The 230,686-nt window shown below is 37.9% G+C and carries 217 protein-coding genes, 5 tRNA genes and 21 pseudogenes (2 of these 243 only partly in view); 184 read left to right on the forward strand and 59 right to left on the reverse strand.

The annotated features are described in order from the left end of the window. The 5 genes and pseudogenes from A3835_02050 to A3835_02070 all read left to right on the forward strand — a co-directional run. On the forward strand, positions 1-251 hold the end of the coding sequence (locus tag A3835_02050) for a malate dehydrogenase (GenBank protein ORI08359.1). The gene continues 1,003 nt to the left of window position 1, outside the view; 251 of the gene's 1,254 nt are visible here — the last part of the coding sequence; its start codon lies off the left edge, out of view; it ends in the stop codon at positions 249-251. A gap of 89 nt (positions 252-340) precedes the next feature. Further along, positions 341-967, forward strand: coding sequence for a uracil phosphoribosyltransferase (locus tag A3835_02055; GenBank protein ORI08360.1), 627 nt, complete (start codon positions 341-343; stop codon positions 965-967). A 9-nt stretch (positions 968-976) separates the two neighbouring features. Further along, a pseudogene (locus A3835_02060) lies at positions 977-1,482 on the forward strand (ribonuclease). After that, the gene (locus tag A3835_02065) at positions 1,479-1,751 is read left to right on the forward strand and encodes a hypothetical protein (GenBank protein ORI08361.1); all 273 of its coding nucleotides are present in this window, start codon (positions 1,479-1,481) and stop codon (positions 1,749-1,751) included. The pseudogene A3835_02060 and the gene A3835_02065 overlap by 4 nt, the downstream one beginning before the upstream one ends. Continuing rightward, entirely contained in the window at positions 1,748-2,428 is a 681-nt protein-coding gene (locus A3835_02070; GenBank protein ORI08362.1) for a menaquinone via futalosine step 1, read from the forward strand. The genes A3835_02065 and A3835_02070 overlap by 4 nt, the downstream gene beginning before the upstream one ends. A gap of 30 nt (positions 2,429-2,458) precedes the next feature. Here A3835_02070 and A3835_02075 read toward each other — a convergent pair whose 3' ends face one another. The 3 genes from A3835_02075 to A3835_02085 all read right to left on the reverse strand — a co-directional run bounded on the left by A3835_02075 (position 2,459) and on the right by A3835_02085 (position 5,560). Next, positions 2,459-3,055 carry a cytochrome oxidase biogenesis protein Surf12C gene (locus A3835_02075; GenBank protein ID ORI08363.1) on the reverse strand — a complete coding sequence of 199 codons (597 nt, stop codon included), beginning with the start codon at positions 3,053-3,055 and terminating at the stop codon, positions 2,459-2,461. A gap of 125 nt (positions 3,056-3,180) precedes the next feature. Beyond that, positions 3,181-3,894, reverse strand: a complete 714-nt coding sequence (locus tag A3835_02080; protein ID ORI08364.1) for a formate dehydrogenase-specific chaperone — start codon at positions 3,892-3,894, stop codon at positions 3,181-3,183. After that, the gene (locus A3835_02085) at positions 3,887-5,560 is read right to left on the reverse strand and encodes a ferredoxin (protein ORI08365.1); all 1,674 of its coding nucleotides are present in this window, start codon (positions 5,558-5,560) and stop codon (positions 3,887-3,889) included. Before A3835_02085 ends, A3835_02080 begins: the two co-directional genes overlap by 8 nt. A gap of 153 nt (positions 5,561-5,713) precedes the next feature. On the opposite strand from A3835_02085, the gene A3835_02090 reads away from it, so the two are divergent. The 16 genes and pseudogenes from A3835_02090 (at position 5,714) to A3835_02165 (ending at position 23,336) form a co-directional block, all read left to right on the forward strand. Continuing rightward, a complete protein-coding gene (locus tag A3835_02090) occupies positions 5,714-7,039 on the forward strand; it encodes an L-seryl-tRNA(Sec) selenium transferase (protein ORI08366.1) in 1,326 nt (441 codons plus the stop codon). Further along, the gene (locus tag A3835_02095) at positions 7,036-8,856 is read left to right on the forward strand and encodes a selenocysteine-specific translation elongation factor (GenBank protein ID ORI08367.1); all 1,821 of its coding nucleotides are present in this window, start codon (positions 7,036-7,038) and stop codon (positions 8,854-8,856) included. Before A3835_02090 ends, A3835_02095 begins: the two co-directional genes overlap by 4 nt. Positions 8,857-8,909: 53 nt before the next feature. Further along, positions 8,910-9,650 (forward strand): histidine kinase, encoded by a 741-nt coding sequence (locus A3835_02100; protein ID ORI08368.1) that lies wholly within the window; start codon positions 8,910-8,912, stop codon positions 9,648-9,650. A gap of 284 nt (positions 9,651-9,934) precedes the next feature. Further along, positions 9,935-10,141 carry a Tat pathway signal protein gene (locus A3835_02105; protein ID ORI08369.1) on the forward strand — a complete coding sequence of 69 codons (207 nt, stop codon included), beginning with the start codon at positions 9,935-9,937 and terminating at the stop codon, positions 10,139-10,141. A gap of 11 nt (positions 10,142-10,152) precedes the next feature. Beyond that, positions 10,153-10,686 carry a formate dehydrogenase gene (locus A3835_02110; GenBank protein ORI08370.1) on the forward strand — a complete coding sequence of 178 codons (534 nt, stop codon included), beginning with the start codon at positions 10,153-10,155 and terminating at the stop codon, positions 10,684-10,686. A gap of 48 nt (positions 10,687-10,734) precedes the next feature. Continuing rightward, positions 10,735-13,128, forward strand: a complete 2,394-nt coding sequence (locus A3835_02115; protein ORI08371.1) for a formate dehydrogenase — start codon at positions 10,735-10,737, stop codon at positions 13,126-13,128. Between the two features lie 11 nt (positions 13,129-13,139). Next, a complete protein-coding gene (locus tag A3835_02120) occupies positions 13,140-13,691 on the forward strand; it encodes a formate dehydrogenase (GenBank protein ID ORI08372.1) in 552 nt (183 codons plus the stop codon). 276 nt (positions 13,692-13,967) lie between these two features. Beyond that, positions 13,968-15,908, forward strand: coding sequence for an FTR1 family iron permease (locus tag A3835_02125; protein ORI08373.1), 1,941 nt, complete (start codon positions 13,968-13,970; stop codon positions 15,906-15,908). A 20-nt stretch (positions 15,909-15,928) separates the two neighbouring features. Continuing rightward, complete coding sequence (locus A3835_02130; GenBank protein ORI08374.1) at positions 15,929-16,450, forward strand: iron transporter; 522 nt, start codon at positions 15,929-15,931, stop codon at positions 16,448-16,450. Positions 16,451-16,501: 51 nt separating this feature from the next. Beyond that, complete coding sequence (locus A3835_02135) at positions 16,502-17,881, forward strand: tRNA uridine 5-carboxymethylaminomethyl modification protein (GenBank protein ID ORI08375.1); 1,380 nt, start codon at positions 16,502-16,504, stop codon at positions 17,879-17,881. Next, positions 17,878-19,170 carry an ABC transporter permease gene (locus tag A3835_02140; GenBank protein ID ORI08376.1) on the forward strand — a complete coding sequence of 431 codons (1,293 nt, stop codon included), beginning with the start codon at positions 17,878-17,880 and terminating at the stop codon, positions 19,168-19,170. The genes A3835_02135 and A3835_02140 overlap by 4 nt, the downstream gene beginning before the upstream one ends. Continuing rightward, positions 19,157-20,299 (forward strand): multidrug ABC transporter substrate-binding protein, encoded by a 1,143-nt coding sequence (locus tag A3835_02145; GenBank protein ORI08377.1) that lies wholly within the window; start codon positions 19,157-19,159, stop codon positions 20,297-20,299. Before A3835_02140 ends, A3835_02145 begins: the two co-directional genes overlap by 14 nt. Before the next feature lies 1 nt (position 20,300). Further along, positions 20,301-20,990: a GTPase gene (locus A3835_02150; GenBank protein ORI08378.1), complete on the forward strand. Its 690-nt coding sequence runs from the start codon at positions 20,301-20,303 to the stop codon at positions 20,988-20,990. Continuing rightward, the gene (locus A3835_02155) at positions 20,980-21,474 is read left to right on the forward strand and encodes a thioredoxin (GenBank protein ORI08379.1); all 495 of its coding nucleotides are present in this window, start codon (positions 20,980-20,982) and stop codon (positions 21,472-21,474) included. Before A3835_02150 ends, A3835_02155 begins: the two co-directional genes overlap by 11 nt. Before the next feature lie 8 nt (positions 21,475-21,482). After that, the gene (locus tag A3835_02160; GenBank protein ORI08380.1) at positions 21,483-22,061 is read left to right on the forward strand and encodes a hypothetical protein; all 579 of its coding nucleotides are present in this window, start codon (positions 21,483-21,485) and stop codon (positions 22,059-22,061) included. A gap of 29 nt (positions 22,062-22,090) precedes the next feature. Beyond that, positions 22,091-23,336 (forward strand): annotated as a pseudogene (locus A3835_02165) (hypothetical protein). A 42-nt stretch (positions 23,337-23,378) separates the two neighbouring features. On the opposite strand, the gene A3835_02170 reads toward A3835_02165, so the two are convergent. The 6 genes and pseudogenes from A3835_02170 to A3835_02195 all read right to left on the reverse strand — a co-directional run bounded on the left by A3835_02170 (position 23,379) and on the right by A3835_02195 (position 30,877). Next, positions 23,379-25,751 carry a GTP pyrophosphokinase gene (locus A3835_02170; GenBank protein ORI08381.1) on the reverse strand — a complete coding sequence of 791 codons (2,373 nt, stop codon included), beginning with the start codon at positions 25,749-25,751 and terminating at the stop codon, positions 23,379-23,381. After that, entirely contained in the window at positions 25,751-26,995 is a 1,245-nt protein-coding gene (locus tag A3835_02175; GenBank protein ID ORI08382.1) for a serine--tRNA ligase, read from the reverse strand. The genes A3835_02170 and A3835_02175 overlap by 1 nt, the downstream gene beginning before the upstream one ends. Before the next feature lie 9 nt (positions 26,996-27,004). Further along, positions 27,005-27,445: a copper resistance protein CopD gene (locus tag A3835_02180; protein ORI08383.1), complete on the reverse strand. Its 441-nt coding sequence runs from the start codon at positions 27,443-27,445 to the stop codon at positions 27,005-27,007. Positions 27,446-27,457: 12 nt separating this feature from the next. Continuing rightward, positions 27,458-28,419, reverse strand: a pseudogene (locus A3835_02185) (tryptophan--tRNA ligase). 567 nt (positions 28,420-28,986) lie between these two features. Next, positions 28,987-29,508 carry a shikimate kinase gene (locus A3835_02190; protein ORI08384.1) on the reverse strand — a complete coding sequence of 174 codons (522 nt, stop codon included), beginning with the start codon at positions 29,506-29,508 and terminating at the stop codon, positions 28,987-28,989. After that, positions 29,489-30,877, reverse strand: coding sequence for a ribosome biogenesis GTPase Der (locus tag A3835_02195; GenBank protein ORI08385.1), 1,389 nt, complete (start codon positions 30,875-30,877; stop codon positions 29,489-29,491). Before A3835_02195 ends, A3835_02190 begins: the two co-directional genes overlap by 20 nt. A 152-nt stretch (positions 30,878-31,029) precedes the next feature. On the opposite strand from A3835_02195, the gene A3835_02200 reads away from it, so the two are divergent. The 18 genes from A3835_02200 to A3835_02285 all read left to right on the forward strand — a co-directional run bounded on the left by A3835_02200 (position 31,030) and on the right by A3835_02285 (position 45,287). After that, positions 31,030-31,920: a hypothetical protein gene (locus tag A3835_02200; GenBank protein ORI08386.1), complete on the forward strand. Its 891-nt coding sequence runs from the start codon at positions 31,030-31,032 to the stop codon at positions 31,918-31,920. Positions 31,921-31,930: 10 nt separating this feature from the next. Continuing rightward, complete coding sequence (locus tag A3835_02205) at positions 31,931-32,737, forward strand: 3-deoxy-8-phosphooctulonate synthase (protein ORI08387.1); 807 nt, start codon at positions 31,931-31,933, stop codon at positions 32,735-32,737. Beyond that, on the forward strand, positions 32,727-33,056 hold the full coding sequence (locus A3835_02210; protein ORI08751.1) for a chaperonin: 330 nt from the start codon (positions 32,727-32,729) through the stop codon (positions 33,054-33,056). Before A3835_02205 ends, A3835_02210 begins: the two co-directional genes overlap by 11 nt. Continuing rightward, entirely contained in the window at positions 33,056-33,376 is a 321-nt protein-coding gene (locus tag A3835_02215; GenBank protein ORI08750.1) for a multidrug transporter, read from the forward strand. The genes A3835_02210 and A3835_02215 overlap by 1 nt, the downstream gene beginning before the upstream one ends. 85 nt (positions 33,377-33,461) lie before the next feature. Then, a complete protein-coding gene (locus A3835_02220) occupies positions 33,462-35,252 on the forward strand; it encodes a restriction endonuclease (GenBank protein ORI08388.1) in 1,791 nt (596 codons plus the stop codon). Positions 35,253-35,491: 239 nt separating this feature from the next. Then, entirely contained in the window at positions 35,492-35,860 is a 369-nt protein-coding gene (locus A3835_02225; GenBank protein ORI08389.1) for a hypothetical protein, read from the forward strand. Beyond that, a complete protein-coding gene (locus tag A3835_02230; GenBank protein ORI08390.1) occupies positions 35,851-36,906 on the forward strand; it encodes a hypothetical protein in 1,056 nt (351 codons plus the stop codon). Before A3835_02225 ends, A3835_02230 begins: the two co-directional genes overlap by 10 nt. A gap of 71 nt (positions 36,907-36,977) precedes the next feature. Further along, entirely contained in the window at positions 36,978-37,448 is a 471-nt protein-coding gene (ribH, locus tag A3835_02235; protein ID ORI08391.1) for a 6,7-dimethyl-8-ribityllumazine synthase, read from the forward strand. 1 nt (position 37,449) lies between these two features. Then, complete coding sequence (locus A3835_02240; protein ORI08392.1) at positions 37,450-37,845, forward strand: N utilization substance protein B; 396 nt, start codon at positions 37,450-37,452, stop codon at positions 37,843-37,845. Beyond that, positions 37,842-38,522, forward strand: a complete 681-nt coding sequence (locus A3835_02245) for an orotidine 5'-phosphate decarboxylase (protein ORI08393.1) — start codon at positions 37,842-37,844, stop codon at positions 38,520-38,522. Before A3835_02240 ends, A3835_02245 begins: the two co-directional genes overlap by 4 nt. Positions 38,523-38,610: 88 nt before the next feature. Beyond that, positions 38,611-38,850 carry a Pathogenicity locus gene (locus A3835_02250; protein ID ORI08394.1) on the forward strand — a complete coding sequence of 80 codons (240 nt, stop codon included), beginning with the start codon at positions 38,611-38,613 and terminating at the stop codon, positions 38,848-38,850. Between the two features lie 116 nt (positions 38,851-38,966). Next, positions 38,967-39,057, forward strand: a tRNA-Ser gene (locus A3835_02255). A 147-nt stretch (positions 39,058-39,204) separates the two neighbouring features. After that, the gene (locus A3835_02260; protein ID ORI08395.1) at positions 39,205-40,503 is read left to right on the forward strand and encodes an integrase; all 1,299 of its coding nucleotides are present in this window, start codon (positions 39,205-39,207) and stop codon (positions 40,501-40,503) included. A 59-nt stretch (positions 40,504-40,562) separates the two neighbouring features. Further along, the gene (locus A3835_02265; GenBank protein ID ORI08396.1) at positions 40,563-41,402 is read left to right on the forward strand and encodes a hypothetical protein; all 840 of its coding nucleotides are present in this window, start codon (positions 40,563-40,565) and stop codon (positions 41,400-41,402) included. A gap of 32 nt (positions 41,403-41,434) precedes the next feature. Further along, entirely contained in the window at positions 41,435-42,208 is a 774-nt protein-coding gene (locus A3835_02270; GenBank protein ID ORI08397.1) for a hypothetical protein, read from the forward strand. Then, positions 42,192-42,632 (forward strand): hypothetical protein, encoded by a 441-nt coding sequence (locus tag A3835_02275; GenBank protein ID ORI08398.1) that lies wholly within the window; start codon positions 42,192-42,194, stop codon positions 42,630-42,632. Before A3835_02270 ends, A3835_02275 begins: the two co-directional genes overlap by 17 nt. A 121-nt stretch (positions 42,633-42,753) precedes the next feature. Then, on the forward strand, positions 42,754-43,317 hold the full coding sequence (locus A3835_02280; protein ORI08399.1) for a hypothetical protein: 564 nt from the start codon (positions 42,754-42,756) through the stop codon (positions 43,315-43,317). After that, positions 43,314-45,287 carry a hypothetical protein gene (locus A3835_02285; protein ORI08400.1) on the forward strand — a complete coding sequence of 658 codons (1,974 nt, stop codon included), beginning with the start codon at positions 43,314-43,316 and terminating at the stop codon, positions 45,285-45,287. Before A3835_02280 ends, A3835_02285 begins: the two co-directional genes overlap by 4 nt. Positions 45,288-45,325: 38 nt before the next feature. Here the strand turns inward: A3835_02285 and A3835_02290 are convergent, their stop codons facing one another. The 3 genes from A3835_02290 to A3835_02300 form a co-directional block, all read right to left on the reverse strand. Further along, a complete protein-coding gene (locus tag A3835_02290) occupies positions 45,326-46,696 on the reverse strand; it encodes a hypothetical protein (GenBank protein ID ORI08401.1) in 1,371 nt (456 codons plus the stop codon). 177 nt (positions 46,697-46,873) lie between these two features. Then, complete coding sequence (locus tag A3835_02295) at positions 46,874-47,431, reverse strand: Clp protease (GenBank protein ORI08402.1); 558 nt, start codon at positions 47,429-47,431, stop codon at positions 46,874-46,876. 165 nt (positions 47,432-47,596) lie between these two features. Continuing rightward, positions 47,597-48,817, reverse strand: coding sequence for a hypothetical protein (locus tag A3835_02300; GenBank protein ORI08403.1), 1,221 nt, complete (start codon positions 48,815-48,817; stop codon positions 47,597-47,599). 204 nt (positions 48,818-49,021) lie between these two features. Between A3835_02300 and A3835_02305 the strand changes: the two genes are divergently transcribed. From A3835_02305 to A3835_02315, 3 genes are read left to right on the forward strand one after another with little or no spacing between them, the layout of a single operon-like run. Next, positions 49,022-49,558 (forward strand): hypothetical protein, encoded by a 537-nt coding sequence (locus A3835_02305; GenBank protein ORI08404.1) that lies wholly within the window; start codon positions 49,022-49,024, stop codon positions 49,556-49,558. Between the two features lies 1 nt (position 49,559). Next, positions 49,560-50,057 carry a hypothetical protein gene (locus A3835_02310; GenBank protein ORI08405.1) on the forward strand — a complete coding sequence of 166 codons (498 nt, stop codon included), beginning with the start codon at positions 49,560-49,562 and terminating at the stop codon, positions 50,055-50,057. A gap of 25 nt (positions 50,058-50,082) precedes the next feature. Next, the gene (locus A3835_02315; protein ID ORI08406.1) at positions 50,083-50,433 is read left to right on the forward strand and encodes a hypothetical protein; all 351 of its coding nucleotides are present in this window, start codon (positions 50,083-50,085) and stop codon (positions 50,431-50,433) included. Positions 50,434-50,490: 57 nt separating this feature from the next. Here A3835_02315 and A3835_02320 read toward each other — a convergent pair whose 3' ends face one another. The 3 genes from A3835_02320 to A3835_02330 form a co-directional block, all read right to left on the reverse strand. Then, complete coding sequence (locus A3835_02320; protein ID ORI08407.1) at positions 50,491-51,045, reverse strand: hypothetical protein; 555 nt, start codon at positions 51,043-51,045, stop codon at positions 50,491-50,493. A gap of 10 nt (positions 51,046-51,055) precedes the next feature. Beyond that, on the reverse strand, positions 51,056-51,997 hold the full coding sequence (locus A3835_02325; protein ID ORI08408.1) for a hypothetical protein: 942 nt from the start codon (positions 51,995-51,997) through the stop codon (positions 51,056-51,058). A 128-nt stretch (positions 51,998-52,125) separates the two neighbouring features. Beyond that, complete coding sequence (locus A3835_02330) at positions 52,126-52,557, reverse strand: hypothetical protein (protein ORI08409.1); 432 nt, start codon at positions 52,555-52,557, stop codon at positions 52,126-52,128. Between the two features lie 135 nt (positions 52,558-52,692). Here A3835_02330 and A3835_02335 point away from each other — a divergent pair, with 135 nt between their 5' ends. Together A3835_02335 and A3835_02340 are read left to right on the forward strand one after the other, a co-directional pair. Beyond that, positions 52,693-53,178: a hypothetical protein gene (locus tag A3835_02335; protein ID ORI08410.1), complete on the forward strand. Its 486-nt coding sequence runs from the start codon at positions 52,693-52,695 to the stop codon at positions 53,176-53,178. 8 nt (positions 53,179-53,186) lie between these two features. Beyond that, the gene (locus A3835_02340; protein ORI08411.1) at positions 53,187-54,242 is read left to right on the forward strand and encodes a hypothetical protein; all 1,056 of its coding nucleotides are present in this window, start codon (positions 53,187-53,189) and stop codon (positions 54,240-54,242) included. A 156-nt stretch (positions 54,243-54,398) separates the two neighbouring features. Here A3835_02340 and A3835_02345 read toward each other — a convergent pair whose 3' ends face one another. After that, complete coding sequence (locus tag A3835_02345) at positions 54,399-54,830, reverse strand: hypothetical protein (protein ID ORI08412.1); 432 nt, start codon at positions 54,828-54,830, stop codon at positions 54,399-54,401. Positions 54,831-55,243: 413 nt separating this feature from the next. On the opposite strand from A3835_02345, the gene A3835_02350 reads away from it, so the two are divergent. Further along, a complete protein-coding gene (locus A3835_02350) occupies positions 55,244-56,494 on the forward strand; it encodes a hypothetical protein (GenBank protein ORI08413.1) in 1,251 nt (416 codons plus the stop codon). Positions 56,495-56,504: 10 nt separating this feature from the next. Here the strand turns inward: A3835_02350 and A3835_02355 are convergent, their stop codons facing one another. Together A3835_02355 and A3835_02360 are read right to left on the reverse strand one after the other, a co-directional pair. After that, positions 56,505-56,792 carry a plasmid stabilization protein gene (locus A3835_02355; protein ID ORI08414.1) on the reverse strand — a complete coding sequence of 96 codons (288 nt, stop codon included), beginning with the start codon at positions 56,790-56,792 and terminating at the stop codon, positions 56,505-56,507. Next, positions 56,793-57,044: a hypothetical protein gene (locus tag A3835_02360; GenBank protein ID ORI08415.1), complete on the reverse strand. Its 252-nt coding sequence runs from the start codon at positions 57,042-57,044 to the stop codon at positions 56,793-56,795. A gap of 814 nt (positions 57,045-57,858) precedes the next feature. On the opposite strand from A3835_02360, the gene A3835_02365 reads away from it, so the two are divergent. The 21 genes and pseudogenes from A3835_02365 (at position 57,859) to A3835_02465 (ending at position 78,816) form a co-directional block, all read left to right on the forward strand. Continuing rightward, positions 57,859-62,877 carry a hypothetical protein gene (locus A3835_02365; GenBank protein ORI08416.1) on the forward strand — a complete coding sequence of 1,673 codons (5,019 nt, stop codon included), beginning with the start codon at positions 57,859-57,861 and terminating at the stop codon, positions 62,875-62,877. Between the two features lie 118 nt (positions 62,878-62,995). Beyond that, complete coding sequence (locus A3835_02370) at positions 62,996-63,589, forward strand: LemA family protein (GenBank protein ORI08417.1); 594 nt, start codon at positions 62,996-62,998, stop codon at positions 63,587-63,589. Beyond that, entirely contained in the window at positions 63,586-64,443 is an 858-nt protein-coding gene (locus A3835_02375) for a hypothetical protein (GenBank protein ID ORI08418.1), read from the forward strand. The genes A3835_02370 and A3835_02375 overlap by 4 nt, the downstream gene beginning before the upstream one ends. 66 nt (positions 64,444-64,509) lie before the next feature. Then, a complete protein-coding gene (locus A3835_02380; GenBank protein ORI08419.1) occupies positions 64,510-65,190 on the forward strand; it encodes an ABC transporter substrate-binding protein in 681 nt (226 codons plus the stop codon). Continuing rightward, positions 65,171-65,692, forward strand: a complete 522-nt coding sequence (locus A3835_02385; protein ID ORI08420.1) for a hypothetical protein — start codon at positions 65,171-65,173, stop codon at positions 65,690-65,692. Before A3835_02380 ends, A3835_02385 begins: the two co-directional genes overlap by 20 nt. Before the next feature lie 23 nt (positions 65,693-65,715). Further along, positions 65,716-66,093: a hypothetical protein gene (locus tag A3835_02390; protein ORI08421.1), complete on the forward strand. Its 378-nt coding sequence runs from the start codon at positions 65,716-65,718 to the stop codon at positions 66,091-66,093. After that, the gene (locus A3835_02395) at positions 66,080-67,246 is read left to right on the forward strand and encodes a beta-ACP synthase (GenBank protein ID ORI08422.1); all 1,167 of its coding nucleotides are present in this window, start codon (positions 66,080-66,082) and stop codon (positions 67,244-67,246) included. Before A3835_02390 ends, A3835_02395 begins: the two co-directional genes overlap by 14 nt. Then, positions 67,243-67,684: pseudogene (locus tag A3835_02400) on the forward strand (thioester dehydrase). The gene A3835_02395 and the pseudogene A3835_02400 overlap by 4 nt, the downstream one beginning before the upstream one ends. After that, positions 67,677-68,396 (forward strand): 3-oxoacyl-[acyl-carrier-protein] reductase, encoded by a 720-nt coding sequence (gene fabG / locus A3835_02405; GenBank protein ORI08423.1) that lies wholly within the window; start codon positions 67,677-67,679, stop codon positions 68,394-68,396. Before A3835_02400 ends, fabG begins: the two are co-directional and overlap by 8 nt. Continuing rightward, on the forward strand, positions 68,396-69,649 hold the full coding sequence (locus A3835_02410; GenBank protein ID ORI08752.1) for a beta-ketoacyl-ACP synthase II: 1,254 nt from the start codon (positions 68,396-68,398) through the stop codon (positions 69,647-69,649). Before fabG ends, A3835_02410 begins: the two co-directional genes overlap by 1 nt. 11 nt (positions 69,650-69,660) lie before the next feature. Beyond that, complete coding sequence (locus tag A3835_02415) at positions 69,661-70,077, forward strand: excinuclease ABC subunit A (protein ORI08424.1); 417 nt, start codon at positions 69,661-69,663, stop codon at positions 70,075-70,077. Beyond that, a complete protein-coding gene (locus tag A3835_02420; protein ORI08425.1) occupies positions 70,077-70,745 on the forward strand; it encodes a beta-ketoacyl synthase in 669 nt (222 codons plus the stop codon). Before A3835_02415 ends, A3835_02420 begins: the two co-directional genes overlap by 1 nt. After that, complete coding sequence (locus A3835_02425) at positions 70,735-71,481, forward strand: acyl-phosphate glycerol 3-phosphate acyltransferase (GenBank protein ORI08426.1); 747 nt, start codon at positions 70,735-70,737, stop codon at positions 71,479-71,481. Before A3835_02420 ends, A3835_02425 begins: the two co-directional genes overlap by 11 nt. Then, positions 71,465-71,722 (forward strand): acyl carrier protein, encoded by a 258-nt coding sequence (locus A3835_02430; protein ID ORI08427.1) that lies wholly within the window; start codon positions 71,465-71,467, stop codon positions 71,720-71,722. The genes A3835_02425 and A3835_02430 overlap by 17 nt, the downstream gene beginning before the upstream one ends. A gap of 2 nt (positions 71,723-71,724) precedes the next feature. Beyond that, positions 71,725-71,970 (forward strand): acyl carrier protein, encoded by a 246-nt coding sequence (locus A3835_02435; protein ORI08428.1) that lies wholly within the window; start codon positions 71,725-71,727, stop codon positions 71,968-71,970. Further along, positions 71,960-72,505 (forward strand): DNA gyrase subunit B, encoded by a 546-nt coding sequence (locus A3835_02440; GenBank protein ID ORI08429.1) that lies wholly within the window; start codon positions 71,960-71,962, stop codon positions 72,503-72,505. The genes A3835_02435 and A3835_02440 overlap by 11 nt, the downstream gene beginning before the upstream one ends. Then, positions 72,495-74,051 carry a 3-phosphoshikimate 1-carboxyvinyltransferase gene (locus A3835_02445; protein ID ORI08430.1) on the forward strand — a complete coding sequence of 519 codons (1,557 nt, stop codon included), beginning with the start codon at positions 72,495-72,497 and terminating at the stop codon, positions 74,049-74,051. The genes A3835_02440 and A3835_02445 overlap by 11 nt, the downstream gene beginning before the upstream one ends. After that, positions 74,048-75,657, forward strand: a pseudogene (locus A3835_02450) (glycosyl transferase family 2). Before A3835_02445 ends, A3835_02450 begins: the two are co-directional and overlap by 4 nt. Positions 75,658-75,659: 2 nt before the next feature. Then, entirely contained in the window at positions 75,660-76,082 is a 423-nt protein-coding gene (locus tag A3835_02455; GenBank protein ID ORI08431.1) for a 4-hydroxybenzoyl-CoA thioesterase, read from the forward strand. Then, positions 76,079-76,597, forward strand: coding sequence for a hypothetical protein (locus A3835_02460; protein ID ORI08432.1), 519 nt, complete (start codon positions 76,079-76,081; stop codon positions 76,595-76,597). Before A3835_02455 ends, A3835_02460 begins: the two co-directional genes overlap by 4 nt. Then, positions 76,594-78,816, forward strand: coding sequence for a hypothetical protein (locus A3835_02465; protein ORI08433.1), 2,223 nt, complete (start codon positions 76,594-76,596; stop codon positions 78,814-78,816). The genes A3835_02460 and A3835_02465 overlap by 4 nt, the downstream gene beginning before the upstream one ends. Positions 78,817-78,863: 47 nt before the next feature. On the opposite strand, the pseudogene A3835_02470 reads toward A3835_02465, so the two are convergent. Together A3835_02470 and A3835_02475 are read right to left on the reverse strand one after the other, a co-directional pair. Continuing rightward, a pseudogene (locus tag A3835_02470) lies at positions 78,864-80,113 on the reverse strand (hypothetical protein). A 121-nt stretch (positions 80,114-80,234) separates the two neighbouring features. Then, on the reverse strand, positions 80,235-81,332 hold the full coding sequence (locus A3835_02475) for a competence protein (GenBank protein ID ORI08434.1): 1,098 nt from the start codon (positions 81,330-81,332) through the stop codon (positions 80,235-80,237). A 96-nt stretch (positions 81,333-81,428) separates the two neighbouring features. Between A3835_02475 and A3835_02480 the strand changes: the two genes are divergently transcribed. The 14 genes and pseudogenes from A3835_02480 to A3835_02545 all read left to right on the forward strand — a co-directional run bounded on the left by A3835_02480 (position 81,429) and on the right by A3835_02545 (position 97,725). Beyond that, positions 81,429-84,185 carry an isoleucine--tRNA ligase gene (locus A3835_02480; protein ID ORI08435.1) on the forward strand — a complete coding sequence of 919 codons (2,757 nt, stop codon included), beginning with the start codon at positions 81,429-81,431 and terminating at the stop codon, positions 84,183-84,185. A gap of 99 nt (positions 84,186-84,284) precedes the next feature. Further along, a complete protein-coding gene (gatA, locus tag A3835_02485; protein ORI08436.1) occupies positions 84,285-85,643 on the forward strand; it encodes an aspartyl/glutamyl-tRNA amidotransferase subunit A in 1,359 nt (452 codons plus the stop codon). Positions 85,644-85,647: 4 nt separating this feature from the next. Then, positions 85,648-87,095, forward strand: a pseudogene (locus tag A3835_02490) (IMP dehydrogenase). Beyond that, positions 87,095-88,201: a homoserine O-acetyltransferase gene (metX, locus tag A3835_02495; GenBank protein ORI08437.1), complete on the forward strand. Its 1,107-nt coding sequence runs from the start codon at positions 87,095-87,097 to the stop codon at positions 88,199-88,201. The pseudogene A3835_02490 and the gene metX overlap by 1 nt, the downstream one beginning before the upstream one ends. A gap of 3 nt (positions 88,202-88,204) precedes the next feature. Beyond that, positions 88,205-88,396, forward strand: a complete 192-nt coding sequence (locus A3835_02500; protein ORI08438.1) for an exodeoxyribonuclease VII small subunit — start codon at positions 88,205-88,207, stop codon at positions 88,394-88,396. Continuing rightward, positions 88,389-89,183, forward strand: coding sequence for a carbon-nitrogen hydrolase (locus A3835_02505; GenBank protein ID ORI08439.1), 795 nt, complete (start codon positions 88,389-88,391; stop codon positions 89,181-89,183). The genes A3835_02500 and A3835_02505 overlap by 8 nt, the downstream gene beginning before the upstream one ends. A 74-nt stretch (positions 89,184-89,257) precedes the next feature. Further along, the gene (locus A3835_02510) at positions 89,258-89,581 is read left to right on the forward strand and encodes a hypothetical protein (protein ID ORI08440.1); all 324 of its coding nucleotides are present in this window, start codon (positions 89,258-89,260) and stop codon (positions 89,579-89,581) included. Between the two features lie 115 nt (positions 89,582-89,696). Continuing rightward, positions 89,697-91,004 (forward strand): UDP-N-acetylmuramate--L-alanine ligase, encoded by a 1,308-nt coding sequence (locus A3835_02515; GenBank protein ID ORI08753.1) that lies wholly within the window; start codon positions 89,697-89,699, stop codon positions 91,002-91,004. After that, positions 91,004-91,321 (forward strand): hypothetical protein, encoded by a 318-nt coding sequence (locus tag A3835_02520; GenBank protein ID ORI08441.1) that lies wholly within the window; start codon positions 91,004-91,006, stop codon positions 91,319-91,321. Before A3835_02515 ends, A3835_02520 begins: the two co-directional genes overlap by 1 nt. Next, positions 91,315-91,659 (forward strand): hypothetical protein, encoded by a 345-nt coding sequence (locus A3835_02525; protein ID ORI08442.1) that lies wholly within the window; start codon positions 91,315-91,317, stop codon positions 91,657-91,659. Before A3835_02520 ends, A3835_02525 begins: the two co-directional genes overlap by 7 nt. Continuing rightward, entirely contained in the window at positions 91,656-93,860 is a 2,205-nt protein-coding gene (locus A3835_02530) for a DNA strand exchange inhibitor protein (GenBank protein ORI08443.1), read from the forward strand. Before A3835_02525 ends, A3835_02530 begins: the two co-directional genes overlap by 4 nt. Before the next feature lie 75 nt (positions 93,861-93,935). Then, positions 93,936-95,848, forward strand: a pseudogene (locus tag A3835_02535) (diguanylate phosphodiesterase). Between the two features lie 8 nt (positions 95,849-95,856). Then, positions 95,857-96,945, forward strand: a complete 1,089-nt coding sequence (locus tag A3835_02540) for a succinyl-diaminopimelate desuccinylase (GenBank protein ORI08444.1) — start codon at positions 95,857-95,859, stop codon at positions 96,943-96,945. A gap of 381 nt (positions 96,946-97,326) precedes the next feature. Further along, positions 97,327-97,725: a hypothetical protein gene (locus A3835_02545; protein ORI08445.1), complete on the forward strand. Its 399-nt coding sequence runs from the start codon at positions 97,327-97,329 to the stop codon at positions 97,723-97,725. 75 nt (positions 97,726-97,800) lie between these two features. On the opposite strand, the gene A3835_02550 is transcribed toward A3835_02545, so the two are convergent. Further along, a complete protein-coding gene (locus tag A3835_02550; protein ORI08446.1) occupies positions 97,801-100,437 on the reverse strand; it encodes a DNA polymerase I in 2,637 nt (878 codons plus the stop codon). A 118-nt stretch (positions 100,438-100,555) separates the two neighbouring features. On the opposite strand from A3835_02550, the gene A3835_02555 reads away from it, so the two are divergent. The 7 genes from A3835_02555 to A3835_02585 all read left to right on the forward strand — a co-directional run bounded on the left by A3835_02555 (position 100,556) and on the right by A3835_02585 (position 106,476). After that, the gene (locus A3835_02555) at positions 100,556-101,599 is read left to right on the forward strand and encodes a glycosyl transferase family 1 (GenBank protein ORI08447.1); all 1,044 of its coding nucleotides are present in this window, start codon (positions 100,556-100,558) and stop codon (positions 101,597-101,599) included. Further along, the gene (locus tag A3835_02560; protein ORI08448.1) at positions 101,596-102,540 is read left to right on the forward strand and encodes an ADP-heptose--LPS heptosyltransferase; all 945 of its coding nucleotides are present in this window, start codon (positions 101,596-101,598) and stop codon (positions 102,538-102,540) included. Before A3835_02555 ends, A3835_02560 begins: the two co-directional genes overlap by 4 nt. A gap of 134 nt (positions 102,541-102,674) precedes the next feature. After that, complete coding sequence (locus A3835_02565; protein ORI08449.1) at positions 102,675-103,103, forward strand: TonB-system energizer ExbB; 429 nt, start codon at positions 102,675-102,677, stop codon at positions 103,101-103,103. After that, positions 103,090-103,473, forward strand: coding sequence for a TonB system transport protein ExbD (locus A3835_02570; GenBank protein ID ORI08450.1), 384 nt, complete (start codon positions 103,090-103,092; stop codon positions 103,471-103,473). The genes A3835_02565 and A3835_02570 overlap by 14 nt, the downstream gene beginning before the upstream one ends. Beyond that, positions 103,448-104,224, forward strand: a complete 777-nt coding sequence (locus A3835_02575) for an ATP-binding protein (protein ORI08451.1) — start codon at positions 103,448-103,450, stop codon at positions 104,222-104,224. The genes A3835_02570 and A3835_02575 overlap by 26 nt, the downstream gene beginning before the upstream one ends. A 162-nt stretch (positions 104,225-104,386) precedes the next feature. Continuing rightward, positions 104,387-104,462: transfer RNA gene (locus A3835_02580), tRNA-Phe, on the forward strand. Positions 104,463-104,808: 346 nt separating this feature from the next. Next, on the forward strand, positions 104,809-106,476 hold the full coding sequence (locus A3835_02585; protein ORI08452.1) for an anaerobic C4-dicarboxylate transporter: 1,668 nt from the start codon (positions 104,809-104,811) through the stop codon (positions 106,474-106,476). 51 nt (positions 106,477-106,527) lie between these two features. Here A3835_02585 and A3835_02590 read toward each other — a convergent pair whose 3' ends face one another. Beyond that, positions 106,528-107,601 (reverse strand): flagellar biosynthesis protein FlhB, encoded by a 1,074-nt coding sequence (locus tag A3835_02590; protein ID ORI08754.1) that lies wholly within the window; start codon positions 107,599-107,601, stop codon positions 106,528-106,530. A 132-nt stretch (positions 107,602-107,733) separates the two neighbouring features. Between A3835_02590 and A3835_02595 the strand changes: the two are divergent. The 27 genes and pseudogenes from A3835_02595 (at position 107,734) to A3835_02725 (ending at position 128,573) form a co-directional block, all read left to right on the forward strand. Further along, positions 107,734-108,697: pseudogene (locus A3835_02595) on the forward strand (hypothetical protein). Positions 108,698-108,805: 108 nt separating this feature from the next. Continuing rightward, complete coding sequence (locus A3835_02600; protein ORI08453.1) at positions 108,806-109,120, forward strand: 50S ribosomal protein L21; 315 nt, start codon at positions 108,806-108,808, stop codon at positions 109,118-109,120. An 11-nt stretch (positions 109,121-109,131) separates the two neighbouring features. Then, the gene (locus A3835_02605; GenBank protein ID ORI08454.1) at positions 109,132-109,389 is read left to right on the forward strand and encodes a 50S ribosomal protein L27; all 258 of its coding nucleotides are present in this window, start codon (positions 109,132-109,134) and stop codon (positions 109,387-109,389) included. Positions 109,390-109,614: 225 nt separating this feature from the next. Next, positions 109,615-110,673, forward strand: a complete 1,059-nt coding sequence (locus tag A3835_02610; protein ID ORI08455.1) for a GTPase ObgE — start codon at positions 109,615-109,617, stop codon at positions 110,671-110,673. 46 nt (positions 110,674-110,719) lie between these two features. After that, the gene (locus A3835_02615) at positions 110,720-111,061 is read left to right on the forward strand and encodes a GDP-mannose dehydrogenase (GenBank protein ORI08456.1); all 342 of its coding nucleotides are present in this window, start codon (positions 110,720-110,722) and stop codon (positions 111,059-111,061) included. A 23-nt stretch (positions 111,062-111,084) separates the two neighbouring features. Further along, positions 111,085-111,990, forward strand: coding sequence for a methionyl-tRNA formyltransferase (locus tag A3835_02620; GenBank protein ORI08457.1), 906 nt, complete (start codon positions 111,085-111,087; stop codon positions 111,988-111,990). A gap of 16 nt (positions 111,991-112,006) precedes the next feature. After that, a complete protein-coding gene (locus tag A3835_02625; GenBank protein ID ORI08458.1) occupies positions 112,007-112,795 on the forward strand; it encodes a hydroxymethylpyrimidine/phosphomethylpyrimidine kinase in 789 nt (262 codons plus the stop codon). Between the two features lies 1 nt (position 112,796). Next, positions 112,797-113,431, forward strand: a pseudogene (locus A3835_02630) (biotin--[acetyl-CoA-carboxylase] ligase). Further along, positions 113,428-114,210, forward strand: a complete 783-nt coding sequence (locus A3835_02635) for a sporulation initiation inhibitor Soj (protein ID ORI08459.1) — start codon at positions 113,428-113,430, stop codon at positions 114,208-114,210. The pseudogene A3835_02630 and the gene A3835_02635 overlap by 4 nt, the downstream one beginning before the upstream one ends. Before the next feature lie 15 nt (positions 114,211-114,225). Continuing rightward, entirely contained in the window at positions 114,226-115,086 is an 861-nt protein-coding gene (locus A3835_02640) for a chromosome partitioning protein ParB (protein ID ORI08460.1), read from the forward strand. A gap of 95 nt (positions 115,087-115,181) precedes the next feature. Next, positions 115,182-115,610 (forward strand): F0F1 ATP synthase subunit B', encoded by a 429-nt coding sequence (locus tag A3835_02645; GenBank protein ID ORI08461.1) that lies wholly within the window; start codon positions 115,182-115,184, stop codon positions 115,608-115,610. A 9-nt stretch (positions 115,611-115,619) separates the two neighbouring features. Continuing rightward, positions 115,620-116,132, forward strand: coding sequence for a F0F1 ATP synthase subunit B (locus A3835_02650; protein ORI08462.1), 513 nt, complete (start codon positions 115,620-115,622; stop codon positions 116,130-116,132). Continuing rightward, a complete protein-coding gene (locus A3835_02655; protein ORI08463.1) occupies positions 116,132-116,662 on the forward strand; it encodes a F0F1 ATP synthase subunit delta in 531 nt (176 codons plus the stop codon). Before A3835_02650 ends, A3835_02655 begins: the two co-directional genes overlap by 1 nt. Positions 116,663-116,676: 14 nt before the next feature. Beyond that, the gene (locus tag A3835_02660) at positions 116,677-118,194 is read left to right on the forward strand and encodes a F0F1 ATP synthase subunit alpha (protein ORI08464.1); all 1,518 of its coding nucleotides are present in this window, start codon (positions 116,677-116,679) and stop codon (positions 118,192-118,194) included. A 9-nt stretch (positions 118,195-118,203) separates the two neighbouring features. Beyond that, positions 118,204-119,091 (forward strand): F0F1 ATP synthase subunit gamma, encoded by an 888-nt coding sequence (locus A3835_02665; protein ID ORI08465.1) that lies wholly within the window; start codon positions 118,204-118,206, stop codon positions 119,089-119,091. An 11-nt stretch (positions 119,092-119,102) separates the two neighbouring features. Then, on the forward strand, positions 119,103-120,500 hold the full coding sequence (locus A3835_02670; GenBank protein ORI08466.1) for a F0F1 ATP synthase subunit beta: 1,398 nt from the start codon (positions 119,103-119,105) through the stop codon (positions 120,498-120,500). 18 nt (positions 120,501-120,518) lie between these two features. After that, the gene (locus A3835_02675) at positions 120,519-120,908 is read left to right on the forward strand and encodes a F0F1 ATP synthase subunit epsilon (GenBank protein ID ORI08467.1); all 390 of its coding nucleotides are present in this window, start codon (positions 120,519-120,521) and stop codon (positions 120,906-120,908) included. Then, the gene (locus tag A3835_02680; protein ID ORI08468.1) at positions 120,909-121,493 is read left to right on the forward strand and encodes a flagellar motor protein MotA; all 585 of its coding nucleotides are present in this window, start codon (positions 120,909-120,911) and stop codon (positions 121,491-121,493) included. Beyond that, positions 121,494-121,892 (forward strand): biopolymer transporter ExbD, encoded by a 399-nt coding sequence (locus A3835_02685; protein ID ORI08469.1) that lies wholly within the window; start codon positions 121,494-121,496, stop codon positions 121,890-121,892. A gap of 1 nt (position 121,893) precedes the next feature. After that, on the forward strand, positions 121,894-122,829 hold the full coding sequence (locus A3835_02690; GenBank protein ID ORI08470.1) for a hypothetical protein: 936 nt from the start codon (positions 121,894-121,896) through the stop codon (positions 122,827-122,829). 24 nt (positions 122,830-122,853) lie between these two features. Next, positions 122,854-124,110, forward strand: a complete 1,257-nt coding sequence (tolB, locus tag A3835_02695) for a translocation protein TolB (protein ORI08471.1) — start codon at positions 122,854-122,856, stop codon at positions 124,108-124,110. 63 nt (positions 124,111-124,173) lie between these two features. Continuing rightward, complete coding sequence (locus tag A3835_02700) at positions 124,174-124,680, forward strand: peptidoglycan-associated lipoprotein (GenBank protein ID ORI08472.1); 507 nt, start codon at positions 124,174-124,176, stop codon at positions 124,678-124,680. Positions 124,681-124,697: 17 nt separating this feature from the next. Continuing rightward, positions 124,698-125,540, forward strand: a complete 843-nt coding sequence (locus tag A3835_02705) for a hypothetical protein (GenBank protein ORI08473.1) — start codon at positions 124,698-124,700, stop codon at positions 125,538-125,540. Between the two features lie 62 nt (positions 125,541-125,602). Beyond that, positions 125,603-126,199 (forward strand): peptidylprolyl isomerase, encoded by a 597-nt coding sequence (locus tag A3835_02710; GenBank protein ID ORI08474.1) that lies wholly within the window; start codon positions 125,603-125,605, stop codon positions 126,197-126,199. 9 nt (positions 126,200-126,208) lie between these two features. After that, positions 126,209-127,138: a malonyl CoA-acyl carrier protein transacylase gene (locus A3835_02715; protein ID ORI08475.1), complete on the forward strand. Its 930-nt coding sequence runs from the start codon at positions 126,209-126,211 to the stop codon at positions 127,136-127,138. Beyond that, the gene (locus tag A3835_02720; protein ORI08476.1) at positions 127,135-127,818 is read left to right on the forward strand and encodes a 5'-methylthioadenosine/S-adenosylhomocysteine nucleosidase; all 684 of its coding nucleotides are present in this window, start codon (positions 127,135-127,137) and stop codon (positions 127,816-127,818) included. Before A3835_02715 ends, A3835_02720 begins: the two co-directional genes overlap by 4 nt. Continuing rightward, on the forward strand, positions 127,815-128,573 hold the full coding sequence (locus A3835_02725; protein ORI08477.1) for a tRNA 2-thiocytidine biosynthesis protein TtcA: 759 nt from the start codon (positions 127,815-127,817) through the stop codon (positions 128,571-128,573). Before A3835_02720 ends, A3835_02725 begins: the two co-directional genes overlap by 4 nt. Before the next feature lie 181 nt (positions 128,574-128,754). Here A3835_02725 and A3835_02730 read toward each other — a convergent pair whose 3' ends face one another. From A3835_02730 to A3835_02760, 7 genes and pseudogenes are all read right to left on the reverse strand, one after another. Beyond that, positions 128,755-129,369 (reverse strand): recombination protein RecO, encoded by a 615-nt coding sequence (locus A3835_02730; protein ORI08478.1) that lies wholly within the window; start codon positions 129,367-129,369, stop codon positions 128,755-128,757. Then, positions 129,370-130,292, reverse strand: a pseudogene (locus A3835_02735) (tRNA-dihydrouridine synthase). It lies immediately after the preceding gene. Beyond that, a complete protein-coding gene (locus A3835_02740) occupies positions 130,289-131,287 on the reverse strand; it encodes a uroporphyrinogen III synthase HEM4 (GenBank protein ID ORI08479.1) in 999 nt (332 codons plus the stop codon). Before A3835_02740 ends, A3835_02735 begins: the two are co-directional and overlap by 4 nt. A gap of 9 nt (positions 131,288-131,296) precedes the next feature. Further along, positions 131,297-131,653 carry a molecular chaperone DnaK suppressor DksA gene (locus tag A3835_02745; GenBank protein ORI08480.1) on the reverse strand — a complete coding sequence of 119 codons (357 nt, stop codon included), beginning with the start codon at positions 131,651-131,653 and terminating at the stop codon, positions 131,297-131,299. 10 nt (positions 131,654-131,663) lie between these two features. Continuing rightward, positions 131,664-132,119: a 23S rRNA (pseudouridine(1915)-N(3))-methyltransferase RlmH gene (locus A3835_02750; GenBank protein ORI08481.1), complete on the reverse strand. Its 456-nt coding sequence runs from the start codon at positions 132,117-132,119 to the stop codon at positions 131,664-131,666. 2 nt (positions 132,120-132,121) lie between these two features. Next, positions 132,122-133,036 (reverse strand): acetyl-CoA carboxylase carboxyl transferase subunit beta, encoded by a 915-nt coding sequence (locus A3835_02755; protein ID ORI08755.1) that lies wholly within the window; start codon positions 133,034-133,036, stop codon positions 132,122-132,124. Between the two features lie 129 nt (positions 133,037-133,165). Next, positions 133,166-135,419, reverse strand: a pseudogene (locus A3835_02760) (outer membrane protein assembly factor BamA). An 89-nt stretch (positions 135,420-135,508) separates the two neighbouring features. On the opposite strand from A3835_02760, the gene A3835_02765 reads away from it, so the two are divergent. From A3835_02765 to A3835_02820, 12 genes and pseudogenes are all read left to right on the forward strand, one after another. Continuing rightward, positions 135,509-136,339 (forward strand): prephenate dehydrogenase, encoded by an 831-nt coding sequence (locus A3835_02765; GenBank protein ID ORI08482.1) that lies wholly within the window; start codon positions 135,509-135,511, stop codon positions 136,337-136,339. 62 nt (positions 136,340-136,401) lie between these two features. Beyond that, complete coding sequence (locus A3835_02770; GenBank protein ORI08483.1) at positions 136,402-137,772, forward strand: peptidase M23; 1,371 nt, start codon at positions 136,402-136,404, stop codon at positions 137,770-137,772. 62 nt (positions 137,773-137,834) lie between these two features. Further along, positions 137,835-138,719 (forward strand): UDP-3-O-[3-hydroxymyristoyl] N-acetylglucosamine deacetylase, encoded by an 885-nt coding sequence (locus A3835_02775; GenBank protein ORI08484.1) that lies wholly within the window; start codon positions 137,835-137,837, stop codon positions 138,717-138,719. Positions 138,720-138,760: 41 nt separating this feature from the next. Further along, positions 138,761-139,161 (forward strand): annotated as a pseudogene (locus A3835_02780) (glycoprotease). Between the two features lie 8 nt (positions 139,162-139,169). Further along, positions 139,170-140,054: a homoserine kinase gene (locus tag A3835_02785; protein ID ORI08485.1), complete on the forward strand. Its 885-nt coding sequence runs from the start codon at positions 139,170-139,172 to the stop codon at positions 140,052-140,054. 21 nt (positions 140,055-140,075) lie between these two features. Next, the gene (locus tag A3835_02790) at positions 140,076-140,330 is read left to right on the forward strand and encodes a hypothetical protein (protein ORI08486.1); all 255 of its coding nucleotides are present in this window, start codon (positions 140,076-140,078) and stop codon (positions 140,328-140,330) included. Next, positions 140,317-142,964 (forward strand): annotated as a pseudogene (locus A3835_02795) (translation initiation factor IF-2). The gene A3835_02790 and the pseudogene A3835_02795 overlap by 14 nt, the downstream one beginning before the upstream one ends. Continuing rightward, positions 142,961-143,326 carry a ribosome-binding factor A gene (locus A3835_02800; GenBank protein ORI08487.1) on the forward strand — a complete coding sequence of 122 codons (366 nt, stop codon included), beginning with the start codon at positions 142,961-142,963 and terminating at the stop codon, positions 143,324-143,326. The pseudogene A3835_02795 and the gene A3835_02800 overlap by 4 nt, the downstream one beginning before the upstream one ends. Continuing rightward, positions 143,319-143,735 (forward strand): ribosome maturation factor RimP, encoded by a 417-nt coding sequence (locus tag A3835_02805; GenBank protein ORI08488.1) that lies wholly within the window; start codon positions 143,319-143,321, stop codon positions 143,733-143,735. Before A3835_02800 ends, A3835_02805 begins: the two co-directional genes overlap by 8 nt. 1 nt (position 143,736) lies before the next feature. Continuing rightward, positions 143,737-145,386, forward strand: a complete 1,650-nt coding sequence (locus tag A3835_02810; protein ORI08489.1) for a formate--tetrahydrofolate ligase — start codon at positions 143,737-143,739, stop codon at positions 145,384-145,386. A 13-nt stretch (positions 145,387-145,399) separates the two neighbouring features. Continuing rightward, positions 145,400-145,951, forward strand: coding sequence for a hypothetical protein (locus A3835_02815; protein ID ORI08490.1), 552 nt, complete (start codon positions 145,400-145,402; stop codon positions 145,949-145,951). 15 nt (positions 145,952-145,966) lie between these two features. After that, positions 145,967-147,028 carry a bifunctional diaminohydroxyphosphoribosylaminopyrimidine deaminase/5-amino-6-(5-phosphoribosylamino)uracil reductase gene (locus tag A3835_02820; protein ORI08491.1) on the forward strand — a complete coding sequence of 354 codons (1,062 nt, stop codon included), beginning with the start codon at positions 145,967-145,969 and terminating at the stop codon, positions 147,026-147,028. Here A3835_02820 and A3835_02825 read toward each other — a convergent pair. The 3 genes from A3835_02825 to A3835_02835 all read right to left on the reverse strand — a co-directional run bounded on the left by A3835_02825 (position 147,025) and on the right by A3835_02835 (position 148,375). Next, positions 147,025-147,888 carry a rubrerythrin family protein gene (locus tag A3835_02825; GenBank protein ID ORI08492.1) on the reverse strand — a complete coding sequence of 288 codons (864 nt, stop codon included), beginning with the start codon at positions 147,886-147,888 and terminating at the stop codon, positions 147,025-147,027. The genes A3835_02820 and A3835_02825 overlap by 4 nt on opposite strands. Positions 147,889-147,942: 54 nt before the next feature. Then, a tRNA-Leu gene (locus A3835_02830) sits at positions 147,943-148,027 on the reverse strand. A 45-nt stretch (positions 148,028-148,072) separates the two neighbouring features. Continuing rightward, positions 148,073-148,375 carry a F0F1 ATP synthase subunit C gene (locus tag A3835_02835; GenBank protein ID ORI08493.1) on the reverse strand — a complete coding sequence of 101 codons (303 nt, stop codon included), beginning with the start codon at positions 148,373-148,375 and terminating at the stop codon, positions 148,073-148,075. Between the two features lie 208 nt (positions 148,376-148,583). On the opposite strand from A3835_02835, the gene A3835_02840 reads away from it, so the two are divergent. From A3835_02840 to A3835_02870, 7 genes are all read left to right on the forward strand, one after another. Beyond that, positions 148,584-149,927 (forward strand): sodium:alanine symporter, encoded by a 1,344-nt coding sequence (locus A3835_02840; GenBank protein ID ORI08756.1) that lies wholly within the window; start codon positions 148,584-148,586, stop codon positions 149,925-149,927. Then, on the forward strand, positions 149,924-151,255 hold the full coding sequence (locus tag A3835_02845) for a sodium:alanine symporter (protein ID ORI08494.1): 1,332 nt from the start codon (positions 149,924-149,926) through the stop codon (positions 151,253-151,255). The genes A3835_02840 and A3835_02845 overlap by 4 nt, the downstream gene beginning before the upstream one ends. Next, positions 151,255-152,595, forward strand: a complete 1,341-nt coding sequence (locus tag A3835_02850; protein ORI08495.1) for a sodium:alanine symporter — start codon at positions 151,255-151,257, stop codon at positions 152,593-152,595. Before A3835_02845 ends, A3835_02850 begins: the two co-directional genes overlap by 1 nt. A 9-nt stretch (positions 152,596-152,604) precedes the next feature. Next, positions 152,605-153,114: a C4-dicarboxylate ABC transporter permease gene (locus tag A3835_02855; GenBank protein ORI08496.1), complete on the forward strand. Its 510-nt coding sequence runs from the start codon at positions 152,605-152,607 to the stop codon at positions 153,112-153,114. Next, positions 153,114-154,502: a C4-dicarboxylate ABC transporter gene (locus A3835_02860; GenBank protein ID ORI08497.1), complete on the forward strand. Its 1,389-nt coding sequence runs from the start codon at positions 153,114-153,116 to the stop codon at positions 154,500-154,502. The genes A3835_02855 and A3835_02860 overlap by 1 nt, the downstream gene beginning before the upstream one ends. Before the next feature lie 122 nt (positions 154,503-154,624). Further along, positions 154,625-156,427, forward strand: a complete 1,803-nt coding sequence (locus A3835_02865; GenBank protein ID ORI08757.1) for a biotin attachment protein — start codon at positions 154,625-154,627, stop codon at positions 156,425-156,427. 104 nt (positions 156,428-156,531) lie between these two features. After that, entirely contained in the window at positions 156,532-158,109 is a 1,578-nt protein-coding gene (locus tag A3835_02870; GenBank protein ORI08498.1) for a phosphoenolpyruvate carboxykinase (ATP), read from the forward strand. A 352-nt stretch (positions 158,110-158,461) separates the two neighbouring features. On the opposite strand, the gene A3835_02875 is transcribed toward A3835_02870, so the two are convergent. From A3835_02875 to A3835_02885, 3 genes are read right to left on the reverse strand one after another with little or no spacing between them, the layout of a single operon-like run. Beyond that, on the reverse strand, positions 158,462-159,817 hold the full coding sequence (locus A3835_02875) for a C4-dicarboxylate ABC transporter (GenBank protein ID ORI08499.1): 1,356 nt from the start codon (positions 159,815-159,817) through the stop codon (positions 158,462-158,464). 11 nt (positions 159,818-159,828) lie between these two features. Beyond that, positions 159,829-160,323, reverse strand: a complete 495-nt coding sequence (locus A3835_02880) for a peptidylprolyl isomerase (protein ID ORI08500.1) — start codon at positions 160,321-160,323, stop codon at positions 159,829-159,831. Positions 160,324-160,334: 11 nt separating this feature from the next. Continuing rightward, positions 160,335-161,042: a transcriptional regulator gene (locus A3835_02885; protein ORI08501.1), complete on the reverse strand. Its 708-nt coding sequence runs from the start codon at positions 161,040-161,042 to the stop codon at positions 160,335-160,337. Positions 161,043-161,192: 150 nt separating this feature from the next. Here A3835_02885 and A3835_02890 point away from each other — a divergent pair, with 150 nt between their 5' ends. The 4 genes from A3835_02890 to A3835_02905 are packed head-to-tail and all read left to right on the forward strand — an operon-like array spanning position 161,193 to position 164,669. Continuing rightward, positions 161,193-161,747, forward strand: a complete 555-nt coding sequence (locus A3835_02890; protein ID ORI08502.1) for an acetyltransferase — start codon at positions 161,193-161,195, stop codon at positions 161,745-161,747. Next, on the forward strand, positions 161,744-161,947 hold the full coding sequence (locus A3835_02895) for a heavy metal transport/detoxification protein (protein ID ORI08503.1): 204 nt from the start codon (positions 161,744-161,746) through the stop codon (positions 161,945-161,947). Before A3835_02890 ends, A3835_02895 begins: the two co-directional genes overlap by 4 nt. Before the next feature lies 1 nt (position 161,948). Continuing rightward, entirely contained in the window at positions 161,949-164,126 is a 2,178-nt protein-coding gene (locus A3835_02900) for an ATPase P (protein ID ORI08504.1), read from the forward strand. A 3-nt stretch (positions 164,127-164,129) separates the two neighbouring features. Beyond that, positions 164,130-164,669 (forward strand): oxidoreductase, encoded by a 540-nt coding sequence (locus A3835_02905; GenBank protein ORI08505.1) that lies wholly within the window; start codon positions 164,130-164,132, stop codon positions 164,667-164,669. On the opposite strand, the gene A3835_02910 is transcribed toward A3835_02905, so the two are convergent. After that, complete coding sequence (locus A3835_02910) at positions 164,653-165,060, reverse strand: hypothetical protein (GenBank protein ID ORI08506.1); 408 nt, start codon at positions 165,058-165,060, stop codon at positions 164,653-164,655. The genes A3835_02905 and A3835_02910 overlap by 17 nt on opposite strands. Before the next feature lie 195 nt (positions 165,061-165,255). On the opposite strand from A3835_02910, the gene A3835_02915 reads away from it, so the two are divergent. From A3835_02915 to A3835_02930, 4 genes are all read left to right on the forward strand, one after another. Beyond that, positions 165,256-166,674: an argininosuccinate lyase gene (locus A3835_02915; protein ID ORI08507.1), complete on the forward strand. Its 1,419-nt coding sequence runs from the start codon at positions 165,256-165,258 to the stop codon at positions 166,672-166,674. Continuing rightward, positions 166,671-167,198 carry a hypothetical protein gene (locus A3835_02920; protein ORI08508.1) on the forward strand — a complete coding sequence of 176 codons (528 nt, stop codon included), beginning with the start codon at positions 166,671-166,673 and terminating at the stop codon, positions 167,196-167,198. The genes A3835_02915 and A3835_02920 overlap by 4 nt, the downstream gene beginning before the upstream one ends. Further along, a complete protein-coding gene (locus tag A3835_02925; GenBank protein ORI08509.1) occupies positions 167,164-168,648 on the forward strand; it encodes a hypothetical protein in 1,485 nt (494 codons plus the stop codon). Before A3835_02920 ends, A3835_02925 begins: the two co-directional genes overlap by 35 nt. A gap of 79 nt (positions 168,649-168,727) precedes the next feature. Next, positions 168,728-169,810 carry a chemotaxis protein gene (locus A3835_02930; GenBank protein ORI08510.1) on the forward strand — a complete coding sequence of 361 codons (1,083 nt, stop codon included), beginning with the start codon at positions 168,728-168,730 and terminating at the stop codon, positions 169,808-169,810. A gap of 40 nt (positions 169,811-169,850) precedes the next feature. Here the strand turns inward: A3835_02930 and A3835_02935 are convergent, their stop codons facing one another. Next, the gene (locus A3835_02935; GenBank protein ORI08511.1) at positions 169,851-170,204 is read right to left on the reverse strand and encodes a histidine triad nucleotide-binding protein; all 354 of its coding nucleotides are present in this window, start codon (positions 170,202-170,204) and stop codon (positions 169,851-169,853) included. Between the two features lie 118 nt (positions 170,205-170,322). On the opposite strand from A3835_02935, the gene A3835_02940 reads away from it, so the two are divergent. From A3835_02940 to A3835_02990, 11 genes and pseudogenes are all read left to right on the forward strand, one after another. Next, on the forward strand, positions 170,323-171,318 hold the full coding sequence (locus A3835_02940) for a phenylalanine--tRNA ligase subunit alpha (protein ORI08512.1): 996 nt from the start codon (positions 170,323-170,325) through the stop codon (positions 171,316-171,318). Further along, complete coding sequence (locus A3835_02945) at positions 171,315-173,651, forward strand: phenylalanine--tRNA ligase subunit beta (protein ID ORI08513.1); 2,337 nt, start codon at positions 171,315-171,317, stop codon at positions 173,649-173,651. Before A3835_02940 ends, A3835_02945 begins: the two co-directional genes overlap by 4 nt. Then, a complete protein-coding gene (locus A3835_02950; GenBank protein ORI08514.1) occupies positions 173,648-174,925 on the forward strand; it encodes a 3-phosphoshikimate 1-carboxyvinyltransferase in 1,278 nt (425 codons plus the stop codon). Before A3835_02945 ends, A3835_02950 begins: the two co-directional genes overlap by 4 nt. Beyond that, complete coding sequence (locus A3835_02955) at positions 174,915-175,739, forward strand: 4-hydroxy-3-methylbut-2-enyl diphosphate reductase (protein ORI08515.1); 825 nt, start codon at positions 174,915-174,917, stop codon at positions 175,737-175,739. Before A3835_02950 ends, A3835_02955 begins: the two co-directional genes overlap by 11 nt. Positions 175,740-175,819: 80 nt before the next feature. Beyond that, on the forward strand, positions 175,820-177,496 hold the full coding sequence (locus tag A3835_02960; GenBank protein ID ORI08516.1) for a 30S ribosomal protein S1: 1,677 nt from the start codon (positions 175,820-175,822) through the stop codon (positions 177,494-177,496). Between the two features lie 5 nt (positions 177,497-177,501). Continuing rightward, positions 177,502-177,984 carry a hypothetical protein gene (locus A3835_02965; GenBank protein ID ORI08517.1) on the forward strand — a complete coding sequence of 161 codons (483 nt, stop codon included), beginning with the start codon at positions 177,502-177,504 and terminating at the stop codon, positions 177,982-177,984. Then, entirely contained in the window at positions 177,981-179,558 is a 1,578-nt protein-coding gene (locus tag A3835_02970) for a phosphoglycerate dehydrogenase (GenBank protein ORI08518.1), read from the forward strand. Before A3835_02965 ends, A3835_02970 begins: the two co-directional genes overlap by 4 nt. Positions 179,559-179,577: 19 nt before the next feature. Continuing rightward, on the forward strand, positions 179,578-180,144 hold the full coding sequence (locus A3835_02975) for an elongation factor P (protein ORI08519.1): 567 nt from the start codon (positions 179,578-179,580) through the stop codon (positions 180,142-180,144). Between the two features lie 686 nt (positions 180,145-180,830). Beyond that, positions 180,831-181,357 (forward strand): annotated as a pseudogene (locus A3835_02980) (thiamine biosynthesis protein ThiJ). A gap of 246 nt (positions 181,358-181,603) precedes the next feature. Further along, on the forward strand, positions 181,604-181,849 hold the full coding sequence (locus A3835_02985; GenBank protein ID ORI08520.1) for an RNA-binding protein: 246 nt from the start codon (positions 181,604-181,606) through the stop codon (positions 181,847-181,849). Beyond that, positions 181,827-182,705, forward strand: coding sequence for a hypothetical protein (locus A3835_02990; GenBank protein ORI08521.1), 879 nt, complete (start codon positions 181,827-181,829; stop codon positions 182,703-182,705). Before A3835_02985 ends, A3835_02990 begins: the two co-directional genes overlap by 23 nt. 80 nt (positions 182,706-182,785) lie before the next feature. Here the strand turns inward: A3835_02990 and A3835_02995 are convergent. Beyond that, a pseudogene (locus A3835_02995) lies at positions 182,786-183,648 on the reverse strand (endopeptidase IV). Further along, a complete protein-coding gene (locus A3835_03000) occupies positions 183,636-184,853 on the reverse strand; it encodes a chlorohydrolase (protein ORI08522.1) in 1,218 nt (405 codons plus the stop codon). Before A3835_03000 ends, A3835_02995 begins: the two are co-directional and overlap by 13 nt. An 83-nt stretch (positions 184,854-184,936) precedes the next feature. On the opposite strand from A3835_03000, the gene A3835_03005 reads away from it, so the two are divergent. The 14 genes and pseudogenes from A3835_03005 (at position 184,937) to A3835_03070 (ending at position 195,383) form a co-directional block, all read left to right on the forward strand. Next, the gene (locus tag A3835_03005) at positions 184,937-185,416 is read left to right on the forward strand and encodes a 3-dehydroquinate dehydratase (GenBank protein ID ORI08523.1); all 480 of its coding nucleotides are present in this window, start codon (positions 184,937-184,939) and stop codon (positions 185,414-185,416) included. Further along, positions 185,413-186,438 carry an X-Pro aminopeptidase gene (locus A3835_03010; GenBank protein ID ORI08524.1) on the forward strand — a complete coding sequence of 342 codons (1,026 nt, stop codon included), beginning with the start codon at positions 185,413-185,415 and terminating at the stop codon, positions 186,436-186,438. The genes A3835_03005 and A3835_03010 overlap by 4 nt, the downstream gene beginning before the upstream one ends. Next, entirely contained in the window at positions 186,435-186,911 is a 477-nt protein-coding gene (locus A3835_03015; protein ID ORI08525.1) for a 2-amino-4-hydroxy-6-hydroxymethyldihydropteridine diphosphokinase, read from the forward strand. Before A3835_03010 ends, A3835_03015 begins: the two co-directional genes overlap by 4 nt. A 9-nt stretch (positions 186,912-186,920) precedes the next feature. After that, positions 186,921-188,288: a flagellar biosynthesis protein FlhF gene (locus tag A3835_03020; GenBank protein ID ORI08526.1), complete on the forward strand. Its 1,368-nt coding sequence runs from the start codon at positions 186,921-186,923 to the stop codon at positions 188,286-188,288. Then, a complete protein-coding gene (locus A3835_03025) occupies positions 188,281-189,147 on the forward strand; it encodes an ATP-binding protein (GenBank protein ID ORI08527.1) in 867 nt (288 codons plus the stop codon). Before A3835_03020 ends, A3835_03025 begins: the two co-directional genes overlap by 8 nt. 13 nt (positions 189,148-189,160) lie before the next feature. Continuing rightward, positions 189,161-189,505, forward strand: a complete 345-nt coding sequence (locus A3835_03030) for a hypothetical protein (GenBank protein ID ORI08528.1) — start codon at positions 189,161-189,163, stop codon at positions 189,503-189,505. Further along, positions 189,477-190,181: an RNA polymerase sigma factor FliA gene (locus tag A3835_03035; GenBank protein ORI08529.1), complete on the forward strand. Its 705-nt coding sequence runs from the start codon at positions 189,477-189,479 to the stop codon at positions 190,179-190,181. The genes A3835_03030 and A3835_03035 overlap by 29 nt, the downstream gene beginning before the upstream one ends. Beyond that, positions 190,181-191,284, forward strand: coding sequence for a flagellar motor switch protein FliM (locus A3835_03040; GenBank protein ORI08530.1), 1,104 nt, complete (start codon positions 190,181-190,183; stop codon positions 191,282-191,284). The genes A3835_03035 and A3835_03040 overlap by 1 nt, the downstream gene beginning before the upstream one ends. Then, positions 191,274-192,122 carry a flagellar motor switch protein FliY gene (locus A3835_03045; protein ORI08531.1) on the forward strand — a complete coding sequence of 283 codons (849 nt, stop codon included), beginning with the start codon at positions 191,274-191,276 and terminating at the stop codon, positions 192,120-192,122. The genes A3835_03040 and A3835_03045 overlap by 11 nt, the downstream gene beginning before the upstream one ends. Further along, positions 192,122-192,715, forward strand: coding sequence for a TIGR00730 family Rossman fold protein (locus tag A3835_03050; protein ID ORI08532.1), 594 nt, complete (start codon positions 192,122-192,124; stop codon positions 192,713-192,715). The genes A3835_03045 and A3835_03050 overlap by 1 nt, the downstream gene beginning before the upstream one ends. A gap of 48 nt (positions 192,716-192,763) precedes the next feature. Next, on the forward strand, positions 192,764-193,786 hold the full coding sequence (locus A3835_03055; protein ORI08533.1) for a tRNA 2-thiouridine(34) synthase MnmA: 1,023 nt from the start codon (positions 192,764-192,766) through the stop codon (positions 193,784-193,786). Positions 193,787-193,898: 112 nt separating this feature from the next. After that, a tRNA-Asn gene (locus tag A3835_03060) sits at positions 193,899-193,973 on the forward strand. Positions 193,974-194,383: 410 nt separating this feature from the next. Then, positions 194,384-194,575: a hypothetical protein gene (locus A3835_03065; protein ID ORI08534.1), complete on the forward strand. Its 192-nt coding sequence runs from the start codon at positions 194,384-194,386 to the stop codon at positions 194,573-194,575. A 34-nt stretch (positions 194,576-194,609) separates the two neighbouring features. After that, positions 194,610-195,383: pseudogene (locus A3835_03070) on the forward strand (hypothetical protein). Between the two features lie 16 nt (positions 195,384-195,399). Here A3835_03070 and A3835_03075 read toward each other — a convergent pair. Beyond that, positions 195,400-196,110: pseudogene (locus A3835_03075) on the reverse strand (transposase). Between the two features lie 71 nt (positions 196,111-196,181). On the opposite strand from A3835_03075, the gene A3835_03080 reads away from it, so the two are divergent. The 4 genes from A3835_03080 (at position 196,182) to A3835_03095 (ending at position 199,909) form a co-directional block, all read left to right on the forward strand. Beyond that, positions 196,182-196,901, forward strand: a complete 720-nt coding sequence (locus tag A3835_03080) for a hypothetical protein (protein ORI08535.1) — start codon at positions 196,182-196,184, stop codon at positions 196,899-196,901. Then, positions 196,898-197,140 (forward strand): hypothetical protein, encoded by a 243-nt coding sequence (locus A3835_03085; protein ORI08536.1) that lies wholly within the window; start codon positions 196,898-196,900, stop codon positions 197,138-197,140. The genes A3835_03080 and A3835_03085 overlap by 4 nt, the downstream gene beginning before the upstream one ends. A gap of 525 nt (positions 197,141-197,665) precedes the next feature. After that, the gene (locus tag A3835_03090; GenBank protein ID ORI08537.1) at positions 197,666-198,088 is read left to right on the forward strand and encodes a spermidine/putrescine ABC transporter substrate-binding protein; all 423 of its coding nucleotides are present in this window, start codon (positions 197,666-197,668) and stop codon (positions 198,086-198,088) included. Between the two features lie 48 nt (positions 198,089-198,136). After that, positions 198,137-199,909, forward strand: a complete 1,773-nt coding sequence (locus tag A3835_03095; protein ORI08538.1) for a formate dehydrogenase — start codon at positions 198,137-198,139, stop codon at positions 199,907-199,909. A 198-nt stretch (positions 199,910-200,107) separates the two neighbouring features. Here the strand turns inward: A3835_03095 and A3835_03100 are convergent, their stop codons facing one another. The 7 genes from A3835_03100 to A3835_03130 all read right to left on the reverse strand — a co-directional run bounded on the left by A3835_03100 (position 200,108) and on the right by A3835_03130 (position 206,538). Continuing rightward, a complete protein-coding gene (locus A3835_03100; GenBank protein ORI08539.1) occupies positions 200,108-200,749 on the reverse strand; it encodes a formate dehydrogenase in 642 nt (213 codons plus the stop codon). Between the two features lies 1 nt (position 200,750). Further along, entirely contained in the window at positions 200,751-202,973 is a 2,223-nt protein-coding gene (locus A3835_03105) for a formate dehydrogenase (GenBank protein ID ORI08540.1), read from the reverse strand. Between the two features lie 48 nt (positions 202,974-203,021). Continuing rightward, positions 203,022-203,585: a formate dehydrogenase gene (locus A3835_03110; GenBank protein ID ORI08541.1), complete on the reverse strand. Its 564-nt coding sequence runs from the start codon at positions 203,583-203,585 to the stop codon at positions 203,022-203,024. Positions 203,586-203,607: 22 nt separating this feature from the next. Continuing rightward, positions 203,608-203,784: a Tat pathway signal protein gene (locus A3835_03115; GenBank protein ID ORI08542.1), complete on the reverse strand. Its 177-nt coding sequence runs from the start codon at positions 203,782-203,784 to the stop codon at positions 203,608-203,610. Next, positions 203,771-204,496, reverse strand: coding sequence for a formate dehydrogenase (locus A3835_03120; protein ORI08543.1), 726 nt, complete (start codon positions 204,494-204,496; stop codon positions 203,771-203,773). The genes A3835_03115 and A3835_03120 overlap by 14 nt, the downstream gene beginning before the upstream one ends. Before the next feature lie 302 nt (positions 204,497-204,798). Then, positions 204,799-205,752, reverse strand: coding sequence for a tungsten ABC transporter ATP-binding protein (locus A3835_03125; protein ID ORI08544.1), 954 nt, complete (start codon positions 205,750-205,752; stop codon positions 204,799-204,801). A 93-nt stretch (positions 205,753-205,845) separates the two neighbouring features. Then, positions 205,846-206,538, reverse strand: a complete 693-nt coding sequence (locus A3835_03130; protein ID ORI08545.1) for an ABC transporter permease — start codon at positions 206,536-206,538, stop codon at positions 205,846-205,848. 72 nt (positions 206,539-206,610) lie between these two features. On the opposite strand from A3835_03130, the gene A3835_03135 reads away from it, so the two are divergent. Continuing rightward, the gene (locus A3835_03135) at positions 206,611-207,429 is read left to right on the forward strand and encodes a tungsten ABC transporter substrate-binding protein (GenBank protein ORI08546.1); all 819 of its coding nucleotides are present in this window, start codon (positions 206,611-206,613) and stop codon (positions 207,427-207,429) included. 280 nt (positions 207,430-207,709) lie between these two features. Here A3835_03135 and A3835_03140 read toward each other — a convergent pair whose 3' ends face one another. The 7 genes and pseudogenes from A3835_03140 to A3835_03170 form a co-directional block, all read right to left on the reverse strand. After that, positions 207,710-208,399: a hypothetical protein gene (locus tag A3835_03140; GenBank protein ORI08547.1), complete on the reverse strand. Its 690-nt coding sequence runs from the start codon at positions 208,397-208,399 to the stop codon at positions 207,710-207,712. After that, complete coding sequence (locus A3835_03145) at positions 208,399-210,558, reverse strand: helicase (protein ID ORI08548.1); 2,160 nt, start codon at positions 210,556-210,558, stop codon at positions 208,399-208,401. The genes A3835_03140 and A3835_03145 overlap by 1 nt, the downstream gene beginning before the upstream one ends. A gap of 157 nt (positions 210,559-210,715) precedes the next feature. Then, a pseudogene (locus A3835_03150) lies at positions 210,716-211,486 on the reverse strand (transposase). A gap of 67 nt (positions 211,487-211,553) precedes the next feature. After that, complete coding sequence (locus A3835_03155) at positions 211,554-212,882, reverse strand: aminotransferase (protein ID ORI08549.1); 1,329 nt, start codon at positions 212,880-212,882, stop codon at positions 211,554-211,556. A 183-nt stretch (positions 212,883-213,065) separates the two neighbouring features. Continuing rightward, entirely contained in the window at positions 213,066-213,254 is a 189-nt protein-coding gene (locus A3835_03160) for a sodium-dependent tyrosine transporter (GenBank protein ORI08550.1), read from the reverse strand. A 27-nt stretch (positions 213,255-213,281) separates the two neighbouring features. Beyond that, complete coding sequence (locus tag A3835_03165) at positions 213,282-214,049, reverse strand: hypothetical protein (protein ID ORI08551.1); 768 nt, start codon at positions 214,047-214,049, stop codon at positions 213,282-213,284. After that, positions 214,042-214,824, reverse strand: coding sequence for a sufurtransferase FdhD (locus A3835_03170; GenBank protein ID ORI08552.1), 783 nt, complete (start codon positions 214,822-214,824; stop codon positions 214,042-214,044). The genes A3835_03165 and A3835_03170 overlap by 8 nt, the downstream gene beginning before the upstream one ends. A 1,046-nt stretch (positions 214,825-215,870) precedes the next feature. Here A3835_03170 and A3835_03175 point away from each other — a divergent pair. Next, positions 215,871-217,134 (forward strand): annotated as a pseudogene (locus A3835_03175) (deoxyribonuclease HsdR). Then, positions 217,124-217,783, forward strand: coding sequence for a zinc metalloprotease (locus A3835_03180; GenBank protein ORI08553.1), 660 nt, complete (start codon positions 217,124-217,126; stop codon positions 217,781-217,783). The pseudogene A3835_03175 and the gene A3835_03180 overlap by 11 nt, the downstream one beginning before the upstream one ends. A gap of 112 nt (positions 217,784-217,895) precedes the next feature. On the opposite strand, the gene A3835_03185 is transcribed toward A3835_03180, so the two are convergent. The 5 genes and pseudogenes from A3835_03185 to aspS all read right to left on the reverse strand — a co-directional run bounded on the left by A3835_03185 (position 217,896) and on the right by aspS (position 221,646). Continuing rightward, a tRNA-Met gene (locus A3835_03185) sits at positions 217,896-217,972 on the reverse strand. Positions 217,973-218,095: 123 nt separating this feature from the next. Further along, on the reverse strand, positions 218,096-218,614 hold the full coding sequence (locus A3835_03190; GenBank protein ORI08554.1) for an inorganic pyrophosphatase: 519 nt from the start codon (positions 218,612-218,614) through the stop codon (positions 218,096-218,098). A 70-nt stretch (positions 218,615-218,684) separates the two neighbouring features. Further along, complete coding sequence (locus tag A3835_03195) at positions 218,685-219,020, reverse strand: hypothetical protein (protein ID ORI08555.1); 336 nt, start codon at positions 219,018-219,020, stop codon at positions 218,685-218,687. 109 nt (positions 219,021-219,129) lie between these two features. Further along, on the reverse strand, positions 219,130-219,699 hold the full coding sequence (locus tag A3835_03200; protein ORI08556.1) for an adenylate kinase: 570 nt from the start codon (positions 219,697-219,699) through the stop codon (positions 219,130-219,132). A gap of 190 nt (positions 219,700-219,889) precedes the next feature. Further along, positions 219,890-221,646, reverse strand: a pseudogene (aspS, locus tag A3835_03205) (aspartate--tRNA ligase). Between the two features lie 92 nt (positions 221,647-221,738). Between aspS and pnk the strand changes: the two are divergent. From pnk to A3835_03260, 11 genes are all read left to right on the forward strand, one after another. Beyond that, positions 221,739-222,614, forward strand: coding sequence for an NAD(+) kinase (pnk, locus tag A3835_03210; GenBank protein ID ORI08758.1), 876 nt, complete (start codon positions 221,739-221,741; stop codon positions 222,612-222,614). Further along, positions 222,607-224,127, forward strand: coding sequence for a DNA recombination protein RecN (locus A3835_03215; protein ORI08557.1), 1,521 nt, complete (start codon positions 222,607-222,609; stop codon positions 224,125-224,127). The genes pnk and A3835_03215 overlap by 8 nt, the downstream gene beginning before the upstream one ends. Before the next feature lie 87 nt (positions 224,128-224,214). Next, a complete protein-coding gene (locus A3835_03220) occupies positions 224,215-225,471 on the forward strand; it encodes a diguanylate cyclase response regulator (protein ID ORI08558.1) in 1,257 nt (418 codons plus the stop codon). Next, positions 225,468-226,253 (forward strand): hydrolase TatD, encoded by a 786-nt coding sequence (locus A3835_03225; protein ORI08559.1) that lies wholly within the window; start codon positions 225,468-225,470, stop codon positions 226,251-226,253. The genes A3835_03220 and A3835_03225 overlap by 4 nt, the downstream gene beginning before the upstream one ends. 64 nt (positions 226,254-226,317) lie before the next feature. Beyond that, a complete protein-coding gene (locus A3835_03230) occupies positions 226,318-227,529 on the forward strand; it encodes a lytic transglycosylase (GenBank protein ORI08560.1) in 1,212 nt (403 codons plus the stop codon). Positions 227,530-227,545: 16 nt separating this feature from the next. After that, positions 227,546-228,373, forward strand: coding sequence for a hypothetical protein (locus tag A3835_03235; protein ORI08759.1), 828 nt, complete (start codon positions 227,546-227,548; stop codon positions 228,371-228,373). Positions 228,374-228,430: 57 nt separating this feature from the next. Then, complete coding sequence (gene hisB / locus A3835_03240; GenBank protein ORI08760.1) at positions 228,431-228,964, forward strand: imidazoleglycerol-phosphate dehydratase; 534 nt, start codon at positions 228,431-228,433, stop codon at positions 228,962-228,964. Next, entirely contained in the window at positions 228,961-229,449 is a 489-nt protein-coding gene (locus A3835_03245) for a 3-deoxy-D-manno-octulosonate 8-phosphate phosphatase (GenBank protein ORI08561.1), read from the forward strand. The genes hisB and A3835_03245 overlap by 4 nt, the downstream gene beginning before the upstream one ends. Next, a complete protein-coding gene (locus A3835_03250; GenBank protein ORI08562.1) occupies positions 229,440-229,967 on the forward strand; it encodes an LPS export ABC transporter periplasmic protein LptC in 528 nt (175 codons plus the stop codon). Before A3835_03245 ends, A3835_03250 begins: the two co-directional genes overlap by 10 nt. After that, positions 229,940-230,416, forward strand: coding sequence for a lipopolysaccharide transport periplasmic protein LptA (locus A3835_03255; GenBank protein ID ORI08563.1), 477 nt, complete (start codon positions 229,940-229,942; stop codon positions 230,414-230,416). The genes A3835_03250 and A3835_03255 overlap by 28 nt, the downstream gene beginning before the upstream one ends. Continuing rightward, on the forward strand, positions 230,413-230,686 hold the beginning of the coding sequence (locus tag A3835_03260) for a YihA family ribosome biogenesis GTP-binding protein (protein ID ORI08564.1). Its footprint extends 341 nt past the window's final position; 274 of the gene's 615 nt are visible here — the first part of the coding sequence; its start codon is at positions 230,413-230,415; its stop codon lies off the right edge, out of view. Before A3835_03255 ends, A3835_03260 begins: the two co-directional genes overlap by 4 nt.

Raw genomic sequence — 230,686 nt, forward strand, 5'->3', positions numbered from 1 at the left:
ATATGAAAATGGCTGCAGCTAGAGCGCTTGCAGAGCTTGCAAAAGAGCCAGTGCCAGCTGAAGTTTTAAAAGCAAGTGGCGTTAGTGAGCTAAAATTTGGCAAAGAGTACATCATCCCAAAACCATTTGACAAACGTGTGCTAACAGCAGTCGCTCCAGCAGTTGCAAAAGCTGCGGTTGATGACGGCGTAGCGAGAGTAAAAGATTTTGATGTTGAGGCTTATAAAGCCAAACTTGCAAAAGGTTTTTAATCAAATCTAGCCCAAATATGGGCTAAATTCTTCTCTTGGCATTTTGTAAAATATAAACCTTGTAAAAACAGTAAATTTAAGGACAAAAAATGCAAAACGTAAAGCTCATCTCGCACCCATTGATCGAGCATAAATTAACAATCTTACGTGATAAAAATACCCAGCCTTTTCAGTTTCGCATGCTAGTTGATGAGATCAGCTACCTTATGATCTTTGAGGCGACTAGAAATTTAAAGGTAAAAGATGTCAAAGTCCAAACACCAGTTGCGCTGGCAGACGCAAAAAGGCTTATTACAAAGGTGATGATATGCCCTATCTTAAGGGCTGCTCTTGGTATGCTTGATAGCGTATTTACCATCATCCCAGATGCGAGTGTGGGCTTTTTGGGCTTTCAGCGAAACGAAGAGACAGCGCAGGCTGAGTTTTTTTACGCAAAGCTTCCAAAAGATGCAAAAGAGCGCATGGCGATCATCATCGACCCTATGTTTGCAACTGGTGGTACGGCGATAGATGCGGTCAAATTCTTGCGTGAAAAGGGCGTTAAGGAGATCAAATTTATCTCTATCATCGCTGCACCTGAGGGGCTAAAGAGATTTAGCGAAATTTACCCAGACGTCGAGGTTTATACAGCTTCGATTGATGAGAAGCTAAACGAGAAAAACTACATCGTTCCAGGTCTTGGTGACGCTGGCGATAGAGTTTTTAACACACTTTAAGGGCAAAATTTGAACAAAAGACTTTTGCCAGCTCTAGTCGCCTTTGTCATTGCTATCATCATTGCACTTTCTTTTTTTCAAAAGAGGGCGGCGAGGCAAACAAAAACGCTCAAATTTTACTTGAACAGCTAAACAAAGAGGGGCAAAAGAGCCAGAGCCTTGCAGAAAACGACTCATACACCTCAAAAGATGAGGTCGCACTTTATATCTATAAATTTAATAAGCTGCCAAAGAATTTCATAACTAAAAAAGAGGCACTTGAACTTGGCTGGGACGCAAAAAGCGGAAATTTATGGCAGGTAAGTGGCGGCAAAAGCATCGGCGGAGATAGATTTTCAAACAGAGAAAAGAAGCTACCTGAAGCTGATGGCAGAAAGTGGTTTGAGTGCGATGTAAATTATAATGGTGGCAGACGCGGCGCTGAAAGAATTTTATATTCAAACGACGGGCTTATCTATTACACGCCTGATCACTACGAGCATTTTTACCTGCTTTATGAAAAGAGGATGCAATGAAAAGCGTGATCTTAGATGCTAAAAAAATGCTCGAAAAAGAGAAGATGCATGAGTATTTAGCGAAGAAATTTGACCTGCCAGAGTACTACGGCAGAAATTTAGACGCGCTCTATGACTCTCTTTGTGAGATAAATGAGCCAACGCTTATAAAGCTAAAAAACGAAGATGCCTTGCAAGGTGGCACGAAAGAGAGCCTAATTCAGCTAGTTCGCGATGTTTGCAACGAAAACGAGTTAGTTAAATTTGAGCTTGTAAAAGATGAAAAATGATATTTGGAAAGATTGATTATCTAAATTTACTCCCATTTCACGTATTTTTAAAATCAGCCCCACTAAGCTCTCAGATAAAAAAGGCGATCGAGTTTAAAAAGGGTGTGCCAAGTAAGCTAAATAGAGCCCTAAACGCTAGAAAGATCGACGCTGCGGTGATCTCAAGCATAGCTAGCAAAAAGGCAAATTTAAAGAAGCTAAATTTTGGAATAGTCGCCAAAAAAGATGTCAAAAGCGTACTTGTTCGAAAAAACTCCGCTATGAAATTTGACCCAGCTTCAGCTAGCTCAAACGCCCTAGCCAAGGTGCTTAATCTAAATGGCGAGGTGATCATAGGTGACAGGGCGCTAAAGGCATACTTAAGCGAGGGTAAAGAGTGCTTTTATGACCTTGGTAAAATTTGGCACGAAAAGACAAATTTGCCATTTGTTTTTGGTAGATTTTCATATGTAAAAAATGGCTCGTTTTACAAAAGACTGGTTGCAAAATTTCTACAAAAAAATGTAAAAATTCCAAATTATATATTAGCTCAGTATGCCAAAAGTCGCGACATAAGCGAGCAAGATATCAAGTGGTATCTTAAATTTATAAGCTACAAAATAGGCCCAAAAGAGCAAAAATCACTCCGAAAATTTTTTAAAGAAAATAGACTATTAAAGGCAGCAAAAAAGAATTAAATTTTTATAGCTGCCAAGAAGCTATAAAATTTAGTGGTGCATATGCATATTAGTTGAGTTATCATCACCCATATTTTGCATCATCTTGTGGTGATCGTGCATTGGCATATCTGCTGGCATGTTCATTGGCATATTCATATGCATACCCATCTCACCGTTTTCAGCCTTGTAGCCAGTTATGGTAGGATCAACCATGCCAAATATCATTGCGACGTGTGCGACGATCAAGGCAAATATGAGTAGGCAAAAGTGAAGCTTTAGCTTTGCCTTTTCGCTTGCGTTTTTGTAGATCAAATTTAGCTCTAAAAGCGCGATGCCAAGAAGTGGTATGACGCTGATGAGATATGAGTAGACAGCGATGACATCGGCATATCCACGCCATTTTATACTTGGATAAATTTTTGCCATAAAATAGATCACAAGAGCTGTAAAATAGACCCCAAGCACTATGCCAGCAAATTTGCCAACAGCCTTATAGCCAGCATTTTTACCGCTATCCATGTGATACATAGTGAGAAACTCCATCGCCACTAAAAGCTCCGTAAGCCCCACAGGTATCACCATGAAGAGGATTAGATTGTAAGGTTGATTGAGCGATAAAAGCTCCATGTAGTGTGTCATTACCATTGTAAGTCCTTTGTAAAAAATTTAAAGAAGATTAACGCCAAATTGCTAATAATTATAAAATATCAAGATAACAAATTTAAGCGGATGTTAAATTTACTCCTAGCTTGGCTAAGAGTAAATTTAAGCTAGTCTTTAAACTCGTGTGAGATGACTGGAGAAAATTCTTCCCAGTGAAGCTTAGTTTTAAATGTTGGCATCTTGCTTTGAAATGGCTCTTTTTTCAGTGCCGCCATAGCGACACTATCGCCTTTTGGCTTAGCCGGTGCTTCTACGTTTAGTATAGAGCGTTCAAGCTCGATGAAGTCTTTTAAAATGACTGTGTATGATTTAAAGAAATTTGCCTCTTTGTGAGCTGAAAGTAGCTGAGAAAACTCATCTACAAATAAATTTAAAGTCTCGCCAAAGAGCTTATTGCTAATATTTTTTGCATCATCAAACTCATCTTTTAAAAATGTAGCCATTGCTAAAAATATAAATCCAACGTAGTCCTCGCTATCTTTGCAAAGCTCGCTATCACGTCTATATGGGCTTAGTTTTAAACATTCGATAACCTTAAGCCTAGCTGCTCCGTTATCTCTGCCCTCTTCATAAAATGAAGCGCTTAAGGGGATATTTGTAAAGCCAAAAAGAACGTCATTTTGTTCTTTTGAAAATTCTTCAAAGCTAAATTTATCTAAATTTTTAAATGCAGCATCACTATCCTCACTTAAAGGATTTGCGCTTAAGTATCTTAACTGCTCTTTCCACCTTGAAAATTTCTCATCATTTGTGTAAAAAAACATAGGATATGCTAGAAATTCGTAAAAATATGATCTTGCTTTTATGATGTTTTTATCCATTTAATAAATCCTCTTTCATCGCGTTTATTTGGGCTTGAACCATTAGTTTGGCCTTACAGTCAGCACAGCAGTAAAGTGCTTTTATCTTAACCCTATCGTTGCCAAATCTTGGTTGCATTATAGTTGCGATCTTTTCGACAGCTTTTTTAGTCGCAAACTCTTTTCCGCACTCAACACAGGCAAAAAGCTCATCTCGTGCCAGCTCATTATATGTAAAAAACTCAGGCTTAAGAGAAATTTTTCCAACTTCAAGGCTTATGGTATCTTTTTCAGCACAGCTTAGTTCGCAGTATCCGCAAGCTGTACAGACGCTTGGATTAAATAAAATCGAATTTGTCTTTTTATCAGCCACTAGCGCGCTTACGTTACAAGCGCCAACGCAACTTAGACAAAGTGTACAGCTATCAGTGTTTATCTTGACATCGCCGTATCTTATCATCTCGCCACTTTTTACTACGCCAAGATCTTCGCTACCTACTAAAAACTCGAGCCTTTTTGCAAAAATTTCTCTTTTTGGCAAGGCATATTCGTTTATCGTGTGTTGTGAGTCAGCTATAAATTTTGCCTTTTTGAGCGATTCTTCAAGCTCATTTTTATCTTTAGCGTGATAGATCGCCGTCTCTTTAAATTTAAGCTCATAAATTTGATTTAAGATGCTAATGGCGTCTTTTTCGCCTTTGCCAAGAGTTTTGCTAAATAAAATCACACTCGCACCACTTTCTTGAAGTAATGTAAGAAGATGCGCTTGATTTAACATATGTGGTGCTGATATGAAAAAAGGTAAGACATTTTCAGGTAGGCTTATATTTAGCTCGTCTAAATTTGTTTCATTAGAGATTATTAGTGGAATTTTACCTTTGTAAAGTTTGGCAATAGTAGCAAATGAGTTTTGTGGCATAAGTGTAGAGTCAAGAGATCCGCTAGGGCAGACACTAATGCAGTTACCACAATTTACACAATCAATCTGTGAGAAAACAAGATGCTTTGTCTCGTCTTCTTTTAAAATGGCAACTGTTGGGCAAACTTCGGCACAACGCCCGCAAATTTCAGTCCTGCGCTCGTGATACTGGCATATTGACGAGTCGTACTGTGTAAAGCTTTTGTATCTAAATTTTGGGCTTTTTGAATTTAAAATTTCAAGTACTTTTTCATCTTTAAGCCCTGCTATCTCGTAACAGCCGCTTTGCTTTAGCATATAGTCCCTTGCATTTTCAACCAAGAAAAAGTCGCAATCAACCTCAAATTCGTCATTTGCTCTAAGCACCAAAACGCTTAGCTCGCCAGCTGCGCCATATATAAATTTAACTTCAAAATGCGTAAGCTCGATCACTTTGTAGCCATTTTCTTTTAGTAAATTTGCTAGCTCTGCTCGGCCTGAGTTGCTTACAATGACGACATTTTTGCCGACCTCTTTTTCGTAATCCACATCCTTTGCCATGTCAAAGGCGCTCGCTCTTGCCTCGTAGAGTAAAAGGGTATTTTTGGCTTTTTCTAAGACGCTTGCGGTGGTATTTTTAAGGTAGAAATTTATCTCAGGTGCGATGATGTTTGCTTTTAGCTTTGGAGAGTTTGAGACTAGATAGTCGCCATTTTCGTTGTTGATCTCTATCTGCTCGTTTAGCATCAAAGCATCGTCAAAATCGTTATAAAAGCCAAATTCTTTCATTGTTTCTCCTATTATCAAAAACGGCCTTATTCTAATATTAATGGGATTAATAGACTCTGAAATTTATATCCTCTTTTTTGCTCTAAGTTTTAATTTATAATATTTTTATGTTAAAATCACGCCTTGGTAAAACTAACTTACTAGGAGCGCAAATTGAACGATTTAAGAAATATCCCACAAGTTGATAAGATCATAAAAAACGAAGCATTTTCGGGACTTGATACGAGTTTAGTCACTATGCTTGCAAGGCAAATTTTAGATGAGGTTAGGGCTAAAATTTTAAATGAAAATGCTAGCTTTAGTGGCGAAGAGATAATAAATTTGATCCTAGATGAGTATGATAAATTTAATGAAGCAAGCCTTCAAAGGGTGCTAAATTTAACCGGCGTTGCTATACATACAAACCTTGCTAGAAGTGTTATCGATAAAGAAATTTTAAAGCGAGCAATGCCTGTTATCACAGGATATTCTAACCTAGAGTACAACCTAAAAACAGGCAGCCGAGGCAATAGATATGACTACGTTGGCTCGCTCATCGCAAGAGCCTTTGGTTTTGAAGATGCCATCGTTGTAAATAACAACGCAAGCGCTGTATTTTTGGTGCTAAACACCTTTGCAAAGGGCAGGGAGGTGGTCGTTAGCAGGGGCGAGCTAGTCGAGATCGGCGGTAGTTTTAGAGTGCCAGAGGTGATGGCAAACGCAGGCTGCATCCTAAAAGAGGTCGGCACTACAAACAAAACTAGGCTAAAAGACTACGAAGAGGCGATCAGCGATGAGACGGCGATGCTTGTAAAGGTTCATAGATCAAATTTTGATATCGTTGGCTTTAGCGAAGAGACCACGGCAAATGAGCTTAGCGAGCTAGCAAGCAGGCAAAATTTGATAGATTATTTTGATCTTGGCAGTGGATTTTACGGAAATTTGCCCTTTAACTTAGACAAAAACGAGCCAGATCTAAAAAATTTAAAAGATATTTCGCTAGTTAGCTTTAGCGGTGATAAGCTGCTTGGCGCGGTGCAGTGTGGCATAATAGTCGGCAAAAAAGAGCTCATCGCAAAGCTTAGAAAAAACCAGCTTTTAAGGATGCTTCGCGTCGATAAAGTGATCATCTCGCTTTTGGCTGAGAGCATGAAAGCTTATCTAAACAAAGAATTTGAGCTAATCACAACGCAAAAGTTGCTTCATAAAAGTGTAAAAGAGCTTGAAGGCTTAGCAAATTTTATAAATAAAAATTTAAAAAATCCGCTTGAGATAGTGCGAACTTCGACCTTTGTAGGGGGTGGTGCTATGCCAAATAAAAAGATCCCAAGCGTGGCGCTTGCATTTAGTGGCGAGGCAAATTTAAACGAGCTAAAATTTAGGCAGAAAAAGGTGATCGGACGCATAGAAAATGACAAATTTATGCTCGATCTTAGATCGCTTTTAGATGAGGACGTAGAAGTGCTAATAAAAATAATAAATGAAACGGAAGAAAAATGAGTTTAATAATAGGAACAGCAGGGCATATCGACCACGGAAAAACCGCGCTTATAAAGGAGCTAAACGGCTTTGAAGGGGACAATCTTGAAGAGGAGAAAAAGCGTGGTATAACGATCGATCTAAGCTTTTCAAATTTAAGCAAAAACAGCGAAAATATCGCATTTATAGACGTGCCAGGGCATGAAAATCTCATAAAAACGATGATAAGTGGTGCGTACGGCTTTGACGCGTGCTTGTTTGTGGTGGCGGCAAATGACGGGCTTATGCCCCAAAGTTTGGAGCACCTTGAAATTTTAAATATTCTTGGCGTGAAATCTGTGATCGTGGCGCTTACAAAGTGTGATTTGGTTGATGAAGCTACCATAAATTTAAGAAAAAAAGAGATAAGAGATGAAATTTCTAAATTTAAAAATCTGCAAATTTTAGAAATTTTCGCCGTTAGTATAAAGGATAAGGCAAGCACCGATGAGCTTAGAAACTATCTCTTTACACTAAGAGCCAAAAAGCGCGATGAGGACGGCGTTTTTAGATACTACATCGATAGGGTCTTTAGCCTAAAAGGTATCGGTAACGTCGTAACTGGCACCGTCATAGAGGGAAGTGTCAATAAAAATGAGAAGCTTTTTAACTACGACGCTGGCAAAGAGGTGCTAGTAAGAAGCGTGCAAAGCCACGATGAATTCGTAGAGCGAGCAGGTGTTAGCAGCCGTGTGGCGCTAAATTTGACTGGTGTGGAGCTTAGCGAGCTAAAAAAGGGGCAGCTACTTAGCAAAAAAGGCTTTTTTAGGGGATTTAGAGAGGTTGATGCGGTAGTAACTGCAAAAAATTTGATCCACTCCCAAAGCGTGACCTTTTGTGTGGGCGCTAAAAACGTGCCAGCAAAGGTGCTAATCCTTAGCCAAAAAGATGATAGCTACTTTGTGAGCTTTAAATTTCAAAGCGATATGTTTTTGAAATTTGACGAGGCCTTTGTTCTTATCTCAGACGCGCGTGTGATAGGCGGTGGTAGAGTGCTAAACCCAGTACTTGAGCCACTAAAAAAGGCTGGCAAAATTCTCTTTTTAGCCTCGCTTTTAAGGCGTGATTTTGTTGAAGCCTTTTCTATACTTAAAGAAGCCCACAAAAATGGCTTTGGCATTATCTCTTCTTATCAAAGATTTGGTCTAAGTCACGAAGAGGCTGTGGCAGTTGCTAAAAAAGTCTCAAACGTCTTTGTCGATGAAAAGGCTTTAAATATCTACGATCTAAGTGCGGTTGAGCGGATAAAATCTGTGGTTAAATTTATGATAGAGAAAAATGAATTTGCCGTTTTCTCAGCTCAAAGTATAAGCCTAAAGCTTGCTTGGGCTAGTCAAAATTTGGCTCAAAAAGCACTTGATGAGCTTGAAAGTATAAACTTAATCTCTAAAAATGATGGCGTCTATACAAAAAAAGGCGTTGATATAAGCAAACTAAAAGTAAGGCTTGAAGAGAAAATTTATGAAATTTTAGAAAGCGGAAAGCTAGCTCCAACAGCACCTTATAATATATATGATGAGCTGGAAATAGATAGGTTAAGTGGTGATAATGCCCTTAAAAAGCTAACTGCAATGGGCAGAGTTGTAAGGCTGGAGCATAATCTTTTTATCACTAGAAATTCGCTAAAAATGGCACTTGATAAACTAAGAGAGATCATCAAAAATCAAGGCTTTGTAAATGTCACAAACGCCAAGGATGCACTAAATTTAAGTAGAAAATATGTAATCGCTTATCTTGAGCAGCTCGATCTTGAGAGTGACATAATGAAGCAAGGAAATGATAGAGTCTTTCGTGGTTAGTATTCATTTACAAAAAGTAAATATAATCCGCCAAATTTTTAAAAAGGAAAAAAATGAAAAAAGTGGTTTTGGCCTCAATAATAGTGGCAACTAGCCTAATGGCAGCTAGCAATAAGCAAATAGAAGATTTTTACTCAGAAGTTTTTAAAAATCAAAATATCGATGGTGTTAATGTAAAAGTCGTAGAGCGCACTAAAATTTTAGATGATATAGAAAAAGTAAGCTTAAAATTTAGCAAAGGGGATATGTCTCAAGAAGATGTGACTTTTGTTAAGGGCGATCTTATGTTTCCTGATGTTGTAAATTTAAAGGAGCAAAAGTCTTATTTGGCTGAAGAAAAAAAGGTAATCGCAGAAAAAGCAGCACTTGATTTAGTAAAATCACTAGCTAAAATTTATAAAAATGAAGACAAGGTAAATGTTATAACTCTCGGCAATGATAGCAAAAAGCCAACTCTTATCATGTTTTCAGATCCTGAATGCCCATATTGTAGAGCCGAGCTAGCAAAGATTGAAACGACATTAAAAGACAATAACGTTGAAATCATCCTAACTCCAGTGCATGAACTATCGTCTTTGCAAAAAAGTGCTTTGATCTATAAAGATATAAAAAATGCAAAAAGTGATAGCGATAAGGTTAAAATTTTAAGAAAGTATTTCTCTGAAGATTATAATGTAGATGAAAAAAATGTTAGCAAAGAAGAGAGCGACAAGATCGATACTTTACGTAAAAAATATTTCTCAGCTGGCGTTAGATCAGTACCATTTATCATAAACAAAAGTGATCTAAAATAATCTTTTCTAGGGAACTCTCCCTAGAATTTCTTCTTTTAATAAAAATTCTTAAATTTTAAAATACATTTAACTATATTTTTAATAAATACTTAATAAATATAACTAATATTATATATTTACTTTTATTATTTTATAAATATGCTAAATTCACACAGTTTAATTCTAGCTCTAAAAGCCCTGAAATAGACTGTTTGCAATATTTTAGTATCTCTAAATATGCAAATTTTACATATTATGGAACCAAATTTCTCAAATTTTTAAGATTTGAGGGGCAAGGAGAAAAAATGCAAGGATCAAGAAGAGATTTTTTAAAGAAATCTCTAAAAGTTGGTACTGCTGGCGGAATACTCGCAGTTTCTGCAATAGCAAAAACAACTAGTGATGACTTAGCTCCTGATGGCAATGGCGTCGTCGTTGGCAAGTCAAACAAAAAAGAGGTGCTTTATAAAAAAAGCAAGAACTGGGAAACCTACTATAAAATCGCATACTAAGGGAGAAAACCATGAGTGATGCACGTATAGGAAGACGTTCATTTTTAAAGCTAGCCGCACTTGGTGCTGGAAGCACAATGGCTTTCGGAGAAAATGAAACGATAAGAAAAGCAAGTGATGAGGAGATAAAAAATCCTTTCCCTGGCTCAAAAAAGGTTAGAACGATTTGTTCTATTTGCTCAGCAGGCTGTGGTATCGAGGCTGAGGTAAAAGATGGTGTTTGGGTTCGTCAAGATATGGCGATGCATCATCCGATATCTCAGGGCTCACACTGCTCAAAAGGTATCGATCAGATCGATCTTACACACAGTAAACAACGCATCAAATATCCTATGAAAAAAGTTGATGGTAAATGGCAAAGAATTTCATGGGATCAAGCTGTAAATGAGATCGGCGATAAGATGCTTCAGATCCGCAAAGAAGATGGCCCTGATAGTGTTGTTTTCTTAGGATCAGCTAAATTTAACAACGAACAGTCTTATTACTTTAGAAAATTTTGTGCATTTTGGGGTACAAACAGTAACGATCACGTAGCAAGAATTTGACATAGCGCAACAGTCGCCGGTGTGGCGAATACTTGGGGTTATGGCGCGATGACAAACCACTTTGGAGATATGGCTGCAAACTCAAAATGTATATTTATCATTGGAGCGAACCCAGCTGTAGCGAACCCAGTTGGTGGCATGAAGCACACTTTACAAGCAAAAGATAGAAACAATGCAAAAGTAATTGTAGCTGATCCAAATTTTACAAAGACAGCTGCACATGCTGATCTTTATTTGAGACAAAGATCAGGAACTGATATTGCGCTTGTTTATGGTCTTATTCATATCATTCTTAAAAATGGTTGGGAAGATAAAGAATTTATAGAAAATAGGACTTACGGTATTGATGAGATAAGAAAAGAGGCTGAGCACTGGACACCAGAGGTTACATCTGATGTTACTGGAGTACCAGTTGATAAGCTACTAAAAGCTGCAGACATTCTAGCTCACACAAAACCAGGTACTGTTGTTTGGGCACTTGGCATCACTCAACACTCAGTTGGTACATCAAATACAAGAATTTTACCTATCCTTCAACTAATTCTAGGAAATATGGGTAAAGCAGGCGGCGGCTGTAATATCATTCGTGGTCACGACAATGTTCAAGGCTCAACTGATATGTGTAACCTTTCAGATAGCTTGCCAATGTATTATGGCTTAACTGATGCAGCATGGAAATATTATTGCAAAGGCTGGGGCGTTGATTATGATGAATTTATTAAACGCTTTGCGGTCTCAACAAAAGAGCCAAAACAAGGCGGCACTCCTGTTAAAAACACAGTCTTTGAAGAGTATTATTACCACGATCCTAAACATCCAGAAGATAGGAACTGGAGAAACGAAAAAGGCTGGTCACTTTCAAAATGGTGGCAAGGCGTCTTAAAAGAGGAAAATACATTTAGCAGTGGTGCATTAAGAGTTCTTTGGGTTCAAGGAACTGGTCTAACATCTATGGCGCACTTGGCTAAAATTCAAGAAGCAGCTTCAAAACTAGATATGATCGTTGTAGCTGAGCCATTTGTAAATGAAATTTCTATCCTTTCAGACAGAAAAGATGGCGTTTATATCTTGCCAGTAGCGACTGCATTTGAAAATGAAGGTCACTTAAGTGCTACAAACCGCTCAGGACAATGGAGAACAAAAGTCGTTGATCCACTTTATGAGAGCAAGGGCGATCACGAAGTAATGTTCTTATTTGCTAAGAAATTTGGCTTTTACGATGAATACGTAAGAGGCATGAAAATGGGTATCGTAGATCATGAAATAAAACAAGTAAAAGATGATTTTGTATGGCCTGATGATGCGACAAATGAGATAGCAAGAATTGGAAATTCTATAGGTTATGGTGGTAGAACAGCCGAGATGTTCAGACGCCATCAAGCAAACTGGGATAAATTTGACCCAGATACACTAATAGGTATTGGTGGTGAAGTTAAAGGCGAATACTACGGTAAACCATGGCCAGCATGGGATGAAAAACACCCTGGAACACCAATACTATATGATATGAGCAAACCTTATGTTGAAGGTGGTTCAGGCTTTAGAAATCGCTTTGGACTCGAACATAATGGCGTTAGTCAGCTAGCTAGCGAAGAGACAACACTTGTTGGCTCAGCTATAAAAGGTGGCTATCCACAAATCACAAAAGATAATATAGAAAAAGTCTTAGGCATAACTCTAACTGAAGAAGAGAAAGCTAAGATGGGACCAAGCTGGAGCATGGATTATAGTGGTATTATCTTTAAAAAATGCCGTGAAAAAGGTGTTGTGCCTTATGGTAATGCAAGGGCAAGAGCTATCGTTTGGGAATTTCTCGATCCTATTCCAAAACATAGAGAGCCAATCCACTCACCACGCTGGGATCTTGTTCAAAAGTATCCAACATTTGAAGATCAGGCTAGAAATTTCCGTGTTGCTACTAAATATAAGTCAGAGCAACAAGCAAAAGACTGGTCAAAAGAGTTCCCTATCGTGTTTAGTACGCAACGCGTCGTAAACCTAAGTGGTGCTGGTATGATCGAAAGAACAAGTAAATATCTATCAGCTATTACACCTGAGATGTTTGCTAACGTTCACCCTGAGCTTGCTCTAAAACACGGCATAAAAGACCGCGACATGATGTGGATCCACAGTCCACAAGGCACGAAGATAAAAGTGAGATGTTATCACAGCTATATGGTAACTCCAGATAGAATTTGTATGCCTTACAACTTTGCTGGTGTTATGCAAGGTGTTGATCTTTCAGATCGCTATCCAGAGGGCACTAAGCCTTATGTTATCGGCGAGAGCTCCAATACGATTACAAACTACGGATTTGACCCAGTTACTCAAATTTCAGAGTTTAACGCAGGTCTTTGTCGTATAGAAAAAGCTGAGGAAAATACATTTAAAACATCGTTTTTCCATGAATATGGCGAGAGAGACGCCATGGGTAAAGAGTAAGGAGGAATAAAATGGCAAGAATGAAATTTTTCGTAGATACTAATAGATGCATTAGTTGTTATGGTTGCCAAGTTGCTTGCTCTTCTGCTCATGAACTTCCAGTGGGAATTTATAGAAGGAAGGTCATTACGCTTCACGATGGTATCGAAGGTAAAGAGGTTTCAACTACCATTGCATGCCAACACTGTACTGATGCACCTTGTGAGCAAGTTTGCCCGGTTGATTGTTTCTACATTAGAGCTGATGGCATCGTGCTTCATGATAAAAATATATGCATAGGCTGTGGTTACTGCTTATATGCTTGTCCGTTTGGTGCACCACAGTTCCCTAAAGATGGAGCATTTGGTGTAAAGGGCGTTATGGATAAATGTACAATGTGTGCAGGCGGTCCAGAGCCAACAAACTCACACGAGGAGAGAGAGCTTTACGGTCAAAATAGAATGGCTGAAGGAAAAGTGCCTATGTGTGCGGCTGTTTGTGCTACAAATGCACTTTTAGTTGGAGATGCGGCTGAAGTATCAAATGTATATCGCAAACGCGTTATGCTAAGAAATACTGGCTAAATGCCTAACAAGAAGGAGAGCATTTGCTCTCCTTTAAATTTTAGAATCTAAACTTAAAACCTTTTTATTTTTTATAAGACTACTATTCTTATATTCAAAAGATAAATTTTAAATTTACATTAGAAAATTTCTAAAATCATTTAAAATTGGCTATTTGAAGACAAATTTCTTTTTATTATCTCAATTTACTCTATTTTATGATAATCGTTTTTATTTTAATCAAAGTAAAGCCTTGATAATATTCACTTCAAAAAAATCTCACAGGTGGTTTATTTAATGAATAAATTCTTAAAATTTATGTTAATTATGTTGTTGCCTATTTGGCTCGTGGCAAAAAACGACGACTATGAGCAAGTCGCAGCTCAGATAAAAGAGTCGTTACAAAAAGTAATAACAGAGTATAGAGCGGGCAATGTTGAACAAGCGGTCAGTGATACTCAAAACGCTTATTTTGGCTTATTTGAAGATGTCGAAGCTGGCATTAGAATAAATTTAGGTCAGAAAAAGGCTTACTCTATGGAGAAGCAATTTGGCGAGATCAGAAAGGCGATAAAAGCAGGCGAAGCGCCAGATGATGTGCAAAAAAGAATAGATCAGATAAATAGCGAGATCGCTGAAGTTCTACCAGTTATCTTAAAAGGGCATAGACTAGTTGGTGAGTATTCAGACAGCCCAGCTCAAGCTGCTACAACTGATTATGATACTTCTAAATTTATCCCTGAGTGGAAAGTGGCATTTGCAAATTTATCAGCTGATCTAGATAAAGCAATAGCAAGCTATGAGAGCGATAAGCAAGATGATGCCAAAAGTGCTATTCAAGATGCTAAATTTACAGATTACAGAAATACTCAACTTGAAATCGCTATTCGCCAGCATATAGAAAATGGTAAAAGCATAGATGCTGATATCCAAAGAAAGATGGGCGAAGCGATCAGCGGCATCACAAATGGTATAAGCAAAGATGATTTTAAAACTAAGCTAGATGAGATCAAGAAACTAGCATATGAGGCAATCTCAAAACTCCCAGCAGATACTGCAAAACTAGCAAAAGTTGATATGAGTGATGTAGAAGCAGCTTCTGAAGAAGATAGTGGTGCAGATTATACCAAAGTCGTTCAAAACATAAACGACAAAATTCAAGCTGCTATCACACTTTATAAAAATGGTGATGTAAAAAAAGCTATGGGCGATATCCAAGACATCTACTTTGATGAGTTTGAAGGTAGCGGTATGGAGAATAAAGTAGGCGCAATAGATGTAAATTTAAAAACAGCTATTGAAGCTACATTTGGCAATCTTGTAGCCCTTATGAAATCAGGTGTAGACGAAAAAACTCTTCAAGAAAGCGCAAGCAAGATGTCATCTCAGCTAGCAGCCGCACTTGAAAAAACTAGCGGTTCAAGCTCACCTTGGACGCTATTTATCTGGGCGCTAACTATAATCTTAAGAGAGGGCTTTGAAGCTCTTATCATCGTTGCAGCCGTCGTTGCATACCTTGTAAAAACTGGCAATGCTAAAGCGATGGGCAAAGTTGTTTATAGCTCAGTTGGCGTGGCTGTCATCTTAAGCTTTGTTATGGCGTGGATCATGAACGTCATCTTTGGCGAGGCAGCAGGTCAAAAAAGAGAGCTTATGGAAGGCATCACGATGCTTGTTGCAGTGGGACTTCTATTTTACGTTGGCTTCTGGCTTCTTTCAAATGCTGGCGCTAAAAAATGGAACGACTACATCAAATCACATGTATCTGAGTCTATCTCAAGTGGCTCGAGCACAGCGCTTTGGTGGACTGTATTTTTAGCGGTATTTAGAGAGGGTGCTGAAACTGTACTATTTTATCAGGCGCTTATTTTTGGAGCTAAAGATTCAGCTGGTTACTCGATGATTGCAGCTGGCTTTGTGATAGGACTTATCGTTCTTTTAATAGTCTATTTCTTATTTAAAATTTTTGCTGTTAAAATTCCTATTAAACCATTTTTTATATTTACGTCAGCTATTATCTTTTATATGTCGATCGTCTTTGTTGGCAAGGGTGTTGGCGAACTAGTTGAGGGCAAAATTTTCATCCCAACTATCATAAAAGGACTTAGCTTCCCTGACTGGATGAGAGACTGGCTAGGACTTCAGCCATATTATGAGAGCTTAGTACCTCAAATCATTATGGTGCTTGCTCTAATTATAGGCATCGTTATCATGAAATCAAAACAAAATAAAAACTAATCTTATTAAAAGGAGAGGAAATGAATAAAATTCTTAGTTCAGCTCTAGCACTTAGCCTAGCAGCTGGTTTTGCACTTGCTGGAGAGCACCCAATCGGCGAGCCTGTAGAGGCTAATGGTATGGAGATAGCTGCTGTTTATCTTGAGCCAATCGACATGGAGCCAAAAGGCGTTGATCTAGCTCCAAGCTTGGCTGATCTTCACTTAGAAGCTGACATCCACGCTGTAAAAGGCAACAAAAACGGCTTTGGCGAAGGCGAGTGGATCCCATACCTAAAGATCAACTATGAGCTAAAAAACCTTGATAATGGTAAAACTAAAAAAGGTACATTTATGCCAATGGTTGCAAGCGATGGCCCACACTACGGTGCTAACGTAAAAATGGATACAGGCGTTGGTAACTATGAGCTTAAATTCCACATCGACAATCCAGAAAAACAAGGCTTTGGTCGCCACGCTGACAAAGAGACTGGTGTTGGTAAATGGTTTGAGCCTTTCACAACAACTTATAAATTTCAATGGACAGGTGGTCCTGTTAAATAATCACTTTGGGGCGTTCTCGCCCCTTTTTAAAAATTCTCATAGGGTTTAGTTATGTCAATTTACTTCTATCAGGTCTTTTTAGCCCTCCTTGGATTTACGCTTTTTGCTGCCTTAAATAACAATGGCAAAAGTTTAAAAACGATCTTTTTACCGTCATTTCTTGGCGTTGTTGCTGGTGTGCTTATCTTTAAAGCTGCTCGTCATGCGCTTGTTGATGATCAGTTTAAAATTTTCATAGATTCTGTGACACTAGTTTTTTTACTAATTAGCATTTTATGGATATTTTTCGAGCTTAAGATAGCAAAAATCGTAACGTTTTCTATTTTAGGCATCGGCTTTGGCTTTGGCTATAGCTCAAGTAGCGCTTTGTTCCCGTTATTTGGTGGCGAACTGCTTGACACGCTTTCAGTCATAAGCTTCTTTTTGATGATCTTTGCGATGATCTTGATACTATTTTTATTTTTCTTCATTTCAAATTTAAAAGCAAGCATACCATCATCAATAGCTAAAATTTTAGCTCTTATAACATTAGTATTTTTACTAGTTGATAGAAGCTCACAAACTGCACTTGAGCTTTTACGTGCAGGCGCTTTAAAGATAAGTAGCGAGCTAAATTCTCAAATTTTATCTATCAGCGCAAAAGGCATCTACGTCACAGAATTTAGTGCCTATTTTTACATAGCAGTGATCCTTCTTTTATGCATCATCGCGCTTTGCTTTGTGCCAAAGAGTATCGATAAGAGCACGTTTGGCTCTATCAAATACCGCTTTACAAAAGCCATTAGAGAAAATGTCTTTGACAATGCAAAATTTGCATTTTGCAGCGTTTTAATAGCGCTTGGATTTTCACTTTATTTTGATCTTTACGCATCTCGCCCACCTCAAATTTCAGAGCCGGTCTTGGTTGAGCCAGTGGGAGATAAATTTATATTTGATGTTGATATGTTAAAAGATAACGAGCTTCACAGATTTGCCTACATTACAGACGAGGGCAAACAGGTGAGATTTTTCTTGCTAAACCGCTTTAGCGACCGCCCATCTCCAGTCATCGTATTTGACTCGTGTATGATCTGCGGCGACATGGGCTATATCAAGAAAGGAAATGACCTTATTTGTATCTCTTGTAATGTTAGAATTTTCTTGCCGTCAGTTGGCAAAGAGGGTGGTTGTAACCCGATCCCTATGGCATTTACCTTTGATGGTAAAAATATCATAGTTGATTACAAAACGATCGTCGCAGGGGCAAACTACTTCAGCAAGGTCGTCGAAAAGATGGTGCTTGACCCAGTTAGTCGCAAAAAGGTGAGCAATCTTGATTCAAGATCATATTTATACTACGGACGCACATATTTCTTTGAGAGCAACGAAACTCAGGCGAAATTTGAAGCAAATCCAGAAAAATATGTAGAAACAAATGGAACGTTAAAATGAAAAATATGCAACTAAGAATGATAAAAAGCTCGATCACGGGCTCGAAGGTGCAAAAGACGATGGCGTTTATTACCATCTTGCTAGCTGCTCTTTTGATAGCTTGCATGCTAAACATTACGCTAAAAATCGGCGATCAAGTAGCAACCGAGCTTAGAGGATATGGCTCAAATATCGTTGTTTTGCCACGCGGTGAGAGCCTAAGTATCGAGATCGAGGGTAAAAATTTCACCCCACTAAAATCACAAAATTTACTTCCAGAAGCTGATATTTATAAGATAAAAGAGATCTTTTGGAGAAACAATATCGTTGCTTTTGCGCCGTTTTTAGAGGCAAAAGTTAAAGATGAAAAAGGAATTGAATTTGCCTTTGAAGGAACCTATTTTGATAAAAACATCGGTCTAAAAGATGAGCCAGAATTTAGCACAGGCGTTAAGAGCTTGTATGGATTTTGGGGCGTTGAGGGTGTTTGGCCAAAAGATGAAAGTATGGATGAAATTTTAGTTGGCGAAGAACTTTCTAAGGCTAAAAATTTAAAGATTGGCGACAAACTTAGTCTTGTGGGCAAAAATGGCGTAAGAGAGGTTAAAATAGTTGGAATTTTAAAAGGAGCTAGTGACGAGACGCATAAGCTAGTTGGCTCATTAAAGCTTGCTGGAGATCTTTCAGGTCACGCTGGCTCATATACAAAGGCTGAAGTCTCAGCCATGACGATCCCAGAAAACGACCTATCGCTAAAGGCTAGACGAAATTTAGACAACCTTGATAGTGCAGAGTATGACAAATGGTACTGCTCAGCTTATGCAGGATCGATCGCATTTCAGATAGAAGAAAATTTACCAAACGTTAGCGCAAAGGCAAGCCTTCAAGTAAGCGATGCAGAGAGCAACATCGTAAAGAAAATCCAAAGCCTAATGGGCATCGTTAGTATTATCGCTCTCGTGGTTTCAGCCATCGGCATAACATCGCTAATGACAAGTGAAATTTACCGCCGTAAAAAAGAGATCGGCCTTTTAAAAGCTATAGGTGCTAGCAACTTTGAAATTTACGCTTTGTTTGCTAGCGAAAGCCTTGTGGTTGCCTTTTTTGCAGGTATCACTGGAGCATTTTTAGGATACGCGCTAAGCTACGTGATGTCTTACATTATCTTCTCACATGGCATCGGCATAGCTTGGATCGTGCTACCAATTAGCGTGGCATTTGCCCTGCTTATTTCAGTCGTTGGCTCACTAATGCCAATGAGAAACGTCATAAATTTACTACCTGCGGAGGTGCTATATGACCGCAAATAGCAAATTCTTTTACAATACAATTTATAAAAGTTTAAAAAATGGCTCATCAAGAGTCATGGTCATCGTGATCTCTATCTTACTTGGAGCATGCGTGTGCGCGGCGTTTGTCAATGTCTATCTTGACATTGACTCAAAGGTCTCACGCGAGCTAAAAACTTATGGTGCAAATATGATCTTTGCTCCAAAAGATATGGCGACAAGTGATGATATGAGTGAAAAAACTTACAATGAAATGATCGCTAAGGTACCAAAAGATAAGCTTCTTGGTGAGAGCGGTTATCTCTTTGCTCAGGCAAATATCGGTCCAACAAATGCTATCGTCATGGGAGCAAAATTTAGCAATCTAAAAAAAGTTAAACCATTTTTAGATGTTAGAGATGGAACGATGATAAATGTCGATTTTGACGATAAAAACGTGCTAATAGGCGTCGATCTAGCTCGTCAGGCTGGCTTTAAAGCAGGCGATGATATAGAAATTCGCGCTATTGGCTCAAATGAGAGCATAAATGTAAAGATAAAAGGCGTAGTCGCAAGTGGCGACAAAGAGGATGCGCTTTTGATCACGTCACTATCTTTGGCTCAAAAAATTTCAAATAAAGCTGGCAAAATAAACTATGCTGAAGCTGTTGTGCTTGGTAACTTTGACGAGATAACATCGCTTGCAAAGACTATTAGTAATGATGAAATAGCTACAAAACCAGTAGCAAAGGTCTCAAAATCTGAGGGCTACATCTTAGAGAAGATCAAGCTTTTAATGGCGCTTGTTAGCCTTGTTATTTTGCTCATTACTTCAATGTGCGTAAACACAACGCTTAGTGCTATCTTGCTCTCTCGCTCAAAGGAGATCGCACTTCTTAGAGCCATAGGTGCAAGCAAAAAAGATGTACTAAAGCTATTTGGCTTTGAAACATTTGTGACAGCGCTCATCTCAGCATTAGTTGGTGCATTTTTAGGATATTTACTAGCTCAAATTTTAGGTTATGCGATATTTGATTCTAGTATTGATTTTAGAATTTTAAGCATCCCAGTAGCTGTGATAATATCGCTTTTATTTGCAGCGATCGCAGCGTTTTATCCGATCAAACGGGCACTTAATAATAAAATGGCAGATACATTAAGAGGAGAATGATATGCAAAATGCACTAGAATTAAAAAATATTTGTAAAATTTTTGGCGATGTTAAAGCACTTGATGATATAAATTTTGAGGTTAAAAAAGGTGAGTGGGTCAGCGTAATGGGACCAAGTGGTAGTGGTAAAAGTACGCTTGTGAATATTCTCTCTCTTATGGATACTCCAAGTAGTGGTACTTATATGCTCGGTGGCGATGATGCGAGCAATCTAAATGCTGACGATACACTTAAATTTAGACGCGAGAAAATCGGTCTTATTTTTCAGCAGTTTCACTTAGTACCATATCTTAGCGCACTTGAAAATGTGATGATCGCTCAGTACTATCACAGCTCAGTTGATGAAGAGGACGCTAAAAAGGCACTTGCGGCAGTTGGTCTTTCTCACAGGCTAACACACAGGCCAAGTCAGCTAAGTGGTGGTGAGCAACAACGCCTTTGTATCGCACGCTCGCTCATAAACGATCCTGAAATTTTAATAGCAGATGAGCCAACTGGTAACCTTGATGAAGCAAATGAAAGAGTTATACTTGATCTATTTTGCAAGCTAAGAAAAGATGGCAAGACGATACTTCTAGTAACTCACAACCCTGATCTTGGCGAGTATGGCGATAAGATCGTCTATCTAAGACATGGTAAGCTAGAGAAAATTCGCACTATTGAAAACCCAAAGGTGCCAAATGAGATATAAAATTTTATTTTTATGTCTAGTCTCAGCCCTAGTTATGGGCTGCGTCAAGCAGTATGAGAAGCATCACATTACGCTAAATGACTCAAGCGGCATTGATACGCAGTTTTTTCCAACAGAAAAGAGGCTAAAGATAGGCGATAAGCCATATATGCTATTTTTCTTTGGCACTGACTGCGGAGTATGCAAGGCCGCTATACCTGATCTAAATACACTTGAAAAAGAGTATGGTAAAGAGGTTCAATTCATCGGTGTTTTAGGACCTAGTAAAGGCTTTGATAAAGATATTGAGCTTTTAAAAGAGCACAACATTACCTTTAAAACTACGAGTGATAAGGTTTCAGTTGATTACTTTAGCAAGGCAGTTGGTGGTGTCATGGGCGTGCCAGTTATCTATTTTTTTGATAAAGATGGTAAGATGCGATCAAAATTTATCGGTCTTACACCAAAAAGCGTACTTGAAAGTGCTATAAGATCGCTCTTGTAGGAGTGAATATGAAAAATTTCTTTTTATTTGTCTTGGCGGTATTTTTTATTGGATGTGCTAGTAGTACTCCAAATATCTCGGTTAAAACGAGCGATCCGATCTTTTTTACGCTTAATGAAGCAAATAAAAGCGTCTATGTAAATTTTAAAAATAGCGCGACCGGACAAGATGTAAATGCTGAAATTTTAAGCGAATTTGCAAAGGCTGGCTTTAGAAACGAACCAAATATCAAAAATGCCGACTTCATCATCCTTGGCGATGTGCAAAGCTTTTCTAGGATAATCAAAAGAGATCCTAGATTTTCGATGGGAATGGGATATGGCTTTGGTAGACCAAGCTTTGGCTTTGGCTACTCGATGTTTTTCCCATTTGGCTATTACGATGATGATGACTTTAGTACAAATAGCTACACTTATCACATGCAAGTAAGCGTGCTAGTGCGTCCAAAAAATGGTGGCGAAAAGGCGACAAATATCTCACTTATGCAAGCTGGTAATGTCTATTCTCCAAGCTACATTTGGCCATTTTTTAAAGAACGCCTAGCAAAACAGATCGTTAGCTTTTTTTATAATGTCTCGCAAAAATAGGAGAAATTAGTAAATTTAAAAGGATTTAAATGCTAGTTGATGGAAGCTATGAAATTTCATCTTGTGATGATATTGAACTTGGTATAAAAAGAAGTTCTCCTCTCCTTTCATTCCTGTTATGACAATGCCAAGGATGCAAAAGCTCTTTTGGTGATTATCCCTGGGCTTGTAGAAGACTCTGACCTTGGATATAGAGCTAATCTTATTCGGACTATGGCAGAGACTTATGATGTTGCATGCATTAGTGTGGATTATCACTGCATAGGTAACCGCCCACAGCTTGGGGCGAAATTTGGGCTTGATGATATAGATCGCGAAATCTTAACAAGAGAACTATCAAGCATAGGTATAAATTTACCAATTGATCTAAAAAGTATCGACTGCCACGAGAAGGTTGATTTGCTACTTAAATTTCTCAGCAAAGAGATTACTATTCGAAAAGAGAGAGATATTTTGCCGGCTGATTTTAGACTAAATGCTAGCATTACGATGGTACCAACAAAAAATGAATATCAAAATTTTGGCGTTATACAAGCAATGGATGTGCTAAATGCTGTGCTTTATACAAAAAATATATAAATAATGCTAAATTTGAACATCTGCCAGTGATAATGGTAGGCAGCTCACATGGTGGATATCTGGCACATATGTGTGCTAAGATCGCTCCATGGGCTAGTTGATGCCGTGATAGATAATAGCTCTTATGCCATATTTTTATGGCGTCTTATTGGCTTTGGTAAAGAGATAGATTTTACTAACTATTTTTGTTTTGGTACTGGCATTTTGTATCAAAATTTATATCTTTATTTTTTTGATAAGACCTACTGGACGCTTAATGAAAAATCACCATACTATTTTATTGACGCAAGAGAAGAGATAAGAAACATCCTAAATTTAGATCATTTAAATGTTCAAAGCGGCTATGAAAAGCCAATTTACGTGAGCTATCACTGTATTTGCGATAAAGAAATAGCTCCAGCAAAGGATAAAATCGAGCTTTAAGAGGCTCTTAAGAAGCTTAAATTTAACGCAACATTACATATGATAAAAGATGAGAGTGAGGTTGATGGCAAATTTATAAAGTCTCTAACGCATGGAATGGGGATGTCTTATAAACTACTTTTACAAAAAGAGCTTCCCAGTATGATGGAGAAAATTTTATCTCAAAAAAATAAAAAGAGTAGCAAGAGTATTGAGTATAAATGCGGCGATACGATCTATAAATTTAGTGAAGTCTTAGATCAAATAAATCTTGAAATTTTAGATATTGCTTAGTATTTAAAATAGTTAAAACTAGGCGCATAAACCTAGTTTTTATCAGTCATTATCTATCTCAAAGTCGTAAAATTCGCTTTTATACTCAACATTTCCTATTTTGCTGTATTGTATAAGAGCTGCTTTTATATTATCTATCTGCTGATACATTAGGCCAAGAGCTATTCTATTTTCGATAGCACTAGCATCATTTAGTTTTGTTAGCTCTAAAAGTGCGATCGCGTTTGATACTTTTCCAGCTCCTGTTGCAGCCACAGATGCTAAAAATAATGTGCTAGCGTCATTTACTTTAAACTCATCGATTGCTTGATTATAAAGTTTATAGCTCTCCTCAAAATCGTTTGTAAAGATATCGACATAGGCTAGAGTTTGGATCAAATTTATATTCTTTGGAGCATTTTTTAGCTCAGCTCTTAACTTATCACGCTCTCTTGTAAGTAAGCCCGAAATTTGAAGTAGCTTGATGTATTGTTTTTTGATGATATCAGCGCCGTGATAGAAAGCGTTTGAATCAAGCTGCTTACCATTAAAGTGAATTTGTATCGCTTTTGCATACTCTTTGACATTTTGCTCTTTGTTTTTCGAGATGAAATTTAAGATATTTGCAATAATATCATTTGGCAAAATTTTTAGTAGTTCATCAGCTTTCTTTGCCATTAGCTCATCATTGTTTGTTACTTTTGCGATGATGATATCAAAGGCTAAATTTAGCATTGTCTGCTCTTTTGGCTCTTCAAGCCACCTTATCATCGCACTTTGGTTGCCGCTAACCAGGCTTAGAAGCGAGGCATATAAATTTACAGGCTTTAAACTCTTGTCATTTTCTAAATTTTCGCCGATCTCTTCAATGAGTTTTGGGTTTAAATTTCTATTTATATCTAGACAAATCGCCCCAAAAATACCTGCAAGATGGTTATTTACATCCTGGTGATAGCTTGCTATGAAGTGTTTTGCAGCAAGGCTAAAATTTCCAAGCTGAGCATAACTTAGGGCGAGGTTGTATTGTAAGATAGAGTGATTTGGATAAGTGCTGGCTAGCTCTTCAAACTCTTTATTTGCTTCTTTTAAGCGATAGCTTAGTGCTTTTGCAATAGCTTCACTAAGTTTTGCATTTACTTTTGAAGCAGCTGCACTTTGGCTAAGATAGTCATTTGCTGCTGATGTATCGTCTAAAAAGACGCTAACACCGCCTTTTCTTATCTGCTCGATGCTCTGTTTTGCATCAAAGACCTTGTAAGGCGCGAAGTAAAAAAGCGTCTCATAGCGCCTTGTTCTATCAAAAAAAATATCATCGCTAAAGTGTGCCTGAGCTAGGCTGACATCAAAAAGATCAGGCTTTAGTATCGTTTTTATCTTGTAAATTTTGCTTGGCAAAGAAGCATTGTAGTCGTAAACATCTTTGATAAATGCAGCCGCGTCGCCGTAGTCAGAAGTTTTTAGATCAATTAGCGCCTCAGTCATCTTGATAAGATCGATATTTGGCGTATTTTTAGAAGCTTTTGTTAAATAATCCCTTGCCTTGTCGTATTTGCCAAGTCTTGCATAAAGTTGAGCTAGCGTGAAGTCGGCCTTAAATGCCTTTTGGCTCTCAAGCTTAGCTATTGCTCTTTCATCATCTCCAAGGAGTGATAAAATTTTTGCACTTAAATATGCATATTCGTTTTTATAATCTGCAGTATTTGGATGAGAAAGTGCTTGAAGCGCCTCGTAATAGTTGCCTTTATAGTAGTTTATAAGCGCGTAGTAATAGCTATAAAGTGGCGAGTTGTTTTCATACTGCAAAAATGAATCCGCAAGTCCTATATAGTAGTTAAAATTTTTAGTGTTATTTAGCTCAAGTGAGCAAACAGCAGCATTTATGGCGCTAACTGCTGTGTTTTCTCTATCGGTTATAGCTTTGTTAAAAGATACGATCGCCTCATCACATCTTTCTTGTTTCATCTGCGAAACGCCGAGGTTATAGTTTGAGAGAGATTGGTTATAAACAGCTACGTTTTCATAAATTTTTAGAGCCTCAAATTTATTGCCACGCTCATAAAGCTGATTGGCTTTATTTATCATTTCATCGATCTTTGAAGCGCCAAAATTTTGCGTTTGGTAGTTGTTTTCTATATTTTTTACGATACTTGCAGTATCTATGTTCTCTTTTTTGTCTTTCTTTAGCAAGACAACTAGTAAAACCACTATTAAGATGATAAGCACTAGAGCGACCACGCCTGCTATTATAAAGAGCTTTTTATTGCTCTTTTTTACAGGGATTGGCTCTGGGATACTCTCATCTTGTAGCACGCCTTCACTTGCGATGCTCTCAAGCGAGACGATCTCTTCAGGCGCTTCGGTTTTTGCCTCTTCAGGCGCTTCTTGCTCTGCTTGCTCGCCAGGTGGTTTTAAAACTACAACCTCTTCTTCAGCCACTACATATACCTTTTAAGAACTTCTGGAATTTCAATAGTGCCATCTGCTTTTTGGTAGTTCTCTATGATGGCAATAAGGGTCCTGCCCACAGCTAGACTCGAGCCATTTAGCGTATTTACAAGCATATTTTTCTTGCCATCTTTAAAGCGAATTTTTGCACGCCTTGCTTGAAAATCACGAGTATTGGAAATAGAGCTAATCTCTCTATATTTACCTTGACCAGGTAGCCAAACCTCAAGGTCTATCGTCTTTGCCGCGCTAAAGCCAAGATCGCCACTGCAAAGAAGCATATGGCGGTGAGGAAGTCCAAGGCTAGTTAGTAGATCGCTTGCGCACGATACCATCTCATTTAGCACGTCTTCGCTTTGATCAGGTCTTGTGATACTTACTAGCTCGACCTTTTCAAACTGGTGCTGGCGGATCATACCTCTTGTGTCACGTCCTGCTGAGCCTGCCTCTTGGCGGAAGCATGCTGAGTAGCAAGTCATCTTTATAGGTAACTGCTCAGCTTCAATGATCGTGTCATTGTATAAATTCGTCACAGGTACTTCGCTGGTTGGGATGAGATAGAGGTCTTCGTCACGCACTTTGTAAAGATCCTCTTCAAATTTAGGCAGCTGACCGGTGCCGAAAAGAGTGTTTGAGCTTACTAGATAAGGGACATTTACAAGCTCAAAGCCACGCACGCTGTTAAAGTCGATCATGTAATTAACAAGCGCTCTACTAAGCCTTGCTCCCATGCCACGAAGCACGGTAAAGCGAGATCCTGAGAGCTTTGCGCCCCTTTCAAAGTCAAGCCAACCAAGGCTCTCACCTAGCTCCCAGTGCTCTTTTGGCGTAAAGCTAAATTTAGTTGGCTCAAGCACCGTTTTGATGCAGACATTATCGTCTTCGTCCTTACCAAATGGCACGTCATCATCGGTGATATTTGGCACATTAAATGAAATTTGTTCAAGCTTTTCTTCATATTGTTTAACGATCTCATCGGCGTCAGCAAGGGCAGCTTTGTTTAAATTTAGCTCATTTTTAAGCTCGCTTACATCTTCGCCAGCTCTTGCCTTTATGCCAAGCTCTTTGCTCTTTGCGTTTTGGATCGCTTGGAAATTTTCAAGTGCTTTGCGCTTTTGTTTTAGCTCGTTAAAAGTTTGTAAAAGCTCGTCAAGTAGCCCAGCTTTTACATTTTTGCCCTCAAGTTTTTTTACAAATTCATCGTAATTTGTCTCGAGTAGTTTTAAATTTATCATCCTATATCCTTAAACCATAAACATAACTTTTGCAAAAAGTACTATAAAAACTGCCGCTGTTAGCGCAAATGGGTGAATGTTGCCAAGTGGGCTAGGGCGTTTAAATATAAATTTGCAGCTCAAATTTGTTATAACCGCAGCTACGATTAGCATCGCTAAGAAAAATTTGATCATAAAAATGATTTGTAAATTTGTCTCAAAGTAGCCTCCAGCCTTTGATCCGACCCAGCTACTCATCATCATGCCTCCAGTTAATACCAAAAGCAAGATACAAAGTGGCATTATCTTAATAGCAACTGAACCGATAGCTTGTTTTGTCTTTTGAGCAAGCTCAGGTGGCATTTTTTTACAAGCTGCCTTAAAAATGATTACATCAAAAAAGAGGTAACCAACAAAGATGATTGCACAAAAAAGATGAACTATCTGTGCGTATGGATATAAATTTTGCATATTTTTCCTTTATTAATAAATTCCGACTGCTTCACGAACTTTTTTTATTGTTGTTTGAGCAACATTACTTGCCTTTTTGGCTCCTATTTCTAAAATTCCAGACACTTCGTCAGGATTATTTTGATAATGCTCAAATTTCTCTCTCGCATCTTTAAAATAGTCCCAAATAAGCTCATTTAGATAAGCTTTAAAGTGCCCATGACCCTCGCCACCACGCTCATATCTAGCTTGAAGCTCTTTTTGCCCACTCTCGTCTAAGAAAAGTTTGGCGATATTATAGACGTTGCAGTTTTGCCACTGTTTTGGCTCTTCAAGCGGTGTGCCGTCTGTCACGATGCTAGAAATTTGCTTTTTAAGCGTTTTAGCATCGGCAAAGATGTCGATTGTATTGCCATAGCTTTTGCTCATCTTTTCGCCGTTTGTGCCAGGCACGGTGGCGACATTTTCATCGATCTTTGCCTCAGGCAATGTAAAAATTTCTCCATGCTCGTTGTTAAATTTTATCGCGATATCACGAGCGATCTCTACGTGCTGGATCTGGTCTTTGCCCACAGGTACGACCTGCGCATTATAAAGCAAAATGTCAGCTGCCATTAAACAGGATAGCTAAAGAGGCCGTGGTGTGAACTAAGACCTTTTGCGACTTTATCTTTGTAACTATGCGCGCGCTCAAGTAGGCCCATAGGCGTGTGCTGACTTAGCACCCAGTAAAGCTCAAGCACGTCTTTAACGTCACTTTGCACCCAAAATATGCTCTTGTTTGGATCGATCCCAAGTGCCAAAAACGCACACGCAGCCTCAAAAGTGTTTTGCTTTAGGGCTTTGGCCTCGCTAAGGCTCGTCATCGCGTGGTAGTTTGCTATAAACATAAACATCTCATTTTGCTCTTGCATATCAACCATCTGCTTTATCGAGGCAAAGTAGTTGCCAAGGTGTAGTTTGCCGGAGGGTTGGAGGCCGGTTAATACTCTCATCTTATCCTTTCAAATTTTGGCTTTTTCTCGTGAGCGCTTTTGATAGAGATTTGAAATTTTAAGCTTTCGGCAGACTATGTGTCTAGCCTCGGCTTAAAATTTCTACACAACTCTCGTCGCTTTAGCGTTGCGAACAAAGAGAAGCAAAAAATCATCTCGCGATACTTCACCAAAAATACTTTTTAAATTTTAACGTTACATTAGAGTTTTTGTATCTAATCTAATCTTAAAATTTAACTGGCAGACCATACGTCTAGCCTTTGCTTAAAAACAAAATTTCGCCTTGCCTAAACAAAAAATTCTTTGCCAAAATGTTTAAATTTTAACATTAGGACAGATATTTTTATCTAGTCTAATCTTAAAATTTAGCTTAGCAGGCTAAATGCCTAGCTTTGATTAAAATTTGACTGCGCAATATTTAATTTTTCCCAAACACTTTGCCAAAATTTCTAACTACAAAACGTTAAATTTAGCTCAAACATTTCAAAATTTTAACACCACGCGAGATAGCCATCCAGCCTGATCTTGAAATTTATCGTTGCAAGCAGTATTTCCACCACTTTACAACTAAATCTTTAAAAGCATCCTTATCTCTTTCACGATTTGCTTTGGAGTTTTACCCTCGACTTCGACGATGTAATCAGCCTTTTTCTCATAAAGCTCCTCTCGCTCCAGATGCAATGCCTCAGCTCTTTTTAGATCACTTAAAAGTGGACGTTTGGCAAGCTTTTTCTCGCTATTTTTGCTATTTTTTAGCCTTTGCATGATCGCGTCAAAACTAGCTTTTAGATAGATCACGGTGCCGATCTTATTTAAATTTTTAACCTTTGCAAAGCCTCCGCCAGTTGAGATGATTGCATTTTTGACATTTGTTGCTAGAAATTTAGCCAGATCTTTTTCAAGCTGCCTAAAATGCTCCTCTCCGTACTCTTCAAAGATAGCTTTTATCTTCATATTTTGTGAGCTCTCTAGCAGGTCGTCGCAGTCAAGGTTCATCGTCTTTAGTGCCTTGCTTAGCGCCCTTGCGGTCGTACCCTTGCCAACGCCCATAAATCCTATCAAAACGATATTATTGTTCTTTGTTTTCATCGCTCTCTCCACGTTTTTTAGGGATTAGCACGATAGGCACGCCAGTTAGATTAAAGCTCTCTCTAAGCTTATTTGTTAAATAGCGTTTGTAGCTAAAGTGCAGGCATTTTGGACGGTTCATAATGAGCGCTATCATGATAGGTGCTGTCTTAAACTGCACTGCGTAGTAGATTTTCACAACTCTGCCTTTATCTCGTGGCAGTGGGTGCGCTTTGGTCGCTTCGCCGATCACTTCATTTAGCTTTGAAGTTTGAATTTTTTGAGTGTAGTTTTTATAAATTTCAACTATAAGCGGATAAATTTTATACACTCTTTTGCCACCAAGTGCCGAGACGCTAATTATCGGCGCGTATACTAAGAATTTAAACCTATCCTTTATCTCTTTGCAAAGCTCGTCAAATTCTTCGCTGCTTTTGTCCCATTTGTTTAGCACGATGATGACGCCAAGCTCAAATTTTGAGGCGATGCCAGCGATACGCTCATCAAGCTCGGTTAGTGGCTCAGAGCTATCAAGCACGAGTAGTGCAACGTCTGTCTCTTCTAAAATTTTCTCAGTTCTATTTAGTGCGTATCTCTCGATACCCTCGATCTTGCCGCGCTTTCTAATACCAGCAGTATCGACAAACTCAAAAACCCTGCCATCATGCTCATAAATTTCATTTACTGGGTCAATCGTAGTGCCTGCTACGTCGCTAACGACGGCGCGACTCTCTTTTACAAGTGCGTTTAGAAGTGAGCTTTTGCCGACATTTACGCGGCCTATGATGCCAACTCTGATGTTTTTGCTCTCATAGTCTATCTCGTCGCTTAGCTCGCCCTCGTCGTTATAGTTTTCTAAAAAGTCATCAAAATCTTCACTCGTATCGGCCTTTATCTGCACTTTATCTTCTAAGTGCTTTGCTAGCCACATGCTAAGCTCATCAACGCCTGTGTTGTGACTTACGGAAATTCCAAAGGAATTTTTCGCGCCAAAGCTTATAAATTCCCACTCCCTTTGCTCATTTTTTTTGCTGTCTATTTTATTGATGACTAGAGCGATTGGTAAATTTAGCTTGCTAAGCTCGTAAAAAATGGCTCTATCCTCATCATCTGGCATCATTTTGCCATCGACCATGTAGAGGATAACGTCTGAGTTTTTAGCCTCTGCTAAGGTCTTTGCTTTTACGTTTTTAAAAAGCTCGCTGCTATCATCAAGCCCGCCGCTGTCGATTAATATACACTCTTTGCCCTCAACTTCGATCTTAGCTTTGTTTGTATCTCTTGTAGTGCCGCTAACGTCGCTTGTTATGGCGATGCGTCTTCTTGCTAAGCGGTTAAAAAGTGAGCTTTTGCCGACATTTGGCTTGCCTACTAATATTACTTTTTGCAAATTTTGTCCTTTTTATGATGGCTGATTATACAAATTTTTGACTTATATAAAGTATAAAATTACGCTTAAAAGCGCCGAAATAAAAGAAAAAATCAACCAAAATTTAAGCCATTTTTTATTAAAATGAGTGCTTTAAATTTAGAGGTTTTGCGATGTTAAAAAGGTTTTATATTTCACATCTTGGCATTTTTTATATGCTCTTTGCTTGCTTTATGTTTGCCGTGACTGGCGCATTTGCAAAGTATCTGAGCAAAGATATGCCTTCTATCGAAGTTGTTTTTTTTAGAAATTTGATCGGACTTTTCATTGTCATCTACGCCATCTATAAATTTCCATTTAAACAAACTGGTGGGCACTTTTTCTTGCTGATGTTTCGCGGTTTTGTGGGCACGGTGGCGCTTTTTGCCTTTTTTTACAACGTCGCGCACGTAAATTTAGCCACAGCCTTTACCTTTCAAAAGACAAACCCGATATTTACAGCCATTCTCGCAGCTATCGTGTTTAAGGAGCGGCTAAGCTCGCTTGGCTGGTTTGCTGTCTTTTTGGGATTTGGCGGGATTTTGCTTGTTATCCAGCCAAATTTAGGTATCAATAAAACCGATATCATCGGCATTTGGAGCGGCCTTGGAGCGGCTATTGCCTACACAAGTGTCAAGGAGCTAAACAAGAGCTATGGCACAAACGTGATCGTGCTAAGCTTTATGCTTTGGGGCTCGTTTTTGCCGCTTATTTGCATGGGGATGGCTGAGTTTTTTACTTATGAGCCTCTGGATTTTTTATTTTCTAAATTTGCTATGCCAAGCTGGCACAATGTCGTTTTTATCTTGCTAATGGGGCTTAGTGGCTACTATTTTCAGGCGTTTATGACAAAGGCATTTGCAGTTGGCAAAAAGGCTGGAGTGATCGCCGCGGTTAGCTACGCAGACGTTATTTTTACACTTATTATTGGCTATTTTATGGGCGATGCGTTACCAAATCACTTGGCACTTTTAGGCATCTTGCTAGTAATAGTGAGTGGAATTTTAGTTGTGAAAGAAAAATAAAGGAGAAAAAATGATATTAATAGCAGGGCCTTGCGTCATAGAAAGCGAGCAGCTCGTTTTCGACGTGGCAAAAAGGCTAGTTAAATTTAACGAAGATAAGCGGATAGATTTTTATTTCAAATCAAGCTTTGATAAGGCGAATCGCACGAGTATAAGCTCGTTTCGCGGGCCCGGACTTGAAAAAGGGTGCGAAATTTTAGCTAAGGTAAAAAAGGAATTCGGCTTTAAAATTTTAACCGATATCCACGAGAGCTACCAGGCCGCGCCTGTTGGCGAAGTGGCCGACGTGCTGCAAATCCCCGCGTTTTTATGCCGTCAGACCGATCTGCTCGTAGCTGCGGCTAAGACAAAGGCGGTCGTAAATATCAAAAAAGGGCAGTTTTTAGCAGCCTCTGCGATGAAACACTCGGTCAAAAAAGTGCTAGAAACGCGCGGCGTAAAGGGCGAGGGATACGAGGTCGCTAAACAAAACGGCGTGTGGCTAACGGAGCGAGGCAGCACCTTTGGCTACGGAAATTTAGTCGTAGATATGCGAAATTTGGTGCTGATGAGGGAGTTTGCGCCGGTGATTTTCGACGCGACGCATAGCGTGCAGATGCCGTCGGCTTTGGGCGAGAAAAGCGGCGGAGACGCGAGATTTGTGCCCTATCTAGCGCGAGCTGCGGCGGCTGCCGGCGTGGACGGATTTTTTTACGAGACGCACGTAAATCCTTGCGAGGCGCTTTGCGACGGGCCTAATATGCTAAATTTGGACGAGCTAGACGCAAATATCGATCAAATTTTTAAGATAAAGCAAGCTCTTGGCGATGCAAACTAAGGGCTTTTTGTGGGTATTAGGCGGCGCGGTCGCCGAGTGCGGCTGGGCGTACGGGCTAAAACACGCCCAAGATGCCGTAGGATTCGCGCTTACTGCCGCGTTAGTCTGCGTTAGCTTCGTATCGTTTATAAAGGCTTTAAAATACATCCCCGTTAGCGTCGCATATACCGTATTTGTGGGATTTGGAGCGTTTTTTATCGTGGTCGCCGAAAGCGTTAGCGAATACGGCTCAAGCGGCCAGGCGCCAGATCCCTTGCGGCTATTTTTCATAGCGACGCTAGTTGCAGGCGTACTGGGGCTAAAAAGGCTAAAATCTTGATGCACGTTTTAGCTCTTTTAGCAGCGGGATGCTGCGAGGTTTTGGGCGTGTTTTTTCTAACGAAATTTCAAAAAAGCGTCGGCGTGAAAAAGGCGGCGAATTTTTTGATTTTAACCGCGAATTTCGCCCTTTCGCTCTGGCTTTTGAGCTATGCGATGCAGGCGATGGCGATGTCGGTGGCGTACGCGATTTGGACGGGCATCGGAGCGATCGGAGCCGTGGGCGTCGGAGTGGTTTTTAACGGCGAAAAAATGAGCGCGCAAAAGGCGTTTTATCTATCGCTAATAACGCTAAACGCGGTAATGTTAAAGATAATTTAAATAATTTAATAGTTAGAAATAATAAATTTAAACGACATAAAACGTGCGATTAAACATAGACTAAAAACTGTAAAATAGGACAACAATGCAATTTGGAACGCAAAGAGTTAGTGAAGACACCATAAGACAATATGCGGCAAATCTACTAAACTTTCAAGACGATAAAAACGCCAAGAGCGGTACTGGACAAATTACTACGTTTAACGAGCTAGGCTTTGACGGTATTTTAAAAAAGCCTGACGGTTGGTATTTTCCGCACAACGAAAACGATACTGCTATTATTTTAGAAACCAAGGCTTATGAACCCAATTCAAATTTAAGCTTAAATTTGCCGCAACTTCAAGAATATATAGAGATTGCTCAAACTAAATACAACCAAGTCGTCGGGATTTTATATAACGGTAATGAAGCGATAATTTATAAAAATGACAAATTTTACCGTGAGGATAATGAGCTTTTTAGTAAAGATTATTATCTGAAGCTTTTTACTCAAAGCAGTATAGATAAGCCTAAAATTTATTCTTGTACTAAGTCGATAAACGATAATCTGCATGTAAATTTCGGCATAAACAATCTAAAACATCGGATGATTTTCACCGCTTGCGCTTTGGTGGCAGATAGAAAAGGCGCTAATTTAAAAGGCTTAAAGGGCAGAGATTTTGCGACTTTACAAAGCATTATTATTTCAACGCTTGAAAATTCGTATAGCGAACAAAAAGCCTTAAATTTAAAATTAGATATCATAAAAGAGCAGTTTAATCTAATTAGCTTTAACTATACGAAAAATCAAAAAGCTATTGATAGCTTTATCGATGATGTCGTGGCGATTTCGGGCTATATAAAGGCTGAAAGCTGGAACGGCGAAGACGTGATGGGAATTTTCTTTAATGAATTTACCCGCTATAAAGGCAAAAGTGAAGCAGGACAGGTTTTTACGCCCGATCATATCACGAGCCTTATGTACCGTATAGCTAACGTAAATTATAAGGATAACGTCCTTGACGCATGTTGTGGGAGTGGCGCGTTTTTAGTAAAAGCCATGAATAACATGATAAACGAAGTCGGTGGAAATTTTAACGAAAATGCCGTAAAGCGGATCCAAAACGAAAGGCTTTTCGGGATTGAATTCGATAAAGAGTTGTTTGCCTTGGCTTGCGCTAATATGCTAATTCATAAAGACGGCAAGACGAATTTAACTCACGACGACGCAAGAGGCGAAGTGGCTTGCGAGTGGATAAAGAGCAAAAATATCACAAAAGTTTTGATGAATCCGCCGTATGAGAACAAATTCGGTTGCCTGACGATAGTAAAAAACGTGCTCGACAATGTGGAAAGCGGTGCAATTTGTGCATTTTTACTACCGAGTAACAAACTTGAAGTTGGCAAAAAACAAGTTTTAAAGTGGCTTAAAAAGCACTCTCTTTTAAAAATTATTAAACTTCCCAAAGAAGTTTTTGCTCGAATGAAAGGTGCAAACGAAACATCTATTTTTATTTTTAAAGCACATGAACCGCAGGGAAGTAAGGAAATTTTCGGATGCTACATAAAAGAAGATGGACTAGAAACCGTTAAAAATCAAGGGCGCCACGATTTAAAGGGCAAATGGCAAGAGCTTGAAGATTTTTGGGTTGATGTAATATACAAACAAAGTGGCGACGAAAGTTGCCAATGGATAAAACCGAATGAAAGCTTGCAATACAAAATGCCCGAGCCTAAATTTGAGATAACTGAGCAAGATTTTAAAAAAGTCGTACTTGATTATTTGCTTTTTGAAAACGGCATAGATAAAAAAGAATTTGAAAAAACGATTTTAGAGAGCGTTTTATTTGGAAGCGATATAAATTTAGATGATGATGAGATAAAGATTAAGGTTTGAAATTGGAGTATAGAAATTTTAAAGTAACGGATGTCTTTATAGTCGAAACCGGAGCAAATATACCGCAAAATGAATTAGAATCTGGAGAAACTCCAAGAATATCCGTGACAAATTTAAATAACGGTATTTCTGGATATTATAATGATTTGTCGTCAAATAATTACAGAGTTCAAGAAAATTTTATATCTTTTTCTTTTTTAGGGACTTGTTTTTATCATCCGTATAAGGCGAGTTTAGATATGAAAGTTCATAGTTTAAAGCCGATAGGATATATGCTTAATAAATACACTGCTTTATTTTTGGTAAATCTATTTAAAAAATCATTCAACGGCGTTTACAATGATCAAATTTCAAGTACTGATTTAAAAAAGTCATACATAAGGCTCCCTGTGACTAATGATATGATTGATTTTGATTTTATGGAAAAATACATAAAAAGCATAGAAGCTAAAATGCAAAAGTTGATTTTATATCATAGTGTGCTTGCCCTCCGAGAGAGAGAGAGAGAGAGAGAGAGAGAGAGAGTAAATCGCGCGGCGATTTTAATCTTATTTTTAGCGAGAATTCTAGCATTTCAAACTTTATCAAAGAGGCTATTATGCAAATAGCTAATAGTCTTTTTGATGAATTGGGCGTAAAATGGGGCGAATTTAAGCTTGTAGATTTGTTTGATTATGAACGCGGTACAAGACTTACAAAAAATAATCGAGAAAACGGAATTTATCCTCTCGTAACGGCTGGTGAAATAAATTTAGGCGTTAAAGAATTTATAGACAATAAAAATCAAAAGGTTTTTAATAATGCGATTACTATTGATATGTTTTGTAATTCTTTCGTTCATATTAATGATTTTTGCTGCGATGATAATGTTCTGGTGCTTACTTCAAAAGCGAAAATATCTACCCAAGTTATGCATTTTATCAGTGCTGTTATAAATAAAAGTAAAGATAAGTTTGGATACGGACGACAATATAGACAAAATACTTTAGAAAAACATATTGTTCATTTGCCGATTGATAAATTCGGTAAGCCAAATTTTACTTTAATGGAAAATTTTATAAAAGATATAGAGAAAAAGCATACGCAAAAGTTAATAAATTACCACAAATTTTTAACTATGGGTGGAAATAGGGCCGAATTTAATCTAGCTTATTATGAGAAAATTCAAAATTTAGAGTGGAAAGAATTTAAAATCGATGATTTATTTGAGATTAAAAAGGGAAAAAGGCTTACAAAATCACAGATGAAGGACGGAAATATAAATTTTATCGGAGCAACATCTACAAATAACGGAATAACCGCAAAAATATCAAATGATACGCACTTGCATCCGTCAAATACTATCAGCGTAACCTACAACGGTTCGGTCGGCGAAGCGTTTTATCAGCCTAGTCGGTTTTGGGCTAGCGACGACGTAAACGTCTTGTATCCGAAATTTAAAAACAATAAATTCTTATCGTTATTTTTTGCGACTATTTTTCGTAAACAGGGCCAAAAATACGGCTATAATCGCAAATGGACTAAAGAAATAATGCAAGAGGATAAAGTTTTATTACCGACCTATGGGGATAGACAAATCGCTTTTGATTTTATTGAAGAATACATCTCGCAAGTGCAAAACAAAATGAGAGACTTACTTTTATTAAGAGACTGACCAGCCTCGTAATTTCTTTAAATTTATTAAACTTTCGCTAAAATCGCGCTAAATTTAAACGAAGGAAAAAGATGAAAATAATCGAAGGAAATTTGGCTTTAAAAGGCGGCGAGAAGATCGCCATAGTAGGCGCTAGGTTTAACCACATCATCACCGATAGGTTGGTCGAGGGCGCGAGGGATGCGTTTTTACGTCACGGCGGGAATGAGAAAAATTTGAGCTTGATTTTAGTACCGGGCGCGTTTGAGATACCGATGGCGCTTGAAAAGGCGCTAGCTAGCGGTAAATTTGACGCCGTTTGCTGCGTGGGAGCGGTGATCCGCGGCTCTACGCCTCACTTTGACTACGTTAGCGCCGAGACAACCAAGGGCATCGCAAACGTCACGCTAAAATACGGCAAGCCGGTGACCTTTGGCGTACTAACGGTAGATAGCATCGAGCAGGCCATCGAGAGAGCGGGCTCAAAGGCCGGAAACAAGGGCTTTGAAGCGATGACGGGCGTGATCGAGATGCTAAACTTGTATAAAAATTTGGAGGCGTGAAATGGCGACTCGTCATCAGGTTAGGCAGGCCGTCGTTTCGCTACTATACTCAAACGAGATAAATCCGGTAACTGCTGCATTTGAAGAGGAATTTTTAGAAGAGAAAAAGATAAGAAACGAGCGTAAACATGAGGCACAGCAGACTTTTAAAGAGGTGCTCGCAAATAAAGAAAAACTAGATGAAATTTTAAAGCCTTATCTAAAAGACGGCGATTTTAGCAAAGTTGGTGCAACCGAACTAGCCATCCTTAGACTTGGGCTTTACGAGATGAAATTTAGCCAAACGGATAAAGCAGTCATCATAAACGAAGCGATCGAGCTTGCGAAAGAACTCGGAAGTGATCAGGCACCAAAATTTATAAACGGTGTACTTGATAAGCTAAAGGCTGATCTGTGAAGCTCTGTGTCGCACTTGATATGGCTAGTCGTGAAGAGAATTTAGCCCTTGTTCGCGAGCTAAAAGGGCTTGATCTTTGGCTAAAAATAGGGCTTAGAAGCTACCTTAGGGATGGGGCAAAATTTATAGAAGAGCTAAAAGGGATTGAAGGTTTTAAAATTTTTCTTGATCTAAAACTTTATGACATACCAAATACGATGGCAGATGCTGCTGAAGTAGTCTCAAAAATCGGTGTAGATATGATAAATGTGCATGCTAGTGCCGGCGAGCGTGCTATGAAGACAGTTATGGATAGGCTAGCTGGTCTTAATAACCGTCCTTTAGTGCTCGCAGTATCGGCACTTACTAGCTTTAACGAGAGTGAATTTGAAATGGTTTATAACGATACGCTTGCTCGCTCAGTTAGAAAATTTAGCCAGATGAGCTTTAAATCAGGACTTGACGGCATGGTCTGTTCTGTTTTTGAAAGCAAGCTCATCAAAGATGTTACGAATGAGAAATTTATTACGCTTTGTCCAGGTGTTAGGCCATTTGGCGAGAGTGCTGGGGATCAAAAAAGAGTAGCAAACTTAGTGAGTGCGAAGCAAGAGGGTAGTGATTTTATCGTCGTTGGTAGGCCGATATACGAAAATGCAAACCCAAGAGAAATTTGTGAACGAATTTTGGAGCAAATTTAAAATTTGAACTTGTGTGAAGTGGTTTTAACTAAGCTTTTTTACAAAATGTTGCGTGAAGATGACATCAAAGCGAAGTGAGGAACTAAATTTGAGTGATTTTAAGAAAATCCCCTATGTTGGCGAAGCGACAGAGACCGATCTGCTGGCGCTCGGCTACACAGACATTGCTTCGTTAAAGGTTGCGGTTCTGGACGAGATGTTTGAACACACAAAGGCGCTTGATCTCGGTAGCAATGGATACTTTCTCAATGTTTATCGTATGATTTACTACTATGCCAATACGCCGCGCTTAGACAAAAACCAAGTTGAAACGGTGGCCTTAGCTTAGAAGGACTAAATTTATAAATTTTTATTTTTAGATTCTCTATCTGAGTGCTATAATTGTGAAATGCAAATTTAAGCAAGATATCAGCGGCCTTCAATTATAATGCGATTTCTTTTTATGGACAGATGGGTGAGTGGCTGAAACCACACCCCTGCTAAGGGTGCAGCTCTTAATCGGGGCTCGAGGGTTCAAATCCCTCTCTGTCCGCCACCAATTCATTAAATTTCTTTTATATATCCCTAAATTTCAATGTTTTAGCTATATTTTTAAATGAATATTTTTGTCCAAAATTTCGGACAAATAAGATTTGTTACAGAAAATTTGCTATTTTGTTACAGAAAATAGATAGGCTCTATCATGAGCTCTAAGTTAATTACTAAGATATCGAATAGACCAAATTTTTACTTTTTTGATACGGCTCTTAAAGATGGTAAAAAGCTAACTGTAAAATTTTGCCTTTTCACAAAAGACTTAGATGAGGCAGTAAGACTAGCAAATTCTATAAAAGACAAGGCAAACGAAGCTCTTGCTAAAAAGACATGCTTGCCGCATACAAGTTCTAAAAGTCTGAGAGCTTTAATAAATACTAAAAGACTAAACGAGCGACATATTAAACAACATAGTATATTTTTAGATGCTAGCGAATATAAACAAATATCACAAGATGTGATAACTAAATTTTATAATGTAATAGCTTTAGAAGAAGATACTTTAAAAGATGATGAAGTATCTTCGGATTGGAATAGCGCATGTCTAAATCCAAAAGAAGCTAATGTGCCATCATTGTCTTTTGAAGCAGTAGCAAAAAGATATGTACAAACAGAGTGTTTAAAGCTAAAATCTAGCGATAAAACCAAAGGCTATTATATTAAGACTGGCAAGCTCTTGGATGAGTTTTTTAAAGATCATCAAGGTAAAGACTTTAGCTACAGCGACGCCGAAAACTTTCAAACAACTCTAGCAAATAAAAAACTCAATAAAAAGACTATTAACAACTACACATCTTACTCAAAAAGGCTCTTTGACTATGCCATAAAGATGGGCAAGCTTACGACCAATCCATTTAAGATGCTTACATCTTTTAAAATTTCAGCCGACGAGAAGTCGCCGAAAGATAACTTTAGTCTAGATGAACTAAAAATAGTTTTTGACACAAAAAGGCTTGATCTACAAAACTATATGATGTTTGCTCTTCATACTGGGCTAAGGTTTAATGAAATTTGGCAACTTGATAGTAAAAGCGTAGGCGAAGAAGATGGCATAAAATTTATAAAAGTTAAGACTGCCAAGCAAAAAGGAGGCGTTAGTAAATATAGGCAAATTCCACTACATAAGAATATTGAGCATTTGGCTGATTTAAAGTGGCTAGAGCAAATCAAGAAAGGAAAAGAGAGCAGTGATTATTTTGGAAAGTGCCTAAATCGACATATTCATAAATCTATCCCAAGTGCAAATGTTAGTTTTCACAGACTACGTGGCAATTTTGCAAAAGCCATTAAAGACTATTGTTTGGAAAATTCTCTAGCAGATCTTACTTCCGTTCTTTTGGGTCATAGCACAGACCTAGCAACTGATACATATGCAAAAGGAGTGTCCTTGAAGGCTAAAAAAGAGGCACTAAAAGGACTCGATGACTATCATTTACTAATTATTTAAAAATACCTACTTTGAAAAGTATAATTATCAATATATATCTTTTAAAATAGGAGCATCTCATGAACAAAGAGATTAAAAAACTACTTGAAGTCGATGATTTTAATGAATTAAATCATCTAGCAATAAAGTTTCATTATCAAAATGATCCAAAACTACTATCTGATGATATAAATTATTGCCTTGGAAAGGGGTATGAAAGAGCCACAAGTGATAAGGGTAAAAACTACTGGTTAAAAATATGTTGTCATCTTTTTAATCTATTTCCATACTCTGTCCATTTGTTTGGAACTAAAAAGTTTAAAGATATAATGGACGAGCGATTTGACGCCTTAAATTCAAGGACTGATACTACCCAAAGACCTATCGTCCCAATAGATAATGACTTGCCTGTAGAGAAGATAATAAATAGTTTTTATCCAGCTACACCAGAGAAAAAACTAGCCTATAAGAAAAAGAAGAATGCTAAAGAAATTTCTAGTGGCAATACAGTAGAAGTAAAAGGCGGGCTTATTGTTCTTGGTGCTTTTGTGCCACATTATATCGTGTCAGAGATATTAAACTATACCAAAAGGAAAGAGAAAACCAAAATAAAACCAATCAAACCTAACAAAGATTCACTAAATATAACAACGATAGAAGATTTGGTTGAAAACTATTTAGAAAGTGTTGGATCACGACAAAAACTTAGCGAAAGCACAAAAAAAGAATACAGATTGGCATCAAAGCTACTTCAAGAATTTCTTGATAGTAAAAGCATTGGGATAAATGATATAAATTTAATTGTAGCTGAAAAATTTCAAGATAGTCTTTTAAATTCTAAAGATGAAACACAGAAACGTGGCGAAAAAAGAGTGAATAATATAGTTGGCTTTCTTTCAAAAATTTTGAAAGAGCTGTAAATTTAGGCCTTATTGAAACTAATTATTTTAGCATGATATCACTTGTACGTTTTCGCATTAATAAAAAAACTACTAAGAGAAATTTTACTGAAGACGAACTGAAATTATTATTTTCAGGACAACATGGTATTGAAAAAGAGATATTAGACTATTTTAGGTTCAAACTGCATGTTGGACTTCGCATGGAAGAATTCTTTAGATTAAATAAAAACAGCTTCATAACAGAGACAATAAATGGACAAACATATGATTGTGTCATTATAGATACAGCAAAAGGCAAATACAGTAGTGAATCCAAAAGAGTAATTGTCCTACATGAAAATATTAAAGACTTACATAATTATAAATGGGTTAAAGCCATAAAAGAAAAATACCCTACAATAAAGTCTTTTAATAAGAAAGCCAATGGTTGCATAAATAAAGTTATAAGTGATAAAAAAATTAGTGATCATCGTTTGAGAGGCAACTTTGCTAAGAGAGTAGTAGAGTATGATCGTATAAACAACATAAGTGGCTCCATTGTAAATGCTGCAGATGAATTAGGACACAATATAAATAAAAACAATAGAAAGAGTCTCGAACAATATAATGACCTAATTAAAGGAATGCTAGGTTACGATCTCTCCGACGCTCTTGACATATACGCCAAGTCTGACTTTTTGAAACTAAAACAAAGAATCATGAAAGCATTTGATGAATATTCAGATATTTTTAAATACTTGGATATACCAGGTGACAAAATACCGCATATTAAATCAAATAAAAGAAAAACAATAAAAAGGATAAAAAATGATAAGAATTTATAATAATGAACTTTTGTTCAGACCTGTTTATTCAGACGAACTCTATATATTTGATGATCCGTTTGAGACCATTAATGATTGGCTCGATGCGGCGATCATGGGCTTAAAACAAGAATGCTCTTTCGTTTTAAGCGGTTCATATTTTGGAGAATTTGCTACAGAAACTAGTGATTATATCGTAGGTGGTCGACAATGCGAAGAATGGACATACCAAAAAGTATTTGATTTTTGTAAAGAGTTATATGATGAAGTCTTTAAGATCAGGATCAAGTTAGTTGGACTCTTCTGTCAGTCCATAGGCTGCACAGACAAAGAGGAATTTGATGAAATTTATCAAAAATTCAATAAAAAACTTGATAAGTTTAAAGAAATTTTAGATGAGTTTAAAATACCAGAAGGTGTAGATATGCAATATGGTTTTAAATAATACACGTTTTCTTATACTCATTAAGACAACATTTAGTTTTTAAGAATGAGCTTAGTAAAAGTTAAATAGAATTATTCGCTTTGAATAATTCTATTCTTTAAAAATAAAAAAGGGATATAGTATGGAGACTAAATTTTGTCAATTTTGTGGCGAGACAATTAACAAAGATGCTATTAAATGCAGATATTGTGGTAGCTTCTTAAATGAGGAAGCCAAAAACCAAGCAAGAGAACAAATGAATAACCAAAAAAATATGGCGAATAATTTCCCACATCAAAACCAAGCAAATAATAATGAAATTCCGCTTGGCTTTATAAAAACGCGGAATGGAGAAATAATCCCAAAACCACATGGTTTTAATTTTTTGGCATTTTTGTTTGGGCCTGTATATTGTGCTGGATATGGAAATGTGTGGTATGTGTTCCTAAACGCTGTTGCAATGTTCCTTCTTGCAGCAGTCATTGGAAATAATTTAGCCAATGTTGAGCTAGTGGGTTTTCTTTACGTTCTTTATTCTGTAGCATTGTTTATAATGCATATTGTAATAGGTGCAATAGCAAATAGTACTCTACCAGTAAAAGTAGCTGAATTTAAATTTGGTAATGTTTTCGCTGCAATGTTTGTATTGATAGTAATGTATCTTTTATCATTAGCGATAATTATCGGCGGAATCGGCAGACTATGAATAGCAATTTGATCAAATGCCCTTTTTGTGCTGAAGAAATAGAAAAAGACTTGGAGTTTTGTCCTATCTGTGATACACAACTAAAAACGCAGTGCCCTTTTTGCAAAGAAGAAGTAAAGACAAATGCTACCAAGTGCAGATTTTGTGGTGAAAATTTGCATTTTATGCCAAAAACCAAAAAAGAGATCATTAAAGAGCAAGAAGAGAGTGAAAGAAAAAGGTTGCAAAAGCTAGAAGAAGAAGCAAGAGAGGAGCAACTAAAAAAAGAAAAAGAAGAAGAGGCAATTCGCTTGAGAGAGCAAAGACAGCGTGAATTAGAAGAAGCTAGACTTGCTAAGGAAGCCAAAAAAAGAGAAAATAGAGAGCAACTAAAAAAGCACATAAAAAAATATAAATTTATATATGCCATATCTATTTTTATACTTGCTATAGCGGTAGCCTCTGCATTTATATTCTTGGGGAATCCAAGCAGATATGAAATTTATAGTCTAGGAAATGAATGTGAAAATCAAAAAAGTGATAGCTGTATGAAATTGGCATACTTTTATCAAAAAGAGCATGACGCTGCAGCAGTCAAACTATATGCAGACAAAGCAATAAGTATTTTAAAAGAGAAGTGCGAATCTGATTCTAAAGCCTGCTATAAACTAGGTCTGCTTTATGAACATGGCGACTATCAAACCAGTAGTTTTACTTTAGAGAAGATAAAAAGCATAGATTATAAAGAGGCTTATGAATATTACAAAATATCTTGTAAATTAAATAATACACAAGCATGCGATAAGCAAAAAGTACTTGAAAACGATGCAAAAATTGCTTGCGAGATAGGGATAAGCGACGGCTGCATAAAACTAGCTAAAAATTATGAACAAAAAAATGATCTAGAGCATGCAAATGAGATCTATACAAAGCTATGCAATAATAATAACGATGAAGCTTGTAAGGCTTTAGCCAACAATCTATTAAAGGGCAATCCCTCTGAAAAAAACATAAAAGTAGCTTATGAGCTATATAAAAAGGTTGATGCGTCTAAAGCAAATACTGTTTTTAATGGTGAATATGGATGCGTTCTAAACAATAGTCTTGCTTGCTTTGAATTAGGATTAGAATATTACAACAAGGGTGACTACAAAAAAGCAAATGAATATTATGAGATGGGATGTAAATTGGGAGATGGTGGATCTTGTGCAAATTTAGGCATTAATTATCTAAGAGGAAATGGAACCTTGGCAGATGCAAATAAAGCAAAAGATTTTTTCCAAAAAGCTTGTGATCTTAAAATTGGTATTGCTTGTCAAAACTTAGCTTTCATGTATTGGTCTGAAAAAAAGATAGATAGTGCTGCTGTAAATTTTGAAAAAGCTTGTAATTTTGATATGGCCGAATCTTGCGGATATGCTAGCGAACTTTTTAAAGATGAAGCAAACTTTTTTAAAGATTTAAAAAAAGCTATCGAATTTGCCAAAAAAGGGTGCGATCTAAAAGATGGCAAGAGCTGCTTTAATCTTGGCGCTGGTTATGGGGAAGGCAATGGTATAAAAAAAGACTTTAAAGAGGCTAATAAATACTATCAAAAAGCTTGTGATCTAAATAATGATGCTGATGGATGTGCAAGTCTTGGATACAACTATAAATACGGCTATGGAATAACTAAAGATCTAACTTTGGCTAATAAATATAATAAAAAAGCTTGTGATGCAGGAAGTGGTAGAGGATGTAACTACCTTGGCGTAAACTATAGAGATGGTGTTGGCTTTGAAAAAAATATGCAAACCGCATACTCTTACTTCAAAAAATCTTGTTATGACTACAATTATGCTAGGGGATGCACAAATTTAGGTGAAATATTATGCAAATATGGTAATTATACCAATGCAAAACAAGAGGCAAGAGACGCGCTAAATAAAGCATACTATGAACTAGGTGACAAGAAAGCAATTGAGATACTTAATCAATATTTTAGCTACTAAACACTCATGGGAAAGTCTCCCATGAGTAAATTTACATATCATAAAACCTGCCAGAGCTCTTCATCTTCGTCATTTGACTCGTTTGCTTCTTGAACCAAAACATTTAGTTTTTTAAGCAGTGCGTCAAGTTTTTTATTTAGCACTGGCACTTCAGATTTCTTTTTTGTCACTATGTCTTGCTTTATGAGCAAAGAGCGCCTTTTAAATAGCTGCTCGTTATATATCAAAATTTCATTATCCCCAAGAGCTACATTGGTAAAACTACTACCGATGCCAAGCTCTTTTTGATAGCTTAGCTCAGCCTTTAAAAGGTCATTTTCATCTATAAATATAGGCGAAGCTTTATAAATTTTACCATCGTAGTAATACTCAAATTTTTTTAACTTGCTAAAGTCTTTATCCTCTCCGCTGGCGTATTGTCTGACCGAGTTTTTAAAGAAGTATTGATTGGTTAAATTTCCAACTAGCTCTTTATATCTTGAGTCACTACCAAGGCTACTTTTTAGCACATCTTCATTTTGAAAGGCGAGTATGAGCTCGACCCTAGCCTCTCTTAGCACGTCAGCATGGAGGTCAGTTGAGGGATTTAGTACACGCTGCGCCTCGTCTATAAAGATACTAACTGGCACCTTCTCTTCATTTGCTATGCGCTGCGCCATATTTGAAAGGGTGGAATTTAGCATAAGCTCAACCGCACTATCTTTTAGCCCTTGAGAATTTACAACGACTATCTTTCCTTCATTTAGTAGCTTGCTTATGCTATTGCCATGATAGTTTAGCATCTCATCGTCGGCTATGCTTTGCAAGGCAAAAAGCATAAATGTGTAGTTTGAGAAAAGCCTTGCTTTTTGTGACTCTTCATCATTTCTTACACCCTCATACTCCTTAAAAGCTTGTATGAAATTTTCAGATTTTTCATTAAACTCGCCTAATGCCCAAATTTTCTCATTTAAAGAACCAGCCAAAGATATTTTTTTTATAACTTTTGCAAATACTGTATCACTTTTTACATGATCATCTACCAGCTTAACTAAGGCATAAAAGTTTTTAAAGTCACCTAGTTGCTGGGTTGATTTGCATAAATTTGCAAAGTTTGGCTTCATATCTTTTACCTTATTTTCTATATGTGTGGTGCAAAAACCTTGCTCCTTAAAGTCACATATCGCTTTCATCATTGAAAGAGACTTTGTAGCGATGTTTGCCGCTAAATTTCCCCAAAAAGGATCACGCTTTGTGCCAAATGTCTTTTGAAAGAAATTCATCAATAAACTCTCACTAGCATCATCCATTATGTTTATTTTATCGCCCCATGGTACGTTTATCATTACAACATCTTTTAGCCTGCCATGCTTCTTGGCTAAAAATTTAACCTTTTTATGCTCAACTCCTTTGTAGTCAAAGATGAGCATCCCATGCCCTTCTTTTATGCGTTCATCCATCGCTGGCAAAATCGCCGAAGTAGTCTTACCACAACCTGTTTGACCTGTTATCATTGCATGTGTAAAGCTAATAGGTATGCTAATAGCATTTGAGGCAGCACAGAGGCTGCGCCTTTTGTATTGTTGAGTAGTGAAAAAACTGACATGTTATTCTCCTTTTTTAGTTGATATTATTTCATTTGCTAGGCCATAAGTAATGGCTAATGGTGCGTCTATATAGCAGTCTCTATCGGTGATCTGTTCTATCTTTGCTATCTTTAGGTTGCTATTAGCCTTTATCATCTCGTTGACTTTTGATTTGATTTTTAAAATTTGATTTGCGATCAGCTCTATGTCGCTTGCTTGACCTGATGCGCCACCAAGAGGCTGATGAAGCATGAGGCTTGAGTTTGGCAGCATATAGCGTTTATCTCCGTTTAAAAATATGAGCGCAGACATAGAGGCAGCTAGACCGACGCAAAAAGTGTTGATTGGTGATTTTATGGTCTTCATAAAGTCGATTAGTCCAAAGCCATCATATATTGAGCCACCAGGACCACTTATATATATGTTTATGTCGCTTTGATTTACACTGTCAAGATACAAAAGTATCTTTTGTGTAGCTAGGCAAATTTCTTGATCTATCTGCCCATATAAAAAGATATTTCTATCAGCAAGTAAGCTCATTTGAATGTCAGCTAAATTTAGCTTGTCAAACTCTGCCATCTTCTCTCCTTATTTTTGGTTTTTGTGAGAGAAGTTTAAGATAGTAGATGAGTCTTTAAATTCCACCTATTGCTTCTAGAGCTGGTGGCTTGGTAGTTTATAAAAGCTCTATATCGTCTATGCGGTATCCTAAAGCAGGAGATCTTTTTTCATCAATGAATAAATTTAAGCTCTTACCAAGATATCCTCGAAGTAAATTTTAGCTAGCTCTTTAGAGTTTTTGTATTTAAAAAGAGTATGTGTGGCAAGATATAGTCCGTAGATATCATCAATAAGCCACTGTCTTGCGTATCTATCTTTGTTTATTTCAAATTTTTTATAAGAAAGATCATTTTTTAGATCATTTAGCTCTTTTTTGAATTTATTTAATGCAAAAATGTTTTCATCTTTAAGGGATTTATATATAAGCTCAGGATCTAAAAGCGAGCTATCATCTAAAGATCTTAAGCACTTTTTGACAAGGGTAGCTTTTATTTTTAGCACCTTTTGCCCTATCTTCCAAATTTCATCATAAATTTGATCAAAATTACCAAAGAATGCAGGCGAGAATATAACCAAAGAGTCATCTTCTCTAAAACTTATATATCTATCTTTAAAAATTTTAAGCTCAAAAATTTCTGATCTCATATTGCTAAAAACTAACGCTTGGTTGTCTCTATCTAGCCCCATTATAAAGCCTTTTTTTATTATCAGCACATTCATATGTTCTAAAAATCTCTGAGCTTTTACCTTGTTGTAATCATATCCTGAAAGATAAAATGTCATACCATCTAGCTGGCTATTTGAAAAGTCTGTGTATCTACACTTCCAAAAGTAGTCTCCTGGGCTTAAACACATCATTATAAAAGCAGTATCTTGCATATATGTAAATTTTTCATCATAACTTATTAATCTACTTTTTAGAGATTTTACATGATTTTCTAGGTAATCATTTGGAGCTAGGATGTAACTATTTTTATCATTTATGTGCTGTTTTTGGCTCAATAATAAATTTTGATCTAGCTTTATAAGTGCAAAAAACTCTTCATATATTTTCTTTAGTATCGCATTTATATGCTTTCTCTTATTTCTATCTTTTTCATCAAAATTTTTAATGTAGCCACGAAGTCTTGGCACATTTACTATTAGATCCTCATCTTTACCGCAAACCTTGCTAACTTCATCCATAAATTTTTTAGTCTGTCTATCTCTTTTTTTATCAACCATCTTTTTAAGTATAGATAGATCATTTTCTTTACTAAAATCATAAAATTTACTAACAAAAAGAGAGAGTGCGTATGTGTTTACGAGAGAGTTTAAAATAGGCGTTTGATTGATTTTGGTATTTTCTTTTAGCTCTTTTTTCTTTCTATCATTAAAAATTTTATATTCAAGTAAAAATTGCATATTTTTTTCCTTATAGTTTTAAGATCGCTTGTAGTATTTTGATTGACTACATCTACCAAGATTCTACCTATATTTTTATTAGTTTTCCAAAAAAACAAAGCAACAATATTTAAGTCATAAATATATATTTAATAAATAATCAAAATTATTCAAATAAATATAAAATATGATATAATTATTCGTATAGAAAATATAGGAGGAATTATGGTAAAAAAAATAGCATTTACCTTATTTTTGTTTTTTGTAGGTACAAATGCCAATGCCTCTTTTTTAGAGGCTTTAGCTAAAGGGATAGCACAAGATATGAAAGAATTTATGACTCCCCCTAAAAAACCTGTATGTGACCCTACTTTTGCAAACTCAAGATCCATATATGTAAGAGATAGTAATGGCATTGGCTTTGACTATGAATATACATATAAGAGTCTTAGCATAGATTCAAATTTATATGTAGAAGACCCAACTAAAACAGAATATCCAAATATACAAAGAATAGCATCCATTAATTGTAGTAACAATATGATGTCAACTTATTTGACTCTATGGTATATTGATAAAACAACAGGTAGAATTATTGAAGAATTCGTTCCAATAGAAAGCTACGAAAAGGAGCTAAAAAAACTTCCCCTGCTTGATATAAATGAAGCACAAGAAAGGGGCTGGATATCTGCAGACTTTCGTAGAAACTATTATGAACGGAATTACTCGGTAATATATCTTAAAGACAAAAAAGGAAAATAAGATGATTAGAAATTTAGCGCTTGTTCTTTTGGCAATGTTTTTATTAAGTGGTTGTGCAACAACAGCACTAAATAAAAGTAAGAAAATACAAAGAACAGATAAAGTCATTAAATCACAGAAAGACTCTAATAGTGGAATATACTACCATATATCTTATGGTCCTGAGTTTGATTTTGCAGGAAACGGAAGAAATAAGACCTTTTATTATTATTTAGAAATTTTCCCAGTTAAGACTGATTTTATAAATCCTTACATTAAAAGAAACGATGAATATGTAGCACTAACAGAATGTTATAGTAAATTACTCAACGTATCTTCTAAGACTGGGGTTATTCATGTAAGCACTAAAGAATATATTTTGCCAAGCAACCCAAACAGTATAATGCTTTATAGAACTTTAGAATCTAAAAAAAGAATAGAGCTTAGTGACTTCTCTGTATGTGATTCTTCTGTTAAATGGAAGAGATTGCAAGAGGCTCCTAAAGAGTCGAACAAGTAGGTAAACAAAATTTAAGGATTAAAAAATGAAAAGGATATCGTTGTTTTTGGTAGTAATTGCGTTAAATGCTTCTGCAGTTACAAGTAAAGAGGTTGAAAAAAGTTGGGACAATATGGTCAGTGCAATGGCTGAAATGAGACCAGTATATACGATGAAATATGCAAATGAGTTAAGAAGTCAGTGTCTAAATGGTGAAAATTGTTTAGCTTGTGAAAAATTTATAAAAATACCAATATTCGCTTCTAGTTTAGCAAACTTTGCTGATAGCAAACTAGGAACTAAGCTTCTTGGTATGGTTGAAAGTTATGCAAATAAAATTTACGATCATGGTTGCCACAAGATAGGTTGCAAAGCCATATGTGATCTTGCAAAATAAAATGGCCATACCACTAAATACCGGTTCTGAAAACTGGTATTTAGCCTCTATATAAATTTAATTTGGATTGTTTTGATCTCTTAAGTATTCTATTGTTAATTCACTTTTAATCTGCAATATCTCTAGTCTAATCATTTCAGCATTTTGGATAAAATCCAATTTCTCATTACGACCATTTACATCTGTTATTTCTATTCCATTGTCTCTAACTTCAATATTTGAAATTTCAAATATATTAAAGCTGGTTGGCTTAAAAAGTTTAACCATTATAGCTCTTCGTTGTGTTATAAATATTCCATATACAAAATTCTTTCTTATTGTTAATATAATAGCTATAATAAATATAATTACAAGAACAAAAATAGTAAAAGCAAAACTGCTAGTAAGATCATATTCAAAATAGCCTATCGTAGCAGAAATAACAAACACCAAAAACAATGTTTCAAAGCAAAAGACTTGACTCCAATCCATCTTAAGCACAACTTCTTTTTTTATAGTCTCGTCATTCCGTAAGTCAATACATTCATAAAAATATGATTCATATTTATAAATTAAAAAACTAATTGTACCTAATACTAAAATCCATAAGAGAATCGAACCAAAAGTAGACATTTTTAATCCTTTAGTAATATCTTTTGATGTATTTTCTGCCTTCTTCTGACAGTATGTCTTCTATGAATCTATATGGCACCATTTTGAGATCATCGCAACGTTGATGTACATACATCTTTCCATCAAATATATACATATTCCAACTAAGACAAATTGATCCGGCGCCAAGATATATAATGCCTTTTTCGTCTAATAGTCTCTCTAGGCTTTCCTTGTCAACCGTAAAAAAGTCTTGGATATCCTTTTCTTTACCATCTTTTATCATCCTTACTTCTCTATAATCTCCTTCTGCATTACCAGTAGTATTCATATATCTTAAAGAGTCTTCGATCGCTATGTCTGGTGAAGAGAAGTAAATATTTGTGTGACCTATCATATGCTCACTGGAATTTAAACTACTTTTTCTATAGCTATCTAAACTACCATACGGCCCTGTATAGCACACATCCTTATTTCTAATGAGCTCTTCTTCATCCTGAGTAAGCTTAATATTATAGTTTTTTACAAAGATAGACTTCAGCTCCAAAACCTTTGTGAGTGCTATACACTCATTTTGCGCTTTTAGACAATAGCTTGAATCTTGTGGTTTATCCTTATTGTATTGTGTTGATATTATTTCAAAAACTTTTACATTGTTTCCGAATTTATCTTTTTTAAAGCATCCAATATCTTTACCTGTTTTAGTGCATTCTGTCTTTTGTCCATCTACTATTATTTCTCCCATATTGCGGTAGTCATAGCATTCCCCAAAGTCATCCTTCTCATTTCTTTGCGAATCAAAAAAGTTAAAAACAAGCTGAAGTGATAAGTCATAGCCACCTGTTCTATTTTGAAGCACATAGATTGATTGAACACCTGTGTCTATAATGTATTTGAAATTGCTAGTAGCACCTCTTTCTAATCCATATACTATACTAGCCAAAAAGCATACAATAAATAATGCCTTTTTCATCGAGAACTCCTTTTTCTATAAGTAAAAATTTGCAAGTATATTATTCAATACGAACTTTATTTGATATAAATTTTATTTTAACTATATAGTTTCTAGGTAGGGTTGTCTTTATGGCGAGTAGAAAGTGGTTATAAAAGAGAAATATCTCTCATATGTCTTAGCGTTTGCTCTTTATTTTTCTCTAGAATTTCTATTAGCCTTGTTAAGAGTGGTTCTGAAGCGTATTGACAAAGATCTATGATACGACTTATGTTTTGCAAATTTGCATATTCTTTATCGTTATAGTTACACTTACTAGCTATATCTTTTAAAAAGCTTGAGATATTAAGGTCGTCTATAAAAAGTTCTTGTTCGCTTACATCAAGAGCTTTTGCTATATAAGGTATAAGCTCGGCTTTGATCTCTCTATTTCCATTGAGATAGTTGTATATAGATGACAAAGATGGCACTTCGCCTGTGCTTTTTAGCCTAGGTTCAAGATCTATAAATTTTTGGACAAAGTCCTTTTTCTTTAACTTTTTACTTCTTAGGATCGCATTTATTCTTTCATAAATTTGCATTTTACACTCTTTGAAATTGCTCTAAATTTAAGAAGTATAGTTGATAAAAAAATACTATATGAATTAAGTATTCAATAAGAATAATTCTTATATGATTCTTAACATAATGAATGAATTTCAAATAGGGAGATTGTTATGAAAAAAGTATTTTTAAGTTTGCTAATAGCTAGCTTACCATTGGCTGTGTTTGGTGCTGCACCTTTTGAGTTAAAGTTATATCAAGAGGATTCTACAGCACCTGGATTTGACTTTACTATTACTTCGCTTTATGATGGCAAGCTTGTTGTTGATTACCCTAATATTGTAGTAAACAAGGGTAAGGCAGGATGTGTAATATATGATGATAAAAAATTACACGATAGAGTTGGAAATTATTTTATAAAGCAGGGAAATGGCAATGCTTTTTCAGGATTTGGAATGGCTATATTAACATCTGCATTTAGTTCAACAGAGGATAGAAAAAAACTTTATAGAGAATTGGGTGTGGGTGTTGAAGAAAACCATAAGCTTGTATTTGAGTATGGAGATGCTAGAAAATCTTATATGGTATGCCAAAAAAATAGAATTTTAGAGATAGTTGTCCCAACAAATGTTGGAACATATACTTTTAGTTTTAGATAGGATAAATGATGATGGCGATGAAAAACATCGTAAAGATTTTAGCAATTGCAGCTCTTAGCTTAAATTTACTTCAAGCAAAAGCTACACTTTCTATAGATGGATATATGCCAAAAATACTTTTTATGAAAGTCAAAGATGGTGGAACTGTCTATGTGGATGATGAGAAAAAGGGTATGACATCGGCAAGCGGTCCGTTGATCGTTCAAATAGCAGAGGGAGAGCATAATGTAAAGGTATGCTTTCCTAATGAAAAAAATAATATGCTCAGGATATGTGGTGAGCAAAAAGTCTATGTAGCAGACGACACACAGGCTAGTGTAAGTATAAAAGCAGAAAGATCACAAAGCTTGACAGATCTAGAAAAGTGCCAAGATGGTGATTTTAAAATTTGTACTGAGCTAGGTAATGCTTATTACAATGGTGATGGAGTAGCAAAAAACCTTAATAAATCAGTAGACCTTTATCAAAAAGCTTGTGATGGTGGAGAGATAAATGGATGTTTTAATCTAGGTAATGCTTATTACAATGGTGATGGAGTAACCAAAGATTTTAATAAAGCAGCGCAACTTTACCAAAAAGCTTGCGATAGCAAAAATATGTATGGATGCAACAACTTGGGTAATGCTTATGACAATGGTGATGGAGTAACCAAAGATTTTAATAAAGCAGCGCAACTTTACCAAAAAGCTTGTGATGGTGGAAATATGATAGGATGTAGTAACTTAGGTATTGCTTATTACAATGGTAATGGAGTAACCAAAGATTTTAATAAGGCAGCGCAACTTTACCAAAAAGCTTGCGATGGTGGAAATATAAATGGATGTTTTAACCTAGGTAATGCTTATCGCAATGGCGATGGAGTAGCAAAAAACCTTAATAAGGCAGCGCAACTTTACCTAGAAGCTTGCGATGGTGGAGATATGGAAGGATGCTTTAATCTAGGGAGTGCCTATTTCAATGGCGATGGAGTAGCAAGAGATATTTATAAGGCGATGAAACTTTTTCAAAAAGCTTGTGATGGTGGAGATATGTATGGATGTAATGTGCTGCAAAAACTCTATTAGATGTTACTTATAAAAGATAATATATAATCAAAAAATACATACAGCTACTTATAAATTTACAAGTGGCTGTATAACTTTCAGGTTATGTAATTTTTAATAAAATCTCTTTTAAGCACTCTTTTAAATGTTGAACATCTTTTGCAAGGTCATTGTCTTTTAAAACACCAAGTATAAAGATGCTTTTTTGTAGTCAATTTTTAAGGTTTTTGGATCATTTATCACATTGCTTTTAGCATAGATCAAGACGCCAGTCCTTGCATCAGACTTTTTAGTATATTTTGATATCTGGCGTAAATTTTTACAATCACCCTTGTTTAGGTATCCATTATAAAAATACCTATATTTAGCGTCTAAGACGACTGACACCTTTTTGCTATTTTTATCTAAAATTGCAAAGTCTGATCTTAAATTTGTGCCAGGGGTAGAATGCTGAGTTTTTAGAATAAATTTACTATCAAGGTTATTTTTTAAAATCACATCTTTAAGTATCTTCTCTATATAAAGCTCAAAAAGGTTTGGTGCGTATAAAAGATAACCAAATTTTAACCTTCTTGAACAGTTCTCATTTACATATCTCTTATCTTTCAAGATGATGATTTTTGCAAGCCAAAGTGCTAACTTATAGTCTTTGTAAAGATTGTTTTTTATTGATTTTGAGTTAAGAGCTACATTGGTATCGTTATCGCTTGTTGTCTTGCTATTAGTCTTTGTAAGTAAAAAATTTTTAATATCTTTGTCATGGAGAGAAAATTTTTGATTTTTACTAATCTGTACACATCACTTCATTGCGATACTCCTCATCTCCTATCATCTTAAGAGAGTTATATGTTTTACCAGTTTTAACTTATATACTTTATATTTATTTTTAAGTCATGGACCTCGCAGAGCCCAAAGGTTTAGAGCTCTCTAAACCAATTTGGGCAATAAAATGGTTTAGGCGAACGATTTTTGCCCAAACACATATAATTACTATAAATAGATATTAAATTTAAAGAGGCAATATGTTTAAAAACCAACAAGCAAATATAACATTTGAGCTAGCTACTGAGCGAACAAATGCTCACAATAGTAGAGAAGAAAAACCTGGCTACCTAATGCCAGGATACTATCTAAATGAAAAATATGGAATCTTGAAAAAGTCTGTGAGACACATAAGATTAAATGAGCTTAGCTTCAATGACTTATGGCAAAAAAGAAGAGATGAGATGAAGCATGAAGTATCACATCTTGGTAAGATAAAGCTAGTAGATAAACATAAGGGCAAAAAACCACTAAAGCAAAACTGTCACTATGAATGTGTCATAGGACTAAACGAGCATACGCAACTATCAAGCTTACTAAAATCCATAAAAGCTGTAAGCAAAATTTTAAATATTGAACCCATAAATTTATACATTCATAGTGATGAGGGGCACCTTTTAAGAAAGAGCGATAATAAGGAGATATTTCCACTATTTCATGATGAGAATGGCAAACTAGGCGGCACATACATTACGGATAAGGATGGCAGGGCTTATTATATACATATAAAAGAAAGCATAAATGGCAAACAATACTATGAAAAAGGGGCTGAACTAGAATATGAAAAATTTGAGCCAATATTTCAAAAGCATGCTCATGTGGAATGGAATAGCTTAGTAAATGGTAGAAACCAAATGCAAAGATTCAAAAAGAACACAACCGATCCGAATTTGGATTATAAAACCGTTTTTAAAGCTGTATATAACATAAATGCTGAAATTTTAGGAATGATAAAAGGTGGTGGTGGCAGTAGGCATAAAAAACTAAAAGCTTTTAGAATAGCCAGCGAAAATGATAAGCTAACACAAAAGATAGAAGAACTAAAAGCTATCATAGAAAAAGACGAGACATATATAGATATTATTTCTAAGTATAGTGAAGATCAAAAGGTAAATATAAAAGATCTAGAATATGAAAATGAAATACTAAGAACAAGGCTCAATGATCAAGAAAGCTTATATAAAGTACAAGAAGTTGAGCTACAAGTTACTAAAAATGAGCTTTGTAAAGCCAATGAAGAGATTATTGAAAAAAATAGCGAAATAGAAATTACAAGAGAAGAAATAAAACAGATGAAAGGAGAAATTTATAGTTTAGTTATGACTCACGCAAATACAAACATCAAGCTAAAAAGAGAACTTGAATGCTTGGGCTTAACCTTTCCTGCGGAGATTAAGGCGCAAGAGCTAAATAGTAATTTAGAAGCTATAGCCTCTATAAATTTAAGCTAATAGCGTATTTCTATGAGTAAGGAGTGAGATTGTGCTTATATATTGCAAGTATTTTTATATGATCTTGTTCTATACGAAAGACTACCACATACCCTTTAAATATAAGATCTCTAGTGTCTTCTCTATTGATTGTTTTATTTTTTCTAAATCTGTAAGGCATATAAGAGATGCTTTTTAGCCTTTCTAATAGCTTGCAATAAAAAGTCCAAGCAGTTTCAACGCTATCCTTGGAGTAAAAGTTCAAAATTGCATCAAGTTGGCTTAGGAATTCCTTGCTTAAATAAGGAATTTGCTGCATTTAGGCACCGTATTTTTTAAAAAGAGAATTTACATGAGCATTCATTTCGTCCATTGAGACATACTCTAGCTCCCCTTTATCATCCATATCAGAAATCCTCTTCAGGTGCTCCTCATCCTCTTTACCAAGATAGTTTTGCTGCTCACCATAGGTTTCAAAAATAGCAGCTGGATCTATTTTAAAAAGTAGAGCCTTTATCGCTTCAAGAGTAGTATTATCTGCAGTTGTTTGAATATTTATCATGGTAGTCATAAAAGTCCTTTTAAATTTGGGTAGATTATAGCACTTTAGAGTCTTTGATTTTATTAAAACAAAAATTTCTATAGCTAAAAATTTTAGAAAAAGTTGTCCTTATAATTGGACAAATTTTTTTATTAAAAATACTATAAAAGCCCTATAAAATAACAGAATACTTGTTACAGAGAATTTGGGTATTTGTTACAGAAAATCAGCAAAAATAAAGCTTTAAAATATATAATTCTAATATTAATAAGAAGTCGTATATATTGGACTTTTAAAAGGTTAAATAATGACAAAAGCCATAAGATTGGCGGAGTGTCCCTCTCTGTCCGCCACTGCTTATAAATAATCATAAATTTTTATTATCATTTCATATTATTTTTTGAATATCTTTATATAAATTTTTCGCGTTAGAAAATTGCTTACCTAGAAAAACTTAACTATAAGTTTGTAGATTTTAGACTGATGATTTTTTGTGAAATTTATAAATAAAATTTTTATAGCGATCACACATTTTTTAAAAATTATGATTTTTTTGGTTATATTGTTGTTTCAAACTAATTAAAAATATCTTAAATTAAGTTTTTATTATAAAAAATATTATATTTTGCATGATTAATTATATTGACAATCAAAAAACCTACTTTTTGATAAATGCCCAAAATTTGCCTTTACGAACTATTGACATTCGGATTTTATATCCATATTTATGTGATATATTTTTTCTTAAAAGATAAATTTTTTCGTATAAAGTTATATCCTATAAAGATATTATATAATCAGGCAAAAATTTAAATAATACAAAAAATAATAATAAGGAGTAATCTTGGCTAAAGAAGCTGGAGTAGTAAAATTTATTAGTGGCAAGGCGGTCGCTATCGATCAAAACGGAAATGAGAGAGAGCTAAAAGTAGGTGACATCCTTTATATGGGAGAGGGTATCAAGACAAGTGATGCAGCTGATAAAATAACAATCGTTTCAAATAATGGAAAAGAGATTACGATTGTAGGCAATGATACGCTTGCGTTAAATCAAAGTACTATAGGCGCAGAAGGCTTGGCAGATGTTAGTGATTTGCAAAATGCTATTTTAAATGGCGGAGATTTAACAAAACTTGAAGAAACTGCTGCTGGTGGAAACACTGCTGCTGGTGGTGGAGATGGTGTTAGTCTAAGTGACGCTAAATTTGCTGAGGGTGGCCACTATTCAAACATTAATGCAACATATAGAAATTTAAGTGATACAAACAGAGCCTTTGCTTCATACGATAGCCCAATAGGCGGATACAATGGCGGAGATGATACTATAATCCCAAGCAATCCTCTTGTAACTTTTATAAGCGATCTTAATAACGATGGTACTTTAAGCAGGGTTGAGCATGCACGCGATACAAATTTAAATACATCAAAAGTTCTTATTACAATTCCAAATGATGGCACAGTAAGGGCCGGAGATATACTAAATATCACTATAACTAAGCCAGATGGTAATACTGAAAATAAAACAATTCCTATCACCCCAACTATCATAAGCAATGGTTATCAGTTTGATGCACCAATACAGACTGGTAAAATTTCAAAAGTTGATGCAACTATTACAAATTTTCAAGGAAATGTTAGTGGTAGAAGCGAAGATAGCGTAACTTCAAGTGGCTTTAGTGCTCCAGAGGTTAAATTTACAGAAGATAACAGCCCTGATAATAATCTATTAACATATACTGAAAATGCTAAAGATGGTAAATTAAATGAAACTCCAGTACTTATAACTGTAAAAGATGTGATTGTTGGAGATATGCTTCACGTGACTTTGACAAAGCCTGATGGTACAACTGAGGTTAGAAATGTATCTATTGATCAAAACATAATAGATAATGGATATAAGATAGATAATATGCCAGTCGAGCACGGGAAGCCTTCAAAAGTAGAAGCTTATGTAGCAGATAGCACAAACACGATGAGAAGTGCAACTGCAAGTGACTCTACTACTCTTGATGTAAAGCCAACTTTGAAATTTACTGAAGATACAGATGATAATATCTATCTATATGATAATGAAAATAAGCAAGATAACGACTTTAGAAGCACAACAGTAGAAATAACTCTACCAAAAGATGTAGTTATTGGCGATAAGATCGTTATAACTTATACCGATCCACTAACCAAGCAAGATACAACAAAAGAAATTTCTCTTACACAAGAGATGATTGATAATCAAAAAGTAAATACATCTCTTCCGATATTTCCAGATGTAAGAACATCAGCTAGTGCTCATGTGGTAGATAAAAACAATGTTCGAAAAAGTGAAGAGTCAGATCAAGATAGTGTAATGCCTATTGGTAGAAATTTAGAAATGACATTACCAGAAGAAAAGACTCTTCATGAAATTTCAAGACAAGAAAGTACTGATGACAATGAAGTAAATAAAACCACAGCAAGGATTACTCTGCCAAATAAAATTGATAATGGCGATAAGCTTACGCTAACTATTACTGGACCTGATCCTGATGATCCTGTAAATAATCCATCTAAAACTTATACAAGAGAATTTACTATACATATGGATAGTAAAGGTGCTGTGACTAGTGTAACAGAAAACGGAACTTCTAATGTTTTAACACCTATAAAATCAGGTGACAATAAATATACCATTGATGTTTCTGGTATCCAACTAAAGCATGGAGAAGATACGACTATTAAGGCCAAAGTTACAAATTTAAATCCAAATAGACATACATCCATAAATGAGTCAGAAGTATCGGCTAGTTTAGAGCATGTAAAAAAACCTGAAGTTATCTTTGGAGAGGCTAATGGCACTAGGAGTATGAGCAGAGAGCAAGCTATGAGTGATCATGATCTTAATAGCACAACAGTCACTATAAAGCTTCCTAAAAATGCAGTAAGTGGAGATAAACTAACTGTAACTATAAAAGAGCCAAATGAGGCTACTGCTAGAGAAATAAAATATACTATTGGAAAAGATAATAATGGTAAGTTCTTTGTAAAAGATAGCGATGGCAATAAAATAGATACAGATACAGATGGTAGAAGCTTTAAAATTTCTGGCATTAAAACAGCAACTGGTCTAGAAACTAAAGTAACAGCTGAGATAAAAGATAAAGATGGTATTCAGCATGCAGAAGATACAAGCACGGTTACTATCTCAAATATAAACGATATGGCAGTATATTTCAAAGAGGATGCTGACCGTAACGTATCTTTAACGAGAGCAGAGAGTAAGGACCCAGATGGTGACCTACACAAAACGACAGTAGTAGTAAAAGTGCCAAATAACGTTATAGCTGGTGATGTGGTAACTATAAAAATAGATAATGGCACTTCACCTAAAACTTATAAGGTTACAGGTAGAGATCCAAGCGGTAAAATCATACTAGAAGATACTTCTACTCATACTTCTATAACTGCAAGTGATAAAAATGAGATAGAAATTCCTGGCGTAGAGATCATTGCTGGCAAGACCATCAATGTAACTACTGAGACTACCGATGCAAGCGGTGGTAAAAAAGCTGAAGCACAAAATCATAATACTCTTGAAAAGCTTCATGAAGACATGGAGATAACTTTTGAAAAAGATACCAATAATGATGGTATTTTGGGTAGTGCAGAGGCAACTGGAGCGACTACTATAGCAACTATCAAGCTTCCTTCAAATTTTGTTTTAGGTGATAAATTAATAGTAGAGTCACACAACGAAGACACACCAAATAATAAAACGACCAAGACATATGAGATAGTAAAAGACAATAACGGCAAATTAATAGCCAAAAATGGTAGTGAAGAGCTTGATATTACCGATGATGCTGATAGCAATAAGGTGGTCAAATACACACTTGGCTTAACAGAAGATCATAAAACTATCATTAATGCCAAGGTTACTGATAATACTGGCGCTGATAAGGTTGAGACAAATAGCGATATTACGCTTGATGCTCAAGGTAGCGGTTCTGGAACAGGCTTTAGGCTATTTATTGATGAGGATAAAGATAGAAACGGAGTTCTAAGTAGAGATGAAGCTATGAAGGATGGAAATTTAAATACCACTTCGGCAATACTTCAAATCCCAACCACTGTAAATAGTGGCGATATTATAAAAGTCAAGGTAAATGGTGGAGCAGAACAAGAATATACTATTGTTTCAAATGTCGGCAATCGCATTACTCTAAAATTTCCAGATAATCACACTGAATTACTTCCAACAGATAATAAGCTAAAAATTTCTGATGTTCATATAGATAAAGATCATCCAGCAGTGGTTGAAGCTACTATAAATGGAGTAACAAAGACAGCTAAAGCTACATTAGAATCAGTAGATACTAAAAATTTAAAGATTGAATTTGTTGAAGATAATGCAAGTAGAGACAATGTAATAGACAGAGATGAAGCTATTTTGGACAATGATATAAAAAAGACAATTATAAGCGTTCAGGTGCCGCATAATGTCACAAATGGCGATAAGGTAGCAGTAACAATAAAAGAACCTCAAGCTAATGGCACAACAGGGTCTAGAACCATAACTTATACTGTTTCAAAAACTGCTAACGGCAAAATTTCACTTACAGATGATGCTACTCATACTACTACACAGCTAGCAAACAATACTATAAAAATTCCTGGTGTTGCTATGCTTCCAGGTCGCGAAACTAGTGCAGTAGCTACTATAACAAATGGTGCTGAGACTACAACTAGTAGCGAAGCAAAAGCCAAACTTGCTCCTTTAAGTGAAGCGGGATTAAGTGTAAGCATAGTTGCTGATAAAAATGATAATGGCATTATCTCAAGAGATGAGTCAGGTAGTAAAATTTCAAAGGTTCATGTTTCTATCCCAGGAAGTGTTGTAGCTGGTGATAAGATAGATGTCAAGATAACAAATCCTGATGGATCTACTGCGACTAATCATTACGAAGTTATGAAAAAAGATGTAAATGGAAAAATTACACTTAAAAATTTAGATGATGATTCTCAACAAACGCTTGATAGAGATAAGCCACTTGATCTCAATGCTACTATCGCAGTTGGTAAAGAAACAAAAGCTGAAGTTACTCTAACTGACACATTTGGTGAGAGTAAAACAGTAAGCGATACGGCACATGCTGAGATCGATGCTATAAGAGGCATCATGTTTAATAAGGATATAAAAACCTCAGAAAATGGCGAAAGATCTACTACGGTTAAAGTTTATCTTAATGAAGATGCTAGAAATGGAGATACGGTAGAGTTTAAATACACTGATCCAGACAACCACCATGCACTAACTAAGACTGCAACACATACTTTATCGGCTGAAGATATAACAAAAGGTGTATTCGAGCAATCATTAGATATTAATGCTAGATCAGCTTATGATTTGGAAGTCAAAGCTACTCTTAAGACCTCGGATTCGGATGGCTTAGAGTCCAAGTCTTACGAGCCTTATAAACCACTTCATATAGGCGTTGAAAACTATACGGTTAAATTTGACGCAAGCAAAGATATGAAAGGTGGCAAAGGCAATGATACTTTGGTAGTCGATGGTGGCGAAGTTGATTTTAACAACATTCCTAATATTCCTAATCTTGATTCAAAAGTAGAAAGCTTTGAAAATATTGAGCTTAAAGGTGGCTCTGAGATAAAATTTGATGCAAAAGCTATCTTTAACATCACTGATAATCTTAACACCGTTCTCAAGATCAAGGGCGATGCAACTAACAAAGTTGATATCAATGGTAAATGGAAAGAAGATACTTTAGTGCATGCTGATGCTGGCTTTAAAGGCTACTCAAGCGTAGATCAAGTAAATGGTCAAACACTTCATATTCAGATAGAAGACAAAATCCAAACTGATCTTTAATTGCCAAGTGTGGGCGTAAATTTACGCCCACTTCTACTCTTTCTCGTTAAAATTTAACTCCTTTTGCTTCATTTTTAAGCCTTATTTTACTAACATCACCCCTTTTAAAGGAGAAAATATGAAAAATTTAATAGCCGTTATTATAGTTATTGCTGCACTTGCTTTTGGTGCTTTTAAGTATATAAATTCATTTGTTGCACTTGATGAAAATGTAAATGCAAAGTGGTCGCAGGTGTTAAATCAATATAAAAGAAGAGCCGAGCTTGTGCCAAATTTGGTTGAAACTGTAAAAGGCTACGCAGCTCATGAGCAAAAAATTTTTGAAGATGTGGCAAATGCTAGAAGCAAGAGCATGCAAGTAAGCGTTGATGCAAGTGGTCTTAGCGATGAAGCTAAGATGAAAGAATTTATGACAGCACAAAGCTCGTTTGGCTTGGCGCTTGGCAGGCTTATGGCAGTTAGTGAGAACTACCCAGAGCTAAAAGCAAATCAAAATTTCTTATCTCTTCAGAGCCAGCTTGAAGGTACGCAAAACCGCATAAGCGTGGCAATGCATGATTATATCGAAGCTGTAAAAGAGTATAACGTAGCCCTTAGAAGCTTTCCAAATAAATTTATAGCAAGTGCTTTTTATCCTGAGCTAAAGCCAAAACAAAATCTTGAAATAAGCAACGAAGAGAAGATAAATCCAAAAGTTTCATTTGAGAAATGATGAAGAAAATTTTTGCTCTTTTATTTTTTACATTTTGCTTTTGTTTTGCCATAAATTTTAACGAGCAGATAAGTGATGAGGCTCAAATTTTCTCTAAAAATGAGAAAGCTGAGCTTTTAAGCTTGGTGCAAAATTATGAGCAAAATAGTACGACGCAAATTGCTATCGTGACGCTTAAATCACTAGAAAATAAAAGCATAGAAGATATCTCTCTTGAGGTAGCTAGAGGCTACAAGCTGGGACAAAAACAAAGCAGTAATGGAGTGCTTTTAATAATCACTCCAAACGAGAGAAAAGTACGTATAGAAGTTGGTTATGGGCTTGAAGGTGTGCTAACTGACGCTATATCAAGCCAGATCATAAATGATGTGATAGTGCCTAAATTTAAGCAAGGAGATATGGGCGGTGGCGTGATAGATGGCATAAGAGCCATCATAAAAGTGGCTAGTGGCGAAGAATTTGAAAGTGCGAGTGAAGATGAAGAGATACCGTTTGGAATAGTTGCCTTTTTTGCTGGCATGATCTCGTGTTTTGTCTCTGGCTTTTTAGGTAAATTTTTTATGAGAATTGGCTTTAGTGCGTGTTTTGCAGGGCTGATATCTACGGTATTTGAGCAATTTTTTGGCGTGCAAAATTACTTCATTGTCTTTGCCATTATGTTTGTAATATTTTTTATTATTTTAAAAAATGCCTTTAAAAAAAATGCTCAAAGCAAAAATACACACAGTGACTTTAGGCGCGATAGATCAGACTCAAATAGCAGTGGCAACGGCCATTCAAGCAGTTCAAGAGGTGGTGGCTTTAGTGGCGGCGGAGGCGGTTTTGGCGGAGGTGGAGCAAGTGGCAGTTGGTAAAATTTCATCAAAGATTGGCTTGTAAAGCTTAAATCCTTTAAAATATATAAAAACTTAGGAGCAAAGATGCTAGCTGGCGAGCTACTTAAAAGCCATTTTGCTAAATTTGATCTAGTGGCGGTGCTTAGTAAATTTTTAGAGCAAAGTCATTTTGATAAAGAAAAATTTGATCTGCTTAAACAAAATAACTTTAAAATTTTAGATAAAAATATAAAGCAAGAGATAGTTGGGACTGCTAGTTTTAAAGAGTTTTTTGACGATAAATTTCAGAGCTTTTTATGCGAGCTTATGCAAAGTAAAGTTTTAATTGTTTCTGGCAAAGAGTATAAATTTAGTGAGCTTGAAATTTATACTTGTTTTGATGCAAATACCTACAAAAGGCAGTGTGAGGCAGGAGAGATTTACTTTCACAACTTTGGCTTTGACATATCTTTTAAAAGCGAGCCATCGCTTTATGGTGGCGTTTTAGTAAGAAGCCTAAAGTCCTTAAACGGGCAAAATTTTATCTTTGGGCCAAGAAAATGTGCCTTGCATATCTTAAATAGCAAAATGAGCAATTTAAACTTTGATCTAAAAGAGGCTGATTTTAGAAAAGATGAGATCACTTTTGCGCCACGTATTAGATCATTTGGCGATGAAAACCAGCAAAAAAATGATTGTCTTAGAGCATTTACTGCCGAGTTTGAAAAAGCCTTAGAGTGCGATGAAAATTATAAAAAGAGATTAAATGCCTATAAAAAGGGGTGAAATTCATCTTTTTATCAGCTTTTGCGGTGAGAAATTTAGCTCAAAAATGCTAAATAAAAAAGATCGCAGAAGAGTAAAAAAATACCCAAATTTAATAAAACAAAACTCGTTTAAAGTATCTCGCTACTTAAAATTTAAAGCAAAGATACGAGGTAAAATCTGTCTTTCTCATAAAGAAAATATCGCGGTTTTGGCCATTTCAAAAGAAAAGATCGGAGTTGATGTAGAAGAGCTAAAAGAGCGAAATTTTAACTCAGTAGCTAGCTTTTGCTTCACAAAAGATGAGAGCAAAATTTTAGCAAACGCAAAAGATAAAATGAAAAAATTTTATGAAATTTATACTGCAAAAGAGGCAATTTTAAAGCTTAAAAATTTATCGTTTAGCGATCTTGGTACTACCAGCTACGATGAAATGGCAAAAAAATACTTAATTATTAATAATTCATTTATTATTTGCCTTGCATTTAAGCAATGCAAAGATATAATTATTAAACTTTTGTAATTTTTAATATTAAAAGGTAAAGATTGCTTATAAAAAAAATAGTCATAATCCTTGCTATTTCGCTTTTTGCTCTTGGATGCGCAAATAAATTTGATACGCCGCAGATAGCAGATTTTGGCTTGAAAACATTTAAGATAAGCTCATCAAAAGGTCTACTTTTGCTTTATGTACAAAATAGCGAGAACGAGTATAAATTTAGCCTTGTAAATGCACTTGGTGCGCCAGAAGCTAGGCGAGTTTTAAAAGATGGCAGCTTTAAAAATTTAGGTTTTTTGCCACCAAATAGCACCTATAATAAACTTTTTATAAAAGTACTAGAGATGATAAAAGATGAAAAAAAAGAGCAAAAATTTATGATAGGCGATCAATATTATGAGGTAGAAAGTGTTGATCTACGTTAGCAAACCAGCCATTATCAGTGCCGCAGGGAGTAGCAGTAATGAGAATTTGAGCTCGCTTTTAAGTGGAAAGAGATTTCTAAGCTTAAGCAGTGAGTTTCATCCCGAGAATAAATTTTTAGTTGCGAAATTTGATAAGGCGCTGCCAGAGTTTGCCAAGAACACAAAAGAACACTTCAAAACAAGAACCAATGCTTTGCTTCTAAACACGCTTCTTGAGCTTGACGATGAGATAAAAAAGGCTATCAAAAAATTTGGTAAGAGCCGTGTAGGTGTTATTTTAGGCACTACAACGAGTGGAATTGAAGAAAATTTTTGGACTTTTAAAGAGTATATAAGAACTGAAATTTTTGATAAAAGTAAGTTTGGTATAGACAGAAACTGTCTTGCAAATGTGAGCGAATTTGTGAGTGATTTTTATGGATTAGAGGGGCCAAGCTTTTGCGTATCGACTGCCTGTACTTCTGGAGTTAAGGCGATTATTGAAGCACAAAGACTAATAAAAAGCGATATTTGCGATGCGGTTATATGCGGCGGTGTTGATAGTTTAAACACCTTAACCATAAATGGCTTTAATTCACTTAGCATTTTAAGTCAAAAACCAAGCGAACCCTTTTCTAAAAATAGAGAGGGTATAAATATCGGCGAGGGAGCTGGGCTGTTTTTGCTGAGCCATGATGAAATTTCAAACGTCACGGTCGCTGGCTCGGCCTCAAACTGCGACGCTTTTCATATGACTCAGCCTGATTTTAATGCCAAAATGGCAATTTCTTGTATAGAAGAAGCTTTAAAAAAAGCTGGCATAGACGGCGTGGACTATGTAAATTTGCATGGCACTGGCACGCAAGCAAATGACAAAATGGAAGCAAAAGCTGTAAATTTAACGCTTGGCTCCGCATATACTAGCTCACTAAAGCCACAGATCGGACACACACTTGGGGCTGCTGGAGCCATCGAGAGCGCCATTTGCGTTATGCTTTGCATGGGGGAAAATAGCCTCTTGCCACCACACGTTTATGACGGAGTGTATGACGAGAGTTTGGAAGCTATAAATTTAGTAAAAAGCGGCACGAAATTTGACGTAAAAACGGCGATGTCGCTATCTTTTGCCTTTGGCGGAGACAACGCCGCGATAATATTTAAAAGAGTGAGATGATGATAAGTGATTATTTGCCGCACAGCAGTACCATAACCCTGATCGATAAAATTTTAGAATTTACGCCTTGTGAGAGTATCAAAGTAAGAAGCGTGATAAATGATCAAAATCCATTTTTAGAAGATGGTAAATTTCATACGCAAAAGGCGATCGAGATGATGGCTCAAAGCTAGGGATCTACGATTCAAAGATGCGTGAGCTACGCGGTGAGAAGGCGATATTTGGCTTTTTGCTTGGAAGTAGGAAATTTGAAATTTTTAAGCCGTATTTTAAAGTGGGCGATGAGATAGTGATCATCTCAAACTGCTCGATTCAAGACGAGAGTGGTTTTGGCGTTTATGATAGTGAACTTTTTGTAAACGGCGAGCTTGGCGCAAGGGCGGTTTTAAATGTGATGAGCCTGATGAAGAATTTGTAAAAAAGGTACTTAGTGAGTAAGAGAGTATTGATAACTGGATCAAGCAGAGGCATAGGAGCTAGCATAGCTAGGCGCCTTGCTGGCGAGTACGAAGTGGTGCTTCACGCAAGAAGCAAGAGCGATGAGCTTTTAAAGATGGCTTGTGAGCTTGGGGTTAAATTTTTGATATTTGACGTGGCTGACACCGCTGCAGCAAAAGAGGCGATAGAGGCCGACATGGAGGCAAATGGCGTTTATTATGGCGTTGTACTAAACGCTGGCATAACAAGAGATAACACTTTTGTGGGGCTGAGCGATGAAGAGTGGTTTGATGTGATAGATGTAAATTTAAATGGCTTTTATAACGTGCTAAGACCAGCGCTAATGCCCATGATAAGAGCTAGAAAGCCAGCTCGCATCGTTACTTTAAGCTCAGTTTCTGGAGTCATTGGTAACAGAGGTCAGGTAAACTACTCAGCTAGCAAGGCCGGCATCATAGGTGCTAGCAAAGCCCTCGCGGTCGAGCTTGCAAGTAGAGGCATAACGGTAAACTGTGTAGCACCTGGGCTTATAAAAACAGATATGAGCGAGGAAATTTTAAATAGCGACTTTTTAGACGAGGTGCTAAAGGCCATACCTGCAAAAAGAGCTGGCGAGGCCAGCGAGGTGGCAGGACTTGTTAAATTTCTACTAAGCAGTGATGCTAGCTATATCACAAGGCAGGTTATCGGCGTAAATGGAGGACTTTGCTAATGCGTGTATTTGTCACAGGTATCGGCGCAGTCAGTGCTTTTGGCAACAGCTGGGAGGAGATGAGAGCTAAATTTCTTGAGGGTAAAAACGCCATGAGATATATGAGCGAGTGGGAGGGTTATAAGGACCTAAACACGCGCCTAGCAGCACCTATCATAGACTACAAGCATCCACAGGAGTGGGACAGAAAACAGCTAAGAAGTCTTGGCAAGGTCTCGTGTTATAGCGTACATGCGGCCGGACTTGCTTTAAAAGACGCTGGCTTGCTAAATGGAGAAGAGTTGCAAGCTGCAAATTTGGACCCAAGTGTGCAAGATGGCAGGATGGGTGTAGCTAGTGGCTCAAGTACTGGCAGTACAGACTCTATTCTTGATATGGCAAAGCTAGTTTTGGACATGGATAGCGGCTTTAACGCAAATACCTACATAAAAATGATGCCTCACACCACAGCGGCAAATATCGCGCTATTTTACTTGCTAAAAGGACGTATAATCCCGACGTCATCGGCCTGCACAAGTGGTTCGCACGCCATTGGCTACGCATACGAGAGCATAAAAAATGGCAGCATAGATATGATGCTAGCTGGTGGAGCTGAGGAGCTTTGCGTGAGCGAGGCATACGTCTTTGACAAGCTTTACGCGACTAGTGTCAAAAATAGCACGCCAAATTTGACCCCAACGCCATTTGAAAAAGATAGAGATGGCTTGGTGCTTGGCGAGGGAGCTGGATTTTTAGTGCTTGAAAGCGAAGAGAGTACCTTAAAAAGAGGAGCTAAAATTTACGCTGAGGTTGTTGGTTTTGGCTCGACGTGTGACGGTACGCACATCACTAGACCACAAAGCGCTACGATGAAAGCAGCGATGAGCCTAGCGCTTCGTGACGCAAAGCTAGAGCCAAAAAGCATAGGTTACGTAAATGCTCATGCGACTGCGACAAAACATGGCGACATAGCCGAGAGTATCGCTACAAATGAGCTTTTTGGAGAGGATATCGCCATTAGCTCGCTTAAAAGCTATCTTGGTCATACGCTTGGCGCTTGTGGCGGACTGGAGGCGATCGCCTCTATCATGATGATGAGAGAAGAGCTATTTTTCCCAACTATAAATTTAAACGTGATCGATCCCGAGTGTGCAAATCTAAACTATTTAAAAGAGCCAACTCCGATAAAAACGGACTTTGTGATGAGCAATAACTTTGCATTTGGTGGTGTAAATACATCTTTGATATTTAAAAGAGTTAAAAACATTTTTTAAAAAGGATAAACATGAAAAAATTAGTTTTATTAGTTGCCATTTTGGCGTTTGCTACAAGTCTTAATGCAAGAGATGATGTGAAATATCACTCACTTGACTTCCTAAATGGCCCAAAAGCTAAAAATTTCTTACTTCCAAATGTAAGTATCAGTTTTGGCACAGGCTATAGCGGACAGGTGATTGTAAAAGATCTAACATCTAATAAAAAGACAAATGGTTTTAATAAAAGTGATGAAGAGGCATGCCAAATCGCACTTCTTTCAGCCTTAAAGACTTTCCAAGAAAGAGCATTAAAAGAAGGTGGCACTAAGGTTGTAAATTTAACCGGCTACTACAAAAAGCATCCATTTAATTCAAAAACTCAGTTCCAGTGTGGAAGTGGTGCTTTGATGTCTGGTGTTACTCTAAAAGGTGATATCGCGAAATAATGAAATTTCAAGTTGATTTTTTTGACGCGATAGCTTATGGTGATGTCGGCGAGAAACTAGCTAGATACAAAAAAGAATTTGATCTAGCAAAAATTCCACCCATACAAAGAAGAAGGCTAAGTAGTGCTGCAAAGTGCGCTTTTAGCTTGCTTTGTGGTTTTGATAAGCTTGATATGCCAGTTATTTTTAGCTCATATGAAGGAGAGATAAATCGCTGCTTTGAGCTAGAGACTACGCTGGCAAAGGCTGAGCCAGTTTCGCCTACTTCGTTTTCACTTTCTGTGCATAACGCTATCTCGTCGCTTCTTAGTATAGAGGCTAAAAATCACAATGAAATTCTTGCCATATCTTCATTTAGCCCAGTCGAAGATGCCTTGCAAGCTGCATTTTTAAGACTAAATGACGGATATGAAAAGGTGCTAATACTTGCCTATCATGAGTCGATAAGGCAGAGTTATTTTGATGAGAAAAAGCCATCATTTATGATTGCTCTTGTTGTCTCAAGGGCAAAAAATGAGAGGGTTTTAACTCTAAAAAGAGCTAAAAAAGAAAAAGAAATTTGCGGGAATTTATTAAAAAGTTTTATTGTAAATTTTGATCCAAAAATATCAAAAAACTGGCAAAGTTGTAGTTATTCTTCATCTTGGAATTTTAGCTATGAGCCTTAAAATTTTAAGAGCTGGATTTTTATTTTTCCTTTTTGCAATCATTTGCATAAGCGGGGATTTACTGCTTGTGCCAGCGGTACTTTTGGGGCTAAATAAATTTAAATTTATACAAAATTTATGCCGTGATCTAGTTAGAATTTCTTGGGGATTTTTTATAAAAGTTACTAGAATTTGTGGGTGTTTGGACTATAAATTTGAGCTTAGCGAGCTAAATTGCGGATCAAATTTAGTCATAGCAAATCACCCTTCGCTTCTTGATGTGGTCTTTTTAGTTTCAAAATTTAAAAGGATAAACTGCATCGTAAAGGGCGAGCTTAGCAAAAATATATTTTTATTTGCGGCTATTAAGGCTTGCAACTATATACCAAACACAAATAACGAGGAATTTTTACAAAAAAGCGTAGATGTTTTAAAAAGTGGTGAAAATTTATTAATTTTCCCAGAAGGCACACGTACGAAAGATGAAATTATTTTTCATAAGGCAGCTGCTTACATAGGTGTAAAAGGCGCTAAAAATATTGTATGTATTGGCATCAATATGCACCCAAGAAGTCTTAGAAAAAATGAACCATGGTATAAAACGCCAGATGAAAAGATAAAATATCATTTTAAAGAGATGAAAAATTTTAATGTTGATATATTTTTAAAGGATAGGCCAAGTCCGGTAAGGGCTAGGGCATTACACGAAGAGATAAGTAAAATTTATAAGGAGGAATTTGGTGAAAGAGCTAGTTAATGAGATAAAAGAGTTGATCATCACAAGCTTAAATTTAGAGGATATGAAGCCAAGCGATATTGATGAGAATGCGCCACTTTTTAATGATGGTCTTGGGCTTGATAGCGTTGATGCTTTAGAGCTTGGGCTTGCGGTGCAGAAAAAATATGGCCTCGTGCTTGACTCAAAGAGTGCAAATCTAAAAGAAATATTTTTTAGCGTATCTTCTCTTGCAAAATACATTTACGAAAATAGGAAATAACGATGAGTGAAAGAGAAATTTTTGAAATTTTAAAGAAAGCCTTGATCGATCTTTTTGAGATAGATGAGAGCAAGATAAAGCCAGAGACTAGGATATATGAGGATTTGCAGATTGATAGCATTGACGCTATTGATATGATTGATTACATCAAACGTCAAACCGGACATAGGCTGATGCCAGAGGATTTTAAAAACGTAAAAACGCTTGATGATATTGTAAAAGCCGTAGCAAAGAAATTTGAAGCATAAAATAGTAAACCTAGTTCTAATTTTAGTAAGCATCGCTTACCCTTTAGTGCTATTTTTTTGGCAAGAGAATGCAGCCTTTATCTTTTGTGTACTATGTGCTCTTTGGTGGGCGAGGTGGTATTTTGAAAGTAGCAATATGAGGCAGGTCTGCTTAGCGGCTGGCTTGTTTTTTGCCATCTGCGCTATCTTTAGAAGTGTAAATTTAGCGCTTTTGTACCCAAGTATCGTAAGTATTGGCTTTTTGGCATTATTTTTTTATAGCTTAAGGGGTGAGGCGGTAATAACTAGGCTTGCTAGGCTAAAAGAGAAAAATATCGACGAAAAGGTTGTTAGCTACACAAGGGGGCTAACTAAAATTTGGTGCTTATTTTTTATATTTAATGCGGTTTTAGCATTTGTTTTATCGTGTTTTGAAAATAAATTTTATTGGAGTATTTACTGCTCCTTTATCTCTTATATTTTGATGGGGTTTTTGTTTTTTGGAGAAATTTTATATCGTAAAGTTTTTATTTTAAAGAGGAAAAATGGAGTTTGAAAATAGTCTAAAAGACTTTAAATTTATTGATATTGATAAAAATTTATACTCACAAGTTGTTATTTTTGGGGCAAATTTAAAAGAGTATGGCCCAAGTGAGGTAGAGATCTATCTAAGCGAAACTTTTGACTTTTGTGTAGCTTTTTTTGGAGCACTTGCGATCGGCGTGAGACCGATTTTGCTTGCAAAGCCTATTTTTAGTAGTGATAAATTTAATATCAATGATGAAAATTTCAAGAATTTTTTGGTTCCAGTCAGAAATATAGAGCCAAAATTTGATATAAACTCTACTTTTTTTCTTCAGACTTCGGGCTCGACTGGAAATAGCAAAAATATCCAAAAAAGACTTGGTGCGATGATAGAAGAAGGGCTATTTTTAAAAGAAGAACTTGGATTTAATGAAAGTGATACATTTTTTTCAAGCGTTTCGCATCAGCATATGTTTGGCCTTACTTTTAAGGTATTTTTGCCCATCATCTCTGGTGCAAGGGCTGTTAGCAAGGAGCTAAATTACCCGGAGGCGATCTTTGAGCTAGAGCTTGAAAATTTAAGTTTCATAACAAGTCCGGTTTTGCTTCAAACGCTAATTTCTAGCCCAAGAGCAGCTGAAATTTCAGGGCTAAAAAATATTATCTGTGCCGGCTCGGCCCTAAAGAGTGAGCTAAGAGCTAGCATAGCAAAACTAAGCAGTGCACGCATTATTGACATCTATGGTAGCACCGAAACTGGTGCAGTGGCTAGAAATTTAGGCGATGAACTTTTGCTTTTTAGCAAGGTAAAAGCTGGACTAAGTGAAGATGAAGCATTAAACGTGAGCTCGCCATGGTGCGAGTTTTTCCAGACTAACGACTGGGCGGAGATAAAGGGCAACAGACTCACGCTAAAGGGTAGGATCGATAGGATAGTCAAGCTAAATGACAAAAGGGTCAATCTAATAAGCATCGAAAATAAGATGCTTGAAAGTGGTCTTTTAAAAGACTGCTACTGCGACACGCATCCAAAATTTAAGCGCCTAGCCGCACTTTTGGAGCTTAGCGAAGAGGGCGTGAAGCTCTTTAGAGATAGCGGTAAAAAGGGTGTTGTAGCAAGGTTAAATGAGCTTTTAAGGCCTGAGTTTAAAAATAGTGTTAGGTATTTTAAAATCGTTAGCTCGCTTTGCAAAAACGCTCAAGGGAAATTTCTAAAAGCAAATTTTAAAGGGCTTTTAGAAAAGAGCGAAGGGCCTAGCTGGGATAAAAGTAGCGAAAATGGCATTTATAAATTTAAGACAAAGCTTAGCCCAGCACTTGGCATTTTTACCGAGCATTTTCCAAATTTACCGCTGCTACCTGGCTTTGTGCAGCTTGATTTTGTATTTAAATTTGCAAGAGAGCTTGGCGCAGAAATAGGCGATCAGTGCGTGGTGGAGAATCTGAAATTTTTAAAATTTGTAAGGCCAAATGATGAGCTTTGTATAGAAATTTCGCAAAAAGATGAGAAGGTGTATTTTGAGATATTTTGTAATGGCACTAGAAGCAGCGTTGGCAGGATAAAGCTGGGCTTATGAAGACGCTCTTTCTCATACCATTTTATAACCATCCAGAAAAGATAAAAGCCCTTTGCGAGGCGCTTGCAAGATATAATCTACCCATTTTAATAGTCGATGATGGCTCAAACGAGACTTCAAAAAAGGTACTAGAAAATTTGAGCGAATTTGGTGTAGAAATTTTGACAAGAGCACAAAATGGCGGTAAGGGAGCTGCGCTAAAAGATGGCTTTAGACACGCTGTGCAAAATGGCTACACGCATGCATTTCAGATCGACGCTGACTTTCAGCATGACATAAGTGAAGTGGCTGAGTTTTTGGAGCTTAGCAGAAAGTATCCACACGATATGATCATGCTGATCCCATCTACGGCGAGGATGCGCCAAAGTCGAGGTTTTATGGTAGAAAGATCACAAATTTTTGGGTCAAGGTAAACACCTTAAACACCAACATAAAAGATGCGATGTGTGGCTTTAGAATTTATCCGCTAAAAGAGCTTGAGTGGGCGACCCTTCAAAGTAGCTCAAACAGGATGGAATTTGACATGGAGATCCTAGTAAATGCGGTGAGATCGGGCGTTGGGCTTTGGTGGATAAAGCTAAAAGTGCACTACGAGCCAGGCGGCGTTTCACACTTTAAAATGCTAAAAGATAACGCGCTAATAAGCCTCATGCACGCGAGGTATTTTCTAAATTTAGTCCCATTTTTACTTAGCAAAATAACCAGCAAAGAAAAGTACATCTGGTGGCAAAAGAGTGAGCGTTCAAACGAATTTTTCCTACGAATTAGCCTTTTTATAAGCAAAAATTTACCCATCTTTCTTATAAAACCTATCGTTATGATAGTTGTTTGTTTCTACTACATCTTTTCAAAAAGCGAGAGAGAAAATATAAGAGAATTTCTTCTAAATGTAGAAAAATTTAGTGGTAAAAAACCAGCTACTGGCGTTTTTAGAAATTTTTATGACTTTGGTATAGCTATTTGCGATAAATTTCGTATTTGGCAAAATGGCGTGCTCGAAAATGAACTAGATATTGACGAACTCATGTGGATAAAAGAAGAGTTTGAGGCATCAAAGCGTGGCAGAATTTTACTAACAAGCCATCTAGGAAATGTAGAAATTTGCAAGACACTTTCGCTTAGATCGCCAAGTTTTCGTATGATCATCTTGGTTTATAGCAAGGGAAGTGAGAATTTTTATAAAATTTTAGAGCAGATAAGCAAGGGGCAGATCAGGCTAATAAGCGTAGAAAATCTCGACGCGGCCGCGATGATGCAACTAAAAGAGGCGGTAGATAGTGGTGTGCATATCGGTATCATGGGGGATAGAACCCCGGTAAATGGTGATAAATTTGTCGAAGTGAGCTTCCTTGGCAAGATGGCTAAATTTAATTACGGCCCATACTTGCTAGCTGGCATTTTGGGTGTAAAAATGAGCACACTTTGGTGCGTGAAAAATGGCGATAAATTTAGCATAGAGCTAAGTGACATCGCAGATGAGATAAAACTAGGTCGTGACCGCAAGGCAAGCGTCATGCCATATGTACAAAGCTATGTAAGGCAGCTTGAGGAGCAAGCTTGCAAGAGTCCGTCGCAGTGGTTTAACTTTTTTGATTTTTGGAGATAAATTTGGAAATTTCACACGTTAGCACATTTAAAGTGGCATTTTTTGACGTTGATAGCATGGAGGTGATGTGGCATGGCAACTATGTCAAGTACCTAGAAATGGCACGCTGTGAGCTACTTGACAAGCTAGGGTACAACTACATCGCTATGAAAAAAGATGGTTACGCCTTTCCTATCGTAAAGCTTGACGTAAAATATGTGCGCCCAGCCTTTTTTAACGACGTCATAAAGGTCACTACGACGCTTAGCGAGTGCGAAACATTTTTGAAATTTCACTACCTTATAGAAAATGAAAAGGGCGAAAAAATAAGCGAGGCAAATACCGCGCAAGCCGTTATCGAGATGAAGAGCTTGCAAACTTGCTTTGAGATGCCTGAGGCCCTAAAAAACGCACTTGAAGCTTACATAAAAAAGGAAAATATATGAAAAAAATAGTTATTTTTTTGGCCATTTGTATATCTTGCTTTGGATATGAGCTAAGCGAGCTTAAAAATATAGTAAAAACAGATAATGTAAGCGGAAATTTCACGCAGACAAAGAGCCTTGCTGGCTTTAACAAAAGCATAAAAAGCACAGGTGAGTTTAGACTAGAAAATGGTGGTCTTTACTGGGATACTCTAGAGCCAATCAACTCAAAGGTTTTTATAAACAAAGACGGCATTTTTAAAAACGAAAATGGCAAGCTAGAAAAGACGAGCGCAAATTTTGACGAAAAGCTTTTTCTTGCTATCATCAGCCTCGATGAGGGCGAACTTAGGAAAGAATTTGATATAAAAACAAGCGGTAGCCTAAAAGAGTGGAGCATAGAGCTAAGTCCTAAAAATTTACTCTTTAAACAAATTTTTAAATCCATAAAGATAAGTGGCGACGAGGTGGTAAAAAAGATCGAGCTTGATGAGGTAAGCGGTGATAAAACGATAAATGAGTTTAGTATAAAATGAAAAAACTAGCCACGATCTCGGCTTTTATATTTGTTTTTTTAGCCTCGCTTGGATATTCGCTTGCGAGCCTAAAAAACATCCAAACCGACATCTTTTCACTGATAAATTTTAAGGACGCCAAAGAGGCAAAGGTGCTAAAAGAGGTGCAAGATGAGATGGCGTCAAATTTTTTGGTATTGGTAAATTCTAAAGAGCTGGCCAAAAACGTGCAAAACTTAGCGCTTAAAAGCTCGCTTTTTAAGAGCTTTGAGGCGAATATTGACGTAAATTTAAATGATATAAAAAGTGATATAAACCGCTCAAAGATCGCACTTTTAAGTAGGGCTGATTTGGAGCTTTTAAAAAACGATAAAAACGCCTTTTTCAAAAAGCGCGCAGAGGAAATTTTTAATAGCTTTAGGCTTTTAAATGTAAAAGATGATTTTTTCTCACTAAGTAGTGGTTTTAGTGCAAAAAATGGCAATGTGAGCTTAAATTTAGCCGAGCTCATGCTTGAGGTAAAAGACGGAGAAAAGAGCTTTTTCTTGCTAAAAGGTGAGCTAAAAAGTGGCGTGGCAAGCGAGGGGCTAATAAATTTTTATAACGAGCTAAATGCGTTAAAAGTTGGACAAAACGAGCTTTTTGTGCACTCAAGTGCTCTTTATCAGGCATTTTCAAAGCAAAAAAACGAGAGCGAGAGCCTTTATATGAGCGTGACCTCGCTTAGTTTGACCGCTATATTTTTGATGCTTGCTTTTAGAAATTTACGCATTTTTTATGTGATATTTATCGCTGCATTTGGCTTTAGCGTGGCATTTGCAGGCACTTTGCTCTGCCTTGGCGAGCTAAATATCCTAACTATTTTAATAAGCACAAGCCTCATTGGACTTATGTTTGACTATATCTTGCACTGGCTTAGCAAAAACGAGGGCGAAGCTATTAGGACTAGTAGCATAAAAAGCATGCTAAAAATTTTCTTGCTAGGCCTTCTTATCACGCTTAGTGGCTATCTAGCTTTTACGTTTTCTGATCTTAGGTTGCTTAAAGAGGTAGCGCTCTTTTCGGCATTTGCGCTAGTTGGTGCCTTTTTAGCTAGCTACTTTTTTATGCCTTTAGTCTTTGACGGGGTTAAATTTTATAGATCAAAGCTCTTTGATAGGTTTTTAACTAAATTTTGCGAGCTCTCAGACTTGGTCGCAAGGCATTTGGGGGCTAAATTTCTAGCTATTTCTCTTGTTTTACTAGCTATTTTTCTTGGATTTGACCTTAAAAATTTATCAAAAACCGAAAACGTAAAAGACTACTCAAATATGCCAAAGAGCCTGCTAGTGGATTCTTCTTATATCTTAAGTCTAACTGGCAACAACCAAAACACAATGATAGTGACAAGATCTAGCGGCGACATTTTAGGAGGTGAAAAGAGCCTTTTAAACGAGCTAAAAAAGAGAAATTTGATAAAAGATGAGAGCTCACTAAGCGATATATTTTTAAGTAAAAGCGAGCAGGCTGAGCTAAAAGAGGCCTTTAAAAAGGCGCTTGATGATGAGCAAATTTATGTGATTTATGAGAAATTTGGCTTTAGTAAAGATGAGATACGAAGTGAAATTTTAAAGGTTTTGAGCGAAAAAGAGCTTGGCATGAGTGAAATTTTGGCTCTAAAATCAATGAAGGATTTTAAAAAATTTGCCCTTGATGAAAATACTAGCGTAGCTTACGTGAGCGGCTTTGTAGAGGGCTTGACAAGCTATGAGGTGCTAGCTCGCAACAACGCTTTTAGCCTAAATTTTGCTGACTCGCTAAATGAGAACCTAACACAGGCAAAAGAGCTAGCTTTAGAGCTAAAAATAGCAGCGCTTGTGGTCGCGTTTTTACTGCTATGGTTTTACTTTAGTGTGCTTGTTTCGGTACTTGTTATGGGCGTTATCATCTTTGGCGTGCTTCTTATGCTCTTTATCTTCGCCATTTTTGGCGTAAATTTAAGCATTTTTGGTGTCTTTGGACTCATACTTGCAAGTGCTGTGGGGATTGATTACATGATATTTGCGCTAAATGAGAGTCTTAGCGAAAAAGAGCGAATTTATGGGATATTTTGCGCATTTATCACGAGCTTTATTTCCTTTTTTACCCTCTCTTTTAGCCAGACCGCGGCTCTTAGCGTCTTTGGACTAAGTGTTAGCCTTTGCGTGCTGATATACGGGCTATGTGCTAGCGTTTTATCTTGTAAAAATATAAAAATTTAGTTTGATTTTCAGGCCCCAAGCGTTTTGACTAGCTCGGGACTTTGGTTTTATTTTATAACGGCTAGTTTGCCTGTGTCTGCGTTTTTATTTACCTCGTTTTGGACGTTTGAGGCTTGGATAAGTTCAAATTTATATGGTGGCTCAAATGGCGGCTTAGTTAGCTTTTCACAAACGCTACCTTTTTTAGAAAGGTCTATGTTGCCGCTTTCAAAAATGGTGCCTTTGTTACACTTGTAGCTTATTTTGACGCCATTTGTAAAGTAGTTGTTTTGAGCGTATATTAGCGAGCCAAAGCGCACGTCAATGGCGTATTTTTGGTCATAGAAGCCATCTTTTGAGTCATAAAAGTTGTTATAGACGTGCACCTTTGCATTGTGTACCATAGGTAAGCGTTGCGCGCAGTTGTCAAAAACGTTATGAGCGACCGTTATAGTCCTTGTTTCGCTGCTGCCGTCGGAGTCTCTTGAGCCAATTAACATCGTTTTGTCATGGTTTTCAAAGATGTTGTGCGAGATCGTGATAGCCGCACTGTCTCCCTTGATGTCGCATAGTCCGTCGTAAGTCTGCCATTTGGTAAGCTCTCCGCCTGCTAAATGCACATGATCAAGCTCGACCGTGTCCTTAAAATGGCAGTGATCTACCCAGATGTTTTTGCTTGACTCTATGCTGACGCCGTCATATTGCGCATTAAAGCCGTCATTTTTTTGTATATCTGGAAATGGATCAAAAGCATCTTCGATCTTCATATTGCGGACCGCGATATTTTGGACATTTTTTAACAAAAGTGAGCCGCCTTTTATTCCTGAGTTTTCGCCTAAGCCGATTATTGTGGTGTTGCTAGCTACCGGCACTACGATGAGCTTTTCCACTCGTTGGCTAAATTTTTGCGAAGCGCTGCTAACTTTGGATCTTGTGAACCGTCTAAATTTGCACGACATGAGGCGCCGTAAGCCTGCATAAATTTGGCATAAGAGCTAAACTCGCCACCGCTAATCTCACTTATAAATTTATCCAACCCATCGCTATTGCCATTTTGTGGGATCTTGCCTTCGCTAAGGTCTATGAGCCCATCCACATAGATGACGTAACCACCCATTTGAGCGTATTTTACGAGCTCTTGCCTATCTTTTACGACGACTTCTTTACTCTCTTTGCCGGCGTATCCGCCAAAATTTTGCTCTGCACCAATGCTAGCGTAACCAAAGGGTGAGTCGCTTGCTTTTATCTCGCCTGCTTGAGCTAGAGCACTAAATGCAAATAACTAAGAAACGGCGAGAAACAATATCTTTTTAAACATCTTTAGCCTCCCAAATTTGGCTTTTTATTTTTGATCTTCTGTTAGAAAATCGCTGCCGAATTTTATTTTGGCTCATTAAATTTAGCGTAAGACTTTTATAAATTTTTAGTAAAGTCAAATTTTACGCGAAAAATATCTCGCTTTTTAGGCGAAGTAGGCATAAATAGGCGCTCAGAACGCTCTGCTCTCTAATGTAGTTGCGATCTCCTTTTAAAAGAAGTCTCTCAACCTCGATGTTGCCGTTTCTATCGCCAGCTGCGACGTAGACCGTGCCAACTGGCTTGCTAGCTGTGCCCCCGCCCGGTCCTGCGATACCGCTAATAGCAAGTGCAAAGTCCGCATTTGTCGTGCTTAGCGTGCCTTTTACCATAGCTTTTACGCAAGGCTCGCTCACAGCTCCGTAAGTATCTAAAATTTCATCCTCAACGCCTAGCCACTCGTGTTTTATGTGATTTGCATAGGTTACTAACGAGCCATCAAAGCTAGCTGAGATGCCGCCATATCTTGCAAATTTAGCTGCCGCAAGCCCAGCTGTGCAAGACTCGGCAAATGAAATTTTAAGTCCCTTTTGCATGAGCCTTTTTGCTACAAATTTGATCACATCTTTTTGCGGGATAAATTTTTGCGAAAATAGCGTTTTTACGCCTTGTAAAAAGCTCTCGATCTGGCCAAATTTATTACTTTTTGCCCTTACTAGTATTAAATTTGGCAGGATCTGCGCAAGAGTGATATCAACTTCATAAGTTTTAGCAAGTGGCAGTATAAGGATCTTAGCGCTATCTGCGTCGATGTCTATTAGATGAAAGTAGCTAAAATCAGGCTCGTACTCGGTGAGAAACTCGCCTAGCTCTTCATTTGGATTAGCTTTTATGAGATTTATCTGAGCGTTATTTAGGCTGGCTAAAAAGCTATTTTTTGAGTAGTCTAAGCTATCTTTAAGTGCAAGTGTCGTGCTATCTTTTAGCTCAAGCGAGCCCCCAGTTAGCGTCGCTACGATCTTTGCAGCGATAGCAAAATTTTCATCCGAGCCAAAAATGCTTACAAAGTCGTAATCTTTTGATAAATTTTCGATGATAAAAGGCAGCTCTTTGCTATTTTTGGGAGCAAAACTGACAACTCCAAGCTCGCCAAAATGATCCTCGTAACTTTGAAAAATGTAGTTTAGAAATTCTCTATTTATCTCAAGATCTTCGCCTATTATCAAGATACTTTGTCTCATTTTTAAGCTCCTTTTTTTTGCCTCATTATACTATTTTTCAGTGTGATTTAACCAGCACAGGTGTAAAATTAGCAAATTTTAAAATCAAGGTAAAAAATGGACTACAAAGAGACACTTTTACTCCCAGAGACAAATTTCCCGATGCGCGGAAATCTCCCACAAAATGAACCACAAAGACTAAAATCATGGTACGAAGACCGCAAGGTTTACGAAAAAATGAAGAAAAATCGCCAAAATGCGGCTAAAAATTTCAACATCCACGACGGCCCTCCGTATGCAAACGGCCACCTACACATCGGCCACGCGTTAAATAAAATTTTAAAAGATATCATTACAAAAACGCACTATTTTTACGGCGAAAACGTCCGCTACGTGCCAGGCTGGGACTGCCACGGCTTGCCGATCGAGCAGCAAGTCGAAGTAAAGCTTGGCGATAAGAAAAAAGAGCTTAGTAAGGTCGAGATCAGAGAGCTTTGCAGGCAGCACGCGAGAGAATTTATAGACATTCAAAGAAATGAATTTAAAAGCCTTGGCATCATCGGCGACTTTGAAAATCCATACATGACGATGAAATTTGAGTTTGAGGCTGACATCTACAAAGCACTTTGCGAGATCGCTAAAAAAGGCCTTTTGATAGAAAGAAGCAAGCCAGTTTACTGGAGCTGGGCAGCTAGATCGGCGCTGGCTGAAGCTGAGGTCGAGTACGAGGAGAAAGAGGACTACTCTATTTACGTAGCCTTTGAGCTTGATAACGACGCGCTAGAAAAGCTTGGCGTAAAAGAGGCGAGCGCTGTCATCTGGACGACTACGCCTTGGACACTTCCAGCAAATCAAGCCATAAGCCTAAAACCAGATGAAATTTACGTGCTAACGGCTGAAAATTTGATCTTTGCAAAGCCACTACTTGAGAGTATCGTGGAAAGCGGTCTAAGCAAGGGCGAAGTAAAAAAAGAGTTTAAATCAAGCTTGCTTGAAAACACTCACGCGATAAATCCATTAAACGGCAGAAAGTCACGATTTTTGCTAGGTGATCACGTTATGATGGATGGTGGTACTGGACTTGTTCATACAGCTCCAGGACACGGCGAGGACGACTACTACGTATGTTTGAAATATGGCTTTAGTGAAATTTTGATGCCAGTTGATGATGGTGGCTGCTACGATGAGAGCCTAAAACATCACGGACTATTTAGAAGCGACATGGTAGATGAGTTTGTCGGTATGCACATCTTTAAAGCAAATGAAAAAATTTTAGAGCTACTTGGCAAAAATTTACTTAGCGTCTCTAAATTTAGACACTCTTATCCATTCTGCTGGAGAACACATAAGCCTGTTATTTATAGAGCTACAAAGCAGTGGTTTATTGCTATGGATGAGGCAAAACTAGGCGGAAAAACACTTAGACAAACAGCGCGCGAGGAGCTTGAAAAGGTTAAATTTTACCCAAGCGTTGGTATAAAAAGAATAGGCTCAATGATAGAAAATCGCCCAGACTGGTGCATCTCACGTCAGCGTGACTGGGGCGTGCCGATCGCGTTTTTCAGAGATAAAGCGACAAAAGAAGTTATATTTGATAGTGAAATTTTAGACCACATCGTGGCTATCTTTAAAGAAAAAGGCGCTGATGCGTGGTGGGCGCTAAGCATAGACGAGCTTTTGCCAAAGGGCTCAAAGTACAAGGCTGAAAATTTAGAAAAAGTGATGGATATCCTTGATGTTTGGTTTGATAGCGGCTCGACATGGCATGCGGTCTTGCAAAGCGATAACTACGACGCTGGCAAATACCCTTCAAGCATGTATCTAGAAGGCTCAGATCAGCACCGCGGCTGGTTTCAAAGCTCGCTTCTAGTAAGCACAGCTATAAATTCTCACGCACCTTATGAGAGCATATTAACTCACGGCTTTACAGTCGATGCTAAGGGCGAGAAGATGAGTAAGAGCAAGGGCAATGTCATCGCTCCACAAGACGTAGCCAAGACTCACGGCGTGGAAATTTTACGCCTTTGGGTTGGCATGAGTGATTACTCAAGTGACCTAAAAATAAGCGAAGATATATTAAAACAAATAAGCGAGCAATACCGCAAAATCCGCAACACTATACGCTTCTTACTAGCAAACGTAAATGATCTTGTGAGCTTAAATACAGAGTTTAACATCCTTGATAAGTGGATATTAGCTCGTGCTAAAAAGGTCTTTGACGAGGCGAGCGCTTGCTTTAGAAACTACGACTTTTCAAAGGGCTTTAATATCCTTTTAAATTTCCTATCAGCCGATCTTAGCGGCGTATATCTTGATGTTTGCAAAGATAGACTTTACTGCGACGCAAAAGACGCCCCAAGAAGAAGATCAGCTCAAAGCGCGATGGCGATCATCACAAAGGCGCTTTTACCACTCATCGCTCCAACGCTTACTTACACCGTTGATGAGGTGATGGACTATGCTCCAAAGATCATCAAGGGCGAGGCAAAAGACGCGTTTGATCTAGTCTATGAGCCAATCAAATTCGACCTTAGCTTTGAAGATGAGCTACTTTTTGCCAGTAGGGAGAAATTTAACGAGATCGTGGACGTTCTTAAGAAGGACAAAAAGATAAAATCAACCCTAGAGCTAAGTCTAGAAACCACAAACCACAACATCACAAGCTACGACGAGCGCGAAGTGGCCGATCTTTACATGGTAAGCTCGGTTAGAGCTTATGATGATAGCGAGCCACTAGCCGAGTTTGAGTTTGAGGGTGATAAATTTAAGATCATAGCAAGCAACCTTCACAAATGCCCAAGATGCTGGAAATTTAATGCTAGCAAAGAAGATGCGCTATGCCCAAGATGCGAAGAGGTCATAAGTGCTAAGTGAGCCAGTAAGCGTAAGTATCATAGTAGTAACGATCGCTGTGGTGGTCGTTGTTAGCTTGTTTGGCATATTTTTGGTTAATAAATTTAAAGGATAAAAATAGTGGTAACTTTAAAAGAAGCTTTGAAATTTTCAGCTGAAGAGATAAAAAATTTAAGAGCCGAGCTTGAGGAAAAAATCATAAAAGAAAAAGAGCTTGGCGCTTATGTCGAGCAGCTAGCAAATTTAGAGATCGCAAAACTAGGCGAGGGCGTGCCTATCGCTATAAAAGACAACATCCAAGTAAAAGGCTGGAGCGTCACAAGTGCTTCTAAAATTTTACAAGGCTACGTAGCACCTTACAACGCAACCGTTATCGAGAAGCTACTTAGCAAAAATTTAGCTCCATTTGGCCGCACAAATATGGACGAATTTGCGATGGGAAGCACGACTGAGAGCTCATTTTACGGCAAAACACTAAACCCACTAAATCATGCTCACGTCCCAGGTGGCAGTAGTGGTGGCTCAGCAGCAGCAGTCGCAGCTGGCCTTGCAGTAGCCGCACTTGGTAGTGACACTGGTGGCTCGATCCGCCAACCAGCGGCATTTTGCGGATGCGTAGGGCTTAAGCCAACTTATGGTAGAGTGAGCAGATATGGCCTTGGTGCCTACTCAAGCAGCCTTGATCAAATAGGACCTATCGCTCAAAACGTAGAAGATGCAGCCATTTTATATGACGCGATCGCTGGACACGACCCAAAAGATAGCACGAGCGCAGATGTGCCGTTTGTGAGCGTTAGCGACAAGATAGATGGCGAGAAGAAGCTAAAAATTTGTGTCATCAAAAACTACGTCGAAAACGCAAGCGAGCAGACAAAAGCTGCTTTAAATTTAGCCATAGAAAAGCTAAAATCACACGGACACAGCGTAACTTACACAAATTTTGAAGACTCAAAATATGACGTCGCAGCCTACTACATCATCGCAACCGCAGAGGCAAGCGCAAATTTAAGCCGCTACGATGGAGTAAGATATGGCAGACGTGCAGAGGCTAGAAATTTAAAAGAGCTATATGTAAATTCACGCTCAGAAGGCTTTGGCGAAGAGGTAAAAAGAAGAATTTTGCTTGGTACATTTGTACTAAGTAGCGGATACTACGATGCTTACTACATCAAAGCGCAAAAAGCAAGAGCACATATAAAAGCTCAGTACGAGAAAATTTTAGAAGAAAATGATCTCATCTTCATGCCAGTTGCTCCAAGCACAGCTTATAAATTTGGAGCACACAGCGATCCGCTTCAAGCCTATCTAAGCGACATCTACACGATTAGCGTAAATTTAGCAGGCCTACCAGCTATCTCTGTGCCAGTTGGCAAAGATGATCAAAATTTAAACGTGAGCGCCCAGCTCATCGCAAAAGCGTGGGACGAACAGACCTTGATAAATGGTGCTAAGAGCCTAGAAAATTTAATAAAAGGATAAAAATATGAAGATAGTAAAGAGAGCTTTAACATTTGAGGATGTGCTTCTTGTGCCGCAATACTCTGAAATTTTGCCAAAGCAAGTTGATGTCAAAACCAGGATCAGCAAAAACGTCACGCTAAATATCCCGATCGTCTCTGCTGCGATGGATACGGTGACTGAGCATAGAACTGCTATCATGATGGCAAGGCTGGGCGGTATCGGCGTCATCCACAAAAACATGGACATCGAAAGCCAGGCAAAAGAGGTCAAGCGCGTTAAAAAAAGCGAAAGTGGCGTTATCATCGATCCTATCTTTATAAATCCAGAAGCGACCGTGGCTGAAGCTCTAAGCCTTATGTCAGATCTTCATATTTCAGGCGTTCCAGTCATCGATAAGGACCGTAAATTAATAGGAATTTTAACAAATCGCGATTTGAGATTTGAGACAAATATGAATACTTTGGTAAAAGATCGCATGACAAAAGCACCGCTAATTACTGCACCAAAGGGATGCACGCTTGATGATGCGGAGAAAATTTTCTCTCAAACAGAGTTGAAAAACTACCTATCGTCGATAAAGACGGCAAGCTTGACGGCCTTATCACCATAAAAGATCTAAAAAAACGTAAAGAGTATCCAAACGCAAACAAAGATAGCTACGGCAGACTTCGAGTGGCTGCGGCTATTGGCGTGGGTCAGATAGACCGCGCTAAAGCGCTAGTTGATGCTGGTGTAGATGTCATCGTCATCGACTCAGCTCACGGCCACTCAAAGGGCATCATCGATACTTTAAAAGAGGTAAAAGCAAATTTTAATGTCGATGTCGTAGCTGGCAATATTGCAAATCCAGCAGCTGTAAAAGACCTAGCAGAAGCAGGAGCTGATGGCATAAAAGTGGGCATTGGACCAGGATCAATATGCACCACAAGGATCGTTGCTGGTGTTGGCGTGCCTCAAATTTCAGCTATCGATGACTGCGCAAGCGAAGCAGCGAAATATGGCATCCCAGTTATCGCTGACGGCGGTTTAAAATACTCAGGTGACGTGGCAAAAGCCCTTGCAGCAGGTGCAGCTTGCGTTATGGCGGGAAGCTTACTTGCAGGTTGCGAGGAGAGCCCAGGCGAGCTTATAACATTCCAAGGTCGCCAATACAAAGTATATCGCGGCATGGGCTCAATAGGCGCTATGACAAAGGGCAGTTCAGACCGCTACTTCCAAGAGGGCACCGCTCAAGATAAGCTTGTACCTGAAGGCATCGAAGGCCGTGTACCATTTGCTGGTAGCATAAAAGATGTGATCCATCAGCTAATAGGCGGCCTAAGAAGCGCTATGGGCTATGTTGGCGCAAAAGATATCCCAACTCTTCAAGAAAGAGCTGAATTTGTCGAGATAACAAGCGCTGGACTAAAAGAGAGCCACGTCCACGACGTAGTTATCACTCACGAGGCACCAAACTACAAAGTCAATTAGTGTTAAACCTGCAAACTAGAACTATTAAATTTAACGAGCCACTCTATCTTGAGAGTGGCCGTATGCTATCAAATTTTAAGCTTATTTATGAGACTTACGGCACGCTAAATGCCGATAAAAGCAACGTTATCGTCATCTGCCACGCACTAACAGGCTCGCACCACGCAGCTGGCACCTACGCAGCTGATGAGAAAGCTGGCTGGTGGGACGGGCTAATAGGCAGTAAAAAGGCGGTTGATACCGATAAATTTTACGTTATCTGCGTAAATATCCTAGGCTCGTGCTTTGGCTCTACCTCACCACTAAGTGTGGATAGAAGCAGTGGCAAAGAGTATAGGCTAAATTTCCCAGTCCTTGCCATAAGTGATGTGGTAAAGGCGCAAATGAGGTTATTTAGCGAGCTTGGTATCACAAGAGCAAGAGCCGTTATCGGCGGCAGTCTTGGCGGTATGCAGGCACTTTGCTACGCTATCGAGTTTCCAGAGTTTGCCCAAGATATCATAATGCTTGCAAGTACCTATCAGACTAAGCCATGGGCGATAGCGTTTAACAAAATCGCCATCGAAGCCATTTTAAACGATGAAAATTTCAAAAACGGCGAATATGACGTGGAATTTATAAGAAAAAATGGGCTAAAAGGTATGGCTTTTGGCAGGATGGCAGGGCATATCAGCTTTTTAAGCCCTGATAGCATGGATGAGAAATTTGGACGAAACTACGTGGAGACAGACGGTCTTTACGAGCTTTCTGGGCGCTTTCAGGTGGATCGCTACATGGAGTACAACGGTTACAACTTCCCAAAGAGGTTTGACCCACTAAGCTACCTATATATCGTAAAAATGATGAACATCTTTGACTGTACAAGACACTATGACAATCTAAAAGACGCTCTTGCACCGATCAAAGCAAATTTACATCTAATCGCTTTCAAAGGCGATCTACTCTTTCCGCCAAGCTGTATGAGAGAAATTTATGACGCACTTTGTGAGATGGGGCGAGAGTTGAAGACAAATTTTGTAGAGATAGATAGCAACTACGGCCACGACGCATTTTTGGTTGAGATAGAAAAATTTGATGGATATATAAAAAATATATTAAAAGGATAGAAGATGGAGCAAAAAGAGCAAAGTTTTGAAGAGAAATTAGCCCTAGCAGATAAAATTTTAAACGATCTAAACAAAGATGATGTGAGCCTGGAAAATAGCATAAAACTACACGAGCAGGGTAAAAAGCTATTAAATGAAGCAAGAGAAATTTTAGAAAACGCAAAACTTAGCATAAAGCAGGTGGACGATGAGTAGAATTTGCGCCCTTCAGCTACCAACGCAGCCTTTAAGCGAGGCGAGGCTTGATTATTATCTAAAAATTTGTGCGGACGAAAATGCAAGGCTAGTTGTGCTTGGTGAATATGTGCTAAATAGCTTTTTTAAAGAGCTTATTGGCATGCCAAAAAGCCTTATAAAAGAGCAAAGCGAGCGCAAGAAAGAGGCTCTTTTTGCAATGGCAAAAAAGTATGATCTAAATATTGTTGCACCCATTGTAAATCTAAAAGGCAAGGAAATTTTTAAAAGTCTAGCTAAATTTACCCCAACACAAGTCAAGCTATATGATCAGCAAATTCTCATGCCTTACGCTCACTGGAATGAGGCGAAATTCTTTAATAACACAAGCGATGAGCTAAATTTACCTATCTTTACATATGATAAATTTAAGGTTGGCGTCATGTTTGGCTTCGAGGCGCACTTTGATGTGTGCTGGGCCTATATGAGCGCTAAAAAGGTCGATATCGTGCTCGTGCCAACGGCTTGTACATTTTTTTCTCAGGCGCGCTGGGAGGAGCTTTTAAAGGTTAGGGCCTTTACAAACAACGTCTATGTGCTACGTGTAAACCGCGTAGGTAGCCACAAGAGCGACGATGAGCAGTGGAGTTTTTATGGAGATTCTATGCTTATTAATCCATTTGGTGAGATCAAAAATAGACTTGGTAAAAATGAAGAGATGATGATCGATGAGCTTAGTAAAAAGGAGCTTAGCGAGGCTAGAAGCACCTGGGGCTTTATGCATATAGAGGCGAAATTTAAAAGATAAAAGAAAGCCGTAACTGGACGGGAAAGTGAGCTTAACAAGAATGAGTGCTCTTTAAAGGAATTTTGGAGTGAAATTTGAAACGAAGTGACGTTGAGAGATACATAAAAGAGAAATTTGACGTTTTAGGTGAGCAAATTTTCCCAAAATATCCAAAATTTAGTGCCTTTCGTCACAAGAAAAATGAGAAGTGGTTTGCGCTACTTATGGAGATAAGCGCTAGCAAGCTTGGGCTTGAAAGTGACGAAATGATAGATATTTTAAATCTAAAATGTAGCCCTGATCTAGCGATGGTACTAGTCGATGAGCAGCAAATTTTTAAAGCCTATCACATGAATAAAAAGCATTGGATAAGTGTAAATTTAAACTCCAAAATCTCACAAAAAACAGTCTTTGACTGATAGACGAGAGCTTTACCTTAAGCAAATAAAAGCCATTTTTCAGCCTTAAATTTAGTAGTTTTTGTTAAAATCACGAAAAACTTAAGGATAAAATTTGCAAGAGCTAAACAATGAGATCAAAAAAGTCCATTTCATAGGCATTGGCGGCATCGGCATCTCAGCCATCGCTAGATTTTTACACGAAAAAGGCCACAAGATAAGTGGCAGCGACATCAAAGAGAGCAAGACGACTCTTGAGCTTCAAGATGAAGGAATCGAGGTTATCACTCCGCACTGTAAAGAGGCGATAAAAGACCAAGACTTTGTGGTCTACTCAGCGGCGATAAAAGACGACAATATCGAGCTAGTGGAGGCCAGAAACAAGGGCATAAAGTGTTTTTCTAGAAAAGAAATTTTGCCTTATGTGCTTGAAGATAAATGTGTCTTTGCGGTAGCTGGCGCGCACGGCAAAAGCACCACCTCAGCGATGCTAGCAAGCCTCATTGAGGGCTCAGTGATCATTGGCGCCATCTCAAAGCAGTTTGGCTCAAATATGCGCTATGCAAAGAGCGATAACGTCGTATTTGAGGCAGATGAGAGCGACTCGAGCTTCCTAAACTCAAACCCATATCTAGCCATTGTCACCAACGCAGAGCCAGAGCACATGGAGCACTACGACTACGATCTAGCTAAATTTTACGCAGCCTACAAGGGCTTTTTGGAACGCGCGAAAGTTAGAGTAATAAACGCTGAGGACGAGTTTTTAAGCACGCTTAAGCTTGATGCGATCAGGCTCTATCCAAGTACCGATATAACTGAGCTTACGATGGTGGTAAGAGACTATCAGCCATACACCAGCTTTAATCTTAAAAATTTAGGCAAATTTGAAGCCTTTGGTATGGGCGAGCACATCGCCATAGACGCCTCTTTGGCCATTCTTGCTGCGATGCACGAGACTCCGCTAAAAGATATCAGAGAAAATTTACTAAATTTTAAAGGCATAAAAAAGCGTTTTGACATACTTTGTGCAAACAAAAATTTTGTCCTAATAGACGACTACGCACACCATCCAACCGAGATAAAAGCGACGTTAAAATCAGTCTTTGAATACGCCAAAATTTTAGGCATAAACAGCGTCACAGCAATATTTCAGCCACACCGCTACACAAGGCTTAGCACAAATTTAGCTGGCTTTAAAGAGTGTTTTAAAGGTGTCGATGAGCTTGTTATCTTGCCAGTTTATGCAGCCGGTGAAAATCCGATCGAGGTTGATATGAAGAGCGAATTTAGCGAGTATAACCCGATCTTTACAGACAAGGTTGAGCGAGTCGAGGACGGCATCGAATTTACAGATGAATTTGGTGTCAAAAACCGCCTAAGTGACGGCATCGTAGTTGGTTTTGGAGCGGGTGATATCAGCGTGCAGCTAAGAGGCGGCTACTAATGGATCTAAGTAGCTTCAAGCACCAAGATGAAAATGAAATTTTAAAAGAGATAAAAGAAAAAGAGCTAAGTTGTGATGAAATTTCTAGCCTTATAAATTTAGGCAAAAAAGATATCTTGATCGCGCTTGCAAGGGAGCAAAAGCTAAGTAGTGCTCAGATAAAAGATATGTTACCAAATGCCCCGTATATGGCTGTTTGCTTGCTAGTTGAAAAGCAAGATATCAGTGAGGTTAGGGCAGAAATTTTAGACAAGATCGAGCCTCATGCTGAGCTTTACAAAGAGCTTATCGTAAAATATAAAGGCGTGAAATGGTAAGAAATTTGATCCTAATCGCTGGCTTTATCGTACTTTTTGGAGCGATCTGGGCGATAAAAGATGAAAAGATCAGCAAAGGTATAAAAGCACTCGTTAGTGCGGTGCTTGTAGCGATCCTTGTTTGTGTCTATTTTTACGAAGAGAATTTATCAAAAAACGAGGATGCTATCTCAAAGCTAGTTAGCGATTTTAAACAGGGCAAAACACTAAAATGTGGTGAATATAACGTGAGCGCTGAGAAATTTAACTACGAATTTGGCACAGCGTCATTTTTGGCTAAAAGAGAATTTAGTGATCTCTCAGGCGTTATCGTGCCGATAAAAAGTTGTGAGCAATGACTGAAGAGATATTTTTAAAGCTTGATTTGGGCGAGTATTTAGAGAAATTTAACTCTTTTTTAGCAAGGCAAAAACCGCTATTTTTGCAAGGCGACAGTAAAATCCACTTTGAAAACATTAGCGAGCTTTCAAAGTATGATTTTAAGGCGCCTGATGAGATAAAAGAGCTTGATGACGCACTTATGAGACTTAGCAAGCAAGCAGTGCTTCACATCAGTGAAATTTACGAGTTTGCAAAGATTATTAAATATTTTTCATATCTAAAAAAGCAAAAATTTGAAGGCAGGCTTGGCGAGTGGATCGCAAAGGTAGAAATCCCTGAAGCGATAAGCCAGATGGCAAACAGCTTTGATGAAAACGGCGAGTTTAGTGACAGCGTGGATGAGAGATTTTATGCGATAAAGCAGGCGTTTAGTGAGAAAAAACGCCAGATCGACGCTGAGCTTAAAAAGCTTATCTACTCAAAGCATATCACGCCCTATCTAGTCGATACCCAGACGCACTACATCAACTCGCAAGAGGCACTTTTGGTGCGTGGCGGCTTTAATCACGCCCTAAAAGGCACCGTGATCGCTAGAAGCTCAAGTGGCTACTTCTACGTCGCTCCTGCAAGCACCGAGCGCCTAAAAAAGGAGCAAAGCGAGCTACTTGATAGAAAAGAGGAGATCATTTTTGAGCACTGTAAGAAATTTAGCTTGCAGATGAGCAAGAGCCTGCTTTTTTTGAAATTTATAAATAACGCTTTTGATCAGTTTGACGCATATCAGGCTCGTGTAAATTTGGCTAGATCACGTGACTATGAGTTTGTTTTGCCAAACAGCTCACACGTTATCAAGCTTGAGAAATTTGCCCACCCGGCGCTAAAAAATCCAAAGAGCGTGAGTGTGGATTTTAGTAAAAAGGTACTTTTAATAACCGGTGTAAATGCTGGCGGTAAGTCGATGCTTTTAAAATCAATCATCTCAGCCGCGCTACTTGCAAAATATTTACTACCTATGCGTATCGACGCAAATCGCTCAAGCATCGGCTCTTTTAAAGAATTTGACGCGATCATAGAAGATCCGCAAAGCGTAAAAAATGACATCTCGACCTTTGCTGGCAGGATGGTGCATTTTGCAAGGCTTTTTACTAAAAAATCGATCATCATCGGCATCGACGAGATCGAGCTTGGCACCGACTTCGAGGAGGCTGCGAGCTTGTATGGCGTCATGATAGAGCGTCTCATCACTCAAGATATCAAAATGATCATCACGACCCACCACAAGCGCCTTGCGATGTTGCTAGCTAAAAATCCAGAGGTTGAGCTAGTGGCGGCACTTTACGACGAGACGGCACAAAGGCCAAAATTTGAGTTTTTAAAAGGCACGATCGGCAAGTCTTATGCCTTTGAAACAGCGGCAAGATACGGCATATCTCAAAATCTAGTGGCGCAGGCTAAGAAAATTTATGGTGAAGATAAAGAGAATTTGAACGAGATCATCACAAAGACGCTAAATTTACAAACTAAGCTTGATGAGGGCATAAAAGAGGTCACGGCAAAAGAGGAGCGGCTGGAGCGCTTGCTCGAGGAGCAAAAAGAGCTAAAAGAGAAAAATGAGATCAAGCTAAATGCGACTATTTCACGTCTGGAAAAAGAGTATTTTGAAGCAATAAATGCGGCAAAAGCGGTTATAAATTTCAAGGATATAAAAGACAAACAAAGAGCGCTAAATGTGGCAAATGAGAAAAAAGCTGCTATCGTTAAGCCTAAAAAAACTGAGCGTGAGAGCCTAAAAGTAGGCGATAGAGTGAAGTATGAAAATATAAAAGGCACGGTTTTAAGCATCTCAAAAAATGATGCAACGATCGAATCAAATGGCATAAATCTGCGCGTGCCACTTGAGCTTTTAAGAAAAAATGGCAACGAAGTAGTCTTGCCTAAAAAAGGTGGTGTGAGCCTAAATGTCGATAAGCCAAAGTCTGCCTCGCTCTCAATTGATCTACACGGCATGAGAGCTGACGAGGCGATAGCAAAGCTTGATAAATTTATCTCAGATAGTCTTGTTATGGGGTTTGATGAGGTTAGTGTATTTCACGGTATCGGTACAGGTAAGCTTGCCTTTGCTGTTAAAAATTTCTTAAAAGAGCATCCAAGTGTGAAAGAGTTTTTTGACGCACCTGCGAATCAGGGTGGATACGGCGCTAAAATAGTCAGGCTTTAACTTTTTTCCAAAAGTTAAAATTTATTTTAAGGTTGATATAATCAGTGCAATTACACAAAACAAGGGAAGTAACTTTTGAGTAACAAGGACGAGCAAACGGGTAAAAATATAAACATCACTAAAACGATTATAGGTTTAGTGTTTGTTTTGGGAAGTATTTTTTTAGTCGAAAACCTGGCAGTTTTTTATTTTAAATTTAATAATGCTTCTGCTGAAAATGGTTTTAATCTTCGAAAGAAAGTTGATTATTTGACATATCAATATGTTGATTATTTCAAAAATGTCAGCAAATATGATGTCGCAAATTTTCAATCTTACATTAACGATAGCGCTATGGGTGATGTCCTTTTATTAAAGGATGATAATAAAAATGGATACAAGGTCGTAGTGTCTTCAGATAAAAGAATAATAAATCAAGAATTTAACGATAAAAGCTGTGGAAATATCTTTGCTCATAATTTCCAAAAAGATTATTTTTGGGCAAAAATTTTGCCAGAAATGCTGCTCAAGTTTGTATGTTTGTACCGGTCGGAGAGTATATATTAGGCTTTAAAGGAAAGGTCGATCAACGTATTACTGGTACGCATGATGAGTACTTTTTTGAGTGGCTTTTAAATAATATGACTTTAACATTTATCTTAAGCTTCGTTGGTGCAATAGTTGCTTTATCTACTTGTATATGGTATGCGGTTAAATATATAAAAGAAAAAAATAACTATAACGCATTAAAAATAGGTACTAAAAAACAGATAGAAGAGCTTGGAGAAAAGCTTTATATCGATCCGATGACTGGACTTTTAAATAAAACAGCATTGGTGCGTGATATTAATAGCTATGAAAATCCTAAAGTAGTGCTTATAGATATTGACGATTTTGGCAAGATGAATGACTTTTACGGTAAATTTGCATGTGACCAGATTTTGGTCAAGATGGCTGATTTGATCAGTGAATTTGCCAAAGATGAGAATATGAAGGCTTACTGCATAGAAGCAGATAGATTTGCTCTGGTAGAAGATAGTGATAGCTTTATCGATAGATATGAAGATATGGTTGAAGATTTGATAGAAATTTTTAAAGGCCGTATGCTAAGTATAGTCGATGAAGATGGCAGAGAGATAGAAGGTATCGAGATACATAGTACAATAGGCTTTGCTCTTGATAGTGACCAAACATTAAGAAAAGCAACAATAGCATTAAAAACAGCAAAAGAGCAAGATAAAGACTATGTTTGCTATTTTAAAGGGCTAAATCAAAAAGAGGAATACGCAACTCAAATAGAACGCTCTAAACTGATACAATACGCCACTATAAATAACAATATTGTTCCTTATTTTCAGCCGATAGTTAATGACCAAAAGGTACCTGTAAAATACGAATGTTTGATAAGACTTTTAGATAGAGGCGATGTTATATCACCAAATGTCTTTTTAGATATCTCAAAGCGTATTAAGCGTTATGCTGATCTTGAGAAACAACTCATTAAAAAGTGTTTTAAACAGCTTGTAGAGGATAAGAATTTAGTACTTTCTATAAATTTAAGCAGTAGAGACATGATCGATGGTGATGTTAGCTCACTTGTTTTAAATTTATTGAACAAGCACAATGTTGCTGGCAGAGTAGTATTTGAGATCGTTGAAGATGAAGAGCTTAAAAATTTAGAGAGAGTTTCAAATTTTATCGAGCGTGTAAAAAGCATGGGTGCAAAGATCGCTATCGATGATTTTGGCTCAGGATATTCAAATTTTTCTTACATTATAAAGATCAAGCCTGACTACGTGAAGATCGATGGCTCTATTATAAAAGATATAGACATAAATAAAGATTCACACTCTATTGCAAGTGCGATCGTAGCATTTGCAAAAGACCTTGGTATAAAAACTATTGCTGAATATGTGCATTCAAAAGAGATATTTGAAATCTGTAAAGAGATCGGTGTAGATGAGTTCCAGGGCTTTTACTTTGGTGCACCAGAGCGTGCCGGCTTATAAGGCACTTAGTGGTAATTAGCTTTTTAAAAGAGCTTTTAAGCTTTCGCTCTATCACACCTAATGATGCTGGAAGCTTAGAATTTATCGCTAAATTTTTACCTGATTTTGAGGCGAAATTTATAGAAAAAAATGGCACCAAAAATCTCATACTTTCTAAAATTTATGGAGACGGCGAGCATCTAGCTTTTGCTGGACACGTTGATGTCGTGCCTCCAGGTGAGGGCTGGGATAGCGAGCCATTTACGCCATATGAAAAAGATGGCTACATCTACGCAAGGGGCGCACAGGACATGAAAAGTGGCGTGGCTGCTTTTGTTTGCGCTGCTAAAGATGCGAAATTTAATGGGAAGCTAAGCCTCATCTTAACAAGCGACGAAGAGGGTGATGGCACATATGGCACGCCTTTGGCACTTGAATATTTACGCGAAATAAATGATTTGCCAAAATTTTGCGTAGTGGCTGAGCCAACTTGCGATAAAGAATTTGGCGATAGCATAAAAGTTGGCAGACGTGGCTCAATAAATGGCAAGATCGTGATAAAGGGCATTCAAGGGCACGTGGCATATCCTGAAAAGTGTGTAAATCCGGTAAATTTGATAGCTCCACTTCTAAATAAAATAGCTGATCACGATATGGACGCTGGGAGCGAGTTTTTTAGTCCAAGCAAGATTGTGATAACTGATATTAGAGGTGGCATGCAAGTTTGTAACGTCACGCCAAGCGAGCTTAGCATAATGTTTAATGTTAGAAACTCAAATTTAACTGACGTAAATGACGTTGAGAACTATCTTAGAGGAGTTTTAAAAGGGCTTGATTACGAGCTTAGCATAAAGCAAAGCTCGAAGAGATTTTTAACAAATAAAGATAGCAAAATCGTAAAAAATTTAATGGCCTCTGTTACAAAAATTACCGGCGTTACTCCACTTTTAAACACAAAAGGCGGCACGAGCGATGCAAGACGCTTTGCTGAATTTGGTGTAGATGCGATAGAATTTGGCGTCATAAACGACCGCATACACGCCAAAAACGAGCGAGTTAGCGCCCACGAAGTAAATAAACTTTATGAAATTTTTAAAGATTTGATAGAAAAATTTTAATCCATAAATTTCATTATTTTTAAACCAAAAAGTTATTAATTGTCTAAAAAATATTTTCAAAAGCTATTTTGATTGATATTTCTTGTCAAAGAATTTTAAAATTAAGAAATTTTCTTTATTTGGCAATATTGCTATTATCTGTTACAATTTATGAAATAGCTGGGTTTTGGCTATTTCAAGTAAAACCTAATGGAATGCTCTTTTTAATGAGCATAAGGCAGAAGTTATAAATACATTTGTGAGCGAGAAATATATCCAGTATAATCCTGGCTTTAAAGATGATATGGATATCATTTCTAATTTATAAAAAAAGTAAAATTTCAAATAAATAAAAAAATGCAAGTAAAACGAAAAATATACAAATCTTTTCAATACGAGAAAATGAGACATAGCTTGCGAGCTAGATTGCTTTTTTTAGTCGTAGCAGTCGTGATTTTAGCAATCGAAATTTATATCGCAACTTTTGTTAAAGGTGGCTTCGTGCGTCATTATTTGGGTGATGTGCTAGTTACGGTGATGCTTTACGCATTTGGACGAGCTATATTTAAAACTACACCAAAAATTTTAGCGTTTGAAATATTTATCTTCTCGCTATTTATAGAAATTTTACAATACTTAAAAGTACTTGAAATTTTAGATATTCATAATTTAATAATACGCATAGTCTTTGGCGGAACATTTGATGTTAGCGACATCGTATGTTACGCATTGGGCTGTTTGCTAGCTTATTTGATTGATGTCATTTGCTTTCCGCAAAAGCATAAAAGTCCAAAGATATAGTGATAAACTACAACTTTATTTTTAAGTATAAAGCAGGAGCTAATCATCTTAAAAGCTCCAGCAAAATTTATCTATCTATTTTAGCTCACCCCAGTTTTTGGCGATATTTAGCGATGTTTTAAGTGGCACATTTAGCGTGTAAATTTCCTCCATCGTCTTTTGCGTCGCCTTGCCAAATTCCTGTGCAAATTCGTCTTTTACTTCAAAGATCAGCTCGTCGTGGATCTGAAGCAACATTTTTACATTTTCATCTAAATTTGCTCTAACTTTTACCATAGCCATCTTGACAAGATCTGCCGCAGAGCCTTGAAAGACCGTATTTACTGCCTCGCGCTCAAACATCGCTATTTGCATAGGCGTGGCACTTTTAAAGTCAAAGTAGCGCTTTCTGCCAAGCAGTGTCTGCACAAAGCCATCATTTTTAGCTGAAATTTTTATGCTCTCTAAAAACTCTTTGATCGTCGCAAATGCCTTAAAATAGCGCTCTATATACTCTTTTGCCTCGGCTCTTGTGATATTTACTTGATTTGCTAGTTTGCTTGAGCCCATGCCGTAAATGAGGCCAAAATTTATACTCTTTGCCACGGCTCTATTTTGCCCGTCGCTGCTACCAAATATGCTAATGGCCGTCCTTGCGTGGATATCCTCGTCATTTTTAAACGCCTCAAGCAGCGCAGGATCACGGCTAAAGTGAGCTAGCAGTCTAAGCTCGATCTGGCTGTAGTCAAGCCCCACAAAGCTATAGCCTTCGCGCGCCTCAAAGCACTCTCTAACATCCTTTGCGAGGCTGCCACGAGCAGGGATGTTTTGCAAATTTGGATTTTTGCTCGAAAGCCTGCCAGTGCTTGTGCCAGTTTGCAAAAAACTCGTGTAAATTCGCGAGCCCTCATCCTTTTTCGCAAGTGCTAAAAGTGGCTCGCAGTAGGTGCTTTGCAGTTTATATAGCTCGCGGTAAGCTAAAATTTTCTCTATCACTGGATGAGCGTCCGTAAGCTCAGCTAGCACGCTCTCATCGGTGCTATATCCTGTTTTTGTCTTCTTTTTGGTAGGAAGCTTTAGGTGCTCAAAAAGTATGACGCCAAGTTGTTTTACGGAGTTTATGTTGAAATTTTCGCCGCTTAGCTCGTAAATTTCACTTGTTAGCGCCTTTAGTTTGGTATCGTTTTCAAGGATGAGCTTTTGCATCTTAGCTTCATTTATCTTGATGCCGTTTTGCTCCATGTCAAAGAGCGTGAGGATAAAAGGAAACTCGTGCGTATAGGCAAGGGCGAGTAAATTTTTATCAAGCGTGTTTTGAAAAGTTTTATAAAATTTAAGCGTTATCCAAGCGTCCTCACTTGCGTATTTAGCGGCATTTTCTAGCGGCACATCGCCAAAAGTTTGCCCTTTTTTGACCACATCTTCAAATTTGATCGTGTCATAGTCATAAAGCCTCTTTGCCAGCGCGTCCATGCCGACACTTGAGTTTGGATCGCTAAGCCACGCAAGTATCATCGTATCTTTGAAATTTGCTGGAGGATTTAGCCCAAGGTTGTTTTTCACGATCTCAAAGTCATATTTTAAATTTTGTCCGATCACGCAACCTTTATAAATTTGCCCTACCGCCCAAGTGGCAAATTTTAGGTCTATTTGCTTTGGCGCGCCTAAGTAGTTGTGAGCCACTGGCACGTAGTAGGCGTCCTCATCGTTAAAGCAAAAGCTAAAGCCAACGAACTTTGCACTTTTGCTATCAACGCCGGTCGTTTCCGTGTCAAATGCGACGATAGTTTCAGGCGTGATATCAGTAAGTAGCTTTTCAATATTTGCTTCATCAAGTAGTAAATTTGCTCTAAAGCCAAGCTTAAATTCAGCATTTTCCTCTTTTTGCAAGCTCTTAAGAAGTCTATTTAGATCGTACTCTTTTAAAATTTCTGAGATATTTATCAGAGGATTTTGCTCTGGAAATTTCGAGTGTTCAAGATCAAATGAACTAACTGCGTCATCAAATAAAGTGGCTAGCTTTTTGCTCAAAAATGCTTCGTCTTTTGCGGCGGCAAGCATATTTTTAGTGCGCTCGTTTCTAAGAAGGGCTAAATTTTCATAAATTCCCTCTAAGCTGCCATACTCAGCCAAAAGCTTCTTGGCCCCAACTGCGCCGATGCCTTTGACACCTGGGATGTTGTCCGAGCTATCGCCTGCGATCGCTAGAAAGTCCCTCACTTGAGCCGGATAGACGCCGTATTTTTCAAAGCAGCTAGCACTGTCGTGATCAATCTTGCTTTGTGGGCTGTAAATACTCACTTTACCGTCTTCTATGAGTTGATAGAGATCCTTGTCGTGCGTGACGATACGTACAAATATATCTTTGTCTTTACAAAATTTAACCGCACTTGCGATGATGTCATCGGCCTCGTAGCCCTCTCGGCTAAGGCTGTAAAGCCCCATTTTTTCTATCATATCTATGCAAACTGGAAGCTGTTCTTTTAGTTGAGCTGGCGGCTCGTTTCTGTTTGCTTTATAATCACCTAAAATTTCGTGACGTAAGGTCTTGCCTTTGCTATCAAGAGCAAAGATGAGATAGTCGCTTTGGTATTCATCCTTGAGGCTTGCTATAAAATTTGCAAAGCCACTAATCATTCCGCTTGGCTTGCCCTCGCGGTTTTTAAGTCCGCTCATAGCGTAGTAGAGCCTAAAAAAGAAACCAAAAGTGTCAATAATCGTAAGTGTTTTCATTTTTATCCTTTGTGTAATTTTATGAAATTTAGGCAAAAAATAGGCTGATTTATAAAAATTTTTGATATTATGGCGGACATTACAAATAAAAAATCACAAAAATAAAAAGCTTAAGGTCATGAAAAAAATAGTTTTTTTACGTATCAATCCAAATGCAGTAGGTGGTGCCGAACGCTATTTAAGAAGGCTTACCAAAGCCCTAAAAGACGTAGGTATAGACACATCTATACGCTCATATTTAGGAGAGGCTAGGATCTCGTCATGGAAAAAGGCTTTGAGATTTAACGCACAAGTAAAACGCCAAAAACAAAGCGATGAGGTATATTTTAGCTTGGAGCGAGTGAGCTGCGCAGATATTTATAGAGCAGGGGACGGCGTGCATAAAATTTATCGTGCCACAAAGCCATTTTGGTGGGTTAATCCTTTAAATTTTGTCTATCCATATCTAGAAAAACGCTGCTTTAAAAATTCTAAAAAGATAATCGCAAATTCAAACTACATAAGAGAGCAAATCATTTCAGCTTACGGTGTCGATGAGTCAAAGATCGTTACTATTTATAATGGTATAAATTTACCGCAAAAAGTGGAAAAGGGCGAAGCAAAACTTAGTGTTTGCAAGGAATTTGGACTTGATTACAATTTACCAATTGTGCTATTTGTAGGAAACGGCTTTAAAAGAAAAGGAGCAAGGGATTTTTTGCTTCTTATGTCTAAGCTAAAAACACCAGTAAACGCACTAATAGTAGGCAAAGATAAAAATTTAAATTCATATAAGAAGCTAGCAAAAAAGCTAAAAATAAAGGCATTTTTTACAGGTGAGCAAAAAATGACTGCAAAATTTTATGAAGCAAGTGATATTTTTATATTTCCAACGCACTACGAACCATTTTCAAATGTCGTCCTAGAGGCACTTAGCTTTAAAAATATTGTCTTTACGACGGCTCAAAATGGGGCAGCTGAAATTTTAGAAAATCGTTTTGTCATGCGTGAACCAAGTGATGAAAGTATACTGGAGCTAGTGGAGCAGGTGCTTAATGATAATGAGATGATGAGAGAGCTGCAGGAGAAGTCATTTTTACTTTCGCAAAAATTTAGTATAGAAGAAAATGCAAGTAAAACTCTTGAAATCATAAATGAAGTGCTAAATTTGGAGCAAAAGTGAGAGTTTTTATAGAGCTTCCAACTTGGCTTGGAGATGCTGTGATGGCGAGTGCAGCGATAGAAAATTTAAGTAAAAAAGCTAAAAATATTGTATTTTTTGGCTCTTATGTGGCCTGTGAGCTTTACAAATCACATCCAAAGTGCGAAAAAGTAGTCATTGACGATAGTAAAAAGCAAAACTCAAGATATTTAAGTCTTATAAAAACGGCTAGAAAGCTTGGAAAATTTGATATTGCTATTAGTTTTAGAAGCTCATTTGCTAGTAAATTTTTGCTATTTTTTCTAAAAGCAACGCAAAAATTTTGCTTTAAAAAGAGTAGTGAGAGCTTACATCAGGTGCAGAAATATCTAAATTTCATAAAGCAAAGCCTAAATTTAAAAGAAATTTCAAACGAACTAAAAATTTACTATGAAGCTAAAAAAAGCGAACAAAAGCTCCTTGTGCTAAATCCAGGTGCTAGCTACGGAAGTGCCAAAAGGTGGTATCCGCACTATTTTGCAGAGGTTGCATTGCACTTTAAGGATGAATTTGATGTAAAGATCACTGGCTCAAAAGCCGAGCTTGAAATTTGCAATGAAATCGAGCAAATGCTCTTACAAAATGGTATGAAATGTGAAAATTTGGCTGGAAAAACAAGCATAAAAGAGCTTTGTGAGGTTATAGGCTCTATAAAAAATGGTATCTTTTTGACAAACGATAGTGGTCCTATGCATATTGCAGCTGCCTATAAAGTGCCACTTGTGGCTCTTTTTGGACCGACTAAATTTAAAGAGACTAGCCCATGGCAAGATGAGAGTGCAAAGATAGTGCATTTAAATTTAGAGTGTATGCCATGTATGAAGCGAGTATGTCCTATAAAAACACATGCCTGTATGAAGGAGCTTACGCCAAAAATGGTTATCACTGAAATAGAGCTATTAAGAAAGAAATTAAATTTTTGAAATTCTAAAAATATTAAATATATACATACAAAATTAAAAATTTTAGTTTTTATTTGACTACATTTTTACTAAATATTTGACATTGGTTATCAATATAGCTATAATCACGCAAAAATTTTTACTAAGAAGGTATTATGGAGCTAATTAAACATCACATTGATCATGTAATTATTGCGATTTTAGGCATTATGAGTTTTTTTGTACTTTGGTATACGATTGAGCGTATTATTTTTTATTCACGCGTTGATATAAAAGGCTATAAAAGTATCGAATCGCTTGAAGAAGCACTAACCAAAAATTTAACCACACTTTATATTATCTACTCAAATGCACCATATGTAGGACTTCTTGGTACAGTTGCTGGCATTATGATCACATTTTATGATATGGGTATGGCAGGTGGAATCGATACTAAAAGCATAATGGTCGGTCTCTCTCTTGCGCTAAAAGCAACTGCTTTTGGACTACTTGTGGCGATACCAACTTTGATGATTTACAATGGTTTTGTCAGAAAAGTAGATGTAATGCTAAATAGATACAAGGCTGAAAATGCGTCTAAATAAAAAAGATGGGTTAAATATTGTCCCATTTATTGATATTATGCTTGTTTTGCTTGCTATTGTGCTTAGCATTTCGACTTTTATTGCTCAAGGCAAGATAGCTATTGATCTTCCAAGTGCAAACAGTGCTGAGCAAAGCAAAGAGGACGATAAAAAGGTAAGCGTAGTAATTGATAAGGATAATAAATTTTTTATAGATGATGTAGAAATTTCTGAGAACGAACTCAAAGATAAGCTAAATGCTGTTGATATAAAGACATTGATTGAACTAAAAAGCGATAAAAATTCGAAATTTGATAGCTTTGTCAAAGTAATTGATATATTAAAAGAGAAGGGCCACGAAAATTTTGCAATCCAAACAATCTCTGAATAAAATTTCAAATTACAGCGGCTTAGCTGTTTCGCTTATAGTGCATGGAGCAGCAGTATATTTTTTGCTTTCACATGATTTTGATGAGATAAAAATAGGTGAGCAAAAACCGATAAAAATAGCTCTTAATTCATTTACTCCAGTGCCACAAGTTTCAGCACCTCAAATAGCGGAGCAAATGCTTATCCCAGAGCCAACTCCACCAGCTCCACCGCCACCGCCAGAGCCACCAAAATCTGAGCCAAAGCCAGAACCAAAACCTGAACCTAAAAAGGTGGAGAAACCAAAGCGTGAAATAAAAAAGGTAGAGCCTAAAAAAGAGAAAAAAATAGAGCCCAAGCCTGAACCGGTAATTACTCAGTCAGTGCAGCCTATTGTACCGCCAGCCAGTGTAAATACAAATTTGCCAGCCAATAACAAGTCTATCGCTGCAGCTCCAGTTCAAAATGTAACACCTGAGCTAAATTTATCAAATTCGCAAGGCGATGAAGATTTTACGAAGGTTATAATCGCAGTTAAGAGGCATAAAAGTTACCCAAATAATGCTAGACGTATGAAACATCAAGGAGTTGTAGAAGTTAGGTTTTTGCTCAAGCAAGACGGCAGCATAGATGAACTTAAAGTTAGTAAAAGCTCTGGTTTTGAGTCGCTTGATAATGGTGCTTTAGAAAATATTCAAAGAGCAAGTTCTGAGTTTCCAAAGCCTAAACAAGATCGTTATCTGCGCTTTCCTATTTCATATACACTAAAATAAATTACAAGCTTAAATAAGCTTGTAATTTATTTTCTGCTTTGTAGAATTTCTTTTATATTTCAAGTAAAAATAGAAAAACATAACTTATTTTATTTAAAAAAGTGTGTATTTTAAACTTGCTTTAAATATTAAACATGTATAATCTGACTTTCTTTAACGAGTGGTTGGATAGCTCAGTCGGTAGAGCAGCAGACTGAAAATCTGCGTGTCGGCAGTTCGATTCTGCCTCTAACCACCATTACCTTTCTTTAAACATCAATCCTTTTTCTCTTAGTTCTATTAAATTTCACATTTACAAGGCTTTTATGCTATTTTTCTAGGTTATTTATAAAATTTAAATAAATTTTTGTTATTAATAAATTTAAAATATAACAATGCTATTTTCATTTTATATATTCTAAGACAAATAAAATCTTCAAGATCAAATAAAAAATTTGTAAGAGATAATCTTATAAATTTTATCCTAAATAAGCCTTCTTAATCAAAATATTATATTTGTATCAAATCATCCTTAAAATATAAGTTTAATCTAAATCCATAAGAGCTATAATCTTGGTTAAATTTATATTAACTTAGGAGGTTTCATGGATTTTCTCATGAATTTAAGTGAAGGTATGCAGTTTGCTATTCAGCTTCTCATCGTCCTTATCTGTTTGTTCTACGGAGCTAAAAAAGGTGGTATCGCACTTGGTATGCTAGGCGGTATCGGTCTTATAGTTCTTGTTTTTGGATTTAACATCGAGCCTGGTAAGCCAGCTATTGATGTTATGCTAACTATCCTTGCTGTCGTTGTGGCAAGTGCTACGCTTCAAGCCAGTGGTGGCCTTGATGTTATGCTTCAAATAGCAGAAACCATACTTAGAAAAAATCCAAAATATGTAAGTATCTTGGCTCCTTTTGTAACATGTACGCTTACTATTTTATGCGGTACTGGACACGTTGTTTATACTGTGCTTCCTATCGTTTATGACATTGCTATCAAAAATGGTATCCGCCCAGAGCGACCAATGGCAGCAAGCTCGATAGCCTCACAAATGGGCATCATCGCAAGCCCAGTTTCAGTTGCTGTTGTAACTCTTACAAGCTTTCTTATTAATGCTAAAACTCACCTAGCTGGCTTTGATGGATATTTAGATCTTTTAAAGATTACGATTCCATCAACATTTTGCGGTGTTTTAGCGGTAGGAATTTTTAGCTGGTTTAGAGGCAAAGATCTTGATAAAGACGAAGTCTTTCAAGCAAAGCTTCAAGATCCTGAGTTTAAAAAATATGTTTATGGCGATAGTGCGACACTTTTAGGCAAAAAGCTTCCTGGCTATCAATGGGCTGCGATGTGGATATTTTTAGGCTCTATCCTTATAGTTGCGCTTCTTGGATATTTTAAAGATCTTCGTCCAAGCTGGACTACTTACAAAGACGCAACGGTCGTTCAAGTAATAGCTAACCTTCCAACTGAACAAAAAGTTTTAAAAACCTTAAAAATAAAAGATGCTAGCATCCAAACAGAGGCGGCTGAGCTAAAAGTAGCAAACGATAAGCTAAATGCCAATCAAAAAGCTCAATCAGTCAAAATCATCGGCAAAGATGCAAATCAAACTCTTACTCGTACAGCTGATGGTGCAGTAACATATATAAATGAAAAAGGCGCAAAAGAAGAATTCCAAGGTGCTTACATTAATATAAGCAACAAACAAGCATCTTCAAAGAGCTTAAGCATGGTTCATGTCATCCAAATTTTCATGCTTTTAACTGGCGCTATCATTTTAATCTTTACACCAACAGATGCTAGTAAGATCGGTAAAAACGAGATATTTAGATCAGGTATGATCGCTCTTGTTGCAGTATTTGGTATCTCTTGGATGGCTGAGACTATGTTTGCAGTGCATACTCCGATGATGAAAGAGGCGCTAGGAAGCATCGTAAAAGAGCATCCTTGGACTTATGCGGTTATGCTTTTGATTATCTCAAAATTTGTAAATTCTCAAGCTGCAGCATTGGTTGCATTTGTGCCATTAGCTTTAAATATCGATGTTAATCCTGCTATCATTCTAGCCTTTGCGCCAGCTTGCTACGGATACTACATCCTACCAACATATCCAAGCGACCTTGCGGCTATTCAGTTTGATAGAAGCGGTACGACACATATTGGTAAATTTGTTATCAATCACAGTTTTATCATTCCGGGTCTTATTGGCGTTATATCCTCTTGTATATTTGGCTATATTTTTGCAACTGCTTTTGGATATCTATAATAGATAAATTCTCTTGCTGCTAGTAACTTCTAGTAGCAAGAGTAGAATTTATCAAAGCTTATCTTTAAATTTTTGTTTATTGCTCATATAAACGAAGCTTAGCACTTCGGCCACGGCTCTAAAAAGATGTGCTGGTATCGTATCATCGACTTCACAAATTTTATAAAGCTCTCTTGCGAGTGGTGGGTTTTCATAAATTTGCACACCATTTTCAACGGCTATTTTTTTGATTTGCAATGCTAAAAAATCAACACCTTTGGCAAGTATTATCGGCGCCTCATCGCGACTTTTATCATATCTTATCGCCACGGCGTAGTGAGTAGGGTTTGTGATGACTACGTCAGCTTGTGGGATATTTTGCATCATTCGACGCTTGGCTGCACGCATTTGTGCTTGACGAATTCTGCCTTTTACCTGCGGATCTCCTTCCATTTGTTTATACTCATCTTTTATCTCTTGCTTGCTCATACGAAGGTCCTTAAAATATTGAAAACGCACGATGAGAAGGTCGATAAGGCCGACCACAAAAAGTATAAAAAGCATGACACTAACAAGAATAATGAGCTTTTCTTTTAGCCAAGCAAGCTGATCAAACATAGAAAAAAAGAGCGTGTGCGGAAGCTCTTTGATAAACTGCAAGAAAAAATAAAATCCAACACCAAAGACGATACTAACTTTTAGCACGATCTTAATGCTGTCTATCACTTTTTTCATCGAGAATAAATTTTTTAACCCTTTTAGTGGATTTATCTTGCCAAAATTTGGCATTATAGGCTTTGTGGTAAAGATAAATCCAAACTGCATTACATTTGCAATGACACCAGCGATCGCCACACAGATACAAACTGGAAGTATCATAAGAAGTGACCTTGCAAAGGTATTTACAACGATCATTTTTATAGTTGGCAAGGTCAGTGGCTGACCGATAAATTTTGAATAGTATATATAAAGTGAGATGATCTGTTCTTTCATAAAATTTAGCATCGAAAGTAGTACGCCAATAGCGATGACAAGGGTCACGAACCCAGCTAGATCCTGACTTTTGGGGACGTTGCCGTCTTTTTTGGCATCTTCTATCTTTTTGGGGGTCGCTTCTTCGGTTTTTTCCTGATCTTCGCCTGCCATCTTTATCCTGAGCTTGCTTAAATTTGGGGCGATTATAGCCAAAATGCGGTTAAACTATCCGCTAAAGCCACCTTTTGCACGTGAAAAATTAGGCCTTTTTGGCTAAAATTAGCAAAAAGAAGGAGACACAAAATGTCATTTTTAGAAGGCTTATTTAACATTTTTAGAGCCAAAAAACCATCAAAAAGCGATGAAGAGCTACTTTTAGACGAGTATGCTATGATTTACGCCGAGATAAAAGAGAAAAATTTAAACGAATACGACTTTTTGCGTGAGCTCATACGATTACTCTCTTTTTTAAGAGCTAGATGCTACGACATTTGCCTTGAAAAAGTACCTAGCTGATGGCGACGCTGAGGCGCTAAATGATCTTATTTTTCAATACGCTAAGCTAAATTTACTCCCAGGATGTAGCGGCGGATACGATCAGTGTGAGAGACTAATACCGGCATTTTTTGCTATCGCTTGTGGTGACACAGATAGTATGGCAAGCATCTTTCCAAAAGGTCTGCCACCTAGCAAAAACGGTTATAAATTTCTATGCGTGATGCATGATCTGCTCACTGCGATGCTTTGGCAAGATGAAAATTTACTCGCCCCTGCTCTTGAAAAAGCTCGCACCTTTGCAGAGTCCAAAAAGCCAGCAAATGAAAGAGAAGCGGTTAAATTTGTGCTTGCCTTACATGAAAAAGATACGACCGCTATGAGCGAGCATTTGCAGAAATTTTGCTCCACATTTGGCAGGACAGATGTGCCTAAATTTGAAAAAAGGCTTTATATTTTCGCACACGGACTTCACGCCTTAGCGCGCTACTTTTTGCCATTTAATCTTTTTAAGGAGATAAAGCTTCCAAAGAATGAAAATTTTAGTAAATTTTACGCGCAAAGGCTCTTTCAAGACAAAATTCCTAAGCTAAAACTTTACCTTACTTTACCGCCTGAGTTTGAACTGATAAATGTGATTTTAAATGCGCCAGTAGTCAAAACACTGATATATCAGCCATATTTGCCAAATGATAAGACATTTTTTCTGGATCACGATGCGATGATTAAAAATTTAGCCGATGAGATCATAAAATCAGGGGCATTAAAGTAGAATTTATAAACTTTTAGCTAACATTCACACCTTACAACCAACAAAGCTCCATAAATCTTTTGCAAAAAAAGTGCTTTTTGGTCTTACCAAATTTTAGAAAGGTAGAGTATGTCAAAATACGCTATATTTAAGCATGGCGGTAAGCAATATCGTGTTAGCGAGGGCGAGTACCTTAAGCTAGATCACTTTAGTGCTGAAACTAAATCAACCGTTGAGATTACAGAAGTTTTGGCTGTAAATGACGGCGAAGTAAAGGTAGGTGCGCCATTTGTGAAGGGTGCAAAAGTTGTTCTTGAGGTCGTTAATGAAGGTAAAGACAAAAAAGTAGTTATCTACAAAAAACGCAGACGTAAAGACTCAAAACTAAAACGCGGCTTTAGAAGACAATTTACACGTGTAAAAGTCGTAAGTATCGCAGCTTAAGGAGATAAGATATGGCACACAAAAAAGGTCAAGGTTCAACCCAAAATAACCGTGATAGTATCGGACGCCGATTAGGTGTTAAAAAATTTGGTGGCGAGTTCGTTCGTGCTGGAAATATAATCATCCGCCAAAGAGGAACAGCAACTCATGCTGGAAATAATGTAGGTCTTGGCAAAGACCACACAATTTTTGCATTAGTCGATGGCTTTGTAAAATTTGAAAGACTTGATAAAAACAGAAAAAAAGTATCTGTTTATCCAGCTGCATAATCTCAGGGGCAATCGCCCCCTTTCTTTCTTAAAATTATTCAAAAATCAAAATTTTTATTTAGTGTTTAGAATTTTTCAAATAGCTATTTGAGAGAAATTTTAAATCAACCATAACTTTATATTTTAGGCTTCATACTGATTATCTTTGCTTTATTTTAGACAAGATATTACGATTTAATTTCAGTAAAGTTGGATATAATCCAAATAAAAAATTTAAGGTAAAAAATGTTTATAGATAGTGCAAGATTGACTCTAAGTTCGGGGCATGGTGGAGCTGGAGCTGTGAGTTTTCGCCGTGAAAAACACGTCATTTTAGGTGGTCCTGATGGCGGAGATGGCGGAGATGGCGGAGATGTTTATTTTGTTTGTGACAACAATACCCATACTTTAGCAAATTATAAGGGTAAAAGAGCCATGAAGGCTGGCAATGGTGAAGCTGGCATGGGCAAGCGAATGACTGGCAAAAAGGGCGAAAATTTAGAACTCATAGTCCCTCCTGGCACAGCTGTTTATGACGCACAGACAAATGAACTACTCTGTGATATAGTTAGCGAGGGCCAAAAGACGCTATTTTTAAAGGGCGGTAAAGGCGGACTTGGAAATTTTCACTTTAAAAACTCTATCAATCAAGCCCCAGAATACGCTCAAAAGGGCATGCCAGAAGAGAGCATAGAGGTCAGACTTGAGCTAAAGCTGATAGCTGACGTGGGTCTTGTTGGCTTTCCAAATGTTGGCAAATCAACACTCATCTCAGCCGTCTCAAACGCCAAGCCACAGATCGCAAACTACGAATTTACCACGCTTACGCCAAAGCTCGGACTTGTTGAGGTCGATGAGTTTAGTGGCTTTGTCATGGCTGACATCCCTGGTATCATCGAGGGAGCGAGCGACGGACGCGGCCTTGGCGTGCAGTTTTTAAAGCACATCGAGAGAAATAAAATTTTGCTTTTTATGATAGATAGTGCAAATTACAGAAGCATGAGCGAGCAGTTTAGCGTGCTAAAAGAGGAGGTCGCTAAATTTTCAAGCGTGCTTGCCAGCAGGGACTACGCTATCGCGATCACCAGAGTCGATGCGGCTGAAAATTTAGATGAAAATATAAAAGAATTTATGAAAAGTATAAATTTAGAGCCAAATCAAGATGGTAAATTTGTCTATAAGCAAGACCTATACAGCTTTGATGCCAAAAAACCATACTTTATTTTACCGATCTCATCTGCGACGAACGAAAACATCGATGAGCTTAAATTTGCACTGCTTGAGCTACTAAAAAAAGAGCTTTGAGTTGCGACTTTTTAGTGCTTTGAACTTAAAAATTTAAGAATATAAAATGAAGAAAATTTTTTACATTATGCTATTTTGCCTTGGTGCATATAGCTGCGATCCAGCCGATCCAGCATATATGTTTTTGGATTTTAATGATAATAATCGCGACGGCGTGCTAAATTTAGATGAGTGGGTAACATGCAAAGCGCCCCAAGCTCTAAAAATAGCGCCAGATCTATGCACTGGGCAGGAATTTAAGAGGTTAGATACCGATCATAACGGCAAAATTAGCCTTGATGAGCTAGGAAGTTTATTGTTTCAAAAGATTGATTGGAAAGAAGATCCTTGCGCCTTCTGGCCGCCGGATAGCAAAAACGTAGATCAAAATAAGGGCATTGCTAAATAGTGTGCTAAATTTAAAGGAAAGTGATGAATGTAGTTTTTATGGGAACGCCTGATTATGCGGTTAGGATACTTAGGCACCTAAAAGAAGCCGGCTTTAACATAAAAGCTGTCTTTACCCAGCCTGATAAGCCAGTTGGCAGAAAGCAAATTTTAACCCCAAGTGAGGTCAAAATTTACGCGCAAAACGAGTTAGGAGGCGTGCCAGTCTTTACACCACATACGCTAAAAGATGAGGCGGTAGTTGCCGAGCTAAAGGCATTTGAGCCTAAATTTATCGTGGTGGCAGCTTATGGCAAAATTTTGCCACAAAGTGTGCTTGACGTGGCAACTTGTATAAATTTGCACGCCTCGATCTTGCCAAAATATAGAGGTGCTAGCCCCATTCAAAGCGCCATACTAGCAGGTGAGAAGCAAACTGGCGTCACAGCTATGCTAATGGACGCTGGGCTTGACACTGGCGATATGCTGGACTTCATCTATACGCCTTGCGAGAGCAAGATGTCAAGCGAGCTTTTTAGTGAGCTAGGCGAGCTTGGCGGTGAGCTAATCGTAAAAGTGCTTAAAAATTTTGAAAATTTAAAGCCACAAAAACAAGACGACGCGCAGGCCTCGCACTGCAAAAAGATAAGCAAGAGCGACGGACTTTTTAGTTTTGATGAAGAGGCGGGGCAAATTTATAATAAATTTCGTGCGCTCACACCTTGGCCAGGGATTTATCTGACAAGCGGACTAAAAATTTTATCACTTGAGCTAAGCGAAAAAAGTGGTAAAATCGGAGAAATTTTAAGCGTAGAAAAAGATCACGTTGTGGTTGCTTGCAAGGGTGGGGCGGTCAAAATTTACGAGCTTCAAGAGCCAAGCAAAAAGCCAACAAACGCAAAAGCATATATAAATGGTAAGCGCCTTAGTGTTGGCGATGAATTAAAATAAATTTAAAGGAGCGGTTATGAAAAATGCGTTAAGTATAGCAGGGGTTGATCCAAGTGGCGGAGCTGGAGTTTTAGCTGATATAAAGGTATTTATAGCACACGGCGTATATGCGATGGGAGCGATCACAGCGGTCACTGCTCAAAATACAAAGGGCATCTTTGGCATGCAGTTAGTTGAGCCAAAGCTCATCAAGGATCAGATAAGAGCGATATTTGATGATATAAGAGTTGATGTGATAAAAATAGGCGTTGTCCCAAGCGTTGAGATCATCAAAAGCGTCGCAAAAATGTTAAGAGAGATCAAAAATTTACCGCCAGTCGTGCTTGATCCTGTCATGAGCTGTAAAAATGGCGACATCTGGCTAGAGGGCGCTGCAAAGGACGCGATCGTGGAGGAGCTTTTCCCACTTGCAAGCGTGATCACGCCAAATATCTTTGAAGCGCGCGAAATTTTAAAGCGTGAGCTAAAGGGCGAGGGCGAGCTAAAAGAGGCTTGCAAGGAGCTTTTGAAATTTGGCACAAAGAGCGTCTATCTAAAGTGTGGCGAGCTTAATGGCAAGTCGCTTGATATATTTTATGATGGCAGCGAGTATGAAATTTTTAGCGACGAGCGCATAAAAACGACTGCGACACATGGCTCAGGCTGCTCGCTATCAAGTGCGATCGCTTCAAATTTAGCAAATGGGCTTAGTCTAAAAGAGAGCGTGAAAAACGCGCATGATTATATCTTTAACGCTATCAAAAACGCGGTTATCATCGGTGGCGGACAAAATCCGGTAAATCACTTCTATAAATTTAAGGTGTGATTTGAAAGTAGAGTTTTTTCAAAGTCTGCCTTCGACACAGGAATTTTTGATAGAGGCCCTAAAAAACGGCGAGATAAAAGCTCCGTATATGGTTGTGACGTATAATCAAACCAAAGGCATCGGCAGCCGCGGCAACAGCTGGGAGGGACTTGGCGGAAATTTATTTATGTCGTTTTGTATAAGCGAAGATGAACTGCCAAGCGATATACCTCGCCCTCGATCTCGATATATTTTTCTATGCTGATGCGTGAAGTCTTGAGCGAACTTGGCTCAAAGTGCTGGCTAAAATGGCCAAATGATTTTTATGTAGATGGTCTAAAAATAGGCGGCACTTTAACAAATAAAGTGGATGAAATTTACATCTGTGGCATGGGGATAAATTTAACGAGTGCGCCTGAAAATGCGGGCATTTTAGATATCAAAACCAGTGTAGATGAGCTAGTTTGGGGCTTTGTTAGCATGCTTGATAAAAAGATTTTATGGAAGCCAATTTTTAGCAAATTTAGGATAGACTTTTGCAAGTCAAAAAGTTTTATTACGCATATTGCAAATAGAGCTGTTTCGCTTCAGGATGCTGAAATTTGCGAGGATGGAGCGATATTATTAAACGGGGAAAAGGTATATTCGTTAAGATGAGCGAGATAATAACAATAGCTAACCAAAAAGGCGGCGTTGGCAAGACCACAACAGCCGTAAATTTAGCCGCGTCACTGGCGGTAGCTGAAAAAAAAGTATTATTAATAGACATCGATCCACAGGCAAACGCGACGACTGGACTTGGCTTTAGTAGAAGCGACTATGAGTTTAACATCTATCACGTCTTAACAGATAGGAAAAAGCTCTCGCAAATTGTGTTAAAAACTGAGATCCCAACGCTTTTTCTAGCTCCGTCAAACATAGGACTTGTCGGCATCGAACAAGAATTTAACGACCAAAGCAAGGACTATAAACTAATACTTAAAAATAAAATTTCTGAAGTAATAAACGACTATGATTTTATCATCATCGATAGTCCTCCGGCACTTGGTAGCATCACGATAAATGCTCTTAGTGCAAGCGATAGCGTTATCATCCCTATCCAGTGCGAATTTTACGCACTTGAGGGTCTAGCTCAAATTTTAAATACGGTTAAGATTATTAAGAAGACGATAAATCCAAAGCTAAACATAAAGGGTTTTTTGCCGACTATGTTTAGCTCACAAAACAATCTTTCAAAAGAGACAATTGCAAATTTAAAGCAGCATTTTGAAAATAAGCTCTTTAAAAGTAAAGACAGTAAGGATGAATTTGTGGTCGTTCCAAGAAATGTAAAACTTGCTGAAAGCCCAAGTTTTGGTAAGCCAGTCATACTTTATGATATAAAATCGCCTGGCTCAATTGCGTATCAAAATTTGGCATATTGTATTTTAAACTAAAAAATAAGGAAAAAAATGGCTAAAAAAGGTGGATTAGGGCGCGGACTTAGCGCGATACTTGAAGATGTAGAACAAGCCTACAGTAAAGAGATCGCAAATTTAAACGACTCTGAGATAGTCGAAGAGATAAATATAGATGAAATTTTACCAAACCCATACCAACCAAGAACGCATTTTGACGAAGAGGCCTTAAAAGAGCTAAGTGCCAGCATCAAAAGGCACGGACTAATACAACCAATAATAGTCATCAAAAAAGATGACGGCTATATGCTAATAGCTGGTGAGCGTAGATACCGCGCTACAAAGATGCTTGGAGCAAGCAAGATAAAGGCGATCATCGCTGATATCAAGTCTCAAAATTTAAGAGAGCTTGCGCTTATCGAAAACATACAACGTGAAAATTTAAATCCAATCGAACTTGCAAAGTCATATAAAGAGCTTATAAACGAGTATAAGATCACGCAAGATGGCCTAGCAAATATTATCCATAAGAGCAGAACTCAGATAACAAATACGATGAGACTTTTGCTACTTAGTGACTACACGCAAAAACTTTTACAAGAAGACAAGCTCACGCAAGGCCACGCTAAAGTCATCGTGGGGCTTAGCAGCGAAGAAGAAAGGATGGTTGTTGATACGATCATCGGCCAAAAACTAAGCGTCAGAGAGACAGAAGTCTTGGTAAAAAAGATAAAAAATAAAGAAGAAGTAAAAGAGCCAAAACCTCAAATTTCAGAAGAAATGAGCAAAAAATTATCAAATTTACAAGAAATTTTTAAAAATTTAAAGATAAAGACGAAAGTAAAATCTAAAAATTTAATATTAGAATTTAGCGACATTTCGCAGGTAGAAGAATTTATCGCTAAGCTAAAATAGAATTACAAATTTATTTTTATTTTTAGTAATTTATTGTAGAATCAGACTTTAATTTGAATATTAAATAAAACTTAATGATAAAATAAGGAGAGCGGATGATAGAATTAAAAGTTGATGTGTCATTGATGCTTTTAACGGTTATCGTTTTTTGTGTCCTGATCGCCATTTTAAATTCATTGCTATATAAACCAATGCTCAAATTTATAGATGACAGAAATGCCTCTATAAAAAATGATGAAGAGAGCACGAGCAAAAACGCAAGTGACCTAAGCGTTCATGAAAAAGAGATCGAAGAGATCATACAAAACGCAAGAGCAGAGGCTAACAAAATAAGACAAGAGGCCTTAAATTTGGCAAGAGAAGAGTCTTTAAAAGAGGTTAATGCCGTAAAAAGTAGCCTAGAAGCTGACTACAACGAATTTCTAAACGCTCTAAGCTCTCAAAAAGATAGCCTAAAAGCAGATCTAGCAGCTAAACTACCAGAACTTAGGGCTGCTTTAAATGCTAAGCTCTCTAAAATTTAAAGGAAATTTATGAAGATAAAAATTTTATTTTTTCTAGCACTTCCGTTTCTAGCCTATGCGAGTGAGCATGGTGGAGCAAACAACGACATAGTTGAGAGAACGCTAAACTTCTTACTTTTCTTTGCTATTTTGGTCTATTTTGTTGCTAAGCCACTTAAGGCTCTATATCAAAGCAGGATCGACAGGATCGCAAATAAGCTTGAAAGTATCCAGGAGAAACTTCGTGACTCTAAAGCTAAAAAAGATGACGCTCTAAAGCGTGTCGAAGAGGCTAAACAAAATGCAAACGCTCTAATTGAAACTGCAAAAAAAGAGGCTGTAAATTTAGCTGCTAAAGTTAAAAAAGAGGCTCAAAACGATATCGCAAATATCGAAAAAGGTTACAAAGAGCAAAAAGAATTTGAAGAGCGCAAGATGACAAAAGGCGTTGTAAATGAAATTTTGAGTGACATTTTCTCAAGCGATAGCCTAAAAGTCGATCAAAAAGAGCTTGTAAATATCATACTTAAAAAGGTTAGCTAATGAATGAAGTAGTAGCCAAAAAATATGTTAAAGCGATCCTAAGCGATGTAAAGCCAGGTGAGCTAAACGCATTTATCGAAAATTTAGTTGAGCTAGCTGCCGCTTTTGGAAGCGATAAATTTAAGAGCATTATAAGCTTGCCAACTCTAAAAGCTGCAAAAAAGGCAGAATTTATACTTTCTTTAGTAAAAAATTCAGACGCCAAATTTGCAAATTTTATAAAGCTTCTTGGTGCAAACAAAAGACTAGAGCTTATCCCAGCGATCCTAAACGAGATGAAGATAGAGCAATCTTTGCTTGAAAATACATATCGCGGCGAGGTTATTGGAAATTTTGATCCAAGCGCTGAGCAACTAAAAGCTTTGGAAGAGAATTTCTCTAAGAAATTTGACTCTAAGATCAAGCTTGATGGTTCAAAGAGCGATTACAACGGCGTAAAAGTTGAGTTAGACGATTTAGGTGTCGAGGTAAATTTCTCGATCGACAGACTAAAAAGTCAAATGAGTGAATATATATTAAAAGCAATTTAAAAAGGAGTGAAAGCGTGAGTGCAAAAATTAAAGCTGACGAAATTAGCACGATAATCAAAGAGCGTATTGAAAATTTTGATTTAAGTGTTGATGTAGAAGAGACTGGTAAAGTCATCTCAGTCGCTGATGGCGTTGCTAACGTTTATGGTTTGAAAAACGTTATGGCTGGCGAGATGGTTGAATTTGAAAGCGGCGAAAAGGGTATGGCTCTTAACCTTGAAGAGAGCAGTGTTGGTATAGTTATCCTTGGAAAAACTAGTGGCATTACAGAAGGAAGCTCTGTAAAAAGACTTAAAAAACTTCTACGTGTTCCAGTTGGTGACGCATTGATCGGCCGTGTTGTAAATTCACTTGGTGAGCCAATCGACGCAAAAGGACCAATCGAAGCTACTGAATCTCGCTTCGTCGAAGAAAAAGCAAAAGGTATAATGGCTAGAAAGAGCGTTCATGAGCCACTTCAAACAGGTATCAAAGCTATCGACTCACTTGTGCCAATCGGCAGAGGTCAAAGAGAGCTAATCATCGGCGACCGCCAAACTGGTAAAACAACAGTTGCGATAGATACTATCATCAACCAAAAAGGTCAAGATGTCATTTGTATCTACGTAGCTATCGGTCAAAAACAATCAACCGTTGCTCAAGTCGTTAAAAAACTTGAAGAGTACGGTGCTATGGACTACACGATAGTTGTAAATGCTGGTGCTGGCGATGCAGCTGCGCTTCAATACCTTGCTCCATATGCTGGCGTAACAATGGGTGAATATTTTAGAGACAACTCTCGCCATGCGCTAATCATCTATGATGACTTATCAAAACACGCGGTTGCTTACCGTGAAATGTCTTTGATCCTAAGAAGACCACCAGGTCGTGAAGCTTATCCAGGCGACGTTTTCTACCTTCACTCAAGACTTCTAGAAAGAGCAAGTAAGCTAAATGATGCACTAGGTGCGGGATCTTTAACGGCTCTACCTATTATCGAGACTCAAGCGGGCGACGTTTCAGCTTATATCCCAACAAATGTTATTTCTATTACAGATGGTCAAATTTTCCTTGAGAGTGACCTATTTAACTCAGGTATCCGTCCAGCGATCAACGTTGGTCTTTCTGTATCTCGTGTTGGTGGTGCGGCTCAAATAAAAGCTATTAAACAAGTTTCTGGTACACTAAGACTAGACCTTGCTCAATACCGCGAACTACAAGCGTTTGCTCAATTTGCAAGCGACCTTGACGAGAGTTCGAGAAAACAACTAGAGCGTGGTCAAAAGATGGTTGAAGTACTAAAACAACCTCCATATTCTCCACTTCCAGTTGAGAATCAAGTAGTTATCATATTTGCTGGTGCTAAGGGTTATTTAGATGATGTTGCAACTGCAAATGTAACAAAATTTGAGGCTGAGCTATATCCATATATTGAGGCAAAATACCCTGAAATTTTTGAGCAAATCAGAACTAAAAAGGTTCTTGATAAAGAAGTAGAAGAAATTTTACATAAAGCGTTGAAAGATTTTAAAGCGACTTTTGCTGCTAACTAGGGCTAAGATATGTCAAATTTAAAAGATATAAAACGAAAGATTAAGAGCGTCCAGAATACTCAAAAGACGACACGTGCGATGAAGCTTGTTTCTACAGCAAAGCTTCGCAAAGCTGAAGAGGCTGCTCGCTACTCTAGAGTTTACGCTCTTAAGATCAATGAGGTTTTATCAGAGATAGCTTATAAGATCAATCAATATGCTTCAGTTATGACTGAGAGTAAATTTTTTAACACAACAAAGAGTGTAGAAAAGGTTGATATTATATTTGTTACCGCTGATAAAGGGCTTTGCGGTGGCTTTAATGTCCAAACTATAAAGACAGTTAGGCGCATGATTGATGAGCTAAAAGCCAAAAAGATCAAAGTTAGACTAAGAGCTGTTGGTAAAAAAGGCATTGAATTTTTCAATTTCCAAGGCGTTGAACTACTTGAGACTTATGTCGGAGCTAGCTCTTCTCCTACATATGAAAAAGCTCAAAAGATCATAAAAGACGCTATTGATGATTTTACAAACGGCATAACAGATAAGGTTGTGCTAATACACAATGGCTATAAAAATATGATTTCTCAAGAGATTAGAGTAAATGATATTGTGCCTATTGAGCCGTCTAAGATAGTTGCGGTTGAGACAAATTCTTTGATGGAATTTGAGCCAGAGGACAACTATACTAAGATTATGGATGAATTGCTCAATAAATATTTTGAGTATAGTATGTATTATGCTTTAGTTGACTCTTTGGCGGCTGAGCACAGCGCTAGAATGCAAGCTATGGATAATGCAACAAACAATGCTAAACAACGCGTCAAACAGTTAAATCTTGCTTACAACAAAGCAAGACAAGAGTCTATTACCACTGAACTTATCGAGATCATCAGTGGTGTTGAATCAATGAAATAAAAGGAGTATGAATGAAGGGTGTTATTAGTCAAGTTATGGGCCCTGTGGTCGATGTTGACTTTAATGACTACTTGCCGAAGATCAATGAAGCTATCGAAGTTTTCTTTGAGGTTGAGGGCAAGAAACATAAACTAATATTAGAAGTTGCTGCTCACCTAGGTGATAATAGAGTTAGAACGATCGCTATGGATATGAGCGAGGGTCTGACTCGTGGCTTAGAGGCTAAAGCGCTTGGTGCACCTATAAGTGTGCCAGTTGGCGAAAAAGTTTTGGGTAGAATTTTTAACGTAGTTGGTGATTTGATCGACGAGGGCGAGGGTATAAATTTTGATAAGCACTGGTCTATCCACCGCGATCCTCCTCCATTTGAAGAGCAAAGTACAAAGAGTGAAATTTTCGAAACTGGTATAAAGGTAGTTGATCTTCTAGCTCCTTATGCAAAGGGTGGTAAAGTTGGTCTATTTGGTGGTGCTGGTGTTGGTAAAACAGTTATTATTATGGAGCTTATCCACAACGTTGCGTTTAAACATAGCGGTTACTCTGTATTTGCAGGCGTTGGTGAGAGAACTCGTGAAGGAAACGACCTTTATCACGAAATGAAAGAAAGTAACGTTTTGGATAAAGTTGCCTTGTGCTATGGCCAAATGAACGAGCCACCAGGAGCAAGAAACCGTATCGCGCTAACTGGTCTTACAATGGCTGAGTACTTCCGTGATGAGATGGGACTTGACGTTTTGATGTTTATCGATAACATCTTCCGTTTCTCTCAATCAGGTGCAGAGATGTCAGCTCTACTTGGACGTATCCCGTCAGCTGTTGGTTATCAGCCAACTCTTGCAAGTGAGATGGGTAAATTCCAAGAGAGGATCACATCAACCAAAAAAGGCTCGATTACCTCTGTTCAGGCTGTTTACGTTCCAGCTGACGACCTTACAGACCCAGCTCCTGCGACCGTTTTTGCTCACCTTGATGCTACAACAGTTCTTAACAGATCTATTGCAGAAAAAGGTATCTATCCAGCCGTTGACCCACTTGATTCTACTTCAAGAATGCTCGATCCTCAAATTTTAGGAGCAGATCACTATAAGGTAGCTCGCGGCGTTCAAGCTGTGCTTCAAAAATATAAAGACCTTCAAGATATCATCGCTATCCTTGGTATGGACGAGCTTAGCGAAGAAGATAAGCTAACTGTTGATAGAGCAAGAAAGATAGAGAGATTTTTATCTCAGCCATTCTTCGTTGCTGAAGTATTTACAGGTAGCCCTGGTAAATATGTAAGTCTTGACGAAAACATCGCTGGCTTTAAGGGAATTTTAGAAGGTAAATATGATCATTTGCCTGAAGCAGCATTTTATATGGTCGGAAATATAGATGAGGCTTTAGCTAAAGCTGAGAAACTTAAGGCTTAAATTTAAAAAGGAAGCGTAATGGATAAATTACATTTAGAAATCGTAACTCCTCAAGGTCAGATATTTAATGATGACGTGAGTAGTGTAGTGCTTCCAGGTAGTGAGGGTGAGTTTGGTGTTTTACCAAACCACGCCTCATTAATATCTCTTTTAAAAGCAGGTATTATAGATATAGAAGATAAGCATAAAAAGCATGATGTAGTTGCTATTAACTGGGGCTATGCAAAGATCGATGAGGGCAAAGTAGTTATATTAGCTGACGGTGCGGTCTATGTTTCTGGCAATAGTGAAAGTGAACTTGCAAATTCATTAGAAGCTGCTAGAAATTTGATAGAGAGTATGAGCAGTGATACAAATGCTTTTGCAGCAACTATATCAAAAATGGAAAATGTAGTGAGAGCAAGATAAGTGGGCGGAATAGATATATTTTTAAATTACATTCAAAGAAGTAGTTTTATTACAATTATAGTTTTAACTTGGTTGTCAATATATTTTATAGTTAGTTTTACAATTCTTTTTTCAAGAATGGCTGGCATAGGGGCTTGGCAAAAACGCGAGCAAAATGCGCTTGAAGCACTACTTATGGGCGCTAAAAATATACCAAACGACTCATCTTTAAAGAAATGTGCAAGCGGTAGAATTTCGAAAGAAAAGCTAAATGTTTGCATAAGCATTGCTGAAAAAAATGCTACAAGTGGGCTTACGTGGCTTAGTGTAATAGCTTCTACTTCTCCATTTATCGGTCTTTTTGGAACAGTCGTATCTATTTTGGAGACATTTTCACAGCTTGGAAATAGTGGAGGTTCATCACTTGGTATTATCGCTCCAGCTATTTCAGAGGCACTTGTTGCAACTGGTTGTGGAATTTTTGTTGCCATCCCAGCATATACATTCAACTTAATCATAAAAAGAAAAGCTTATGAATTAATGAGTGTTATTGAGCGTCAGGCTGATGTAATGATAGCACTTAAAAAAGATGATGAGATACTATAAATGGCCGTTAAATTTACCGATGAGACACCAGAGCTAAATATAACTCCTCTTGTTGATATTATGCTTGTTTTACTAGCCATTTTAATGGTTACTATGCCAACCATAACATATCAAGAGGATATTACTCTTCCGGATGGTTCAAAGGCAAAAACATCTACGTCTAAACAAAAAGATCTTATAGTGTCTATAAATGCACAAGGACAAGTTAGAATAGATCAAAGTACAATGAGCCTTGCTGAACTTCCAGATAACATTGCACTAATGAGTGCAAAATATGACAAAACCTCGCCTATATACATAAAGGCTGATAAAAATTTAAAATACGATGATGTTATGTTTGTATTAAAGACTTTAAAAGGTGCTGGTTTTAATAAAGTAGCTTTAGAGACAAACGGTTAAGATGCCTAATAAAGTTAAATTTCCAACGCTTAGTTCGTTTTTTGTAGCGTTTTGCATTTACATTATCATTGTGCTTGCTTTGTTTATAAAGCTTACTTTTTTTAGCGAACCTCCTAAAAAATATACTGATGACAAAGATGCTATTATGGACGTAGTTATGGTTGATAGAGAAGTCGATCAAACCATAAAAGCGCCAAAACAAGCAAAAGAGGTCGTAAAAGAGACAAAACCAGAACCTAAAAAAGAGTCAGAAGAAGACAAACAAGAGACTACAAATAAACCTGTTGTGCCAGATGAGCCATTACCAACCCCAAGCTTGCCAACTCCTCCAAAAGAAGAGCCAAAACCTGAGCCTAAAAAACCAGAACCAAAGCCTGAAATCCCAAAACCTAGTGAAGAGCCTAAAGAGGATGTCAAACCAGAGCCTAAACCTACGCCAAAGCCAGTTGAAAAGCCAAAACCAAAAGAGCCAAATATAAAAGATCTCTTTAGTGACATAGACTCGACTAAGCTTAAAAAAGACGATGGTATAAAAAAGGCTGAGAATAAAGTACAAAGCCGCAAAAAAAGCGAGGCTTCTAGCTCAAAAGCTGCAAAAGAGGCTAGCGACATCATCAAGAGCTTAAAGATAGATCAAAACCCAACAGCTCCAAAGTCACAAATGACTGGCACGTATGATCCATTGATGGGAGCCATAACAAAGCAAATTCAAAGAAGATGGCAAAGCTATAAAGCTGACTCTGCAAATCTTGCCAAAGTAAAAGTTATGATAGATCAGAGTGGAAATTTCAACTATGAAATTTTAGAGCTATCATATAATGAAGAGTTTAATGCAAAGGTTAGAGAGTGTCTGGAAAAGCTTACTGCAGAGAAATTTCCATTTAATCCAGACAAAAGTACTACTTTTAATTTAAATTTAGAAGATAAAATAAACTAAAATTTATAAATTTACGGAGTAGAGATGAAGAAAATTCTTCTTTTTTTGTGCGTTGCTCTAGGGCTTTATGCTGCTGATGCAACCATATCTGTTATCAACCAAGGTGTTGCTTTGCCAAAGATAGCTTTGCAAGATGCAACTACAGCTGTTAGTGATGCTGGCTTTAAAGATAAATTCTTTAAGATCATGCTAGGCGACTTGAAAGTTAGCTCAGACTTTGAGGTTATCGAAGATCACGTGCCTTCAACCTATGAGGGAACAGCAGCTACAAATACAATGAGCGACAAAGGTGTTGAGCTTATCTTTAGATATGCTCTTGAAGGTTCTATGGGCTCACCTCTTACTTTAATAGTAAAACTCATTGATGCAAAGACTGCAACTACAAGGTATGAGAGAGTATATAACATGCCTGATGGTGCAAAGTACCCATTTTTGGCACACAAAAGTATTGTTGAGCTAACAAATGAGCTAAATTTACCACCAGTTGGCTGGATGGAGAAATTTATCATCCTAGCAAAATACACTTCGGCTCGCCAAAGTTCTATTATAGTGGCTGATTACACACTTACATATCAAAAGACAATCGTAAGCGGTGGTCTAAACATCTTCCCTAAATGGGCAGGCGCTGATCAAAGTAAATTTTACTATACATCTTATGTGAATAACAAACCAACTTTGTTTAGATATGACCTAAATTCAGGCACAAAAACAAAGATAATAGATAGTATGGGTATGCTTATAGCATCTGATGTTAGCAAAGATGGAAGTAAAATTCTATTAACTATGGCTCCAAAAGATCAACCAGATATTTTCATCTATAATACAGGTAGCAAAAAATTAACTCAGATCACAAACTATCCAGGCATTGATGTAAATGGAAATTTTGTAGATAATGACAGCAGAATAGTTTTTGTCTCAGATAGACTTGGATATCCAAACATCTTTGCAACACCTGCAACTTCAGGCGGAAGCGTTGAGCAAATGGTATTTCATGGTAAAAACAACAACTCAGTAAGTACTTTTGAAAACTATGTAGTTTATTCAAGTAGAGAGGCTAGTGGTGGCTTTAATATCTATCTAATCTCAACTCAAACAGATTTTATTCGCCAGCTTACAGCAAATGGTAAAAATAACTATCCAAGATTTTCAAGCGATGGTCAAAGTGTCGTTTTTATCAAAGAACTTGGCGGTCAAAGCTCGCTTGGCGTTGTTAGATTAAATGAGAACAGAAGTTTCCAATTTCCACTAAAAGTAGGTAAAATTCAATCTATTGATTGGTAATATTCTGGTAATATTTAAAAAAATATGTTATAATTCTACCAAATTTTTCAAAAAGGATAAGGAATGAAAAAAGTAGTTCTAGCAAGTGTTGCAGTTGCAACTTTATTGTTGAGCGGTTGTAGCTCTAAAAACCCTGAAGTTGATATGAATGCAAATTCAAATCAATCTGCAGATAACTCAGGTAGTATGAGTGATGCTGATAGATTAGCAGCTCTTATCGCTAACATCGAGAGTCAAGTTAAAAGTGTATACTTTGACTTTGATAAATTTAATATCAAAGCTGATCAACAAGGTGTTGTTAGCTCAAATGCATCAGTATTTAACCAAGCTGACGCTCAAGCTCTTTCTATAAAAGTAGAAGGTAACTGCGATGAGTGGGGTACAGATGAGTATAACTATGCTCTTGGTTTAAAACGTGCTAAAAGTGCTAAAGATGCTCTTGTAAGAAATGGCGTTAGTGCTGATAGAATCGCTGTAGTTAGTTTTGGAGAAAGCAATCCAGTTTGTACAGATAAAACAAAAGCTTGCGATGCTCAAAATAGACGTGCAGATTTTAAAGTACTTCCGTAATTTATAATTAAATAATAATGAACAAAAAAATAATTGTAGTGGCTCTGATTGGAGCCACTATCTCCATTACCTCTGGCCAAGAGATTTCAGCTTTTGATGCAGGCAATATGGATAGTGCGAATCCATATGGTCTAACTGATAATGAAAAAGTTACCTTAAATAATAAGCGAAGCGTTCAAAACATTGAAGAGAATATGAATAATGTTTTAGAACAACTTCAAGGTTTGCAAAGCTTGATTGAGAGCATGAGTGCTAGAATGAATAAGCTTGAGCAAAGAATAAATGATATAGAGACGAAGGTAAATGGTGGCATAAGTGATTCTGGTGTAAGTTTGACATCATTGAAGGCTTATGTTGATGAAACTAGAGATATACAAGACAAAAACTACAAAAATATTACTGCTGCCTTAAATAAATTAGGTGCAATAATGGATAAAAATGCTGCTCAACCAAAGCAAAATGCAAATCCAAAACAACAAAGTAAGCCAACTTCAAATTTTAGTGGAAAAAGCGATAAAGATATTTTGGCTGATGGCATTAAACTTCTAAATTCTGGCAATAGCACAGAAGCAGCTGAATATTTTGAATATTTAAATAAAAAAGGCTATAAAACTGGTGTAACAAATTATTATTTAGGTGAAGTTGCTTACAGTCAAAAATCATACAGTACAGCTATACAATACTATAAAAAAAGCATACAGAACGAAGATAAGGCTGACTATACACCAAAACTTCTATATCACACAGCTATAAGCTTTGATAAGATAGGTGACACGCAAAGTGCAAATAGATTTTATAAGGCTTTAAAAGTCGGTTATCCAGATAGTAAAGAAGCCAAAGCCTCTCCCAATAGAAACTAAATTTTAATCTTTTTTAGATATAATCCCACATTAATCAAAAAACCAAATCTAAGGAGATTATTGTGAGTAAAGATCAAGTTATAACTATGTTTTACGAACTAAAAGATGCTAATACTGGTGAAATTTTAGAGTCAAACATGCAAGAAGGTGGCCAAATTTCGTTTATAACAGGGCATGGCCATATTATAGAAAAGCTTGAAGAAGAAGTAAGCAAATTAAAATCAGGCGAAAGAGCAACTATAAGCGTAAAGGCAGCAGAGGGTTGTGGTGAATATAATAACGAAGCCATTCAGTCGTTACCAAAAGAGCAGTTTGCTGGTATAGATTTACATGAAGGAATGGAACTTTTTGGTCAAAATGAGGATGGCTCAAGCGTTCGTGTTATTGTTAAAGAGATCAAAGATGACGAAGTAACAGTTGATTTTAATCACCCATATGCTGGTAAAGATTTACTATTTAATGTTGAAGTTTTAGAAGTTAGAGATGCGACAGAAGATGAAAAAGCAACAGGCATGGTAGCTGGGGCTCATACTTGCGGTTGTGGTGGTCATGATCATGATCATGAGCATGAGTGCTGCGGTGGTCATGGACACGGGCATGGACACGGACACGAGGATGGTGGTTGCGGTTGCGGTGGACACGGACATCACCATCACTAAGAAGCTAAAATGAAAAAATTTGCTTTTGTTTTTGCGGGCCAAGGCTCGCAAAGTATTGGTATGGGAAAAGACTTTTACGAAAATTTTTCTACTGCTAAGTTACTTTTAAATGATGCTTGTAATGATACTGGCATTGATTACAAAGAACTTTTATTTACACAAAACGATAAGTTAGATAAAACAGAATTCACTCAGCCAGCTATCGTTTTAAACTCGCTAATGACTTATTTGGCTTTTTCAAATTTTATTAAAGAAAAACCAGAATTTAGTCTTGGGCACTCACTTGGAGAATTTACTGCTCTTGCAGTTAGTGGAGCATTTAATTTTATTGATGCGATTAGGCTTGTAAACTTACGTGGTAAATTTATGCAAGAAGCCTGCGTTGGCAAAGATGCCGGTATGATGGTAGTTCTTGGACTTAGTGATGAAGTGGTTGAAGAAATTTGTAAAAAAGCAAGAGAAGAAGGTTTACAAATTTATGCTGCAAACTACAACTGCGATGGACAAATCGTTGTCGCTGGTGTAAGAGCTGATCTTGCTAGCTATGAAGCAAAATTTAAAGAAGCTGGCGCAAAAAGAGCAATGCTTTTAAATATGTCGGTGGCAAGCCATTGTCCGATACTTGAACCAGCTAGTGTTAGGCTGGCAAGCGAGCTTGAGAGTACTTTGGCTACTAAATTTTTTCCAGTTGTCTCAAATGTAAATGCTAAAATTTATACTGATAAAAGCGAAGCACTAGTCCTGCTAAAAGAGCAGCTAATAAAACCAGTTTGCTATAAACAAAGCATTAAAAACTATGAAAATAATGTTGATTGTTTTATCGAGCTTGGTGCTGCGACGTTAAAGGGCATCAATAAAAAAATTACCGAAAAGCCAACTTATAGTATTACTGATATGGCAAGTCTTGAAGAAGTTGTGAAAATTTTGGAGGAGAGATGATAGCGATACTTGGAGCTATGCAAGAGGAGATAACACCGATCCTTGAAATGGTTGGTGAATATAAAACTGTTCAATATGCAAATAATAAATTTTACTTAGCAAACTATAAAGGAAAAGAACTAGTCATTGCCTATTCAAAGATAGGCAAAGTAAATGCAGCCATAACGGCAACTTTAATGGTAGAAAAATTTAAGGCCTCAAAGTTGCTCTTTACTGGCGTAGCTGGCTCACTTGATGAGAGTTTAAAAATAGGCGATATGCTTTATGCTACTAGCTTAGTGCAACATGATCTTGATATTACGGCTTTTGGCCATCCTTATGGCTATGTGCCAGGCACAAGTATATTTGTCAAAAGTGATGAAGGGCTAAATGAACTGGCAAAAAAGATAGCTGATAAAAAAGATATGAGCTTAAGCGCTGGTATTATTGCGACCGGAGATCAGTTTATCTGCGATAATGAAAAGAAAGCTTGGATTAAAAAGATATTTAATGCGAGCGCTACCGAGATGGAAGGTGCTAGCGTTGCACTAGTTTGCGAAACACTTGGTGTGCCATTTTTTATACTAAGAGCTATCAGCGATGGAGCTGGTGATGCAGCAGAGTTTGACTTTGATAAATTTTTGCAAGATTCAGCAAATGTTAGTGCAAAATTTATACTTGAAATGGTAGAAAATTTATGATAGAGCTTAGTAAAAGGCTTCTTAGGCAAGTTGGTCAGACAAATGCCAGATACAAGATGATAGAGGGCGGAGATAAGATATTGCTTGGCCTTAGTGGCGGTAAAGATAGCCTTGCACTAGCTCACGTACTAAAGCATATTCAAAACGTCACACCTGAGAAATTTGAGTTTAAAGCAGTAACTCTAAGTTATGGCATGGGTGAGGACTACGCTTATCTTACGAAGCATTGCAATGAGCACGGAATAGAGCATGAGGTGATAGATAGCTCAATCTTTGAAATTTCAAAAGAGAAAATCCGTAAAAATTCTAGCTTTTGTAGTTTCTTTTCTCGTATGAGAAGAGGCTATCTTTATACTTACGCCTTAAAGCATGGTTTTAATAAGCTCGCGATTGCTCATCATTTAGATGATGCAGCGGAGAGCTTTTTTATGAATTTTACCTATAATGGTGCACTAAGGACGCTTGCTCCAAAATATACTGCAAAAAATGGCATCACAGTTATTAGACCGTTTATCTTCGTTCGCGAGAGACAGCTTCGCGAAAATGCTATCAAAAATGAATTAAGAGTCATTGGCGATGAAGCATGCCCTGCAATGAGATTTGACGTAAAGATGCCGCATGCTAGATATGAAACCAAAAAGCTTTTAGCAACTTTAGAAAAAGAAAATCCAAAGCTTTTTACTTCGCTAAAAGCAGCATTTGAAAATATCCATACTGATACTTTTTTTGCTCTCAATAGCAGTAGTGAAGAGTAAAATTTTACTTGCTTTTTGGGACTAATCCCAAGAAGCAATCTATAAATATTTCTATTTTAATCTTCTCTTTAAAAATTTTTGCCTTTGGTTATAATTTTATAACTTAGAAAATTTAAGCTTAAAAAAATAGTCATGTGTTTTAAACATTAAGAAATAGCTATTTGAAATAGCAAGCTATAGCCTAAAGCCCATCAAGTAAAATTTTATAAAGGCGGTTTATCTCATCGTCGTTTAGCTCGATCGTGCTTTTTGTATCAAATAAATTTTTGATCTTGCTAGCGTCAAATTCGCTCCTATCAAGGCAGTGCTTGTGAGAGGGCAAAAAGCCACGAGTTAAGCAAAGCTCACTCTCTATCTCCTCGTCGCAGATAAAGCACTCAAGTTCGCTGTGAAGTCTGCCTTCAAACTCTAAAATTTTGACGTAGCTTTCGATGATGAGGCGTTTTGGATTTTGCAGCTGCATCTGTTTGGCGCAGCGATCAAGCTCGTTAAAGTAAATTTCATCGAGCTGCTCGACCTCTTTTAGATGATCATAAAGTAGGCGCATGAACTGCTGCCAAATGATGAGCTTGTCGCGCTCTAGCAGCCATTTAAAGCCAAGATGAAGTATGCTTCTAAGCTTTGGTAGAAATTTCGCCTCTTGCTCGAGCTCAAAGTCGATCTTGTAGCCAGTCATGATGTTTGAGTGGCGAGCGCCAAAAAATCTATACGACTTTACGAGCAAATTTGGCGTTAGCACAAAGACTAAAAGGTCCTCGTCTCTGACCTTTTGCACGCGCAGGATGTAGCCTTGCATCTAGGCAAAAAACTCCTTTATGCGCTCTCTCATCACGCGGGCATCTTTGATAAAATTTACATCGTTTCTAAAGGTTGTTGCGCCGTCTATGCCCTTGCTGTATTGGTGAAGGTGCTTTCTAAATATGCAAAGTCCGTGCTCGCCGTAGTGCTCGATCATCGCGTCAAAGTGAGCTAGGATGATCTCTTGCTTTAGCGCCTTATCCACGCTACTTTTGCTCTTTATCTCGTGAAATATCCAAGGGCTACCGATACTTGCTCTACCGATCATTAGGCGTCGCATTTTGTGAAATTTAAAATTTTATCTGCATTTTGTGCGTTTATATCGCCATTTGCAACGACTGGGATTTTCACGCTTGCCTTTACTCTAGCGATCGCTTCGTAATCAACCTTTGCGCTGTATCCGCCAGCTCTGGTGCGCCCATGCACTGCGATATAGTCTGCGCCGGCTTCTTCGCAGGCTTTTGCGATTTTCTCTTCATTTTTGTCGTTAAAGCCAAGTCTAAATTTAACGCTTAGGCTCTTCTTGTTTGAGACGCTTTTTATGGCTGAGATGATGTTTTGAAGTTTGTCAAGATCGTTTAGTAAAGCCGATCCCGCGCCTTGTCTAACGACCTTTGGCACAGGGCAGCCGCAGTTTAGATCAAGCCCGTAAATCCCATCAATTTTATTGATTATCTGCACGGCTTTTTTTATATTTTCTATATCACTGCCAGCTATCTGGACGACGTAGGGCTCTTCATTTGGGGATTTTTTAAGCATTTCAAGAGTTTTGTCGCTGCTCTCATAAACCAGGGCATTTGCACTGATCATCTCGCTAACAGTGACGTCGCAGCCAAATTTCTTGACGACGCTCCTTAGTGGCAGGTCAGAAAAGCCAGCAAGTGGCGCTAAGAAAAGTGGCTTTTTACTAAAGTCTATCATTTAAAAAAAAGCGAGCTAGGCACCATTTTGCCATTGTCTCGTAAAAATAGTAAAACCTTTATCTCTTTAAACTCATCAGGGTCGCTACCCTCGATGGCCTCTCTTACTTTATCAAGCATCTGAAGCTCAAATAACGCATATACGTAGGCTTCATCAGCGTCAGCATGGATGCTTTTTAGCTTTTCAAAGATACCGATAAACGCATCTGGTTTTAGCTTGTTTTTAAGCATTATGGCTACTTTGTCGTATTGTGCTTTTGTCACTTTTGCATTGTTTAGAAGACCAAAAATTTCATCGCTGCTTAGATCGATCTCATCATTTACAAAACGCGTGATAATGGTCATTATATCTTCGCTTGCTAGCTCTGGATCAATTTTTTTGATCTCACTAAATGAAGCTGTTTTTATGAGTTTGTTAAAGGCTGCCTTTTTAAGGCTCTCGTTTTGCTCTTGGTTTTTAAGCACGTCAAGATAGTAAGTAGGCAGCTGCTCGATCTTGTTTAGCTCGTTTAGGATGTTTAGCTTGCTATCTTTTGCTAGTCTAAATTTCTTTAGATCGACGATCTCTTTGTTTTTTATGCTTTTTATGGTTTGTAAGATGTTGTTTATCTCGCCGTCATCAACGCCAACATCTTTAAGCTCGCCTACTGGTGAGATAGAGCGAGTGAGCTGTGAGGCGATCTTGTAAGTGTCGGTTTTAAAGTCTTTGTTGCTCTCAAAGCCAAGAAGCGTCTCTTTGGCTAAGTCTTTATAAAGTTGGCTATCTTTTTTGATCCATTTTTTATATCTATAAAAAGCATATCCATGATAAGCGATATGAAGTAGGGCAAGAAGTGCTAAAACAGCTACTGGAAGAGCGACCCAAATAGCAATTGGCAAAGTTATAGTTTGGCCTAAAAGCTCAAATGTGTAATCAGAACTATTAAGAGAATAAGTAAGTCCTGCAACAACTACTATGTAGATTATGCAATAGACGAGAAATTTTCTAGTTTTCATGTTTTCTCCTTAGTTTTTTGCTGTTTTTTCGATTATTTCACGGCAAGTTATGCAGTATTTTGCATGTGGTTTTACCTTTAGTCGCGGTATACTGATCTCCTCCTCACACATATCACAAATTCCATAAGTTTTATTTGCTATCTTCTCTAGCGCTTCATCTATCTCTGATAGCTCTGCTCTTTGTTGCGTCGAGATGGAATGCTCTATTAACTGGTCTGTATTTACTGAGGCTATATCAAACTCATCGCTTACACCACTATCTCTTAAGCCATTTACTTCAACAGATGAATCATAGATATTTTTTTTGATCTGTAATTTTCTTTCTTCAAGTAATTTTTTAAAAAAATTTAGCTCAGTTTGTGTCATTTATATTCCTTTATTTGTGATATGGGTGGTTTGCATTTATGCAAAGTGCTCTAAAAATTTGCTCAAAAAGTACAAGCTTGGCAACCTTATGTGCCATCGTCATCTTGCTCAAACTTACGATTTTTTGTGCTTTATTCTTTAAATTTTGGCTAAGGCCATAAGCTCCACCTATGAAAAAGTTAATTTGTGAATTTGAGTTTAAAATTTGTGCAAATTCTTGGCTATCAAGTTGCAAGCCATTTTCATCAAGCATTACGCAAAAGCCTTTTAAATTTGGCTCATAAATTTCATCATAGGCTCTTAATGCTTCGCTTTTTCCAGTACTTTGAGCTTTTGCTATTTTTTCATTGAAAAAGACTTTATCGTTTATCTTGGCAAATTTTGCACTCATTTTTATATATTCTTGTATCTCGTTTTCAAAGTTATCACGTGATGATTTTTGAATGCTAAAAACTGAAATTTCCAAATTTAGCCTTTGGTTTTTAGCTTTAGTTCAAAGTTGTTTTCACTCTCGTCTTGTTTATCTTTTTGAGGTATTGTCTTATTATTTGTGAGAAATTTAACCATATCGCTTATATATTTTTTATGTTCGCTTCTTGGCACAATAGCATCGATTAAGCCATGCTCTAATAAAAACTCAGCTCTTTGAAATCCCTCTGGAAGGTCAGCACCAATGGTTTGTTTGATAACTCTTTGACCAGCAAAGCCTATTAAAGCGCCAGGTTCAGCGATTATTAGATCTCCAAGCCAAGCAAAAGAGGCACTAACGCCACCCATTGTCGGATCAGTAAGTATTGAGATGTAAGGTAGTTTCGCTTCATCAAGTAGTTTTAAGGCAGCTGAAGTCTTTGACATCTGCATCAAAGAGAATGTACTCTCTTGCATTCTAGCTCCGCCTGAAGCACTCACTATGACTAAAGCTTGGCGTTTTTCGATCGCACGTTTTATCGCTCTTACGATCTTTTCGCCCTCAACTGAAGCTAATGAGCCGCCCATGAAGCCAAAGTCAAAAACAACCAGCTGAATCTCTTGTCCGTCGCATTTACCTTCGCCACATATCACTGAGCTTGTGCGTCCTGTTTTTTCTTTATTTTCTGTGATTCTTTTTTTGTATGATTTTTTATCAACAAAATTTAATGGATCTACCGGTTTTAAATTTGCGTCAAATTCTACAAAGCTATCTTCATCGCAGATCAAATTTATACGATCAGTAGCTTTTAATCTCATATGATAGCCGCATTTTGGGCATACATTAAAACAAGCTTCAACTTCTTTGTAGTACATCAGTGAGTGACAATTATCGCATTTTACCCAGTGCGTAGGTGCCTCTTCTGGACGAGGTTGAGCTTTTCTTATCTTTGAAAAAATGTCTGAGAAATTCATCTTTTTACCCACTTATATTAAAAATTGTGGGATTATATCTAATGTTTGCCTTGCTTTTTCTTATATGACTTAAAGTTTGTTTATTTGTAGAGGTTTGAAGGGGTAAGTTAGCCCCTTCAAAGTATCTTATTAGAAGCGTCTTCCGATAGTAAACTCAAATGTATTTGTATCATCGCCCTCTTTAGGTTTAAGAGCTTTTGCAAAGATTAGTTGAAGTGGTCCGATAGGTGTTATCCACTCGATACCTGTACCAACTGATGATCTTTTTATCTCATTTAGCTATTTTCGCCAATCATGCCGTAGTCATAAAATACAACACCACGCATTTTGACACGATCTATTATAGGGAAGCTTATTTCAGCTGAATTATTAAATGAAGTTTCGCCGCCGTATTCGTAGTAGTCGCCATTATATTTTACCTTTGGAGATACGGTTCTGCTTTCGTAGCCACGCAAGCTTCTTATGCCACCAAGATAAAGTCTTTCGTTGATCGGAGTATAACCTCTTTCCCAAATTTTACCAAAGCTTGCTTTATATCTTAAGATAAGATCGTAGTCGATGTACTCTCTAAGACCTAGATAGTAGTTAAAATTTGTGCGATTTTTGATAAAGTCTATATCGCCACCAAGCCCAGCTATCTCAAATGATGTGCTAGCTATGATGCCACGTCTTGGTAAGTAATAATCATCAGTACTATTATATGTTAAAGCCGGAGTTATAGCGCTTTTTATAGCTTTACCTTCTCTATAAATTTCTTTTTTGGTTTTTGTGTTGATATCTCTTAGTTCATCATCTTTTAAAGTAATTTTGCTTTGCTCAATGTTGTAAGTAAGCGATGCGCTTAAATTTCTAGTTAGTTTTCTACCTAGTGTTGTGCTAAAGCCATAACTTCTCTCTTTATATGTTCTCCAGTCATAGTCATTTGCGTAAAGTGTTCCACCAAGGCTATACTCTGAGTCAAAAATTCTTGGGTTTGTAAGACTTATCTGGCCTGAAAGCTCTCTGTCGCTCTTATCTACGCTTACTTGTCCTTGAAGACCAGAGCCAAAGATATTTGTGTCAGAAAGTGCCGCGTTTAGTAGTAGTCCGTCACTACTACCGTATCCGATACCACCGCTTATCGAGCCAGTTGAAGCCTCTTTTACTTTTACTTTTAGATCAACTGTATTTTTATCAACCGGATCTTCTTCTATCTCAACGTCATCAAAGTAGCTTGTTCTTTTTAGCGCATCTTTTGAGTCTTGAAGGTCGGTTCTACTATATAAATTTCCTTCAGTTAGATAAAGTTCACGTCTTACAACGCGGTCAACGGTCCTATCGTTTCCTGAAATTTGAACATTCCTTATATATACTTTCTCGCCAGGATCGACTTCATAATCAATATCGACAGTTTTATTTTCATCAAATTTATCAGTCTTTGGATAGACTTTTACAAACGCATAACCTTTGTCAGCAACCATATCATCGAGCTTTTTCATATCTTGGCGAAGTCTTGCTGAGTTCATCGTATCACCAGCCTCAAGCCTAAAGTCATCTATGATCTTTTTAGTGTCAAGCTCTAGCTCTTCAGGTGCTGTAATACTTACATTTGAAACCTTATAAGGCTCACCTTCATGAACATAATAAGTAAGATCAGCCGTGTAATTATCAAACGATGAATTTAAATAAGGTGACGAAACAGTCGCGTCTAAATAGCCTTTTTGGAAATATTTGTCTTGTATTCTTGCTGGATCATTTTCAAGCTCAAAAAGTTTAACTTTTCCATCGTTTCTACCCCAGAACCAGCCCATAAATTCTCTACTTTTATTTGCAACCACTGGCTCGATATCATCATAGTCAAATTCTTTCGCTCCGACTAAATTTACATTTTTGATTATCATATTTTCGCCACGGTTTATGTTGAGTGTTATAAAAAGTGAGCTGTCGTTGTCTGCAACTGGTTGTTTTTCTACATCAACAACGGTATCAAAATAACCCTTTGACTCATAATACTGGCGAATTCTCTCTTTTGTTTTTTCTATTGTGAGCTCATCATACATATTGCCCGGTTTGATATTAATCAGCGATTCTATCGCAGTTTTGTCGTTTGTTACAACGCCTTTTAGATCGACTCTAGCGACACTTGGCTTCTCTTTTACAACTACTAAAAGATTACCATTGCCTGTATCTTCTATGTAGATATCGTCGAAATAGTTTTGTTTGTATAAATTTGTAATTGCCTTATCGCTAGCTTTTGGAGTTAGGTCTTGACCGACTTTTAGCCCCATTATCTGGCTTGCTACTTCAGGTGAAAGGTGGATTAGTCCTTTAAAATTTATTGACTGGATTGTTTGTGCGCTTAGGCCACTGAAGCTAATGCTAGTAAAAATAATTTCTTTTTCATTAAATTTAACCTAGAGTTTTAGTATAAATGCGTATAATATCATATTTTATTTTTAAATAATTTAAATTTTATAATCTTGAAGGTTTTTTATGAAAATAGGTATCATCGGACTTGGTCTTATGGGTGGCTCGCTTGGGCTAGCATTAAAAGATGAAAAATTAATCTCTTGTGTTAGTGGATACGATAAAGACGAAAATCATAGCAAAAAGGCCTTAGAACTTGGCTTGGTGCATGAAATTTTAAGCATTGACGAGATGAAAAAGAAGTGTGACATCATCTTTTTGGCTGTGCCAGTTGAAGCTATCGTATCAATAGTGCAAAATTTAACCGATATCAGCGAAGATACAACTATTATTGATTTTGGCTCAACCAAACAAAAGATCATCGAGGCAGTACCAGAAAAAATTCGTAAAAATTTCATTCCAGCTCACCCAATGGCAGGTACCGAGTATTCTGGTCCAGAGGCTGCTTTCAAATCACTTTACACAGGGGCAACTGTTATTGTTTGTGACTTTGCAGAAAGCGCAGAAAAACATGTAAAAAGAAGCGTTGAGTTGTTTTCTTGCCTTGGTATGAAGATCATTTTCATGAGCGCAAAAGAGCATGATCATCACGTAGGTCTTATTTCACATTTGCCTCATGCAATTGCATTTTCGCTTGCTAGTGGAATTTTAAAAGAAGAGGATAAAAGGCACATCGTAGCACTTGGCGGACCTACATTTAAGGGTATGATACGTGTCGCAAAGAGTTCGCCTTTTATGTGGAGCGATATCTTTAAGCAAAATAAAAATAATGTTGTTGAAGCTATAAGTATGTTTGAAAAAGAGCTAAATTTGTGCAAAGATCTCATAAAAGATGAACGCTGGGATGAACTTTTTGCTTGGATGAGCGACGCTAGAGCCGTAAGAGAAATTTTGTAATTAACTAAAAATTTATTGATTTACGTGTAAAATTTTGCAAATTGAATTTAAGGTAAAAATATATGTATAGACGTGGGATAGGCGGTTTTGGTATTGTTGTGCTTTTGCTAATTTTAATTTTAGCCGGTGGTTTTGGGTATGCTTTGATGTCAAAAGATTTTGAGCGAAATGAGCCAATAATTGGTGTTGCTGATAAGGTTTATTGGAATCTTAGAACCCCAATGAATATCAAATTTAAAGACGATAGTGGTATAAAATTTGTACGAATTAGTATGAATGATGGAAAAAATGATCTAAATTTATTAAATCAAATCATACAAAATCCAAGTACCGAGCTTGATGTAAATTTAACCTTTCCAAAGACTGGCTTTTTTGCTCAAAAAGATACCTATGAGATGAATATTGAAGCTGTAGATACTAGTAAATGGAGCTTTTTTACTGGCAACAAAGCTAGCAAAAAGGTTGAAGTAGTGCTTGATACTTCAAAGCCTGATCTTTACGTACTTTCGCAATCTTATTCTATCTCAAAAGGTGGTAGTGCAGTTGTTGTCTTTAGAGCGACTGACAATCAGCTAAAAGAGGTCTATGTCCAGACAAATTTTGGTAAAAAATTTAAGGCAGTGCCGTTTTATAAAGAGGGCTTTTATGCAGCACTCGTTGCTTGGCCAGTTCAGGTTGAAAATTTTAGTGCTGAGGTCATTGCAAGAGACTTTGCAGGCAACGAGAGCAAATCTCACGTGAGATATTTTTATGAAAATGTAAAGTATAAAACTTCAACTATTGCATTAAATGATAGATTTTTAGATGGTAAGATAGTTGATCTAACTGATCAATATGCAAAAGATCCAAGCGCACTTTCAAGACTTGAAAAGATGAGATTTGTCAATGAAACGCTTAGAAATTCAAACGAAGAAAAAATAACAGCACTTACTACAAATCCTGGCGATGAGATGTTAACTGGCTTTAGTGTGACACCATTTTATCCACTAAGAAATGGTAAAAAAGTGGCTGACTTCGCCGATCATAGGTACTATACATATAATAACGAGCAAGTAAGCGAATCATGGCATATGGGAATAGACTTTGCAAGTGTGGCAGCGGCTCCTATAATAGCTAGTAATGCCGGCCGTGTCGTGCTTGCATCTGAAAATGGAATTTATGGATTAAATATTGTGATTGATCATGGATTTGGGCTTTATTCGCTTTATGGACACTGCTCAAGCACTAGAGTAAAAGAGGGCGATATGGTGGCAGCTGGCGATCAGATAGGCACTACTGGAACTAGTGGTCTTGCACTTGGAGATCACCTTCACTTTGGAATTTTAGTCCAAGGCGAAGAGGTGAGACCACAACAATGGATGGATAAAAAGTGGATAAAGGACAATATCACAAGTGTTTTAGATGCTGCAAAATCGATGATAGACAAGAACTAAAAAATTTGCAAAATTGATTTTTTAGTGCTATCATAAGCGGATTAAAAATATAAGGAAAATTCTTGAAACAAACTACTATCGCAAGACGCGTTGAGACCGTTGGTATAGGGCTTCATAAAGGTGAGCCGATAAGACTTATACTAGAACCTCTTGATGCAAATTCTGGTATTATTTTGCACCGAGAAGATCTTGGTATTAGTTTTAAAGCTGAACCTAAAAATGTGATAAATACGCAGATGGCAACCGTTGTTGGCAACGAGAAAGGCTTTATTAGTACGATTGAGCATCTAATGTCAGCCATAAATGGTTATGGTATTGATAATATTAGAATCTCTGTTGATGCAAATGAAATTCCCGTCATGGATGGTAGTGCAATAAGCTTTTGCATGCTACTTGATGAGGCTGGCATAAGATATCTTGATGCCGGTAAAAAAGTAATTCTTGTCCGCCGTGAAGTTGAGGTTGTTGAAGGTTCTAAATTTGTACAAACTTCACCTTCAAGAAGTCCAAAATTTGACTATACGATAAAATTTGATCATCCAGTTATTGGTGAACAAAGATATGTTTTTGATTTTAGTAAAAGCTCTTTTATAAAAAATATAGCTCGTGCTAGAACTTTTGGATTTTTGAAAGATTTACAGCGTTTACAAGCTCAAAATTTAGCTCTTGGTGCATCGCTTGATAATGCCGTGGCAATTGATGATACGCATATCCTAAATCCAGAAGGTTTGAGATTTGAAAATGAGTTTGTAAGGCACAAAATTTTAGATGCGATTGGTGATTTAAGCTTGCTTGGAGCGCCTTTATTGGGCGATTATACAGCATTTGCTGGAAGCCATGACCTAAATCACAAATTAACTCTTGCTTTGATGTCCGATGAGAAAAACTACGAGATCGCAACTCTAAATGGCGAACTTCTAAAAGAGTATCAAAAGGTATTTGCATAGAAAATATTGAAATTTTAGTTGTCTCTTTATCGACTCCGCTCTTGGTTGGAGTTTATAAAGACGGCGTAAAATTTGATGAAATTACGACTGATGAACATGCCAGTGAAGCTTTGATAAAGATCTTAGAAAATTTATCCTCTAAATTTAATATCACAAAAATTATCTATGCAAATACGCCAGGCAGTTTTATGGGGCTAAAGGTGGCCTATGTAATATTAAAAACATTTTCTTTGGCTAAAGCTGCAAATTTTACGCCGTTAGTGGCTTTAGTTTAAATGGTCACCAAGCTATAAGAGCAAATAAAAATTTAAGTTTTGTTTTAAAAGATGGCAAAATTTCACTTGAAAAAGTGGAGCCAGTAGGATTTAGGTTGCCTTTAAATTTAGATGAATTAAAACTAAATTCAGATACACTTCCAGATTATATCATCCAAGCAGTTTAGGAGAAATTTTGAACATCTTAGTGCCTGCAACAAGTGCAAATTTGGGTCCTGGTTTTGATGCTTTGGGGCTTAGTTTGAAGCTTTTTAATAGTGTGAAAATCGAGCCAGCAAAATTTAGCTCAGTGTCGATAAACGGCGAAGGCAGTGGAAGTGTAAATTTAAAGAGAAACAATATATTCTTAAGTATTTTTAATGAAATTTTTTTTGAGCTAACTGGTAAAAATGAAAATTTTAGAGTCGTTTTTGAAAATAATATCCCATTTTCAAGGGGGCTTGGCAGTAGCTCCGCTGTTATCGTTGGGGCCATTGCTTCAGCGTACGAAATGGCTGGCTTTAAGGCAAGCAAAGAGACAGTTTTAAATAAAGCTATCATCTATGAAACCCATCCTGATAATATCTCGCCAGCAGTTCACGGTGGATTTATCAGCGCGATCGTAAAAAATGGTAATGTTTACGCAAATAAAATAAGTTTAAGCGATGAGATAAAAGCAATAGTTGTTATCCCAAATAAACCGATGAGTACATCCTCGTCAAGACAAATTTTACCAAAGAACTATACGATGAAAGAGTGTGTAAATAACTTATCTCATGCCGCTTTTTTAACGTCTTGTTTTTATGAAAAAAAGTATGATCTCTTAAAAATAGCAAGCAAAGATTTGATGCATGAAGAGCGTAGAATGCACGCTTTAGAAGAACTTTTTGAAGTTAGAAAAGTAGCTTATGAAAATGGTGCTTTAATGAGCACGCTTTCAGGCTCAGGTTCAAGCTTTTTAAATATCGCTTACAAAGATGATGCTAAAAATTTACGAGATATTTTAAAGAGTAAATTTGGTGATTTTAGGGTTGAGGTTTTTTCATTTGATAACGATGGATACGAAATTACGCAAAGCTAAAAACAAGTTTAAAAAGATATAATGAACAAAAATAATCCTGTAAGGACATGCGTCGCTTGTAAAATTAAAATTTCTCAGAGCTTGTTAAAAAGATACCGCTTGGTAGGTAAAAATTTAGAACATGGCAAAGGAAATGGTCGTAGCTTTTATCTGTGTGACAAATGTATACAAAAAGATATAAAAATTTTAAAAAAAATAATTGATAAACAAACTAAAGGTGCTCTTATTTGTGATGCACCGAAGTTAAAGGAGATACTCTTAAATGAGCAATGTTAGGATTTCAGAGATCGCAAACGAGCTTGGCTATCCAAGTAAAGAGATAGTAGAAAAAGCTCAAGAGCTAGGATTAAAAGTCAAAACTCACTCAAATGCAGTTAGCCTTGAAGAGGCCGAAGCTATATATGAATATGTTCAAACTGGCGTGATACCAGATAAATTTAAAAAGAAAAAGAGTGAACCTAAACCAAAAAAAGAGCCTAAAAAAGAAGTAGAAAAAGAGTCAGTAAAAAAAGAAGAAAAACAAAAAAGTGAACCTAAAAAAGCTACTACTAAAACTGAGTCAAAGTCGGTAAAAGCTGAGCCTAAGAAAGAGGCACAAATTTTAGAAGAAAAACAAAAAATTGAGCCTAAAAAGAAGAAATAAAAGTAGAGCAAAAACAAGTCGAAGCTCCAAGGCCAAAAGAGAGCTTGGCCGATGTGACTCAAAAAAGACGTGGCCTTGTGATAGTAAAAAAGAAAAAAGACTATGAAGCGCCAATTGCTACAAAAGAAGAGAAAAAGCCTGAGCCAAGCATAGCTAATATAAGCGATTTTAAAAGTATGTTTTCAGCAAACGATGAAAATTTAGCTAAGAAAAAGAAAAAAGATAAAAAAGTAGTTGTTGCAAGTAAAAAGGATAGCGCCCAGAAGATGGACCTGCTTGGTGGAAGTGATTTTGGTGACATCGTACTAGAAGATGAAGATGTAGTCGTTCTTCCTGATTTTAGTTTTAAAACCCCAACACCAGCACCTGTACAAAAGACAAAACAGCCAAATGTTATGAGAACTACAGTCAACAATACGATAAATTCATTTGGCGAAGGTGGCATTCAAAGAAGAGCTAGAAAAAAACACAAAAAGCCTGAAAATAAACAAAACAATGAAGCTGTGACGTCTATAAATATTCCAAAAGAAATTCGTGTTTATGAATTTGCTGAAAAGCTAAACAAGCAGCCAAGTGAGATCATTGGTAAGCTTTTTATGCTTGGTATGATGACAACAAAAAATGACTTTTTGGATGAAGATGCGATAGAAATTTTAGCCGATGAATTTAATGTAGAGGTTAATATCATCGATGATCAAAAAGAATTTGACTACGTTGCAGCTTATGAAGAGGAGATAAAAGACGATGAAAATCTCCAGCCAAGAGCACCAGTCATAACCATCATGGGTCACGTAGACCACGGCAAAACCTCGCTACTTGACTACATAAGAAAGTCTCGCGTAGCAGCAGGCGAAGCTGGTGGTATCACGCAGCACGTTGGTGCTTATATGGTAAATAAAAACGGCAAAAACATCACATTTATCGACACTCCAGGCCACGAGGCATTTACGGCTATGCGTGCAAGGGGTGCTGGCGTAACTGACATAGTTATTATTGTTGTTGCAGCAGATGACGGCGTAAAACCACAGACAAAAGAGGCAGTTAGCCACGCAAAAGCTGCTGGCGTGCCAATAATCATCGCGATAAATAAAATGGATAAAGAGACGGCAAATCCTGATCTAGTAAAAACTGGTCTTGCTGAGCTTGACATCATGCCAACAGAGTGGGGCGGTAAGTATGAATTTGTGCCAATCTCTGCAAAAACAGGTATGGGCATAGATGATCTACTTGAGATCGTGCTTTTGCAAGCTGATCTTTTGGAGCTAAAGGCAAATCCAAAGGCAAACGCAAAAGCAACTGTTATCGAGAGCTCACTTCAAAAGGGCCGTGGTCCAGTAGCTACCATCATCGTTGAAAACGGCACGCTTTATGTCGGAGACACTGTCGTAGCTGGCGTTGCATACGGTAAGATAAGAAGCTTGCTTGATGATCAGGGCAGGCCATTAAAAGAGATAAAACCAGGCGAATGTGGCGTGATAGTAGGCCTTAGCGAGATAGCAGAGGCTGGCGAGACATTAATAGGCGTAAAAACTGATAAAGAGGCTCGCGAATACGCACAGAAAAAGGCTGAATATATCCGTCAAAAAGAGCTTAGCAAGAGCACAAAAGTTAGTATCGATGAGCTTAGCGCTAAGATCGCTGAGGGCGAGCTAAAGACACTTCCAGTCATCATCAAAGCTGACGTTGGCGGATCACTCGAGGCGCTAAAAGCGAGCCTAGAAAAACTAGCAAATGACGAGATCAGAGTAAATGTGATCCACTCAGGCGTTGGCGGTATCACGCAAAGTGACGTTGCGCTCGCAGGTGCAAGTAATGACTGCATCATCCTTGGCTTTAACATCAGACCAACTGGCGAGATCAAAGAAAAGGCAAAAGAGAGCGGTGTTGAAATAAAAACTTATAATGTTATTTATAACCTAATCGACGATGTGAAGGCGATTTTAGGCGGACTAATGTCACCTATCATCAGAGAAGAGCAGCTTGGTCAAGCTCAGGTTCGCCAAGTGATCCATGTGCCAAAAGTAGGTGCAATCGCTGGATGTATAGTCACTGAGGGTACGATAAACAGAGGGGCAAAAATTCGTCTTATTAGAGAAGGTGTGGTCGTTTATGAGGGCTCGGTAAGCTCACTAAAACGCTTTAAAGATGACGTTAAAGAGGTTGCCAAAGGCTACGAGTGTGGTGTTGGTATCGAAAATTTCAACGATATCAGAGAAAATGACTACATCGAAAGCTTTAAGGAAATCAAGGAGAAAGCTACTCTATGAACGCTAACGAAATAAAGCGTATGAGAACAGAGAGCGTACTAAAAGAGCTCATACCAGAGGCTCTAGCCACTCTTGAAGATAGCATTTTAAAGGGGCTTTGCGTCACTGACGTCGAGTGCAAAAAGGGCAGATATGACGCCTTTGTCTATCTTGATAAGATGATGTTTGACGAGCGCGAGCAAGAGTATATTTTGGGGCATTTAAAGCGCGTTTGCAGACATTTGCAAAACCACTGCATGGCGGCTGAGGGCTGGTATAGATGTCCAAATTTTCACTTTAAATTTGACGATAGATTAGAGTATCAAAACCATATGGATAAGTTGTTTGATAAAATTTCAAAGGATTTAAACAAAAATGGATAATTTAGACAAACTAGTACGCGAGTGCGGCGTAGAGCTTTATGACAGCGAGATCGCAAATGAAAATGGCAGAGCTATTTTTAGAGTTTACATCACAAAAGATGGCGGCGTGAGCCTTGATGACTGCGAAAAAGTGAGCCGTCTGCTCTCGCCTATCTTTGACGTGACACCGCCAGTTAGCGGGGATTATAACCTCGAAGTTAGCTCGCCTGGTCTTGAGAGAAAGCTTAGCAAGCCTTTGCATTTTAAAGCGAGCGTTGGTGAGCTAGTTAAAGTTCAAACCGAGGCTGAGAAATTTGCAGGAAGGCTTGTAAAAGCTGACGAAGAGAGCGTCGCAGTAGAAAACGAAGAGGGAATTTTTGAGATCAACATCAGTGAGATAAAAAAAGCAAAAACATATTTGGAGTGGTAAAATGCTAAGCGACATCGAGATAACGCATCAAACGAAACTAGAACATATCAGTAAAGTTGCCGCAAAACTAGGCTTAAACGAAGACGATCTTGAGCTTTACGGCAAATTTAAGGCTAAAATTTCTCCTAGACTTGAGCCATCAAACTCAAAGCTCATCTTAGTCACCGCGACTAATCCAACCCCATATGGCGAGGGTAAAACGACTATGTCAATAGGTCTTGCTGACGCACTAAATTTACTTAATAAAAAGGTCTGCCTAGCACTTCGCGAGCCATCTCTTGGGCCAGTTTTTGGCATAAAGGGTGGAGCAGCAGGTGGTGGCTACTCGCAGCTTGCGCCGATGGAGGATCTAAATTTACACTTCACTGGCGATTTTCACGCGATAACATCGGCAAATAACCTAATTTCAGCGATGATAGATAATAGCCTCTATCAAGAAAACCCACTAAAAATAGAGAGAATTTTATGGAAGCGCTGTATGGATATGAACGACCGCGCGCTTAGATTTGTCACTGTGGGGCAGGGCGGCAGAACGGACGGCGTGCCAAGAGAAGATGGCTTTAACATCACCGCAGCAAGTGAGATCATGGCTGTGCTTTGTCTGGCTACGAGCCTTTCTGATCTAAAAGAGCGCGTGGCAAACATCATGGTTGCCTATGATAGCAACAAAAAGCCTATCTATGTGCGTGATCTAAGCTGTCAGGACGCTGTTTGTATACTTTTAAAAGATGCTATCAAGCCAAATTTATTTCAAACACTTGAACATACACCTACGCTCGTGCATGGTGGTCCATTTGCAAACATCGCACACGGCTGCAACTCGGTCATCGCGACAAAAACAGCTCTAAATTTAGCAGACTATGTCATCACTGAAGCTGGCTTTGGCTCAGAGCTTGGAGCTGAGAAATTTTTAGATATAAAATGCAGGATTGCTGAGATAAAACCAAGCGCTGTAGTGCTTGTAAGCACGATCAGATCGCTAAAATATAACGGCGAAGCAAATAAAGATGAGATCACAAAACCAGATATGAACGCCCTTAAAAAAGGTATCGAAAACCTTGGCGGACACATCGAAAATTTAAAAGGTAAATTTGGACAAAATGTGGTCGTGGCGCTTAATAAATTTGGCTTTGACAGTGATGAAGAGATAAATTTTGTAAAAGAGTATTGCCGTGAGCTTGGCGTAGAAGTGGCAGTTTGTGAGAATTTCTTAAAAGGTGGCAAAGGTGCACTTGAGCTTGCCGAGCTAGTTTTAAAGGCGTGCGATAAGCCGAGTAAGATAAATTTCACATACGAGATGAGCGATGATACGAGAACTAAAATAGAAAAAGTCGCTAAGGAAATTTATGGAGCGGGCGATGTAGTCTTTGAAGAGGCTGCTCTTAAAAAGCTTGAGATGATAAAAGAGCTAAATTTGAGCCATTTGCCAGTTTGTATTGCCAAAACTCAGTACTCATTTAGCGATGATGCGAAGCTTTTGGGTAGAGCAAAGGGTTTTACATTTAGCGTAAAAGACCTTGATATTAGAACGGGAGCTGGCTTTATCGTCGCGGTTTGCGGTAAGATCATGCTGATGCCAGGACTTCCCAAAGTACCAGCCGCTGTCAATATGAAGATAGACGCAGACGGAAAGATCGACGGCTTGTCGTAAATTTATGAAAAGTATGAAATTTGTAAAAATACTCTTTTTAATAGTTTTAAGTGTTTTCTTCGTTGGATGTGAGGGAAGATATAAATATAATGTTGAGCCAACGCCGATACAAAAAGGCGTGACTAAATACATTGTTAGCGATTTTAACCTAACATTGACAAATCAACCAATCAGATACGAGCACAACACTAACTATAAAAATGAAAGCGAACTTCGTGACGAGTTTGTGGAATTTATAAACAAGCATCTAAAAGAGCAGGGCATTTTAGGGAACGAAAATAGCTTCAAGATAAAAATACAAATGGACTATGAAAGATGGTTTAACTGGGGTGGCAAGGCATTAAACAAGCCACACTTTCGCTATAGCGTGAAAATTTATGATAACGATGATAGGCTTTTGGTCTCTTACGCTATACCAGTTTCTACAACGAAATATAGCTATTTCAAAGAGATCGCGGTTTTGGCAGAGATTGCTGCATTTAAGTGGGATGCAGAGGATGAGCCGACCGATATCGATTTGATCTCAAAAACTCTTGTTGATGAGATAAAAGATATAGGAAAATAAATATAGTCTGCTAAGATGAACGACGAATTTTACATGGATCTTGCTTTAAGCGAGGCTTGGAAATTTCAGATCTTAACCTATCCAAATCCAGCCGTTGGATGCCTTGTCCTTGATGAAAATGGTCAAATTTTATCTTGCAAGGCTCATGAAAAAGCTGGATATTTACACGCTGAACCGACAGCAATACTCTTTGCGCTTTGCAAAAAAAGTGAAAAATTTAAAGATGATTTTATAAAAGCGTATAATGATAAATTTAGCTCTAATATAAAAGAGGGCGACTTTGGCCTTTTAGAGCCAAAATTTACTTACGAATTTATACTAAATAACCACTCAAATTTACTAAAAAACGCAAAAGCCTACGTCACGCTTGAGCCTTGCTCGCATCACGGCAAAACGCCACCTTGTGCAAATTTGCTAAAAGAACTTGGCTTTAGCGAGGTGATAATAGGCAGCCATGATGAAAATAAGGTAGCAAGTGGCGGCGCAAATTTGCTTAAAAGCGCTGGGGTGAGAGTTAAATTTGGCATTTTAAAAGAGCGTTGCGATAAGCTGCTCGAGCCATTTTTAGCCTATCAAAATGGCGGATTTAGTTTTTTGAAAATAGCTCTTAGCAAAAATGGTGTGGCAAGTGGCGGCATCATCACAAATGAGCTTAGCCGCAAGCACGTCCATAAACTTAGAAGCGTTATAGATACGCTAGTGATCGGCGGCAACACAGTGCGAGTTGATCGCCCAAAGCTTGACAGTAGGCTAGTAAGTGGCGGTAAAAATCCAGATGTCATAATCTACTCAAGAAGTGATAAATTTGATAAGACAATACCGCTCTTTAGCGTGCCAGGTCGCAAAGTTAGCATTCAAAAAAAGCTTAGCTTAAAAGGACTTAGTATGTTTGAAGGCGCTGGTGAGTTTTTAAAACTTGCAAAAGATGGCAAACTGGCAAACGTAAAATGGCTACTTATCTATCAAAGCTCAAATTTTAAGGATGGTAAAAATTTAAGCCTCGATCTAAATTTAAAACCACTATTTAGTGGGAAGTTTGGAGACGATAGCTACACTTGGTATGAAATTTTGGATTAAATATCTAGGCCAAAATAGTGCTTAACTAAAAAACCAATACCAAATGAAATGATCGCAACACCAAAAGTTATCACGCACATCTCAATCACTCTTGGCAAAAATTTAAGCTCTTTTGCTACGCTTATGTAAAAGTTGTAAGTGATAATGGCAACAAAGGCAAAGAAAAACATCGACAAGACAGCGTAAATACTACTTGAAAAGATAAAAAATGGAAGTATCAAAAATGCCGTTGTTATGATGTACGAACCACCTGTGTAGAGCGAATAGGTAAGCGGTTTGATCTCGTCACTTGGATTTTCTTTTGACTCGAGATAGGCTGACCCTGCCATAGAAAGAGCAGCTGCAATGCCCATGATAAGGCCCGTTGCACCAACTGATTTTGTATTTGAAAAAGCTAGAGCGATGCCACTTAGCGTGCCAGTTAGCTCAACTAATGCGTCATTCATACCAAGAACGATACCACCGGCATTGACTAGTTTCGTGTCTTTTAGCATAGAAATTAAATTATTTTCATGATTTACTTCTTCATTATAAATATCTCTAGCTTCAGGATACTCATCAACAATACCAAGATAAAATTGCTCTGCGTCTTCTTCACGTGACTCCATAAATTTTAAAGTAAAAGATGTACCAAAAATTTTAACAAGTATCGTATAGAAGATGACTTTGAATAAATTTGCAGTTCTGCTCTCACCTGTTATCTTTTGGCAAAAAGCATAATGTCGTTTTTCCTCAGTGACTAATTTACGAAGTATTTTTTTATTTTCTTCATTTTTTTCACTAGCTTCAAGTAACGTATAGATAGCGGTATCATCTGCTTCATTTTGTAGCTGTTTTAAAGCACGCTTTTTATCTAGCATAAATTCCCCTTTTTAAATTTTGTAAGATCTTGAATTTTGAAGTGTAAGATTAGATGGTGCGATCAGCGAGACTCGAACTCGCACACCTAACGGCACTACCCCCTCAAGATAGCGTGTCTACCAATTCCACCATGATCGCAAAAAGAGAAAGCCCCAAGGAGGGGCTTGATTTCAAGCTTTACGCTTATCCAAGCATTGGGTTTGCGTAAAGAACGATAAGTGTAATAACAAGTGCGTAGATAACTTGTGCTTCGATCATCGCAAGAGCGATAAACATTGTAGTCATAAGTTTGCTACCAACACCTGGGTTTCTAGCTGTTCCGCTGATAGTTGCAGCAGCTGTGTTTCCCATACCTATAGCACCGCCAAGAGCTGCAAGGCCAAGGCCGATACCGCCAGCGATAACTGAATATGATTTGATCATCTCACCATCAGCGCCGAATGCGAATGCAGCAAGACCAAGAATTAAAAACACGATCTTTTTCATCGTTGCTCCTTTAAAATTTTAAAGCTCTTTCGGATCTGTCCCCTACTTAAACTTTATGAGCCGTAATATTACAAAAACAAAACTTTGTTTCAAATAAAAACACTAAAAATTTAAATTGCCTATAAAAAATTCTTGGCTTAGAAAAATAAAAGTTTTTTTATGTTATCTTTAAAAAAATTAATTTATTCTTAATCTTAGGTAATCAATGATAAATGAAAAATTTTCAAAAATAGGCTTTGTTCTTGCGATGGCTGGTTCTGCTGTTGGTCTTGGCAATGCCTGGAAATTCCCTACAATGGTGGGAAACAACGGCGGTTCAGCATTTATAATTTTATATTTGCTCCTTACATTTGCTATCGCATTTGTGGCGTTTTTGGCGGAGCTTAGTATAGGAAAGCTCGGTGAAAGCGACGTCGTAAGCTCTATTTATAAGCTTGCTCCAAAGCATAAAAAAGCGTGGTCTCTCTCTGGCTTTTTTATGATCGGCGCAATTTTGATAGCTTCATTTTATATGGTAGTTATTGGCTGGATTTTAAAGTATATCTATCTTAGTTTTTCGCCACTTTTGGCCGATACAAAAGAAGCAGCAGCGCAGTTTAATACCCTTTTAGCAAATGACTTAACTAGTAGTGTACTTTGCTTTAGCATAGTTTTTTTAATGGTATTTTTTGCCGTTTCAAAAGGCGTAAAAAGTGGCATAGAAAAGCTAAATATTTGGATGATGCCAAGTCTTTTTGTTTTGCTTGTTTGTATGCTTTTTTACGCGCTTAGCATGGGAGATGGCTTTGTCAAGGCGGCTAAATTTTTATTTGTACCAAATTTTAGTGCGATCACGCCAGATGTGATTTTACAGGCTCTTGGACTTGCGTTTTTTTCGCTATCTATGGGCGTTGGCGTCATACCAACATATGCTGCAAATCTACCAGAGCGTACAAATTTAATAAAATCAACACTTTCTATCATTTTTATAAATATATTAATAGGCATTATGATGGGGCTTGTGGTATTTACATTTATATTTGCTTATGGAGCTGATAGCACGGCAAGTGGCCCGGGTCTTATCTTTATCTCGCTTGTCACGCTTTTTGCAAAGCTTGGCGTCGTTGGCAACGTCATGGCGGTTGCATTTTTTATATCGCTTTTGTTTGCAGGTATCACGAGTGCAGTTTCGATGATCGAGCCCTTTGCTTATTATTTGGTTAGAAAATTTGAAATTTCACGCAAGGCAGCACTTCTTTATATAGGCGCTTTTGTCTATGTTTTGGGAATTTTTTGTATATTTTCATACTATTCTGATACGGCCAGCACGTTTAGTATATTTGGCAAGCCAGTATTTGACGCACTCGACTTTCTTACATCAAATATTATGATGCCAATAGGTGCTATCATATTTAGCTTTTTTGTGGGCTACAAACTCAAAAAAGAGAGCTTGCATCTACTTTTTGGAGAATTTATGGGAAAAGCATTTTTTGAAATTTGGTATTTTGCTCTAAGATACATCGTACCAATCGCAATTTGTGCCATCATGATCTATCAAATAGCAGGTAAATGATGGATAGATTTAGTAAAGTTGGTTTTATACTTTCCATTATTGGAGCGGCTATTGGCCTTGGTAATGCATGGAAATTTCCATATATGGTCGGTAATAACGGTGGTTCAGCATTTATTCTTATATATCTATTTTTTGCTTTTGTTGTTGGCCTTAGTATATTTTTTGCTGAGATGGCAATGGGAAAAATTTCTCGTCTTGATACGGTTGGGGCATTTAAAAGTCTAGCTACAAAGGGGGCAAATTCTTGGAAATTTGCTGGTGTTGTGATGGTGACAGGGTTATTCATCGCATCTTTTTATACGCTTATCATTGGCTGGGTGCTAAAATACGTTATCTTAAGTCTTGGCGAGCTTCCAAAAGATATGGCAAGCTCAGAAGCGCTTTTTATAAATTTTACTTCAAAGGGCATAGAGGAGCAAATTTTATATTTTAGCATCGCCTTTTTTGCCTACTTTTTTATACTTACAAAAGGTATAAAAAGTGGAATAGAGCGTATAAATGTATATCTTATTCCGGCACTTTTTATTTTGCTTTTGCTTATGCTTGGCTACTCTTTTGGTATGAATGGATTTGATGAGGCGGCTAAATTTTTACTAGTACCTGATTTTTCAAAGATAGATCAAGGCGCTATCTTAAATGCTCTTGGGTTAGCTTTTTTTACGATGTGTATTGGCATTGGCTGCATTTTAACTTACTCATCAAGCCTAGGCAATGATACAAATTTATTCACTTCATCGCTTTATGTAGTCTTTGCAAATATAATTATTAGCGTAATTATAGGACTTATAGTTTTTACATTCACCTATGAATTTGGCTCAGAGCCATCAAAGGGTGCAGGGTTAGCATTTATCTCATTGCCAACACTATTTGCAAAGCTTGGTTTGCTTGGAAATTTCTTGGCTTTTGCATTTTTTACATCTTTATTTTTTGCTGGTATAACATCGGTTATTTCGCTAGTCGAGCCATTTATATTTTTCTTAAATAAAAGTTTGGGATTTAGTAGAAATAGATCAATTATTATTGTCGGTGCCGTAGTTTATGTTTTAGGGATTTTATGTGCATTAAGCGGTATTGGCGATTTTAAAGAAGCACTTACATTTTTTGGTAAGAGCTTTTTTGATTTGCTTGATTATCTTAGCTCAAACATTATGCTCCCACTTGGTGGCATTATATTTGCTATTTTTGTTGGATACTTTATGAAATTTGAGCTTTTAAAAGAGCTATTCTTGCCTTATATGGGTGAGATTGTTTTTAAAATTTGGTATTTTTTAATAAGGTTTGTGGCACCAGTTCTAGTTTTTGTGGTGCTAGTAAGGGAGATTGCATAATGGCAAAAGAACAGTTTTCTAAAATAGGTTATGTTTTAGCAGTTGCAGGGTCAGCTGTTGGACTTGGCAATGCGTGGAAATTTCCATATATGGTCGGTGAAAATGGTGGATCAGCATTTGTTATTTTATATCTTTTGATAACGTTTTTAGTTGGCATACCTATCTTTATGGCAGAGCTAAGTATTGGCAAACTTAGTGAGAGCGATAGTGTAAATGCCTTTAGAAAGCTGGCGAATAAAAATAAAAATTTATGGCAGCTAGTTGGAATTTTAGCTATGGTAACCGCAGCTATAATCTCATCTTACTACATCGTGATCATCGGCTGGGTCTTTAAGTATTTCACACTATCTTTTACCGGTCTTCCAAACGATATAGAAAGCTCAAAAGTAATATTTAACGAGCTTCTTACGCATGGTCTTGGCGAGCAGACGCTTTATTTTGTTATAGCATTTGTAGCTTGCTTTTTTATCCTTTCAAAAGGTGTGAAAAGTGGCATTGAAAAGCTAAATGTTTGGATGATGCCAAGCCTATTTATCATGGTTTTAATTATGCTTATCTTTTCTATGACGATGAATGGCTTTACAAAATCGGCTGAGTTTTTACTTGTTCCTGACTTTAGCAAAATTTCATTTAACTCGCTCTTGCTTGCTCTTGGGCTTGCTTTTTGGACACTATCTCTTGGTATGGCAGCGATCATTACATATTCAGCTAGCCTAAGTGACGATACAAATTTAGCTACTTCTACACTAAGTATCGTTTTTATAAACATCGTCCTAGCCATTATGATGGGTCTTGTTATCTTTACATTTATATTTGAATTTGGCGCAGAGCCGTCTCAAGGACCAGGACTTGTCTTTATCTCGCTTCCAACGCTCTTTGCTAAGCTTGGTGTGATAGGTCAAATTTTAGCTGTGGCATTTTTTGCAGCACTTATCTTTGCTGGCATTACTTCAGCTATCTCTATCGTAGAGCCGTTTGTATTTTTCTTGATCAGAGAGTATGGCATTAGCAGGATAAAAGCTCTTAGCATAGTTGGAGCCGGTGTTTTTGTATTAGGATTTTTATGTCTTTTATCAAATATAGAAAATGTTGGCGACAAATTTATGCTCTTTGGTAAAAATTTCTTTGATTTTCTTGACTTTACCGCTTCAAATGTTCTGCTTCCAATTAGTGGTATTGGTGGAGCGATATTTGTTGGATATTTTATGAAAAGAGAGGCACTTTATGTGCTATTTAGTCCATATATGAGCGACTTTGTATTTAGTGCATGGTATTTTTTATTAAGATATATAGCGCCAGTTTGTGTATTTATTATCATGATAAATAAATTGTTTTTTTAAGGGTTGTTTATGCAAAAAGTTGAGAAATTTTTTGATAAGGTCGGTGATATAGTCGGCTATATTTGCATGTTTATTATGGCTTTGATGATAATAGATGTCTTTTTTAACGTTGTGGCAAGATATTTTTTCTCTTATGGAAACGTTGCATTTCAGGAGCTTGAGTGGCATTTTTTTGCTGTAATATTTTTGCTTGGCATGAGCTATGCATTAAAAGAAGATGCACATGTTAGAGTCGATATCTTTTATGCTAAATTTTCACCAAAAAATAAAGCTCTTGTAAATATGATAGGAACTGTTATTTTTGTAATTCCATTTGCACTTTTAGTTTCAAATTTATCGTTTGAATTTGTGAGTGATGCTTATACTTCAGCTGAAGCTAGTGCAGATCCAGGCGGTCTTACTCACAGATGGATCATAAAAGCACTTATTCCTTTTTCTTTTTATCTACTTGTATTTTTTGCGATCGGCTTTTTTATAAGAAATTTTAATCTTTACAAAAAAGCTAAAAAGGGGGAATAATGGCTGGCTTGATAATGTTTATAGCTGCACTTTTGATGCTAGGTATTGGCTTTCCAGTAGCCTTCACTTTTGGCGCAGTTTCGATGATATTTGGTATGATTGGCAGTATTGTTGAGAGCATTGGAGACGGAGATGGACTACTTGGAAGTATCGAAGTTTTCAAAGATATGTTTAACTTCATGCCTTATAGAATTTTTTCTATCATGGAGAGTAGAATTTTTATAGCAGTTCCACTTTTTGTCTTTATGGGCGTTGTTCTTCAAAAGTCAAAACTAGCTGAGAGGCTACTTGAGAGCATGGGTATGCTTTTTGGAGAAATTCGCGGAGGTATTGCTATTAGCACTATCTTGGTTGGAGCACTTCTTGCAGCTTCAACTGGTGTTGTTGGTGCAAGTGTTGTTGCAATGGGCGTTATAAGCTTGCCTGTTATGTTAAAGTATAAATACGACCAAGCGCTAGGCTGTGGTACTATATGTGCTGCTGGTACGCTTGGACAGATTATTCCACCTTCTATCGTGCTGATTATTTTGGGTGATATATTTTCAGTGCCAGTTGGTGAGCTTTTTCATCAAGCCATCATCCCAGGACTCACGCTAGTAGCAGTTTATATCATTTATATTTTGATTGTTGCTTATTTGAAACCAGATACAGCACCGGTAGTAAAAGATGAGAGCGGTGTTAGTAAATTTAAGCAGATCATGAGAGCACTAATCGCTATCTTTCCACCGCTTTTACTTGTTATTTGTGTACTGGGCTCTATATTTGCAGGTATCGCTACGCCAACTGAAAGTTCAGCTTTTGGCTGCGTTGGAGCCATTATTTTAGCTATTTTTTATAGGACTTTTTCATTTTCTATGATAAAAGAGGCATTGGCTGAAAGCGTAAAAACCACAGCACTTGTCTTTGCTATACTTGTTGGCGCGACAGCTTTTTCTATGGTATTTAGTTACACTGGTGGCGATGAGATTGTTGAAAAATTTATGACAAATTTACCAGGTGAAAAGTGGGGCTTTATCATTTTTAGCATGGTTGTCATCTTTGTGCTTGGCTTTTTTATCGACTTTGTTGAAATTTCATACATTGTGCTTCCTATCTTGGTACCAATAGCCGCAAAGCTTGGTATAAATCCAATTTATCTAGCAATCTTAGTTGCGATGAATTTGCAAACTTCATTCCTAACGCCGCCATTTGGTTTTAGCTTATTTTTCCTAAGGTCAGTCGCACCAGCTGAGATAAAAACGACTGCTATTTATAAAGGCGTTGTGCCTTATATTTTTATTCAGCTTGCTGTGCTTGTATTTTTCTGCGTCTTTCTAATGGAATTAAAGCCAATGCTTGATGCGAGCCACGGCGGATTATTAAACTTCTTACTCTCACTTTTTAAATGATATAAAAGTTTTTGGTTGTAAAATACCAAAAAACAAGCAAAATGGCTAATTCGAGTTTCTAATCAATTTAGCCATTTTCTATGAATTCTTTAAATAAATTTATAAAATTAATGAGGTGGGTGATGGCGAAGAAATTTATCGATGTTATGGATACGACCTTTAGAGATGGCTTTCAGTCAGTTTATGGCGCTAGAGTGCTTATGAATGACTTTTTGCCCGCGCTTGAAGCAGCCAAAGAGGCTGGCATAGAGCATTTTGAATTTGGTGGCGGAGCGAGATTTCAAAGCCTTTATTTTTACCTAAATGAAGATGCTTTTGCGATGATGGATAAATTTAGAAGCATCGTAGGACCAAAAGCAAATCTTCAAACCCTAAGCAGGGGCGTAAATACCGTTACACTTGATACTGGTAGCCGCGAGCTAATCGACCTTCACGCAAAGCTTTTCAAAAAACACGGAACCACCACCATTAGAAATTTTGACGCACTAAATGACGTTGAAAATTTAAAATATTCAGGCGAGAGGATTGCTCATCACGGGCTAAAACACGAAGTCGTAGTTACAATGATGGATCTGCCTAGTGGCTGTGTGGGAGCACATGATGTTAAATTTTATGAGAAAATTTTAAGAGAAATTTTAGACGCAAATATCCCTTATCACAGCGTTTGCTTTAAAGACGCAAGTGGTACAAGTAGCCCACAAAAGGTCTATGAAACCATAAAAATGGCTAGAAAATTATTGCCAGAAAAAACTCACATCAGACTTCACACTCATGAAACCGCAGGCGTAAGTGTGGCTTGCTATCTTGCAGCGCTTGAAGCTGGCGTTGATGGTATAGATCTAGCCGCAAGCCCAGTAAGTGGCGGTACAAGCCAGCCAGATATCTTAACTATGCTTCACGCAGTAAAAGGCAAAAACTATGATCTTGGCGGACTTGACGTGGAGAAAATTTTAAAATATGAAAGCGTTTTGAATGACTGCTTAAAAGAGTATTTCTTGCCACCTGAGGCCGTACAAGTAAGCCCACTCATACCATTTTCACCGATGCCTGGTGGCGCGCTTACAGCAAATACCCAGATGATGAGAGATAACAACATCTTGGATAAATTTCCAGAGGTCATCCTTGCTATGCGCGAAGTGGTGCAAAAGGGCGGATACGGCACTTCAGTGACTCCGGTTAGTCAGTTTTACTTCCAACAAGCATTTAATAATGTGATGTTTGGCAAGTGGAAAAAGATCGCCGAGGGATACGGCAAAATGGTGCTTGGCTACTTTGGCAAGACCCCAGTTACGCCTGATCAAGAGATCATCAAGCTTGCAAGCGAGCAACTAGGCTTAAAACCAACTACAAAACACGCAGTTGATATAGCAGATAAAGACGAGAGTAAGTCGCTTGCACACGTAAAAGAAATTTTAAAACAAAATAAGATCAAAGTCACCGAAGAAAATGTTTTTATAGCAGCAGCTTGTAAAGAAAAAGGCATCGCATTTTTAAAAGGCGAAGCAAAAGTAAATGTAAGAAAAGTAGATCCAAACGCTAAGGCAAACGAGGGCAGACAAACTCAAAGTGGCAGATATAGTGTCGTCGTAAATGGTAGCCGCTACAATGTCGAAGTAAGCGAGGGCTTTAACGATAGCATCCAAGTAAAATCGATCACCGAAGTTGAAGGCAAGAGTGTAAAAAATGCAAAAAGTGCAGCAGCAGGCGCAACAGCAAATGATATTGTTGCTAGCTTACCGGGAGCTGTGCATAAAATTTTAGTAAGCGCAGGAGACCATGTCAAAAAAGGGCAAGCTGTAGTCGTGCTTGAAGCAATGAAGATGGAGATAGAGGTCAAAGCCCCAAAAGATGGTGTGATATGCTCTATTGAAGTTAGCAAAGGTCAAAGCATCGCAAGCAATCAAGTGGTGGCTAAATTTAAATAAATTTGCCACTTTTAAAAAGATAGTGTTAAGCGAAATTTGATTAACATTTTGATGACTTTTAGGTCAGAATTTATAAAGAAATGAAAATTTTAAAAGGAAATAACATGATAAATAAACTAGACGAGCTAGGTCTAAAAGAGATCAAAAAGATAAATCACAATCTAAGCTATGATGAGCTTTTTGAGCTTGAAAAGGCAAACAACGAGGGCAGAGTTTCAAGCAACGGCACATTTATGGTTGATACGGGAATTTTTACTGGAAGAAGCCCAAAAGATAAGTACTTTGTAAAACAAGATCCGAGTCAGAAGTATATCGCTTGGGGCAAGATAAATCAGCCTATCACAAAAGAGCTTTTTGACAAGCTTCTTAAAAAAGCAAAAGAGCAGCTAAGTGGCAAAGAAATTTTCATCCAAGATGCATTTTGTGGAGCTAGTAAAAAGAGCCAAAAATCAGTCCGCTTCGTCACTGAAGTAGCGTGGCAAGCGCACTTTGTAAAAAATATGTTTATCCGTCCAAGTGAAGCGGAGCTAGCTAAATTTGAGCCTGATTTTGTAGTATATAACGCTTGCAAGACAAAAAATGAGGACTACAAGGCTGATGGGCTACATTCAGAGGTTTTTGTTATCTTTAACGTCGAGGAAAATGTTGCAGTAATCGGCGGCACATGGTATGGCGGCGAGATGAAAAAAGGCATTTTTTCTATGATGAACTACTGGTTGCCACTTGAGGGTAAGCTAAGTATGCACTGCTCTGCAAACGTAGGCGAGAAAGGCGATACAGCGCTATTTTTTGGTCTATCTGGCACTGGCAAAACGACACTTTCAACTGATCCAAAACGCAAACTAATAGGCGATGATGAGCACGGCTGGGACGATGATGGCGTATTTAACTTCGAGGGTGGCTGCTATGCAAAATGTATAAACCTTGATCCAAGTAGTGAGCCAGAAATTTATGCAGCGATCAGGCGTGATGCGCTACTTGAAAATGTCGTGGCTGACGAAAATGGCGTGGTTGATTACAAAGATGGCTCAAAAACTGAAAACACACGTGTGAGCTATCCAATCTATCACATCGATAACTACGAGCCAAGCTCAAGCGCTGGCCATCCAAAAAATATCATCTTTTTAAGTGCTGACGCTTTTGGCGTGCTTCCTCCAGTTGCAAAGCTGACAAAAGAACAGGCGATGTATTATTTCCTAAGTGGCTACACAGCAAAAGTTGCTGGCACAGAGCGCGGTATAACTGAGCCTGTTGCTACTTTTAGCGCTTGCTTTGGCGAGCCATTTATGCCACTTCATCCAACTGTATATGCAAAATTGCTTGGTGAGAAGATCGATAAGCACGGCGTTAATGTCTATCTTGTAAATACAGGCTGGAGTGGTGGTGCTTACGGTGTTGGCAAGCGTATGAGCATAAAAGCAACTCGTGCTTGCATAAATGCGATCCTTGATGGCAGCATCACAAAATGTGAATTTGAAAATTTTGATAAATTTAACTTTGCTATACCAAAAGAGCTTGATGGTGTCGAGACAAAACTGCTAAATCCTATAAACACATGGACGCATCCGGCTGAGTATAACGCTTCACGCGATAAGCTCGCTAAAATGTTTGTTGAAAATTTTAGACGTTACGAAGATGTAAAAGAGGGCGTTGAATACGCTAAAGCTGGTCCAAAAGCTTAATTTGTATAGCCTTGCAAAGTTTCTTGCAAGGCTAGTCTTTTTAGTTGATATTTTTGATATGACTAAATTTAAAATATCTCTCTTCTAAATTCCAATCTCAAGTGTTACATTTGTAAATTTATTCTAGTAAGTAACAAAATATTAGATATTACCAAATATATGAGTTACTAATAAAATTTTCCTATTACAATTAGCCTCTAGTTTTTCTTTTTGTGCTTGAACCAGTTATCAAATATCATTTATTGTGTTGTTTTCTAAAAATTTTTATAGGTTTGAGGAGGAGATATATCGCATAAATTTAGGGTAAAAAGAAAAAATAAGGGCAAAGTTGCCTTATGGTTATAAATGTATATTATGAGTGAAAGTGAAATTCTTCTGGATGATCTAGTGCGTATCTAAATTTATCCATATCGACTTTTTTATCCCAGATAGAAACTATCATGCAACCAACAGCGTTACCGCAGAGATTGCCAACTGCACGCATCTCCGACATAAATTTATCAACGCCAAGTAGTACAGCTACGGTAACAACTGGTATGCCAGTGCTTGGAAGTGCGCTTAGTGTGCCTGCAAGGACGACAAAACCAGATCCCGTAACGCCAACAGCGCCTTTGCTTGTGATCATTAGTACGATTAGTATGCTTATTAAATGCTCAAAGCTTAGCGGGATATTGAAAGCTTGAGCTAGGAAAATAACGCTTAGACTTAGATAGATGTTGGTGCAGTCAAGGTTAAATGAGTAGCCAGTTGGAATGATAAGACCAACAGCGCCTCTATTTATACCAGCTGATTCTAGCTTTTGCATAAGTGGCGCAAGAGCCGTTTCACTCGAGCTTGTTGCGAAGACTACCAATACCTCTTTTGAAATAAAACGCATAAATTTAAAGACATTGATTTTCGCAAAATAGCAGATAACGCCAAGCACGACAAAGATAAAAAAGCAGCTCGCAAGTGCCATAACAACCAAAAGCTCCATCATGCCAAGAAGCGTTCCGATACCAAATTTACCGATTAGATAAGCCATAGCCGAAAATGCAGCCACCGGGCTAAAGAGCATAAGCCAACTAAGAAGTTTTAAGACATAGTGCTGAATAAATTCAAGTGGCTTTAGGCAAGCTTGTTTTTTATCATGAGCTAGCAGCGAAAGTACGATGGCAACGATAATAGCCATGAAAAGTACTTGAAGTGTGTTTGATTTTATAAATGGATCAAGTATATGCACGTAAGGAAAAATGTCATCTACTGGCACAGCTCCTCTTAAAAGATGAAGTGTATGTGCTACAAATCCGCTATTTGCGTCCATATTTGCAGCTTGAGATGTAAATTTAGCTACGCTTGAGGCATCAAGCTGAGTGTAGTCAAGATTCATACCATGTCCTGGACGAAGTGTCTCGCCAAAGATGATACCAACAGCAAGCGCAAGTGTGCTAACTATCTCAAAATAGATAAATGCCTTTAATCCAATAGAACCAAGATCTTTTAAACTCTCAAGCCCAACGATGCCTGAAACGATCGTTAAAAAGATAATAGGACCAATTAAAATTTTAAGTGCTTTTATAAAATAATCAATGCCTGGTTTGCTAGCTATACCAAGCTCAGGCGCGACCATGCCAACGATAACACCACCAACAATACCGATCACAACCCAAAAGGCAAGATTGGTAAATAATCTTACAGCAAGATTTCCTTGCTTTTTAGTATTATTCATAAATTTCCCCTTTACAGGCTTTCTCTGATCTTAGCAGAGATGATCTTATCGCCTTGTCTTATAGCGTCAAGCACCTTTAGGCTCTCTTCATCAACGCATTTTCCAAAGACTGTATGTACGCCATCAAGATGAGGTTGTTTGCTATGACAGATGAAAAACTGTGATCCGCCAGTATCACGCCCCGCGTGAGCCATGCTTAGGCTACCGCGCTCGTGTTTTACCTTTTGGTTGTCGCATTCACATTTTATTCTCCAGCCAGGACCGCCTGTACCTGTGCCATTTGGACAACCGCCTTGGATGACAAAATTTGGTATAACTCTGTGAAAATTTAGACCATTATAAAAGCCTGATTTTATCAAATGGATAAAATTTGCGACAGCTTGTGGAGCTTCTTCGGCAAAAAGTTCAAGTCTGATCTCGCCTTTGTCTGTCTCTAAAACTACAAATTTATCTTTTTTAAGTTCATCTAAATTTATATCATAAACTTTTAATTCATCAAAACGCATGTATTTCCCTTTTATTCGATATTTGTATAAACTGCTTGAACATCATCATCATCTTCTAGCTTATCAAGAAGTCTCTCAACCTCAAGCATTTGCTCTTCGCTTAGATTCACGGTTTGATTTGGTAAGTATTGAAGTGAAGCTTTTTTAACCACTAAATTTAGCTTTTCGATACCTTCATGAAGTGTGCCAAAATTTGCATAATCACCGTATACAAATAGCGTCTCATCGTCAGCCTCGATATCGCTTAGGCCGTAGTCTATCAGCTCAAGCTCGATCTCTTCGATGTCTGTGCTTGGTTTTTCAAGCTCAAAAACACTCTTTCTCGTAAACATAAAGCTAAGGCTTCCGCTTGGTAAAATTTCTCCGCCATTTTTACTAAAGATCGATTTTACGTTTGCAACTGTTCTAGTTGGATTATCAGTCGCACACTCGACGATGATCTGCACGCCGTGAGCGGCTTTGCCGTCGTAAAAAATAGTCTTAATATCGGCACTGTCTTTGCCATTTGCTCTTTTTATAGCAGCATCGATGTTGTCTTTTGGCATATTTTCAGCTTTTGCTGCTGCGATAGCTGCACGAAGCTTAGGGTTCATATCTGGATCACATCCACCATCTTTTGCAGCTACTGTTATAGCTTTTGCAAGTTTTGGAAATACCTTGCTCATCTTATCCCATCTAGCTTCCTTTGCAGCCCTTCGGTACTCAAATGCTCGTCCCATAAATATCCTTAAATAAATTTTTTACGGATTATAACTAAAAAAATTTTATACTTTTTTAAAACATTTTTAGTTTGCCAGCCAAAGCGCCTAACTTTGTAAATTTAAAAAAATATTTGGTAAAAATTTAAGCTAAAGGCATATAATCAAGCCATGATAAAAAATGCTCAAAAACAAGATGCAAAAATCTGCATAAAACTACTAAATTTAGCGATGGAAGATATCGCCTACAAGCTAAGTGGTTACGATGATCCTATTAAAAGTAATGAAATTTTAGAAATTTTTTTCAAAAGTGAGACAAATAGACTAAGCTATAAAAATGTCTTTGTTTATAAACATAATGAGGAAATTATCGCTGCTATGTGTGTATATTTTGGTGGCGACGCGGAACAACTTGATATAGAAATTTTGCAGCATTTAAAGGCGCTTGGCAAAGACGCCCAGGTAGAAAAAGAGTGTTTTGATGATGAGTTTTATATAGATAGTATCGCTGTTGATGAAAATTTTAGAGGCCAAGGGCTTGCAAAAGAGCTCATAAGGTATTCATTTGTCAAGGCAAAAGAACTAGGGCATAAAAAGGTTTCATTAATAGTAGATACAAATAAGCCAAAAGTTCGTAAATTTTACGAGAGTTTGGGCTTTAAATTTAATGTCAAGAAAATTGTAAATTTACATGAATACGACCATATGATAAAGGAGATAATATGAAAACATTTGAAGCAAACAATATCCACTGCCAAAACTGCGCAAACACTATAAAAAACGCACTTGAAGATGACTTTGGCAAGATAGAAGTTGATCTTAGCAAAGAGCCAAGACAAGTTAGGGTTGATCTTAAAGATAGTGAAGTTGAAAAATTTAAATCTGAAATGGCTGATCTTGGATTTGACGTTATAAAGGAGCTTTGATATGCCTTTAAAAGTCAAGCTAAATATAGCGGGAATGAGCTGCGTAAATTGCTCAAACGCTATCGAGAAAGTTTCTAAAAAGATAGATGGGGTGCTTGAAGCAAATGTAAATTTTGCAAATGCAAGCGGCGAATTTGTCCTAAAAGACGCTAGCGTGCGTGAAGTTTTAGAGCAAAAGATAAAGAAGCTTGGCTATTTTGTGGCGACAAATATTGATGAATTTGAAGCCAAAAGAGACGAGCATATAACTGCGATCAGAAATAAATTTATATTTGCATTTCTAGCGAGCATGGTCATCATGGCGCTTGAGATGTTTGTAAGGCCTAGCGTGGTTGTAAATTTAGCCATTTTAGCGCTTGGCTTTTTGGTGCTAGCTTTTAGTGGCAAAGACTTCTTTGCTCACGCCATAGAGGCTGTTAAAAACAAAAACTACGATATGAACGTGCTTGTAGCTCTTGGAAGCGGCAGTGCATTTTTATACTCGCTTTTTGTTGTGATCTTTTCAGATTTCATCCCAGATGATCTAAAAAATGTCTATGTCTCGGGCGCAGCGATGATAATAGCCTTTGTTTTGCTAGGTAAGTATCTTGAAGAGCGCTCAAAGGCAAAGGCAGGCGACTACCTAAAGACGCTACTTAAAATTTCGCCAAAGACCGCCTTTTTGGTCATGCCAGATGGACATAGTAAAGAGGTAAATGTAAATGAGCTAAAAGCAGGCGACATCGTCATCGTAAAAAATGGCTACAACATTCCAAGTGATGGCGTGATAGTTCAAGGTGGCGCTGAGATAGATGCTTCTATGCTTACAGGAGAGAGCTTGCCAGTTTATAAAGAGGTGGGAGATGGCGTATTTGCCGGCACTCTAAACACAAATGGCTACATAAGCGTCAAGGTGACAAAGAGCTCTTACGAGAGCTTGCTATCTCAAATTTTAAACCTACTAAGCGACGCTAGCTCTAAAAAGATGCCTATCGGACGGCTGGCTGACAAGATAGCAAACATCTTTGTGCCAAGTGTCGTGGCGATCTCAGTTCTTACATTTTTAATATGGATAATTTTTAGTGGAAATTTCGCCTATGCGATCTCTAGCGCGATCTGCGTTTTAATAATCTCATGTCCATGCGCTCTTGGACTTGCTACGCCAATAGCAATAGTAAGCTCGCTTGCACGTGGTGCAAAAGCTGGAATTTTAGTAAAAAATCCAGAAGTTTTAGAGCTAATAAAAGATGCTAAATTCGTAGCATTTGACAAAACAGGCACACTTAGTAAAGGGCAAATCAGCGTCAAAAGCTCAAATTTAAGCGAGCAAGATTTAGCTCTTATCGCTTCTGCTGAAAATTTAAGTGAGCATCTCATCTCAAAAGCTATCGTTAGATATGCAAAGCAAAAATGTATAGATTTACAAAAGCTAAATGGAAAATTTCAAAATGTTGTCGGGCAAGGCATCATCTATGAGGATGAGAATAATCAGATAATAATCGGAAACGAAAAGCTGCTTTTGGCAAATGAAGTAAGTTTAAATCCGGATGAAAGTAACGCTATAAAAGAGGCTACAAACGATGGAAGCGGCGTCATACTTTGTGCTATAAATAAAAAATTTGTTGGTTTTTTAACGCTTAGTGATGAGCTAAAAGACGAGGCAAGCGATGTTATAAACGAGCTTACAGGTCTAAATTTACAAAGTGTGATCCTTTCAGGCGATGATGAGAAGGTGGTTGCAAGTATTGCCAAGAAGCTAAATGTGAGTAAATATCACGCAAATATGCTGCCTGAAGATAAATTTAATGAGATAAAAGAGCTTACAAATCATGGTGGCGTTATCTTTGTTGGAGATGGCGTAAACGACTCACCATCACTTAAAGAAGCAAGTGTTGGTATCGCTATGAACTCGGGCTCAGATATCGCAAAGGGTGCCGGAGATATCGTGCTTGTTAAAAATGATTTGCGTGGAGTGACTGGACTAGTTAGATTAGCAAATGCTACTATGGCAAACATAAAAGAAAATTTATTTTGGGCGTTTATGTATAACGCGATTTGTATCCCGGTGGCTGCAGGCGTGCTCTACCCTGTCTTTGGGCTACTTTTAAGCCCAGTTTATGGCTCAATGGCGATGTGTCTTAGCTCTGTTACTGTCGTTTTAAACGCACTTAGACTTAGATATCTACGACTTAAGGATTAAAATTTGAAACTTGGAGAACTTTATAGCGTTGTAGCGGCTGCGCTTGCTGCAAATTTTAGTGGCATTTTGGATGTTTCATCTTTTATGCGTATCAAAAAGACAAATGCGTGGATAACGCAGACTAATAGCGAAGCAAATAAAAAAGGCAATGAACTTTATACCAAATTTATTAAAGATGAAAGTAGTGCTGCTTTATGTGACGATTTTGTCATTTTAAAGTCAAAATTTGAGGCAAGTTACTATTTTTCTTCTGCAAGAGATGATCTAGCTCAATTTTATAAGGCTATAAATTTTCAGCCAAAGATGGGCGAGGTTGATAGCATCTCAAATCAGCTAATTTTAATAGCAAATATTTTAAAAAGCGAAGCATCTAATGAGTCTATGAAACTTCTTGCAGCTTTTAGTGTCTCATTTTTCTTGCCTTATGCTAAACAGCTTTCAAGAGATATCCAAAAAGACGCAACTAGCAATTTTTATAAATCAATGGGATATTTTTTAGAGGATTTTTGCTTAGTTTTAGAAACTATTATTGGTAAGGCTTAGTTTTAGCCTGTGCCATTTCTATCATTTGAGTTTTAATACTTAAAATGTTATTTTGAATGGCTGACTGCTCTAAATTTAAGTAATGAAGCATTTGCATAGAGTTACGATCTTTTAGGCTTTGGATGCTTGAAATTTGATGCGAAATATCTAGCTTTTGATCTTGTAATTTTTCTAAGTCTTTTTGTAACTGTATGGCACTTGCTTTATTAATAATTATAGGGGAAATTTTAGCATCCTCTCTTTGTTCTACATGTACTTCATTGCTTCTAACAATATCTTTCTTGTCATAGCCAGAAGATACTAGCATGCTTGTTTTTGAGCTATTTGAAGAGATAGATGTATAGCCATCATGATAGAAAATATTTGAGTTCATATTCGCATCTATTTGCATATCATCCTTCCTCTTATAGATTATTTTTATTTTAAACTATATTCAATAGGAAATTAAAATAGTTTTTAAAAAGTTATATTTTGAATTATATTTCCATATCCTTAAAGATAAATTATTTTTTGCAACTTTATAGTTAAAATACCCAGTTAAGCGCTATTTTGTTAAAATCACGCAAAACTAATTAAAGGCAAAGCTATGAAAGAAGAGAAAAACGCACACAAAAAGATGTGGGAGGGCAGATTTAGCAAGGCTAGCTCGAAGTTACTTGAGGAATTTAACGCTTCTATAAATTTTGATAAAAATCTTTTTGAAGAGGATATCGCTGGCAGTAAGGCACATGCTAAAATGCTAGGAATTTGCGGAATTTTGAAAAAAGACGAGTCAGAGGCGATCATAAAGGGGCTGGACGAGATTTTATCTGAGATAAGAGCAGGTAAATTCGAGTTTAAGCTAGAAGATGAAGATATACACATGGCAGTTGAGAAGCGACTTAGCCAGATCATCGGCGCCGAGCTTGGAGGCAGACTGCACACAGCTAGAAGCAGAAATGACCAAGTTGCGCTTGATTTTAAATTTTACGTATTGAAGAAAAATTTAGAAATTTCATCTCTCATCAAAGAGCTTATTGCCACGCTTACAAATTTGGCAAAAAACCACAAAGATACGCTAATGCCAGGCTACACACATCTTCAACACGCTCAGCCAGTAAGCCTTAGCTATCACTTGCTAGCATATGCATTTATGTTTAAAAGAGATTTCGAGCGTTTTGTTAGCTCATATGAGCGAAACAACCTAAGTCCACTTGGTTCAGCAGCCCTTGCAGGCACTCCTCATAAGATAGATAGGGGCATCGTTGCAAGCGAGCTTGGCTTTGCAGGCTGCACGCAAAATGCGATGGATAGCGTGAGCGACCGTGATTTTGCGCTGGAAATTTTATTTAACATTAGCGTTTTTATGACGCATGCTTCTAGACTTTGCGAGGAGCTTATACTTTGGAGCTCACAAGAATTTGGCTTTGTAAGCATTAGCGACGCTTATAGCACGGGCAGCTCTATCATGCCTCAAAAGAAAAATCCAGATGTAGCCGAACTCATACGCGGCAAAACTGGGCGTGTAAATGGAAATTTGGTAGCGTTACTAACCACGATGAAAGGCCTGCCACTTGCTTACAATAAAGATATGCAAGAAGATAAAGAGGGTGTGTTTGACAGTGTCTCAACCATTTTAAGCTCAGCCACCATCCTAAATGAGATGATAAAAACGGCTAAATTTAATGAAAAAAACATGCTAAAAGCTACAAAAACTGGGCATCTAAGTGCGACTGATTTGGCAGACTATCTAGTGCGTGAAAAAAACATCCCGTTTAGAACGGCACATTTTATCACAGGTAAAGCTGTCGCAAAGGCTGAAAGTTTAGGACTTGATTTGAGTGAATTAAATGAAGAGCAGCTAAAAAGTGTCGATGAAAATTTAGATACAAATGCTATTAAATTTTTAGATCTTCATGCTTCAAAAGAGGCACGTTGTTCGCAGGGCGGCACGGCAAATAAAAGCGTTGATGAGCAGATAGAAATTTTAGATGCTTGGTTGGAAAATCGAGGAGAAATCAAATGATTGTCGGAATTTTATTAAAGAATTATAAAATATATGGTGGAGTTAAATATATCCCAGTTACTATTAATCATAATTTTATAGCCTACATTGGTGATAATGGTGTGGGGAAAAGTTCAATTTTGGAGGCGCTTGATACTTATTTTAATGACAGGGAATGGAATTTGACAAAAGGGGCAAGTACCACTGATGCAAATGTTCCTTATATAACAATCGCTCATTTAATAGATAAAAATATAGCTAAAAATATAATCGGCAACAACAATAAATTACTGGAAAAAGTAGAAAAAATTAGCGAGTGCATGTGGGACTTTGATACTGTAGAGAGTCAATTAGGAAGCAAGAGCATTGAAGCGAAGAATATGATGCTTAATTTGAGAAGGCTTGATGAATTATATAAGACGACTCACTATCTAGTATTGTCTGGCAGGGGATACTTGAGTACAACGCATGCTCATTTTGGCTCTTTTGATGGTATTATGGCTAATTTATTTGCCATACAAGAATTTGATAGCCAAAGAAGATAGTAATGAAAAATTGAGAAAAGGACTTGCCGATATTAATGGTTTTATCAGAGAGTATTACTCTTATATTTATATGCCTGTAGAAGCTGGAATAGAAGAGTTTACGAAGCTCGAAACAAATAATATGCAAAAACTAATTGGTACCGATATTAATGAGAAAATTAGAGAAATAATAGCTGATAAAACCTTAGATAATATAAATATAAAATTGAATGCTTTTATTGGTGAGCTGGAAAGTAAACTTAAATTTTATACATATAAGCATTCTAAAAGAACAAATATTAGCATGAATGAATTGACTCAAAAGGTTATTGAGCTATTCTTTTCTATTAGAACTTTGCATAAAATTAAAGATAATAAGAAAATATCTGCTGATCAGTTGAGTTCTGGTGAAAAACGACAAGCATTTATAGAAGTGTCTGTAGGGCTACTTAGTAGTCAAGATATAAGAAATAAAGAAATTATATTCGCAGTAGATGAACCAGAGGCTTCATTGAGTGTCTCAAATAATTTTAGTCAGTTTGAAAAGATAATAAATTTGCAAAAAAATAATATGCAAATTTTGATTACAACCCATTGGTATGGTTTTTTACCTGTAACACTGAGCGGAAATGCTCATTTTTTATCAAAAGAAGTTGATGGAGATAAGATAAAATTTAATTTCAATACGTTTAACTTATATAACTATAGAGAAAGATTAAGACAAATAGTAAAAAATAGAAAAGATGAAGACATAGAAATGCCCAATGATATACAACTAAAGAGTATGCATGATTTAGTGCAATCCATTGTTTCATCAGTAAGATTAAATAAACCATACAACTGGTTAATTTGTGAAGGTAGTTCTGATAAGGTTTATTTTGATTTTTACTTCAAGGACTTGGTGGAAGATAATAATTTAAGAATACTACCAGTTGGAGGAGCTTCCGAAGTTATAAAAATTTATGAGTATTTAAAACTACCAATGTCAGAAAAAGATAACATAAAGGGTAAAATATATTGTTTAATAGATAGCGACGGTAAGAGTGAGCAACTTATTTGTGATGGCAAATGTAAAAACAATATGGTGGCAAAAAGAATTTTGAATAAAAGCAATGATCAAAAAACGTCTTTAATTGATGTAAACAGCAATGATTATGAAATGAAAACGGAAATAGAGGACTGTTTGGATGGTGTCGTTTTTATTGAAACATTAAAAACATATACCGAAGACCAAAATATTGTCGCCATACTTGAAGATGAAAAGAATTTTAAAGACAAGTCTCTAAATTCGTATTTTTGTTTTGACTTAAAACCAAGTGGGCAAGAAGTACTAAAAAAATTCTTCGATCAAGATAGTGGATATAGAAAAATAGAGTTTGCTAAAAAATATGTTGAGATAGCTCGAAGTAATAGCGTAAAAAATTTAGATTGGATTGATGAAATAAGAAAGTGGTTTAAAGAAAAAATATAAAACAAAATTAAAATTTACAAGCATCTAGTAAAAATTTAAATATAATTACGCAAAATATACAAATTTTAAAGGATGAAAAATGTTTTTTGATGGCAAGAATAAAGAGCTTTCTAGTAAAAATGAAGCTTTACAAAGAGAAAATGAAGCTTTAAAGGCTGAAATTTTAGTACTTAAAGAGGAGCTAAAAAACGTTAAAACTTGCGAGCCAAAAGAACAAGCTAAGGATAAGCAAGAGGCTGTAAATTTATTGCTTTCAAGTTATCAAGATGGTATAAATTTCTTGCAATTAACAATGGAAGAAAACCTAAAAATGCTTGAAAGTATAAATGGACTAAATGAAAAGACTTTCAAAGAGACAGGCGAACTCAAGTCGCAAACGGCTGAAATTTTAAACTCGATCGAGCAAGTAAGCCAGATGAGCAATGACCTTTCAAATGACGCTTCTTCGCTTAATGGAAGCGTAAATTCGATTGCTGAGATTATAAATCTAATTAAAGACATCTCAGATCAGACAAATTTGCTAGCTCTAAATGCTGCTATTGAGGCGGCCCGTGCTGGTGAGCATGGACGAGGTTTTGCTGTCGTGGCAGATGAGGTTAGAAAGCTTGCTGAACGTACCCAAAAAGCGACACTTGAAGTAGAAGTAAATATAAATGGACTTAAGCAAAGTGCGAATACAATGATCGAAATGAGTGAGAATTTCTCAAAAATTTCTGCAAATGCTATGAAAATTTTAGGTGGATTTGAAGGAAACATCTCAAGCGTAAACTCAAATACGCAAAATATCCTAAATCAGGCCTTAAATGTTACAAATGAAGTCTATGTAAGCAATGGAAAAATAGATCATATAAATATGAAGCTAAATGGATATAGAGGCGTGCTTTTAAATGAATTTAATAAAATTCAAGATGTTCATGAGTGTAGATTTGGCAAATGGTATGAAAAAGATGTGAAAAATACTCTTGTAAAAGATGCCAAAATTCTCTCAAGTATCGCAGCTCATCATGAAAATGTTCATCATGGACTAGAAAAAGCGATGGTTATTTTTGCTGATAAAGATAAAGGAAATCTACCTGGCGTTGAAATATTAAAAGATGTCGAAAACTCAAGTAAAGTAGGTTTTGAAGAGTTGCTTGAAGCTATTAAGTCTGCAAGAAAATAAAATCTTAGACTCATGCTTTGAGTCTAAGATTTAGAAGTTATTAAAATGTGCTTTGTGGATCAGCTACGCCTTCGCTCCAGCCAAGCTTCGCTCCACCAAGCAGGTGAAAATGTAGATGCATAACCTCTTGACCGCCGTTTTCACCGCAGTTTGTGATGAGGCGGTATCCGCTCTTATCAACGCCCATTAAGGTCGCCACTTCTTGGATAAATTTAGTCATCTCTCCCATTAAAACCGGATCCATCTCTTGGAAATTTTTATAGTGTTTTTTTGGGATGATTAGGATGTGGATCGGTGCTTTTGGATTTATGTCGTTAAAAGCTAGAAATTTCTCGCTTTCAAGCACTTTGTTGCAAGGGATTTCACCAGCTACGATCTTTTCAAATATGGTCATTTTAGCTCCTTTGAAATTTTGCAAAATTATATCAAAGTGTGCTTAAATTTCGTGCTCTTTATCTTGATTTTAACTCTTTTTCTATAAAATCGACTCAAAAATTTATAAAGGCAAAAAATTGCAAGATTTCGTTAATAAAATCAAAAATGAAATTTCAACGCTTGATGATTTGGAAAAAGTCAGGGTAGAAATTTTTGGCAAAAAGGGCATCTTGGCGCAAGGCTTTGCAAAGCTAAAAGAGCTTGGTGAAGATGAGAAAAAGGAATTTGCAGCAAATTTAAACAAGCAAAGAGATGAGCTTGGCGCGCTAATAGAAGCTAAAAAGGCTGAGCTTAGCGAGCAAGAGATAGATAACAAGATGAAAAAAGAAGCCGCTGATATCACGCTATTTAATGAGCCTGTTGCTAGCGGGGCGCTGCACCCAGTGATGGCTACGATGGATAAGATAATTGAGTATTTTTTAGCTCTAAATTTCTCGCTCGAGACTGGACCACTAATAGAAGATGATTTTCACAACTTTGAGGCGCTAAATTTACCAAAATATCACCCAGCAAGAGATATGCAAGATACATTTTATCTAGATGATTTTAGACTTTTAAGGACGCATACGAGCCCAGTTCAGGTGCGAACTATGCTAAATCAAAAGCCGCCTATTCGTATGATAGCGCCAGGCACCGTCTTTAGACGTGATATGGATTTAACTCATACACCGATGTTTCACCAGGTTGAGGGCCTCGTGGTAGAGGATGCTGAGAAAGTTAGCTTTGCAAATTTAAAATCAATGCTAGAGGGCTTTTTAAAGCACATGTTTGGCGATGTTGAAGTACGTTTTCGCCCTAGCTTCTTTCCATTTACGGAGCCTAGCGCAGAGGTTGATATTAGTTGTATATTCTGCCACGGCAATGGCTGCAGGGTGTGCAAGCAGACTACTTGGCTTGAGGTACTTGGATGTGGCGTCGTTGACCCAAATGTATTTAAGGCGGTTGGCTATAAAAATGTAAGTGGATACGCCTTTGGCCTTGGGGTTGAGAGATTTGCAATGTTGCTTCATAGAGTGCCTGATCTAAGGTCGCTTTTTGAGGGAGATTTAAGATTGTTGGAGCAGTTTAAATGATAATTTCAAAGCATTGGTTAAACGAGTGGATCGACCTTAGTGACGTTAGTGGCGAGACACTTTCAAAGACATTAAATTCTATCGGGCTAGAGGTTGATAGCTATAAAGAGATAAATTTACCAAAGAGCATTGTAGTTGGCTACATAAAAAGTAGAGAAAAGCACCCAGATGCCGATAAACTAAGCGTTTGTCAAGTGGATGTTGGTGGAGAGACGCTTCAGATCGTGTGTGGGGCTAAAAATGTTGAAGCTGGTCAATTTGTGCCAGTTGCACTTATTGGCACGACTATGCCAAATGGTCTTGAGATAAAAAAAGCAAAGCTAAGAGGTATCGAGTCAAGTGGCATGATCTGCTCTTCAAGTGAGCTGGGACTTCCAAAGGTAAACGATGGAATTTTGCCACTTGATGAGAGTATCGGCAAGCTAAAACTTGGTACAAGTCTTAGCGAATTTGAGATATTTAAAGATACGATAATCGAAGTTGATGTCACAGCAAACAGGGGTGATTGCCAAAATTTACATGGCATCGCAAGAGAAATTTGTGCAGCGCTTGATCTAAATATGAAAGATAGCCACGAAGACGATGAAAGCGAAAATTTACTAGGTATTGGCAGAATAGCTTCTGTGCGAGCAGAGGATAAAGTAAATGGGTCATTTTTGTATAAGGCTTTTGAGCTAAAAGAGGGACTATATGAAAATCTAATAACTCGCATGCGTCTAGCATTAATAGAGTGCCAAAAGACAAATTTAGTTGAGAGATTGCTTGAATACGCGACATTTTGCACGGGTGTTTTATTTAGGGCTTATGATCACGCTAAATTAGTAAGTGAAGGCGAAAAAGCTGTTTTTGATATAAAAAATGGCGAAAATGGCGAATGTGTCGTTTATTGCGGGGATAAAAATTTAGGCATTGCTGGAATTTACCAAAGTGACGTAGCAAGGGTAGATGAGAAGTCAAAAGTGATCCTAGTAGAAGCTAGCTACGTAAAGCCAGATGTTGTTTCAAAAGCTATTTTTGAAAATAAAAATTTACCAAAGGGTGATCAAATTTATCGCTCAAGTCGTGGTAGCGAGCCAAATTTAGCTTATGGTGCGGATTATTTATTTAAAAGACTTGCCAATTTTAAAGATGCTCTAAATCTCTTTGCTGGCTCACAGCAGTCGCTTTTAAACACCGAGCCTATAACACTAAGCATCTCTCTTTTTGAGCTTAAAAATATGATCGGTCAAGATATAGCTAGAAATGACGTCGTTAAAATTTTAAAGAAACTTGGCTTTGATATCGCAGTAAATGTTGAGCAAGAAAGCTTTAACGTAAAAGTGCCGTTATTTCGCCACGATATAGTAAATTCTCACGATGTTTGCGAAGAGATCGTAAGGATAGTAGGCATAGACAATATCGCCTCAAAACCACTAAATTTCTCTGAGAAAAATAGGCTAAATAAGACATATTTTGACTATAAAAACGCCCTAAATTTAAGGCGTAGAGCAGCAGATAATGGCTTTTTTGAAAGCGTGCACTATGTCTTTGATAGTGAGGACGAGCTTAACGAGCTAAATTTTAAACCATGCAAAGTCAAGATACTAAATCCTATAAACAACGAGTTAAATACACTTAGACCGACACTTGTTAATCACCTTCTAAGCTCAAGCGAGAAAAATATCAAAAACTCAAAACGCTCAGTTAGGCTATTTGAGCTTGGAGAAATTTTTGACGAAAATGCAAATCAGGGCTTAAATTTAGGCTTTGTTGCGTCTGGACTTTTAAAAGAGCCTACACTAATAAACGGCGCAAAGGGCGAGGAGGCAAATTTCTACGCATTTGCATCGATGGTGCAAAATGTCATAGGTAAATTTGAACTAAAACCTTGCCAGGGCATCTCATATCTTAGTCCATATGAACAAGCACACATCTATCAAAATGGCGAAAATATCGGCTATATCGGCAGAGTTGATGCAAGAGTAGAGGCAAAAAGAGATTTGCCAAAAACTTATGTTTGCGAGATTGATTTTGCTAAGCTTAAATTTGAACCGGTCTTAGCAGTGCCTTACTCAAAATTCCAAAGCACTACAAGAGATCTTAGCCTCATCGTGCCTGAAAATTTCGAGGCTGGACGAATTTATGAGTGCGTAAGAGGGCTAAATCTAAAAGAGCTAAAAGAATTTTTGCCGGTTGATATTTATAAAGATGCGAAGCTAAATGGCTCAATCAGCCTTAGCCTTAAATTTACATTCCAAGATATGGAAAAAACACTCGAGGATGACGATATAAACGCACTTATGGATAAAATTTTAAGCGAGCTAAAAGAGAAACTAAATATCGGAATAAGATGAGAATTTATCCATTAGAAAAAAGTCTAAATTTAACTATTAATGATATCGCAGCGGATAAATCAATATCGCATAGATGCGCGATTTTTTCGCTTTTAAGTGATAAGCCATCTCGCGTCAGAAACTACCTAAGAGCAGGCGACACGCTAAATACTTTAAAAATAGTCCAGCTTTTAGGCGCAAAAGTTGAGGACAATGGCTTTGAAATAACGATCACGCCGCCACAAAAGATAAAAGAGCCAAATAAAATTTTAGAGTGTGGTAACTCTGGTACGGCGATGAGGCTTTTTATGGGACTATTAGCCGCACAGGATGGCTTTTTCGTACTAAGTGGCGATAGATATTTAAACTCACGCCCGATGGCAAGAATAGCAAATCCACTAAACGATATGGGTGCAAAGATAGATGGTGCAAACAACGCAAACAACGCCCCGCTTTGCATAAGAGGGACAAAATTTGAAAGATTTAGTTTTGATAGCAAGATTGCCTCAGCTCAGGTAAAAAGTGCCCTTTTGCTAGCAGCTCTTTACTCAAATGGCTGCAAATTTAGTGAGCCAGAGCTAAGCAGAGATCATACTGAGCGTATGCTAGCTGGCATGGGAGCTGATATAAAGCGTGACGACCTAGAGATCACTTTAGAGCCGATGAAAGACCCACTTGTGCCACTTGATATAGACGTGCCAAATGATCCAAGTTCTGCATTTTTCTTTGCGGTCGCAGCACTTATCATTCCGGGCTCACACATTATTTTAAAAAATATCTTGCTAAATAAAACTCGTATCGAAGCTTATAAAATTCTAGAAAAAATGGGAGCTGAGATAAAATTTCACAAAACTTCAAGCAAGTACGAAGATATCGGTGATATCGAGGTTAGATATTCGCCAAATTTAAAAGGCGTAGAGGTTAGTGAAAATATCTCGTGGCTTATCGACGAAGCCCCGGCTTTAGCCATCGCATTTGCCTGCGCTAAAGGCCAAAGCAAGCTAATAAATGCAAAAGAGCTTCGTGTAAAAGAGAGTGATAGGATAGCCGTCACGATAAATGCGTTAAAGCAGTGCGGCGTTGATGCTAGCGAGCTTGAAGATGGATTTATCATAAATGGTTCAGAGGCTAAATTTGCCACGATAGATAGCCATGGAGATCATAGGATTGCGATGAGCTTTGCTGTACTTGGACTAAAATATGGCATGCAGATAGAAAAGAGCGAATTTATCGCTACTTCGTTTCCAAATTTTGCTGAAATTTTAAAGAAAATGGGAGCTAGAGTTGAAGATTGAGCTTGCTAGTAGCTATGGATTTTGTTTTGGAGTAAAAAGGGCTATAAAGATTGCTGAAAATGCAGGAGATGCTGCGACCATTGGGCCACTCATCCATAATAACGAAGAGATAAACAGGCTTGAGAAAAACTACAATGTAAAAACACTTGAGGGTATAGACGAGCTAAAGGATGAGAAAAAGGCGATCATCCGCACTCATGGCATCACTAAAAATGACCTTGCAGAGCTAAAAAAGACAGATATAAAAGTGATCGATGCAACTTGCCCGTTTGTGACAAAGCCACAGCAAATTTGTGAAAAAATGAGCGAAGAAGGCTATGATGTGGTAATTTATGGCGACATGCATCACCCTGAAGTAAAGGGCGTGAAGTCATATGCCAAGGGTAACGTCTATGTCGTGCTTGAAGAGAGCGAGCTAGAGGGCATTAAATTTAAGCAAAAGGTTGCACTTGTTAGCCAAACGACTAGAAAAGTCGAGAAATTTATGCAGATCGCAAACTACCTTATGCTTCACGTAAAAGAGGTGCGTGTTTTTAATACGATTTGCAACGCAACATTTGAAAACCAAGAGGCTGCTAAAAATTTGGCAAAAAGAGCTGACGTGATGATAATCATCGGCGGAAAAAATAGCTCAAATACAAAACAACTCTATCTAATATCCAAAAATTTCTGCGAAGATAGCTACCTGATAGAAAGTGAAGAAGAGCTTGAAAAATCATGGTTTGATGGTAAAAATTTGTGTGGCATAAGTGCGGGTGCAAGTACGCCTGACTGGATCATACAAAAAGTCGTTGACAGAATCAAAAAAGTATAAAATTTATCCTAGCTAAAGCCACAATTAACTATAATAAGCTAATTTGCCTCTACTGGCATAATAAAATTTAAAGGATCAAGATGGCTGTGAACAAAAGTGTTCAATTAGGAAAAGCAAAAGACGAAGATATCGAAGATATCGATTTTGCTGCGATGTTAGAGGAGTCTTTTAAAAAGACTGAAGAAGATAGTGACGCAAAGATCGTCAGTATCAATGGCGATGAGGTTTTAATTGATGTTGGCAAGAAGTCAGAAGGCATTTTAAATGTTTCTGAGATCACTGATGCAAACGACAACCTGACGCATAAAGTTGGCGATACGATCAAAGTTGTAATAACTGGATCAAGAAATGGAAGACCTATAGTGTCGCACAAAAAAGCACTTAGAAAAGAGAAAGTTAAAGCTTTCATCGAAGCTTACGATCCTGAAAATTCTGGCGAAATCGACGTAAAAGTAGTTGGAAAAAATAAAGGTGGCTTTATGACTCAAGATGTAAATGGCGTGGAATTTTTCTTACCAAAAACTCACAGTGGCTTTAAAAACGCTGAAGGCATAGTTGGAAAATCATACAAAGTAAGAGTTATAAAAATTGATAAAGAAGAAAATAGCATCGTTGTCTCTAGAAAGAAAATTTTAGATGATGATCGCAAAAAACGTAAAGAAGCTCTATCAAGCATAGTAGAAAATGATAGCGTTATAGAGGGCACAGTTAAGAAAATCACAACTTATGGTATGTTTGTTGATGTTGGTGGAGTCGATGGACTCGTGCATTACAGCGAGATAAGCTATAAAGGTCCAGTAAATCCTAGCTCTTTATACAAAGAAGGCGATAAAGTTTTAGTTAAAGTTATCAGCTACGACAACGAAAAACGTCACCTATCTCTATCTATCAAGGCAGCTACTCCAGATCCTTGGGAAGAGATCATAAATGATGGGCTAGAAGTTGGTGATACTATCAAAGTTACAGTTAGTAATATTGAGCCTTATGGTGCATTTGTTGATCTTGGAAATGATATTGAAGGGTTTTTACATATATCTGAAATTTCATGGGACAAAAATATCAAAAATCCAAAAGATCACATCAATGAAGGTCAAGAGATCGATGTTGAGGTTATTGAGATAGATGCAAAAGGACACCGCTTAAGAGTAAGCCTTAAAAATTTACTTCCAAAGCCATTTGATGAGTTTAAGGCAAAACACAAAGAGGGCGACGTAGTAAAAGGCGTTGTGACAACTATCACAAATTTTGGTGCATTTGTTAGAGTGGGTTGCGTTGAAGGCTTGTTGCATAATGAAGACGCATCTTGGGATAGAAACGATAAATGTAAAGATATGTTCAAAGCTGGCGACGAGCTTGAAGTAAAGATCATTAAAATCGACAGCGCTGAGCAAAAAATTTCTCTAAGCCTAAAAGATCTAAAACAAAGTCCAGTTCAAGCATTTGCTGATAAATTTAATGTAGGCGATATCGTAAAAGGAACAATTCGTGATATTAAAGACTTTGGCGTGTTTGTAGAGCTTGGTAATAACGTTGATGCGCTGATCCGCAAAGAAGATTTAGGTAGTGTAGATGTTAGCGCACTTAAGATCGGTGATGAGATTGAAGCAGCTATCGCATTTATCGATGAGAAGAAAAATAGAATTCGCCTTAGCATACGCCGTTTAGCAAAACAAAAAGAGCGTGAAGTGTTAAATGAGATCAATGATAACGACGATAAAGTAACACTTGGCGATATCATAAAAGAACAATTACTTTAGTTTAAATGGGCAGACGCGTACTTTTATTAGTAGTTGTCCTGCTATTTGTTATATTGGGTTTGGTTGGAATTTTTCTTGTTAAATTTGCAAGTATAAATTTCAGCCAAATATCTGAAGAAAATATCACAAATGAGCAAAATTTAACCAAAAGCACGACCAGCAATATTAACTGGATGAGTGAGCTAGCAACTATTAGAAAAAGAGATTATGTGTTGCCTGTAAATGAAATTTTTATAGAATACAACCGACCCAAAATAGAAAAACCAAAGATTACTGCATATGAGCTTTTGATAGATAAAAATGATATCTATTCAATGTTTTGTTTGATGCAGACTTTAAGAAAAAGCAAGGTCGATTTTACTGTTGTAAAAGATGGTGCAAAAAGCCAAATATTTTTAAATACTCAAGACTCTAAGCTTCTACAAAATATCATTTTAGAACTAAGAGTTTATGATATCCACTCAAGTGTGAGAGAGGTAAAATTATGAAAACTATCATTGTTTGCGATGCGATACATCCAGTAGGTTTTGAACTTTTAAAAAAAGAGCAAGATATAAACGTAATAGATGCAGTTAATACTCCTAAAGATGAACTTTTAAAAATTTTAGGTGAGGCGGATGTTGCTATAACAAGAAGCTCAACTGAAGTAAACGAGGCCTTTTTAAACGCTGGTAAAAAACTAAAAGCTATTGTTAGAGCTGGTGTTGGTGTAGATAATGTCGATATAGAAGGGTGCTCAAGGCGTGGCATAATAGCTATGAACGTTCCAACTGCAAACACTATTGCTGCGGTCGAGCTAACAATGGCTCATATGCTAGCTTCTGCTAGATCTCTTGAATACGCTCATAATGATCTAAAGCTAGATAGAATCTGGAAGCGTGAGAAGTGGTATGGGGTTGAGCTTTTTAAGAAAAAGCTTGGTGTGATCGGCTTTGGAAATATTGGCTCGAGAGTAGCTGTTCGTGCAAAAGCTTTTGGTATGGAGATCATTGCTTATGATCCATATATTGACCCATCTAAAGTTATCGATATGGGCGGTACTTATACTAAAAATTTTGATGATATTTTAGCATGTGATTTTATCACGATACATACACCAAAGACTAAAGAGACAACTGATATGATCGGCGCTAAAGAGATCGCAAAAATGAAAGATGGCGTAAGACTTATAAACTGCGCTAGAGGTGGTCTTTATAACGAAGAAGCGCTTTATGAAGGACTAAAAAGTGGCAAGATAGCATTTGCCGGTATTGATGTTTTTACAAAAGAGCCAGCAACTGATCATCCACTTCTTGATCTAAACAATGTAAGTGTCACACCGCATCTTGGAGCAAATACACTTGAGTCACAGCGAAATATCGCAGTAGAGGCAGTGGAGCAAGCTATTTTAGCAGCTCGCGGTATAAGCTATCCAAATGCGTTAAATTTACCTATAAAAACAGAAGATCTACCGCCATTTGTTGAGCCTTATATCGATCTTACAAGCAAGATGGCATTTCTTGCTGCACAGATCAATAAAAGCGCGATCAAGGCTATCCGCATAGAGACTCATGGGCAGATTAGCGAATATGCAAATTCAATGCTAACATTTGCAATCGTGGGCGCCTTAAAAGAGAGTCTTGGTGAAGCGATAAATTATGTAAATGCTAAATTTTTATGCGATGAAAAAGGTATAGTGACCGAAACTAGCCTTGGTGGAGATAGCATTTTTAAAAATAAAATTACCGTTCGCTTAACTACTGAAAATGGTATTGTAACCGTAGGTGGAACGGTATTTGGTGAAAATCAGCAACGTATCGTAACGATAAATGGTTTTAAGACTGACTTTAAACCAAAAGGCAAGATGATCATCTTTAAAAACCATGATGTGCCAGGCGTTATTGCTCAAATCAGTAAAATTTTAGCTGATGAAAAGATCAATATCGCAGACTTCCGCCTTGGTAGAGATGATCATAACATGGCGCTTGCTGTCATCTTGGTTGATGAACATATAAAAGCAGAAACGTTAGAGAGGCTAAACGCACTTGAAGCTTGCGTTTGGGCTCAATACGCAGTTATATAAAATTTTGAAAGGATAAAAAATGGCTTCATATTCAATGGGCGATCTAAAAAAGGGACTAAAGATCGAGATCGACGGCGTTCCTTATAAAATCGTAGAATATCAACACGTTAAACCGGGTAAAGGTGCAGCTTTTGTTCGTGCAAAAATCAAATCTTTTATCGATGGAAAAGTGCTTGAAAAGACTTTTCATGCAGGCGATAAATGTGAGCAACCACATCTTGAAGAAAAAGAGATGCAGTATCTTTATGATGATGGTGAATATTGTCAGTTTATGGATACGGTTACTTATGAACAAGTTGCTATTAGCGATGAGGATGTGGGTGATGTTAAAAAATGGATGATCGATGGCATGATGGTTGAAATTTTATTTCACAATGGCAATGCGATCGGCGTTGAAGTGCCACAAGTAGTTGAGCTAAAGATAGTTGAGACTCCACCAAATTTCAAGGGCGATACGCAAGGTGGTAAAAAGCCAGCTACTCTTGAGAGTGGTGCGGTAGTTCAGATACCATTTCACGTACTTGAGGGCGAGGTTATCCGTGTGGATACTGTTCGTGGCGAGTATATCGAGCGTGCAAATAAATAAAGCAGTTTAATCTTTCTTACTAAATTTACGTTTAGTAATCCTAATGCTTAGCTAAAGTCACTATTTAAAAAAAAGTATTGGCTTTAGCAAAAACTTCATTTCATACATTGTAAAATTTTAAGTAGCACTAGCATAGAATGCACAAATTTTTTATGCTCGATAAAAATCAAATATAGTCAAACATCGGCTCGTAAAATCTTTAAGAATCAAAAAATATATAAAATAATGAAATTTCTGAGCGAGATAAGCAAATGTTTTAACTATAAAAATTTTATATTAGGATAGTAGAACCGTAAGTCAAAAACAGGGAAAAACGAGACGGTTTCCCGTCTCGGTAGCTAGCATTAAGCCGACTTTTCTTTGAGATATTTGTTTATAAGAGTTGTGATCTCTTCACCGTGAGGAAATCTCGCTTCATCATTTCCGATGCGATCTTTCTTAGAAAATATAACATCTCCATTAACCTCGACGATGAAATTTCCACCATCACCTATAACCTTTTCGACTCTTGCATCACTAAAGTTCGCTTTTATTTCATCTTCTACACGAGAAGCTACCGGACGATAGTTTCAAGAGTTGCAGTAAATAATTTTTACTTGCATGCTCTGTCCTTTCTTGTGAAATAAGCCAACATTATATAGAATTTTACTTAACAAATAAAACATATTATTGTAAAGGATAAATTTATGAAAAAAGTTGCTGTGATTTTAGCTGAAGGATTTGAGGAGATAGAAGCACTAACTTCTGTTGATGTTTTACGTAGAGCTGGAGCGATAGCTTCTATTATTGGGCTAAATGACGTAAACATTAAAGGATGCCACAATATATGTGTAAAAGCTGATGTGACACTTCGCGAGATGAAAGAGCTAAACTACGATGCGATCGTCCTTCCTGGTGGACTTCCAGGAGCTAGCAATCTAGCAAACGATACAAGGCTCAAAGCAATTTTGCAAATTTTGATAAAAGCAATAAGCTTATTTGTGCCATTTGTGCTGCTCCTATGGTGCTTGAGAGTGCTGGTGTGCTAAAAGATCATTTTGTTTGTTATCCAGGATTCGAAGAAAATGTAAGAAGCGATAAAAGAGGCTACATGAGCGATAAAAACGTGCTAAAAGATCAAAACATCATCACAGGAAAGGGTCCTGCATTTTCAATGGAATTTACACTTTTTATAGTTAAAAATTTACTTGGCGATGAAGCTATCTTCAAGTAAAGAATGATTTACTTTATAAATAGCTTATAAAGATAAAATAATTTTTTATTTAATTATTCTTTTTAAACTTAAGATTAAATTTTGTTTAGTGATAGTTATAAAAGTTCTATATATACGAGCTTGTAGCTTTTAAGAATATTTTTCAAAAAAATATAATAAATTTTTGATTTTTTACATCTTTTTGACGAAAATTAGCTATTATCACATTAACCGAATAAATCGGTAATTTTTTTAAGGAACACTCCTGTGAATATTTATGTAGGAAATTTGTCGTATAGGACGACAGAGGCAGAATTAAAGGAAGCCTTTGCACAATTTGGTGAAGTAAGGCGAGCAAAAATAGTAAAAGATAGAGAAACTGATCGCTCAAAGGGCTTTGGCTTTGTTGAAATGGACGATGCAAATGAGGGACAAAAGGCTATAGACGCGCTAAATGAAAAAGAACTAGGCGGACGTACTTTAAGGGTAAATGAGGCTAGACCAAGAGATTAATGACTATTTGCCACCAAATGGTGGCATAGCGTCCCGCATAGCTCCTACGCCTAGTGGGTTTTTGCATGCTGGCAATGCTTATAACTTCATCCTAACTTATCTTTTGACACGTTCGGCAAGTGGCGTTTTGCACTTACGTATCGATGATTATGATCTTAGTAGATGCCGGCAAGAATTTGTTCAAAATATCTTTGATGTTTTAGATTTTTTGGAAATTGATTACGACAAAGGTCCAATTAATGTAAGTGACTTTGAACGTAATTTTAGCTTTAAAGTAAGAGCTAAAAGATACGAAGACGTACTTGAAAAACTAGATGAAATTTATATCTGCGAATGTTCTAGAACTACAAAGAATGCCTATGAAAATGGCATTTACACTAAAATTTGTAAAAATAAAAATCTAAAATTTATAAAAGACAAGACCGCCATTAGACTAAGCGTTGATGAGGGTGATCCTCTTGGTAAGCTTGTGGCAGAGCAAATGGGCGATTTTGTGATTTACAAAAAAGATTTTACTCCGGCTTACAACTTTGCAAGTGTGATAGATGATGAGGATATGGGCATAAATTTGATTATTAGAGGGGAAGACCTGATACCTTGCACGCTAGCTCAAAGATACCTTGCAAAAAGGCTAAATTTTAGCTTTTATAATGCTAATTTTATTCATCATAAGCTACTTTTAAAAGATGATAAAAAGCTCTCAAAAAGCTCGAAATCACCACCAATTAATCTAAAAGATAGCCCGCAAATTTATTACAAAATATTAGCAAATGATCTTGGTTTAGATATAAAATCAGCAGACAAAATCCAAAATCTACTTTACGAGTTTAAGCTAAAAAATATTACAAAATTTTAGCATCTGATTTGACTAAAAGGATTTATTAAAAAACCTTTTAGTCTATTATTTTGTAGTTAAATTTATAAATTTTGAAAAGATTATCTAAGTTTTGTCTCAAAAAATGCGTTAAAAAGCGAGTTTATGCCTTGCTTTGTAAATTTCTCCATTATCTTTTCGATCTGCGGTTTTTCTTGCCAGACTGGCTCATCTACGAGGCTCATTTTAGCTAGCTCGTTTTGAGCGTCTATGTAGCTACCAAGGCTGTCAATTAGCCCCATCTTTAGGGCGTTGTGTGCCAAAAAGACCCTCGCATTTGCCCACTCGTCTTTTTTATTGATGTCTAAATTTCTAGCTACTGCCACGTCGCTTACAAAGAGCATATAAGCGTCATTTACGAGCCCTTGCAAGCTCTCACGCTCTTGCTTGCTCCAGCTCCTCATAAAGGTGCCAGCCTCTTTAAACTCGCCAGCCTTCACCACCTGCTCGCTCACGCCTAAATTTTTGGCTAAATTTTCGATGTTTGCCCCTTGCATGATGACGCCGATCGAGCCTATGAAAGCACCTGGGTTTGCTACTATAATGTCGGCATTTACGCCAGCGTAGTAGCTACCACTTGCCATGTTGCCAGCAGCGTATGCGAGCACTTTTTGCTCTCTTTTAGCCTCTTGACCGCCATGGCTAGCTCCACGCTAGGACTTAGCGCGCCGCCTGGGCTGTCGATGTAGAGTAGCACGCCTTTGATGTTGCTATCCAGCCTTGCTTTTTCGAGCGCATCTAAAATTTCGCTTGTGTCCATTATCGTGCCGGTGATGTCTATGCGGGCTAAATTTGGCTCTTTCATCTTGCCATCTGGCGCGAAAATAAAAAATAAGATCAGCAAAAATACGAGCGCCTTAAAGTAGTTATTTATAAATTTAAAAATTCCCAAAATTCCTTTAAGAATAAGCCTTAAAATTTGCAAATTTTGCCTCCGATATATAGTTTTTTAGCCTCGTTTGTATGAAGTATGAGCTGAAGTATTAGCTCGCTATCGTCGCACTCTAGGTCGTTATAGATTGCTATATCGGCTGCGCGTCCTGCCTTTATCTCGCCGTTATTTGTCCTAAGTGCCTTTGCACCCCCATGCGTTGCAGCGACAAAAAGTCTGGTGGCAAGCTCGTTTAGGTCAAGGCTAGCGTGGGTAAATAGGGCGGCTCTTAGTTCATGCCAGAAATTTAGGCTGATATTTGAGCTAAGCCCGTCTGTGCCGATGTTTAGGCTCACATTGTTTTTAAAAATTTCTTTTAAATTTAGCGCCTTTTTGCCAAGTAGCCTGTTTGAAACGGCACAGTGTGTCACGCTGTGATGTGGTCTAAATTTAGCAAAATCGCTCACATAAACGCAGTGCGTAAATAGAGTATTTATCTCACGAAACATCGCAAAATAGCTATCCGTGTCATACATCGACTTTGGATAAGGGCTAAATCTTAAAAGGTGCTTTTTAAAGCCACCGCTGCCGTGCTCTAGCCACTGCTTTTCAGCCTTGCTCTCTAAAAAGTGCGTGCTAACAAGAAGATCATCTTTTTTGGCTATCTCAAGGGCGGCTTTGGCTAGCTTTGGATGCACAGAGTAGGGTGAGTGTAGCGAGATGGCTGGGGTGAAATTTTGGCTTTTATAGCCCTTTGTTTTTTCAAATTTAGCTAAGAAATTTTGCAAATTTTGCTGAACCATTTGCTCGCTTGAGCCTAAAATTTCACTAAAAAGTACGACTTTTAGAGGGCTAGCGGCTAAAATTTCAAGCTCAGAGCCAAAGCTAGAGATCTCGCCAATGGTGCAAACTCCGCTTTTTAGCAGCGAGCTTATGGCTTCATTCATCGCTTTTTTAGCATCCATCCTAGCTAGCTCGCCACCTTTATCGATGATAGAGCCAAGCCATTTTATGAAGTCGCCGTATTTTAGGGTGCTGACGTTTGAGCTAAATTCCAAATGAACATGTGTATTTACAAAGGCTGGGGCGATCACGCTATCACCAAAGTCATAAATTTTCGCCTCTTTAAATTTCTTTTGCGCCTCTTTTTCGCTTAAAATTTCTAAAATTTTATCGTCCTTGAGAACAACACAAGAATTTCTTAAAATTTTTGGATTTTCTCCGCCAGTGATTATTTTTTTTGCTTTTAGAATTTCCATTTTGGCCTTAAATTTTTGTTATTGTAGCGAAAATTTAGGAACGAAAATGTATAATTTGGGCTATTTAATCAAAAAGGAGTGACATGGATAAGAAGCTAAAAATAATGGTTATCCAAGGGCCAAATATCAACATGCTTGGCGCTAGAGAGCCAGGAATTTACGGCGTTATGAAGATGGAGGATATCCACTCTCAAATGAAGATCGTTGCTGATCAAAATGACGTTGAGATCGAGTTTTTTCAAAGCAACCTTGAAGGCGAGCTAGTCGATAAGATCCAAGAGTGCTTGGGCGATGCTGACGGCATCATCATAAACCCGGCTGCTTACACTCACACCTCTATCGCTATCCGTGACGCGCTAAGTGCGGTTGCGCTGCCAGTTATCGAGGTGCATATTAGCAACGTTTATAGAAGAGAAGAGTTCCGCCACAAAAGCCTTATCGCACCAGTTGCGGCAGGCCAGATCGTGGGCTTTGGACCAGTTGGTTATCATTTAGCAATGATAGGCATGCTTCAAATTTTTGAGCAAATCAAAGCAGTAAGAGCAAATCAAAAAGCACAATGAATTTCATCTTAAAGGATGAAAACGCCGTATTTTACGAGTGTGGCTATAGCTGTGATAATGAATTTTTGCTATGCCTTGATGGTGTAAAATACTTTTTTACGGATGCGAGGTATTATTTCGAGGCAAAAAGCTGCGTAAATGCTGGCGTGGTCGTTCTTTTAGCGCAGAGAAATTTAATAAGCGAGGTTAGGGCATTTTTAAGAAAGATGAAGCCAAGCAGCCTCGTTTTTAATCCTGATGAGTTAAGTTTAAGCGAGTATAACGCGCTTAGCAAGGGTTTTAAGATAAATTTCAAGCCAAAGCCAAATTTTTCTAGGCTAAAGAGAATTTGCAAGAGCGAAGATGAGATAAAAATTTTAAAAAAAGCTAGCGAATTTGGGGCGAAATGTTTTGATGAATTTGCTAAATTTGTGCGTGAAAATGGCGAAGGGATGAGCGAAAAAGAGCTTCATTTTAACGCTTCACTCATCTTTAGGCAAAAAAACGAGCTAGGTCTTAGCTTTGATCCGATCGTAGCGATAAACGAAAACGCCGCAAAGGCGCATGCATTGCCAGGGGATAAAATTTTAAAAAGGGGCGATTTACTGCTACTTGATGCTGGGGTTAAATTTAATCGCTACTGCTCTGATCGCACGAGAACTGCTTGCTTTGATGAAAATTTTAACTTCTCAAAGGAGCAAAAATTTAAAAACGCCAAGATGCAAGAAATTTACGATATCGTAAAAGAGGCTCAGGCTGCTGCGATAAAGGTCGCTAGAGCTGGCGTTAAGGCGTGCGAGATAGACCTTGCAGCAAGAGATGTGATAGCAAGGGCTGGATATGAAAAGGCTTTTTTTCACTCGACAGGACACGGAGTGGGTGTAGATATACACGAGCTTCCAGTCGTCTCAGCAAGGAGTGAAACGCTCATAAAAGAGGGTATGGTCTTTAGTATAGAGCCTGGAATTTATCTAGAAAATGAATTTGGCGTGCGTATCGAGGACGTGGTGGTCGCAAGAGAAGGTGGGTGCGAGATTTTATGAAGCTAGCTGGAGCAAGAAAGATCGTAAAAAGCCGTTTTTGCCCTAGCTTTTTTCATAAAAGAGATGAGTTTAAGTATGAGGCGCTAGTTGGTATGGGTGGCAACATCGGTGACAGCGCAAAGAGGTTTGATAAATTTATAAGAGCGATTAAAAGTGATAGTAGGTTTCATGTAGTTGAAGTCTCGCCGATCCTTATAAATGCGGCGTTTGGCTACGAAGCGCAGGATGATTTTAGTAACGCTGTTATAAATTTACAAACATCTATGAGCCCTAGAGAAACTCTAAAAATTTTGGGGCACTATGAGAGTAAATTTAAGCGCGTGAGGACGTTTAAAAATGCACCACGTACGCTTGATCTGGATATTTTGTATTTTAGTAAAAAAGTCTATAAAACGCCGCGCCTTATCGTTCCACACCCAGGAGCCGATAAGAGGCTTAGCGTGATCGTGCCACTAGGGCTTATGAGAGGTTAAAGGATATAAATGGCTACAAAATTTCATACTTTTACAGGCGAGAGCACCATCGAGGCTTTGAAAAAGGCTCAAGAAGCGTGCGGCGAAAAGGCCATACTCGTTACCACAAAGCAAATTCAAGCCAAAACGATAAACAAAAAGCCGCTTTATGAGATTTTGGTAAGCGTTGAAGAAGACGACATAAAACAGCCTCCAAAGCCAAATGCAAAAGCCATAAACTACGAGAATGCCTACTCTAAATTTAGCAAAAACTACGAGCCGCCAAAACCAAAATTTGAGATAAAAGAGGAGCCTGCTAAATTTGAGGCAAAGACAGCATCACCTGAGCCTTATGACCCAAATGAGAGTGTGCTTTTAAATATCTCAGCTGCTGCAAAAGAGATAAGTACAATCGCAAATGTAAATATCGATGATGTAAAAGATAGAGAGTCAAGCATGCCAAGTGGCATGAATAAAAAAATAGATGACGTAGCAAAGCAAGTAAGCGTGCTAAGCGAAAAAATAGGGCTCATAACCGACATGATCTGGGACGAAAAAGCCCCAAATCGTAACAATCTATCCATCCCGCCGGAATTTGCCAGCATCTACAAGCTCGCAAAACAAAGCGGCATGAAAGATGAGCATTTAGAGGCTATCATGCAAACTACTCTTGAAAATTTGCCAGTTTCGATGAAGAGTAATCCAACCGCGGTAAAAAGGTACTTCTATTCGCTTTTGCGAAATATGCTGCCTTGCAGAAAAGAGCCAAACGATAAAAAACAACGTATTATGATGCTAGTTGGCCCAACTGGAGTTGGTAAGACTACGACACTAGCAAAGCTAGCTGCTCGTTTTGCTTACGGCAATGAAAAGCGCTATAAAACAGGTATCATCACGCTTGATACGTACCGTATCGGAGCGGTTGAGCAGTTATTTCAGTATGCAAAGATGATGAAGCTACCTATACTCGATGTTATCGAGATAGATGACTTTCAAAATGCTATAAAGCAGCTTAATTATTGTGATGTGATACTTATTGATACGACTGGAAATTCGCAGTATGACAAAGAAAAGCTCGAAAGGCTTGATAAATTTTTAAAGCATAGCGGCGCAAAGATTGATGTAAATTTGGTCCTTTCGGCTGGATCAAAGGTTGAAGATCTAATAGAAATTTATAATGGATTTTCATTTTTGGATATTGACACGCTGATAATCACCAAATTTGATGAGACAAAAATTTTTGGCAACGTCTTTTCGCTGATATATGAGACAAATACGCCAGTTAGCTACTTTAGCGTGGGTCAAGAGGTGCCTGATGATCTTGTGGAGGCAAAGAGCGAATTTTTAGTAGAGTGCGTGTTTGACGGCTTTACAAAGCAAAAGGCTAGCGATGAATAATCAAGCGCAAAAATTACAAAATTTAGTCCAGTCTCAAAGCAAGAGCAAAAATACACATTTTATTGCGATAACTAGCGGTAAAGGTGGTGTTGGTAAGAGCACGATAAGTGCAAATTTAGCAAATGTTTTATCAAAAAATGGCTACAAAGTAGGGCTTTTTGATGCTGACATCGGCCTTGCAAACCTTGATGTCATCTTAAATGTAAAAATGGGTAAAAATTTACTTCACGTGCTAAAAGGCGAGTGCAGCCTAAAAGACATCTTGATACCTATAAATAAAAATTTGATCCTTATCCCTGGCGAAAGCGGCGATGAAATTTTAAAATTTAACAATCAATTTTTATTTGAGAGGTTTTTAGACGAGGCGAGCGAGCTTGATGAGCTTGATTTTTTGATCATTGATACTGGAGCTGGCATAGGCGGTAGCACACAGCTATTTTTAGAAGCGGCCGATGAGGTCGTGGTGGTAACTGTGCCTGATCCTGCGGCGATAACTGATGCATACGCTGTCATAAAGATCGTCTCAAGGTTTAAAAATAGTGAGCTTTTGCTTTTAAATATGGTGAAAAATGAAGCAGAAGCGACTAGAATTTATGAAAATATCAAACGCGTTGCTAATGCAAATATCGGGTCTAGCTTAAATTTAGAGCTTATAGGATTTGTGGCTTCTGATAAGAATGTTTCAAGAAGTATAAAACAACGAACGCTTTTTACGGACGACGCTGCTTATGCTGAGCCTAGTGCTCAGATAAAACAGATAGCTTCGAATTTACTTTATAGGTTGGAACGAAAAGTGCTTAACGATGAGCAAAGCAGGAGCTTTGGGGGCTTCTTTAAGCGTTTGATAGAACAATTTTGATGGAGATTGAGCTTTGCGTGCAGAAAATTTTATAGCATTTTTTACGGTTTGTGGTTTTTTTGTAGGTATAGTTTTTACCTTGCTAAAGGTGAGTGAGCCTATCGAAATGCTTGTTTATACACTAGTTATTACTTTGTTTTTTTATCTTATAATTCATATTGTTATCATGAACTACATCGATGTGAAAAGGGCTTTAACTAAAATTTTTGACAAACAAAAACATGAAGAGATCGCAGACTATCTCATCTCTGAGCTAAATACTAGAGAAAAGCGTATGGAAAATATCATGGTAAAAATGACTGCTGAAAATTTTGATTCTGGTAAACGAAATGCACGAGTTAAAGCAAAAGCAGCTTAACGCTTATAAAAACACGATAAAAAAAGAACAAGACGAAATCGTCTTAAAATATATGCCAGCACTGCGTGCAATGGCGTTTAGGCTTAAAGAGAGGCTACCGTCAAGCATAGATACAAATGACCTAATAAGCATTGGCGTTGAAGAGATGATAAAACTTAGCAGGAAGTATGACAAGGAGCAAAATGACTCTTTTTGGGGTTATGGCAAAAAGAGAATTTATGGCTCTATGCTTGATTATCTAAGGACGCTTGATGTTGTTAGTAGAAGCGATAGAAAACTCGTAAAGAGTATAAATAGTGAGATAGATAATTATTTCAATGAGTATGAAGAAGAGCCAAGCGATGAGTATTTGGCCGAAAAGCTTAATGAAGATATTGAGAAGATAAGAGAGGCAAGAGGCGTTAGCGGTATCATTACTATTTTGCCAATAGACGAGCAAATGGAGCTAATTGGTCAAAATGACGTCGAGAAAAGCATTGAGAGAGAGGATCTCATTTTAAAAATAGAAGAAGCTTTAAAAGATTTTGACGAAAGAGATCAGATGTTGGTTCAGCTTTATTATTATGAAGAGCTAAATTTAAAAGAGATAAGCCAGATCATGAATATCAGCGAGAGTAGAATTTCACAAATTCATAAACGTTTGCTTGATCGTATCAGGCGTAGCTTGGGGGTTTAATGGCTGATATTTTAAGTCAAGAAGAGATAGACGCGCTACTTGAAGTTGTCGATGAAGACGGCGATACGAGTAATATCGAGGTCGAAGAGAGATCGCAAGGCGAACAAAAGCAGATTGTTATTTATGATTTTAAGCGTCCAAACCGCGTTAGTAAAGAGCAACTCCGTGCCATAAAAGGCATTCATGATAAGCTTGCTAGAAATTTAGCTAGTCAAATTTCTAGTGTTATGAGAAGTATCGTCGAGATCAGACTTCACAGTGTTGATCAAATGACTTATGGCGAATTTTTGATGAGTTTGCCAAGTCCAACGAGCTTTAATGTCTTTTCTATAAAGCCACTTGATGGAAACTGTGTTTTAGAGATAAATCCAAGTATTGCTTTTCCGATGATAGATCGTTTGCTTGGCGGAACTGGTGAAAATTTTGAAGCAAATAGAGAACTAACCGACATTGAAGTAAATTTGCTTGATGCGGTGCTTAGAATGATCATGCAGCGTCTTAAAGAGAGCTGGTCAATGATAACTGATATGTACCCAAATGTGGAAGCCAAAGAGAGCAGTCCAAATGTCGTACAGATCGTCTCTCAAAATGAGATTGTTATTATGGTCGTTATGGAGATCATAGTTGGCGGCTCAAGCGGTATGATAAATTTATGCTATCCGGTTATCTATCTTGAACCGATACTCTCACGCCTTGCAAACAGGGACATTATGCTTGGTGAAACGAGTGCAAAAAAAAGTAGAAACAAAGAGCTAAAAACACTTATTGGACGAGCAGAAATTTTATATGAAGCTATACTTGGCAAATCGATCATTAGCGTAAATGAGTTTTTAAATTTAAAAGAAGGTGATATTTTAAGGCTTGATAGAGGAGCTGATGATAAGGCGATCGTTTGTATCGATAAAAAAGAAGTTTTCTTAGCTGAAGTTGGGCTTCATAGATTTAGAAAATCTATAAGAATTGAGCAGTTAATACGCTCCGATAAAGATGAGATCAAAAATATCTTAGAAAAATACGAAGAAGAGAGAAAAGCAAAACTAATGGCTTATGAAGCCAACGAACGCAATATGGAAGAAGAAGAGAGCGACGAAGATGATGAATGATTTTTTTAATATATTTTCCAATGAATTAAAAGCTACGATCGAAGGGCTTACAGGTAGAGCTCCGGAAGTTGGTGAGAGAAACGAATTTGACGCACCAACACAAAACGGTATAAAGCCTCCAGTGGTAATGGCTAGCGTTGCTTTAAGCGGAGATATTAATGCTAAAGCTGAGGTTGTATGCACTCCGGTTTTAATAAGTGCCATTAGCGAATGGATGATGGGCGAAGAGGAAATTTCAAAGAATGAAAATTTAGGCAGTGATGAGCTTGACGCTGCAAAAGAGATATTTTCAAACCTTTTTAGTGCCTTTAGTACATCTTTGGGTGCTCAAAAGGGCATGCCAAAGATAAATTTTGAAGTAATAAATGTAAATTTTTTAGATGAAAATTCTTCGCTTGATTTTAGTGTTTATGAAAAGCTATTTTTATTTAATGTCAAAATCGAAGATTTAAGCGAGCATATCGGTTTTGCTTGCGATCATTCGCTAATGAAATTTTTTGAGCCAACAAAGACCGAAGCACCAGCTGCACCAGCGAGCACTCCTCACGTAGCTAAGGGCGATTTTAGCGTTGAAGAGATGAGAAATATCGGTCTTATAATGGACGTTAGACTGCCTATTCGTGTTCGTATCGGCTCAAAAAGAATGCTTTTAAAAGATGTGCTTACTATGGATATTGGCTCAGTTATCGAGTTAAACCAATTAGCAAACGATCCGCTTGAAATTTTGATCGGTGATAAGGTAATAGCTCTTGGCGAAGTGGTGATAATAGACGGAAATTTCGGCATCCAGATCACTCAGATAGGCTCAAAACGTGAGAGGCTTCAACAGTTAAAATAATGAATAATGATTTAGTTAGCGATCTTTTAAATTTTCCAAACGTCTTAAAATATAAAAATAAAAATGTTACCTTCTTTGGCTCGGCTAGATTTGATGAAGAAAATTTCTACTGCAAAAAGGCTTATGAACTAGCTTATAAGCTAAACGAGCTAGGATATGCCATCTTAACTGGTGGTGGAGATGGCATAATGAGAGCCGCAAACAAGGGTGCATTTGATAGTGCAAAATCGCCAAGCATAGCCCTAAATGTGAGACTTCCGTTTGAACAAAATACAAACCCTTACGTCACAGCAAAATATCTCTTTTCAAATTTAAGCCCAAGAAAATTTGCACTTACCGATCGTTCAGTCGCATTTGTCGTCTTTCCAGGTGGCTTTGGCACTCTTGATGAACTTTTTGAAATTTTAGTACTTGCTCAAGTTGGTAGTAAAAAAGTAAAAATTTTTCTTTTTGGGAGTGAATTTTGGCAAGGGCTTGATGAGTTTATAAAAAATACGCTAGTTAGCCAAAAAACAATAAAAAAAGAAGATATAAATTTATACAAAATCACCGATGATTTAGAGCTTATCGCAAACGAAATTTTGACTATTTAAAAATAAGATATAAAATATCCGCTTTTAAATTTCAAAGAGGTAAAAAATATGAAAATAATGGTCGCAATGAGCGGTGGTGTAGATAGCACTATGACGGCTAAATTTCTGCAAGAAGCTGGTCATGAAGTGCAAGGCTGCTATATGATGCTACATCAAAAACCAGGATATCACGAAGAAAATATCAGAAAAGTGAAAAAAGTAGGCGAGTATCTTGGCATAAAGGTGCATATTTTGGATCTGCAGGATAAATTTAATGAGTTTGTCTATGATCCTTTTGTGAAGCTCTATAAAGAGGGCAAGACGCCAAATCCTTGTGCTTTGTGCAATAAATTTATAAAGCTTGGTGCGTTGCTTGATTTTGCAAAGGCAAATGGCTGCGAGAAGCTTGCTACTGGGCATTATGTGCAAGTTATTGATGGATTTATCACATGTGCAAAAGATCCTAGCAAGGATCAAAGCTACTTTTTAGCCCAAGTGCCAAAAGAGATATTAAAAGATGTTATTTTTCCGCTTGGGGATAAATTTAAAAAAGATATAAAAGAGCTTGCAAGAAGTGTAAAAGTGCTTGAAGAATTTGCTACGCAGGCAGAAAGTAGTGAAATTTGCTTTGTGGAAGATACTTACATCGAGGTTTTAAATAAGCATTACAATACAAATTTGCCAGGAAACGTAGTTGATAAAGACGGCAAAATAATCGGTCGCCACCAAGGTTATATGCACTATACTATCGGTAAGCGCCGTGGTTTTGAGGTTTTTGGTGCTCATGAGCCACATTTCGTTATAAAAATAAATGCCGATAAAAACGAGATCATTGTTGGGACAAAAGATGATTTGGCTCAAAAGGTAGTCGAGCTTGAAAACGTAAATTTGTTTATAGATAAAGATAAATTTGAGTGCGAAACTAAGATAAGATATAGAAGCCCTAAACTTGATGCTTTTGTTGAGGTTGATAAAGAGAATAAAACAGCGAAACTAACGCTAAATCAAAATGCGCTTGGTGTGGCGCAAGGTCAGCTTTGTGTTATGTATGATGGCGATAAGGTTATTGCAAGTGGATTTATAAAAGGCTAGTTTTAGCCTTTTATAAAAATTTATTGGGCTCTGTACAATTTTTTATAAATTAAGCTAAAATTTATTGACAAAACATATCTTTTCGTCTATAATACGAGCTCTTTTCAAGTGTTCCGGATTAGCTCAGCGGTAGAGTAGGTGACTGTTAATCACTTGGTCGCTGGTTCGAACCCAGCATCCGGAGCCATATATACCCAAAAATCCATTTTAAGCCCCGATTTTACCGATATTTCAAGAGCTTTAAGCTTTATTGGTTTATTAAATTGGTTCCTTATTTGTTCCCGAAATTTTTTAATATTCCAATTTCTTACCAAGCTTTCTAAGTTAATCTAAGATACTTTATTTTTGTTTTTAAAAATACGAAAATAATTTTTTACTCTCAATTACTCTAAAATACCCTAAGGAACCATAGGGTATTAAAATTTTTGAAAATTACTTAAAAATCATTCAAAAATGCAAAAGTAAACGAAAAGTTGCTGTAATTAGTTATGTAAGAACTAAGCAGAAGGAGAAAAATAATATGCTTAATGAACTATATATAACGACGTAGGGTACAAAACGCTTCTTGAGCACATATCTAGCCAATATAAAGGAAAAGTGGTTTTAGACAGAAAGCAAACCGCATGGGCTCTTGACATCGGTGTATCTACTCTTGATCTTCGTATATCGCAGAGCAGAGATATTCCACGTTATATCAAAATGGGAGATGCAAAGAATTCTCGCATGGCGTTTGCGATAACCGATATTACAGCTTATATTTTTCAAAAAAGGGTTAAAACATGCTCTTAATTTCTATAGTAGATAATAAAGAAAAGGATCAAAAATGAGTAATGCCCTTCAAATAGGCGGATACAACATGGTTCTTTGTGTAAGAAGCGAGTTTTTAACCTTAAAGAAGGCTGCAACAAGATATGAGCACAATGTTAGAGAGGCTAGGCATGCCTCTAAAATCGGATATCTTAGAGGTAACAGCCGAAATAATAGATACATAGTGCTTAGCGAATATAACGATAACGGCAATATGCGAGAGATCGCAGCCGGAGATAAAGAATTTAACGATAAGAAATACATAAAAGCGTTTTTGAGAGAATATCACGAAAAAATGAAAGCCGACTACGAAGTCCAAACTAAAATTTATAAAAACGGCAAGGCGGTAAAGAATCATTGGCGTGAAAATATGGTCGGATTTTCCGAAATAGTCATCAGTTTCGGTACCGATCGGAATAAAGAGCCCAAAGAAGGTTTAAGCCAAACCGAGACAAATTTTATCAACGCCCAAGTTTCGCTTGACAGAGTCCTTAAATTTGCGAGATCATACTGTGCAAAATACGGCGTAAAGTGTTTATTGATTAGCGAGCACAACGACGAAAAGACTAAACACTATCAACTGATTTTTACGAATTATCTCTTTAAAGAACATAGAAATTTAAGATTCGACGGAAAAGGAAATACGAGTAAATTCGGCAGAAGCATGCAAGAAATGGGCGGTATAGCATTTGACGGCATCGCTCTAAGAGGCGAAATAGGCAGCAAGGCAAGACATAAAAATTTAAAACAAATGCACCAAGACGAAAAAGAGTTTAACGACAAGCAAGAGCTAAAAAATTAAAGGCTCAATTAAACTTAAGCGGATTCTCTCTTATCAATTTTAATAGTTTTTGATAAGTTTTCCTGTGTAGTTTTAGTATTATATCTAAATTCGCACTCTTTAAGACGAAGCAAGAAATTCTCTTTCTTAATGCCTTTAAATTTAGATAATCTATGTTTGGCATATCCACAAAAGTTTTCTATACCGTTGATATGATTTTTACCATTTGCTAATTCATTTTTAGAGTGCTTCACTCTATAATGCGCTTTGACTCCGTAATCAACAAAGCCATCATAAGCCTTCCAATAATCAGAGTAAATAATGCTCTCGTCCAGATCGCTAAACTCCGATAATATCGATATCAGTTCATTAGCAGAACAGTTTTTAACTATTTGGGTATAGACCTTACCGTCACGCTTTAACTTTTCGAACACCGGTGTTTTATTTGCCGCGTTTCTGCCTCTTTTCTCAAAGAGAACGCAAGCACAAGACCTCTTACTCTCTTAGCTCCAAAGTAGCTTTCGTCAATCTCTATCTCGCCTGAAAACTTAGATATCTTCTCACTCTCTTTAGACATAAGATTTCTTATTTCTCTAAAGATTTTATATAGGGTTGCTTCTGAAATTTTAGTTAAATTCGATATCTTTGATGCTTCTATATCTTCCGCGAAGTACTTTAGAATTTCTCTAAATTTCTTCTCTGAAATTCGGGAACGGATTATATATTTGTTTTTCATCGAACTCATCGTAACTTAATGCTCCTTTGCGTGAGCTTAAGTTAAAGAGAGCCAAAAATTATAAAGAAAAAATGCTGAAAGAACACACTCTTTTAGCAGTATTTTCTTTGCCTTCGGATGTCTTTCATCCCGGTTCTTCTTCAGTAGCGTATTGTATGGTTTTTGAATTGGGTGTTAGGCATTCTGACACCCATAAAACATTTTTTGGATATTATAAAGATGATGCTTTTCAAAAAAGAAAAAATTTAGGTAGAGTAGAGAAGGCTGAGGGCTCTTGGGCTGAAACGGAGAAAGAATGGCTTAATCTTTATCGTAACAAAATTGAAAAAGACGGAATCCCTGTTTTAAAAACAATAAATGCAAATGACGAATGGTTGGCTGAAGCATATATGAAAATAAACTATTCTAGTATATCAATAAAGAATTTTGAAAAAACCGTAAGAGAATGTGCGTCTTTCGTCGTAAAATTAGGAAAAGCAAATCTGAGCAATACTGCACCTAAGATGCAAAAAATAAATAAAAATTTAAATATTTCTAATTGGAAGTATTTTGAATTGGGAACTTTATTTAAAATTGAATCAACAAAAGGAGATAATACTAATAATTTAATAGAGGGGGGGGGAGACGTTGCGTATATAGCCGCAAAAAAAGAATCAAACGGATACGAATTTATGTGGTCGCTTAATGACAATAAAGAATACATTTCAAGGGGCAATTGTATTTATTTATACAACTTGAGCAAGGAAGCGCAGGCTACTCGCTGTATCAAGGATATGATTTTATCGGAATGAGTGGAAAGACTTCCTGTGGATACAGTGAACGCCTAAATAAATATAATGGATTGTTTTTAACCACTATATTAGACTTAGAAAGAAATAAATTTTCATACGGTAGAAGTTGGACAGGCGATAGGCTCCTAAAAACAAACATTTTGTTGCCAGCCATAAAAATAAACGAAACCGATTTTGAGCCAGATTGGGATTTTATGGAAAATTATATAAAAACACTAAAATTTGCGAACATTATTTAGATTTAATAAAAAAATGAATTTGTGCGGATACTACATAATGCCGAAAAATATCGGAGCCGAAAGAAGAAGCAAAGGTTAAAGACGAAACGATAGAAAATTTACAGGATAAGTTAACTATATTAGAAAACTTTAAAACGAAGGTCATTGGTTTTATCTCAAAAATAAGTAATTTAATACCGAATGTTAATAAGCTGCTAGATGATGAGTCGACGGAGATAAAAATGAGATAAAAGACAAGTATAGTAGGGATGGGATGGAGATATAAGCAAGTTATCGGCAGCAAGAAATCTTTAATAGATTGTTATAGAGTGGGTACCGGTAGGACAAATTTTATCAAAATGACTAATATGTGATTTTTGCTTTCAAAATACGATTTTAAAGGCAAATTTAGCCAAAAAAGGAATATTCTAAATTTACATATTACTTAAATAATTCTTAAAGAAATATACTAATTTTAAAACTAAATTTATATTTGCAGTTGTATAATAATCTCATAATTTTCAGTAATACTAGAAAGGAGCAAAAATGGAAGAGATCGTAAAGACCACCTGTCCATATTGCGGTACGGGCTGCGGCATCGATCTTATCGTGCGAAACGGTAGAATCGTAGATGCCAAACCTAGCAAAGACCACCACGTAAACGACGGCGAGCTTTGCTTAAAAGGAATGTTCGGATGGGAGTTTGTAAACTCTCCTAAACGCTTAAGCCGACCGATGATGAGAAAGCTAAACGGCGTCTACGACAAGCACGGCGAGCTTGAAGAAGTGAGTTTTGAGGAGGTTTATGATTTCCTCGCGGATAAATTTAAATCCACCGTCGAAAAATACGGCCCAAGCTCGATCATGGGCTTTAGCTCTGCGCGCTCAAATAACGAAGATAACTACATTTTCCAGAAATTTTTCCGCGCCCAGGGCAGCAACAACGTCGATCACTGCGCCCGTCTTTGACACGCTCCTACAGTGGCAGGTCTTGCCAGCACGCTAGGAAACGGAACGATGACGAACGATTTGGTCGAATTTGCGACCGACACGGACGTATTTTTACTCATCGGTACCAACACGAGCGAGTGTCACCCGATCATCGCTATGCAGATGCAGCGCGGCCTTCAGCGAGGCGCGAAGATGATCGTCGTAGATCCAAAGCGCACCGATATGGCCAAAAAAGCCGATATTTTCTTGCAAATCCCGATCGGAGCGAATATCAAAACGCTAAATACGATGATGCATGTCATAATCGCCGAAAATTTGCAAGATAGCGAATTTATCGAGAAGTACTCCGAGGGATTTGAATATCTAAAAGAAGCGGTTAAGGACTTCACGCCTGAGCGTTTCGAGCGCGAAACCGGTATAAAAAAAGAGCTTGTCATAGAGGCAGCTAGGATGTATGCTAAAGCAGGCGCGGCGGCAATTTGCTACACGATGGGTATCACGCAGTTTAGCGACGGAACGTCAAACGTATTTTCGCTATCAAATTTAGCCGTTTTAACCGGAAATTTAGGCAAAAAGGGTGCTGGCGTAAATCCTCTACGCGGTCAAAACAACGTCCAAGGCGCATGCGACATGGGCGCGCTGCCTAACGTCATCCCGGCCGGCGCGGTAAATAGCCCTTATGCACAGGAGCAAGCGCGCAAAGTATGGCACTTTGAGCTAAATCCGGTTCCGGGCTTTAAGCTAACGCAAGCGCCGGATAAAATGGATAGCGGCGAGCTAAAAGTCCTCTACGTCTACGGCGAAAACCCCGTAATGAGCGATCCTTGGACTGAGCACTTCGCCCACGCCGTGCATCATCTAGACTGCTTTATCGTGCAGGATCTTTTCTTTACAGAGAGCGCGCATAAGGCCGATGTGGTGCTACCTGCCGCGGGCTGGGGCGAAAAGGACGGAACCTTTATCAACACCTCTCGCCGCGTTCAACGCACTCGCAAGGCTAGCGAACCCGTTAGCGGCGTGGAGCCTGATTGGAAGGTCGTTTGCAACATCGCAAACCGCATGGGGATAGAGGGGTTTGATTTTGCGAGCCCTGAGCAAATTTGGAACGAGCTAAGGGAGCTTATGCCTAAATTTTTCGGCGGTATCAGCTACTATAGACTAGGCAAACTAGGAGGTATCAGCTGGCCATGCCCGGACGAGGAGCATCCGGGTACGCCGGTGCTTTACTCCGATCACAAGTCCATGCTGCCTGGCGGCAAATTCCGCTTCGCGCCGGTACTTTACGTAGATGATAAAGAGGGACGCGCAAAGGCTGAGGCCGAATTTAGAGCCAAGATGAATATCCCGGAGGGTTACCCCGTCGGTAGCGGCGCGCTTAGCGAGGTGCCTGATGAGGTATATCCGTGCCTATTTACGACCGGACGCAAGGTCTATCACTACCACACCGGCACGATGACTAGAGAGTGTCCGGCTCTTGAATACGGTGCGGGCATCGAGGGCGCGCTCATAGAGGTGAGCCCGGATATCGCTCGCGAGAGAGAGCTAGAGGAAGGCTGCTACGCGCTCGTGCAAAACAAACGCGGCCAGATCGCGGCCAAACTGCGCGTAAATCCGGATCTAAAAGAAGGCACGATATTTACGACCTTCCACTATAGCGAGGCCGACGGTAACGAGCTAGCAAACGCCGGCGACCCAGATCCGCTCTCAGGCATCACACCGCTAAAGATGACGATAGCAAATATCAGACGTCTAAGCGAAGATGAGTTTATCAAATTTAGAGAGCAAAACGAGATGTCGATGCACTCGGCAAATCCGTATTTGTCTCCTGTTAGAGCGTAAATTTAGGGCGGGAGACCGCCCTTTTATACTTAAATTTATCCATTTTATTTTAAATTTACCCGTATTCAAATTTGACAAACTAACGCGTAAAAAATTTAATAAAGCTAAAGAAGTGTGAGTCAAATTTGACGCAGACAAAACGCGTCAAATTTGATGAGATTGCTCACCCCTGCAATCTCGGCGAGAGTGAGCTAAATTTTAAGATTTTATCTTAAGCCTATCGCCAGCATAGTAGGCGAGCTTCCAGGTCGGAGTTTGTTTTAGGTCTTTAAAGCCGTAGCCGCGAGCCTTGACTCTATCGCCGTAGATCTTCTCTATCATCGCTGATTCGCCTACTAGCAGCGCCTTTGTAGAGCACATAGCCGCACAAACCGGCACCTTTCCTTCGGAAATTCTATCCTGGCCGTACTCTTCGCGCTCGGCTTCGCTATTCGTCGGTAGCGGACCGCCTGCGCACATCGTGCACTTATCCATCGAACCTTTGGCTCCAAACACTCCCTCGCGCGGAAACTGAGGCGCGCCGAACGGACACGCGTATAGACAGTATCCGCAGCCGATGCAGATATCTTTGTCGTGTAGCACGATACCATCGCTCCTGATATAAAAGCAATCAACCGGGCAAACCAGCGAGCACGGAGCGTCCTCGCAGTGCATGCAGGCTATCGAGGTTGATATTTCCTTACCGGGTACGCCTTCGTTTAGCGTGATGACGCGGCGGCGGCGGATGCCAAGAGGCAGCTCGTGAGCCTCGTCGCAAGCCACCGCACAGCCGTTACAGTCGATACATCTATCATCGTCGCAGTAAAATTTAAGTCTATTGTTATCGTTAAATTCGCTCATTTTACGCCTTTTCTATGCGGCATAGACCGCTTTTGGTTTCAGGAATCTGAGTGTTTATATCATATCCGTAGTTAGTGACGGTATTTGCGCTCTCGCCTACCGCATAAGGCTTGGTGCCTTCCGGGAAATTACCCGTCATATCAACGCCTTGCATATAACCCGCATAATGAAATGGCATAAAGATGGTGTCGGGTTTAACGGACGGTACCACTCTGGCGCGCACCTTAACCTTAGTACCTTCAGGCGAATGAACCCAGATGAAATCCCAGTTTTTAATGCCGTATTTAGCCGCAAGCCCAGGGTGGATATCAGCAAACATCTCAGGCGTTAGGCGGCTTAGATACATACTAGCTCTCGTCTCCATGCCCGCGCCGCTAAAATTTACGAGGCGAGCCGTCGTGAGGATAATAGGAAACTCTTTTGAGTAGTCCTTTGCTAGCTGGACGGATTTAAATTTCGTATCGACGCGGTTTTGAAGTTTCTTATCCTCAAAGCTCGGATACTTTTGCGCCAGATCGAATCTAGGCGTATGCAACGGCTCTCTGTGAAGAGGAATTTGATCCGCAAAAGTCCAAACGATCGTCCTAGCTCGCGCATTGCCGTACGGAGCGATATTTTTCTCCATGCATTTTTTAGCGATGATATTACTATCGTCATGTATCCAGCTGCCGCCTATTTTAGCCTTTTCATCCTCGCTTAGCGTGATGCCTAGCACCTTTTCGATGTTATCTTTTTTGATCTCCGGATATCCGCCCTTGACAAACGAATCTACTGGCGCGCTACCGTCTGCAGCTAATTGGCTAACTCCGTTATGCTCTAAGCCGAAGCGGTTTCTAAAACCCATGCCGCCTTGCCTAACGGACTTGTTTATATCGTAAAGTATCGGGCTACCCGGATGATCCTCAGTCCAGCACGGCCACGGCAAGCCGTAGTATTCGCCTTCGACTACGGTGCCCGGTTTCCCTAGACTTGTTTTTTCGTCAAATTTATCCCAGTTTTCTTGGTGCTTTTTGAGCCTTTCCGGAGTCCAGCCCGTCATGCCGATAGTTTTAACTATATTTGCGATCTCGCGCGTAGCGACTTCAGGCCACTCGATCTTACCTTCGGCGTCTCTGATCGTGCGCGTTAGCTCGTCATAGTAGCCTAGCCTTTTGGCAAGCTCAAACAAAATTTCGTGATCCGGCATACTCTCAAAGAGAGGCTCTACGACCTGGCTTCTCCACTGGCCGCTGCGGTTTGTCGCTACAACCGTACCGCTGGTTTCAAACTGCGTCGCCGCAGGCAGTATGTAGACGTCGTCTTTTTTGTCCGTTATCACGCCGGCATCGTTTACGAAAGGATCTACTAGAACCAAAAGCTCAAGCGCGTCTAGGCCCTCTTTTACTTTTACTTGTTGCGCGGTAGAGGTGATACCGTTGCCGATCACTACTAAGGCTTTTATACTGTCGCCGGCATTATCTACGGCTTCGTTGTCGTTTTTACCGTCAAGCACGCCCGCCCACCATTTTGATAGCGTAAATCCGGGCTTAAACATCATTTCAGGCTTAACGAAATTCTTTTGGAGCCATTCAAAATCGACCTTCCACATCTTAGCGAAGTATTTCCAGTTGGCTTCGTTTTTTGGATAGTATCCAGGTAGCTCGGTCGGCAAATTCGCCATATCCGTCGCGCCTTGAACATTGTCGTGGCCGCGAAGGATATTACAGCCGCCGCCGCTAACGCCCATATTTCCTAGCACTAGTTGCAGGATCGGAGCGATACGGGTATTTGAGCTGCCTATTGTGTGCTGAGTTAGACCCATCGCCCAAACGACCGATCCCGGGCGATTTTTAGCGTAAACTTCGGTTATCTCAAGAAGCGTCTCTTTTTTGATCCCGCAAACATCGGCCACGACTTCAGGCGTCCATTTGGCAGCCTCTTCGCGGATCAGATCCATACCGTAGACGCGGTCGTTTATAAATTCCTTATCTTCCCAGCCGTTTTGAAAGATGATATTCATCATGCCGTACATAAAAGGTATATCCGTGCCGGTGCGAATTTGAGCAAAATAATCAGCCTTAGCCGCAGTTCTCGTGTATCTTGGATCGACCACGATTAGCTTTGCGCCGTTATTTTCCTTCGCTTTTAGAAAATGTCTAAAGCCGACTGGGTGATTTACCGCCGGATTTGCGCCCACTATAAAGATAGACTTCGCGTTTTGGATATCTCCAAGATGATTGGTCATAGCTCCGTAACCCCAAGTATTCGCCACACCGGCGACTGTAGAGCTGTGTCAAAGACGTGCTTGGTGATCTAGGTTATTAGTCCCGAACATCGCTACGAATTTGCTTATATAATAGCTTTGTTCGTTGCAATCTTTTGCAGAGCCTAGAAACATTACTTGCTCTGGATTTTTTTCGCGATACGCTTTTAGTTTGGCGCCGATTTCATCAAGAGCCTCTTTGTAGCTGATGCGTTTCCATTTGCCGCCTACTTTTTTCATCGGGTATTTTACGCGGCAGTGAGAGCGCACCATATCGATGACGTCACTGCCCTTACAGCAGTGGCCGCCAGCGCTTACCGGGTGATCTTGGGCTACTTCTTGGCGTACCCAAACGCCGTTTTCTACCTCGGCGCGCACTCCGCATCCAACGGAGCAAACCGTACAAACGGTTTTTACGATTTTAGAGTTTGGAAACGGATTTGCCATTTCTTCTTTTGTGGCGCTTCTAGTTACGCTGCTAGCAGCTAGTCCGCTCATGCCGCCCGCTACGCCCGCTAGCGCGGCCATTTTTAAAAACGATCTTCGCCCGACTGCGTTTGAGTGGGGCATAAGACGTAAATTTGCCTCAGACATATTTATCCTTTCTTAAATTTTATTATTTTGCTTGTTCGTAGTATAGATCCCAGTTTTTGCTTCTTTTATAAAGCACCTCGGTCTTTTTGCTTTTACCGTATTTTAGGTTTGACGCCGCTGCCGTCGCTACTCCGGCCGTAGCCGCTACCGCGCCGACTAGCCCCGCCTTTTTTAAAAATTCTCGCCTATTTTTTTGCATTTTCTTCCTCCATAGCTTTTAGCTTTCTCACTCGGTTTTTTTGTCTTCTTATGGCCTCAGATCTTGAAACTCCGTCCAAAGTCTTTTTGTTTTTGCCTTGATTTATAGGACGCGGCGCGCTTAAAACTACGCGCTCAAACTCTATAAATCCTTGCAGAAGCACTGCGACGTCTTTATAAATTTCGCTGCTTTCGTGGTTAAAAAGACTCTCTATAAACTCGTCGATGTTTGGGTTTATGATCTCTTTAAAAAGCTGCTCCTCAAGCTCGCCGTATAGCTCACGCTTGCCCTCGCGTGCTATAAATTCGCTCATTAGCGCAAACACGAAGCCCACGTTGTCTTCGTTTTCTTTAAATTTAGCCTCGTCGCGCCTAATGTCTGTGCGGGCTAAAATTTTACGCACTTTTGCGCAGGCGTGTCCGACCTCGTAGCCCTCGTCGTAGTAGGACAGCGAGTTTCTAAGCGGACTTGGCAGAGCGTGGAAAATTTCATCGAATTCATCCGCTAAATTTTGCGGATTTTTTTCGTCGAATTTTGCCTGTATGCGCATTATGGCAGTGGCCGATTCCTCGTTTAGAGCGTGCGCTGCGGCAAGGCCTAGCATCGCGTTTACGCCTGCAAATCTATCCGCGTCTTGGCTAAAAACGAAAAAACGCGAAAATAGCGAGTAGTAAAGCCCACGTCCCGCCGCAAATTCGCCCTTGCTAGTCATCGCCTTCCTTTATCATTTTTGTCTATTTTTTGAGATTTTTTCTCGATTGTGAAACTATACTACTTTTTGGCTTATTTCTTATACTTAAAAAAAAATAAATCAAAAAAATTAATATATGCTTAAATATGCCTTAGTTGCATATTGCTTACGGCGAATTTTAGGAGGTAAAATAAATATGAAATTTCAGCATATATATTGCATTTACGCTTCATTTTGATGTTTACTTTTAACTAGGCTCTTTTAACGGGCGTTAAACGAGTCTAAATTTAAAATTTAAAGCGAAATTTGCAAAATTTCAGGGCTCACTCAAGCCCCAAAAACGCTTCCTCGTCAAATTTAAAATAAATATTTTCGCCGACTCTAAAATTTTGCGAATTCGCCACCAGCGTTTTAATCAAAAAGTCGCCGACCTTGATTTTCACCAAAAGCTCTTTGCCAAGATAGAGCGAAACCGAGTGCAAGATGCCGCCCAAATACCCATCTATCGGCGTTTTGCTTAGCGTTATTTTGCTTGGATTTACGGCGATCTTTACGGCGTTACGCAAATTTTGCGGCAAATTTACGCTCGCATTTTCGTCAAATTTTAAAACCCCGTCCCGCGAGTCAAATACATTTTTGTATTCAAATTCGCACACGCGGCCCTTGTGTAAAAAGACGTTTTCCTTGGCGACCGCGCTTAGCCATTTATCATCGTGGCTAGCGATCACAAAGCCGCAGCTGTATCTTTGCTGCATGTAAAGCACCGCCTTGCCAAACAGCTTTGAGGTGCCCGCGTCCACGCTATTTGTCGGCTCGTCGAGTAGATAAAGCCGCGATCTAAGCGCCAAATTTAACGCAAAGCTAACGCGCTGCGTCTGCCCCGAGCTTAGCTCAAAGTGGCGCTTGCTTAAAAAGCTCTCGTCAAGACCGACCAAATTTAACGCCTCGCTCGCTCGCTCGTCAAATTCTCCCAGTACTCCGCGGCTTTTTAAAACGGCTCTAAAATTTTCCCTCACGGAGCGTTTTAAAAGCGCGGGCTCTGGCAACAAAACACTAACGTCGCGCAGTAAATTTAGACTCGGCGCGCTGCTTCCCCACAGCCGCACCTCGCCGCTAGTGGGCTTTTGTAAAAACGACATTACTCGCATTAGCGTGCTTTTGCCACTACCGTTGCTGCCAGTTAGCGCGGTGATTTTGGTGACGTCGATATCAAGGCGCGGGATATTTAAAATCTCGCTCGCGCCGTAGTTTAGGCGTAAATTTCTAACGTTTATCACTTTGCGCCTTTCTCGTTAAATTTACGAAAAGACTCAAGTTTGACGCGCCTAGCGCGCTTTTTGCGAGCGTAAATTTTTCAAATTTGTCAAATTTCATCGGTCAAGCCTTTTTAGCGCGTGTATCGCCAAATTTACGGCAAACGCAATAAAGATGAGCACCAAAGCCAGCGCGATACCCATGGCAAACTCGCCTTTGTTCGTCTCCAGCGACACTGCAGTCGTGATCGTGCGGGTAAAATATTTGATATTTCCGCCGATCATCATCGCCACGCCGACCTCGGCCACGATACGCCCGTACGCCGTCGCTACGACCACCATCAGAGCATACCTTAGCTCGTAAAGCACGCAGCCCACTAGCCGCGGCGCGCTCAGGCGTAAATTTAAGATCGTTAGATAGTGTTTTTTGTCCATATTTTCCACGACGCTAGCGCTTAGCGAGATGATGATAGGTAGTGCTAGCACAAACTGCCCCAGCATCACGGCCTTTAGCGTAAAAAGCAGCCCAAACTCGCCAAACGGGCCGTTTCGCGTGATAAATGCATACAAAATAAGTCCGATCGCAACGGTGGGCATCGCAAGCGCCGTATCGCTGAGCAGTCTCAAAATCCTGCGCCCTTTAAAATCGTAAAATCCCAGCGTAAAGCCTAGCGGAAAACCGACTAAAATCGCAAAAAATATCGAAACGCTCGAAGTGTAAAGCGTCGCCCTGATCGCCGAATACGTTTCCTCATCGCCGCTAAAAAGCAGCCTAAAGGCCTCTAAGAATCCGTTTAGTAGAAAGTCCAAATATTATTTCTCCGTATGTTTATATGGTTAATTTAATATGCTATAATAGCATACTTTTAAAAAAGGAGAAAAATGAAAAAAGTAATATTAGGCTCGCTAATCGCGAGCGTTTTGGCGTTCGCGGGCGATAGCGAACTCATCATGGCAACCACGACCAGCACCGATAATACGGGCCTACTAGATGCGATCTATCCTGCGTACAAGGCAAAAACAGGCGTCGATATCAAATGGACTGCCGTAGGCACGGGAGCAGCTTTAAAACTAGGCGAAAACTGCGATGCGGACATACTTTTCGTGCATTCGCCAAAAGTTGAGAAAGAATTTGTAGAAAAGGGCTTTGGCGTCGAGAGAAAACCCGTAATGTACAATGACTTCGTCGTCATCGCCGATAAATCTATCGCCGATAAATTTAAAGGCAAAGACATAAAAGAGAGCTTTGAGCTGATCAAAAAAGAGAATATCAAATTTTTCTCTCGCGGCGATAAATCAGGCACCGACAACAAAGAAAAAGGTATCTGGAAAAAAATCATCGGCGAAGTACCTGAAAAAGACCGCTGGTACATGCAAACAGGTCAAGGCATGCTAGCTACCATCAACACTGCAGCCGAGCAAAAGGGCGTGACGTTCACCGACCGCGGCACCTACATCAAGTACGAGGACACCAAAAAGGGCGCGCCTGAGATGGTCATCATCAACGAAGGCGACAACGATCTAAAGAACTTCTACTCGCTAATCGCGGTAAATCCGAAACACTGCGCTAAAGCCGACATCGAAAACGCGAATAAATTTATCGAGTGGGCGACAAGCGAAGAGGGTCAGAAATTTATCGGCGACTTTAAGCTGCTAGATAAGCCGCTTTTCACGCCTGACGCGAATACTCGCAAGAACTAATTTTATTTACGCGCAAATTTGAGTCGAATTTATGGCTTAAATTTGCGTGATTCAGGCACGCTTTGCGCCCGTTTTGTAAATCAAAATTTATTTTTTGCCTCTTCTTCAAAATTAAACTCTCCGACGCTATTTTTCAATACTTCAAAACATTCATTACTAACGGCTTCATCTTTAGTATATGCTTGATATATTGCTTCCCCTTTTTGCTAGATTCTATATCTCGTTGAGGATTAATTATCAGTAGCCACTTTGCACTACCTTGTGTCAAGTTAAAGGTACTTTACTTTTTGTAAACAGGCGTACATATATTTACTATCTCTGTTTCTTCAAGGTATAGTGTTGTATCAAAACAATCCTTATGTTCAGTAAAGTGAGAACTATATGAAGTATAAGCAGTGTTATAAAAATTCATAATAACGAACTTCAAAAACTGATATGGAGTCAATGCAGATGATACTGGTATTCTGCAATTTCTATATTGACCTATAGTTAGGTGAGAAACTGGATGAATAATGGGTTGGCTTATCTTCTCCCCATGACTATCCTTTCCATCATCAAAATCAAACCTTAGAGGCACAGAAACTACTCTTCTATCTAAAATATCACTATAAATTTCATCTTCCAAATAAAGGTCTGATTCGTTTTGAAATATCTCTAAATCAGGTGCAGGGAAAAAAGCCAATCGGTGACTCTCTATTTTATCTTTTCTAAATCGATATTGCATCTGTATTAAGGCTCCATCTATCATTTTTATATTGAACATTCTATTTCTATATAACTCTAAATACATATCTGTATATGGAATGCTCTTTAAAAAGATATTATTGTCATAAGTACTCACACTCACCTCTTCAATCCCCTCTGAATATTTCCTTATAGATGGAAAATTTTGATCATCACAAAGCCCGGTTTTAATTATATCAGCTGTTATCCTTTCTATCTGGGTATAAATTTTTTTTGCAGTCAGCATTAGAACTGCTCACCTCTTTTCAACAATTTTTTTAGGCGAGCAATCTGTACTTCTCCCAAGTCTTCCAAGAAAATTTCCCCGTTTTCAAGCTCCGTAACTAAATTTTCTATATTTATTTTGCTTTTCTGAACTCTATTCTTTTCTGCTGCACTCATATCACGATTAACTATGTTCATTTTTTCTCTTTGAGATTTATCTGGATAAATAAAATCCAAAGTATAATTGTGAGACTTTATTTTTTTATATTCATCAATTAATTTATCCATATCTTCTCCAACACCTAAAACTCTTACCCAGGCTTTACTTCTTGTTATAGCTGTAAATAACTGATTCCTTTTCTTAGCTAAGTCATAATAAGAATCATAACAAGATTCAGCATTTATAACATATACCATAGCTGCCTCATTTCCTTTAGCTCTATAAATACCAGTAAATGCCACTGAGTCATTGTTTTCTGCAAAAAATATATCTGGTGTAGTATCTACTCCAGCTGTATGAGAATTGATATTTTTTTCAAAAAGCATAGCTCGAATAGGGGCTACATTTACTTTTGTAGTCAACGGATCAGGGTTAATTACAATAATATCATCTGTCCTTAATTCATCTTCTTCTAAATTAGTCTTTATTTGTTGAGCAACCCATTCATTCTGTTCTTCTTGACTTTTAAAAGACTTAAATATAATTAAATCATCGATATCAGAATGCTTTTCTAAGAATTCGGGACTACTTGATGCAGTTCTTGCCAAAATAACATGCTTTCCATCTTCTAAAGTTCCTTCTTTTACCTCGTATCCAACATCCCCCCATAAGGAATGCTGCTCAAACATTTGTACCAAACCTGTTTTTGAATTTGTCTCGTTCTCTCTATATATGCCAAAGCCTAGTGCATGGGCTGTCACCAATGCAGGTCTTGAATTTCTATAGCACTTTTCAAGAATAATATCCTGTTGTGGTTTTCCTTCCTCAGGGGCATAAAATTTAACTTTCGGTGTTCCGTTTTCAAAATTACCAAATATCTCTTCCGGTGACGGTAGAGACTGTGTTCTTAAATTTTGCAACTCATCGTATGCGTAAACCAATCTTTTAGGATTCTTTGACATCTCATAACACATCCTCAAAAAGCTCGGCGAAAAATCTTGCGCTTCATCAACCAACACAGCATCAAATATCTCCATAACATTCGATTTTACTTCATTTAATGCTTTTTCACATGTTTCTCCAAATGGATCTAATGAGCCAAACCTATTTCTCGCTGTTCTATAATCTCTATATTGCACATTGTTTAAAGCACAAAAAGTATAGTATATCCCATTATTATCTCCGCCGCCAGAAGAACCCCATGCATGCATAATTTGCAAATTATCCCAATCGGGTTCTTCGTTTGTTTGTTCTATATAAAATGTATTAATTAATCGTCTAAGTTGCCCTTTTAACGATCTTGTATTAAATGTAATGGCTATCTTCCAGTCAGGATGCTGAGCATGCAAATAAGCTGCTTTTAATGCAAGTACTATTGTTTTCCCCGATCCAGCTAATCCGCGTATCCTTTGCACCCCCTCAACAGTTTCTATTACCGCTTGACTCTGTCTGTTATCTAAATTAGCAATAGAGTCCTCCAGTGTCTTTAGCTTAGCACCCTTGGAATTAGCACTTAAAACCTCTTTTCTCTTCTTCCCTTTTCTAATGGTTGAAATTGCTTGTAGAACTGAAACTAAATCATTATAATACTCTTGGTCTTTCCATTCCACCTCTGAAATACATTTTGTCATGGTATTAATATTACATAAAGGATAGTCCTTATTATAGTCTGTTAGCAATTCAATAAATGGAGCAAAAGTTATCACATTTATATCAACACACAATTGCCTTTTTTTCACCAATTGTTTGTATCCTTTTAATTTGGATTCAACTTTATTAGCACAGTCATCCTGGATTTCTTCATAACCTTCAATATTCTTATTTTCAACTAAATTAAAAATAACCAATCCCTTTTTTTTAGAGATCCATAATGCATCTATAGGATACGCCCCCTCTACAGTTCCTATTATTGGGTATCCAATATATAGATATCCTTCTAAGTCACTCTCCATTTGAAAATATTTTTTTAATTCTTCACTGGCTAATGGTTTTTGCGTTGACCCAATAATTATATTTACCATAACAATTCTCCTTTTATTAATTTCACCATATCATTTACTTTTATCTACCACATAACGTTACCGACCAGAGAGGAGGTTTTCTCTATTATTTTTTGACTTAAGACAAGTCAAATGGATTCTCTATTATAAATTTTAATAAAATGCGATAAAAGCTCTTTTATAGAAACGTCACTTGTGTAAGTACTTTGCTTGTTTTGTACTTTTGGTATTATTATATCTAAAATTCGCATTTCTTCGAGTCAAACAAGAAATTCTCTTTTCTTATCCCTGTTAAATTTAGCTAGTCTATGCTTGTGGCGTATCCCCGTCTGCTTGTAGTGGCAAGATGAAGTCGCAACTAAAAAGTTTTCTATACCATTGATATGGTTTTTACTATTAGTAAATTCATTCTTTGAGTGTTTTACTCTATAATGAGCTTTGGCTCCATAATCTACCAATCCGTCATAAGCTTTCCAGTAATCAGAATAAATCGTGCTCTCGTCTAATTTGTCAAACTCCGATAATATCAGTATCAGTTCATTTACAGAACAGTTTTTAACTATTTGGATATAGATCTTACCGTCACGCTTTAGCATTCCGAATAGCGGAGTTTTATTTGCTACGCGCCTCCACCTCTTTTACCCCTTGCACTTTTAGACCCGAAGTAGCTTTCGTCTATTTCTATCTCGCATGAAACTTAGATACTTTTAACTTCGCTACGCTCGTTACTTTTTAAGATCTCGCACTCGCTAGCCATTAAAATTCTGATGTTGTTGGTTATTTTATCCAAGAGAGTGTAAGTGCAAAATTGATTGTTTTTTCTGATATTTTGGTAAAATCTTCTATTTTTTACAGCTTCTATATCGGCCGAGAAATACCATAAAATCTCTCTAAATTTATTTTCCAAAATTCTGGAGCGGACTATATGCTTATTTTTCATCGCTCTCATCGTAACTTAATACTCTTTATGCTTGCGTTAAGTTACAATAAATCTTAAATTTTATCTTTTTTTACGCTTAAAAAATCTTCCCACCGAACATCTCATACATCGCCTTTTCCTCGCCCCAAAGTTCGCGGTGCTTTTTGATACAGGATTTTATCGCGCCCGCGAGATATAGCACGTCTTGCTCGGTGTGCGTGTAGTGCAGGCTCACGCGTACGAAGCCGGGCTTGCTCTCAGGCATGCGCCCCTCCTTGATACCCAGCAGATCGTGAGCGTACGGCCCCGCGCACATCACGCCCGCGCGCGTCTGGATACCGAAGTCGTTACTTAGGCTCGCGGCGAAATCATACGCCGAGACGCCGCGCACGTTAAAGGAAATTATCGGCAGCCGCGGCGCGCCCTTTGGAGCGTAGTTTATGATCTCGTCAATGCCTGCTAGCTCGCTCTCAAAGAGTCGCGCTAGCTCGTCCTCGTCGCTTTTTATTTGCTCGAAGCCCACCTCGTTTCGCAGCGCATATGCCAAATTTGCCCGCATAAGCCCGATTATGGGCGGCGTACCGCCTTCTTCTAGCTGCTCGGGATTTTTTAAAAACACGTGCCCTTCGCGGCTAGCGTAGGCGACTGTTCCGCCCGCGGCAAAGGTCGGCACATCGCTGTTAAGTAGCTCCTTTTTGATCGCCAAAAGCCCGCAGCTTGCGACTCCGCCGAGTAACTTATGCGGCGAGAGAAAAATAGCGTCGAAGTAATTGCAGTCTAAATTTGCGTGTGAGCTCAGCGCCGCGCAGTCAAAGGCGATGATGCCGCCCGCAGCCCTGATTAGCTCGCTGATCTTTTTATAATCACTGACGACGCCCGTGACGTTTGAGGCTGCGCTAAACGAGCCGATGATACGGCGCCCTGTATTAATCTTCAAGATGCGCTCAAGCGCGAGCAGATCGATCTCGCCCGATTCGCTAAGCGGCACGCGCAGGTAGTCGCAAAGCCCCTCGCGAAAGCTAAGCTCGTTTGAGTGGTGTTCGTAGGGCGAAACGAGCACGAGCGGAAGCTGCGCGGCGCGTAAATTTGCCTCGCCGATTGCGCTTCTGGTTGCAGGCGGCAAGTAGATGCCAAGCAGCTCCTGAAATTTCTTGATCGCGGCCGTCGCACCCTGTCCGCAGGCGATGAGACAAAACCGCTCGTCAACCCCCAGTAGCTTTTTTAAGCTCTCTCTCGCGTCCTCGTAGTGACGCTGCGTGATGATGGCGCTGGAGCTGCTGTCAGAGTGGGTGTTGGCGTAGGTTTTGAGGGCGTCTGCTATCTCGCGCTCTACGGGCTCATAAGCAAGCCCCGAAGCCGCGAAATCAAAATAATGCACGCCCGGTTTTAGGATGATATTTTTTTGTATTTCGTCTAAATTTAGCATTTTTTACTCTTTAAATTTGATGCGGTAATTATATTAAATTTTCGCAAATTTAGGGCTTTTGCGGTGGAAATGATTTAGTAAATTTGGAGATTAAATTTGAGCAAGTTAAATTTAACCGCAAAGCGGCAAATTTAACTTAATAAAGCAGAGAATCGCGAGACACAGAGGCTCACGACCATTTTATTATTTATTTATAAAATTTTTTTCTAGCCACTCGATAGCTTTTGCCTCAGTTTCGAAGCGTCCGCTTTTAGCGACCTGATTCTGCCCCTCGTAGAAGCGAATCCTGATACCGTCTTGGACGCTATCTACCTTTACTCTAGTGATCTTGTCTTTGTTTAGATAGACCCTATCGTTTAGTTTTACGTACATTTTTTCTCCCTTAAATTTGATGTGGTTTTATTTCTTTTTATCTTTTGCGTCGTTTTTGGTCGAGTCCTTTTTCTCGCCGTCTTTTTTCAAAAATAGCTCCTTAAAGCGCTTATCCGCAAAGTCCTCGATGTCGTTTTGTAGCTGCCTATAGGCGTTTATGAGCTCGTGCGCGCGCTCGTTTAGCGTCGTGCCGGCATTTTCGCCGCCGCCTTGCTTGGTGGTAAAGAGCTCCTCTTTTAGATTTTTTTGCAAAATTTGCAGATGATTCCAGCATTTTTTATAGTTCATGCCTAGGATTTCGGCGGCCTTTGAGATCGAGCCGACCTCGGCGATGACGTCCAGGACTTCGGTTTTGCCCTTACCGAAAATCAGCTCGCCCTCGTCGTTTTCTATCCAAGTTTTGGTTTTTACTCTCATCTTTTTTCCTTTCTTCTCCTTAAAACACCCCAGCTGGCAGTATTTTACGTCGATTTTATAGTCTTTTAGCGTCGAGCGGATCGTCTTTAGCCCCACGCCCGCAGCTGCGTCTCTAGCGTCTTTGCACAGTATTCTGCCCTTTTCGTCGGTCATTTGCTTTAGCTGCGTCATCACGGTGTATTTGCCGCGTCCGTTTTCCAGTCCGCCAAACTGCCCCAGCTCGCAGTTGTCGATCTTTACGCCCATTTTTTCGACCTCGTCGCTAACCTCGCCGATCTCTACGCCTAGCTTTGCAGCGATCTTAAACGCCGCTCCGCAGTCCAGCCTGCCATTTGGATTTAGCAGTTTTTCGATCAGTTCTCGGATTTGCTCACTCACGGATTCTCTCCGCGCCGCTATATACGTTTATGTTTTCGCCGCGCGCAAAGCCGCACAGCGTGAGGTTAAATTTACGCGCTATCACGACGCCAAGGCTAGTCGGAGCCGTGCGCGAGACGAGTACGGGGATGCCGTGCATGACGGCCTTTGCGACCATCTCGGAGCTGAGCCTGCCACTCACCATCAAAAACGAATTTTGTAGCTGCGAGCCTGCCAGTACCGCTTTGCCGACGGCTTTATCTATGGTGTTGTGCTGAGCGATATCCTCGCCGATAAAAAACTGCTCGCCGCTAACAAAAAGCTTGGCCGTGTGCACGCAGCCCGTCATCTCGTATAGCTCGCACTGCGTGTAAAACTGCCCCATCTGGCGTAAAATTTCGTCTTTGTTAAATTTGACGTCGGCCTTTATAGCGCGCGCTGCCATAGCCTCAGGGTCGATGTTTGCCGTCGAGCTGCGCCCGCAGCCGCTGATTATCACCTTTTCCTCGTCAAACTGCTCGAGGCGCTTTTCGTTGATTTTAGCCTTTACCCGCACGCTTAAAGCATCCTCTGAAAGCTCTATACTCTCGATATCCTCAGGGCTTGCGATCAAATTTTCGCTGATGAGATAGCCTGCAGCTAGTGCCTCCTGATCGGTCGGAGTTGCCATGAGCGCGCCGAAACGCTTGCCGTTTATGTAGATCTCAAGCTTGATCTCGCGCACCAAAATATCATCAACGACGCTTTTTTGCGCGCCTTTAAATTTGGTGATTTGGGTCGTAAAAATAGGTTGCATGATTTTCCTTAATTTTTGCGAAATGATAGCTTGAAAATCTAAATTTAAGATTTGATTGTAGTGAAATCTTGCTTAAATCAAGAAAAAACTTAAACTATTTTTAGTACGATTTTATCGGTATCTGATGATGATTTATATATGCAAATTTAGCATATATCTTAAGATATTTTTTGACTAAGATTTTATCATTATCTATTATTTGTATAAGAAATAAAAGAATAGTAAAAAATATTATAAGGCTAGAATTGGATCGCACATAACTTGCTGTATATAGGTTAAATCTTGAAAAATTATAAATATAATTTGCAGCCTGACGTAAGACCGAGAAGGAAATTTATATTATAGAGTCAAATTAAAAAAACTAATTTTTGTCAAGCTGTATTTTACTGTTATATAGTCCGTGCACGACTCAAACACGCCGACCGTATATAAAAAGCCCTTAATTATATTCATTAAGGGCTTTTTATATGAAAACTTAGACATTTTGCCGATGAAAAATCATTTTCGAGCGATAAGGTTTCGTCTAAGTTTTTATATTTTTCTTTTTGCCTAGACAAAGAAAAATATCGGCCGTCTGCCAAGACCTTACAGCAAACTCATTTGAGTTTGCTAAGTAAGTACTAACATATTGTCTTATGTAAGGGTTGTTTATTCTTGATGTTTTGATAAATGATATTAAGTTCTAAGACTATACGATGGAATTAGAAGCTGTTATTTTTTATTAAGTTAAAGTAAATTTTGGTTTATAGGGAAATTTACTTTTGTTTTTTTATTTGGCATTTTAGCGCAAATTTTAAAAATTGAGATTTTGTTGGTTTTTATATAGCATAAATAAAGATTAAAGTAGAGATTGTTTTTTGAGCAAGAAATAAAAATCAAAAAGAAGAGTATTTTTGTGCGGGATTAAGATTATTTAATAAAACAAGCGTCGCTATAATATAGCTGTATTAGTTTTCGCAGTCGTATTAACCCCTCGATTTAGTTGCGTTTTGAATATGCCCATGTTATAAGAGCCTTATTTTTCCAAATCCTAACTATCGTATCCGCAAGAATCCCGTCTTGAGAATCGACAAAGCTTAATAATTTACGGCGAAGAGATAGATTTGCTTATCGTCGTGGATAAGCTTTTAACAGGCTTTGACGCGCAAAGAGCAAGCACGCTTTATATAGATAAACAGCTAAAAGAGCATAATCTGCTCCAAGCCATAGCTAGAGTAAATAGGCTTTATGACGGAAAAGACTACGGCTACATTATTGATTATAGAGGGCTTTTAGGCGAGCTTGATCAGGCGCTTACTAGCTGCGTCGCTAAGTGGCTTTGACTCAGAGGATATAACTGGAGCTGTGATAGACGTAAGAAGCGAGATAATAAAGGCTAAGACTTACTATACTCATCTGGACGATCTTTTTAGCGGTGTGAAATTTAAAGACGATCTGGAAAGCTACGTGGCGGTTTTAGAGGATGTGCAAAAACGAGATGACTTTAAAGAGTGGCTATCACAGTTTGCTAGGGCGTTTAAGCTAGCGCTTTCAAGCGAGAGAATTTCTGATATCTTAAGCGAAGAGGAGATCAAAGCTTATAAGCAAAGGGTTAAATTTTATAACGAGCTAAGAAAGGCTGTGCAGCTAAGGTATCATGAGGCTTGCGACTTTGGCAAATACGAAGCACAGATGCAAAAGCTACTCGATACTTATGTAAATGCACAAGGGGTCAATGAGCTTACAAAGCTCGTAAATATCTTTGAGACGGAATTTGACGATGAGGTGCAAAGAGTCGAGGGCAAAAACGCAAAGGCTGATACGATCATCAGCGCCGTAAGCGCGGTGGTAAAAGAGAAAATGGACTCAAATCCAGCCTTTTATAAATCAATAGCGCAGCAGATACAAGATATCATCGAAGAATACAAGGCAAAAAGGCTAAGTGAGGAAGAAAAGCTTGCCAAAGCAAAACTGCTAAAAGACCTCATAACTGGCGCTTTAAAGCCAAATGAAGATAGGTATCCAAAAGAATTTAATGGTAAGAAAATTTTATTTGCTATCTATGATAATTTGCTTGACATTTTGGCAGATGTGGAGCTTGTGGATATTGAGGCGGTTGCTAAAAATTTGAGCGTGAAATTTTATGAAATTTATGAAGAAGCCTCAAAAAAACCAGAATGGCACAAAAATAAAGACGTAGAAAATGAGATAACAAGCGCGATGGAAGATGCTCTTTGGGGTGTTGAGGACGAGCATGGAATTTCTATCGACGATAAAGAGAAAATTTATCAAACCATCCGAGGAATAGGGATAAGCTTTTATGCAAAGTGACGTAAAAATCATCAAAAAAGACGTAAAAAATATCACTTTAAAAGTTAGACCAAACGGCGAAGCGATCCTAACCGCGCCAAAAGCCGCAAGCGATGAGCATATAAAATTTATCATAGAAAAAAGAGCCAAGTGGATAGCGCAAAAGCGCGCGTTTTTTACCTCGTTTAAGATGCCCGAAAAAGAGTATGTAAGTGGCGAAGACTTTAAATATCTTGGGCGAAGCTACCGGCTTAAAGTTGTGCAGTCTAAAGAGGAGCGCGTAAAGCTACAAATGGGCTATCTTGAGCTCTTTGTGAAAGATAAAAGCGACCTAGAGCAAAAAGAAAATTTAGTCTATGAGTGGTATCATGAAAAGGCAACGTTATATTTTTTTAATATCTTGCAAGAATTTAACAAGATAGTAAAACAAGATATCAAAAGCGTAAAAATAAGGCAGATGAAAACAAGATGGGGGAGTTGCAATCCTTATAAATCATATATAAATTTAAACATAGAGCTTATCAAAAAGCCAAAAGCATGCATCGAATATGTCATATTTCACGAGCTTGCTCACCTGCTCTATCCAAATCACTCAAAGAAATTTTATGACTATCTAACGCTTTATATGCCTGATTGGCAAAAACGCAAGGAAATTTTAGAAAGAGTTTAGAAAATTTGGCTTAAATTTTGGACTATTAAACATTTTTTGTATTTTAAAAATATTTTAAAATCTAAGGAAAAGTGATGAAAAATTTTTAATTTTTTAGTGTTGATAAAGTAAGTGGTGGGTTCACCAGGACTCGAACCTGGGACCATCCGGTTATGAGCCGGATGCTCTAACCAACTGAGCTATGAACCCGCAGTTGAAAGAAAATCGTATTATACAAGAAAAAGCTTATCTAAATATAAAAATAACTCTTTTTTTCTAGCATATAAAACTGAGAAATTTTTAAAGTAAAAGCCCTAAAAATAGGGCTTAAAATCATTTATAATTTTTAATTGCGGTGTCTAAAATTTCTTTTGCAGCATTTGCATCTTTAAATTCTTTAACTTTGACCCATTTGTTTGGCTCAAGAATTTTATAAGTTTCAAAGAAATTTTTGATCTTATTTAGTGTTGCAACTGGCAGATCCTCGTAGCTTTTTATCGCATCATATCTTGGATCGATCTTTGTAACCGGCACAGCCAAAAGCTTTTCGTCCATACCCGCCTCATCTTCCATCACCAAAACGCCTATCAAGCGGCAAGGAATGACACTACCAGCTTGGAGCGGATACTCATTTAGTACCAAAATATCAGCTGGATCGCCGTCAGCCGCAAGTGTATTTGGTACAAAGCCGTAGTTTGCTGGGTAAAACATCGCTGAGTAAAGCACACGATCAACTACGACAGCACCGCTATCTTTGTCAATTTCATATTTAATATTTGAGCCATAAGGTATTTCGATTACGGCATTTATTTTGTCTGGGTTTGAGCCAGCTTTGATCTTTGAAACGTCCATATATTCGTCCTTTTTATTAGAAATTTTCGTGATTTTAGTATTTTTTGCATTAAATACGCGTAAAATTTAACTACTTTATAACCTCTATGCTATCGACATCGATCTCTGTTTTCATAAGGTCTTTATCCACTTCGCCTCTTATTCTTAAAGGCGTATATTCGTTGGCTGTTATGTTACCCCATTTTTTGTTGTCGATCTCAATAATAATGACATCACCATTTTTATCGATAAATTCATATTTGTCTGATTTTATGTGCGATTTTATTTTGCCCTCAAGTACGACTTTAGCGTCGTCTTTTAGTTTCAAAGCCTCTTTTGCGCTTATCGTTTCGCTTGAGTGCTTTGATGTGAAGCCCCCAGCCATTGCGATGCTAGCAGCTAGTGAAGCGATTATGATTTTTTTCATTTTTATCCTTTTAGAATTTGTTGTAAAAATTTAAAAGGATATTACATTTTTGATGTTAATGAAAAGTAAGTTTTAAAACCTTGCACCTTTTGATGCAAGGTCTGTAAATTTATAAAAGTTTAGCTAGTAAATTTTTGATATCGGCCACGATCTCGTCTATACCGCGTTCACCGTTTACTACATGAAGTAGTTCTTTTTTGCTGTAAAATTCACGGATAGGCACGATCGGATCAAGATATACTTTCATGCGGTTATTAAACACTTCGTTGTTGTCATCAGCACCTCTTGCACGGCCGAGCACTCTTGCCCTTGCCACATCTTCGCTAACGTCTACTTCGATGACGCCTTTAAGAGAAATTTCTTTTTGCTCGCTTAATACCTTGTCAAGCTCTGTCATTTGCTCAACGCTTCTTGGGTAGCCATCTATTATGATGTTTGATTTTTCTGAGCCTTTAATGGCTGATACGATCGCATTTACGACAACATCAAGCGGAACTAAATTTCCTTTTGAGATAAAGCCATCTATCAGCTTACCAAGCTCGCTACCGCTAGCTACTTCAGCTCTTAAAAGATCACCAGTCGAAAAGTGTGCAAATTTCTCATCTTGCTGTGCGATGAGTGATGCGTCTGTCGTTTTGCCGCTGCCTGGAGCGCCTATGATTAAAAATAAATTCTTCATTCTTTCCCTTTTTATATTTTTTAAGTGTCTTTGAGTGAGTTTGAAAATTTCACCCTGCAGCAGACTATATGTCTAGCTTTGGGATGAAATTTTCTACACAACATCCAAAATCATCTAAAAAATTTAATCTTTAAAATAAAATAACTCAAATTTAGACATCCAAAAAGTCCAAATTTATTACAACAAAATTTTAAGCCTTTTGCTCTTTTTCTCTTATCCTTAGTCCTAGCTCCCTAAGCTGCTCGTTACTAGCGTGGCTTGGTGCTTTTGTGAGTGGGCACTGAGCACGCTGTGTTTTAGGGAATGCTATAACATCACGAATTGAGCCTGCTTTATTTACAAGCATATTTAGCCTGTCAAATCCGATCGCGATACCACCATGTGGAGGCGCGCCAAATGTCAATGCATCAAGCAAGAAGCCAAATTTCTCACGCTGCTCCTCTTCGTCTATGCCAAGAAGCTTAAAGACCTTTTGTTGGATGTCATTTTTATGAATTCTTATACTTCCGCCGCCAAGCTCAAAGCCGTTTAGCACAACGTCGTGAGCGATAGAGAGAATGTCCTCAAGATCAGGCTCGTCTATATTTTTTGGCATTGTGAATGGATGGTGCATCGCAGAGTAGCTACCATCATCATTTTGCTCAAACATTGGGAAGTCAAGCACCCATAAAAACTCAAGTTTGTCTTGATCGATGATATTCATTTGCTCAGCTAGGAAAATTCTAAATCTTCCCATGTAGTCAAGCACGACTTTTTTCTTGCCAGCACCAAAAAATACGACGTCGCCAACTTTTAGTTCACATCTTGAGACGATCTCGTCAAGATCGCTTTGCTCGAAAAATTTACAAAGTGGGCCTTTTAAACCATCTTCTTTCATCTGGAAGTAGCCAAGACCTTGCGCGCCAAATTTACGTACAAATTCCTCAAATCTATTCATCTCACGCTTGCTAAAGATATTGTCACCATTTGGTACTTTTAGCGCTTTTATGCGGTTTTTCTTCTTATCTTTTGCGATAGAGCTAAAAATTTCATTGCTTGAGCGCTCGAAAATATCGATCACATCGACCATTTTGAGGTCATATCTAAGATCAGGCTTATCTGAGCCATAAGTCTCGGTCGCCTCTTTGTAGCTCATGCGTCTAAATGGCGTTTTAATATCGTATCCGCAGGCTTTAAAGATATCTTTTAGCATCGTTTCAGCCATATTTATGATATCTTCTTGCTCCACAAAGCTCATTTCGATATCTATTTGGGTAAATTCTGGTTGGCGATCAGCCTTAGGTCTTCGTCACGGAAGCATTTTGCTATCTGAAAATACTTATCAAAGCCAGAACACATCAAAAGCTGTTTAAATAGCTGTGGGCTTTGTGGTAGCGCATAAAACTGCCCCGGATATACACGGCTTGGCACTAGATAGTCTCTCGCACCTTCTGGTGTTGCACGTGTTAAAACAGGAGTTTCAAACTCGATAAAGCCCATTTTATCGAGGCTGTTTCTAGCTGCTATCGCCGCACGAGAGCGCATTTTAAAGATATTTTGTAAGCGTTCGCTTCTAAGATCTAGAAAGCGGTATTTTAGCCTGATGTCCTCATTTACGCTCTCATCGCCTATCATAAATGGTAGCGGCTCGCTTGGATTTTCGATGATTAGCTCGCTTACTATTACTTCTATCTCGCCAGTTTTTAGCTTTGGATTGGTTAGTCCTTCGCCTCTAGCTCTTACTTTTCCTTTTGCTTTTAAGACATATTCATCTCTTACTTTTGCAGCAATATCATGTGCTTCTTTGCTGTCAGCCGGGTCACAAACTAACTGTATAAGCCCGCTAACGTCTCTTAAGTCGATGAAAACAACGCCGCCGTGGTCTCTATATGTGTTTGCCCAGCCACAAAGTATTACTTCTTTACCGATATCAGCTTTGCTAAGATCGGTGCAATAATGACTTCGCATAAAATGCTCCTTTGCAATGTTTTTTAGGCAATTATAATCGCTTTTTTCTTTTGAAAAGCTTTGTTAAAATAAAATATGTTACAATCATTTACATGAAAAATGAACAAAAATTTAATACTTTTTGCACAAAAAAAGTAGGACTTATTGCTAAAGATTATCCATTATTTAGGCAAGATTTAGAAAAATTAGAAAAAATTTTAAAAAAGTATAACGCAGAAATTTTGCTTGAAAAAAATTGTGCTAAGCGCATAGAAAAAAGTGGTTTTGAGCTGATAAAACTAGCCAAAGAGTGTGAATTTCTGATCACTCTTGGCGGAGATGGCACGATCATTTCAACTTGTAGAAAGCTAGCCCACATCTCGCCACTTGTCCTTGGCATACACGCTGGTAGACTCGGATTTCTAACTGACATAATGATTAATGAGAGTGAGAAATTTTTTAAAGACTTTTTTGATGGTAAATTTGAGGTAGAAATGCCTTTTATGCTCGATGTCACGCTTCACAAAAATGATGGCAAAACTGAGCAAAAGATAGCATTTAACGATGCAGTCATCGTTAGTAAAAATGGCGGTTCGATGACACATATCGAGGCACTTTTAAATGAAAAATATTTTAATTCATATTTTGGAGACGGCGTTATAGTAGCGACACCTGCTGGAACCACGGCATATAACATGAGCGCAAATGGCCCTATTATCTATCCATTAAGCGAAGTTTTTACAGTAACTCCTATCTGCTCGCACTCACTTACACAGCGTCCAGTCGTGCTCACAAAAAATCATACGGTTAAATTTAGAACAAATAGCGATGCGATTTTGGTACTTGATGGTCAAGATAGGTTTGATATGAGTAAAATTTCAGCCGTTAGCATGAGTCTTAGCGATAAAAAAGCGAGGCTGATACGCCATATTGGTAGAGATTATTTTCAAATTTTAAAAGAGAAACTTCACTGGGGTTATAATGATTGATCGAATTTTGATTAAAGATTATCTAAATTTTAAAAATGTCGAGCTAAATTTCAAAGAAGGTCTTAGTGTATTTACGGGCGTTAGCGGCGCTGGCAAGTCCGTACTAATGAGCGCGATCATGGCTGTTTTTGGCCTAAAAGATAGCGAGGCAAGGCTCATTGAAGCTGACGTGGAGCATAAATTTGAGCTTGATGAGTTTGGCATAGAAAACGAAGAGGTCAATATTTTCAAGCTTTTAAAAGATAAGAGCACGAGGTATTTTATAAACCAACAAGCCATCTCAAAGAAAAATTTAGCCCAAGTGGCGCGCGAGCACATCAAATATCTCTCGGCAAAAGAGGCAAATGAATTTGAAAATGAGAAATTTCTAAATTTGCTTGATAGGCTAGAAATTTCAAAAAATGAGAAATTTAAAGAGATAAAACAAGAATTTGAAGAGGCGTTTTTAGAATTTTCCAAAATTTCAAAAGAGCTAGCCACTATAAAAGAGGAAGAGAAAAAGGTCGAGGAGCTAAAGGAGCTTGCTAGCTTTGAGATCGAGAAGATAAGAAGTGTCGGGCCTAAAAAAGGCGAGTTTGAAGAGCTTATGGAGACTAAAAAGAGGCTTAGTAAAAAGGATAAGATAAATGAGGCGTGGGCTAGGGCTGAGCGGATATTTGAGCTAGAGCACAGCGTAAATGAAGCACTAAGCATTAGTGACCTTGACAATGGCTTTTTTGAAGATGCAATGAACGAGCTAAGGGTTGCAAGAGATAGCCTAAATATGGAAGAGCTTGACGATATCGATGTTGAGAGTGTGCTTGATAGGATAGAGGCACTAAATGCCATCATTAGGCGGTACGGCAGCGAAGAAGAGGCATTAGAAGCGCTTGCTAAAAAGGAAAAAGAGCTTGCCAGGTATGAAAATTTAAGTTTTGAAAAGAGTGAGCTTGAGAAGAAATTTGAAATTTTAAGCAAAAAAGCGAATGATCTAGCCAGCGCTTTAAGCAAGGCAAGGGGCGTAAATTTAAAAGAGCTTGAGAGTATGATAAATTTATACCTAAAAGAGCTTTATATGCCGGATATCACGCTAAAAATAGAAGAAAAAAGACTTGATATTTTAGGGCTTGATGAGGTTTGTTTAAATTTAAATGAGACCTCGCTTAAAAATTTAAGTTCAGGCGAGCTAAACCGCCTAAGACTGGCTTTTATAGCCGCATCTAGTGAGATCACAAAAACGGGCGGTGATGTCATCATACTTGATGAAATAGATGCAAATTTAAGCGGAAAAGAGGCTATGAGTATCGCAAATGTTTTGCTTAAGCTTGCAAATTTTTATCAAATTTTTGCCATTTCACATCAACCGCAGCTTAGCTCAAAGGCAAATTCTCACTTTTTGGTAGAGCGTCATGGAGAAAACTCTGTCGTAAGAGAGCTTGATAAAGATGAACGAGTGAGCGAATTAGCACGTATGATAAGCGGTGAGCACATAAGTGAAGAGGCAATAAATTTTGCGAAAGGGCTTTTAAAGTAGCTTAATTTAAATTATTAATTTAAGCTTTATAAATAAATTTATTTGATAAAATCGCCACTAATTTGATAAAATTTTTGTAGGAATAATATGGAAAGAATCCTTGTAGTTGATGATAATAAGGCGTTAGCAAAGCTGATTGTTATGCAAATGGAAAAGAGTATTGATGAGATGGCAATTGATGTCGCATATAGTTTTGCCGAGGCTCAAATGCTAATTAATGAGCATGACAAAGATTATTTTATGACTATTTTGGATTTAAATTTGCCAGATGCTCCAAATGGCGAGATCGTTGATTATGCACTTTCCAAAGGACTTTCAGCTATTGTTTTAACAGGTAGCATTGATGATGAAACAAGGGAAAAATTTATAAATAAAGATATTGTTGATTATGTTTATAAAGGGAATATGGATGATATCAACTATATCTTCCAAATGATAAATAGACTGAGCAAAAATAGACAATACAAGGTTTTGGTTGTTGAAGATTCGCTCCCTTTTAGAAATATGATAAAAAAGATATTAACTAGCCTTCAGTTTAAAGTTTTGGCTGCGGCTCATGGCGAAGAGGCAATGAGTTATTTTGCAGATAATCCTGATATAAATCTTATAATAACTGATTATAGAATGCCGGTAAAAGATGGCCTTGAAGTTTTAAAAGAGGTTAGAAAAGAAAAAGATAAAAATAGTCTTGGCGTAATTGTTATGACATCTCCTAGCGAAAAGACTGACGCATCAATATTTTTAAAAAATGGTGCGAGCGACTTTATAGCAAAACCATTTTCAAAAGAAGAGCTAATATGTCGTGTTAATAATACGATTGAAGCGATGGAAAATATAAATAAGATAGCAAATTTTGCAAATCGTGACTTCTTGACCGGGGTTTATAATAGAAGATTTTTTTATTCCGACGTGGAAGAGTATGTTCAAGCAGCTGAAGAGACCAATGAGCCTTATGCTTTTGCAATGATTGATATTGATTATTTTAAGAAGATAAATGATACATATGGCCATGATGGCGGAGATAGGACACTAAAATCAATCGCAAAAATTTTAAATGACAATACAAAAGGAAGCGATATTGTTGCAAGATTTGGTGGCGAAGAGTTTTGCGTTGTGCTTAAAAAGATAAGCAGAGAAGAAGCTGTCAAATTTTTTGTAAATTTACGAGCAAAAGTGGCTGAAAATGAAGTAGTTATAAAAAAACAAAAAATAAGAGTGACCATATCTATAGGTGTATCTTTTGGCAATGGGCATTGCGAGATAGATGATATGCTTGAAGCTTGCGATTCGGCACTTTACACCGCAAAAGAAAATGGTAGAAATAGAGTAGAAATAGCTTTATGATTATAGATACGCATTGCCATTTGGATAGTAAAATTTATGATCTTGACCTTGATAAAATTTTAGACGAAGCTAGAAAATTGGGGATAGATGGCTTTATTATCCCTGGAGCTGATATCAATGATTTACCAAAATCGGCTAAAATATCGCACGAAAACAGCGACATTTTCTTTGCTGCTGGAGTTCATCCATATGATAAAGAGAGTTTTAGCATTGAAATTTTAAGAAATTTTGCTAAAGATGAAAAGTGTGTGGCAATAGGTGAATGTGGTCTAGACTACTTTCGCTTGCCAAAAGATGAAAATGAAAAGATAAAAGAGAAAGAGGAGCAAAAACGTATTTTTTTAGCTCAACTTGATTTGGCTGTTGAGTTAAAAAAACCCGTTATTCTTCACATTAGGGAGGCTAATGAGGACTCTTTTAATATCTTAAAAGAGTATGCACCAAAGCTTGAAGCCGGAGCGATTTTGCATTGTTATAATGCTTCGCCACTTCTTTTAGAGCTTTGTAAATTTGGGAATTTTTACTTTGGCATAGGCGGTGTTTTAACATTTAAAAATGCTAAAAATTTAGTCGAAATTTTGCCAAAAATCCCATTTGACAGGATAGTTATTGAAACTGACGCTCCTTATCTCACGCCAGAACCAAATCGCGGCAAGAGAAATGAGCCGGCGTTTACGACATTTGTTGCTAAAAAGATAGCTGAAATTTTAAACCTTGAGTTTGAAGTTGTTTGTGAAAAAACTTCAAATAATGCCAAAAGGTTGTTTAAGTGCTTTGCTTAAATTTTGAGCGTTGCACTTGTTTAAGATGCTAGCATCTTAAGTTTTGACACGAAAAAGGATAGAAATGAAAGCAATGCTTAAAATATTTTTAATATTTGCATGTAGTACCTTGCTACTAGCAAATACGCCTGAAAAGAGCTCATACGACACTCAGGTAAAAATTTTAAAAGAGCTGGACATTGATGCTAGCTTTATGAAGACTTCTCACTATGCAAAGATGAGGCAAGGTATCAAACAATCACAACTTGAAACATTTACAGAAGCTCTAAAAAATGGTTATATGTATATACCGATGGTAAAAGAGCAGATCAAAAAATCAGGCGTACCCGAGTCATTCTTTTATCTAGCTATGATAGAATCAGGCTTTTCAAATCACACAGTCTCAAACGCAAAAGCTACTGGCGTGTGGCAGTTTATGGAGCAAACGGCTAGACTGCATGGTCTAAAGGTAGGACAGTATGTCGATGAGAGAAAAGATCCAGTAGAGTCTACTGTTGCAGCTACAAATTATCTAAAGTCGCTTAAAAATCAATTTGGTAAGTGGTATCTAGCAGCTATGGCCTATAACTGCGGCGATGGAGCCTTAAAAAGAGCTATACAAAAAGCTGGTACAGATGACCTTGTAACGCTTCTTGACGCAGAGAAAAAATACCTTCCAGCCGAAACTAGAAATTTTGTTATCAAAATTTTAAGAGCAGCATATACCGCAAAAGACGCGGACTTCTTGATGTCTAAAGATTCATCTTTATTGAACATAAACGGAGGACTAAAGCTTGTAAAAGTAAAAGTACCTGGCGGTACAAATTTAGCTCAAATAGGCGATAGTATCGGCCTTAGTACAAAAAAGATGAAAAATAACAACCCACATTTAAAATTTGTATTTACTCCACCAACCCTAAAAGATTATTATGTTTATATCCCTGAAAATAAAAAACAGCTTTTTGCAGAAAATTTCAAGCCATTTAACGGTAAAAATAATTTTTATACCTACGTTGTAAAAAAAGGCGAAACATTACTTTCTATCTCTAAAAAAACAGGTGTTAGTCATAGAGCGATCAAGGACTACAACGAGCTTAGCACAAATGCCGTAAGCTATAATCAAAAACTAATTATTCCATTTTCTGCCCAAAATAAATCTCAAAACTATATAGTCCAAACTGGTGATACGATAGCTTCTTTATCTAAAAAATTTAATGTAAGCGAAAAAGATTTAAAAGATGCAAATTCTTTTGCTAGTTCAAATTTAAATGTTGGAGCAAATATTGTCATACCATAAGAGCCTAAAATTTTATATAGGACTAAGTTTTACTCTTCTAGTTACTGGTTGCTCTTGGAACGGGGCACCATTTACACCAAGTGGCCCAACTAATGTAAAGGGCAACAATTCAGCTTCTATCCAAAAAGCAACAATGAGACCTTACACGATAAATGGCAAAACATACTACCCAACCGTTGTAAGTGTGGGTGATAAGGCAAGTGGTACGGCAAGCTGGTACGGTCCAAATTTTCATGGCAAAACAACCTCAAATGGCGAAATTTATAATATGTATAACATGACTGCAGCACATAAAACTTTGCCGATGAATACAATCCTTAAAGTAACAAATTTAAGAAATCAAAAAAGCGTCATTGTGCGTGTAAATGATCGTGGACCTTTTGTGGCTGATAGAGTTTTAGACCTTTCAAAGGCGGCTGCAACTAAACTTGATATTATCGGTACAGGCACAGCTCCAGTCAGTATGGAAGTCATAGGCTTTAATGAAGATATTAATGCTATTGCAAGCATTAACACTCAAGCAAAACCGACAAGCACTGGCATAAAAGTGCCAAATCCAGTCTCTCCGACAGCTCCAACTGGAGGCATTATTATTTCGTCAGAGCAACGAGTCGTAGGTGGAGATTTTATGGTGCAAATTGGCTCATTTAAAAACCTTGAGGGCGCAAACAGATATCAAAGAGAACATCAAAGCATAGATGGCTATAAGTCGGTAGTTAGGACATTTACTATAGATGGCTCGACCATTTATAGGGTATTTTTAAATGGCTTTAGAAGTGAGGACGAGGCTAGGGATTACGCAAGAAGCGGTAAATTCCAAGGTGCATTTATAGTAAGAGGTTAGGGCGTGAGAGAAGAAATTTTAGAACTAACTAGAAATACAAAAGAGACACAAATCTCAATGAAGCTTAAAATTTATGGCTCTGGGGTTGCAAAGATAAGCACAGGTATTGGCTTTTTTGACCATATGCTTGAGGCATTTACCAAGCATTCTTTGATTGATCTTGAAATTTTATGCAAGGGCGATACACATGTGGATTTTCATCACAGCGTTGAGGATGTCGGCATAGTTTTGGGTCAGCTTTTAAAAGAGACCTTGTATCCATTAAGTGGCGTTGAGAGATTTGGCGAGGCAAGCGTTGTTATGGATGAGGCGGCTGTTTTTTGTGCGCTAGATCTTAGCAATAGAGCCTACCTCGTATATGAAAATTTTAATGAAAATGCTAAAGTAGGGGAGTTTGACACGGAGCTTGTTGAGGAGTTTTTTAGGGCAGTTGCTGTAAATTCTGGTATCACACTTCATCTAAATCAAATTCGCGGTAAAAACACTCACCATATCATCGAAGCTACTTTTAAATCATTTGCAGTCGCACTTCGTAGAGCTCTTGCTAAAAACGCAAGGATAGGCACACCAAGCACAAAGGGTGTTTTATGATAGAGATTATATTTTTAGACATTGATGGTTGCATGACTGATGGCAAGATCATATACAATGCAAATGGTGAAGAGCTTAAATTTTTTGATGTAAAAGATGGCTATGCGATAGAAAGCTGGTTAAAGCTTGGCAAGAAAGTAGCTATCATCACTGGCAGAAAGTCAGCCATCGTTGAGCGAAGAGCAGAGGATCTAAAGATAAATCACGTCTATCAAGGTGTTGGTGATAAATTTGAAGTGGCGAGTGAGATATTAAAATTTGAAGGGCTTAACTTTAAAAACGCAGCAGCTATCGGTGATGACTACAATGACTATAAAATTTTAAATGCAGTTGCTTGGAGCTTTAAGCCAAAAAATGCGATAAAAGAGCTTGATGTAAAGACAAAACTAAAGCACAAAGGTGGCAATGGCGCGGTTAGAGAGATGATCGAGCTTATTATAAAATCAGAAAATTTATATGACGAGTGGTCGAAGCGTTGGTTGTAAAAATTTTCTACTTCGTCGTGGCTATTTTTAGTGTCGTGATGATATTTCTGGCAGCTCAAGATCCATATCTTGCAAATGTTTTAAAGATCGATACAAAGATATCAAATATGCAGATAAATGATGTGATAGATTATGAGATAAATTCCACAAAAATAAGCGGAGTCTATGAGGCTGACGAGCTAAATAGATACAATGATAAAGATGAATTTTTGAGTTTTAAAGCAAAAATTTTAAGAGGAAATTTAAAACATTTTTTAAACTCAGACAAAGCAATCTCACAAAATGACGAAATCATCTTTCAAAAGAATGCGAACTATGAAAACAACGATAGTTTGAGATTTATAAGTGACGAAGTGATATATGGAACAAAAACAAAAATAGTAAGATCTGAAGCAAATTTCACGCTCATAAGAAATAATGATAAGGCACTGGGTGAGAGTGGAAGCTATGATCTTGGCAAGAAACAAACGCAGGTAAAAGGGTTAAGGGCATGGGTAGAAGAAAATCAGCGATTTTAGCGGTGATATTGGGTTTTACATTTTTAAATGCAGAGCAAGTTGAAATCACATCAAATGATTTTTTTGCAGATGAGAATAAGCAAACTAGTGAATTTATAGGTAATGTAAATATCAAAAAGGGCTCATTTGATGAGCTTAAGGCAGATAAGGTGGTCGTCTATTTTGACAAAAAACGCCAACCTATAAAATATGTGGCTACTGGCAATGCTAGAGCAAGAATTTTTATAAAAGATAAGCACTACGACGGCAAAGGCAATACTCTTACATACGAGCCAGAAAAACAGATCTATACTGTTAGTGGAAATGGCTATTTGCATGAAGTAGAAACTGATAAGAATGTTTATGGTGAAAAGATAGTTGTTAATCAAAAAGATGGCACGTATAGTGTAAATAGTGATGAAAAAAAGCCTGTTAAGTTTATCTTTCAGGTAGAGGAAAAAGATAAGTGATAAGGCCACTAGGTGCTAAATTTATCACATCAAGTCCAAGTATAAAAGAGGCTCCAAGCTTCGTAACAAGCGAAGTTGTCTTTTTGGGTAGATCAAATGTTGGTAAAAGCAGCCTCATAAATACACTTGTAAATCAAAAAAATCTAGCCAAAAGCTCATCGACTCCTGGTAAAACTCAGCTTATAAATTTTTTTGAGGCCGAGTTTTGTGAGCAAAAAGATGAGCAGGAAGAAAAAGATAAATTTAAGCTCATTTTGGTTGATTTGCCAG

The sequence above is a fragment of the Campylobacter concisus genome (genome assembly GCA_002092835.1).
Lineage (GTDB): Bacteria > Campylobacterota > Campylobacteria > Campylobacterales > Campylobacteraceae > Campylobacter_A > Campylobacter_A concisus_K.

Bases quoted from the DNA above. Each gene is read 5' to 3' on its own strand.
- A3835_02920 (ORI08508.1), top strand. From the start codon at position 166,671: ATGATTGTCGGAATTTTATTAAAGAATTATAAAATATATGGTGGAGTT.
- A3835_02355 (ORI08414.1), bottom strand. From the start codon at position 56,792: ATGCAGCAAATTCCTTATTTAAGCAAGGAATTCCTAAGCCAACTTGAT.
- A3835_02420 (ORI08425.1), top strand. From the start codon at position 70,077: ATGAAATTTCAAGTTGATTTTTTTGACGCGATAGCTTATGGTGATGTC.
- A3835_03200 (ORI08556.1), bottom strand. From the start codon at position 219,699: ATGAAGAATTTATTTTTAATCATAGGCGCTCCAGGCAGCGGCAAAACG.
- A3835_02285 (ORI08400.1), top strand. From the start codon at position 43,314: ATGAATAGCAATTTGATCAAATGCCCTTTTTGTGCTGAAGAAATAGAA.
- A3835_02065 (ORI08361.1), top strand. From the start codon at position 1,479: ATGAAAAGCGTGATCTTAGATGCTAAAAAAATGCTCGAAAAAGAGAAG.
- A3835_02600 (ORI08453.1), top strand. From the start codon at position 108,806: ATGTCAAAATACGCTATATTTAAGCATGGCGGTAAGCAATATCGTGTT.
- A3835_03180 (ORI08553.1), top strand. From the start codon at position 217,124: ATGCAAAGTGACGTAAAAATCATCAAAAAAGACGTAAAAAATATCACT.
- A3835_02730 (ORI08478.1), bottom strand. From the start codon at position 129,369: ATGCAAGGCTACATCCTGCGCGTGCAAAAGGTCAGAGACGAGGACCTT.
- A3835_02140 (ORI08376.1), top strand. From the start codon at position 17,878: ATGAAAAATATGCAACTAAGAATGATAAAAAGCTCGATCACGGGCTCG.
- A3835_02435 (ORI08428.1), top strand. From the start codon at position 71,725: ATGAGTGAAAGAGAAATTTTTGAAATTTTAAAGAAAGCCTTGATCGAT.
- A3835_02855 (ORI08496.1), top strand. From the start codon at position 152,605: ATGCAAAAAGTTGAGAAATTTTTTGATAAGGTCGGTGATATAGTCGGC.
- A3835_03160 (ORI08550.1), bottom strand. From the start codon at position 213,254: ATGTACGTAAAACTAAACGATAGGGTCTATCTAAACAAAGACAAGATC.
- A3835_02590 (ORI08754.1), bottom strand. From the start codon at position 107,601: ATGGCAGGCGAAGATCAGGAAAAAACCGAAGAAGCGACCCCCAAAAAG.
- A3835_02150 (ORI08378.1), top strand. From the start codon at position 20,301: ATGCAAAATGCACTAGAATTAAAAAATATTTGTAAAATTTTTGGCGAT.
- A3835_02910 (ORI08506.1), bottom strand. From the start codon at position 165,060: ATGCAAATAGATGCGAATATGAACTCAAATATTTTCTATCATGATGGC.
- A3835_02180 (ORI08383.1), bottom strand. From the start codon at position 27,445: ATGCAAAATTTATATCCATACGCACAGATAGTTCATCTTTTTTGTGCA.
- A3835_02350 (ORI08413.1), top strand. From the start codon at position 55,244: ATGTTTAAAAACCAACAAGCAAATATAACATTTGAGCTAGCTACTGAG.
- A3835_02225 (ORI08389.1), top strand. From the start codon at position 35,492: ATGAAAGTTCATAGTTTAAAGCCGATAGGATATATGCTTAATAAATAC.
- A3835_02200 (ORI08386.1), top strand. From the start codon at position 31,030: ATGTTAAAAAGGTTTTATATTTCACATCTTGGCATTTTTTATATGCTC.
- A3835_02755 (ORI08755.1), bottom strand. From the start codon at position 133,036: ATGAATTTCTCAGACATTTTTTCAAAGATAAGAAAAGCTCAACCTCGT.
- A3835_02310 (ORI08405.1), top strand. From the start codon at position 49,560: ATGATTAGAAATTTAGCGCTTGTTCTTTTGGCAATGTTTTTATTAAGT.
- A3835_02900 (ORI08504.1), top strand. From the start codon at position 161,949: ATGCCTTTAAAAGTCAAGCTAAATATAGCGGGAATGAGCTGCGTAAAT.
- A3835_02505 (ORI08439.1), top strand. From the start codon at position 88,389: ATGAGTAGAATTTGCGCCCTTCAGCTACCAACGCAGCCTTTAAGCGAG.
- A3835_02445 (ORI08430.1), top strand. From the start codon at position 72,495: ATGGAGTTTGAAAATAGTCTAAAAGACTTTAAATTTATTGATATTGAT.
- A3835_02570 (ORI08450.1), top strand. From the start codon at position 103,090: ATGCGTCTAAATAAAAAAGATGGGTTAAATATTGTCCCATTTATTGAT.
- A3835_02095 (ORI08367.1), top strand. From the start codon at position 7,036: ATGAGTTTAATAATAGGAACAGCAGGGCATATCGACCACGGAAAAACC.
- A3835_02070 (ORI08362.1), top strand. From the start codon at position 1,748: ATGATATTTGGAAAGATTGATTATCTAAATTTACTCCCATTTCACGTA.
- A3835_02545 (ORI08445.1), top strand. From the start codon at position 97,327: ATGAGACATAGCTTGCGAGCTAGATTGCTTTTTTTAGTCGTAGCAGTC.
- A3835_02230 (ORI08390.1), top strand. From the start codon at position 35,851: ATGCAAATAGCTAATAGTCTTTTTGATGAATTGGGCGTAAAATGGGGC.
- A3835_02305 (ORI08404.1), top strand. From the start codon at position 49,022: ATGGTAAAAAAAATAGCATTTACCTTATTTTTGTTTTTTGTAGGTACA.
- A3835_03090 (ORI08537.1), top strand. From the start codon at position 197,666: ATGGAAGAGATCGTAAAGACCACCTGTCCATATTGCGGTACGGGCTGC.
- A3835_03010 (ORI08524.1), top strand. From the start codon at position 185,413: ATGAATTTCATCTTAAAGGATGAAAACGCCGTATTTTACGAGTGTGGC.
- A3835_02460 (ORI08432.1), top strand. From the start codon at position 76,079: ATGAAAAAAATAGTTATTTTTTTGGCCATTTGTATATCTTGCTTTGGA.
- A3835_02270 (ORI08397.1), top strand. From the start codon at position 41,435: ATGATATCACTTGTACGTTTTCGCATTAATAAAAAAACTACTAAGAGA.
- A3835_03255 (ORI08563.1), top strand. From the start codon at position 229,940: ATGGGTAGAAGAAAATCAGCGATTTTAGCGGTGATATTGGGTTTTACA.
- A3835_02685 (ORI08469.1), top strand. From the start codon at position 121,494: ATGGCCGTTAAATTTACCGATGAGACACCAGAGCTAAATATAACTCCT.
- A3835_02720 (ORI08476.1), top strand. From the start codon at position 127,135: ATGATAGCGATACTTGGAGCTATGCAAGAGGAGATAACACCGATCCTT.
- A3835_02725 (ORI08477.1), top strand. From the start codon at position 127,815: ATGATAGAGCTTAGTAAAAGGCTTCTTAGGCAAGTTGGTCAGACAAAT.
- A3835_02055 (ORI08360.1), top strand. From the start codon at position 341: ATGCAAAACGTAAAGCTCATCTCGCACCCATTGATCGAGCATAAATTA.
- A3835_02380 (ORI08419.1), top strand. From the start codon at position 64,510: ATGCTAGCTGGCGAGCTACTTAAAAGCCATTTTGCTAAATTTGATCTA.
- A3835_02715 (ORI08475.1), top strand. From the start codon at position 126,209: ATGAAAAAATTTGCTTTTGTTTTTGCGGGCCAAGGCTCGCAAAGTATT.
- A3835_02805 (ORI08488.1), top strand. From the start codon at position 143,319: ATGGATAATTTAGACAAACTAGTACGCGAGTGCGGCGTAGAGCTTTAT.
- A3835_02145 (ORI08377.1), top strand. From the start codon at position 19,157: ATGACCGCAAATAGCAAATTCTTTTACAATACAATTTATAAAAGTTTA.
- A3835_03115 (ORI08542.1), bottom strand. From the start codon at position 203,784: ATGCAAAAAAATAGGCGAGAATTTTTAAAAAAGGCGGGGCTAGTCGGC.
- A3835_02670 (ORI08466.1), top strand. From the start codon at position 119,103: ATGAAGGGTGTTATTAGTCAAGTTATGGGCCCTGTGGTCGATGTTGAC.
- A3835_03040 (ORI08530.1), top strand. From the start codon at position 190,181: ATGGCTGATATTTTAAGTCAAGAAGAGATAGACGCGCTACTTGAAGTT.
- A3835_02650 (ORI08462.1), top strand. From the start codon at position 115,620: ATGAAGATAAAAATTTTATTTTTTCTAGCACTTCCGTTTCTAGCCTAT.
- A3835_02275 (ORI08398.1), top strand. From the start codon at position 42,192: ATGATAAGAATTTATAATAATGAACTTTTGTTCAGACCTGTTTATTCA.
- A3835_03140 (ORI08547.1), bottom strand. From the start codon at position 208,399: ATGCTGACTGCAAAAAAAATTTATACCCAGATAGAAAGGATAACAGCT.
- A3835_02105 (ORI08369.1), top strand. From the start codon at position 9,935: ATGCAAGGATCAAGAAGAGATTTTTTAAAGAAATCTCTAAAAGTTGGT.
- A3835_02790 (ORI08486.1), top strand. From the start codon at position 140,076: ATGAACAAAAATAATCCTGTAAGGACATGCGTCGCTTGTAAAATTAAA.
- ribH (ORI08391.1), top strand. From the start codon at position 36,978: ATGAAAATAATCGAAGGAAATTTGGCTTTAAAAGGCGGCGAGAAGATC.
- A3835_03095 (ORI08538.1), top strand. From the start codon at position 198,137: ATGACGAACGATTTGGTCGAATTTGCGACCGACACGGACGTATTTTTA.
- A3835_02475 (ORI08434.1), bottom strand. From the start codon at position 81,332: ATGAGACAAAGTATCTTGATAATAGGCGAAGATCTTGAGATAAATAGA.
- A3835_03195 (ORI08555.1), bottom strand. From the start codon at position 219,020: ATGAAAAAAATCATAATCGCTTCACTAGCTGCTAGCATCGCAATGGCT.
- A3835_02615 (ORI08456.1), top strand. From the start codon at position 110,720: ATGAAGAAAATTTTTTACATTATGCTATTTTGCCTTGGTGCATATAGC.
- A3835_02740 (ORI08479.1), bottom strand. From the start codon at position 131,287: ATGAAAACTAGAAAATTTCTCGTCTATTGCATAATCTACATAGTAGTT.
- A3835_02100 (ORI08368.1), top strand. From the start codon at position 8,910: ATGAAAAAAGTGGTTTTGGCCTCAATAATAGTGGCAACTAGCCTAATG.
- A3835_02950 (ORI08514.1), top strand. From the start codon at position 173,648: ATGAGAATTTATCCATTAGAAAAAAGTCTAAATTTAACTATTAATGAT.
- A3835_02370 (ORI08417.1), top strand. From the start codon at position 62,996: ATGAAAAATTTAATAGCCGTTATTATAGTTATTGCTGCACTTGCTTTT.
- A3835_02190 (ORI08384.1), bottom strand. From the start codon at position 29,508: ATGAAAACAAAGAACAATAATATCGTTTTGATAGGATTTATGGGCGTT.
- A3835_02815 (ORI08490.1), top strand. From the start codon at position 145,400: ATGAAATTTGTAAAAATACTCTTTTTAATAGTTTTAAGTGTTTTCTTC.
- A3835_03000 (ORI08522.1), bottom strand. From the start codon at position 184,853: ATGGAAATTCTAAAAGCAAAAAAAATAATCACTGGCGGAGAAAATCCA.
- A3835_02765 (ORI08482.1), top strand. From the start codon at position 135,509: ATGAAAATAGGTATCATCGGACTTGGTCTTATGGGTGGCTCGCTTGGG.
- A3835_02530 (ORI08443.1), top strand. From the start codon at position 91,656: ATGACTGAAGAGATATTTTTAAAGCTTGATTTGGGCGAGTATTTAGAG.
- A3835_02975 (ORI08519.1), top strand. From the start codon at position 179,578: ATGGCTTCATATTCAATGGGCGATCTAAAAAAGGGACTAAAGATCGAG.
- A3835_02960 (ORI08516.1), top strand. From the start codon at position 175,820: ATGGCTGTGAACAAAAGTGTTCAATTAGGAAAAGCAAAAGACGAAGAT.
- A3835_03085 (ORI08536.1), top strand. From the start codon at position 196,898: ATGAGTGGAAAGACTTCCTGTGGATACAGTGAACGCCTAAATAAATAT.
- A3835_02870 (ORI08498.1), top strand. From the start codon at position 156,532: ATGATAAATAAACTAGACGAGCTAGGTCTAAAAGAGATCAAAAAGATA.
- A3835_02690 (ORI08470.1), top strand. From the start codon at position 121,894: ATGCCTAATAAAGTTAAATTTCCAACGCTTAGTTCGTTTTTTGTAGCG.
- A3835_03145 (ORI08548.1), bottom strand. From the start codon at position 210,558: ATGGTAAATATAATTATTGGGTCAACGCAAAAACCATTAGCCAGTGAA.
- A3835_02115 (ORI08371.1), top strand. From the start codon at position 10,735: ATGACAAACCACTTTGGAGATATGGCTGCAAACTCAAAATGTATATTT.
- A3835_02295 (ORI08402.1), bottom strand. From the start codon at position 47,431: ATGGCAGAGTTTGACAAGCTAAATTTAGCTGACATTCAAATGAGCTTA.
- A3835_02120 (ORI08372.1), top strand. From the start codon at position 13,140: ATGGCAAGAATGAAATTTTTCGTAGATACTAATAGATGCATTAGTTGT.
- A3835_02825 (ORI08492.1), bottom strand. From the start codon at position 147,888: ATGCTAGATAAAAAGCGTGCTTTAAAACAGCTACAAAATGAAGCAGAT.
- A3835_02465 (ORI08433.1), top strand. From the start codon at position 76,594: ATGAAAAAACTAGCCACGATCTCGGCTTTTATATTTGTTTTTTTAGCC.
- A3835_02770 (ORI08483.1), top strand. From the start codon at position 136,402: ATGTATAGACGTGGGATAGGCGGTTTTGGTATTGTTGTGCTTTTGCTA.
- A3835_02845 (ORI08494.1), top strand. From the start codon at position 149,924: ATGATGGATAGATTTAGTAAAGTTGGTTTTATACTTTCCATTATTGGA.
- A3835_02280 (ORI08399.1), top strand. From the start codon at position 42,754: ATGGAGACTAAATTTTGTCAATTTTGTGGCGAGACAATTAACAAAGAT.
- A3835_02565 (ORI08449.1), top strand. From the start codon at position 102,675: ATGGAGCTAATTAAACATCACATTGATCATGTAATTATTGCGATTTTA.
- A3835_02315 (ORI08406.1), top strand. From the start codon at position 50,083: ATGAAAAGGATATCGTTGTTTTTGGTAGTAATTGCGTTAAATGCTTCT.
- A3835_02175 (ORI08382.1), bottom strand. From the start codon at position 26,995: ATGATAAATTTAAAACTACTCGAGACAAATTACGATGAATTTGTAAAA.
- A3835_02945 (ORI08513.1), top strand. From the start codon at position 171,315: ATGATAATTTCAAAGCATTGGTTAAACGAGTGGATCGACCTTAGTGAC.
- A3835_03170 (ORI08552.1), bottom strand. From the start codon at position 214,824: ATGCAACCTATTTTTACGACCCAAATCACCAAATTTAAAGGCGCGCAA.
- A3835_02585 (ORI08452.1), top strand. From the start codon at position 104,809: ATGGATTTTCTCATGAATTTAAGTGAAGGTATGCAGTTTGCTATTCAG.
- A3835_02555 (ORI08447.1), top strand. From the start codon at position 100,556: ATGAAAAAAATAGTTTTTTTACGTATCAATCCAAATGCAGTAGGTGGT.
- A3835_02360 (ORI08415.1), bottom strand. From the start codon at position 57,044: ATGACTACCATGATAAATATTCAAACAACTGCAGATAATACTACTCTT.
- A3835_03215 (ORI08557.1), top strand. From the start codon at position 222,607: ATGATTGATCGAATTTTGATTAAAGATTATCTAAATTTTAAAAATGTC.
- A3835_02520 (ORI08441.1), top strand. From the start codon at position 91,004: ATGGATCTAAGTAGCTTCAAGCACCAAGATGAAAATGAAATTTTAAAA.
- A3835_02240 (ORI08392.1), top strand. From the start codon at position 37,450: ATGGCGACTCGTCATCAGGTTAGGCAGGCCGTCGTTTCGCTACTATAC.
- A3835_02130 (ORI08374.1), top strand. From the start codon at position 15,929: ATGAATAAAATTCTTAGTTCAGCTCTAGCACTTAGCCTAGCAGCTGGT.
- A3835_03080 (ORI08535.1), top strand. From the start codon at position 196,182: ATGCTGAAAGAACACACTCTTTTAGCAGTATTTTCTTTGCCTTCGGAT.
- A3835_02385 (ORI08420.1), top strand. From the start codon at position 65,171: ATGCCTATAAAAAGGGGTGAAATTCATCTTTTTATCAGCTTTTGCGGT.
- A3835_02800 (ORI08487.1), top strand. From the start codon at position 142,961: ATGAACGCTAACGAAATAAAGCGTATGAGAACAGAGAGCGTACTAAAA.
- A3835_03035 (ORI08529.1), top strand. From the start codon at position 189,477: ATGCACGAGTTAAAGCAAAAGCAGCTTAACGCTTATAAAAACACGATA.
- A3835_02835 (ORI08493.1), bottom strand. From the start codon at position 148,375: ATGAAAAAGATCGTGTTTTTAATTCTTGGTCTTGCTGCATTCGCATTC.
- A3835_02890 (ORI08502.1), top strand. From the start codon at position 161,193: ATGATAAAAAATGCTCAAAAACAAGATGCAAAAATCTGCATAAAACTA.
- A3835_02210 (ORI08751.1), top strand. From the start codon at position 32,727: ATGCAAACTAAGGGCTTTTTGTGGGTATTAGGCGGCGCGGTCGCCGAG.
- A3835_02330 (ORI08409.1), bottom strand. From the start codon at position 52,557: ATGCAAATTTATGAAAGAATAAATGCGATCCTAAGAAGTAAAAAGTTA.
- A3835_03245 (ORI08561.1), top strand. From the start codon at position 228,961: ATGATAGAGATTATATTTTTAGACATTGATGGTTGCATGACTGATGGC.
- A3835_02085 (ORI08365.1), bottom strand. From the start codon at position 5,560: ATGAAAGAATTTGGCTTTTATAACGATTTTGACGATGCTTTGATGCTA.
- A3835_02550 (ORI08446.1), bottom strand. From the start codon at position 100,437: ATGAAAACACTTACGATTATTGACACTTTTGGTTTCTTTTTTAGGCTC.
- A3835_03225 (ORI08559.1), top strand. From the start codon at position 225,468: ATGATTATAGATACGCATTGCCATTTGGATAGTAAAATTTATGATCTT.
- A3835_03120 (ORI08543.1), bottom strand. From the start codon at position 204,496: ATGACTAGCAAGGGCGAATTTGCGGCGGGACGTGGGCTTTACTACTCG.
- A3835_02110 (ORI08370.1), top strand. From the start codon at position 10,153: ATGAGTGATGCACGTATAGGAAGACGTTCATTTTTAAAGCTAGCCGCA.
- A3835_02410 (ORI08752.1), top strand. From the start codon at position 68,396: ATGCGTGTATTTGTCACAGGTATCGGCGCAGTCAGTGCTTTTGGCAAC.
- A3835_02480 (ORI08435.1), top strand. From the start codon at position 81,429: ATGGACTACAAAGAGACACTTTTACTCCCAGAGACAAATTTCCCGATG.
- A3835_02290 (ORI08401.1), bottom strand. From the start codon at position 46,696: ATGCTCATCTTTGACTACAAAGGAGTTGAGCATAAAAAGGTTAAATTT.
- A3835_03045 (ORI08531.1), top strand. From the start codon at position 191,274: ATGATGAATGATTTTTTTAATATATTTTCCAATGAATTAAAAGCTACG.
- A3835_02620 (ORI08457.1), top strand. From the start codon at position 111,085: ATGAATGTAGTTTTTATGGGAACGCCTGATTATGCGGTTAGGATACTT.
- A3835_03100 (ORI08539.1), bottom strand. From the start codon at position 200,749: ATGAGCGAATTTAACGATAACAATAGACTTAAATTTTACTGCGACGAT.
- A3835_02610 (ORI08455.1), top strand. From the start codon at position 109,615: ATGTTTATAGATAGTGCAAGATTGACTCTAAGTTCGGGGCATGGTGGA.
- A3835_02340 (ORI08411.1), top strand. From the start codon at position 53,187: ATGATGGCGATGAAAAACATCGTAAAGATTTTAGCAATTGCAGCTCTT.
- A3835_02745 (ORI08480.1), bottom strand. From the start codon at position 131,653: ATGACACAAACTGAGCTAAATTTTTTTAAAAAATTACTTGAAGAAAGA.
- hisB (ORI08760.1), top strand. From the start codon at position 228,431: ATGAAGCTTAAAATTTATGGCTCTGGGGTTGCAAAGATAAGCACAGGT.
- A3835_02525 (ORI08442.1), top strand. From the start codon at position 91,315: ATGGTAAGAAATTTGATCCTAATCGCTGGCTTTATCGTACTTTTTGGA.
- A3835_02935 (ORI08511.1), bottom strand. From the start codon at position 170,204: ATGACCATATTTGAAAAGATCGTAGCTGGTGAAATCCCTTGCAACAAA.
- A3835_02635 (ORI08459.1), top strand. From the start codon at position 113,428: ATGAGCGAGATAATAACAATAGCTAACCAAAAAGGCGGCGTTGGCAAG.
- pnk (ORI08758.1), top strand. From the start codon at position 221,739: ATGAAAAATGAACAAAAATTTAATACTTTTTGCACAAAAAAAGTAGGA.
- A3835_02645 (ORI08461.1), top strand. From the start codon at position 115,182: ATGATAGAATTAAAAGTTGATGTGTCATTGATGCTTTTAACGGTTATC.
- A3835_03155 (ORI08549.1), bottom strand. From the start codon at position 212,882: ATGCTAAATTTAGACGAAATACAAAAAAATATCATCCTAAAACCGGGC.
- A3835_02335 (ORI08410.1), top strand. From the start codon at position 52,693: ATGAAAAAAGTATTTTTAAGTTTGCTAATAGCTAGCTTACCATTGGCT.
- A3835_02915 (ORI08507.1), top strand. From the start codon at position 165,256: ATGAAAGAAGAGAAAAACGCACACAAAAAGATGTGGGAGGGCAGATTT.
- A3835_02865 (ORI08757.1), top strand. From the start codon at position 154,625: ATGGCGAAGAAATTTATCGATGTTATGGATACGACCTTTAGAGATGGC.
- A3835_02930 (ORI08510.1), top strand. From the start codon at position 168,728: ATGTTTTTTGATGGCAAGAATAAAGAGCTTTCTAGTAAAAATGAAGCT.
- A3835_02850 (ORI08495.1), top strand. From the start codon at position 151,255: ATGGCAAAAGAACAGTTTTCTAAAATAGGTTATGTTTTAGCAGTTGCA.
- A3835_02860 (ORI08497.1), top strand. From the start codon at position 153,114: ATGGCTGGCTTGATAATGTTTATAGCTGCACTTTTGATGCTAGGTATT.
- A3835_03105 (ORI08540.1), bottom strand. From the start codon at position 202,973: ATGACCAATCATCTTGGAGATATCCAAAACGCGAAGTCTATCTTTATA.
- A3835_02655 (ORI08463.1), top strand. From the start codon at position 116,132: ATGAATGAAGTAGTAGCCAAAAAATATGTTAAAGCGATCCTAAGCGAT.
- A3835_02970 (ORI08518.1), top strand. From the start codon at position 177,981: ATGAAAACTATCATTGTTTGCGATGCGATACATCCAGTAGGTTTTGAA.
- A3835_03025 (ORI08527.1), top strand. From the start codon at position 188,281: ATGAATAATCAAGCGCAAAAATTACAAAATTTAGTCCAGTCTCAAAGC.
- A3835_02605 (ORI08454.1), top strand. From the start codon at position 109,132: ATGGCACACAAAAAAGGTCAAGGTTCAACCCAAAATAACCGTGATAGT.
- A3835_02320 (ORI08407.1), bottom strand. From the start codon at position 51,045: ATGTCTACTTTTGGTTCGATTCTCTTATGGATTTTAGTATTAGGTACA.
- A3835_02135 (ORI08375.1), top strand. From the start codon at position 16,502: ATGTCAATTTACTTCTATCAGGTCTTTTTAGCCCTCCTTGGATTTACG.
- A3835_02125 (ORI08373.1), top strand. From the start codon at position 13,968: ATGAATAAATTCTTAAAATTTATGTTAATTATGTTGTTGCCTATTTGG.
- A3835_02675 (ORI08467.1), top strand. From the start codon at position 120,519: ATGGATAAATTACATTTAGAAATCGTAACTCCTCAAGGTCAGATATTT.
- A3835_02820 (ORI08491.1), top strand. From the start codon at position 145,967: ATGAACGACGAATTTTACATGGATCTTGCTTTAAGCGAGGCTTGGAAA.
- A3835_02880 (ORI08500.1), bottom strand. From the start codon at position 160,323: ATGCGTTTTGATGAATTAAAAGTTTATGATATAAATTTAGATGAACTT.
- A3835_03220 (ORI08558.1), top strand. From the start codon at position 224,215: ATGGAAAGAATCCTTGTAGTTGATGATAATAAGGCGTTAGCAAAGCTG.
- A3835_02375 (ORI08418.1), top strand. From the start codon at position 63,586: ATGATGAAGAAAATTTTTGCTCTTTTATTTTTTACATTTTGCTTTTGT.
- A3835_02220 (ORI08388.1), top strand. From the start codon at position 33,462: ATGCAATTTGGAACGCAAAGAGTTAGTGAAGACACCATAAGACAATAT.
- A3835_02160 (ORI08380.1), top strand. From the start codon at position 21,483: ATGAAAAATTTCTTTTTATTTGTCTTGGCGGTATTTTTTATTGGATGT.
- A3835_02075 (ORI08363.1), bottom strand. From the start codon at position 3,055: ATGGTAATGACACACTACATGGAGCTTTTATCGCTCAATCAACCTTAC.
- A3835_02705 (ORI08473.1), top strand. From the start codon at position 124,698: ATGAACAAAAAAATAATTGTAGTGGCTCTGATTGGAGCCACTATCTCC.
- tolB (ORI08471.1), top strand. From the start codon at position 122,854: ATGAAGAAAATTCTTCTTTTTTTGTGCGTTGCTCTAGGGCTTTATGCT.
- A3835_02965 (ORI08517.1), top strand. From the start codon at position 177,502: ATGGGCAGACGCGTACTTTTATTAGTAGTTGTCCTGCTATTTGTTATA.
- A3835_03135 (ORI08546.1), top strand. From the start codon at position 206,611: ATGAAAAAAGTAATATTAGGCTCGCTAATCGCGAGCGTTTTGGCGTTC.
- A3835_03050 (ORI08532.1), top strand. From the start codon at position 192,122: ATGAATAATGATTTAGTTAGCGATCTTTTAAATTTTCCAAACGTCTTA.
- A3835_02500 (ORI08438.1), top strand. From the start codon at position 88,205: ATGGAGCAAAAAGAGCAAAGTTTTGAAGAGAAATTAGCCCTAGCAGAT.
- A3835_02205 (ORI08387.1), top strand. From the start codon at position 31,931: ATGATATTAATAGCAGGGCCTTGCGTCATAGAAAGCGAGCAGCTCGTT.
- A3835_02300 (ORI08403.1), bottom strand. From the start codon at position 48,817: ATGCAATTTTTACTTGAATATAAAATTTTTAATGATAGAAAGAAAAAA.
- A3835_02215 (ORI08750.1), top strand. From the start codon at position 33,056: ATGCACGTTTTAGCTCTTTTAGCAGCGGGATGCTGCGAGGTTTTGGGC.
- A3835_03110 (ORI08541.1), bottom strand. From the start codon at position 203,585: ATGTCTGAGGCAAATTTACGTCTTATGCCCCACTCAAACGCAGTCGGG.
- A3835_02875 (ORI08499.1), bottom strand. From the start codon at position 159,817: ATGAATAATACTAAAAAGCAAGGAAATCTTGCTGTAAGATTATTTACC.
- A3835_02265 (ORI08396.1), top strand. From the start codon at position 40,563: ATGAACAAAGAGATTAAAAAACTACTTGAAGTCGATGATTTTAATGAA.
- A3835_02700 (ORI08472.1), top strand. From the start codon at position 124,174: ATGAAAAAAGTAGTTCTAGCAAGTGTTGCAGTTGCAACTTTATTGTTG.
- A3835_03020 (ORI08526.1), top strand. From the start codon at position 186,921: ATGGCTACAAAATTTCATACTTTTACAGGCGAGAGCACCATCGAGGCT.
- A3835_02990 (ORI08521.1), top strand. From the start codon at position 181,827: ATGAGGCTAGACCAAGAGATTAATGACTATTTGCCACCAAATGGTGGC.
- A3835_02325 (ORI08408.1), bottom strand. From the start codon at position 51,997: ATGAAAAAGGCATTATTTATTGTATGCTTTTTGGCTAGTATAGTATAT.
- A3835_03015 (ORI08525.1), top strand. From the start codon at position 186,435: ATGAAGCTAGCTGGAGCAAGAAAGATCGTAAAAAGCCGTTTTTGCCCT.
- A3835_03005 (ORI08523.1), top strand. From the start codon at position 184,937: ATGGATAAGAAGCTAAAAATAATGGTTATCCAAGGGCCAAATATCAAC.
- A3835_02260 (ORI08395.1), top strand. From the start codon at position 39,205: ATGAGCTCTAAGTTAATTACTAAGATATCGAATAGACCAAATTTTTAC.
- A3835_02640 (ORI08460.1), top strand. From the start codon at position 114,226: ATGGCTAAAAAAGGTGGATTAGGGCGCGGACTTAGCGCGATACTTGAA.
- A3835_02080 (ORI08364.1), bottom strand. From the start codon at position 3,894: ATGGATAAAAACATCATAAAAGCAAGATCATATTTTTACGAATTTCTA.
- A3835_02625 (ORI08458.1), top strand. From the start codon at position 112,007: ATGAAAAATGCGTTAAGTATAGCAGGGGTTGATCCAAGTGGCGGAGCT.
- A3835_02665 (ORI08465.1), top strand. From the start codon at position 118,204: ATGTCAAATTTAAAAGATATAAAACGAAAGATTAAGAGCGTCCAGAAT.
- A3835_02885 (ORI08501.1), bottom strand. From the start codon at position 161,042: ATGGGACGAGCATTTGAGTACCGAAGGGCTGCAAAGGAAGCTAGATGG.
- A3835_02425 (ORI08426.1), top strand. From the start codon at position 70,735: ATGAGCCTTAAAATTTTAAGAGCTGGATTTTTATTTTTCCTTTTTGCA.
- A3835_03190 (ORI08554.1), bottom strand. From the start codon at position 218,614: ATGGACGTTTCAAAGATCAAAGCTGGCTCAAACCCAGACAAAATAAAT.
- A3835_02415 (ORI08424.1), top strand. From the start codon at position 69,661: ATGAAAAAATTAGTTTTATTAGTTGCCATTTTGGCGTTTGCTACAAGT.
- A3835_02895 (ORI08503.1), top strand. From the start codon at position 161,744: ATGAAAACATTTGAAGCAAACAATATCCACTGCCAAAACTGCGCAAAC.
- A3835_03055 (ORI08533.1), top strand. From the start codon at position 192,764: ATGAAAATAATGGTCGCAATGAGCGGTGGTGTAGATAGCACTATGACG.
- A3835_02155 (ORI08379.1), top strand. From the start codon at position 20,980: ATGAGATATAAAATTTTATTTTTATGTCTAGTCTCAGCCCTAGTTATG.
- A3835_03230 (ORI08560.1), top strand. From the start codon at position 226,318: ATGAAAGCAATGCTTAAAATATTTTTAATATTTGCATGTAGTACCTTG.
- A3835_02810 (ORI08489.1), top strand. From the start codon at position 143,737: ATGCTAAGCGACATCGAGATAACGCATCAAACGAAACTAGAACATATC.